Here is a 230686-nt window from a genome sequence, read left to right as displayed (position 1 = left end):
GACATGACAATTAAACCTATTGCGCCAAGGATCCCAATTATGGTTGCTAAATCCACATTTCCTCCAAAGTATTATACTTTGTTATTCAAACTTTTATTATTAACTGCTTATCGGCAAGATACTGAAATACTTAAGCCATTTTTGAAAAAAGTGTAAAACACTGTGTTTGGCCTAATTTTAGATCAAGATACCCTACTCGCCTAGCGGCTGATTAATTTTATTGTACACAGTGAGCACTAATACGCATCTTATACATGGTAAAAATGCGATTTAAACTGATATAACTCAAAAAACAACGATCATCCTTTGACCTAGTTTAGCATTCCCCCTAAAATTGGCTCCTAAATTTATCATGCTGGCTGAAATTAAACATGGCGACTAAAAAACCTGAAAACCTAAGTTTTGAACAAGCACTCGAAGAACTATCAACCATTGTCGGTGAAATGGAACAAGGTGATTTATCGCTTGAGCAGTCGTTAAAGCAATTTGAGCGTGGTATAGCCTTAGCTAACGCCTCAACGGGTAAGTTACAACAAGCAGAACAAAAAGTGTCTATTTTGATGGGTAATGACGAAAAAGCAGCGCTTACTTCATTTAACAACGATATGGAATAACCGTGAGCATACAAGAAAAAATAGAATGTGCTCAACAAGATGTCGTAAAGACCCTGCAACAGTACTTTGATCAACCCCTTGATACCGCACACACAGTAAAAGAAGCTACGCAGTACGGCTTATTTAACGGTGGCAAGCGTTTACGCCCCTTTTTAGTCTACGCAAGTGGTGAAATGCTCGGAGCTAATAAGCAAGATTTAGATATTCTTGCTGCTGCTATTGAGTGTATTCATAGCTACTCGTTGGTGCACGATGATTTACCAGCCATGGATGATGACGACCTTCGCCGTGGACGCCCAACTTGCCATATAGAGTTTGACGATGCGCACGCAATTTTAGCGGGCGATGCACTACAAACATTGGCCTTTGAGCTTATCTCGACTCACAATTTTACCTGCAGCGCGTCAACACAAGTAAAAATGATCAGCGCACTGGCTAAAGCATCGGGGCTTGAAGGCATGGTCGGCGGGCAAGGGCTAGATATTGCAGCCACAGATAAAGTGATTACAGTACAACAGCTTGAACGAATTCATAGATTAAAAACGGGTGCCTTAATCAACTGTGCCATTACATTGGGTGCATTATGTAGCGAAAAAGCAGACAAACAAACCTTAGAAAACTTAAGTGTTTTTGGGTATGCTATAGGGCTGGCATTTCAAGTGCACGACGACATTTTAGATGTTGAAGGTGACACATTTACTTTAGGTAAGCCACAAGGCTCTGATTTAGCTGCTAATAAAGCAACTTATCCGGCCCTATTAGGTATGCAAGGCGCCAAGCAAATGGCGCAAAATTTAATAGAGCAAGCGCATCAAGCATTAAACAAAATAGATGCTGATACCTCTACTCTAGCGGCGCTGGCAAACTACCTGATTAAACGTGACCATTGAGTGTTACATATACGTATTGCCATTTAGCACTGACATTATTACTCAACAGCGGTAACAACTAATAAGTTAGCACCGGTGTTAGCGAAGGATAAAATAAATACCATGACACTTGATAGTAGCAAGTATCCATTACTTAACTTGGTTGACGAACCAGCCCACTTACGCGATATAGCGCAAGATAAACTCCCTGCGTTTAGCAACGAGTTACGAGACTATTTACTCAACTCTGTTTCGCAAAGTAGCGGCCATTTAGCGTCTGGTTTAGGAACTGTTGAGCTTACCGTTGCTCTACATTATGTGTATAACACACCAGAAGATCGCCTTGTATGGGATGTAGGCCATCAAGCGTACCCGCATAAAATTTTAACGGGACGACGCGATTTAATGCATACAATTCGCCAAAAAGACGGATTACATCCATTCCCTTTTCGTGAAGAAAGCCAATACGATACCTTTAGCGTAGGCCATTCAAGTACCTCTATTTCGGCAGCACTTGGTATGTCTATTGCGGCTCAAAAAGAAGGTAAAGGCCGCAAAACTGTTGCTGTTATAGGCGATGGCGCCATTACAGCAGGTATGGCATTTGAAGCAATGAACCACTTAGGCGATGTAAAATCTGACATGTTAATCATTTTAAATGATAACGAAATGTCGATTTCTGAAAACGTCGGTGCGTTAACTAATCACTTTGCGCGTATTTTATCTGGCAGCTTTTACACAAACATTCGCGAAGGCAGTAAAAAGTTACTCTCTGGCGTACCTCCTGTTAAAGAGCTTGCCAGTAAAGTAGAAGAGCACCTAAAAGGAATGGTTATTCCAGGTACCTTTTTTGAAGAACTAGGTCTTAATTACATTGGCCCAATTGATGGCCACGATGTAAATATGCTCGTAGATACACTGCGTAATATGCGTAATTTAAAAGGGCCTCAGCTTTTACATATAAAAACCCAAAAAGGAAAAGGCTATAAACCCGCAGAAGCTGATCCTATTGGCTATCACGGTGTGCCAAAGTTTGACCCTAATACATCAAGCTTACCTAAATCTAAACCTGGTGCCGCCACTTTCTCTAAGGTGTTTGGTGATTGGTTGTGTGATATGGCCGAGCAAGATAAAAAATTAATGGCTATTACCCCGGCAATGCGTGAAGGCTCAGGTATGGTGCGTTTTTCAAAAGAGCACCCAGAGCAGTATTTCGATGTAGCCATAGCAGAGCAGCACGCTGTCACATTGGCCGCCGGTTTTGCCTGTGAAGGGTTAAAACCCGTTGTAGCTATTTACTCGAGCTTTTTACAACGTGCGTATGATCAACTTATCCATGATGTTGCACTGCAAAACTTACCTGTGCTTTTTGCTATAGACCGCGCTGGTATTGTAGGCGCCGACGGCGAAACACACCAAGGTGCATACGACTTAAGCTTTATGCGCTGTATTCCAAACATGGTTATTATGGCCCCAAGTGATACTAACGAGTGCCGCCATATGCTTTATACCGGTTATAAGGCTAATTGCCCTGTAGCAGTTCGCTACCCTCGTGGTAGTGCCGGTACTGCCGATATTCAAAGCGAAATGACGCTACTAGAAATAGGCAAAGCCAATACCATTAAGCAAGGCGCTAAAATTGCTATTTTATCCTTTGGTACTTTGCTTGAAAACGCGCAACTTGCTGCAAATGAGCTAGGTGCAACGCTAGTTAATATGCGCTTTATTAAGCCACTTGATACAAGTTTATTAGGTGAGCTTAGCCAAACTCATGATGTAATAGTAACGCTTGAAGACAACGCTATTTGTGGTGGCGCAGGCTCAGCGGTTAATGAATATTTAGCAGCGCAAAAAGCCAACCTAAAAGTGCTTAACTTAGGTATTCCTGATGAATTTATTAAGCACGGCACACAAGCGCAAATGCAAGATGAAATGGGTTTAGGCGAACAAGGCATTTTAAATTCAATAAAATCGTTTATCGCTTAATTATTTTTGCTAGCTAGTTTTTAAAGGGAGCCTGATGGCTCCTTTTTTGTTTTTTATTTTTAAATATTTGCATCCAATGTGTATTTCTACGCGTTATCTCTATGAGGTTAACACAGTAAATAGTACGTACTGAGGAGTATAAACAGGCACGTTATTTACTTTCATTTGATGGAATATTAAAAGGTAAAAATGATGAAAAAAGCTAATTTAACTCACCTTCATACACAAAACAGTTCACTTAAACGCCCCCTTTGTTTTTCAGCATTAGCGCTTGGGATAGTACTTGGTATTTCAGGGTGTAGCGGTGATGATGGAGAAAACGGTTTAGCCGGTACGCCGGGAGCAGATGGTCAAGATGGAAACGATGGCACAAACGGTAACCCCGGCTTTAGTGCAGCCACGTTTATTTTAGCTAATAACGGCGAACAAAACGCAGGCACTGTTGATTTAATAAACCAGGACGCTGCCAAATTAAAAACCTTTAATACCACTGCAAATGAAGGCGTAGCCTTTGATAGCCTCGGTAATTTAATACAAGCAAGCGACAGCGAAAATGGTAGCGTTAAAACTATATGCCAACTTGCTAATCGCGATGATGGTGCAAGCTTTAGCACTAATCAAGACCGTGAAATTACAGGCCCTGCAACTACCCTGGTTAACCCTAAAGGCATAGCGATTGCAAAAAATAGCGGGCTGATATTTATAGCTGATTTTGGTGCCATGCAAATTACCACATTTGGCAGTGCTGCAGCGGGAGATGCCGCGCCGCTTGCTACCACTGTTACCGAAGCCGCCCCGTGGGATGTTGATTATGACCACGTAAACGACCGACTTTATGTAGCACTTACCAACGGTGATGTCGCGGTTTATGATAATTTTGTAAGCGGTGAATTTACCGCTATGCCAAGTCGTACTATTACACCAAGCGATGCCGATGGTGTGCAAATATCGGTAAATATTCACGGCATTGTTTATGATGAAACCACCAATAAACTTATCTTATCGGATGTTGGTAGCGCATCAGATGCTACCGATGGCGCGCTTTTTGTTATTAATAATGCCTCTACTGCGCAAGGTAATACATCTGTTGCACGCAGTATTTCAGGCCCTGCGACTATGCTAGGCAACCCTGTAGATATTACCCTTGAGGGTAGCGATTTACGTGTGGCCGAAAAATCAAACGATGCAATTTTAGTGTTTAGTAATATATTTGCCGGTGAAAGTGGCGATATAGCGCCCGATTTAAGTACTGCGTCTACTAAGCCAGAGTCAATTACTAACACGCTAACTCAAAGCTCAATGGCTGATATATCAGATAGTACTGAGCCTAATATGGCGCTATTAGGCGTAGCCGTATCCAGTAATCCAAGCACTGCGGGTGATACAACAGGCCAAATTAGCCGTTTAAATACAGCATTAAGTAGCGAACTTGCAAGCTATAATGCAAGCCAAACGATAGAAAGCGTTAGCTTTGATAAAGCAGGTAATAGCTACGCAACATTCGATAATGCCAGTACAGGAATGGGCGGAATCGTCATCTCTACTAAAGTGGCTTATAACCGTGATGGCGAAACATTTAACGCCAGCCAAGATAGACTGATTTCAGGAAGCAATACAGGCCTTATTTCACCTAAAGGATTAGATATTGCCTCCGATAGTGGAATGATTTTTGTGGCTGAAAATAATGAAACCACGCCGAGCATTGCTATATTTTCAAGCTGTGCCACCGGCGATGTATCACCTCTTATGACCTTAACTTTTGCCAATAATGCACGCCCGTGGGATGTTGATTACGACAGTAACACTGACCGCGCTTTTGTTGCGCTAACTAATGGCACTGTAGCGGTATTTGATCAAGTTAAAAATAAGCTACTAAGTGGCGAGACCACAATAAGTACAGAAGATAGATTAATTACACCTGCCAATAATTCACAAGCACTAGCTGGGCCTACCAATATTCATGGAATAGATTACGACTCATTAAGTGGTGCGTTAATACTTTCTGATGTAGGCAGCGCAGCCGTTGCTGACGATGGCAAAATTTATGTATTAAATAATACCGCAAATGCCTCGGGGCTAGTTAATATAAGCGCGACGATTAGCGGGCCCAATACATTATTAGGAAACCCTGTTGATATTATGTATAGCGGAACCGATTTATACGTTGCCGAAAAGTCTAACAACGTAGTTATGCGCTTTAATAATATTTTAAGTACCGCAGGGGGAGATATAAGTGCCGATGCAAGTATGGCATTTAGTGCTCCTGAGTCAGTGGCTATTTTACCAGCGTGGCTAAACCAGTAATTAAATAGCGTTACCCTCACCATGCCTAGTCTACTTTTGTAGGTTGGGCATTATCGCATCCACACTTTAATATCTGCTAAGCCATTACTTTGTAAAATACCCAGCTGCTGATCTACATTCGAATTTTGCTCAAACTCAAACGCATCCAACTGTTTATCAAACGTAATATTTGCCACACCGTCACCACCGCGTTTTTTAACCTGATGAAGCGCTATATCGGCTAAGTTTATCGACGTCTCCCAGCTTATTACTTGCCCACCTAAAAGTGGCAGTGGGTAAAAAGACCACCCCAATGAAGCCGTAATATTAGTTGTTTTACCGTTTGGTAATTGAAACGAATTTAATGCGATTGCTTGGCATAAATCAGAGGCATAGCTGTCAATCATGTTGCACTTAAAATCGCGCAGCAATAATAAAAACTCATCCCCACTCCAGCGTGCTACATAGTCAGAGCCTTGGGTACGCGAATTAAGTAACGCTGCCATTTGTTGTAAGCAGCTATCTCCTGCTATTGGGCCATACGCATCGTTTATACGGCTAAAGTTATCAAAGTTGATAATAAGCAGTACAAGTGACTTACCTTGCGCTTGTAAAGACTGCGCATTACGTTGGAAGTGCTCAATATCTTTAGGGAGCTGATCAAACAAAAAGCGGCGGCTACGTAGCCCTGTAAGCTCATCTGAGTGACTAACTAGTTTAAGCTGTGAGTTTACTTGGCCTAATTTATCGTTAGCTTGGCGCAGCTCTAATGTACGCTCTGTAACCAGGGCTTCGAGTACTTCTTGCTTACGGCGCTCTTGCGCTCTAAATACCCAAAAAATAAAGTAAAACAGTAAAATAAACCCACTAACGATTAGCAGTCTAAAGTAAATAGTTTCGTCAAAGCGCTGCGGTACTACAAATGCATACTCGACAGTTTGCGCTCTGTCCCAATCTTCGCCTTGGCGTTTTGCCTCAAGCTCAAATAAAAATGACCCCGCCGGTAAATTTGTATAAATGGCTTCTCGGCGTGCATTAGCGTAGCGCCAATCACTATCTAACCCACTTAACTTATATCTAAACTCAATACTATTTGGCGCATAATAATCGATGGCGGTGTACTTTAACGTTATGTCGCGCTCATCAGTATCTAGTAAAGGCTTTTCGCCCAATGCTGCGGTAGTTAACGCGCGCAGTGGTGTGGTCAGTGTTTCTACTTTAGGCTTTAATACATTTAGGCCAAATAGCTCGGTATTTTTAGGTATTTCTACAATGCCTTGTAAGCTTGGGTACCAAATTGAATAATCGGTCATGGCAACGGCATCGTGTCCTAAACCGTTACAACACTGGCTTGCTTTACCATCGAGCTGCCTATCAAAAGAAGAAATAACCTCTTCCACTTTTAAGCTCGACACCTCTGATTTAAATTGCGCTACTGGCATACGGTAAACACCTTTCATGGTACTTACCCATACACGCTTATAGGTTTCGTCATACTCTAGGCTAAAAATAGAGCCATAGGGTAAGCCGTTGGCTGCATCTAACTGTCGCCAATGCCCTTGCAAACTTCTGTAAAATAAGCCGTCATTAAGCGAGCCAATTAAAATACCTACACCATCTATGTGTAATACGCTGGTGATGTATGCACTTTCGAGCGAGGTTTGGTCACCTATTTTTTCAATGCCGCGGTCAGTAAAGTAATACGCCCCTTTACTGGTCCCTATTACACCAAAGTTTGCTTTATCGAGCACATACGTTATAAATTTACTGCCTAAAAAGGCATTGTATGCAAAGGGTGTTAACCCGCCATAACTTAGCCTATACAAGCCACGCCCTGTACCTATCCAAAAACCACCTTTGCTTGATGGGCTAATAGCAAATACCGGATTGTCGCGCAGCGCTCTGCCAGGAAAACTGTATAGTTTATCTTGCTCGTAAAAAAACAGCCCTCGTCCGGTCGCTATATATAAACGCGAGCCATCAAACTGTAAGTCATGTACTGTTGCACGGCCAAATTGTGCACTGGGTATTTTATTGACAAAGTTTTTATTTAAATCGAAATACCCAATACCACTTTTATTTGCCACCCATAAATTACCATCGGGCGCTTGGCTGATTGCCATAACGGCCTCAGTCATTTGCGATAAAGCAGAGTGGCGTTCTATACGCCCTTCGTGTGCAAGCCATAAGCCTTCGCTAAAACTTGCAAGCCAAATATTATTTTGGCTATCGCGGTAAATATCGGCAAACCAAATACTTTGATCTAGCTGACTTGGCTCAACCCATTGCCACTCACCCGACTTAGCTCTGAAAAGCAGTCGTCCATACGTAGAAACCCATAAGCCACCATTGGTGTCGCTCATAAATTTATACACAGCTGAGTTATTCGCATTCGGAAGCGGGAAAGGTCTTAGTTCATCGTCTAAATCTAAAAAGTAGGCACCCAGTTCAGAGGCTAAATATAAATTACCATTTAAAAAAGACAGATCATGAACAATGGTTTGTGCTAACCGCTCAGGCAATGACACCTTAGCTGTTAACTCCAACCTGAGTTTTGAAAAATCAGAGGCGCTTTTAGTTAAGCGTAGTAAATGACGGTCGTTGACAAGCCAAATCCCCTCTGGAGAAAGCGCCATTTGACTCACCGACCCCACTATTTGGGTGATCACGGTGGCATTTACAATAGGAACGAGTTCGTTCGCTTTATCACGTAAATCAACTTGGTTGCGGTCTACATAATAAAGCCCATTAGCTGCAATCCAAATGCTGCCCTTGGCATCTTCTAATATGTCTCTAACTGGGCCTTTAATATTAAATTCTTGTGCGGCAAGCGTTTGCGGGTTTATGACCACCAAGCCACTTTTAGTGCCCACCCACAGATAGCCATTACTATCTATGAGCAGTTTATTAATACCATTGCTTGGCAAAAAAGGACTATTTTGTGTGTTGTAATTAGTAAAAGTTGTGCCGTCAAAACGACTAAGACCAAATTGCGTTCCGACCCACATATAGCCTTGCTGATCTTGCACAACACTTTTTAGCGATTGCGAGGGCAAGCCATCTTTGATATTCCATTGCTTAACAACGTAATCAGTAATAGAAGCCCAACTTGGCATGGCACACAACATAAGTACACATACCAGTAAAAATCGCATCATTTCGCTGCCACCTAGTTAAACAAATAAAACACAAAAATTAAAAGGGTAGTAAACCTGCTTTTATTAACGCTTGCAAACAAATAAGCGAAAAAATACCGGCAAGTACATCATCAGCCATTATACCCACGCCGCCGTCCATTCGCTTATCGAGCGTTTTGATCGGGCCAGGTTTGGCAATATCAAAAAATCTAAATAATAAAAAGCCTACAAGTAAGGTTTGCCAACTAAGCGCTGCACCAATCATCGTAATGTAATAACCCGCAACTTCATCCCACACTATGGCTGGGTGGTCGTGCACACCTAAATCATCGGCGGTTTTGCCACACGCCCAAATACCAAAAATACTAATAACCACGGCAAACACGATTTGTAGCCATAGCGGAAAATACATGGTCATAAAAATAAATGGTAAAGCAGCAAATGTACCAAAGGTGCCTGGCGCAACAGGCGCAAGGCCAGTGCCAAACCCTAGGCCAAATAACTGGTGCGGGCGCTTTAAATTAAACTGTTTTTTGCTAGTCAAACCTGCTCCTTGGCAAAGTGCTCAAAGCCCTGTTGCTCAAAATTAAATTTTTCACCGTGGTGTAAAAGCTCAATGTGCCCTTCGCCACTTTTTATTTGCCCTATGCACGTTGCTTCTACGCCGTATTGACGTAATTTAAGCTCCAACATGCTTTTATTATCTTCAGAGACAGTAAAAAGTAATTCGTAGTCATCGCCATAGCCTAAAATATACGGCAATTGCGCCTCAAAGTTCAGGCTTGAACGCATAGCGTCAGAGGTTGGGATGTTTTCAATATTTATACTGGCGCTGACTTGTGACATATCAAGTATGTGGCTTAAATCCGCCATAAGGCCATCAGACACATCAATAGCTGATGAAGCAAGGCCACGTAATACTTGCCCTGCAGCCACCCGTGGAGTGGGGTAATCAAAGCGGCTATTTATGTACTTTAAGTGCTCAGGCTCAATACTTAGGCCACGCTTTCGAGATTCAATAGCCAAGCCTGCATCACCTAGCGTGCCGGTTACACATACCCAGTCGCCCACTTTAGCACCTGCACGGCGTAAAGCTTTGCCCTCTGGCACAGTGCCTTTAGCGCATATAGTAACTGTTAAAGGGCCCTGCGTAGTGTCGCCACCAATTATTTGTACATTAAAGTACTCAGCAATTTCGTGCATTCCCTCAGTAAATTCTTCAATCCACTGCTGGTTAATATTTGGTAGGGTTAATGCCACCGAAACCCAAGTAGGCTCAGCCCCCATGGCTGCTAAATCACTTAGATTTACGGCCAGTGCTCGGTGTCCTAATGCTCGGGGAGAAATGTCATCAAAAAAATGAACACCCGATACAAGCGTATCAGTTGTTACTGCAAGTTGGCAGTTTTGCGGAACGGTAACTAATGCACAGTCGTCCCCTATTCCTAGGCTTACATCACGACGAGTTATACCACGACCTTTAAAGTAGCGGTTTATTAATTCAAATTCCTTCATACACAAAAAAGCCGACCTATGCCGGCTCTCCTTTTTAACGTGTACTAACTGTTAAAGCTAAGCTCTTTAGCAGAGCGCTTTAGCAAGGTTAGTATTACTTGCGTAAATGCTTAACAGCTTTATCAAGTACACCGTTTACAAATTTATGGCTGTCTTCAGCGCCAAATATTTTAGCAAGCTCAATGCCTTCATTGATTGCTACTTTGTATGGCACATCTTCACGGAATTTAAGCTCATACGCGCTTAAACGTAAAATTGCACGCTCTACCATATCTAAATCATCAAATGGACGTGTTAAATGCGGAGATACAGCTTCATCTAGTTGCTTATAATTAACGGCAACGCCACGCGCTAAATCTTTAAAGTATTCAACATCAATTTTAGTCACGTCGTTTTCGATCAACATTTGTTGTTCGATATCGGCAATTAAATTGCCACTTAATTGCCAAGAATAAACGGCTTGAAGTGCTAAGATACGTGCTTTACGTCTTGCTGCTGGTTTCACAAAAATTCCTTAAACTTAAATTTTATCTAACACATTAACCATTTCAAGCGCGCCTAATGCCGCTTCGCCGCCTTTGTTACCCATTTTGGTACCAGCGCGTTCAATTGCTTGTTCAATGCTTTCTGTGGTTAATACGCCAAATGCAACCGGGATATCATACTCAAGCGATACATTTGCAAGGCCTTTGTTAGATTCGCCAGCAACGAGGTCAAAGTGTGGTGTACCACCTCTGATCACTACGCCTAATGCGATGATTGCATCATACTCTTTTTTTGCCGCAATGCGTTTTGCCGCTAAAGGTAACTCTACTGCACCGGGTACATACACAACGGTAATGTCATCATCGGCTACGCCACCAGTACGCTTTAGCTCATCAACAGCACCTTCTAGTAGGCTGCTACCAATAAAATCGTTAAAACGAGAAATAACAATAGCGAATTTTTTGCCTGGAGCGTACTTATTACCTTCAATAATTTTCATTTGATAACCCTAAAAATATGTTCAAGCGGTTGCGATTGCGCAAAAATTGCTGCGCATCATACCATAAAAATAAAAAAATAGACTAGTTAAAAGCTGAGCCCTTATTGTGGCTCAACGTAATCAACCACTTCTAAATGAAAGCCCGAAAGTGCATGGTACTTTTTAGGGCGACTCATTAAGCGCATTTGCTTAATACCTAAATCAGCCAGTATTTGCGAGCCCACACCAACGGTACGCGATGTACCTTTAAATTTACGCGGCGTAACATTTTCGCCAGCATCGGCAGCAGCAAATGCTTTTACTGTGGCCTCTAGCTCTTCGGTGCTTTCTTGTTTACCTAAAATAACCAGTGCACCGTTATTTTCTGCAATGTAAGCCATTGCATCAGAAAGCCCCCAACTACGGTCCGCACTTCTGTCTGAAAGCAAAATATCGTTAAAGGTGCTTTGTAAGTGCACGCGCACAAGCGTTGGTTCTTGCTCTTTAATTTCGCCTTTTAGCAATACGTAGTGCAGTTGGCCGTCAATCGTATCTTTGTAGGTTACTAAATCAAACTCACCGTGCTCAGTGGGTAATTTACACTTAGCCACTTGCTCTATGGTGGTTTCGTTAAGGTTTCGGTATTCAATTAAATCTGCAATTGTGCCAATTTTAATACCATGCTCTTTAGCAAATACTTCTAAATCAGGGCGGCGCGCCATAGTGCCATCGGCATTGAGGATTTCTACAATAACTGATGAGGCTTCAAGGCCGGCTAAACGTGCTAAATCACACCCAGCTTCGGTGTGGCCTGCGCGCGTTAACACGCCACCTGGTTGTGCCATAATAGGAAAAATATGCCCAGGTTGTACGATATCGCTTGGTACAGCACCCTTTGCAATTGCCGCTTGAACTGTACGCGCTCTATCGGCTGCTGATATACCCGTTGTTACACCTTTAGATGCTTCAATCGACATAGTAAAGTTAGTAGAAAACGCTGCGCCATTGTTTTTAACCATTAACGGTAAATCAAGCTGCTCACAACGCTCTTGCGTCATGGTTAAACAAATTAAGCCACGGCCATGAGTGGCCATAAAGTTAATTGCTTCGGCGCTAATGTGCTCTGCTGCAATGATTAAATCACCTTCGTTTTCTCTGTCTTCGTCATCCATTAAAATAACCATTTTACCGGCTTTAATGTCGTCGATGATTTCTTGTGCGCTGTGTAAATTCATAAATTTGCTCGTGTAAGTTATCAGTGTCGTTATTTAACAAAACCAGCTTTAGCTAGTAAGCTCATTGAAATATCTGAGCCAGTCGGCTGCTCAGCCCCTTTAATAAGGCGCTCTAAATAACGTGCAATTTGGTCGACTTCTAAATTAACGCGTGTGCCCACTTTAAAATCAGCAATGGTGGTTTGCTCGCTTGTGTGCGGCACTATGGTTAATTTAAATGTATTACCTTGTACAGCGTTTACTGTCAGGCTTATACCATCTATACATACAGACCCTTTGTAAGGAATGTACTTCATTAAGTTTTCATCGGTGCTTAGCCAATATTCTGTAGCGCGCGCATTACTAGTGATGGCTGTAATGGTTGCAATGCCATCAACATGACCTGACACTAAATGCCCGCCTAAACGTGAAACCGGCTGCATGGCTTTTTCAAGGTTAACTGTTTGGCCAATATTATAATTTGCAAACCCAGTTAAGCTGATAGTTTCGTTTGATAAGTCGGCACTAAAGCCATCAATGTGCTTATCAACTACCGTTAAACATACGCCATTTGTGGCAATGCTATCGCCAAGCTTTACATCGCTCATATCAAGATTAGCGCTTTGAATGCGAATGGCTAAATCGCCTTGTTTTTTTTGTAATAGCGCAATTTTGCCTGTGGCTTCAATTATTCCAGTAAACATAGCCCTACTCTTTTAATTAAGTGATTGGAATGTGTTTTGTAGCGGTTATACGTAAATCATCGCCTATTTTCACACACTCTTTAAACGTCAAATTAACGGTGTTTTGCATATCTGTCAGCGGTGCAAAATTAACTAAGCTTTTTGCATCGCACCCCATTAGTTTAGGCGCTAAATAAAATATATATTCGTCTATTAAATTAAGCTCTGTCATTTTACCGGCAAGTGTAGCACCCGCTTCTAAATAAACATGATTAAATTGCAGCTTAGCAAGGTGCGCTAAAACAGACGTTAAATTAACTTTGTTATTTTGCTGTGGCACTTCTATATGCCTTACAAAATGCGGCCACTGCGTTGATTTATCAACCTTGGTAGTAAAAATTATTATTTCACTTTCAATATTAAATACTGCCAGCTCTGGTGTAAGCCTATTTTGTGAGTCAATTATAACACGCACCGGTTGGCGAAGGGGTAATTCAGTAGGCAAAGCCTGTGGCAACTCGCTTAACCTCACATTGAGCTTAGCATCATCGGTAATAACCGTATCGGCGCCCGTTAAAATAGCGCAGCTTTGTGCTCGGTGTAATTGTACATCTTGTCGCGCAGCGCTGCCGGTGATCCACTTACTTTGGCCATTTTTAAGCGCGGTTTTACCATCAATGCTGGCCGCCATTTTACACGTAACATACGGAAGTCCCTGCTCCATACGCTTAAAAAAACCTAAATTAAGTGCCCGCGCTTGCTGCTCTAAAAGCCCAAATGCAACCTCAATACCGGCATCGCTGAGTATTTTAAGCCCTTTACCTGCGACTTGTGGGTTGGTGTCGACCATAGCTGCAATAACTTTTACTACACCTGCGGCTTTTAAACCCTCTGCACACGGCGGAGTGCGTCCGTAATGGCTACACGGTTCAAGCGTAACATACGCAGTCGCGCCTTTTGCATTTTCTCCTGCTACAGCAAGGGCATTAACCTCAGCATGCCCCTGCCCAGCTAATTGATGAAACCCTTCACCAATTATGTGGTTATCTTTAACTAAAACACACCCTACATTAGGATTGGGGGTGGTTGTAAATCGCCCTTTTTTTGCAAGCTCGATGGCACGTGCCATGTACATTTCATCTTGCGCGGTAAAGGTTGTTTGGTTTTGCATTATTACTCCCCTAAACGGGCAATTTCTTCACCAAATTCGCGTATATCTTCAAACGAGCGATACACAGAGGCAAACCGCACATAGGCTACTTTATCCAGTTTTTTAAGCGCCTCCATTATGCACTCACCCACAAGGTGACTTGATATTTCTCTCTCGCCGGTAGCACGCAACTGCGATTTAATAATATTAACCACTTCATCCACTTGCTCTGTACTAACAGGGCGTTTTTCTAGGGCGCGATTAAGGCCATTGAGTAGTTTATCTTCATTAAAGGGTTCTCGGCTGCCATCTTGTTTAATTACACGTGGCATAACTAACTCGGCGCCTTCAAAGGTAGTAAATCGCTCGTGACACTCGTTACATTCACGACGACGGCGAACTTGGTGGCCTCCGCCGACTAGGCGAGAATCAATAACTTTAGTATCTTTTGCGGTACAAAATGGGCAGTGCATAACTCGGTACTTCCGTTTTAAAACAAAAAAGGCCGCTATTTAGCGGCCTTTTATCTTAGCAAAAAAATAGGGCCTGTTGGCCTTTCAGGATTAAATTTGTTCTATCTAGGGGTGATTTGATCGCGGCGCGAGGTTTGTAACCTAGTGGGCTAAGTAAAAACCGAGCAACAAAGAGTAAATCGCCCCTAGGACGAACCCGAGGGCAGTGCATGTTTGGCATTTATGCTGCGTTATCGCCTATTTGTGTGGAGTAACCACACTACATAGACTCTGCCTTGCCTAAAAACCAAACATACTACTGCAAATTAAACCTCGAAAGGTAAACAGGCCCCTTGTTGTGATCTAAATTACTGCTGCTTATGCAATTAAGCGTATACAGGTAGTTTTGCACAAATTGCTTTAACTTTTTCTTTAACTTGCGCTTGCACTGACTCATCGTTGATGTTGTCTAATACGTCACAAATCCAGCCAGCAAGTTCTTTCGATTCAGCTTCTTTAAAGCCACGACGCGTAATTGCAGGTGAACCAATACGCAAACCAGAAGTAACAAACGGTGAGCGAGGATCGTTTGGTACAGAGTTTTTGTTCACAGTAATATTTGCATTGCCAAGCGCTGCGTCGGCATCTTTACCTGTGATATCTTTATCGATTAAATCAAGTAAGAATAAGTGGTTTTCTGTTTTATCAGATACGATTTTGTAACCGCGCTCTTGCATAACAGCAACCATAGCTTGAGCATTTTTAACTACTTGTGCTTGGTATGTTTTAAATTCTGGTTGTAGAGCTTCTTTAAATGCCACTGCTTTTGCAGCAATAATGTGACATAAAGGACCACCCTGTCCACCTGGGAACACAGCGCTGTTAAGCTTTTTGTAAATTGCTTCGTCGCCACAAGCAGAAATAATTAAACCACCACGAGGGCCTGCTAATGTTTTGTGTGTTGTTGTTGTTACAACATGCGCGTGAGGTACTGGGCTTGGGTAAACACCCGCCGCAATTAAACCAGCAACGTGAGCCATATCAACAAATAAGTAAGCACCTACTTTATCAGCAATCTCACGGAATTTAGCCCAATCAACAATACCTGAGTACGCAGAAAAACCACCGATAATCATTTTTGGTTTGTGCTCAAGTGCTAGCGCTTCTACCTGTGCGTAGTCAATTTCGCCAGTTGCTTCGTCTAGCCCGTATTGGATTGCATTGTATAGCTTACCTGAGAAGCTTACGTGTGAACCGTGCGTTAAGTGACCACCATGAGCTAAGCTCATACCAAGTACAGTGTCGCCCGCTTCTAATAATGCTAAGAAAACAGCTGCATTTGCTTGAGAACCCGCATGTGGCTGAACGTTTGCATAGTCAGAACCAAATAGCTCATTAGCACGATCAATTGCAAGTTGTTCAACAACGTCTACGTGCTCACAACCGCCATAGTAACGTTTGCCCGGGTAACCTTCTGCGTATTTGTTTGTAAGCTGTGAACCCTGTGCTTCTAGTACGCGTGGGCTACAGTAGTTTTCTGATGCGATTAATTCAATGTGCTCTTCTTGGCGAGCAGTTTCTTTGTTTATCGCGTCAAATAACTCTGGATCAAAATCCGAAATATTCATGCTACGTTCTAACATTGGGGTCTCCTAGGGCAACGTGTATGGTGTTTTTTAGAGGCTTTATTGTACGCTTTAAACGACTCTTTGCCTACGCTCTTAAGTTGAGGATATTTAAACAGGGATTGAATCTATTTCACAGCGTTTTTAAGATGATATTTTTTTATAAATGCATTAATAATTTAAATGACTTTTATTTTTTACATTTAATTAGTTAATGATAAATACTTTATTTAGCGCGTTCAAAATACAAAAAAAGCGGCCAAAGCCGCTTTTTTAACGCTAAGTTAGTTAGCCTAACTTAGCGAGTATTTCAGTGCGTAACGCTTCATAATCAGGGTTAATGTCGTTTGCTAAACAAGGTTTAGCAAGTGCGTCGCTAAGTGGTTTTGGCATATCAAGTTCAATATTTAGGATCTCTTCTACGCTATCTTTAAACTTAGCAGGGTGAGCAGTTGCTAAAAAGATACCTGCTGCGCCGGGTGCTTTATTCTCGACAAGACCTTGGTATGCAATGGCGGTATGCGGCTCTGCAACATAACCAGTTTGTTGAATATTTTTCATCACTGCTTGCGTATTTTCTTCGCTCACGCTGGTTGAGTAAAAATTATCGTAGCTAAACCAGTTATTATCTAACATTGTTTGCACACGTGGCCAGTTATTTGGCTTGCTCACATCCATCGCATTTGAAAGCGACTCAAGTGTGGCATTTGGCGCCCAATTTTTATCAAGCATGTAACGTGGCACGGTGTCGTTTTGATTTGTAGTCGCGCTTAGTTTTCCCACCGGCAAACCAATTACAGCACCAATCATGGCGGCACATACATTGCCAAAGTTACCACTAGGGACCGAAATATGCGCTGTAGCACGCTTTTCTTTTGGTAGCTGAGCAATGGCTTCAAAGTAATAACATACTTGTGCCACTAGGCGGCTAATGTTGATTGAGTTAGCTGAATTAAGGCCAAGTGTAGATTTAACTTCGTCATCTAAAAACGACTTTTTAACCAGCTCTTGGCAATCATCAAAACTGCCATCAACCGCGTAACAGTGAATATTGTTCCCAAGCGTAGTAAATAGCTTTTGCTGAGCAAGCGAAATTTTGCCTTTAGGGTATAGAATAACCACATCTATGTTTGGCTTGTTGTAAAATGCATGCGCTACAGCAGCGCCAGTATCGCCAGAGGTTGCAGTTAGAATCGTGACTTTTTCGCCTTGATTAAACTGTGCTAAACACTCAGCCATAAAGCGCCCGCCAAAGTCTTTAAACGCAAGCGTAGGGCCATGAAAAAGCTCTAAACAATAGTTATTGTCTTCAACCTCTACCAATTTTACGGGGAAGTTAAATGCATTTTTAACCATTTGAGCAACGGTATCAGCGGGTAATTCATCACCAATAAGGTGCGATAAAATTTTGCTACTGCGGGTAACAAAGTCCATATCTAATAACGCATCTACATCGGCGAGTGGCGCTAAGCTTTCAGGGAAAAATACCCCCTGATTACGCCCAAGCCCTGTTTTTACCGCTTCAACAAACGACACTTTTTGAGAATTTTCTTTTAAATTATGTAATTGCATAAATGCCTATCCTATAAAACTGTTAATTGACGCGTGCCGTCGTTATCTAATTTACAAATGTGGCAAAAGCCCTGCTCATTTATATAGTTTTGCGCTAACCACTGCGCACATTTTTCAGCAGCTTCTAATGTTTTACACACTGTAAATAACGTAGGGCCCGCACCTGAAATACTGACAATTTCTGCACCAAGCGCTGGCAAATTTGCTTTCGCTTCGCTAAACCCTGTTATTAACGGCGCTCGGTACGGCTCTGCTATATCGTCTTGCATAATACTCAGTGCATCATCAAAACGCTGCGTTAATAACAAGCTGCTAAATGCCGATAAACGCTGTGCAAACTCAACCCCTGCGTGCATACTTAGCTCTTTAGGTAATACCGAGCGTGCCTTTGCGGTATTAAGCGAAAACCCAGGAAACGCCGCTACGTAGTACCAGTTTTCATCAACTGGTAGAGCAATTGACTTATCAGGAATTAAATCGCCTGTAAGCTGTAAGCCCCCTAAATAACACGGGGTGATGTTGTCATAATGACGCCCGCCACTGACTATCGCTTCAAAATCAGCCATTAATTCAATCAGCTCAACTTGGCTTAAATTGGTTTGAGCAAACTTATCAAGCGCAGCAAAGGTTGCTACCACCGAGCACGCACTCGAACCTAGCCCTGAGCCAATTGGTAAATTCTTTTTAAGCTCTAATTTTACACTTGGCATATCTGGCGCAACGTGCGCTCTAAAATGTACTAAACATTGATATGCTAGGTTTTCGCTCGCATCGCTTGGTAACTTATGCGCATATTCGCCAGAGCAAACAAACTCATCACTTGCTGCGGCGCTTACTACGGCTACATCACCTAATAAGCTGCCATCAATAGGCGCAAGCGCTGCGCCAAGTGCATCAAAGCCCACTGCAAAATTACCTATAGACGCCGGAGCATATACTTCTATCATAATGCTCTCCTAGCGCGATAACGTTTTTAATACGTCGGCAAATACGCCTGCAGCTGTTACCGCAGAGCCTGCACCGTAACCACGAATTACAAACGGGCGTGGTTGATAATACTGGCTTAAAATAGCTAATGCGTTTTCACCATCACGAATAACATTTAATGCATGCGATGAATCGACCGCTTCAATACCTACTTTACAGTGGCCTTCTTTAATTGTACCTACATAACGCAGTACCTTGCCCTCTGCTGCCGCACTTTGAATACGGTCGTTAAACTCAGCATCTAAACTTGGCAGTTTAGCCATAAATTCATCTACGCTGTCACCTTGTGCAAAACCTTGAGGCAATACTGACTCTACTTCTATATCGCTAAGCTCTAATTTCATGCCAGCTTCGCGTGCAATGATAAGCAATTTACGTGCTACATCGGTGCCCGATAGATCATCGCGTGGATCTGGCTCTGTAAAACCGCTTTCTTTTGCTTTAATAGTTGCCTCAGAAAGTGATAAACCATCTTCTAGTGCACCAAACATGTACGACAATGAGCCTGATAAAATACCGCTAAACTCAAGTAACTCATCACCTGCACCAAATAACGACTGTAGGTTATCGATTACCGGTAAGCCTGCACCTACGTTTGTTTCGTATAAAAACTTGCGGTTATTTTTTTGTGTTGCTGCAATTAAGTCTTGGTAATAATCGTACGAGCTGGTTGTTGCTTTTTTATTAGCGGCAACCACATGGAAGCCCGCATTTAAAAAATCCACATACTGAGCCGCTAGCGCATCAGAAGACGTACAATCTACAAGCACGGGGTTTACTAAGTGATTTTGTTTTACAAACTGCTCAACTAAATTTAAATCAAACGCTTGCTCTGATACTGCAAGCTTTTGCTGCCAGTCATCAAATGCAATACCTTCGCTGTCTAAATGCAATTGACGAGAATTAGCAACGCCATATAGGTTTAACTTAATATTACGTTTTTCAAGCCACGCTTGCTGGCGCTCTAACTGAGAAATAAGCTCTTGGCCTACTAAGCCACAGCCAAGTAAAAATACGTCAATTGAAGGGACGTGCGTAAAAAAGTTTTCATGGCATATTTTCACTGCATCGTTACACAGCTCGCCATCAATAACCGCCGAAATAGCACTTTCTGTAGAATCCTGCGCAATGGCTACAATGTTTACTTGGGCCTGTGCAAGAGAAGCAAAAAACTGTGCTGCTAAACCTTTGTGTGCGCGCATGTTATCGCCCACTAAAGTGACAATGGCAAGATTACGTTGTACTTGCACCGGCTCAATTAAACCTGCTTGTAATTCAAGTTCAAATGCACTTTGCAAGGCTTCTAGCGCGAGCGCTAAATCACTTTCGTGCACACAAAAGCTAATGCTAAATTCACACGATGATTGAGTAATTAATACTATCGATACGTTATCGTGCGCAAGGGCATTAAATACCTTAGAGGCCATGCCCACTTTACCTTTCATGCCAGGGCCTGACACGGTAAGCATTGCTAAGTCTTGCAAGCTAGAAAGCGCTTTTACTGGCTCATCAGATGAATAGTCGTTACCAATTAATGACCCCTGAGCATCTGGGTTATGGGTATTTTTAATTTCGCACGGTACGCCCGCTTTCGCGCACGGTAAAATGGTTTTAGGATGAAGTACTTTAGCGCCAAAGTAAGAAAGCTCCATCGCTTCTTTATAAGATAAAAAATCAACTTTAGTCGCTTTTTTGATGTAGCGCGGATCAGCACTGTACACACCATCTACGTCAGTCCAAATTTGGCAAATTTCAGCATCTAAACATGCCGCTGCAATAGCTGCTGAGTAATCAGAGCCATTACGGCCAAGTGTAGTAAGTTCGCCTTGCTCGTTGCTTGCTGTAAAGCCTGGCATAATGTAAATGGTGGCTGGGTTTTCTTTAAGTACTGATTGAAAGCGTGCTTTACTCGTTACTAAGTCGGCCTCAGCATCAATGTAGCCACCAGTAGAGGCAACACAACGCGTTGCTTCAAGGTATTGTGCATTGTGCGAGCTTAATAAACTTTGCATTAGCGATACGCTAACACGCTCACCAAAACTAATTACAAAAGCACGAATTTGATCTGGGCAACACTTAATAAGCGCCACACCATCTAGCTTATTTTTAAGCTCATTAAAATCTGGCCAGTTCGTTACTTCGCCACTGCTTTTTTCTACTTCTGCTTTTAATGTCTCGCATCGGCTTAGTAAAGCTTGCCATTGCTGAGAAAAATCTTGACCTTGCTCAGCGGCACTGGCCAGCGCAACTAATGAATCAGTCATACCTCCGGGTGCAGAAAGTACCAGTAACATTTCATCTTTTAACTGTGCTTTTACCAGCAAAGCTACTTGTTGCAAACAGGCAAAGTCGGCAAGCGAAGAGCCTCCAAATTTTAAAACGCGCATTATTTATGTTCCTCATCCCATAAAACGAAAAAAGGCCTGTGTTCTTAGTGAACACAGGCCTTTAAATTTGTTGCACCGACCTATGCCACTATCCAGTAAGAATGGTGGTTGTAATAATAATGGTCAGTGCGCGATTAATTGTTTTCATAGAGCTAAGACTGCCTTAACAAAGGCTATGCTGTCAACCCCAAATTAAAAGATAAAACAGCCTTTTTGAACATGAAAAAACCTAATGAATGCCAAATTTATGCAAAACTTCACTTAAAGCCGATTTATTAATAGGTTTATTTATAAAGTCGATAGCACCAAGCTGCGCGACTTTTTGCTTCATTTGTTGTTGTATATCAGCGGAGATCACCAGTACAAAACACTCAATTTTTTCTGCCTTAATGCGCTCTAGCACTTGTACGCCGTCAACTTCTGGCATGGTTAAGTCTAAACACAAAAGATCAAATTGCTGCAAGCGTAAAAGCGCCAGCGCATCGGCCCCGTTTGCGGCTTGTTGAATGTCGGCACTCACGCACTCATTTAAACAACGCACAACTTGTTTGCGTGCAACAGTGGAGTCATCACACACTAATATAGAAAATTTCATCATGTTAACTACTAAAATAACCTTCTAAAAATTATAAAAACGAGCCGTCCGTTGGTTTTTGCTATTCTAACACGTTCCTAAAACTCTAACACTTTGCTTGTTCGCATAATGTAATACTGTAACCTTACAATAAAACGTCAAACATTATTAATAATTGCCTTAGCTGCCTATTAAAAATCATCGTTTTTGTAATCTCAGTAGGCATTAAAATTAATTTAAATCAGTTTAGTGCACTATTATTAAAACAAAACGACTCAATAGCTGGGCTATCTCTTTAAAATATAAATTTTTTATTTATTTTTAAGGTTTTATTGACTAACTTTTAAGTTAGAAATTGCAACTTAGATATAATTACACCGGATGAGTAAATCCCATATGTTACAAAAAAGCCTTTCTAAGAAATTGTTAACTAATGTTTTATCAGTGTATTTTTTGCTTACCTTTGTGGTGACATGTGGACAGGTGCTTGCAGAATTTGTAAATACTAAAGACTACATTCGTGATGAGCTAAGTACGCTGCAAAAAACCTTTAGCCGAAGCTTAACACGCGCAATTTGGGAACTAAACACAAAGCAAACAATTACAACCGCAGAAGGCTTACTTGCTATACCTATGGTGGAGGGCATTATAGTGCGCGACGACAGCGGTGAAATTATTTCGCAGCTGGGGCGCTCTTTGGATATACACAAACTTTATAACCAACAACTCGTACAAGAGGAAGTCATTATAGAGGACACCAAATCGGGTCTCTTTGGCTATACCTTCCCCCTAATTTTTGAATTTTCGGGGCGCGCTACTCAAGTAGGTGATGTGACCTTGTTCTCTAGCCGCGATGTGGTATTTAGCCGAATAATGGTATCTATTTACTTTTTAATTGGTAACGCCATGATCAAAACCACCTTTTTGATCATTCTGTTTTTAATGGCATTTAGAAAGCTGCTCACCGACCCTTTAAACGAGTTAACCGATCAAATAGAAAACTTAGAGCTTGATGACTTAGAAGGTCAACACATAGACATTGAGACCGAAGAGCATAACGAGCTAAACGTTATGGAACAGTCTTTTAATAACTTAATAGATAAAGTAGTTCAATACAGAAAAGAGCTGGAGCACACCCAGCGTGAGTTGATTGTTAGTAACGAAAAGCTCGACCAGCACAATATACAGCTTGAGCAAGATGTTGCCCGTAAAACGTCAAACTTAAGCCAAGCTATGATGGATTTACAACAGCAAAAGTACGAACTAGAAAAACAAAAGCTGGTACTAACCGAAGAAGTTGATTTACGCAGACACACCGAAGAAGAATTATTAACTAAACAAAAAGAGCTTGAACGCTACCTTGACGAGCTAAGCCTTGCTCAAGAGCGCTTAGTAGGCACCGAAAAAATGGCTGCACTAGGCGGATTAGTCGCGGGTATTACTCACGACATAAACACACCTATTGGGATTGGTGTAACTGCTATATCGTTTTTACAAGAGCGTTTAAACACGTTAGAAAACGCCTACAAAGAAAAAACATTATCGCCCAAAGCATTAGAAGAGTTTATAAACGAAGCCAAGCAAAGCACAAGCTTGCTTACAACCAACCTTGATAGAGCCTCTGAGCTTATTGCCAGCTTTAAACAAATAGCGGTAGACCAAGCCAGTGAAGCTGTAAGAACAATTAACTTTAAAGACTATTTAAACGAAGTAATTTTATCACTCCACCCTAAACTTAAAAAAACCAAGCACACCATAAATTTACAGTGTCCGGATGATTTAGTTCTTAACCTGCCTGCAGGGGCAATTAGCCAAATTTTTACCAACTTAATTATGAACTCAATTATTCATGGTTTTGATAATATTGCACAAGGCAAAATTGATATAAATATTAGCGCCGATGACACACTCCTTATTATTGACTACACCGATAACGGCAATGGCGTTACAAAAGAGCAATTAGCCAAATTGTTTGACCCATTTTTTACTACAAAACGCGACCAAGGCGGCAGTGGGTTAGGCACACACATAACCTTTAACTTAGTTAAGCAAACACTTAGCGGCTCAATAGAGGCAAGCAGTGAGCCTGGCAAAGGGCTTCATTACCATATTGAATTTCCTAAAAACATGCCAAAGCCATTATTTAACCAATAACGGCTTTGCTTAAAATCAGCCATTTCGAGAACCCCATTTTATTGCTATGATTGAGCAAATTTAAAAGATGGAAAAGTTACCTTATGTGGTTTAGTAACCTGATTTGTTATCGCTTTAAGCAAGATGTTTCGTACACTCAAGAAGAGTTTGAAAAAGCGTTAGAACAAGATGTATTTCGCCCTTGTGGCTCTCAAGACCTTTCTACATTTGGTTGGACAAAAGCATTTGGTAAGCATGGTGACTCGCTGGCGCATTTTTCACAAAAAAGCATTTTAGTGTGTGCCAAACGTGAAGAAAAAGTGCTGCCTGCATCTGTTGTTAATGAAATGGTTGCCGAAAAAGTAGATCAAATAGAAGCGGAAGAAAACCGCCCTGTTAAAAAGAAAGAAAAAGACGAGTTAAAAGAAAACATTTTAACTACCTTATTACCTCAAGCGTTTAAAAAATCAAGCCTACAGTTTGCTTTTATTGACCAAGAAAACGGCTGGGTTGTAGTAAACAGCGGCAGTTTTAATAAAGCAGAAGAGCTACTTGCATTGCTGCGTAAGTCTCTGGGCACATTACCGGTAGTACCTGCTTTTGCAAACTACGACCTAGATGTATTTTTAACTGATTGGCTAACTAACTTCAGCACCCCTGAAAACTTTGCTATAGGTTTTGATGCTGAGCTAGAAGAAGCCGATGACAGTGGCGCACAGGTTAAACTAAAAGGTCATGATTTATCGTGTGATGAAGTTAAATCGCACCTAGAAAATGGTAAACGCGTGACCAAACTTGCACTTGATTGGCAAGAACGCCTGAAGTTTATGCTGCAAAACGATGGCTCTATCAAGCGTTTAAGCTACTCAGAAACTTTAAAAGAAGAAAACGCCGATATTCCTAAAGAAGATATGGCAGTTAAATTAGATGCTGACTTTATTTTAGCCTCAGAAGAAATCAAGCTACTGCTTGAAGAGCTGACGGCCGGTTTAGGTGATGCAGAAGATTTATAAGACGCTAAAATTATAAGCGCTATTAAAACCAAAAAAAGCACGACTTAGTCGTGCTTTTTGCTTTTACCTTTATAACTGCTAATTAGCTAAATGTGTCTTTTACATTTTCAAGCATGTCGTTGTATTCGTCACTTGAAAATAGCTGCATAGAAGGAATGACGCCTTTATCTATGTAAGTTTGTAAAGCCGCTGATTTATCAGAAACCTGTAAAGTCCCCTCTAAAATAGCGCCAATACGAATAAAATCAACATAACCAATCTCTTCAGGGCGATACGTAGGGTCGGCCCAATGCCTAGCAACATTTACAAATTCAGGTGGAAACTCCCACGCTCCCATAATTGAGCCACCAATTTTACCACTGAGCTTTTGAATTGCATGTGCTAAAAAGCTTGGGTTAGCAAACACCTCTGGGTGGCGCTCAGCTTCGGTTAAAATAGGCAGTACACCAATGTTATATACCAACGACGCCAACGTAATAGCGTCACTATTTAACGATGTACGTTTATTATTTTGTAAATAAAACGCCATAAGCGTTATTGAATGCCCAGCCACATTTAGCGTTTTTTGCCACGCTTTACTCATGTAGCCTTTTATTAGCTCATTATTAGAAACAAACAGCTGCTCCATTGCCATTGCGGTTGCTATATTTTTAATTTGGCGTAAACCAATGCGCGTAACCGCTTGCTGTAAGTTAGACACTTTAACCGCTCGGCCCATAATTGCACTGTTAGCCACTTTAATCATTCGCGCTGAAAGAGCCGGGTCTTGCCCAATCACGTCTGACATTTGCATTAGGTTTACATCAGGGTTATCGGCCGCTTGGCGCACTTTAATTGCAACTTCAGGTAACGTAGGTAAAACCAAAGTGTCGTTATTGATTCTATCAACCAAAATCGTTAATAGTGCATTCTCTGTAGACATAGAACTGTCATCCTTTTGTTTCTGGGCCGCAATGCAACTGCTAACCTCGGATAAAATGAGTAATACAATGAGTATTATCTAACTTACCGATAAAGTTAAGAAAATTATATAAATTAATTGTTATTATCGCCTGTAGGCGCGGTACACCGCCAAACACTTGCTATTTACCATTTAGTTTTGCTTTAATGCAGTCACTATAAGGAAACGTTTGTACGCGCTAGCAATTAAATTTAAGCGTACAAATAATTAAACTTACTTTTTTAACAGGCAATCAAATGATCTTAAACAAAATTAGCCAAGCAATTTTACTCTCAGGCGTCGTTTTTCTTAGTGCATGCTCAGAGCAAGCCCCCTCTTCGACCGAAGCCACAGGTGTAGAACTTGCTCAAAAAAGTGCCGCGCAAGCTGGCCCAGATTTAATTAACATTGATAAACAACGTTTAGATATTTACACCGACTTTAGCCTAGAAGCCGACCTATCTCATTTAAGTGAGAATCAAAAAGCCATGATTGCTAAGCTTATCGATGCCTCTAAAATTATGGACGAGCTATTTTGGAAGCAGGCTTTTGGCGATAATAAAGACGCTTTTTTAGCAAAACTAAGTGATGAAAAAGTACGTAAATTTGCTGATATTAACTACGGCCCTTGGGATCGTTTAAACGGTGACGAGCCGTTTTTATCAGGTTACAAAGAAAAAGCCCTTGGCGCACAATTCTACCCAGCCGACATAACAAAAGAAGAGCTAAATAACGCCGACGTAGAAGATAAAAAAGGCCTTTATTCATTAATCAAACGTGATGAGCAAGGTAACCTTTACAGCGTGCCTTACTCAAAAGAATACGCTGAGGAGTTAGCTAAAGCAGCAGATTTATTACGTGAAGCCAGTAAGCTTGCCGATGATAAAGAATTTGCCAATTACTTAAACCTACGTGCTGATGCACTACAAAAAGATGATTTTCAGGGTTCTGACTTTGCCTGGATGGACATGAAAAATAACCCCGTTGATGTGGTTATTGGCCCAATTGAAACCTACGAAGATCAACTCTTTGGCTACCGCTCTGCTTATGAGTCGTATGTACTAATTAAAGATTTAAAATGGAGCGAGCGCCTAGCTAAATTTGCGGCCTTTTTACCAGAGCTTCAAAAAGGTTTACCGGTAGATGCTAAATATAAGCAAGAAGTGCCAGGCTCAGACGCCGATTTAAATGCTTACGATGTGGTTTACTATGCAGGTCACTCAAATGCGGGCAGCAAAACGATTGCCATTAACTTACCAAACGATGAGCAAGTACAGCTTGAAAAAGGCACTCGTCGCCTGCAGCTTAAAAACGCAATGCGTGCAAAATTTGATAAAATTTTAGTGCCAATTGCTGAGCAGTTAATTGTACCTGAGCAACGTAAGCATATTACCTTTAACGCCTTTTTTGCCAATACCATGTTTCACGAAGTGGCTCATGGCCTAGGTATTAAAAACACCATTACCAATAAAGGCACTGTGCGCCAATCATTACAAGAGCACGCAAGTGCACTTGAAGAAGGTAAAGCCGATATTTTAGGTTTATACATGGTTGAGCAGTTACTTAAAAAAGGCGAAATTACCGAAGGCACATTAGAAGATTACTACACCACCTTTATGGCGGGTATTTTCCGCTCAGTACGTTTTGGTGCATCAAGCGCACATGGTAAAGCCAACATGATCCGCTTTAACTTTTTTGCACAAGAAGGCGCTTTTTCTAAAAATGAAGAGGGTTTATACCGTGTAAATATGGAAAAAATGGGCGTGGCTATGGCTAAGCTGTCGCGCTTAATTTTAACATTACAAGGTGACGGCGATTACGAAAAAGTAGATCAACTAATTACCACTCATGGCGATATTAAAGAAGAGCTTGCTAAAGACTTAGAAAAACTAAGCCAAGCGAATATTCCGGTTGATGTAACCTTTAAACAAGGTAAAGACGTGTTAGGCCTTAACTAACCCAACACGTAATACTTTGTAATAGTTTAATAAAGCGCTGTAGTTTATAACTGCAGCGCTTTTTTTAGCGCTATTATTTGCTCATCTGTGTATGGTTTTGCAGGAAACTTACCCCACACCGGTGCAGGCCACGCAGCATCAGTTGTAAAACGTGCAATATGATGAATATGTAATTGCGGCACCATATTACCCAAAGCGGCCACGTTTAATTTATCAGGGCTAAACACTTGCATAATAAGCTTGCTGAGTTTGGCCGACTCTTTTAAATATACAATTTGATCGGCATCAGATAAATCGATGATCTCTTTTAAATTAGGTTTTCTGGGCACCAATACAAACCAAGGGTATTGGCTGTCGTTAAGTAATAACACCTTACATAAAGGCCAATCTGCCAGTTCTATACAATCGCGCTTAAGCTCTGGGGCGAGTTCAAAAGTGTGGTTCGTCATCGTCACATCCTAGTTAGTCTTTAATAATGGCCACTTTATAGCATTTATTTGCAGTTGCACACGCTTAGCTTTACCATTTAATACAATATTTATAATAAGCTAAGGCAACCTTGTGCTAAAAAAAATAAAACACTTAACCCTCGCACTACCGCTAGCTGTTGGCGCACTGAGCGTACAAGCAAAACCATTATCGCTAGAGCGTATTTTTGATGATCCGAGCTTGTCGGGTAAAGCTCCCGTACAACTTAAATTTTCACCAGACGGTAGCCGCGTAACTTACCTGCAAGGTAAAACCGATGACTACAACCGTTATGATTTATGGGAATACAACTTAAAAGATAACACCAACAGAATACTGGTTGATTCTGCAAAGCTGTTTTCAGGCCCAGAAAACCTCTCTGATGAGGAAAAAGCACGCCGCGAACGCCAACGTATTTTTGGTAAAGGTATTTTAGAGTACAAATGGTCTAAAGACGGCAAAGCTCTGTTATTCCCACTCAATGGTGACCTGTATTATTACGAGCTTGCATCTGGTAAAAGTAAAAAACTTACCAATACAGAAGCGTTTGAAACCGATGCCCGTTTTTCTCCTAAAGGTAACTATGTATCGTTTATTCGCGAGCAAAACCTTTACGCTTTAGCACTTGATTCAGGTAAAGAAATACAACTGAGCAAAGATGGCGGCGGCGTTATTAAAAACGGCATGGCCGAATTTGTAGCACAAGAAGAAATGAGCCGTATGACTGGCTACTGGTGGGCTGGCGATGAATCTAAAATTGCATTCACTCGCGTAGATGAAACCCCAGTAAAAGAAGCCATCCGTAACGAAATTTATGCTGACGAAGTAAAGCTATTTAATCAACGTTACCCATTTACAGGCACCGACAACGTTGAAATACAACTGGGCGTGGTGTCTTTAAATAATCAAAACGTTGACTGGGTTGATTTAGGCGACGATAAAGACATTTACATTGCACGTGCTAACTGGCTAAAAGACAGCACTACCCTTTCGTATCAATGGCAAAATCGCTCACAACATAAGTTAGAACTACGTTTTTACAATAGCGATACTAAAACGCAAAAAGTAGCGCTAACAGAAAACAGCGATACGTGGATCAATTTAAACTTTGATCTGCATTTCTTAAAAGACAAAAAGCATTTTGTATGGGCTTCTGAGCGCGATGGTTTTAAACACCTTTATTTGTTCCGCACTAATGGCCAGCTAATTCGACAAATCACCTCTGGCGATTGGGTTGTTGATAGCTTAAAAGGCGTGGATGAGAAAAAAGGCATAGTGTACTTTGCAGGACGTAAAGACACCCCGCTTGAAAGCCATTTATACAGCGCACCACTGTTTAAAAAAGGCAATATTAAGCGCATCACCGAACAAGGCCAATACCACAAAGTGGTAATGGCTAAAGACAGCAAAACGTTTATTGATAATAGCTCATCGGTAAACAAGCCTAACTCGGCGGCTCTTCGTAAAGTAAATGGCGAATTTATCACATGGCTTGAACAAAATAAGCTTGATGATAGCCACCCATTAACACCTTATTTAAGTGATTTAGCAACTCCAGAGTACGGCACAATTAAAGCTGAAGATGGCCAAGTAATGCATTACCGCTTGTTTAAACCAAGTAATATTGCAGACGGTAAAAAGCACCCAGTAATTGTTAATGTATATGGCGGCCCGCATGCACAACGCGTTACAAATAGCTGGCGCAGCAAAAACTTGTACTTTCAATACATGGCGCAACAAGGCTATGTTATTTTTCAGCTCGATAACCGAGGCTCTTACAACCGTGGTAAAAAGTTTGAAGACGCTATTTACAAGCACTTAGGTGTTGTAGAAGTAGCAGATCAAATTAAAGGCGTTGAGTTTTTACGCACGCTTGATTACGTAGACCCACAACGCATTGGTATTTATGGCCACAGTTATGGCGGCTACATGGCCCTAATGACCATGTTTAAAGCGGGCGATTACTTTCAAGCCGGTGTATCGGGAGCACCAGTTACTGACTGGGCACTTTACGACACCCATTACACTGAGCGCTACCTTGGTCATCCTAAAACCAATGCCAAAGGCTACGAAGACAGCGCCGTATTCCCATACGCTGATGGCTTAAAAGGCCCATTAATGATTTACCATGGCATGGCAGATGACAACGTGTTATTTACCCACGCCACTAAATTATTTAAACAACTACAAGATAACGAAAAACAGTTTGAAATGATGACCTACCCAGGCTCAAAACACAGCTTACGCGGTAAACAGGTGCAAACACATTTACACCAAACCATCACAAACTTCTTCAATCGACATTTTGATGTTAAATAATCATATGACGACTAAATAGACTAAAGGCTGATTGAAAAATCAGCCTTTTTTTTGTCTTAATAAGTTAGTAAGCCTAGATTAAACGCTTTTTTTAGCTACGCTTATTCTATGCGCTAAGGCGTACACTAATTGAGGACAAATTAATGCTTAACCTACGTAGTTTCAGTATTTTCCAGCGTTTTTTACTGTTAATAGCCATTGTTGTATTTGGCCTAATAGTACTTAGTATATCTAGCCTAACTCATCAATATAGCTCACTCAAAAACGAGCAATATCTAAAAACCCAAAATGTAGTAGAAACAGCATACAGTGTTATTGAGCATTACCACCAGCTTGAACAAAACAATACACTCACACAAGCGCAGGCTCAATCACAAGCACTGGCCGCTATAAAAGCGCTGCGCTATGACAAAACAAATTACTTTTGGGTAAACAACTACCAGCCCAAAATGGTAATGCATCCAATAAAGCCTGCGCTTAACGGTAAAGACTTAAGTAATAATAAAGACCCCGACGGCAAAGCACTTTTTGTAGAAATGGTGAACATTGTAAAACAACAAAAAGAAGGTTTTATACCTTATAAATGGCCAAAACCAGGAAAAGATCAGCCGGTAGATAAAGTCGCATTTGTAAAAGGTTTTAGCCCGTGGCAATGGATTATTGGCTCAGGCGTATACCTAGATTCAATAGATGATGCATTTAGCGAGCAGCGTAATCTCATCATAATTAGCGCCTTAGTTATGATTATTGCTGTCATTTTATTAAGTTACTTTATTGGTAAAAGTATACTCACGCCTACTCGTCTTGCCGCAGACATGATGAAAAACATATCGCAAGGTGAAGGTGACTTAACACGTACGCTAAGCGAATCGGGCAATGATGAAATATCAGAGCTATCACGCTCTTTTAATTTATTTGTTTTAAAAATGCGCGAGTCGTTAGTGCATGTATCGCACAGTGCAGATGATGTAAGCAGACACGCTCACACGGTGGATGAGTCAAGTAGAACAAGCCATTCCTTCATTGAGCTACAAAACGACAGTTCCACACAAGTAGCCGCCGCCATGGAGCAAATGACGCACCAAATTCATGATGTGAGTCGTAATGCCGACGCCGCAGAACAAGCTGCCAATGATGCAGCGCACAATGCCTCAACCGGTAAAAACGTGGTAGCGAATACCATTACCGCCATAGAAACACTCTCAAGTAATATAGAAACAGTGAGCCAAGTAACTGAAGATTTAGCAAACGAAAGTAACAATATAGGCTCTGTGCTTGATGTGATCAGAAGTATATCGGAGCAAACAAACTTACTTGCACTCAACGCTGCTATAGAAGCGGCTCGTGCAGGCGAGCACGGCAGAGGGTTTGCAGTTGTTGCCGATGAAGTGCGCACATTAGCCAGCAGAACTGGGCAAAGCACAGATGAAATTCAAACCATGATCACTAAATTACAAGAAGGCGCTAAAGCGGCTGTAGAGGCGGTAAAATCAAGCCAAGCACTGTCGGTGACGACGGTAGAGCAGGTTTCATCTGCCGATACATCGCTCAATGAAATAGAAAGGCTGGTATCTATAATTACCGACATGAACAGCCAAATAGCCCGTGCCACTGAGCAGCAAACGCAAGCCGCTGACGAGGTTAATTTACGTATTAACGAGCTATCACAATCAACCGAGCAATCACTAAATAATACAAAGCAACTTACCGATGCCAGCGATAACCTTAAACAAAGTAGCCAAGGGCTTTCGAGCGTGGTTAATCGCTTTAAATTAAAATAATTAAAAAACAAAAGCCCTGAATTAACAGGGCTTTTTATTACATAAGCGTTTTTAGCTTATACCATTTCGCATAATTAAGTGATCTATTTTTAGGATGGAAAAACGTGTTGATGGCTAGGCAAAAAATTTGCTATTTAGTTGTTCTAAATGAGAATTTTTTAACACAGATAGCGACACGTTTAGCCCCGAAAAATGATTAAGTATTATTGCGGATTGGTATTACATACAGTAGCGTGCAAATAAGCTCGTTACTGATGCTGCGGTTGGCTTGCCGTGCTGCCAATCACCGCCTTCAACACCACTACCAGCAATGTCCATATGTACATAAGGAAGCGGCTGCTCAGAGTCGTTACCGTGTTTATCAAGCCCACCAACAACGGCTAAAAACGCCATAGGGAATTGATGCCCACGGGCTGTAACAGCAGAGGCCGCATTATTGCTTGATAAAACATCATCAGCGAGGGTACGCGGTTTGATAAAGTCGTAATCTTCACGGCGAGAGCGAGAAACCTCAGCTGCATCTGCCCATAAATCACCACAATCCGCTATTTGACGAGAGGTATTAGCGCTACGTGCAGGTCCGTTTTCAACATATGCTCCGTAAGGGCCCATAGCACGTGCCGCATGGCCTGTAAGGGTTGCCACGGTGAACAGTGTTGGGTTAACTTCACCTTTAGCTACATCTTTCATTTCGCTAAGTAGGTCACCCATAGCTAAACGCCCTTCTGCATCGGTGTTACCAATGCGTACACGTACGCCTTCACGGCTAGTGATAATTTCATCTGGTACAAAACAATCTGAGCCAATTGAATTACGAACCACAGCTAAGTAAGAAATAACTTTAACGCCTTTAGGTTGGTAATCTGCCACGGCTTTCATAAAGCCCGCAACGGATGCAGCCCCGCCTTTATCGCGGCTCATACCCGCCATGTAACCGCCTACTTTTAAATCGGCGCCGCCGGTATCGTAAACTAATCCTTTACCAACAAACATTAGCGTGCGCGTTACTTCACCTTCTGGCACGTATTCTAGCTTAACAACACGTGGGTGGTGGCGCTCAACCGCATAAGATGCGCGCGCAACAGTGCTAAGCATAGGGTAGTTTTTATCTATCGTGTTAATATCGTCAATCACATCAACCGCTACTTTAGAGCCTTTAAAAAGCTCAACACAGTAATCGGCAAAACGTGGTGGCGCCATACGTTCAGGCTCAGTACCGCATAAGTCACGTGCCGCATATTGCCCTGCTGCAATTGCATTTACAGCTTTAACTGTTTGCTCATTTGCATCTATTAAACCTATTTGCGTAATAGGTTCAATGCTTTCGCCGTGGTATTCGCGCGCCTCTAAAGGTTGCCATAATGCTTGGCATGCGCCTAAATACGCCACTTCTAATGCATGCTGGTAACGCGCATCTGTATGTAATTTAGGTAAGTAAATAGCAGGGTTTACACTGCCCGCGGCTTTTGCTTCGTTAATCGCTAGCTTAGCGGCATCAAAGTAGCGTCTTACATCATCGTAATCGCGGTTAAGCGGCCCCGTAGGTGCTAAAACAACACGTACATTATCAACCACTAAAAACGTAACTTGTTTACCAATACGAGAATCTACTTTAGCGTGTGATTCGATAGCATCACTTAATGAGTTATTGGCTAATTGAGAAAAGTCATCACTAATTATAATAAGTGCATCGTGAGAAAATGAGTCAAAGCTTGCACTAAGTGATTGTGCAGCTATCGCTTGAGGATATGCCATAAGTAAAACTCCTGTTAGAAAACATAAGGGGCTATTATCGTTGATATAAAAACACAAAACCAGCCAACTGCGATCAGCTCATGTTAATCTGGCAACTTGGTTTTACAGCTAACTAAAGTGACTCTGTGTTTTGAGAAGAAATTAACAACCACTATATAGTTTTTTGTAAAGGCAGCCCCTGCTTATACCACGTTTAAATTACTTTGCTAAAGCACTCTAAATTGCAAAAAAGCGTGTAGTTAATCAAGAATACTCAGTTGCAAATTTAAATTAGGTTCATTTTTAACTCCTACTCCAATACCTAATAAGCGCACCGGTTGCTGCATCCCGCGTTGATACGCCTTAGAGAGTAATTCAGTAAAAATAGCATTATTTAACTGATGATGAGCTTGATCAGCTGAGGTAACAACAAAGTTTGCAAACTTCACTTTTACACTTAGCTTATTAATACGATTTTGTAGCTGTTGCTTATTAAGGCGCGCTGTTAGCTCTTCCAGTAATTTAGGTAACTGATCTAAACATTCTTGTAGGCTATTTTTATTGTATTCATAGGTGTGTTCAACACTAAGCGATTTACGCACTCGCTCAGTGGTTACTTTACCAATATATTCGCCAGCACATTTTTGATAAAGCGATACACCAAAATTCCCCACATGCTGCTGCATCCAATTAACGCCTTTCTCGCGAACGTCTTTACCTGTGTATAACCCCTTTAAATTAAGCTTTTCGAGGGTTACTTTGCCCACTCCAGGGATTTTACCCAGCGGTAAATTATTTAAAAACGCATCAACTTCATCCGGTAAAACCACAAATTGGCCATTGGGTTTATTTTCGTCACTGGCTATTTTGGCAATAAACTTAATGGGAGCAACTCCGGCAGAGGCAGTAAGGCCGGTATCGTTATAAATATCTGCTCTAATTTGCTGAGCAATAAGCGTTGCGCTGCCTTTGCATGCAGTGCTGTTGGTTACATCTAGGTAAGCTTCATCAAGCGACAACGGCTCTATTTGGTCGGTATAGCGTTTAAATACAGCGCGTATTTGGTTAGAAATTTCTTTATAAACCGCCATGCGCCCAGGCACAATCACTAAATCGGGGCATAATTGCTTAGCGTGGTAGTTAGACATAGCCGAGCGAACACCATATTCGCGCGCTATATAATTTGCTGTAGAGAGCACGCCACGACGGCTATTGCCACCAATCGCTAAAGGCACACTGGCAAGTTTGGGGTTATCGCGCATTTCAACCGCTGCATAAAAGCAGTCCATGTCGATATGAATAAACTTTTTCATTACCACATAACAACTGTTTATTTATACAGCCATTATTAAGGATTCACTTTAATTAAGCAAGTCCATTAAAGCCTGTTTAACTTGCTAAAGTTAAAAGCGCTACTAGGTGTAGCGCGTTAAACCGTGCAAGCTTTAAACAGCTTTTTTAAAACGGCTGCTTAAAGCGCTTTGATTTTTTAAAGCAATGTAGCCAAAAAACAAACTCCAATAAAAACCCCGCAGCTAAAAGCATTATGCCGCCGGAGGCATTACCCATTGCATAGCAAGCAAAAGACGCTATAAAAACTAAACTGGCTAAAGCCCAATTAATTATATTTTGCATGTGTGTTCTCGTGTGTGTGTTGTCTGTGTTATTTAACTGTAGTCCTAAAAATAAATAGGTACAATCATCTTATAAAAAAACATGGCATTTATTGTCTTGAGCTACAAACACCATATTGATAACCTCATTCATTTAAAACTAAGAGTACACATACATGCAAAGGTTCAAAGATCTGCACCCTATTCATACCGATATCACCGTAGCATGGGCCGATATGGACGCCCTACAACATGTTAACAACGTGGTGTACTTGCGTTATTTTGAAATTGCGCGTATCGATTTTCTAAATAAAATAAATCAGTTTGATACAATAAAACCAGGTGGAATAGGCCCGGTGATTAGTGAAAACAATATTCGCTATAAACGTCCAGTGACCTTCCCTGATACCTTAACCGTAGGTATTACTATTTCAGATATAAAAAGCGACCGTTTTATGATGAATTACTCTGTATTTAGCCATGCTCAGCAAGCTATTACTACCACAGGCTATTCTCAAGTTGTTATGTTTGACTTTAAAACAGGACAAAAAGCGGCGATTTCAGAGCCATTACTATCGGCACTACACCAATTCGCTTAAGTAGGTTTATTGCGAATTGGTATTAATTATCCACTCTCAAGATCTTACATAATTTAAGGATTTTAAATGCAATACAGTCCGTTAGGCAGCAGCGGTGTTGATGTTTCTAGAGTATGCTTAGGCAGCATGACTTGGGGTAAACAAAATACCCAACAAGACGCCGATGAGCAAATAGCTTATGCCTTGGCACAAGGCGTTAATTTTATAGATACTGCCGAAATGTATGCCGTTCCTCCTTCACCAGAGACCTACGGTAAAACAGAGCAAATTATAGGTAACTGGCTAAGTCGCAATGCGCAAAAGCGCAGTGATATTGTATTGGCGACCAAAATTGCAGGCAATGGCTTGTCGTGGGTACGAGATGGCGGCGATATAACACGCAGCGCTGTCATTGAGGCCGTAGATAACTCGCTTAAACGCCTACAAACCGACTACATAGATTTATACCAATTGCATTGGCCTAATCGCTCTACCCCACATTTTGGCAGGCAGTGGCCAGGTAAACTCACTTTTAGTGACGTAGATACTGAGCAACAACAGGCGGGTATGCTTGATATTTTAGAGGGCCTTGATGAGTGTGTTAAAGCTGGGAAAATAAAATATTGTGGCCTTTCAGATGACACCCCATGGGGCATTAGCCAATTTTTAAATTTAGCAAAAGCGCATAACTTACCGCGTATGGTGTCTATTCAGAACGAGTTTAGCCTAGCGCACGCTAAAGATTGGCCCTACTTAATTGAGCAGTGTATCCATGAAGACATTGCTTATTTACCTTGGTCGCCGCTTGCTGCTGGCTTGCTAACGGGTAAATACCTAAACGGTGCACGCCCAGCGGGCTCGCGTTGGACATTTATGCAGCGCAATGGCATTTTTAGAGATACCCCTAACGCGCAAAAAGCCACGCAGCGTTATGTAGAGCTTGCACATGCAAGCGGCATAACCCCAGCCCAATTGGCACTTGCTTGGTGTAATCAAGTCGATGGCGTTACCTCGTCAATTATTGGTGCGACCAGCATGGCCCAATTAAAAGAAGACATTGACGCTTTTAGCATAACTTTAAGCGACGACACGCTAACTGAAATTGGCACTATTTTTAAAGATTACCCGCAGCCATATTAAACCCAAATAATAGGCAGTTTTTTTACTGCCTTTTTCTCTCTTACATTTGAACATATACAAAGTAAAACTATACTAAAGTTACCTTAAAATGATTGTTTTTAGTGAGTTATGCTTAGAAATGTAATTTTATTCTTTGGTGTACTAGGTGCTTTAATGCGTTACGGGTACGCTGACAATACTCATCCAATTAAAGAAATTGTATGGTTACAAAGTTACACGCCCCCGTTTCATATGGATAAAGATTCGCATGCGCCGCAAGGTGGTATTTGCGACAACCTCACCGAGCAACTAATTAACAGCATTGATGATGTAAAACATACACGACTAATCGTGCCGCAAGAGCGAATTAATAAGCACTTAAATGAAGGCGATAATGTATGTTTTCCGTGTGTTATTCATAAAAAAACAGCCAATGGGGTGTTACAGTTTTCTACCCCCACCACGGTTTACCCGCCTTTTTCGGTTTTAACCACTCAAAAACTTGCTCCAGAAATACACGCTAAGCATGGCAGCCCTATTAAACTTATACATTTATTGTCAGACGAGCAATATGTATATGGTCAAGCCGCGGCGCGCAAGTTTACTTCAAAAATTAATAAAATAATCGAAAACACCACGGTGTATCATAAAGCATCGCTAAGCTGGAGCAGCGAAAATGAAAGCCAAGCTGTTATTGCTCGCTTAAGTCGCGGCTTTTTAGATTACACAATAGACTACCCGTTTATGGGGGATTATTTTGTCAATCACAGTAAGTTTAAAAATATAGTCAGTTTGCCAATTGAAGAAGACCCCAGAGAGTTTGTTTTAGGGGCTATAGGGTGTGCAGTAAGAGCACCGAATGATTTTGCTACTAAGGCGCTTAATAAAATAAATAAAGCGCTACATAAGCAGGTATTACAATCGCCTGCTTATATAAATAGTCAGCGTTTTTGGTTAGAGCAAAGTTTTCCGCAGTTTACTAAGCATTACCAACAGCAAATACTTAACCCTATTGCGCCTGCCAACTTTGCGATAACAAGCACGTCGAATTAGCATACAAGCTTACTGTAAATACGCTGTTTGCAGGCACTTCCCCTACGCCTGCAGGCGTTCCTGTCATTATTACATCGCCATTTTCTAAGTGCATAAACTCATTAATTTCACTTAAAATATCTTTAGGCTTATGTATCATAAATTGCGTATCGCCTTGTTGAATAACGTTATCGTTAATTTTAAGCTCAAACGTAAACACCTGCTCAGCATCCGCTATAGCTAAAAAGGGCGTTAATAATACCGAGCCGTTAAACGCCTTGGCGCGCTCCCATGGTAGCCCTTTATTTTTAAGCTTACTTTGCACGGTACGTTTAGTTAAATCCAACCCTAAACCTACGCCTGCCAACTCATTATTTTTAATAACAAAACACAGCTCGGCTTCATAGTGCAGTGTGTCGTTATTGTGCGTAGCAAATAAGGTATCCGTTATGGCACTGTTCGGTTTATTAAACAATACCATTTGATCTGGTAGCTCATTATTAAGCTCGGCAATATGCGCGGTGTAATTACGCCCAACGCATACTACTTTAGAGGGCGTTAATATCTCACTTTCTAGTTTTATCGACTGCATAAAATAACTTCTAAATTACGAGCTGATCAAGGTTTCTAATAAGCTCAGGTTAATCGGTTTCAAAAGTACATGATTAATATTTAAATCTTTGATCTGCTTAGGATCGGGCTCTGCACCACTAACAATCACTAAGCTTAAGTCAGGGTAACGTTCGTTAATTTGCTTCCCTAAATCTACACCACGCCCGTCAGGTAAGTGCATATCTAGCAATACCTTATTAAATTGTTGGTCATGATTGAGGGTTTGTAAACACTGTGCACACGTTGAGGTAATAACGGTTTCTACCCCTAAACTTTCTAGCAGCAACTGCGTAATTTGCGCTGCATCTTGGTCGTCCTCAACCAATAAAAAGCGCTGCTTTTTCTCTATTACAGCTTTGTCGCTGTGAATGTTTTTAGCTTGAGGCGCATGCTCTGGCGATACTAAGTAATCTTGTAAGCATTGATACAAAGAAGAGCTATCAACGGGCTTTGGTATTACATCGTTAAAGCCAAGGGCGGCAAGCTCTTCATGTATGCCTTTCATAGTGGCGGCAGTAAGCGCAATAATTGGGCCTGTGTAGCCCATTTTTCTAAGCTCTATTGTGGCTTCTTTACCACCCATTACGGGCATATGTATATCAATAAAAATAATATCATAAGGCGAGCGATACGCCTCGGCAATTCTTACTTTTTCAAGCGCTTGCTGGCCATGCTCGGCGTAGTCTACACGCGCCCCACATGTGCTAATCATATGGCCAACTAACATGCGTAAATCGCGTAAATCATCAACCACTAATACGCGGCCGGTCACTTTGCATGGTGCTGATTTTGTCTGTAATTGCGAGCCACTGCTAAAGTTTAATACTTGGCGTTCTACTTCGCTTATATCACCTGGGTACACCGAAATAGTAAAGGTAGAGCCTTCGCCCATTCTAGAGGTTAAATCTATACTGCCGTGCATACGCGCTAATAGCTCGGCACAAATCGCAAGGCCTAAGCCTGCTCCGCCAACAGAGCGCGATTCTACATCGGCTATTTGCTCAAAGGGTTTAAAAATTAATGCTTGTTTTTCAGGGGCAATCCCCATGCCTGAATCTTTAATACTAAAAAATAGCATTTCTTGGCCTTCAACCCACTCGGTCCAGGCACTAACCACTATTTCGCCCTTTTCGGTAAATTTAACCGCATTATTGATTAAGTTAATGAGAATTTGGCGTACGCGGGTGGCATCTACTCTCACAATAAGAGGTAAAGGCTGTAGAGACTCAAAGCGAAGCTTTAAACCTTTATCAAGCACAGATACACGCATTAAGGTGTAAACATCAGCCAGCATGCTATCTAAGTTTACTTCACTTAATGTGAGCTCTAATTTGTCGGCAGCAATTTTAGATAAATCGAGCACGTCGTTTAACAAGCTCAGCAAGTGCTTACCGTTTCGGTAAATAACCCCTAATTCGTTTTCGGCCTGTTTGCTAAAGTCGCTTTGTAGCAGTAACTCTGTGTAACCTAATATAGATGAAAGCGGGGTACGTAATTCGTGGCTTAAGTGGGCTAAAAATCTGTCTTTTGAGCGGTTCTCTGCTTCGGCTTTTAAACGCTCTACTCGCTCGCCTTCAACATCTTTACGCGCTAAAGCATAACGTATAGCGCGAGCAAACCGGCTCGAACTCATTTCTGTTTTTATAAGGTAATCTACCGCGCCGGCATCAAGTGCTGCAGAGTCTAATTCATCATTAGATTGCCCTGTAAGCATAATAATTGGCCCGCTAAACCCATTAGCAATGGCCTTTTTTAATACACTTAGCCCATTTGAGGCGCCTAATCGATAATCAAGCAAACAAATATCGTGATCGTTTTTACTTAAAATGCTTATTGCTTGCTCAGGAGAGCTTATCCATTCTATGTCAAATGTATGTGAATCTAACTGTTCTAAGTAGTCGCAAGTGAGAATGTAATCATCTTCATCGTCTTCTACTAAAAGTAAGCGAGTCACTTTATCTAACATACTACCTCCTTTTAATTGCATTTAATAAGCCCCTAATTAGGGGCTTAATGTTGCTACTTATTTAGTCGTTAAACGTTGTCGGCAGCTCTACAAATTCTACCCAGTATTTTCCTAGGGTTTTCATTAAATCAACCAAGCCATCAAACGTTACCGGTTTAGTAATATAAGAGGCCGCTCCTAAGTTATAGCCTTTAACCATGTCTTCTTCTTGCTTAGAGGTGGTTAAAATAACAACCGGTATGCCTTTAAGGTTTGGGTTTGCCTTAATGGCCTCAAGTGCTTCACGGCCATCCATACGTGGCATATTTAAATCAAGCAAAATCAACCCTGGGCGTGGCGATGAATTTTTATCTTCAAACTTACCCTTGCGCTCTAAGTACTCTAATAATTCAACCCCATCTTCCACAAAATGCAGCTCGTTTAATACACGGCTTTCGGCTAGCGCATCTTGCGTGAGTAGGCGATCATCCTCGTCATCATCTGCCATTAATATTGTAATAGGTTTCACTTTTGAATACGGCATCTAAGCCTCTCCTTGAAGTGTGAAAAGCGTTGTTTCCACAGGTAATTTTATTATGAAGGTTGCCCCTTCACCGTCTTTACTATGAGCAGTAATTATCCCACCATGCCGCTCAACTATACGCCTACAAACTGAAAGCCCAATCCCTGTGCCTTTATATTCCGAACGCCCATGCAGGCGCTGAAATGGTACAAATATTTTATCAGCATACTCTTGTGAGAAACCAATACCATTATCTTTTATGGTAATAATTTGCCAACCCACTTTTTCGTTATGCTCTTCACTAAACTCGTCTTTGTGCTCGTACATTACGCTTATGTGTGGCTCAACACCTGGCTTTCTAAACTTAACAGCGTTAGACAGTAAGTTTAAAAACAACTGCTGCATTTGGCTTTTATCGGCTTGAATAACCGGTAGTTCGCCCACCTCTACGTGCGCATTGCTTTCTTTAATGGCCACTTCTAAATCACTTAAAATGTCGTTAACAACGCCTTTTAAGTCAGTGTCATCAAAGTCTTTACCTCGCGTTGTTACCCGCGAAAACTCTAGCAAGTCGTTAATAAGGTTAGACATACGTTGCGCTGCATTTTTCATACGGCCTATGTAATCTATGCCTTTTTCGCCCAGCTCATCTTTAAACATGGTTTCTAGGCGGTCACTAAATGCTTGAATCTTTCGTAGTGGTTCTTGTAAGTCATGGCTGGCAACAAACGCAAACTCTTCAAGCTCACGGTTTGAGCGGCTAAGCTCATCTGAATATAAGGTCAGCTCTTGCGTGCGCTCAGACACTTTTGTTGCAAGCGTTTCGTTTTGTCTTTCAAGCTCCTCACGGTATTTAGCCGCGTTTCTTAAATTTAGGCGGGTTAATAAAAACATACCTATTATTAAAAGCGCACTGGTAACCGCTGTAATAGCAAAGGTGATTTTTGCTTCATTTTTTATTTGTGCCAGCTTAGAAAAATGGCTCACCTTAAACAGTAATTCTCGGTCTTGAATATCATTAACTTTAACGCGAATATCTTTGTATAGCTCTCGCCCTCTGTGCGTATTTAATACATATAACGCACGGCGCTCTTTGTCATTAGTAGCCAGCTTAACCGTTTGTTTAAGCTCTTTAATTTTAGCTTCTGTTAACACTAATAGCTCAGCAATTCGCTCAGCTTGGCCATCAATTTCAGAGTGTAAAGACTTTACATGCTCCTTTTGCGATTCTATTTGCCCTATCGCATCGTAATAAGGTATTAAGTAGTCTTCTTCTTCGGTGAGTAAATAGCCGCGTTGGCCAGACTCTGCCTGCACAATTGATAAGTGAAGACGCTCTATGGCATCGGCTAATAAACTGGTGTTATCCAAGCTTTTTTGCGTTTGCGTTAATCCCTGAATAGTACTTAATGCCAAAACTGCATTGCCAACAACAATGCACAGTACTATTGCAATAAAAGCGGCCCACGTTATATTCGTTTTACCCTGCTGCTTTTGCTTACTCATTATGTGTAAATACCTAATTTTAAATGACTACTTGTTATTAAAATCAGTAATGTTTTGCAAGCTTTCGCTACATTGCTGACAGTTTGAAATTATTTTATCGAGTGCTGCTAACGCTTTGTCTTTTGGCATATCGTTTTCTAATACCAGTTTAATGAGCTCTGCATTCATAGAAATTCTATTCAGTGGAGCTCTCGCATCATGTACCAATTTATTTAGCGTATTAACTTCTTTTTCATCACTCATATTACTTCCTATACTTATTTAACCTGAACTCTGATTAAGAGAGCCACTAAAATATTAAATTATAGTGATAATCAAATTCTTTTCTCTAGCCAGAGATTTTCAATGAAAACAAGGCGAATTTACGCGTCAATAGCTGGCCTATTGCAAGCAAGTTAAACGCAGTTAACGTTGAAAATAGCTGCTAGAGATAGGTTTATTATTCAGAGTTCAGGTTATTTATATTCTCCAATTCCGCCGTATGCGTTTAATCGGTTATACAATGTTTTTGTACTGATCCCTAGCATTTGTGCAGCTAGCGTTTTATTACCTTGCACCTTATCTAGCGTGGCGTGGATTAACTCTTTTTCGACTTCTTCAATGGTTTGCCCTGCCGAAACATGGTTGTCGGCCACTTGCGTATTTACACGCGAAAACGGCGACTCTAAGTTATCCGGAAGTGTAATTTCGCTCGATTGTGGGTCGCTCATAATAAAGGCGCGATGGATAGCGTGGCGAAGTTCACGCACATTGCCTGGCCACTCGTATTGCTGTAGTTCTTTTAGCTGCTCGTTGTGCCAATAAAACGAAGTGCCATTTTCATCGTTAAGCTGCTCTAAAAAGGCTTTCGCAAGCAGTGGAATATCTTCTTTTCGCTCTCGCAGCGCAGGTATATCAATGGGGAAAACCGCAAGTCTAAAGTAAATATCTTCACGAATAATATTATTTTGCGCTAAGTCGGTCAGCGAACGGTTAGTCGCAGAAATAACGCGGCAGTTTATAGGCAGTTCACGATTGCCGCCTACACGTGTTACTTTTTTAGTTTCAAGTACACGCAGTAAGTTTGGCTGCATATCTATAGGCATTTCGGTTACTTCATCTAAAAATAACGTACCGCCATCTGCTTGCTCAAACACACCTTCTTTACGGGCAATTGCACCTGTAAAAGCCCCTTTTTCATGGCCAAATAACTCACTACCTATTAATTCTTTAGACAAAGCACCACAGTTGCTCGCCACTAAAGGGCCTTCACATTGGCTTGCGTTATGAATTGCTTGGGCGACCACTTCTTTACCGGCACCGCTTTCACCCATTAGCATCACGTTAGCATTGGTTTTAGCTACGCGCTCTATCATGGTGTAAAGCTTTTGCATTGGCTCTGATTCACCAATTAAACTATTAAAATGGCGAGTAATAGCCGGAACTTTAGCTTTTTTAGCTGTTTTTTTAGGGCCGTTTAATACCAGCTCTAGGTCTTCACGTTGCAGCGGCTTTAATAAATGCCCAACATCTTGCTCACACATGTCTGCCAAAATCCCTTTTACTGAAGGGTGGCCAGAAATAAGCGTCACTTTTGGAGACTGCCCAATCATTTTTAAATGATCGAGTAAATGAAGACCACTGCCATCTGGCAGCATAAAATCGAGTAATACGTGATCAAAGGTATTATTTTCAAACCATTGATGTGCTTCTTTTAAGCTAGTTGCAGTACAAATGTTGTGCCCGAGGAATTCGACAATGTGGCAAACAACGTCACTAAATTCAACGTCATCATCGACTAAAAGTATGTTTAACATGATAAATCCCTATGCTTTTCTTCTTATTCTACGCACCCTATTTTGCAAATAAAAGGGGCTACTAGAATCTCTTAAAAATGATTAAACTATTGAGTCTTTTAACGTTTAATTTTAACAACCGAGTATGTACGTAAACTTAAGCCATACCGATCATAATTTTTAAAAATAATTAGAATTATTTTTACTACTCGCCTAAGTATACCAGCTGATATAATTTTGCTTTTAAAAAGGAGACAAAATGCAATTATTAAAAACAATGGTCCACCCTGGCATAAATTTAAACCAAGGCACTCAATTTACCCGCCGCACAGGCCGCGCCATTGTGATTAAAGATGTAATGTATACCAATCGCTACGAAGACTACAGTTTACCCGGCGGCGGTGTAGATGAAGGTGAAACCCTAGAGCAAGGGTTAATAAGAGAGCTTAGCGAGGAAACTGGCGCGCAAAATATACAGGTTATTAAACCCTTTGGGTTATACGAAGAGTACCGCCCTTGGTATAAAGACGACTTTGATATTATACATATACAGTCGTATTGCTATTTATGCGATACAGACAAAGAGCTTGGCAAAGCTCAGCTTGAACATTACGAGCAACAAAATGGTATGACGCCTAAATGGGTCAATATATACGACGCCATTGCACACAACGAGCGCACAATGAGCCTTAGTGAAAAACAAGGGCTGTCTATCATTCGTGAAACTTACCTACTAAAACAAATAGCACAGCAACTATTTAACTAAGGCTGTAAAATTTGCATAAAGCAGTATTTTTTACTGCTTGCTCATCACTCGCTTTTTATTTACATCCCACAATTAAATTTAAAGCGACTACTATTCAATAACTTAAGCTCTATTTTACTTTATAAAACAAACTGGCTTTGTGTTTGCACCCTTACTGATAACTAATTTGTAAGGAGATAAAAATGAGTAACACAGTTAAAACAATCAACCCCGCAACTGAACAAACCATTGATACCTACACGCTGCTTTCTCAAGAGGAAGCTGAGAAGGTAGTCGAAAAATCTCACGAAACATATTTAAAATGGCGCCAAACCTCATTTACCGAGCGTGCTAAGTATTTAAATAAACTAGCCTCTTTATTTGAAGATCAAAAAGAAGCCATTGCTAAGCTAATGACCGAAGAAATGGGTAAAGTGTACGAGCAAGGTTTTCAAGAAATTGAACTGTGCGCAGGTATTTGTCGTTATACAGCCGAAAACGGCCCACAAGTACTTGGCGATGAAGAGCGCGATATGGATGGCGGCCGCGCTATTGTTAGCTACCAACCTACGGGCGTTTTATTAGGTATTCAGCCTTGGAACTTCCCGCTTTACCAAGTAATTCGTTACAGTGCAGCTAACATTATGGCCGGTAACACCACCGTACTTAAACATGCCGGTAATGTATTTGGTATGGCAGAGAAAATCGATACCCTGTTTAAACAAGCGGGCTTCCCTGAATATTGCTTTAGCAACTTACTTATTGATGGCAAAACTGCCAGCGCGCTTATTTCACACAAAGCAATCAGCGGCGTAACATTTACAGGCAGCGACGCTACCGGTAAAAAAGTAGCTGAGGAAGCAGGTAAATACGTTAAAAAAACAGTACTTGAGCTTGGCAGTAACGATGCCTACTTAGTACTTGATGATGCAGATTTAGACCTTGCTGTTGAAACCTGTGTTACAGGGCGCATGATCAACAACGGCGAAACCTGTGTATCGGCAAAACGCTTTGTGGTTGTAGAGTCATTATATGATGACTTTAAAGAAAAAATTAAAGCGCAATTTGAAGCATTAAAAATGGGCGACCCAATGGCCGAAGATACCGATCTAGGCCCAATGGCTCGTGAAGATTTACGTGATAAAATTCACGACCAAGTAATGCAATCTGTTGAAGCAGGTGCAAATGTAGTCACAGGCGGTGAAGTACCATCGCAAACAGGTTACTACTACCCACCGACTATTCTTGATAATTTATCGCCGGGCATGCCAGCATACGATGACGAGTTATTTGGCCCTGTAGCCTCGCTCATTAAAGCAAAAGACAACGACGATGCAATGCGCATCGCCAACGACTCTCGCTATGGTTTAGGCGGTGGTATTTTCTCTAAAGATGAGAAAAAAGCCATTGAACTGGCTAAAAAGCACTTTGATACCGGTATGATCAACATTAACGGTTACGGCCTTGCTCAACCCAACCTACCGTTTGGTGGTGTTAAAGAAAGTGGTTACGGCCGAGAGCACGGCGGCTTTGGTATGCGCGAATTTGTGAATATCAAATGTATTATGATTAATAGCTAATTTAGCTACACCTGAGATACACGTATTTAAAGAATATTTATACGTGTTTTAAAAAATATTATTAAGCCTAAAGGTGAGCAATCACTTTTAGGCTTTTTTATGGACGAATCTGCATGGTTTTATGCACGAATAGATCTATCCAACAAGTGTATTTAAAACCGTAAACACTGTGAGATAAATTAAAAACAAAGCTGTCAATTGACTAATACTGAGCATAGAATTTAGACAACCTGGCTTAGCTAGGCAGGTAAGAGTGGTGAGCAAACGGTCAGTAAACTCGTTTTTGGACAGTTTCGTTTTAGAACTAGTGCTCCATAGTGTATCTGTTAGATTAGGAAAAGTAGGTTGCTCCCTTGGGCGTTTGTTAAAACTACGCTAGGTTAGGTGTCTAACATATCCCATTCGTCGCCAAGAACCCAACGTAAGGCTGATAATTTGCCATTTATCATACCCCATTCAAAGTCTGACCACGGACCGGTGTCCTCATACTTACTTTCGACTTTTTGTGCAGATTTAATTGCACCCTCTAGGATATGTTCATGTATGACAGCACTTCCGTACCGTTCGGTACCCTCCGGCACAACTTCAATTTCACCATGTTCGATCTGCCACATCCTATTCTGGTGTCTGTTGTACCAAACTTTATCCACCAACTCGTCCATTACATCAAGAATTTCTCGTAAGCCACGAGTTTCTTCAGTGTAATCGTACTCAAACTCGATCTCAGCCAACACATCCTCATCAATGATGTTCAAAGCTGATGCAAGATTATTGAAATAATGAACATTTTCACGATTAAAAATATCGTCGAAGTCTTCATGTGGTTTTCTATGGTCTTTGGCTGAAAAATCATTGTGATTGTGAGTGATAAAGAAGCAGCTATCAGTAGCATCAACATCAAGCGAAAACTCATAAAACTGCTCGATAATAACAGCGTCTGCAACCGAGTTTTTACTGATATGAAATGGGGCTTTTTTATCCAAGCCACGTTGAACCGCTGCAACTTTTGAACGCTCACTAATATTAATTAGCTCCGCAGACTGGATTAGTTTTTCGACTCTGTTGATTGTGCTGTAATTGGCATCTGTTAATAAAGGCAATCGTGCATTTATGTCATTTAGCACTTCGAGCGTTTGCTCTTGGTTTGCACTAGCGAACTCACTTACCACAGCTTTTACTTGTTTAAACTCTTGAGACAATCGTCTTGCAGTCTTGTTTGCAACATCTTCTTTATTTCTCTCGTATTCTTCAGCAACCAAGTCTGTAACAACCAGTTTCACCACATCGGTTTCGACTAGCTCTTCCAAAGCTGAAACCAAAGCAAGATCTTGCTTTTTCGTTGAAATATCAAGAAATACGCAAGTATCAAGACATATATAATTCATATAACCTCAAATGATGAACTTTTTCAGTAGAGTTAACGCCTCAATCAGAGGCAATAAAATAGCTGGCTAAAATTAGCGACGAAGGAGCAAAATCCAGCTACTTTTTTGTCCTTTGAATGACTTGTTAGTTGCCAAATTCTTGCTCAGCCTGATTATAGCTATCATACAATTTTTTAACTCTATCAGTGAGTTGCATTCCTCCCTTGGTGGATCTATCAGTCCAATAATACCCTTCAAGCTCATACACGGGTGAGCCATGAATTTCTAGTGCAAACGACCCATGGTGAATTTCACTTCGTTTCCCTTGTAACTCTATTTTGGGTTCGTTTCGATAAACTCCAACAAGCTTGAATAAATCGTCATCTTCTTGTTGTTCAATACTATGAGCGACTAAAATAGATCGAGACTCTTTAGTCATTAAACGTACGCTTAGAAAAGTCAAAGTTTGTCTAACGACGGCGTAACCGTAAATAGGAGGAGTTTCCTCTCCTGTTTCGGGGTTTATCCAACTGCTTTTCAATTCTACTTTCCACGTGCCCCTAATATCTGGCCGTTTTACATACCAGCCCTTAAAGATTTTCCATGACCACATGTACTTATTAAAAAGGGTAACAAAAATCGCAATTACGCCAACAACCATGCCGAAAGGTTTTAGAAAGTCAGCATTTAGCACAGGCATGCCTTGAAACCAGAGAGCCAATAGCCAGACAATTATGGTGAGACCTACAAATGACGAAATATGAAGTCTAGTTAGCATTATTCATACCCCACATAATCCCATGCATCACTTATAAACTGATGAGCTCCTTGACGAGTCCAAGGCTGCGAAGAGCGGAATAGATATTTTAGTTCACTAACTTCACCCCACTCACTACATTTTTGATCATTCATAGTATTATTGAATAGTTCAGCAAGAACAGCTCTAACCATTGGCTTGAAAGATTGGTAGCCAAAACATTCATTTGATGCGTTAAACACCAAACATTCAACTAAAAAACTTGGCGTATCTTCAGCAGATTTTATTTTTTTACTTGCCATTTCATTGCAAAGGGTTTTGAGTATTCTTACGGCTCGCTTGTATCTTCTAGATGTAGCGTCATTCTTTGCCACTCCATTTTGATAATGCTGTTCAGGCCAATTTCTCACTCTAGGAGGAGTGTAATCATCAGGAATCATTTCAACTCCTGATAAGTAATGAGTTACGGATGTATACCTGCGATGTTCGAAAAATGCAGCTACGTCTGACTCAACTCTATACGTATTCTCTTTGATATCGAATGATTTGCTTCCTCTTGATACAGCTTCTCTACCAAACCTAGAAACAAGAGCTTCTTCAAGCTCATTCTTGAATAATGCATAAGTATAAACGCCGTCACTAAAACTCTTATTTAATTCGGCTTTAACATTATCATCGGGGTATACAGGGAAAAATGTATCAAAACAAACAACACCAATATCAACATCGCTATCTTTTCTAACATTGACACGATTTCGATAAGAGCCTTGTGTAAAAACTTTAATATTTCGATTTCTTAACTTTTCACTATCATGAATTGCTTGTCTAATTTGGCGCTCCGCATTCTCCGCTCGCTCCTGTTCTGTTTTGCTTGGCCCTTGCGACCAAGTTGTAAAAACAGATTCCCAATCCCTGTTCATAAATACTCCATACTACGATGATTTGGCAACTAACAGTGCCTTTTCTGCAGGCGATGTATTTATAAAATTTTCATAAAATACAGACGCCATAGAAGTAACATATTGTTCTATATGTGTATTACATCCTTCCACTCACAAATTGCAGAACATGCCTGTATAATCACAATTGCTCAACTAGGCTCATAATCTGTTATTAGTATATGTAGGTCAAGAGTTGACATGAGAAAGTGGTCAGGAATCCTGAGCTAAACAATTTTGGGGCAGAAATGAGTTAAATCTGGAAGGTAGCTTCACGCCATGAGGCACTCGATAACATAAATATTGATTATAATTGGCAAGGTATTTTACTGTGTCGGATGGCGCTTCGCTTATCCGACCTACACTGGCTGATGAAGTTATCAAGTCTGAAGAAATATCATGGATTAAACCTGAGCGTTCAAGTTAAAACATATTCAACTAACAGCTAATAGCTAAAAACTAATAGCTAGCTATTCTCAAACCTCGGCACCTTTCGTTTATCGGCTTTGCTCATAGCAAGCTCTTGAATTTCTTCTTGCTTTAGCTCTTTTGGTTTATCTTCTAATGAATGCTGCTTGGCGTTTTCATACACCAGCTCGGTAAGTAGTGCAAAATGATCAGAGCCATATTTAGCAAGGCGCTTAATGCGCTTTACTTTAAACCCTTGGCTGTGAAATAAATGATCGAGCGGCCAGCGCATAAAAAAGTAACTTGCGTGAAAGGTGTTATAAAAACCACGGCCTTTACGTGGGTCTAAAAAACCACTTATTTGCATAAATAAACGGGTGCTGCGCGACCATGCCACATCGTTTAAATCACCGGCGACAATGGTCGGGCGTGTTGGCTTTTTAAGTGCTTTAGCGACCATTATTAGCTCTGAGTCGCGTGGGCGCGATGAGTCTTCTTCAGTGGGGCTTGGTGGCGCGGGGTGTATAAAGTGCCCTTGCATTTCAAGGCCTTCATTGTTTTCGAACAGGATATGAATTGAAGGAATATCATCTTCAATGAGCTCACATATTTGCGCATCAAGAATTTTAAATTTACTGTATAAATGCATGCCGTAGCGGTTGTCTTTAGGGCATTCAATATAATAGGGGTAGTTTTTTTTAAGAACAGCTAATTTATTTTCCCACCAGCTATCGCTTTCAAGGGTAATTAATAAATCGGGCTGGTGTTTATCAACCAGTGAGATTAGTTGCTCACTATTGTGGTTTGACATAAGCACATTAGCCGACATGATTCTTACACTGTGATCTTCGCTCACGGAGGCCGTTTTAACTTCTTTTTTAGCAAGCCAAGTGTATGGAAATATCCACTTACCTTGTAATGCCATGGTTAGTAATGCGGTTAAAGCAGTATACAAATACCCGCTATTGCCGCTTTGCCACAGTAAATAAAACGATATAATTGCAACAGCGCTGGCTATATAAAATACCTGTAGTCGAACAAAGTCGCAGCTGCGCACTAAGTAGTGCTGACTGTACGACATAGGTAATAAGGTCACTAATAAAAAAAAGCCAATGATTATAGCCAGTGCAATGAGCATTTAAATATCCTTATAAATTGTACTTAACGAGTTAAAATTGAAAGTATTTCTCGGGTATCGTGCACCATGTGTATAACTGTACTGTCTATTTTTATACTTACTGTACCATTATCTCTAGAACGTTCAATAACGCGGCCTTGTTTATATACATTGCGGTCTAAGTAATCGCCTCTATGGTAACGCTTACTTAACCCTGGTGGCGTCCACCCAGCACGTACTAACTTTTTTTGCTGCTTTTTAGATAGTTTCTTACTGCTTTTATAGTTGTGCTGCTGATGTTTATGGTGACCATTTTTATGGCCGTGATTGTCTTTGTCGGGCTTTGCCTGCGCATTAACGCTAACCAAGGCACCCGCTAAAAAAACCGTATATAAAAACGCTTTCATAAATAATCTCTAATAATGTTAATAGCTAAAGATTATCAAACACGCCTGAACATCATATGAAACTGCAAGCAGCTATTTATCTCGGCTTGTACTGTGTTTTGCAATGGCTGCGCATTATGGCTGGGTCTCGCAGTTTTAAATGCTTGGTTTTACGCCCTGCGTGGCGTTTGCGCCACACTTTAAAACTCCCCTTTGAAATATGCTCTCGCATAAACAATACCAGCTGTGAATAATTAAGCCCGTATAACTGCTCTATAGCCTCAAAGGGGGTTCTGTCTTCCCACGCCATTTCTATAATTCGCGATTGCTGCTCTGCGTTAAACATGGTTATCTCTTAAAATTTAAACTTATACGAGAAGAAAAAATACATAGATCATCCCCTCAAAACCGAATATCACTGTATAATAAACACACTAACATAAGAAAAAATCGGATTTACATTTATGCGCACATTACTGCTGCTTTTAGCTTTTAGTTTTTCTTCGCTTTTATTAGCAGCGCCTAATAAAACATTGCGCTGTGCAACTACCCATTACCCGCCTTTTACAATTTATGACGATGAAACACATACCTTTACGGGCATAGACATAGACTATTTAGCTTTTATAGAGCGTAATTTAAATTTAAACATTGAGGTGGTGCATTTACCGTGGGCACGCATTAAAAAAGAAATGACGTTAGGTTACTACGATTGTTACTTTGCGTTGGCTAATAATACCGAGCGTGCGCAATATTTAGAATTTACCACTGAGCCGCTACACACCACTCAATTTGGTTTATTTAGCACAGAAAAAGCAAACCTTAATAATGACTTATCAAATTCACGCATTGCTATGCTAAGAGGCGTTAAATTACCCAGTGTACTGGCAAAAGAATATAATATTAAACAAAGCAACTTTATGCATTCACTCTCCACTAAAGCCACGTTTGATTTGCTTAATAAACAGCGTGTTGACTACGCAATAACTAATTATCAAGCCGGTTTATGGTACTCAAAAGGCTATAAAAACATTCATGCTAAGCAGCTTGAAGGCTACGCCCTACCTGTTTATATTGCTTTTAAGCACGGCATGGTCGACACCGCACTCGTTGATGAGCAAATAAAGCGCTATAAAGCACAATTCGGTGTGCATTAATAAGGTAGGCAATGTTAACTAAATTACCAAAATGGGTTGAGTACGGCGCGTTTACACTCGCCTTTATTGCTGGCATTGTTAACGCTATTGGGTTATTAGGGTTTGAGCATCAGGCTATTTCGCACCTTTCGGGCAGTGTAACGCTACTTGGCATTACCTTAATGACTAACGCCTCTAGCGCACTATTGCTATTGGCTGTAGTGCTGAGCTTTATGCTTGGCTCTGCCCTTTCTGGTTTTTTACTTACCGGCGGCTCGTTAAAGCTGGGGCGCCATTACGACACCCTATTATTTATTGAAGGCCTATTGCTGCTTTTAAGCGCCTATTTACTCAGCCGCGCCCATGTTTATGGCATTACGCTTGCCTCTGCTGCCTGTGGTTTACAAAACGCCCTTGCCACTAACTACAGCGGCGCAGTAGTGCGCACCACTCATTTAACCGGTATTTTTACCGACCTAGGTTTAATGATAGGCAAGGCGCTAAAAGGTGAACCCTTTGATACCCGCAAAGGCGTAATATTTATACTTATTATTGCCGGCTTTTTATTAGGTGGAGTGTGCGGGTTTATGCTTTATGAGCACTTAGCCCTACTTGCTTTAACCGTGCCCGCTGGGGCTTGCTTTATATTATCGCTAACTTATCGGGTATATAGAATACGCGCACTTTAACGCAACCGGTTTAAAAACTGTTTAAAACACCTTACCATGGCGTTAATAAAGCGTTACTCACCTTAAAGGAATGTATGAAACCTTATATTTTGCCGCTGTTATTGCCTCTCAGCCACGTTGCACTTGCTGATAATAAAAACGATGATGCAATAGAAACCATAACGACCACCGCATCACGTACAGAAGCACTGGCTACCCCCTATCCACTTACTATTAGCACCTTATCTGAAGCGCAGTTAAATAGCATTGCGCCTACTCATGTTGAAGAGTCGTTACAACGTATTGCAGGTGCTAACGTACAGCGCGGAAATGGGCAAGAATACCTACCGGCACTTCGCTCGCCGGTGCTCTCGGGCGCGGCAGCCTGTGGCGGCATACTAACCCTTGAAGATGGCATTCCACTGCGTGCTGCAGGCTTTTGTAATATTAACGAGCTTTTTGAAGCGCATAGCGAAATGGCGCAGCGTATTGAAGTATTAAAAGGGCCGGGCTCTGCACTGTATGGCTCAAACTCCGTACACGGTGTAATTAACGTAATAACCCCTGATACAACCCAAGGCGGTGGATTAGTCGGGCTTGATTATGGCTCATACGGATATGCCCGTTATAAGCTTCGCGCTGGGCAAGACTACGGCAACAGTGGTATTGGCATAAACGCAAGTGTTACCGACGATACTGGTTACCGTGATGATGAAAGCGTTAAACAGCAAAAAATAAATATTCGTCATCGTTTTGAGCGCTCAAACCTATTGCTTACCTCTGGCCTCACATACACAAATTTAGATCAGCACACTGCGGGCTTTATTACGGGTTTTGAAAGCTATAAAAACGAAGACATAGCACAGCAAAACTTTGACCCCGATGCATTTAGAAAAGCCCGCTCATTTAGAGCGTGGAGCAACGCCCAGTGGCAATTAAAAAACGGCAATGTGCTTTCTATTACGCCTTATGTGCGCGACCAAAGCATGGACTTTTTTAAGCACTTTTTACCTGGCACCCCGCTTGAAACTAACAGTCAAACAGGCATAGGTGTGCAATCGCTTTATCAACATAACTTGCAAAGTAATATAAAAGTAAACCTAGGGCTTGATGGCGAATACACCCGCAGCGACTTTACTCAAAGCCAAAACGAGCCAACTCAAGGCTCTGCATTTTTAGTAGCCACAGTACCGCAAGGCAAACACTACGATTACGATGTAAACGCAACCCTGTATGCGCCGTTTGCATCAGTTGAGTGGCAATTAAATAAATGGTTTATTAGCGCCGGCCTCAGGTATGAGCATATGCAGTACGATTACACTAATAATATGCTCACAGGGCGCACAACAGAAGACGGCACAGAATGTGGTTTTGGCGGTTGCCGTTATAGTCGCCCAGCCAGTGGTAAAAATAGCTTTAGCAATACCTCACCTAAATTTGGCGTGAGCTACAAGGTCAACAAAAACAATACGCTATACGCTAACTTTTCGCGTGGCTACCGAGCGCCGCAAGCGGCAGAGCTTTACCAATTACAACGCGAGCAAACCACCGCCGATTTAACCCCCGAAATAGCCAATAATGCCGAGCTTGGCTTAAAAGGATATTACAGCAATGTAAGTTACGCATTGGCTGTGTATGCTATGAGCAAACACAATACTATTTATCGCGATAGCGACTTCTTTAACGTTAATGATGGCAGTTCACGTCACAGAGGTATTGAGCTTGAAGTAGATTATGCATTAAGCAAAACGCTTAACTTACAATTTGCAGGTACGCATGCAAAGCACACGTATACCAATAATCAGTTAATTAATGGGCTAAATATAAACGGTAACAACGTAGACACCGCGCCTCGCAATGTGGCTAACCTTGATTTAACTTGGCAAGCCTTTAATAACCTAGCGCTTGCACTGCAATGGCATAGCGTAAGTAGTTACTATACCGACCCAGAAAACCTACATAGCTACGAGGGGCATGATATTTTAAGCTTGCGTGCAAAGTGGCAAGTTACCAATAATTTAGAAGTGCTTGCACGTATAATTAACCTTACCGACGAAGCTTACGCAGAGCGTGCAGATTACACCAGCTTTACTAGCGATAGGTACTTCCCTGGTAAACCGCGTAACGCCATGCTTTCGGCTACGTACACGTGGTAAAACCATGTATAAAGATTAATTTAAATCGCCCATATATTTAGTGGGCGATTTTCCCATTACCTTTTTAAACATAGTTATAAACGCACTCACCGATTCGTACCCCAATAATGCCGACACTTGCTGTACACTTTGTCCATCTGATAGTGCCTGCAGCGCTGTAATTATATGTAATTGCATTCGCCACTTACCAAAGGTCATACCGGTTTGCTTTTTTATAAGCCGTGCCAACGTACGTTCGGTTAAAGCAAAATCGTGTGCCCATTGCGCAAGGGTTTTACGATTATTTGGCTGTGCGAGTAACTGCTGCCCCATTGCTTGAATAACCGTATGCTTAGATAACACAAAGTCAAGCGGCTGGGCGGGCATTTCAATTAATAAATCAAACAGTACCTGAGCTAAACGTGCTGTTTTAGTGTCTTCATTATAGGCTTGGTGTTCGCTTGCTAGTTTTAGCATTAAACTTTTTACCAGCCCCGTTATTGCTAATGTACAGGTATGCTGTGGCATGCCGTGCTTATTAGCATCAATAAATACAAAACATAATTTGGCGTTATCAGATGCGCGATTGCTGTGTAAGGTGTTTGCAGGTACCCAAATAGCACTGTGCGTTGGCACCATCCACATTTTGTTAGCCGCTTCGCAGGTAACATAACCATCAAGCGCTAAAATTAGCTGCCCCTTAGGGTGAGTGTGTAACGGGTATTCTTTACTGCCTTGCGCGGTATCTACTTTGGCAATTATAGGTTGTACCATGTGCTCGTAGTTTTGTAGGTATCCCCACCCTTTAGGCTCAAACATATTTTGTCAGTTTTTAGTTATTTAATGTCAGTATAGCTAAATTATAATACTGCTGATTTGTTTATACTAGCGCCAATAATTAGCTAACTTATTTTGTAATAATGACTCACACACCTCACAGCAATGCTGGTATGTCGCGCTTTTCAAGCGTATTGCTTGTAATAGGTATTTTACTTATTGCTGCCAATTTACGTGCGCCTTTTACAGGGGTTGCCCCTGTGCTTGAACAAATAATTGCGCATTTTAATTTAACCGCTTCGCAAGCAGGCTTTATTACCACGTTACCGCTAATTGCCTTTGCCGTTATATCGCCTATGGCTGCAAGCCTGGCTAAACGCCAAGGGCTTGAGCGCACATTGTTTTTTGCTGTATTTTTAATATTACTGGGTATTGCCGCACGGGTGGTTAATTCATCCATTATGCTCTTTGTAGGCACAGCCATAATAGGTGCAGGTATTGCCATAGCTAACGTATTGCTACCAAGTATAATAAAACGCGACTTTGCGGCAAAAGTAGCGGTAATGACCTCTGCTTATGTACTCACTATGGGCATTGCCTCGGGTGGCTTTTCAGCATTAGTTTATCCGCTTAGCCAATATGAAGGGTTAGGTTGGCAGTTTGCATTAGGGGCAAGTGCACTCATTACAATTACCACTTTAATTGTGTGGATGGCGCAATTAAATAAACACACAAAACCGGCACAAACAGCACAGGCCTCAACACTTAATAAAAGCGTATGGCGCTACCTACTTGCTTGGCAAATTACCTTGTTACTGGGGCTAAATTCATTTTTAAATTACATCATTATTACTTGGCTGCCTAGCATACTCACCGAAGCGGGCCAAAGCGCAACGCAAGCAGGCGCGTATCATGGTGCTTTTCAAATTGCGACCGCCATACCTGGGCTTGTGCTTATACCTTTGCTAGGAAAATTAAAAGATCAAAGTGCGCTTAGCTTTATACTTGCATCACTGAGTGCGTGCTGTGCGCTAGGGCTACTTTATATGCCAAGCTTTGCATTAGTGTGGACGCTACTACTTGGCTTTAGCTCGGGGGCGTGTTTTATTTTAGGGCTGTCGTTTATTAGCCTACGTACTGATAACTCCACGCAAGCGGCTTCGCTTTCGGGTATGTCACAAAGTATTGGCTATTTGTTGGCGGCTATTGGCCCTATGGTAGCTGGGGCGCTACATACAAGTACCGGCAGCTGGAGTGCGCCGCTTTGGTTATGTGCAGGTGCAGGTGTGTTATGTGCTACATGTGGATGGTTTAGCGGCAAAAACACCACGCTTAATAATAGTTAACTTACTAGCTGCTGTAACCATGAAAACAAGCCCGTTGCTGGCTTTTTTGCGGGGCGATGCTTTTGCTCAAAGCGCTTATTAGCGGCTTGACGTTGCTCGCGGCGCAGCTGTGCTAAATTAGCTTTTGCAGCAAAACGCAAACGCTGCTCTTGGGTTAGTTCGTCATTAAAGTTAATGGCTGACTTTTTAACTGCTCGGCTACTTTTCGGTGAACTACACATAATTTTCTCCAAATGACTGTCTTATAAATAGACAGTCATTTGGTTAAAAAAATTTCACACAAATTTAAAATGCAACGTTATCTTTATAAAATTACGCAACCTAAAATTACTTACACCAATCGTGTTAAGTTATTAGGCATTTATAGCGACAGATAAATAGCGTGATAACAAAGCATGAATATCGACATGCAGTTGTTCTACATAAGAAATTTACAACGCTGTTAGCGCTCTATTTAGCACGTTAGAATGATTAAATATTTAAGTCGATTGGTGTTATACAGCACCAATACACTCTACTTCTACTAACGAATCAAGGGCTAACGCGTTTACTGCAAATGCACTACGTGCAGGATACGGCGCACTAAAGTATTGCGTATAAATAGCGTTAAACGCTTTAAAATCGCTAATATTGGTAAGCATAACAGTGCACTTTACAATATTGCTCATGCTGTAGTTATGCTGCTCTAAAGTGCGCTTAATGTTTTCAAGGGTTTGCTTAGCTTCACCTTCAAAACCACCCGCTGCTAACTTACCGGTTGCAGGGTTAATCCCTATTTGCCCCGACATATAAAGCGTATTACCGGCTTTTACTATTTGCGAAAATGGTAAGTTAGGATTAGCTTTGCCTGTATTTAAAAAGTCGACATTACTGGGTTTTGCCTGCGCAAAACTCGTCAGTAGTACACTTGCTAATAAGGCTGTTTTTGTCAGTGTTTTCATTAATAGCCTACCTGTTTATTTAGGTGTAGTTTCAAAAGCCGGCACTTGGTGTAAATCGTTTAGCCATGTAAGCGTTGACTGCGACCAAATTTGCGCAGCTGGGGTAAATTCATCGCGCTGATCAACGGCCCCTATGCGCAGGCCGTACACTCTATCGGCTTTTGCTTCGTTGGTTGCGTAAAGTGTAGTGCCGCACGTACCACAAAAACCTTGTGCGCGTTTATTACCGCTTTGTGCTGTTTTAACATACTCTTTTGGCTCGCCTTTAGTAAATACCACCGAGTTTGGCTCAGCCATAATTACCGCTCTAAATGGCCCACTCGACATGCGTTGGCAATCGCTACAATGACATACAAGTACGTTATTATTTTGCGACTGAGCTTGGTATTTAATTTCACCACAATAGCAGCTTCCAGTAATTTTCATTTTACTCTCCTTGAGCATGTTTAAAGGTGTTTAACCTAAATAAGCTAAAATAATTTTAGGTAGTTCTTGCGCGTATTGCTGCGCCGATAAATCACAGGCTATCGCAGGGGTTAAATCGTGATACAGCACTTTATCAAGCAATGAGCTGACAATTAAAAATACTGCCGTACCTGCCGCCGCCTCGCTCACTTTGGTATCTGTTTGGCTAATTAATTGCGCTAAACGCTGATAAATTACTCGCCTGTTTATGTGTTTATCACTGCCTAATAACTCGCTGTGCAAACGCGAATTTAAATGTAGCGTTCTAAATACCCCCTGCTGTGATGATAAAAACACATAGGTTTTATGGCATAAAGTGTTAACTACATCGTCTAAGTTTTTATAGTGCTGCGCCTCAAGCTCTGTTACCCAGTTATCTAATGCAATACCAAAGTCTTGATACAACATGGGCAGCAGCGACTCTTTATTTTTAAAGCGACGGTAAAACGTACCTACCGACACCTCGGCGTAATCGGCCAGCTCTTTTATACTTATGTGCTCAAAAAACTTACTTTTTAAACTGTGATGCAGCGCTTTTAATAGTTTTTCTTGGGTTTGTTGACTGCGTTGTTGCTTAGGTGCCAAAAAGGGTTGATCAGACATAAATTTAATCGTGTTAGGTTAAAGTGCACACATAGTGCAGCTTGTTAATATAAACAACAATACCCAGCCAGCAATTACATTACTCGCTGGGTAGTTATGTCGTTATTTTTGGCTATTTAAATAATCTACCGCTAATTGGCTAAGCGCTTTGGTACCCACTTTAAACGATGACTCATCGGCATAAAAATAAGGTGAGTGGTTACTTGCTACCGTTTTCAAGTCTTGTTCTGCAGGCGTTCCACCTAAAAATACAAATACACTGGGTATTTCTAGGGCATAAAACGAAAAGTCTTCTGCGCCGGTTATTTTACCCATTTCTTGCACGTTTTGTTTACCGGCTGCTTTTTCAAGGCTAGGTAACATTTGCGCAGTAAGTTCAGGGTTATTAACCGTTACTGGGTAACCTTCGTGAATATGCACATCGGCCGTTGCCCCCGATGATTTAGCAATATGTGTAGCGGTTGTTTTAATATTTTCAAAGATTTGCGCGCGATTATCCATATCAAAATTACGAATAGTGCCAACCATTTCAACTTCTTCAGGAATAATATTATTACGCACACCACCGGCAATTTTACCAAACGACACAATAGCAGGCTCTTTGGTTATATTTACTTGGCGGCTAACAATATGGTTAACGCCCGTTACAATTTGCGCAGCGGCAGCAATAGGGTCAACGCCTGTCCACGGTGCTGAGCCATGCGCTTGGCGACCATGTACAGTTATTTCAAAGCGATCGGCACTGGCCATAAACGGCCCACTTCGATAGCCAATTTTCCCCGTATGTAGGCTCGATGTAATATGCAGGCCAAATGCTACGTCAGGTTTATATTTTTTAAATATACCTTCTTTAAGCATTAGCTCTGCACCGCCCTCTTCGCCTAAAGGTGCGCCCTCTTCAGCAGGCTGAAACACAAACATGATGTTGCCATGCAATTCATCTTTCATATTTGCTAATACTTCGGCTGCGCCCATTAGCATAGCTACGTGCGTGTCGTGGCCACAAGCGTGCATTATGCCTACATCAACGCCACGGAAATTTGTGGTTTTGGTTGATTTAAATGGCACATCTGTTTTTTCTGTTACCGGTAGCGCATCCATATCGGCGCGTAGCATTACTGTAGGGCCAGGCTTTGCGCCTTTTAAAATACCAACAACACCGGTGTAAGCAATATCGGTTTGTACTTGCATACCTAACGACTTTAAATGTTTAGCCACAATGCCTGCGGTACGCGTTTCGCGATTACCAAGCTCAGGGTTTTGGTGAAAGTCGCGTCGCCATTCAATTACCTGCTGCTCTACATTTTTAACGTGTTGATCAAGGTTTGCCTGCGCGTTAAACGCACCAAGTGCAGCAAAACCTAATGCCACCGAAAGTAGTGATTTTTTCATCCTGATTTCCTTTATTATTTTAATGAAGCCCAACAACCGATTTAGTGTTATCGAAAAGTGCTGTTGAGTTATAGCCTACACCATTTTTAAATACAGTTTCCATATTACGAATCGCCGACGCATCTTTAGCAAAGTCGCCATTAACAATAACCAAGTTGGCATGTTTACCTACTTCAATACTACCTATTGTATTTTGCTTATTTAAATACTGCGCTGCATTTAACGTAGCTATTTTTATTGCTTGTGGCTGCATAAACCCAGCCTCTACGAGTAATTCAATTGCACGCTGGTTGGAAAAGCCAGCAATAACGCCGCCATAACCTGTTGGGTCGGTGCCCACCATTAATTTACCACCAGCGGCTACAAACATTTTTTCTAGCTGCATCATTTTTTTAAATACTAAAGGCCAACTAGATTCGCTCTGCTTTGCTATTTTTTCAAAGCGCGACTCGTACTGATCACGTACTTGCGGTATTAATGCATCAAGTGCTTTTGGGTAGGCTTTAGGGCGACCTTTAGTAAAGGTTTCAAATACAGTAAGTGTAGAGGTAAGTACTACATTTTTAGCCACTAAGTAATTTATTAGACTCGTTACTTCTGGCGAGTTTATATCTAACTCAACAAACGATTGCTGTACCTCTTTATTACTTGGGCATACATCTTTTTGTTTGTTTTTAACAAAGTCGGTGGCGGCAAAAAAGCCATGTTCTAGGTTATCAATACCTAAAGCGGCTGCTTCACGGTATGTAACTGAACATAAATGAGCCGTTACTTTGTTATTTTGCTCGTGCGCTTTTTTAATAACAACATCAAGCTCATTTTGATTAATATGCATATACGCTTTATATGAGGTAACCCCCTCTAAGCCCCAGTAGTCCATCATTTTTTTAGCATCGTCTGCATCGCGTAGCGACTTTATTTTTAAAATAGGTAAACCGGGGCCATTTAAATACGGCGCCGTTACATCTATATCTGGGCCTAAACTTTTACCTGCGTTTATATCATCTCTTAATTTTAAATCAGCATATGGTGCAGTGGTGCCAGCAGTACGAATTGTGGTTGCACCGCCTGCTAAATATAGGCGAGGAAAGCTGTAAAGCATTTCGGTGTAATGAGCCTTGCCAGTTGGATAAAACATGTGCTCATGCATCATCACCAATCCCGGAATTAATGTTTTTCCACTACCGTCAATAATATTCACACCTTTAGCGACGCCTACTTCTGCTGTGGCGCCTATATTCACAATTTTATTTTTATTTATTACAACCGTTTGATTAGTTTGTGCCGGTTTGCCGGTGCCATCGATTAACGTGATATTTTTAATTGCATAACGCCCCGCTTGATAACGTACAAATTGCTCATCAACTGCATAACTTGTAAAGCTAGTTAAAGCGCAAGCAATTAATAATAAAGATTTTTTAATTTTTTTAAATGCGTACATAGATATACTCATAGTGTGTGCTCATCTTGGTAGAAGACATTACTATAAATGCACCACCCAAAAATGTAAATCTGGATTCACATTTTAATTCATCATACTTTAATAAATCTTTTTTACTGTACTCTTTTTAAATTACACGGAATGACTATGAAAAATCGAATCGCTAAAAAGCACGTTTTAAAATCAACATTGGCACTGACTATTGCACTCGCATTGAGTGGCTGCGACATTGATGATGACGATAATAACGACCCTGTCGTTGTGGAAACACCAGAACCTGCACCGGTTACTTTGCGCGTGATGGAAACAACCGACATACACATGTATTTATCTAACTACGATTACTTTGCACAAGCCCCATCAGAAACCTTAGGGTTTGTTAATACCGCTACCCTTATAAAAGAAGCCCGCAATGAAGTGCAAAACAGTGTACTTGTTGATAATGGTGATTTAATTCAAAACAGCCCGCTTGGCGATTACGAAGCGATTGTACGTAAAGACGATATTTTAAATGGCGCAACCCATGTGGCCTTTAAAGCAATGAACTTGCTTGATTACGATGTTGCTAACTTAGGAAACCATGAATTTAATTTTGGCTTAGAGTTTTTAGATGCCACATTAAGTGGTGCCGACTTCCCGTATATTAATGCCAATGTATACGTTGATGATGGTGATGATGACGACAGCAACGATGAAAACCGTTACACACCGTACTACCTTCAAGATAAAACCGTATTTGATATAAACGGCAACGAACAAACAATTAAAATTGGTTACTTAGGCCTTACCCCACCGCAAATTATGCAATGGGATAGCGCTCACTTACAAGGTAAGGTCATTGCAAAAGATATTGTTGCTACTGCTGAAAAGTTCATTCCACAAATGAAAGCACAAGGTGCCGATATTATTATTGCCATTCCGCACTCTGGGTTAACAGCCAGCGCCCAAGAAGACCTCGCTGAAAATACGGCCCTTTACCTGTCTAAAGTAGATGACGTAGACGCCATATTGTTTGGTCATAACCACCGTTTGTTTCCGGGTGATTCGTCGTACGATGGCTATGAATCGGCGGGGATTGATAACGTAAACGGTAAACTTAATGGCGTACCGGCTGTTATGCCTGGCTTTTTTGGCAATAACTTAGGGGTTATTGATTTAATTGTTGAGCCAAACGATGAAGGCGGCTGGGAAGTAACCAGCTCAAAAGTAGAAACCCGCGCCATTAGTGGTACAGATGAAAACGGCGACTTTATTGATTTAGCTGCTGTAGATACCGATGTAGCCGCAGCAATTGAGCTTGAACACCAAGCAACGATTGATTGGGTGAGCGAACCATTTGCTGAAATTTCAAACCCAATTTATAGCTTTTTTGCTTTGGTGCAAGACGACCCGTCAATTCAAATAGTATCAGATGCACAAATAGCGTGGGGTAAAGCGTTTATTCAAGGCACTGAGCTTGATGGCTTACCCGTGCTTTCGGCAGCAGCCCCTTTTAGAGCTGGCCGCAATGGTATTGAAGATTATACCAATGTAAAAGCAGGCGATATTACCTTACTAGATACCGTTAGTTTGTATGTGTTTCCAAACACTATTCGTATGGTAAAAGTAACAGGTAGCGATGTTAAAGAGTGGCTTGAACGCTCTGCAGGTCAGTTTAATCAGATTGATATAAACAGCAGCGCTGAGCAAAACCTACTCGATACCACTTTTCCTACTTTTAACTTTGACATTATTGACGGCGTTACCTTTGAAATTGACGTCACTCAGCCAAAACGATACGACAACGATGGGGTATTAATAAGTGAAAACAATTCGCGCATTACTAACTTGCAATACCAAGGTGAAGCGATAGATTTAGAGGCAGAGTTTTTAATTGTAACTAATAACTATCGTGCATCGGGTGGCGGTAACTTCCCGGCGATTGACGGTACTAGCCGTGAAACATTTGAAGGCCCAGATGAAAACCGCGGTGTGCTGCGTAGTTATATTATTAGCGAAGCCGCTAAAAGTAGCACAGGCAGTATTGACCCTTCGGCCGATAATAACTGGCGCTTTAGCACCGTGACCACCAGCACAGAGCTAAACGTTGTGTTTAGAACATCACCGCTTGATGAGGTAGCTACTATTGCACAAACACTCCCTGCTGTTGCGCCTACCTCACCACTTAAAACAGACGAAAATGGTTTTGCACTATACACCATAGATTTAAAGCAATAACCTTTAAGGCATAAAAAAGCCAGCTTAGCAGCTGGCTTTTACTTAACCTAAACCCTTAATTATTTAGCAATATACACACTATAGCTTAGCCCTTTTAAAGTGACCGTTAACTTGCCATTTTGTTGCTCAAGTTGCTCAGCAGCTACAAGAGGCGAAAAGTGTTTATACGGGCTATTAAACTCTATTGTTTGTGGCGTTTTTTCGCTATTAAACACAATAATATACGCCTGCTCTGCACCTTTTACTGTGCGTGAAAACGCAAACATGCCAGTGTTTTTAGCAAAAAATAAGTCGTTGTATTCACCGCGGCGAAGCCCTTCGTGATTTTTTCGTAACTTACTTAATTGCGCAATAGTTTTAAATAATGGGTGCTGCTGGTTAAAGTTATTATCGGCCGTTGTTTGCGTGGTGCCTATAAGGTTATTGTCGTTATAGCTTGCAACATTTGATGCAAACATATCTTCGCGTGCATCAATATCGTGGCCATCGCCTGTAAAACCTTGTTCATCGCCATAATAAATAACCGGTATACCGCGAGATAAAAACATAAATGCATGCGCTAATTGGCTGCGCTTTAATTTAAGCTCATCACTTTCGTGATCAAATGTTTGGTTTATAAATAAGCCAGGTCTGCCCATGTCGTGGTTCCCTAAAAAGGTCATAAGTAAATCGGCTTGGCTGTCTTCATCTTGGTATAGTGAGTCTTGTGCAAATAGCTCGCTAATGGCGCTTGGGTTCTGTCCTTTAAAAAACACATCGGCCGCTATTTTTTGAAATGCAAAATCAAGCACCGATGGAATTTTACCTTCTGTAGTAAATACACTTAGGTTTTTAGGATTAGGGTCGTACACCTCACCAAACACATGAAAATTTGGAATCCCTTGCGCTTTAGCGTAATCAATAATAGCAGGTGTAAATGTTTGCCAAAACTCGAGATTTACATGGCGTACGGTATCGATTCTGAAGCCGTCGGGCTTAAACTCTTTTATTAAATTTTGATAAATATCGACCATGCCGCTCACCACCTGCGGATGCTCTGTTTTTAAATCGTCTAGGCCGTTAAAATCACCATTAAGTGAGCTTTCACCACTAAAGGTGCTGTCGCCTTGGTTGTGATAATAATCGACATTGTTTAGCCACTGTGGGTACTTAACATTTTTTAAGTGCTCAGGAATAAATGGGCTATACGGCTTAGGGTTATTTAGCGCTTTATACTCACAATGCGTTAAACCTGCTTTAAATTGACCGTTTGGCATGTGGCATTCGTCGTAACGAATAATATCGGCTGTGTGGTTAGTAATAATGTCAAAAAATACTTTAATGCCTTTTTTATGAGCTGCATCAATTAGCTTTTTTAAAGAAGCATTCCCACCAAAGTGCGGGTCTATTTCGCTAAAATCGACAATCCAATAACCATGGTGCGCAACACCGTCTGATTGAATCGCTTGGTTGCGTAATAAAGGCGTCATCCAAATTGCTGTAACCCCTAGCGCTTCTAAGTAGTCGAGCTTTTGTTCAATGCCTGTTATATCTCCACCATGAAAACCACTGGTGGTTGTTAAATTTAACCCACCAGCCGAAATAGCATGCTCATTGCTGCCATTATCATTTTGCGGATCGCCATTATTAAAACGATCAGGTAATACAAAATAAAATATATCGTCGCGTACATCGCGCTGTAAATAATTATCAGTGCTTGCAGTGTTTGCGTTATCGGCCGCTGGTGGCTGATTACTTTTACAGGCCGTTAATGCCACTACAGTGCTTAGTAAAAATGTTGTTAGTGTGTTTTTTATCATTTTAGTGCTCCTTTACTAAACTATGGCAGCTCGCAACCTTTTACACTTTCGTAAAGTGCATACCAATGAGCGGCCGTTAATTGTATTTTGTTTACTTGTGCACACGCTTTAATACGCGCAGTGTTAGTAGTCCCTATAACAGATTGAATGTCTGCAGGGTGCCTGTTTAACCATGCCAGTACAATGGCTTCTGCACTTGTTTCGTACTGCGCAGCTAAGCTTTGTACTAATTGGTACGTGTTTTTAATACGGGTTTCAGCGCCGGTTATATCAGCACCCGAAAACAACCCTTGGCATAAACTTCCCCACGCCTGCAGCTGTATATTCTCGTGCTGGCAAAACTCGATTAAGCCCGGCGTAAAGTTAATATTTGCGCCTTGCGCGTTACCAGCATATATGCCCTCTTCAACCCAGTCATTTTTTAATAAGCTCATTTCTACTTGATTCAAAATAAGTGGCTCTGACAGGGCTTGTTGAATGGCTTTTATTTGATGTTGCTGCATATTAGACACCCCTAAAAAACGTACCTTGCCTTGGCTTTTTAGTTTTTTATAAGTGCTAGCAATTTCCTGAGGGCACATGAGTGGGTCGGGTCTGTGCAGAATAAGTACATCTAAGTAGTCTGTTTTTAGCTGCGCTAAACTTTTATTTACACTTTGCTCTATCCACTGTCCTGAAAGGTCATAACGCTTTGGGCCATGCTCATCTTCAAAGCGAATACCGCATTTAGATTGAATAATTAACTTATCACGGTCGGTGCGCGTTTTTAAAACTTCACCAAATACCTGCTCTGCTTTACCAAAAGTATAAATATCAGCATGGTCAAAGTAATTAATGTTATTTTCAAGCGCTGCCTCTACTACTGTATGTGCTTGGTTTATATCGGCTTTGGTTATTGGGTTGTTATTCCAGCCACCACCCAAGCCCATACAGCCATAAATAAGTTCGCTAGCATTGGGTATAAATTGAGAAATAGTTTTATTGGTCATGAGTTATCGGTATTAAAAAAGAGTGACTTGTAGTTTACCGATTAAATTATTCAACTAAATACTAAAAATAAAACTCATTATTTGCTATAACAAACAATAAAAACACAGTGCTCATTTATATGCTGAGAGAACATAAAAAATTTGAACGGTTATTTTTGTTTAACGAAGTAGCCAAACACTTAAGCTTTTCAAAGGCAGCTTTAGCGCTTGGGATCTCCCGAGGGTATTTGTCTGAGCAAATAAAAGCGCTCGAAAAAGAATACCAAAGAGCCCTACTTATTCGCACAACCCGCAGTGTAAAGCTCACCCCGCAGGGAAAGCATGTGCTTAGTTGTATGGGAAATATTAAAAGCACATTATTAGAGCTTGAACGAACCTTAGCCCATGAACACGAGGCTATTGCCGGCAACATTAGAATTACCGCGCCGAGCCAATTTACCAATAGATACCTGCTAACTATTTGCGAGCAATTTAACCAAGAGTACCCTGATGTTAAATTTAATATAGACTGCAGCTACACCCCTCACAATTTGATTCAAAGCAATTACGATATTGCATTTAGATCAACCCTTAATCCGCCCCAAAACATGATTGCCAAAAAGCTATTTAGTTATAAACAGGTGTGCTGTGCCTCGCCTAGTTATATTGCTAAAAATGGTGAGCCAAGCGACGTTGAAGATTTATTAAAGCATAGCTGTTTAACCAGCACGCAATTTAGCCTGTGGCATTTTTCCGATAGGGCCATTGAGCTTGAAGGAAAACTAAGCATTAACGATAACCACATGCTTAAAAACCTTGCACTGCAAGGTCTAGGAATTATATACACCCCGGAGTATTTAGTAGATTTAGAAATTAACGCGCACACTTTGAAGCCGCTATTAACGCAGTTACAGTATCCGCAATCTGATGTGTATTTAATTCACCCTCAGCTAATTAACGAATCAGCACGTATTAGCCATTTTATTAAATTTACCACCAACTGGTTTAGAAACTAGCTTACCAATTACTTTTATATTGTGATAAGTGGTTTACTAAATAATCTACTAAAGCTTTAACAGTTGGGCTTAACAAACGTTGAGACGGATAAAGTAAATTAATAGGCAGTGGGCTTGGCGCGTATTCACTTAGCACCTCTACCAGCTCACCGCTTTTAAGTGCTTGGTTAACGTAAAAATTAGGTAGTTGCGCTATACCTTGGCTTGCTAAAGCAAACGCTTTTAAACTTTGTGAGTCGTTAACCTCTAAACTACCTGAGACTTTTACAATGGTATTCTTACCATCAAGCCTATAACTCCAACGCTTTGCGTTAGCGACAACCATGTTTATAAGGCAATTAAAATTTTTTAGATCATATTAAAACAATTAAGCCTATTTCAGCACCTGAAAAATAAACATCTTTACCTACCTAACTAATTAAGTGCTAGGATAATGGCTTGAAATACTGATAACTTGCAAACCTAACTATGAATTTAAATCAGCTCGATCTAAACCTTCTTATTATTTTAAAGCAGCTTTTAAACGAAAAACATATTAGCAATACCGCCTTAACTTTAGGCATGAGCCAACCTTCTATAAGCCGCTCGTTAAGTAAATTGCGCTCCTTGTTTGACGATCAATTATTAATAAGAATGGCTGGAGGGTATGAGCTAACACCAAAAGCGCAATCAATTCAGCAAGACCTAAATTCTATTTTAAATATGGTAGAAACACTGGTTAATAAGCAAACCTTCGACCCTAAAACCAGCACAGCCACCATTAAACTGTTTGGCCTACCGCCGCAAATGCATTTATTTATAAAAACAATAATTAAAGATGTTCGCGAGCAAGCGCCTAATATCACCCTTGAAATAGACACCCTGCCTAAGCCGCAGTTTTCTGATTTGCTTAAAGGCGATACGCACTTTGTGATTACTGGCCACAAGCCCGCTAATTCAGAGGGTAAGTTATATCAACAACCGTTGTTTGAGCGCGAGTTTAAATTAGTAATGGCTCGCTCCCACAGGCTGGCTAAACAAGAATTAAGCGTTGATTTATTGCGTGATTGTAATTTTGGGCAAATATCAATTCAGGGTGAAAAAGCATTAACTATTGCACAAAACTTTGCCGCGCTAGGCATTGATAATATAGCGACGCCAATACGCTTAAAAAACTTTTACAGTATTGGCAGCATTGCTGAAAACACTGATTTAATATTTTATGTGCCCAATCATTTTGTTGCAGATGTGTGCCAACAGCATGACGTAGTTGCCAGAACCCCGCCCCAAGAGCTTAGCTCAGAGTATGCACAAGTTGCTTTATACTGGCATCAACGCCACCATAATGACCCTGTATGTCAATGGTTTAGAGAGCTTGTAAAAAATAAAGTATTTGAAGTTTAAATAACTGTTATTCATGTAGGGTATGTATTTTAAATTGCCATTTAAGGCAGTGAACGTTTTAATACGAATCATTCTTAATAATATTAAAATTAGATAAACATACTCACCATGAAAAACACGCTCCCATTTAATAAGCACGCGCTTAACGTTGTTATTGGTACTTTGTGTACTGGTATGTCATTCATAAGCTTAGCAGATCAAGCTCCCGATACCTCAGAAACCATTGAAGTATGGGGCACAACAATTACTAATGACTCGCTATTACAAGACGATATTGAAAGAAAACAAGCCAACCATTTAAGTGATTTACTCCGTGACCAAGCTGGTATTGACGTAGGTGGCTCGCACTCTATTGTACAAGGTATTAATATTCGTGGTGTTGACGATTTAGACCTTAACATTACTGTTGATGGTATTAGCCAAAACAATAATATGTTCCACCACTCAGGAAACTTACTTATTAATGCTGATATTTTAAAAGCAGTAGATATAAAAGTAGGGACTAACTCGGTGCTAACTGGCGGCCTTTCTGGTGGTGTAGCCTTTGAAACCAAAGACGCTAAAGACTTACTAGAGCCAGGTGAAGATTTTGGCGCACGCTTATACACAAACTTAGGTACCAATGATTACGCAGGTGGCTCTGCAGCGGTATATGGTCAGCTAACCGACAACATAGACGCCCTTGCCTACTACACCTACACCGACAGAAATAACTTTGAAAACGGCAATGGTAAAGAAGTTACAGGTAACGAAGGCCGCACGGTAGATGGCATATTCAAGCTCGGCTGGGATGTAAACGAGAGTAACCGTTTAGTGTTCTCATACGACAGATATAACGATGAAGGCGATTACTACGTAAAAACCAACTTTGGTGCAGGCTTTGCTGAAGATTCAGACGCGCAAACAGAAGATATTGACTACACACGTACCAGCACTTCACTTGCCTACGAGCTAGATAAAGGCGATGCCATTACCCTACGCGCTAGCGTTTATCGCAACGAACTAAGCTATATTGCACTAGGAACTGAGGGTAACTCTGAGCATACGGGCTACACTGCCCTTGCAACATCTAAAATTGCACTTGCTGGGTTTAACCATACATTACGCTACGGCGGCGAAGGGTATGAGCAAGTATCAAAACGTATCGAAAACCACGTACAAACCAATAAAGACACTGCCGACTCTCACGCTATTTATATTGAAGACGAAATCGCTGTAACCGATCAGTTATTTGTAACCCCTGGCGTGCGTTACAACTACTTTAAAGTAGACATGTACTCAGCCGGTACTAACGATTCGTTAGATAAATCGTGGAACGAGTTAACGTTTGGTTTAGCGGCTAAATACCTAATTAACGATAACTGGAGTGTTAACGCAAGCTCTACAGAGCTGTTTCAAGGTCCTGGCTTGCGCGAAAGCTATGTTGATTACAGCACTAACTTTGATAAAGACCTAAAAGCAGAAACCGGTGTAAATAACGCCATTGGTTTTGCCTTTAAAGATCAAAACATTATGGGCTTAGACTCATTTGGTTTTTCATTAAACCTGTTTAAAACCCGTATTGAAGATTACATAGACAACTGGGCAATTGGTAAAGGTCGCCCAATTGGTACCTATGAAAACTCGGGTGATTACGATATAGATGGTTTTGAATCAACGCTTTCACTGCGTAAAGCGCTATTTAGTGCGCGTTTAAGTTACTCTAAGTCAGACTCTGAACAACTAGAGACAGGCGAGCAACTGCGTTATGAAGTAGGTGATAGCATTTCACTAAACCTTGGCTACGAAGTACCAAAATACGACTTGAAATTTAACTGGACCAGCCTAGTTAACAGAACTGATGACTCAGTATCAAGCGGTGCTGATATTCATAAAGTGGGTTATCAGGTTCATAACATCAGCATGCAGTGGCTACCAAGCCAGCTTGAAGCACTAAGCATGACCTTAGGTGTTGAGAATATTTTTGATAAAACGTATTACTCTCACGCTTCATACTCAAGCGACACAGTGCAAGATTACGAAGCGGGTCGTAATGTTAAATTAAGCGCGTCTTACGTTTTTTAATTTAATAATTTGCGCATGATTTAAGGCTCAATATTTTATTGAGCCTTTTGCTGTTTAAGGGGGGCGTACCTTAAATAGCGTCAATCATACCAATCCGCAATAATACTTAATCATTTTTAGGGGCTAAACGTGTTGCTATCTGCGTTAAAAAACTCTCATTTACGACTGCATGGATGCAGAAGATAGAGCAATGCAGGAGCAATTGCCGAGAACAACTAAATAGCGAATTTTTTGCCTTGCTTTCAACACGTTTTTCCATCCTCAAAATAGTTCACTTAATTATGCGGATTGGTATTATAAATAAATTATTTCAGGGTCAATAATGTCTGATTGGAAACAAAACTTACAAAAGTTCCGTTATGTAATGGACACCTTACTGCTTATTAGCTTTATGCTAGTAAGTGCACCTCAAGCCACTGGCATCCCTTTACACGAATGGTTTAGCCTATTTTTTATTATCCCTTTTGTTATTCACTTACTACTGCACTGGGATTGGGTAACACGCAGTTTTGGCCGTTTATTTGCGAATATAACAGCACGTGAGCGCTTTAATATAGTGTGGGATTACCTACTTTATTTAATGATGTTATTAGTATTTGTAAGCGGCTTTTTAGTGTCGGTGGCTCTACTACCCGCACTTAATATTAGTTTAAACATTCAAGACTTTTGGTCGAAAATACATCACGATTCAGCCACCTTTATTATGCCCATGCTAGGTGTGCATTTAGCGCTTAATTTTTCTTGGATAGTAAAACTGACTAAACGCATGTTTGCCAAGGAGGCTAAATAATGAAGCACCTAAAACAACAGTGGAAAACCCGCACCAGCATTGTGTTAGTTGTATCTGTTTTAGTGAGCCTTTTACTGGTTAGTTTAGAGCTTACCGATTGGGCCGCACAAATAAATCAGCAGGGATACTCCCACGGTGCAGCTGAGGGTGAAAAGCCGAAATTAGCCCCTATTTTGATGTACATTTTACCCTTTGTAAAAGAGCTTATTTTAATAGGCGTACCTATGTTACTTGCTTTAGGGATTGCTAAACTATTAGGCTTAATAAAAAGGGTGGTTAAAAACTAAGTCTGAATACGAATGCAACACGTATCAAAAACCGGCGTTTATAGATACATTGCTAAGTTAGTATGTCTATAAGCGAAGGTTTTTATGAGTTATAAACCAAGTAATTACACACTCCAACACATCACTTTTCTACTTGGCACATTAATTATAGGTGCTGTATTAATAAGCTTTAAAGCTAATGCCGAAAAGGCAATTCCTTTTCAATCGCAATGGCTAAAAAACCACTATGCTGAGCGTATAGCCCATTTTAAGCTACAACCTTTACGTAAAGGCGATATTGTATTTATTGGCGATAGCATTACAGAGCAAGGGCTAAATTGGAGCATACGGTTTAACGACCTACGCGTAAGAAACCGCGGTATTAGTGGCGATATGACCTACGGTGTTTTAGCGCGTTTAAACGAATTAAAAGCAGCCCCGCCTAAAGCTATATTTTTAAAAATTGGTGTAAACGATATTTTTAATTACCATTATATAAAGCAAGTTAAAGACTTAGCGTCGGTGAGTGAAAATATCGAAAAAATAGTGACTCAGCTCAATAAATCACTCCCAAACACACAAATTTATGTACAAAGTATTTTGCCCGATCATCGCGATTTTATAACGCAAATGGCGCAAACGGTTAACCAACAAATTAAAGCAATTGAGCACGCAAATTTTACCTATATAGACTTGCATCCCGCATTTTTAGGCCCTCAAGGCATGCTTAATGAAACGCTCACTACCGATGGCACCCATTTAAACAAGGCAGGCTATGATCTTTGGGCTAAACAGCTTGCACCAATAATGAAAACCTTAAAATGAAGAGTTTATTAATTGCTATATTAATGGCGGCAAGCTTTACGTGTGAAGCCAGTAAAGCACCTTTAAAAAGCTACCCTACCGGCGCGACTAAAGCTGTTATTTTTAGCTACGACGATGGCGTTATACAAGACAGAAAGCTTGTGGAACTATTTAATAAGTACCAGGTTGTTGGTACGTTTAACTTAAACTCAGGTTTATTTGCTAAAAAGCTACCGTGGATGAAAGCCTTTACCGGTAAAGAAGGCGAATATATAAAGCAAAGTGAAGTAAAAACACTTTATAAAGGCCATGAAATAGCAAGCCACAGTTACTCACATCCGGGCTTTGCGGGCTTAGATACAGCAGAATTAAAATTACAATTAGCCCGCGATAAGCACATTTTATCGCCCTTAAAAGGCAGCTCCTTACACTCTTTTGCATACCCTTTAGGGTCTTACGATAAAACCGCTATGAAATTAGTAAAGCAAGCGGGCTTTACTAATGCCCGAACAGTAAACGACGCCCTTAATTTTGAGCTCCCTACCAACTACATGGCATGGAACCCAACCGTTCACCACTCAAAAGCAATGCCATTAATAGAGCAATATATTGCGCTTAAAAGCAATAAGCTCACTGTAATGATGATTTGGGGTCATTCGTGGGAATATGACAAAAACACTAAAAATAATAACTGGGATTACGCCGAAAAGCTCGTTCAAACAATCTCAAATAAAGATGATATTTAGTATGTATCGGCTGGAGAGTTCATCGCGTTTTTAGAAGCTAAATAAGCGTGCGCAGTGCTAAGTAAAGCTCATATAAGCCCATTTAAATGTAGTAAGCGTAATTAGCTCATCCTTGATGCAGTATCCATCGTTAATCCATTAACTCACTTCGAGTAACTGCGGAACTTCGTTTCGGTTCACTCTTACCTAGCGGGCGGACTATAACTGATATTAGCGCCACTCTGAGTGGCCTCGAGCGCGCCCCGACACAAATTTTAGGCATAAAAAAACCCTAACCAATTTGGTTAGGGTCATAAAAAGTGGTACCAGCGGCCGGGCTCGAACCGGCACGCCTTTCGGCAGGGGATTTTGAATCCCCCATGTATACCAATTTCATCACGCTGGCGTCATTTTTCTTTAACCTTCTAAACACGAGAAGATAAAGAAAAACCACTTTAGAGCTCAGGATTATTTATGTGCCTTCGTCTCTATGCCAAGCATTATACAAACAATAGGGGTGGCAGCAAGCGTTTTATGACATTAGCCTGATCAACCGCTTAACATTTAGACAGCCTGTGCAAAATGTCGTTTACTGGTGAAGTATTAAATACAGCTAATAATAACGCCAAGGTATATCACTGAACTATAGCGCTTAGTATTTGTGAGCTTTTTTGCTAAACTAGCGCGCATATTAACAGTGAGAGTGTATTTATGTCGGGTGAGTTTCCACGAGCTGGTTTTTGGCGTCGTTTTGCGTCGTTAGTTTATGATACGTTAGCTATTATTGCGTTTGCTATGTTAACGGTTGTGCTCTATTTGTTTGCCGTACAAGGGCTTATTTCACTTGATGTTATTAGTTTAAATGGTGCTGAAGATGTATCGGCACTTATTCAAGAGTCACTGCTGCTGTCGAGTATTCGAAGTGCCTTACTTGTTATTGTTACTTTAGTATTTTTTGGCTATTTTTGGACTAAAAGCGGGCAAACTATTGGCATGCGCGCATGGCGTTTAAAAGTACAAACTAATGAAGGAAGCTTAATTAGTTGGCCGCAGTCTATTGTTCGCAGCCTAAGCGCCCTGCTTGGTTTAGGTAACCTTGTGGTATTAATTGATTTTAAAAACAAAAAAGCGCTGCAAGACTATGTCTCAAAAACTGAGGTAATTACTCTTACAAAAGAAGAAAACAAACGTATTTACCGCGAGCTAGATTAATACCCATTTATACCAATGCGCAATAATACTTAATAATTTTGCGGGGCTAACTTGTCGCTACCTGCGTTAAAAATTCTCATTTACGACTGCATGGCTGCAGAAGGTAGAGCAATGCAGGAGCAATTGCCGAGAACAACTAAATAGCGATTTTTTATGCCTAGCTATCAACATGTTTTTCCAGCCTCAAAATTGATCACTTAATTAAGCTGATTGGTATTAGTTTTTGAATAACGCGTTATAAAAACTAAAAAGGTGACCATAGGTCACCTTTTTAGTATTAAATAAGCGCTTATAACGGCTATACCCGCTTATTCATCATGTACGTAGCAAAGCCTATAAATAGTATACTTGGCAGTACCGCGCCTATAATAGCGGGTATTTGATAAACCATTACCACAGGGCCAAATATCTCATTTATTAAGTGAAATACAATTCCCGTTACTACACCCATAATGATACGCGCACCCATGGTAACGGTACGTAACGGGCCAAATATAAACGACAGTGCAACCAGTAGCATTACGGCAACAGACACAGGCTGCATTAGCTTACGCCACAAGGCCAGCTCATAGGTGCTGGTATCTTGCTCATTTTGCTGTAAATACCCTAAGTACGACCAAAGCCCTGTAAAGGAAAGCGACTCAGGCTTTACCGATACAACACCAAGCTTTTCGCCCGTTAATTGCGAAGGGTAAAACTCTTCATCAATGTGTTCACTGCTTATTTGCTCATCACTAATATGAACCTTGTTTACATCGCGTAATAGCCAACCTTCATCACGACCAATGGCCACTTTAGCTTTGGTTATTTGAGTTAAATCGAGTGATTTATCAAATTGATACATGTGCACACCGTTTAAACGGCCGTTTTGATCTACATCTTCAATATTAATAAAGTTGTTGCCATCTTTAGCCCATACGCCTTTTTGTGCATTGAATACATCGCCGCCATAAATTGCCTGATTACGCATTTCTTTGGCGTGTTGTTGCGCCTCTGGTGCGCCCCACTCACCAAGAGCCATCATACACACAGCCATAAACACGGCGGTTTTCATTACCGAGCCTATAATTTGCAAGCGCGACATACCCGCAGCTTGCATTACCACCAGCTCACTGTTTGAAGCCAGTGCACCTAAGCCTGTTAAGCCACCAATAAGCGCCGCCATCGGGAAGAATATAACTAAATCGCCCGGCATACTGTAAAAGGTGTAAAGCGTTGCGGTCATTAAATCGTAACTGCCACGACCAACCGACTTTAGCTGATCAATAAACTTAATTAATGTACTAATCCCTACTAGCACCAACAAAGCAAATCCGGTGGTTTGTAAAATGCTGCGGCCTAAGTACCAATCGAGTGTTTTCATCATGCGCTTAACTCCCGTTTTGTTACAACGGCTTTAAGCCAGGCCCCCAATGGGCGACCTTTTATAATTAATAAACTACCTATAAATAAAGCGCTTAAGTGAATCCACCACAAACCAATTGAAGGCGGTATTTTGCCATCTTCTACGGCAAATTTTGCAGCATTGAGTAAGATAAAATAACCTAAGTACAAGCTAATGGCTGGCACTAATTTAGCAAATTTACCTTGGCGAGGATTAACCACACTTAGCGGTACTGCTATTAACGTTAGTAACGGAATAGAAAGCGGTATTGCAATACGCCACTGCCACTGGGCTATAGATTCAGAGGTATTGAGTGGCAATAGTTGATTAGTAGGTATTGCTTCTAATTTACGGCGCTGATGCTCTATTTCTTGCTCGCGTATTTGTACGCTGTAGCCATCAAACTGCGTTAAATTAAGCGCCGGTGTTTTGCCATCGGTTTCGTAGCGTTTGCCATCAGTTAGCACTAATTGTTGCTCACCGTTTATTGCCTCTACCACCACGCCTTGTTCGGCATACACTAAACGTGCAAGGTCATCTTTTTCGGTATCCGGCAGCTGCGCTACAAATACTTTGTTAAGCTCTTTACCGCCGTTTTCAATGTTATGAATAAACACCACGGCTTTTTCATTACCGGTTTGTTGAAACCGCCCTGCCCTTAACGCAGATAAACCCGCATCGGCTTTGGCTTGCTCTTTTAATTGGTACTCTTGCTCACTCGCCCACGGCGCAAGGTACATGGTGAGAGAGGCTGCTAATATAGCCAAACCCACACTCGAAATTAAAGTAACGCGTACCACATACCACTCACTCACCCCACAGGCTTTAAGAACGGTCATTTCGCTGTCGGCGTAAATGCGGCTGTAGGCTAAAATAATTCCCAAAAATATACTCAATGGCAGGATCAGCGAAGCTAATTGCGGCAATTTAAGCGCAATCATCGATAATACTAACTTGGCAGGAATGCTCCCTTCAGAGGCATCTCCTAAAATAACCACAAACTTTTGTGACACAAAAATGGTCATTAAAGTTAAAAATACGGCGACCTGCGATTTTAAAACCTCTGCGGTCAAATAACGAAAAATAAGCAATGCTCGCCCCTGTTAAACATAGAATTTCACTACAATAGTGATAATTTGATAATAAAGTAGCTATTTTACCCAGTTTTATCTGGTAAATAAGTCGTTATTATAAGCTAACAAAATTAATTATCCTACCTAAGTGCACGATATATTGTTGCATTAGTAGCCCTTAAACATATAAAGTTCAATCAAACAGAAAGAGTCAGAAAAAATCAGCTAAAATTAAGATTATCTCTACATAAGTTACGTAGCGAAGACTAGATTTTATTTTTTTAGCCCCAATTAATAACGTATATGACTCACAACCAGGAGTAACAATGGAATTTAACGTAAAAAGTGGTAGCCCAGAAAAACAACGCAGCGCGTGTATTGTCGTTGGCGTTTACGAACCACGTAGGTTATCCCCCATTGGTGAACAACTCGATAAAATCAGCGATGGTTATATCTCAAATTTACTACGCCGTGGCGACCTAGAAGGTAAGCCGGGGCAAGTGTTATTATTGCATCATGTACCTAACGTTTTAAGCGAGCGCGTATTGCTTGTTGGCTGTGGTAAAGAGCGCGAGCTTGATGATAAGCAATATAAGCAAATAATTTCTAAAACAATTAATACCTTAAACGAAACCGGCTCAATGGAAGCGGTGTGCTTTTTAACAGAGCAACACGTTAAAGGTCGTGATACCTACTGGAAGGTTCGCCAAGCGGTAGAAACAACACAAGATTGCCTATACACATTTAACCAGCTAAAAAGCAAAAAAGTAGACCCTCGTCGTCCACTTCGTAAAATTGTGTTTAACGTACCAACACGTCGCGAGCTGACCATTGGTGAAAGCGCTATTGAGCATGGCTTAGCCATTGCCGCAGGTAGTAAGCTATGTAAAGACGTAGCCAACATGCCACCTAATATTTGTAACCCTGCTTATTTAGGCGAACAAGCGCAAGAGCTGGCTAGCAATTTTGACAACATCACCGTTGATATTATTGGCGAAGAAAAAATGGCCGAACTAGGTATGAACTCGTACTTAGCAGTTGGTCGCGGCAGTGATAACGAATCGGTTATGTCGGTTATTAACTACAAAGGTGCAAGCGATGAGCAAGCGCCTATTGTGCTAGTAGGTAAAGGTTTAACGTTTGACTCAGGCGGTATTTCAATTAAGCCAGGCGAAGCCATGGATGAAATGAAATACGACATGGGCGGCGCAGCCGGTGTAATTGGCGCTATGCGCGCACTGGCACAAATGCAGCTTCCTATTAACGTAATTGGTGTTTTAGCCGGCTGTGAAAACATGCCAAGCTCTAACGCGTATCGCCCTGGTGATATTTTAACAACAATGTCGGGGCAAACCGTTGAAGTACTTAATACTGATGCCGAAGGCCGATTAGTATTATGTGATGCGTTAACTTACGTTGAGCGTTTTGACCCAGATACAGTAATTGACGTAGCAACACTAACAGGCGCATGTATTGTTGCCCTTGGTGCACACGCAACAGGTTTACTGTCAAACCACAACCCACTTGCGCATGATTTATTAAAAGCGTCTGAGCAAAGTGGCGACCGTGCATGGCAGTTACCACTGTGGGATGACTATCAAGATCAACTCGATAGCCCATTTGCTGATTTTACAAACTTAGGTGGGCGCTCTGCTGGTACTATTACCGCAGCGTGTTTCTTATCTAAGTTTACTAAAAAGTATAACTGGGCTCACCTAGACGTAGCCGGTACCGCGTGGCGCAGTGGTGCTAAAAAAGGCGCAACGGGTCGCCCTGTTCCTATGCTTACTCAGTATTTATTAAACCGAGCGGGTGTAAGCGAAGCTACGCACGACTAATAACCTAATTAACCTGAGCCTTATTTAGAAAAGCCACTCAGCAGGTATTTTTAGCGCTAACAACGTTAAATTTATTTGCCATAGGCAAAAATATTTTAACCAGAGCTTAGGTTATTTAGCTTGTATTAAGGCGCCATTTGGCGCCTTTTTTATTGCTGTAATTATCTGTGTATTAATTGAAGCAAACCCCGTTATATGGCAAAATCTGCCTCTTAATTTATGTGTATCAACTATGTGCACATTCAATGTCATGGGAAACCCCGATACAATGAACATGAATGCTCAATTTTTCGTTCTAAAGCAACAAGATGAATCTAAAGCGCAGGCTGATGATCATTTTGCTTTAGCAGCTCAAATTGCCGCAGAGCAGTATCGATTAGGGCATCGTGTATTTATTTTTGTAGATAACGAACACACCGCCTATGCCATTGACGAAACCATTTGGGCATTTGATCCCGACAGTTTTGTGCCGCATAACCTGCAAGGCGAAGGCCCTAAAGCCGGCGCACCAGTAGAAATAGGCACCACGCCTCCTGTTGGCAAACGTAACGTTTTAATTAACCTAGCTAATAACCTGCCTGATTTTATTAGGCGTTTTAGCCAAGTTTTTGATTTTGTACCAGTAGAGTCTGTAGCTAAACAAGCCGCTCGTGAGCGCTTTAAAAAGCTGCGCCAACTTGGTGCCAATATCAGCACGCAAGAGATTAATAGCTAGCCGTTTAGGATAAAGCTAACCAACTAATTTAAGTACTTATTTAAGGTTCTGTGTAATGGATAAAACCTACAATCCGCAAGATATTGAACAGTCGCTATACCAAGACTGGGAACAAAAAGGCTACTTTAAGCCATCTGGCCAAGGCGTACCGTATTCGATCATGATCCCGCCGCCAAATGTCACCGGTAGCTTGCACATGGGCCACGCCTTCCAAGATACAATAATGGATACCCTTACGCGTTTTAAGCGTATGCAAGGTAACAACACATTATGGCAAGTAGGTACTGACCACGCGGGTATTGCAACGCAAATGTTGGTTGAGCGTAAACTACACGCTGAAGAAGGTAAAACACGTCACGATTTAGGCCGCGAAGATTTTATTAATAAAATTTGGGAATGGAAAAACGAATCCGGCGGTACTATCACTAAACAGCTTCGTCGTCTTGGCGCATCGGTTGATTGGGACCGTGAACGCTTTACGATGGACGATGGCTTATCTGAAGCGGTTAAAGAAGTCTTTGTACGTCTTCACAAAGAAAACCTAATTTACCGCGGTAAGCGCCTAGTAAACTGGGATCCAAAATTACACACAGCTATTTCAGACCTTGAAGTTGAAAACAAAGACAAACAAGGCCACATGTGGAATTTGCGCTACCCACTTGCTGATGGCGTTAAAACACAAGACGGCAAAGACTACATTGTCGTAGCAACAACACGTCCAGAAACCATGCTAGGTGACTCAGGTGTGGCGGTTAACCCAGATGACGAGCGCTACACAGATTTAATTGGTAAAGAGATTTTACTGCCAATCGTAAATCGTCGTATCACAATTGTTGCAGATGAACACGCTGATAAAGACAAAGGCACGGGCTGTGTAAAAATCACCCCTGCACACGACTTTAACGATAACGAAGTTGGCAAGCGTCATAAAATGCCAATGATCAATATTTTCGATAAAAACGCTGCCATTCTAAGCCAAGGTGAAACATACACCTTTGACGGTAAAGAGCTTGAGTTTGATGCGCCTATTCCTGAGCGCTTACACGGCCTAGACCGTTTTGTTGCGCGTAAAGCGATTATCGCAGAATTTGAAGAACTTGGTTTACTTGAAAAAATCGAAGACCATGCGTTAACTGTACCTTACGGCGACCGCTCTGGTGTGGTTATTGAGCCACTCCTTACCGACCAATGGTATGTACGTGTTGCACCACTTGCAGAACCTGCAAAAGATGCCGTTAAAAATGGCGACATTCAGTTTGTGCCTAAACAGTACGAGAACATGTACTTCTCGTGGATGAACGACGTACAAGATTGGTGTATTTCACGTCAGCTTTGGTGGGGTCACCGTATTCCAGCTTGGTACGACAGCGAAGGCAATGTTTATGTTGGCCGCGATGAAGCTGAAGTACGCCGCGACAATAACATTGCCGATGATGTTACGCTAAGCCAAGACGAAGACGTACTTGATACCTGGTTCTCATCTGCGCTGTGGACGTTCTCAACGCAAGGTTGGCCAGAGAACACGGATGATTTAAAAACCTTCCACCCGTCTGACGTGTTAGTAACGGGCTTTGATATTATTTTCTTCTGGGTTGCGCGTATGATCATGATGACGCTGCACTTTATAAAAGATGAAAATGGTAAGCCACAAGTGCCGTTTAAAACAGTGTATGTTACTGGCCTAATACGTGATGACAACGGCGATAAAATGTCTAAGTCAAAAGGTAACGTACTTGACCCACTAGATATGATTGACGGCATCGAGCTTGAAGATTTAGTACAAAAGCGTACTGGCAACATGATGCAGCCTAAACTTGCCGCTAAAATTGAAAAAGACACGCGCAAAGTATTTGCAAATGGTATTGAAGCACACGGTACCGATGCGCTTCGCTTTACCCTTGCAGCAATGGCATCAACCGGTCGTGATATCAACTGGGATATGAACCGCCTAGAAGGTTACCGTAACTTCTGTAATAAACTATGGAACGCAAGCCGTTACGTATTAATGAACACAGAAGAGCAAGATTGTGGCTTCAACGATGCACAAAAAGAGTTCTCGTTAGCCGATCGTTGGATATTAGGTCAATTTGAAGCAACGGTTAAAACCTACACTGAGCACCTTGATAACTACCGATTTGATTTAGCGGCTAATACACTTTACGAATTCACTTGGAACCAGTTCTGTGATTGGTACTTAGAGCTGACTAAGCCGGTATTATTTAAAGGTAATGAAGCACAGCAACGCGGTACACGTAATACACTCATTACGGTACTAGAAAGCCTACTGCGCTTAATGCACCCAATGATGCCATACATTACCGAAACTATCTGGCAGCGCGTTGCACCACTGGCAGGGCTTGAAACTAAAGGCACCAGCATCATGGTACAGGGCTTCCCTGTTTATAATGAAGCAAACGTTGATGCCCAAGCTATGGACGACTTAGAGTGGGTTAAACAGTTTATTTTAGCAATTCGTGTTATTCGTGGTGAGATGGACATCAGCCCGAGTAAGCCACTTAACGTGTTGCTAGCTAACGCGTCAAGCGATGATGTGCGCCGTATTAACGAGAACGAGTCATTTATTGCCTCGCTTGCTAAACTTGAATCGTTCACCCTGCTTGAAAACAAAGACGATGCACCAGCGTGTGCAACATCCTATGTTGGCAACCTTGAAATTATGATCCCTATGGCGGGCTTAATTGATGTTGAAGCAGAGCTTGCACGTATAAACAAGCAACTCGAAAAAGCAGAAAAAGGCCTAGCCCAAGTGCAAAACAAGCTGGCTAACGAAAAGTTTGTAAATAACGCACCAGAAGCCGTACTTGCAAAAGAGAACGCGAAGCTTGCTGAATTCACTGATGCTAAAACCAAGCTACTTGAGCAAAAAACTAAAATAGAAAGCTTATAATTTTAGTTGCCTGCTAAAGCAATTTAGCAGGCATTAAAAAAGCCGCTCACTGTTAAAGTGAGCGGCTTTTTTGTGCCCTGCGATTAACCACAAGGCATAGCTACATTAAAACTTGTAGTTGTACTGTGCGCCAACAAGTACAGCGTGGCCTTTAGACTCGAAGCCCCACTCACTGCCTGACTCATCAGCTTCAGTAAATGTTTGTGTTTTACCACGAATAATACTTACACCTAAATCAACATTTGATTGCGTGTCGATAGTGTAGTTACCACCAAACGAGAACCAAAAACGGTCTGTATCAGGGATAGAGATAGAAAGGTGAGTTTGCGATACTGGCGACTCATCAAACGCTACACCTGCACGAAGTAGTAAGTCTTCGTTGTATTGATAATCTGTGCCGATAGAGTAACGAAACGCATCGTCAAACTGCTCTTGCTTTTCAAAAGCAACAAACTTGTCGCCTGTTGGTGCAGTTACTTGCGCTTCTAGTGACTCAAAGCTGCTCCAACCTGTCCATAATACGCTGTAGTGTAAGCCAAGTTTTTCATCTAACTGGTGAGAACCAGAAAACTCAGCAATAGCTGGTAACGTTAGCTCTACAGAACCCGGTAGTTGTGCACCACCAGTGCCGCCTACAGCTACTGGTAAGTCATTTGAGAAATCACCTTCAAATGTGATGTCTGTTTCGCTGCGGTAGTTAAAACCAAAACGGCTATTTTCGTCTAGTTGGTACATTAAACCAACGTTTAAACCTAGGCCTGTGTCGTCACCTTGAAGGTTTACTGCATCAGCACCAAAATCAAAGCCGCTTGTATTAGCGCCTACTTTACGGATTACGGTTGCATCTGCATAAATGTAGTTTAAGCCAATACCAAAGCTAAATTGCTCAGTTACTTTATAAGCGACGCTTGCATTAAGGTTAACGGTGAAAATTTCTGTCTCGCCTGCTATTTGGCCCGCTACGTAGTCATCGTTAAACTCTGTAGATAAACCAAAGTTAGAAAACGCGCCAAAACCTAGCGATACTTTATCGTTATACGGCATAGTAAAGTAAGCGGCAGGTACCACTGCGCTTGGTGCTATGCTGTCATCATCTAGGGCACTTGGATCAATACCGTTATTGGTTTGCGTCCCTTCTAAGCTCACATCTGGAATTACACCAATAGCAGCAACACTAAGTTGCTTATCTTTAAATAAAGTCATTAATGCAGGGTTGCGAGCAACAACAGACGCATCATCTGCGATAGATGCTTCACCTGCGTATGCACGGCCAAGGCCTGACGCGTTTTGCTCTGCTAATTGAAACGCGGCTGCAAAACTATCAGCCGAAACAAATGCAAGCGAAGCTGCAATAAGAGTTTTAGAAAATTTCATTGTTGTGTCCTTAACCAAACAAGCGTTTGGGTATCTATGTGTTGTTATTAGGATTTTAAACTTGGCTACACTACCTTAATTTTTTATAAAAAACTGTAACAAAGCGACAAAAAACACCAAAAAACACGTTTTTTAACTACATTTTAACAACTATTTAAAACTCATCGGAGCAGAAATGTGCTATTAGAGTTTATACTCTAATTGTAATTAATTATCATTTAGATTGACTTGTAATTCCCTGCATTTTAAACTCATTACAAAATCACAAAGGAAGCAAATAGGTGATCATTTTACTTATTATTGCAGGGCTCATTTTTTGTGGCGCCAGTGTGTTTTGTTTTTATAAAGCAAACTATTGTGCCTGCACACAAGCCGGCCAATGCGATAACCCCGTAAACCATTACTGGTTAGGGGCCATGCTAAATGCATTAGTGTCGTTAGCTTTTTGCTGTATTGCACTGCATGTACAGCAAGGAACATTATTATGGCTAACGTTAATGGCGAGTTGTTTTTTAGGCGCTTATATTTCTGCTAAACGCGAAAAACTTAAGCGCTGTAAAAAAGCTAATTCAACAAGTGCTCTTTTAACAAACGAGCCAAATTAATTTGATAGTCGAGTGGCTTGATACTCGACACTATTTTAATACTTTGATCAGGCTCATTTAAGTCTAAGTCTTTAGGGGTGACGTGGTGCCCGTGTTTAGCATTATAAAATAGCTTAACTTTAGGCTTGATGGGATTTGATTTATTGCCCTCGAGCACGAGAGCTAATCGCTCATTAGTTAATTTAACAATAGTGCCTACTGGGTGCACACCTAAACATTTAATAAAGTGCTGTACTAGCTCTGCATCAAATAGCTCTTTGTTAGCCAACAAATAACGCAGCGCATTAATCGGTTCATCCCCTTCTTGATGGGGCCTATCGGCTGTTAGCGCATCGTACACATCAACAATTGCCATGATGCGCGCTGGGCGGCTAAGTTTTTCAGCTGTAATACCACGCGGATAGCCTGAGCCATCTAATCGCTCATGGTGGTTAACTATCATGTCGAGTATAAGGGGGGTAATGCCTTTTTCACCTTTAACCAAGCCTAAACCTTGAGCCACATGGCGTTTAATAATATCCATTTCGCTGCTAGTGAGTTTACTTGGCCTAGAAATAATCCCCTGCGGGAGTTTAGCTTGCCCTAAGTCGTGAAGTAACGCGCCCATAGCAAGCTGCTGCACGGCTTCTTCTTTGTATCCTAAATATTTAGCAAATACGGCGGTGAAAATAGCGCAGTTAATCATGTGGCGCCAATTGTAGCTATGTTTGTCTTTTATGCGGGTTAAAATGGTCATTGCGCTGGTATTTCTAAATACCGAGCTGACTATATCGTTAGCCATTTCATCAATCACCTTTAAATTAACCGATAGCCCTGTGGTTACATCGCCATACAAAGCTTGCAGCTTGCGATTATGCTGCTCAAAGTTAATGCTGGCTTTGGCAAATTCTTGCTCAAGGGTAATCGCAGGTTTTACAGCGGGTGGTTTTGTTTTACTGCTTGAAGTCGTGCTCTTTTGTGGCGGCGCACTCTTAGGTTTGTACTTATCGGGTATGGCGGCATCGCCTTTGGTAAAGTCGATAAGCAGCTCTAAAACGCCTTCGGTTACTAAGCGTTTTATAATTGCCTGGTTTCGCACTAAGCCACTGGTTTTTATTTTTATACTGTTGAGCCCTTCATGCTGTTTGGTAACACTGTCAACAAACATACCTGGAGTGAGCTCTGAAATGGGTAACGCGATGAGCATGGCAGAAGCGTTTTCTACAATTAAATATGCCTACTAAATAGCATTATTTAACCCTAAAAGTCTACTTTTTGAGTTGAGGGCAATACCATATAACTATAAAGGACTACTAAAATGAAGGTAGACGTAAACAAGGAAAACAATAAAAAGCAAATGGCGCTCTTGCTAGGAATCGAACCTAGAACTTAGCCTCCGGAGGGCCACGTGATATCCATTTCACCACAAGAGCACATTTGTTGCCAAAACACTAACTCGCGATATCAATGCTTTAGCACTGGCAATAATAAAGAGATCTTTAAATAAATACCAGCATCATTGAGCTATATGCCTATAAATCAAACTGTTTTTGATAAAACACTTCACAACTTGCCAAAAACAAGCTATTTATTGGTATTCGATAAAAAAATAGTAACCGTTTGGCAACATGTTCTGAATGCTTACGGATTATATAGAGGATGTAATTATGAGTTTAATGTCGACTGAGCAAGTGGCTGAGTTTTTAGGTGTAAAAGCCGAGCGGGTAAAACGCCTTGCTCGTGAGAGCTTGCTTATTGCCAAGTCTGAAGATGAAAACGGTGAACCCCAATTTGATGCTGACGAAGTAGCAAAGTACAAAGAGCTTGCCGCGCGTTTTGGCGGGCTTTAACCTTTTATTTCGCTTGATAACTTATTTAGCTGCGCGCGTAATGTGCTTGCCTTATTATTTATGTCGCGCTGCTCATACCACCCTATACACAACACCAAAAACACCACTTTAAAGTAACGTAGCTTGTCATAAGCGCAATAAAACTCACTGGGCATTGCTTGCTGGGCGCTATATTGCTCAAGCAAAGTGTGCTCTGCGTGCGCATTTAACTCTAAGCTAACCGCAAGTGCCGCTAAATCAAAATACACGTCGTTTGTTTGCGCATATTCAAAGTCAATTAAATACATGCCTCTTGAATTTACTATTAGGTTATCTTTAACTAAATCGTTATGACAAAAGCCACTGTTGTAGGGCATGTCATTAATGGCGCTTAGCGTATCTTCAATTAAGCGGCTTTGCTGTTGATATATGTTGCTATTAGCGTAATACGCAAGCTCTTTTGCAATATCCATTGGCTGTGTAGCTAGAGGGTAACTATGAACGCGTGCCAACTTCTCAACTAGGTCAATACTGTAATTATTAGTAGCAATATCGCCACAAATATAGCGAAATGCAGCTCGCCTGTTAGCCTTATCAAGCCAAATGGGTTTAGGGCAAACGTTATGCTGGCTAAGTGCAGTTTGGGCTTGTAGCCCTATTTTAGGCCAATGCGATTTGTAGCATTTTAATAAGTAGTTTTGCTGTGCAGTTTTTATTAGGTAATTGTCGTTACTTAAACCATTCACTAATTTAGTGGTTTGTAGCACGTGCTCAGGTGCCACAAACTCACTACATAGCGCGGCAATATTTGGATTACGGTGCATGCGTTATAATTGCGCTAATGGCTTAGCTTGGCTTTGCTCGTACTCTTCGTACCAGGTTTTAAATCCCCACGCGGCCATAATAGTGTAAAAAATAAATAGCGCGAGCGTTGGGTAATAGCCTTTTTCGTAATACAAATACATAGAGGCCGCATCAATAACAATCCAATACAGCCAGTTTTCGAGTACTTTTTTAGCAACCAAATACGTGGTTACCACCGCAAAACAGGTTGTAAAGCTATCTAGGTAGGCAAAATCGGCGTGGGTGTAGTTTTGCATTACATAGCCAATAATAATGGCCGCTAAGCTCGTAGCGCCTATAAGAATGGCGTGGCGTTGTGTAGACCATGAGGTAATACTAATATTATCTGCTTTGCCTTTGCGCCATACCATCCAGCCAAATACAGCCATGTACATGTAATAAAAATTGAGTAGCGACTCCATAAGCAGCGCGCCATTCCAGTACATTATGGTATAAATAAGCGTGCTAAAAAAAGCGGCAGGCCAACACCATAGGCTTTCTTTTATTGCCAGTAATAAATAAGCAATAGACAACCCTACCGCAATATATTCCCAATGCGACATTGCTGTAAAACCACTTAAGGTTTGTGTTAAAAAATCCATGTGTGCGGTTACCGTTTTTAATACACGTTAAATAAAGGCGATTACTCTGGAGATAAATCGCCAGATAAAAACTTACAAACAAAAATAGCCTTACCAAACTCTTCGTACGAGCGTTTAATTTCGGTGTTTAGCACTTGCATTACTAAATCGTAATCGCCAAAAATTTGTGTAGAAAGCGTATTGGTGATCACTTTTAAGTTGTCGTATTCGTTCAAACGGTCAATAAAGCCCTTAATAAACGGGATGTAATCTTGATGAAGTGGGTATTTACTGATCTCTACTGATAATTTCATTTTAAACTCTACTTTTAATTATTTGATTTCAACAAATCGTTCAATGCCAGTTCAATACAGTGTAAAATTACACTCACACTCAATTAGCTGAGCTTATTATGGCACGCAGAATAACCTATACATTTAAAAACCAACCGCGCGAAATTAACTTCGCAAAAGACAAATACCACGACATGTATCAAGCTATTGCCGCTGCCGAAGGTATTGATTTAACCAACTACTTAAACATGGTACGCCAAATAGAAATGACCTCAAAAGGCTCTTCGGCTGTACGTAACTTTCGTGACCAAGAATTTGCCCGTATGGGCTTTAGTGATATTTACTTTATTAAAGAATAAATATCACTTATTAACTATCGCTGGTACTCGTAACTTACGCGCGGTGTAATATTACACAGTAATTCGTAAGGGATAGTATCGGCGCAGTGGGCTATTTCTTCAACCGGAAGCTCCGGCCCCCACATTGTAACGCTGTCGCCTACTTTAACATTGTGCTCGTTTTCGCCTATATCAATGCTTATCATATCCATAGACACACTGCCTACAATACCGTAACGCTGCCCTGCAATCATAACCGGTGTGCCTTCTTTGGCATGACGCGGATAGCCATCGCCATAACCCATAGCCACTACGGCTAATTGGGTTGGTTTATCACTTTGCCAACGGCCTCCGTACCCTACTCGCTCATGGGCGGCAACATCACGCACTGCAATCACCTTTGTGGTTAAACGCATGACCGGCTTTAAATTGTGTTCTTGCCCTGTGCAGTTTGCCATTGGCGACACCCCATAAAGCATAAGTCCTGGGCGTATCCAATCACCGTGTCCTGCTGGCCAAGCTATAATACCGGCCGAGTTTGATAAACAATGTGCTTGATCTATGCCCTTTACAAGCGTATCAAATAAGCTAATTTGCTGCGCCGTTTTAGTATTGTGCGTATCATCGGCACACGAAAAATGGGTCATCAAATTAATGGTGCTTTTAGCATTGGGTGTGCGCTGCAAGCGACTATAAAACGCGTCAAACTGCTCCGGCGCTATGCCTAATCGGTGCATGCCGGTGTTTATTTTTAGCCAGCAAGTAATTGGCGCATCTAAGGTGGCATTTTCTATTGCTGCAAGCTGGTTTTCGTCGTGCACAATAGTTTGAAAATTATTAGCCAATAAAATAGGTAAGTCGGCTTTATTAAAAAAACCTTCAAGCAGCACTATTGGCTTTGTTAAACCGCCGGCGCGCAGTGCGAGGGCTTCATCAATTCGGGCAACAGCAAAAGCATCAGCACTATTTAAGTGCTGGGCAATTTTTACTAAACCATGCCCATACGCATTGGCTTTTAATACCGCCATTATTTTGCTATTTGGCGCAAAACGTTTTACCTGCGATAAGTTATGCGCAAGGGCGGTTAGGTTAATTTCGGCTGTGGCTAGGCGCATTAGTATTCATCATCAACTGCTGGCCCCGCGTAATTATCAAAGCGAGAAAATTGCCCTTGGAAGGTTAAGCGCACTTTACCAATTGGGCCGTTACGTTGTTTACCTATGATAATTTCGGCGATGCCTTTTTCTGTACTGTCTTCGTTGTATACCTCATCACGGTATATAAACATGATTAAATCGGCATCTTGCTCTATCGAACCCGACTCACGTAAATCTGAGTTAATTGGGCGTTTATCGGCACGTTGCTCTAGCGTACGGTTTAGCTGCGAAAGCGCAATAACCGGGCACTGTAACTCTTTAGCGAGCGCTTTTAATGAACGCGATATTTCGGCAATCTCTAAAGTACGATTATCTGATAAACTAGGTACGCGCATTAACTGAAGGTAATCGACCATGATCATACTAATACCACCGTGGTCGCGCGCTATACGTCTTGCACGTGAGCGTACATCGGTAGGTGTAAGCCCCGATGCATCATCAACATACATTTTGCCTTTTTCCATCAACAAACCCATGGTTGATGAAAGGCGTGCCCAATCGTCATCATCTAGCTGGCCAGTACGTACCTTAGTTTGGTTAATACGACCAAGTGATGCCAACATCCTCATCATAATTTGTTCAGAGGGCATCTCTAATGAGTAAATAAGCACAGGCTTGTCTTGCGTCATTGCGGCGTGCTCAGCAAGGTTCATCGCAAAGGTGGTTTTACCCATTGAAGGACGTGCTGCAACAATAATTAAATCAGAAGGCTGCATACCTGCTGTCATTTTATCTAAATCAGCATACCCAGTGCTTACACCGGTAACACCATCTTGTGGTGATTGATAAAGCTCTTCTATTTTATCGACGGTTTTTTCAAGAATGTTATGAATGCTTTGCGGGCCTTCGGTACTTTTTGTACGTTGCTCAGCAATTTTAAATACTTTACTCTCGGCAAAGTCTAATAAGTCGTGGCTGGTGCGCCCTTCTGGGTTAAAACCAGCTTCGGCTATTTCATTAGCTACGCCAATCATTTCGCGTACTACCGCGCGCTCACGCACAATATTGGCGTATGCATCGATATTCGCAGCACTTGGGGTGTTTTTAGCTATTTCGGCCAAATACGCAAAACCACCAATGCCTGCTAGTTGGTTATTTTTTTCAAGACTTTCTGAAATTGTGATTAAATCTATCGGATCGCCCACTTCAGCAAGCGCGGTCATGGCTTCAAAAATAAGCTTATGGGTGCGGGTATAAAAGTCCTGCGCAACAACCAGCTCTGCTACGCGGTCAAAAGCTTGGTTATCAAGCATTAAGCCACCTAAAACAGATTGTTCAGCTTCTATTGAATGGGGAGGAACTTTAAGGGTATCGACTTGCTTATCTGGTTTGGCCATAACTTCACAGTACTAAAATTGAATGGCTCTATTCTATCGACTTGGCGGGGCTGTGCAAATAGCAAAGCAGGAAATCTTTTCCTGCTTTTTGTAATCATTAACGCTAATTAGCGTTATTTAGTTCGCAGCTCAATTCGCCCGCTTATAGTATCCATTTCAACACTTGCGCTGCCACCATTGACACTAAACTCTAAATCACTAGAAGGGCCATATTTAGCTTTAGTCACTTTATCGCGGGTTACTTTATTAATAATTTTACCGTTGGCGTGCGCTTTAATCTCAAACTGAGCCGACACGCTTTGCGGGAAGTAAAAATCAGCATCACCACTTACCGACTCATAGCGAACATCAGCCCCTTTTAGCAACTCACTGATGTGTATTTCAGCTTCGCCGTTTACAGTATTAATACGTAAGCTTTTTATGCTCGATAATGTAAAATCGATATCGCCATTTACGTTTTCTAATCGTACGTCGTTTGCGGTTGTGCTTGATTTAATATCGCCATTTACAGCACTAAAACGCAGCTCGCCACTTGATTGCCTATCGTTAATTTCACCGTTTACGGTTTCAAATTGAATATTGCCGCTTAAGTTCTGTGCGTTTACATCGCCATTTACGGTGCTTAATTTAACAGTGCCGCTAATGTCATTTACCGTAATTTCACCATTAACAACATCAACCTCAGCGCCTTTTTTAAGTGTTTTTGCAGTCACTGACACATTTACGCCAGCAAATTCTAAGCGACTGCTTTTTGGCATAAATACTGTTAAGTTAGAGCCATCTCCATTGTTACCCCATCCCAAATTGCGTGGCATTTTTACTATAAATTCGGTTTTATCGCCTGTCGTTTTAAGATCAAACCCTTGTGCTTTATCATCAAGCTCGCCTGAGACTTTAAATTCGTTTTTATCCCAGCCAGTTATGTTTACATCGCCACGTTGGTTTTCAATAAAAATAGTGCCGCCGCTTGGCACCTCTATTTGCTTATCTATTTTTTCGCCCGCTAAAACGCTCAGTGGTAATAGGCTTAGCCCAAGTAAAATTGCTTTCATGTTATTCCCCTATATTTGCTGCCAACGCGGTGCATGCACCTTGTTAATTAAGTCGAGTTGTTGCTGGTAAACTTGCGCCAACATGGTCAGTAATGCCTGATTTTGCGGCTCGTTTTCAAGTGCCTGTTTAATTGCTTGCTCTGCTTCTTCAAGCTCTTGTAACTGTGCTTGCCAGTTATTGGTAAGTGCATCCTGGTTTTTGTACTGCACTAATAAACTTTGCTTTTGCGCTTTAAAATAATCGCTCATAGCAACCACTTGGCTTGGCTCGTTATTGCTCATAAATATATTTATTGCTAATAACGCCGCTGCACTGCACGCAGCAATAGCGCTTAATTTAGGCCATAGTGGCGCTTTAACAGCAGGTGGCTTAGCTGTCACTATGGCGTGTTCAATGCCCTGCCAAAGTGCTTTATTGGGCGCTATGTCTTTATTTAAATTGTTTAAAGACTCGTTTAAGTAGTCATCAAAATTTTGTTTACTCATACTCGTACCACTCTTGTAATAACTGCCTTGCACGATGATATTGCGACTTACTCGACCCCACTGCCATTCCCAATTGCTGGGCTATTTCTTCGTGGCGGTAGCCTTCAATGGCATATAAAACAAACACCATGCGGGCGCGCTCTGGTAGGCGAACAATTAATTTATCTAACCCGTTTAATCCCTTACAACTTTGCGCGCTTTGCTCATCCATACCGCTTTGTTCTATGCTCACAACTTTGTTTAACCAGCTTTTATGCTTGCGTACATAACTAATCGCAATGTTGCTTGCTACGCTATATAGCCAAGTAGAAAATTGTGAGCGCCCGTCAAACTGCGCTATTTTATGCCACACCTGCACAAACACTTCTTGAGCGGCATCTTCAGCGTGCGCTTCATCGGCCAATAAGCGCAAACATAAACCGTAAACACGCTTTATATGCAGCTCATATAATGCCTTATAAGCATTTTGATCCCCCGCTTTAACACGCTCAATGAGAGCAAGGTCGCATAGGGGCGTGTGCTCGGGTTTTGTGTGTAACATCCGTGATGTCGCCTTTTAATTATTTTTATTTAAAAACGTGTATTAATGAGTGTATTGATTACTAAGACGCAAAGACAGACAAGAAAGGTTTAAACTAATAATAAAAATAGTTAAATAATTTTATAAAGAGATATTAGATGGGTATTAAAGAGGAATTTTAGATACAAAAAAGCCGCGCTAAAAGCACGGCTTTTTGGGCTTAATTAAAAATTAAGCTTCAGCAATAACGATTACTTTAATAGTAGCTGTTACGTCTGAGTGTACTGCGATTGCAACGTCGAATTCGCCAGTTTCACGGATAGTACCGTGAGGTAAACGAACTTCTGATTTAGCAACTTCAACACCAACAGCTGAGATAGCGTCAGCAATGTCACGAGTACCGATTGAACCGAATAGCTTACCTTCGTCACCAGCTTTAGATACTAAAGTAACTTCTGCTAATGCTTCTAGTTTGTCAGCGCGTGCTTGTGCTGCAGTTAACTGTTCAGCGATTTTCGCTTCTAAGTCTGCGCGACGAGCATCAAACGTTTCAATGTTTGCTTTAGTTGCAGGAACTGCCTTACCTTGCGGGAAAAGGAAGTTACGTGCGAAGCCAGATTTAACAACAACCTGGTCACCTAGGCCACCTAGGTTAGCGATCTTATCTAGTAGAATAACTTGCATGTTTCTACACCTTTTAAAAACTGTTAATCCGCTGCTTACTTATGTAAGTCAGTGTATGGAAGAAGGGCTAAGTAGCGAGCACGCTTAATAGCAGTTGCTAGCTGGCGCTGGTATTTAGCGCTAGTACCTGTAATACGGCTAGGTACGATTTTGCCACTTTCTGTAACATAGTTTCTAAGAGTAGCTAGATCTTTGTAATCGATTTGTTGTACGCCTTCCGCTTTAAAGCGGCAGAACTTACGACGTCTGAAATAACGTGCCATGAGATTAATTCCTCAAATAATTCTTTCTATATGCTGAGCATGCAAAACCAATTGGCTAAGGCCGTTACGACCTTCGTGGCGATTTAAAAAACCACTCACTTGCAATGCCTGCCCAACGTGCAAATGTTGAGTCTGTTGTTGCATTTGCTTACCACTGGCAACAACCTGAAGCCTAACGTAACTATTACGGTTAAGATCTGCTTCGGTTTGCATCGATTTATGTTCTACAACAAAAATACAATGCGGTATGCCTGCAGGGCTTTGGCTAAACTTGGGTGTTTTACAAACAACCCCCGATATAACCAGCTGATTCATATATGGGCTAACCATTACACTAACTGCTGACTACGTGCCATGCTAGGACTCAAAACAATTAAGCAGCTGGTGCTTCTTTCTTCTCTTCTCTTGCAAGAGGAGACGCTTCAGTTACTGCATTTTTAGTACGCATAACTAAGTTACGAAGCACTGCATCGTTGTAGCGGAAAGTAGTTTCTAGCTCGCTGATTACTTCAGTAGGTGCTTCAACGTTCATAAGAACATAATGAGCTTTGTGAAGCTTGTTGATTGGGTAAGCCAGTTGACGACGGCCCCAGTCTTCAAGACGGTGGATAGTACCACCAGCTTCAGTGATAGAACCAGTATAACGTTCGATCATACCAGATACTTGCTCACTCTGATCAGGGTGAACCATGAATACGATTTCGTAATGACGCATGGATATTCCTTACGGTTAATAGAGCCTTCTACCGTTTCGGCCGGTCGGTTTAAGGCAAGGAATTAATAGTGTAAAAGCCGAAATGAGCGCGCATTTTACGCTTAGATGGATAATTAAGCAAGCAGGTTTTTTAAGCTTTGATAGATAAGTGTTAAAGCTATTGGGTGATGGTACTCGATACCCCTTTATCAATAAGTAAATTGAAAGTAAGTGCCTTCATTTTTTTGGAAGTCACTTAGCTTGCTCGCACAAAAAATCAAAGCTTTTAATTAATAAAGCCCTGTATGTACTCCTAAAATATAAACGTTTACTCAAGCCTAAAGCCGTGCAATTATTAAACAACACATTATTAAATAAGGATATTTATGAAGCTCTTATTATCGCTTGCCTTGATACTTACTTTTAGCACCTCTTTTTTTAGCTATTCAAACACCGCTACAACCGACATAACCGTTGGTAAAAAAGTTATTCTACAATCAAAAATACTTAACGAAGATAGGCCAATCAGCATCTTCATACCTGACACTGTAAAAGACGACCAGCCGCTTTATGTTATTTATTTACTTGATGGTGTTGAGCACTTTCATACGGCCTCTGGCGTTATAAAATCCCTTGTTGATTACGAGCAAATACCTAATGCCATGCTTGTTGCTATTGATACAACTAACCGTGTTCGTGATTACTTACCCAAAGTAGTAGGTGAGCCTAAAACGGAGTTTCAAACCTTTGTTAAAAATAAATGGCCTGACGCTGGGCAAACCGACAACTTTTTAAAGTTTGTGTCTGACGAACTCATGCCATACATAAACAATAATTACTCAACTAACGGCTACAACACTTTAATTGGTCACTCTAACGCTGGTACATTAGCGCTTTACACTTTAGTTAATCAGCCGGAATTATTTAACAACTACATAGCTATTAGCCCAAATAGTTGGTGGAGTGACGAAGAGTTAAAAAATAATATTATTAAATACACTAAAAACCCTAAAGGTACTCAAGAGTTATTTATTAGTGTAGCGAGTGAAGGCGCACGTTTTTATACAGGCGCATTAAATACGTTAGTAAATTTAGAACAACAAATGCCCACACAGCTAAAATGGGAATATAAGCATTACCCTACTTTTACTCATATGGGCACTATACTGCCAGCCCTTAGCGATAGCCTAATTCACTTATTTAGTGACCTAATTTTTAACGTGACTGACGAGCACGGAAAGTTTGCCGATGTATCACTTATTTCAGGTTACTACCAAGCACTGAGTGATAAGTACGGATTTGAGCTTAAAATTCCACAAGATGTGTACGTAGAGTTTGCCCACAGCCAGCAAAAGTTTGATAACACTAAAAAAGCGATAACTACACTTAAACACTTTACTCGTGATTACCCTAATGCAGCCTACTCCCATATGCGATTGTCGCAAGGCTACACGGCTGACAAACAATTTAAGGAGGCTGTTACTAGCATGAAACACGCACTAAAACTTGCTAAACAAAACTCACGCGACCCACTGTTAATTGATGCACTACAAGATATGGTGAATGAAGCCCAAGCCAATTTGTAACTGATTTAACGCAAAGCGCTTTTTAACTAACGATAGTAATTACGCGCTACGCTCGTCGCGTCAGCAAGCTAAACGCCTACAGGTAAAATTAAGCTCAGTGTTAAACTTTGCATGTAGACGCTGAGCTTGCTCGCGTGAAAAGCGCAGCTTTTAATCTGTTTAAAGCCACTTAAAAATAAAAAACCGATGTTTAAATTAAACATCGGTTTTTCTTTTCTGGAAGTTAACAGCTGAAAGCTAAAAACTAACTACTTTACTTTATCTGTTGGGTTTCGCTTCGCTCAACCCAACCTACTTATTTACCAATCGCTTCTTTGGCGAATAGGTGTTTTATTGGACCTAGGTTATCAACGAGTGACAGCCCGACTCCACGTATCAGCTTTTTAACCGGGTTGGCACCTTCAAATAACTCTTTAAGCCCTTGCATCATGGCTATGTGCTTTTGCGCGTCGAGCTTGCGGGTGCGCTCGTAATCGCGAAGTGTGCGGGTACTCGCAAACTCTTTACTATTACTTGTCAGTAGCTCAATTAAATACGCGGCGTCTTTTAGGCCTAGATTCATACCAAGCCCTGCAAGTGGGTGAATGGTGTGTGCTGCATCGCCCATTAATACCACTTTGCCGCTTACCCATTGCTGGGCGTAGCGCATTTTAAGTGGAAATGCTGCGCGTTTACTTTGCACTTCACACAGCCCGCATTGGCCATCTATGGCTGCCATTACAGCTTTATTAAAAGTAGTGTCGTCCATTGCTAGCAATTCATCGCAATGATTAGGGCTGGTAGACCACACAATAGAATGGGTGTTGTCATCGCTAAGGGGTAAAAAAGCCAGTGGCCCAGTTGGTAAAAACACTTGGCGTGCGGTGTTTGCGTGTGGCTCTTTGGTTTTAACCGTAGCAACCAATGCATGATGGTCGTAATCTTTAAAGCTTAGCGCCATATTAAATTGTTTACGAATAGCCGAATTTGCGCCATCGGCCGCCACCAGCAGCTTAGCAATAATAGGCTCACCGCTTTTAAGGGTTATAAATACATCGGACTCACTTTGGTGTATTTGTTGATACTCAGTATCAAACATCAACGTGGCAGAAGGGTGTTGCTCTAGCTCTTTTATAAGTGCAAAACGAATAATATCGTTTTCAACTATATGTCCTAAGTGTTCAAGCTCAAGTTGCTCGTTATTAAAGGCTATTTTACCAAAGCTGTCGGCATCGCGTACGTCCATATGCGTATATGCACACGCTCGTTCTGCCATTATGTGTGGCCATACGTTTAATTGCTCAAACAGGTTTTGGCTTGCAATACTCAGCGCACTTACGCGCAAGGCATATTCATCACTTGGCGGTAATTGCTTTGGCGCGGCGTCTAGCACCACAACACTTACATTGGCTTTAGCGAGTCCTAACGCGAGGGTTAAGCCTACGCAGCCACCACCCACTATACAAATCTGTGCTTGCTTCATAAACGTGTACCTTGTTTAACTTGCCCCATTAGCTGCTTGGCCAACGGTGCTTTTAATGCGGGAAATAAATCCATTGAGAAAAGCCCAATGCTGCGCCCAAGCGCTAATACCCGTGACGAGTTTGAAAAAAGCCTAACCAATGCATCGGTTAAACTCATTACGGTATTTATATCGCTGCTACGCTTTAGTGAATACTCACGGGTAAACGCATAACTGCCTAACTCGTTTTTACTTGTTGCAATTAAATTACTAAGTACTTGTACATCACGCAGGCCTAAATTAAAGCCCTGCCCTGCAATGGGGTGAATAGCATGAGCAGCGTTACCAATGACTACCGTACGATGCGCCGTTAATGATTCAGCTTGGCCATATACTAGCGGGTAGCTTGCGCGTGCGCCCACTTTTGTAAATTGCCCTGCCCGGTAACCAAATGCACTTTGCAGTGCGTTTAAAAAATCATTTTCGTTTAAGGCTGTATGCTGCTCAACGTGCTGTTGCTTCATGCACCACACTAACGAATAACGGCTATTGCTCATTGGTAAAAGTGCCATCGGGCCGTGCTCGGTAAAGCGCTCATACGCATGGTTGTTATGCCCGCCTGCTACTTCAACATTGGCTATAATAGCGCCTTGCTCATAGGGCTGAGTATTAAAGCCTAAACCAAGTAAGTTACGGGTTGGAGATTGCGCACCATCGGCAATAACCAGTAGCTTAGTATTAAGTTGCTCGCCGCTTTGTAAAGTAACCTCATTACTGTTTAGGCTTTGCTTAATAGCGCTTACGCTATCGGGGCAATAAAGTGCAATACTCGCTTGCGTTAAACGCTGATACAGTGCGCGTCCAAACGGGTTTACCTCAACCACGTAACCTAATGACGGTTTAGCAAACTCGTCGCAACTAATATGTGCTTTACCAAAGTGACCACGATCCGACACGCTTACTTTTTTTATTGCTGCTGTGTATGGCGCACTTGGCTCAAATAAATTTAACTGCTGTAAATACTCAACCGATTGCTGTGCAAGGGCAATACTTCTGTCGTCAAAACTTGGGTGGTAATCGCCCGTTACTTGGTTTGCTTCTACTACCGCAATAGTGAGTGAAGGGTTTGTTTTAGCAATGCTTAGCGCACAACTTGCCCCTGCAAGCCCGCCCCCAATAACAACGACATCAAACTGCTTAGCCACTTTATTTCTCCAAGCTTATGCGCTTTTTGCACTTTGCATAAGTGCTTCTATATCGTTTATGGTTTTAGGCACACTCAGGGTGAGGTTTTCATGCCCTGACTCAGTAATAAGTAAATTATCTTCGATACGAATACCAATGCCTTTATATTGCTGCGGTGCGTTTGAATCTTCACTAATATAAAGCCCAGGCTCTATGGTTAAAACCATGCCTGGCTCAAATGCGCGCTCAACGTTGTTTTGTTTGTAATCGCCTACATCGTGAACATCAAGGCCTAACCAGTGGCCAAGACCGTGCATGTAATATTCTTTACAGGCACCTTTTGCCATTAGCTCATCAAAGTCGCCGGTTAAAATACCTAAATCAAGTAATCCTTGAGTCATTACTTCCATTGCACGTTTATTGGCATGCGACATAAACCCGCCGGGTTTAACTTCTTCAAAAGCCACTTCTTGGGCTTTAAGTACAATGTTATAAAGCGCGGCTTGAGGTTCGCTAAACTTACCATTTACAGGAAAGGTACGCGTAATATCGGCAGCGTAACCTTGTAACTCACACCCTGAGTCAATTAATACTAGGTCGCCACCTTTTAGCACATCGCTATTTTGCGTGTAGTGCAAAATATTAGCGTTATCGCCACTACCAACAATGGTGCCGTACGCTGGGTGCGGGGCTCCGTTCATTGCATAATGATGATGCAGCTCTGCCTCTAGCTGAAACTCAGTAGCACCAGGGTGCGAATAACGCATTGCGCGCATATGCCCACGGGCACTTATTTCGCAGCCTTCACGCATAATGTTTACTTCGCTTGGCGATTTAAACAAACGCATTTCGTGAATAAGGCCACGCACATCTTTTATCGTACTCGGTGCCTGATAGCCTTTTTTAGGCGCGCTGCGAAGTGTGTTTAACAAGGTAAATACTTTGGTATCAAAACTTGGGTAAGCGCCTTGTGCATAAAATAAAATCTGCTGACCGTTAACCAAATCTAATAATTGTTCAGTTAGCTCACTTAATGCGTAAGTTTCGTCGAATAAGTACTCATTTTTAGCTTTTTCGAAGCCAATTCTGCGGCCGTGCCAAATTTCGGCCAGTTTATCTTTATCAAGACAAAATAACGTACTTGGCGTATCACTGTTATTACACAGCACTAAAACGGCATCGGGTTCGTTAAAGCCGGTTAAGTAAAAAAAGTCGCTGTCTTGTCTAAATGCATATTCAGTATCGCGACTACGCGTTACTTCACTGGCCGCAGGAATAATGGCCACACTGTTTGCATCCATTTTCGCAAGTAAACGCTCACGGCGTGCTTTAAATTCTGACTTTTGTATTTCAACCATGCTTTAACAACCCGTTTTATTTAGATTAATGTAGTGTTTTTTTAGGTGCTTTTTCTTTGCCAAGCTCGGCAAAACAAAGCAATGCCGATACACGTACATATTCAATCACTTCATGCAGGGCTTGGCTGTCTTCTTCGGTTTCGTCAAACATGGTATCTAGGCGTGTAATTTCGCTAAAATCGCTAATAACTTCTTTTACATCTGCCGATAACTTACCGTAATCTTTTTGCTTTAAACCAAATCCAAGCATAAACCCTGCAACCCATGATACGAGACCATTGGCTTGATCGATGAGTGTTTCATCATCGCTTGGTAAAAATAAATCAAACGCAAAAGCTTCATCGTTAAAACTTGCTACCACTTGCTTATAAATGGTGCCAAAAAACTGCTTTAGGTCGTTGCTAAACGCTTGGCCATCATTAAATACATCACTTAATAGGCCTAAGTATTCTTTGTCATCAATACTTAAACCACAGGCTAGTAATCCACTAATTACGCCGTGCGCTTCTGCCGGTGAGACAAAAATTTCGTTTTTTTCTAAAAGCAGCTGGGCTTTTTGGTAATCTGGTAAGTCGCTCATGTTTATATCTTCGCTTTGCTAGTTAAGGCAATGCTACCACTCGATAAAAAGCAACTCCAATTAATTGTATGATCCTGCTCAAAAAGTAGCATGATAAGTAAATAGCGAGTTACCAGCGGGCAAAAACTGCTCGAACGGTTCAATTTTTTACGTTTGGGGTTTAAGGAATGGATTATGTCTTATATACTGAACTTGTTCCCTGGGGTGCCGGAGTTTGGTTAAGTCCCTGAGCCGATAAATTTTATACCAGGATTTCTGTTCGTCTACTATTGTGCAAGCTCGGCATGTACCGAGAAGCCTACGGTAGACCGCAGCTTTCCGCCCTGAAACCTTCTGGTTTCAGGACTGACGCCGGATACCGCACGCTTGGGGAACACTTTTCTTACCTATCTTTTTGCTACTTTCCTGTTTTTAATACCCATTATTACCTTTATAAATTTTTAGCAAAAAAAAGCTGCAATTGATATTAATCAACCACAGCTTAGTCCTAGAACACATTTCGTTATTTATCTAAACCAGCTTTGAAAACGCTCCATCAGCATATAGTTTACTGGCACTAATATAAGCGTAATAAACGTAGCAAACACAATACCAAAGCCAAGGCTTACTGCCATTGGAATTAAAAACTGTGCTTGTGTCGCCTTTTCAAATAGTAGCGGCATTAAACCAATAAAGGTGGTTAAACTTGTGAGCATTACTGGGCGAAAACGTGCAGCCCCTGCAAGTTTAACCGCATCAATAATTTTGCCGCCTTCACTGCGTTTTTTATTAATAAAGTCGACCAACACAAGTGAGTCGTTAACCACCACACCAATAAGTGCCAACATACCAAGTAAGCTCATAATGGTTAACTCCATCCCCATAACCCAGTGCCCTATTACAGCGCCTATCATGCCAAACGGTATTACGCTCATTACAATAATTGGCTGCATGTACGATTTAAGCGGTATCGCTAATAGTGAGTAAATAATAAAAAATACAAATAACAATGCCCAAGCAAGCGAGCCAAACGACTCTCTTTGCTCTTTAGCTTCACCTTCTAGCTTGTAATCAACACCTGGGTATTGCTGCATTAATTCATCTAAATACTCAGTTAGGTCGGCTTGCAGCGCGGTCATGTTGGTATTGCTTTTTTCTATGTCGGCAGTCACGTTAAGTGTGCGGTAGCGGTCTATTCGGTTAATCGTAGATGGGCTTTGCCCTGCAATTAATGTAGCTACATGCGAAAGTGGCACCGAGCCGCCCGTAGGCGTAGTAATAAGTATATTTTGTAAGTCGGCTACAGAGCGGCGCTCTTCAATAGGTAGGCGTACCATAACGCGCACGTCGTCACGCCCGCGTTGAATACGCTGCACCTGCGAGCCAAAAAACGAGTTACGTACTTGGTTTGCTACATCAACTCGGTTTAAGCCTAAAGCAAAACCTTGCTCGGTAAGCTCTATTTGCAACTCTTCTTTACCATCAGACATGCTATCGGCAATATCAAATACGGTTGGGTAAGTACTTAAGCGCGCTTTAACGCTTTCGGCAATTTTTTGTAACGTATCGAGCGATGTACCACTTAGCTGCACATCTATAGGGTCTGAGCTGCGTCCTATTTCAGCCCTAAAGGTTAAACTTTCGGCGCCAGGAATAATCCCTATTAAATCGCGCCACTCACTTACCAGCTCGCGTGAGCCAATGTCTGAGTCGCGGCTCTCTGCAGGGGTTATTTCAAAGCGCACACTGCCTGAGTTAGACACGCCACCACGCCCACCGGTTGAGGCTAAAATATTTAATATAACGCTTTCACCGGTATCTTCATCGCGGTATTTGTCTTGCAATAACTGCGCTTTTTGCGACATATCCATTACATACTTATTGGTAACTTCAAACGGCGTGCCTGTTGGCAAGGTTAATGTTACTCGTACGGTTTCGCTTGGGATACGCGGAAAAAATACAAACTTAGTCCAACCACTGGTTATTAAAGTTAAAATTATAAAAAACACACCAACAAACAAACTCACCGTCGCTAATTTATAGCGCAATGCTTTAGCTAAAATAGGCTGATAGTATTTTAAAATAGCGCTTTCAAATCCGTCTGCAAAACGCTGCTGAAGTACTTCAAGCTTTGATGATTTTGTTTTTTGATTACGTAGTTTTATGTACTTTAAATGAGCTGGCAGCACAAACTTAGACTCAATTAACGAGAACAGTAATACCGGAATAACCACCACCGGAATTTGTGCAAACAAGGCACCCCGCGCGCCTTCAATAAACGCTAAAGGTAAAAAGGCCGCTACGGTTGTTAGTACCCCAAAGGTAACTGGTGTTGCAACTTCTTGCGTGCCTAAAATGGCAGCTTGTTCGCCCGACTCTGCGGTTTTTAAATGAGTATAAACGTTCTCCCCCGTTACTATGGCGTCATCCACCACAATACCCAGTACTAAAATAAAGCCAAATAAGCTCATAATATTAAGGGTTACACCAAAAATAGGCATCGCAATAAATGCGCCCATAAACGAAACAGGAATACCAATAAACACCCAAAATGCAATGGCTGGGCGTAAAAATAGGGTTAGCAAAGCCAGTACTAAAATGCCCCCTTGTAGGGCGCTGCTGGTTAGCGTAGCAATACGGCTTTTTACAACTTGAGAGTCGTCATCCCAGTAACTTAATTCAAAACCTTGTGGTAAGGAGCTTTGCTTAGACTCTATGTAGTTTTTTACATCATCTGCGACATCTATCGCACTTTGCGGCCCTATGCGGTATACATCTATAAAGGCGGCCTGTTTACCGTTAAAACGTGTACGTACAGGGGTCTCTTCAAAGTCATCATTAATGTTTGCTATATCACCTAAGCGTATTACTGTACCGTCGCTTTGATTTTTAACTACAATGTTTGCAAATTCATCTTTTCGGTAAGCTTGCCCTTTTGAGCTTATAAGTACATCGCCCCCTTCTGTTTTTAAATTACCAGCCGAAATATCAGAGCTCGACTTAGCCACAGCGGTAGATATTTGCGCAAGGGTTAAGTTGTATTGGCGAAGTGTATCTTGACTTACTTCTATGGCGAGCTCGTAATCGCGTACACCACTTAGCTCAACCTGCGTTACATTCGGAAGGCGTAAAATATCGTCGCGTACTTGCTCGGCGTATTCTAAGGTTTCTTTTTCACCGTAATCGCTCGCTACGGTAACAGCTATTACTTCGCGTTTTCGCTCGGCAAGCGCCACAATGGGCTTTTCAGCATCGGCCGGAAAAGTGTTTATAGCATCTACACGGCTTTTTATATCGGCTAATAACTCGCGCGGGTCGTAGCCACTTTCTACTTCTATGGTTACCGACGCAGAGCCCTCAGATGAGCGGCTAGATATTTGCTCTATACCTTCTAAATCTTGAACGGCTTCTTCTATTCGAATGGTAACCCCTTGCTCTACATCCTCAGGGGTTGAGCCGCGCAAAGTAACGCTTACACTTATGCGATCTGTTTCAAACGATGGAAACACCTCAAGCGGTATTTGACTCGATAAACTAAATAAACCCGATAGCAGTAACGTAATAAGCAATAAATTGGCTGCTACATGGTTTTTTGTAAACCAAGCAATCATGGCTTATCTCCTTGTGCAGCGCGGCGTTTTTGTATTAGCTCTTCAACACTAATTCCCATTTCTTGCGCTTTTTTTTCTAGCTGCTCACGCGATGGACGCTTACCTTTACCTGCGCCATCTGGGCCTTTTGCTCGCATATTTTGCGTATCGGTTTCGCCTAAAATGCTTACTGCTGTGCCTGAACTTACTTGCCCAAGCGGTGTAATTACTAACTTATCGCCTGCATTAAGGCCTGTTTTTACCATAGCTTGTGTAGCATTTTGCCATGCAAGCGTAATGTTTTTACGCTTTAACAGCCCCTTTTCAACCACATACACGTAGCTGCCTTGGTAAATAGTACTATTAGGGATTATTAACGCATCAGGCACTGTTTTACCGCTAATTTGCGCAGTAATGTATTGCCCAATTTTAATTGGGTATTGGTTATTAGCCGTGGCTTTGTAAGGGTCATTTATCTGCGCAACAATATACAATTGCTGTGCGCCTTCATCGATAGCGCCTTCAGTGCGTATTATTTGCCCTTGCCATGTTTGCTCGCCCACTAAGTCAGATTTAAACTTAACGAGTGAGCCGGCTTGGTTTTTACTGCCATCTCTGTATTGCTCTGGCAAACTAATATACGAAAGGTCTTTATTTTTAATTGGTAAGCGCACTTCAACGCTGTCTATGGCATAAATAGTTGCAAGTTCTGTGTTTTCACTTACCACTTGGCCAAGGTCTACATTACGACTAAGCACACGCCCAGCGTAAGGCGCTGTAATTTGGGTACGCTCTAAATCAAGCTGTGCTTTTTCAAGTGCGGCTTGTGCTGAAAGTACTTGTGCTTGTGCAGCCGCTAGTTGGGGCTCGCGAAGTACTAAGCTGCTCGCTTGCGATGAGCCGCCTAAACGCTTCCAATCAGTAATTGCTTGTTGGCCGCGGGCTTTTTCTTCTAACAAACTTTGCTCTGCAGTAAGTAATGCTGCCTGCGCCGATTTGACCTCAGCTTGATGATCTCTATCGTCTAGCTGTAGCAGTACATCGCCTTTTTCAAAAAAACCACCCTCTCTAAAATCATCACTTACTTTATTAATTTGCCCAGATGCTTGAGCAACTAACAAACTTTGTGTACGCGGCTTTACCGTGCCATAGCTATCAATAAAAATTAAGTAATCTTGTGGCTCAATCTTTTTTACCGATACGCTCACCGTGGCTTTAGGAGGTGAGCCAAAACGTTTTGCTTCAGGTGGATTACCCTTAATAAACATAACAATTAAAATGGTGGCCACCACCACTACGGCTGGGATTAAAAGTTTTGCTGATTTAGTTTTCATCGTTATTGCTCTTAGGTTCGCTTGTTGGGGCGTTAAAATCGCCGCCAAGGGCAACGTATAGGTTTATTCGGTTAGCAATTAGCTGGTTTTTTGTTTCAATGAGTGAGCTTTGCGCATCAAAAGAGCGGGACTGGGCATCAAGCACAGTAGTGTAAGTTACTAAGCCGCTTTGGTACTGCTCAAACGACAGTTGCTCTGCTGCAAGGGCGTTTTCTTGCGCCTCTAGCGTGCTTTTATAACTGGCTTGCAAGGATTGCTGCTGAGTAATTGCGTTTTCAACATCGCTGAATGCATCGTACAAGGTATCTAAATACGCTTGTTCTTGTTTTTGTGCATTTAAGCGTGCTATTTCTTCATTTGCTTTTAGCTGGCCACCATTGAATATTGGCGCAGAAATACTGCCTAATAAAGACCACGCTAAGCTTGATGGCGAGAATAAATCGCTCACTCTATCGGTGCTATCACTCACGCTTGCTGATAAGTTTAAACTAGGGAAACGCTGTTTATGTGCATAGGCTAGGCCTGCATCGCTTGCTAATAACTGGTACCAGCTTGCGCGCAATTGAGGCTTGCGTGTAATTAGCTCAGAGGGAATACCGGTATTAATTGGCGAAAGAAAAACAGGCAGCTCAACCTCTGCTGATATATCGCCTTTGGGGTAGTCGCCTAATAAGCGCTCTAAAGAACGCGACGCGCTTACAAGCGTGGCTTGTTGATTAGCAATACGCGTACGCTCGTTATTAAGCTCATTACGGGCTAAATATACATCGAGTGCTTCATTAATACCTTGGCGGTAGCCTGATTCAATAATATCTAAGTTTTGCTGTGCGTTTTCTTCTCGGCGTTTATATAAATCGAGTAACTGCTGGGCGGTTACTAAATCAAACCAGCCGGTGACAACATCGGCCACCACTTGCTGCTTAGCTTGCTCAAAACTAGCTTGTTGCGCTAAGTAGTTTAGGTTGGCTTGGCGTTTAGCATCAGATAACTTACCCCACACATCTACTTCATAGCTTAGCTCTAGCGTGACAGAGCTGGCATTATCATAACTTACAGGTCTATTGTCTTTACTGCGCCTAGTTTGCGCAGATAAATCAAGATCGGGCCAAAGCGCAGAGCCTGAAATTATTAATTGCTGCTTTTGTATTTGTACATCGTAGGCACTTTGCAACAAGGCCTGATTATTATTAAGTGCCTTATTAACAAGATTTTCAATGTAAGGGTTTTCTAAGGTTTGCAGCCATTGCTCATCTACTGCAAGTGCATTTTGTGCTAAACCATGTTGCCATGTCGCTGCAATGTCGCGGGGTGCTTGCTCGCGCTGCTGAGGGTTTAGCGTACCCGCACAGCCGCTCAACAATACCAAGCTAAGAGCCAATAAAGTTGGCTTAGTTTGCCAAATCATAGTTAACCTAAATTACTGCCATTTATGAATGTAATTCAAGCACTTTGGCAAATTTTGCTCAACTTACTTTACATAACATTACATACGTTGCGATGAATTAACATAATAGTCAGTTATTATAAAAACCGGCAGGGAATTTGGAGGGTATTTATACAAAAAAGCAAATAGCGTGTAATACGCTATTTGCTAAATGGGATAAGTAATGCTGTTAAACACAAGCCTTTAAATTTCTTTAACGAAGCTCATATATTGCTGCATATCGCCAACAACTGCTTGCGCTAATAATTCGCTTGTTTTTACTGCGTACGGCTGTTTAAAGTGAATATCCCACAACGCAGATTCACTGCGCCAATGTTCATAAACCACTAATGTATCGTCGTTATTTTCAATACTATATAAATCAAACACTAAGTTACCAGGCTCCTGGCTGCGCGTTTGCGTTACATGAGTTGCGAAACGCTCAATGACTTTATTTTTAAAACTTGGCTTAATCTTAAAAATAAAAAACACAATACATATATCATCTTCAGGGTTAACAACTTTTGTATTACGCTCATGCAGCGGAGCTGGCACTGTATCTTCTAATAACATGACCTGTGGCGCCGATTGGCTGATTTCAGGCAACGCACTTAATAACGTTTGTGTGTAATCTTGTGCGCCATGGTAATCAACTGCATTTTGATCTTCAAAACGCTCATAAGCAAAAAAGACGCCTGGCTCGTTTTTATCCTGATATAAACGCATCTCTATAAGACCTGTTTCGGCTTTAGCGCCTTGCTTGTCTTCTTCTAGTAGCGCTTTAAATTGTGCGATGTGCTCGTCTTTAATTTCAAACTTAACAACTTGCGTGATCATAATTAGCTCCAGCTTTAAATTACTTATACCAATACGCTTAATTAAGTGATCTATTTTGAGGCTTGAAAAACATGTTGATAGCTAGGCAAAAAAGCCGTTATTTAGTTGTTCTAAATAAGAATTTTTAACGCCGGTAGCGACACGTTTAGCCCCGCAAAATGATTAAGTATTACTGCGGATTGGCATTATTAAGGCTAAAGGTACCCTGCACTTTATTACTTTAAATCAATCATATTGAGTGAGTAAATGGAGTGAGTAATAACAGCACCTAACCTTTTGATGAGGTAATTATGCGCATGCAAACAAGGGAGAAAAAGAGAGGATATACCCAATTAATATGGACTGTTTTGTCCATAATAAATTTTAAGCAAAAAAAAGCCCTGCATGTGTATGCAGGGCTTTAATATAAATGGTGCCTCGACCCGGAATCGAACCAGGGACACGAGGATTTTCAATCCTCTGCTCTACCAACTGAGCTATCGAGGCACTTAAGTAGTGCCAGCTAAAGGCTATATATTCAAACCTTTAACTAAAATAAATGGTGCCGACTAACCGAGTCGAACGGTTGACCTACTGATTACAAGTCAGTTGCTCTACCAGCTGAGCTAAGTCGGCACACTAAACTGTGTGCTAAGGCACGTTCAATTTTAAAGATTGAGAACTTAAAGTAAATGGTGCCTCGACCCGGAATCGAACCAGGGACACGAGGATTTTCAATCCTCTGCTCTACCAACTGAGCTATCGAGGCACAAAAACTGTGCAATTAAATATTTAAAACATTTAATTTGAATAAATGGTGCCGACTAACCGAGTCGAACGGTTGACCTACTGATTACAAGTCAGTTGCTCTACCAGCTGAGCTAAGTCGGCACACTAAACTGTGTGCTAAGGCACGCGTAATAACGTTTAAACTATTGATTAAACACCACTACTTTAATAAATGGTGCCTCGACCCGGAATCGAACCAGGGACACGAGGATTTTCAATCCTCTGCTCTACCAACTGAGCTATCGAGGCACTTTAACAGTGCTAATTAAAAATCATAAATGATTTTTAATGCAATTCCCACTCAGCGCTATCGACTGAGCCATCTGGGCGTGCGGCGTATTAAACGAGTTTTGCCCTTACAAGTCAACTTTTTTTTTACTCTTTATAACTGTTTGAACGGTTTTCACACAACAAAGCGTGTTTTTATATACTAATGTTTATTTATCCAACAAAAACTCACAAAAAACCTTAATTTAATCAATTAAACCAGACTAAAAACGTAGTGAATTATTTTACGTAAATGATACGATTACTGTGAAAATACGATAAGGGCTTATCGTACAAACAAATACCAATGGGAACAATCAATGCAGAGTAAATTCTCTTCGCCGGTGAAAGGCTTACTGCCGCTTTTTTTAATAATTAATATTGCAGTAACAGCGCTTGCTATTGTTGCCTTTGCGTTTTACTCGCAAAACACACAACCTGCACCAGCAGCCAAACAAAAAGTAAGTATTACGCAGCTAGCACAGCAACTTGATTTACCAATGGTAGATGCACTTACTATGTATGGGCAAGGCAAGGTTCGCCAGCTACTTGAGCTTACTTCAGTATTAGATGATGAGTTTGAATATACGCTCTATCGCTTTAATGCCACATCAGAAACCCAACTTGTATATAGCAGCACTAAACCCGCTATCGAGTCTAAAAAAGTAAATGAGCATTTAACTGAGCAAGGTGTATTGCACCATATATTGCTTTTGAACGACCAGCCTATTGGTGAACTAATAATAAAACAACAGTTACCAGCACCGCCTTTAACGCAGCAAGACTCGCAAGTAATAGCCTATATTATTGCAATTGTAAGCGTGTTTGCCTTATTTGCATTAGCCCTACTATTTAATACCTATATAAATACTCGCTTACGTAAAAGTAGTCATTTATTAAATGAAGAACTTCAAGCGATTACCGAAAATGGCAATTACGACAGTAAAGTAAGTGAAAAACTAGACTTAGGCTTATCTGGCGTAGCTAAAAACATTAACTTGCTGCTAGATAAAGTTAACTCAGTAATGTCTGAAAAAGAGGCTGCGCAAAAAGAGCTTCAAAAATTACAAACTGGCCTTGAGAGCGAAGTACAACAAAGAACAATTGCATTAGAGCAAGCGACATTAAAAGCACAACGCGCTAGCGAAACTAAAACGACCTTTTTAGCCACTATGAGCCATGAAATTCGCACCCCTATGAACGGCGTTATTGGCACTATAGATTTATTAAGACAAACAGAGCTTGATGGCGCGCAGCATCGTTTAAGTACTATTATCCGTGAGTCAGCGTTTTCACTATTAAGTATTTTGGATGATATTTTAGACTTCTCTAAAATTGAAGCGGGTAAGCTAAATATTGACCCTACGCCTTTTTCAGTTACTGATACGATTGAAGAAGTGGCTCGCGTGCTTTCATCTGTTGCTAAAAAGCGCAAATTAGATTTAGAGCTTTCTATTGCGCCAGATATTCCAACTAATTTAACTGGCGATACAATACGAGTTCGCCAAGTACTGTATAACCTTTGTAGTAATGCAATTAAGTTCACCAGTACTGATGACAAACGCCAAGGGCACGTAAAAATATCGGTAGAAGTGGCCCATAATACGGCGGATCATTTTACGCTGCGTTTTTGCGTAACCGATAACGGCAAGGGCATGACCCAAGCGCAACTGCGAGAAATATTTAACCCGTTTGTGCAAGCCGAAAACTCAATTACCCGTGAATACGGCGGCACTGGTTTAGGGCTTTCTATTTGTAAAAGTTTAACCGAGCTTATGCTCGGTACTATTAATGTAACTAGCCATGCAGGCATTGGTAGCGAATTTACCGTTGAGCTTCCATTTGGTACCTCAGGAAAAATTAAGTACGCACATAAAAATGCGCTCAATGGCAAACATGTAGTGGTAGTGAGCAATCATTTAGAGCGCGAAAAAGCAATGTACCGCTATTTATCGTTTATGGGCGCTAAAATTACCTACGTGCACAACCAGCAAGAAATAGAAGCTCAACAAGAGCAGCACGACATTATCTGGGTTGTCGATGGCATAGATGATATGGAAAAAGTGAACTCTTTACTGCGTCGTCTTATTTACTCACTTGAAGATAATAATCAACAAGTAGTGGTATTAAGTAAGCTTGATGAAGCCGCTATAAACCATAAAAATGTATTTTATATTAATGCCTCACCGCTTTGTAAATCTAACTTTATGATGTCGATATTGGTAGCTGCAGGCTTGCATCAACCTAAACAAATTAAAAAAACAAAAACTCTCAACAATTATTTAAATGTTGAACAAGCACGCGATGCAAATAAACTCATTTTATTAGTAGAAGATAACCTACTAAACCAGCAAGTTTTAACCGACCAACTGCATATACTTGGCTATGGCGTTGAAGTGGCAAATAACGGTGAAGAAGGTTTAGATATGTGGCGTCAAAACAATTACTCGCTCATATTAACCGACTTACATATGCCAAAAATGTCAGGTTACGATATGGTTGAAAAAATTCGTGATGAAGCCGAGTTGTTAGACTCTATAGACGCTCAGCCTTATATTATTGCGGTTACTGCCAATGCGCTCAAAGGTGAAAAAGAGCGTTGCCTGGCGGTAGGTATTAATGACTTTATTACTAAGCCTATAGAGCTTAATGCCTTAGAAGATACCTTAAAGCGTTGGTATGATAAGCATAATAAAGACCAAACTGTTGTCATTCATCAAAAGCCTGCCATGCCTATTAATATGGACGCAGTATCTACTTATGTAAACGGCGACGAAGCCAAACAATTACGCTTTTTCAAAATGTTTTTAGAGCAAAGCCAAAGCCTAATTAAAAGCATTAATTCCGGCGTTATGGTTAATGACAGAGACGAGATAAGCAGTGCTTGTCATCAGCTAAAGGCTATCTCTAAAACTATTGGTGCTGAGGCCGTTGCGCAATGTGCAGAAGAGTTTGAAGAGAAGTGTCGAAATGCAGAGCTTGATACTGATGAGCTAATAGCGCAAAGAGATACCCTTGAAATTGAATATTCTAAAGCTGCGCAGTTTTTAAAAGAGCAAGTGCGCTCAGCGAATACTGATGAAGAAACGCTATAAAATATAGCTATAAAAAAAGGGCTATATAGCCCTTTTTTTTATGCCTAAAAATTACTTTTCAGGAGGTCGATAACCTTCAATTTCTACGTCTTTGTCTTCAAACAAAAAGCCAACCATTTGCTCTTCTAAAAACGTACGGTGCTCTGGGTCCATCATATTTAAATGCTTTTCGTTAATTAGCATAGTTTGCTTATGCTGCCACTGGCCCCATGCTTCTTTAGAAATATTATTAAAAATTTTCTCGCCTAGTTCACCAGGGTATAACTGAAATCCAAGCCCTTCGGCTTCTTTTTGTAACTTTTGACAAAATACTGTACGTGCCATAATTGACTCTCTTAAGCGCTAAATGCTAATAGTTTAACCTATTGGGCTCATTTGTTTAACCAACTTTTTAGTCGGTGCGGCTAAACCCACCTCTATAGATTGATCGAGTGGGTACCACACAAGTTGTTTATCGTTTACTACATCCGGTACGTTATTAATATTAAGCACATGTGGATTTATTGTCAGCTCAAAATGCGAAAACACATGAGTAAAAGGCGTTAGCTCTTCCAGCTCAGTTTTTAAGCCTTGCTGATTTAAAAATAACACCATTTCGCTGTATTCGTTGAACTCAAAAAAGCCAAACAGACCGCCCCAAATACCGCTGCTTGGGCGCTTTTCCATTAAAACTTTCTCGTTATGTTGAATTATTAACTGATGACAACTCTTTTTAGGAACCGCTTTTTTAGGTTTAGGATGAGGAAACTCTTTAACCTTACCGGCATTAAACGCACCGCAATCGCTATTAAGTGGGCACGCTTGGCAGTCAAAGCGACTGCGAGAGCAAAGGCTGGCGCCCAAGTCCATCATGGCTTGGTTAAACTCAGTCACATTGTTTTTAGGGGTTAACTGGGTAGACAAATGCCAAAGTTGGTTTTCTACTTTTTTTACCCCATACCATCCTTCAACCATAAAATAACGGGCAAGCACTCGCTTAACATTACCATCTAAAATAGGGTGGTGCTGGCCAAGCGACAGCGATAATACCGCACCTGCGGTAGAGCGCCCTATTCCGGGTAAATCCATGACTTCTTCAAGTGTAGTTGGAAATTTACCTTGGTATTTATCTCGCACTATTTTGGCCGTTTTATGTAAGTTACGTGCCCGTGCGTAGTAACCTAAGCCAGTCCAATGATGCAGCACTAAATCTTCATCTGCATTTGCTAAAGCTATGATATCAGGGAAGCTTGCCATAAACTTTTCAAAGTACGGAATAACCGTAACAACTTGCGTTTGCTGTAACATTACTTCTGACACCCACACTTTATAAGGTGTTTTACCTAGTTGCCAAGGCAATGTTTTACGCCCATGAAGGTGATACCACTGAACCACTTGGTTAGCAAATTTGTCTGACTGCTGTTTATTTAAATCCAACATATACTACTTTTACTCATGCTCAATAGCGGCTCAGTCTATTGCAGTTAATAAAAAGATCAAGCTATGAAGGCGCTATAACACGCTAATACTTGTGATTAGCTGCGTGGTCAGGGATAATACGCAACCATTTTTAAACACATTGTTTTTGTCAGGCCAATAATATGAGTGAATCAAGTAACAACAACCTTGAGCAAGCTAAGCAAGAAGGTAAGTATATCCGCACAATTCGCAGTTTTGTAAAACGCGAAGGCCGCTTAACTAAAGGCCAAGCTGCCGCAATTGAAAAATGCTGGCCAACTATGGGGCTTGAGCACAAAAACGGCCTACTCGACTTAGCCCAAGTATTTGGCAATAACAATGATGTAGTATTAGAAATTGGTTTTGGTATGGGCAAGTCATTAGTTGAAATGGCAAAAAATGCACCGCACCTAAACTTTATTGGTATTGAAGTACATCGCCCAGGCGTTGGTGCATGTTTAATGGATGCAGATGAAGCCGGTGTTACTAATTTACGTGTATTTGAACACGATGCGGTAGAAGTACTCGCTGACTGCCTTGCTGATGAAAGCTTAACAACGCTGCAGTTATTCTTCCCTGATCCATGGCATAAAAAGCGTCATCATAAACGCCGTATAGTGCAAACAGAATTTGCTGAAAAACTGCGTAGCAAATTAAAAATTGGCGGTGTTTTTCATATGGCTACTGACTGGGAAAACTACGCCGAGCACATGCTAGAAGTTATGCAAGCAGCGCCTGGCTATAAAAATCAGTCATCTACCAACGACTACGTGCCTCGTCCTGATTCGCGCCCGCTAACTAAGTTTGAACAGCGCGGCCACCGTTTAGGTCACGGCGTATGGGACTTAATGTTTGAGCGCACAAAATAATTACACTAATTTACTAATCAATAATTTGTAAGGCAAAGCCATTTATGAGCGTATTAACCAACCCAAGTTTACTGTTACTTCGTAATAGCGAAGAACTAGTGGGAAAATCTATCTTGGTGGTCAACTTTGTTCAAGATGGCTTTTTAGCAGAGCTAAAGCAGCTAAATCCTCAAAGTGCCATCACCGCATTTAGTTATAACCATGCTAATGGTGAATTTGCTAAAAAAATAAATGGCATAAACGTGTGTGTTAACCATGAAATGGCCGCCAACGATTACGATTTAGTCATTCTTTACTACCCAAAATCAAAGCCTGAAGTATTAATGGCACTTGATAATATTCGCGCCGTTATTAACGAAAAAGCACAGCTACTTGTGGTAGGCGAAAATAAAAGTGGCGTTAAATCGATAGAAAAACAGCTCGCGGGCAAAGCGCAGTACAGTAATAAAATTGACTCTGCTAAGCATTGTATTTTGTTCTCATTTGAGCAACTAGAGAACAACCCAACCTTTGAGATTAGCCGCTACCATAAAACGTTTAGAGTAAATGTAGCAGGAGTAGAGTTTGATGCTATCAGTGTTCCAGGTGTATTTAACCACGGCGCTTTAGACGCTGGCACAAAAATGTTGCTAGAAAATGCCCCTACCACTAAACAAGGTAATGTACTGGATTTTGGCTGTGGCGCAGGCTTAATAGCCACTTTTTTAGGTATTAAAAACCCAGCACTGACTTTTACTTGCAGCGATGTGAGCGCACTTGCAACTTATGCTACTGAGCAAACATTAAAGCTTAATAATATTAAAGGCGGCACAATTTTAAGTGATGGCTTAAAAAGTATTAGCGGCAAGTTTGATTTAATAGTTAGTAACCCGCCTTTTCATACTGGCATAGCGACCGACTACACAATTGCTGAAGCATTTTTATCAAATGCTAAGCAGCACTTAACCAAGGTAGGAAAGCTAAGCATAGTGGCTAATAGCTTTTTAAAATACCCGCCAATTTTAGAGGCGCAGTTTGGTAGCTTCCACACTGTGTACAAAAATAACAAATTTGCCGTTTACAGTAGCTAACTAATTATACTTAGTTAGGCTAAGTGTAATTAATACTTAGCCTAACTTTCGAATAAATATCAGAATTAATTTCACTATTTCCCTTCACTTTCTATGGTTTTTGCTAAACTAAAGTTCTAAATATAAATATTCATGCTTAGGCGATGCAGCAATAATGCCAAAAAAAGTACATCAAAAAAGTATTCGAAAAGCGCTGATCAACACCATCATGCTTATCACTGCTATTTGTTTAACTTTATCGGTTTCAATTTCCACTTATATGAGTGTAAAAGAACAAAAGGAACTGATCATAAACAAGCTCGTGATCCTTTCCGATATTGTTGCTTTTGATGCCGCAGGTTCATTGGTAAAAGACGACAGAAAAACAGAAGAAAAACGCCTAAAGTCGTTTGATAAAATCCCCCTTGTTAAAAACATTCATATTTACGCAATAGAAAAAACATCGAGTAAACCTGTATTTTTTATTAGCTTTAATGCTAAAAAAACCCCACCTGTTCCGCTGCGCGTAGACAGTATTAAAGAGCTTAATGAGCCAAGAGTGACCAACAACTACATTGAGCTAATAACACCTGTGCTTAATAACGAGCAGGTGGTGGGTTACGTTTACATGCGTGGTAGTTTAGAAAGCCTAGATGAATTTATAAAACAAAAAATTATTATAGATATTTTCCTTACCCTGTTTATTTTGTTTTTTGTGTACTTTATAGCGATAAAAACACAAAAAAGTATCGCTAACCCTATTGAACACTTAAGTGTATTGCTACAAGACGTATCAAAAAATCATAACTATGACGTACGCGCACCCAGCACCAGCGTAAAAGAGGTTACAGCCTTATCAAACAGCTTAAATATTATGCTTACTCGCACCCGTAAGCAAATAGAACGTCATGAAAAAGACAAACTAGAGATAAAACAACTCAACCAAAGCTTAGAAGAAAAGGTAAGCCAAAGAACAATAGCCCTGCGCGAAGCAAACCAAGAACTGCTTTCTACCCTTGAGCGAATGCACCAATACCAAGAACAAATAGTAGAAAACGAAAAAATGGCCTCTTTAGGGCAAATGGTAGCCGGCGTAGCCCATGAGGTTAACACCCCAATTGGCCTAGGTATTACTGGCTCAACCTTGCTGCGCGATAAACTTGCCGATATTCAGCTTAGTTTTGATAATAAGTCTCTTACTTCTAACCAATTAAAACGCTTTATTGACGAAGGTATCGAAAACCTTGATTTAATTTATAGAAACCTAAATCGTGCGGCCGACCTTATCTCTAACTTTAAAAAGGTAGCTGTAATTCAAGATGATGGGATTAAAACCCATGTAAACATCCATAGGTTAATATCTGATGTGTTAATGTCGATTCAATCAGAGTTAATAAAGTCAAAGCCTAACGTCGTGATCAATTGTCCGAGTGATTTAACCATTGAAAGTAAATCTGAGCCACTACAACAAATATTCCAACAGCTTATTTTAAACTCTGCCATTCATGGTTTTAGCAATAGCGAAAATAACGAAATTAAGTTTGATATAGAAATAACAGGCCCACAAATAAAAATAATCTACACAGATAACGGCCAAGGCGTTGATAAAAATGTCAAAAATAGGATATTTGACCCATTTGTAACCTCTAAGCGGGGCCAAGGGGCAAGTGGTTTAGGCATGCACTTAGTGTACAACTTAGTTACCCAAGCGCTAGGCGGGCATATACTGTATGACCTAGATGCAAAACCCGGCGTACGCTTTGTTATTACAATTCCATAAAAAGTGTTTAAAAAAAGAGTATTTATTTACGCTTTTTACTTGAATTACCATTTAATGACCTTATAGAGAGAGCATGTGATATTTCATGTTTAATTATTTAACTTGATCTAATAATTAAGCGATACAATTTCTGAACTTTATTGCTTTTGCAGTATCACATACATTGATGAAAGGTTATAAAATGATATAATTCCGTTTTGAATTTGCGCGATTATTTTTAGTACCTTTAAGCGATTGGTGGATGTATCAATTATTAAAGGAAATGGCTTCGTTTTCATAATTCAAAAAGCTGCATCCGTTATATATCATTAAACAGTAGTTTTTGCACAATGCCTTTTGGTTAGTTTGGAACACCCCTACTGTTTTATTTTTATCCAACTTGTTTTTTCTTGTTAACATTTGGGTATAATCCTATAATCTCTAGTAATCGAATTATTTAGTTAAGATTCGATTTTTTGTAAATAAAATATTCCAAAAAGGTTAATTAATAATGCAAACGCCAGTCATTCTAATCGTAGAGGATGAAGACGTAACTCGACTAAACCTCGTGAGTTTATTTGAAGCTGAAGGTTACAAAGTTATTGAAGCCATTGATGGCGATGATATGCATGACAAGCTTACAAATAATGATGACGTCAATCTTGTAGTTATGGACATCAACCTACCGGGTAAAAACGGGCTAATTTTAGCACGTGAATTACGCCAAAAACGTAAAGTCGGTTTAATCTTTTTAACCGGCCGTGATAACGATGTAGACCGTATTTTAGGTTTAGAAATTGGTGCTGATGATTACATCACTAAACCTTTTAACCCTCGTGAATTGACTATACGCGCTCGCAACTTAATTACCCGTACAGCGCTAGGCGGCGAAGAGTCAGTGCTAGAAACCAACGGTGTAATTACATTTAACGGTTGGGAACTTGACGAAAACAGCCGTTGTTTAACGTCACCAAATGGTGATGCTAAGCGTTTACCTAAAGGTGAATACAGAGCGCTGCGTTTAATGCTTGATTCTCCAGGGCGTATTTTTAGCCGTGAACAACTTATTAAGCATATGACTGGCCGTGAGCTTCGCGCTAATGACCGTACTGTAGATGTAACGATTCGTCGTATTCGTAAGCACTTCGAAAGTGATAATTCTACTTCTGAGCTAATCAGCACCATCCATGGTGAAGGTTACCGCTTTATTGGTAAAATCGACGCTTAATTAGAGTAAACCGCTTACTCTAATAATTGTAAAAACGAATGAAGGGCAATTTGTCCTTCATTTATTTTATCTGCCAATGTATCTAACCATTCTCTTAGTACTTCATCTGATTCGTCAAGCGCACCGTGTTCCATCTTTTTAGCATGTAACTGTACGTCGTTTAATCCTACAGAGCCCGCAGCACCTTTAAGCTTATGCGCCACCGATTTGTACTCTTCCCTGTCGTTTTCATTTAACGCGCTTTGCAGCTCTTGCTGATATTGCGGGTTTAGTTTTTCAAACAAACCACTGCTGCGCTTAAATACTTCAAGCCCCATAGAGTTTACAAAGTCTTCAATGGTTTCAACATCAAGCACACCTGCATTAATGCCCTCAAGCGCTTCTTTACTTACCGTTAGCAGCGGTTTGTCTGATTCACTTTGTTGAATATCAAACAAATCAGCCAGCATTTTATCAAGCTTTATTGTATTAATGGGTTTAGCAAGCGCCCCTTGCACCGAAATACCTTCTAAGTCTTCTTCGGCGCTACGTACATTCGCTGTAAGCGCAACGATAGGTAATTTATCAAAATGGCTATCGGCACGTATTTGTCTTGCCACCTCATCACCATTTATATCGGGCAGTTGCATATCTAGTAGTACTAAATCTAGCTCGTCTTCGGTTTCTACAAACGAGAGTGCATCTTCACCTGTTTCGGCCCAAATCACTTCATGGCCGCGCTGCTCTAACAGGTTAGTCGCAATTTCAGCATTTAATGGCACATCCTCTACAAGTAAAATATATAAACCTCTACCTGCATAGCTTTGTTCGGTAGGCGCTACACATAAGCTAAGCGGTATGTGTACTGTAAAGCAGCTGCCTTCACCTTCTGCACTGGTTACCGAAATAGTGCCTTTCATTGCACTGACCAACGCTTTGGTTACGGCTAAACCAATGCCTGAGCCAATCGCGTTTTTACCGCTTAAATCTGGGGCTTTGTAGTACATATCAAATATGCGCGAGAGTTGTTCCTCTGGGATCCCCTGCCCTGTGTCTGATATTTTAAGTTCAAGCCACGGTCCATCGTTACGCTCTTCTCGGCTACATGTGAGTTTTACCTCGCCATGCTGGGTAAACTTAACGGCATTATTAATTAAGTTCCATACCACTTGGCGTAAACGCGTTGGGTCTAGGAGTGCATAAACATCTAATGTGCCATTTCGCTCAATTGAAAATTCAAGCTCTTTTTGTTCAGCAATTAAGCCGGCAAAGTTCACTACATCGTTAATAAAGTCTGAAACGTTAATAGAGTCGGTTGCTATATCTAACTGCTCTCGGTCTATTTTATCTAAATCTATAATATCGTTAAAAATATTACCTAAGGTTTCAGCGCTCGAAAACACCGTATTACACCAACTGCGTTGCTGTTTATTAAGCTCTGTATCAAGCAGCATGCGGGTTAAGCCTACAATGCCATTTAATGGCGTGCGCAGCTCATGGCTAAGCGTTGCTATAAACTTACCTTTATCCTTATAGGCTGTTTCAAGCGCTTGTGCTGCTTCTTTACGGCTGGTTATATCACGCCCAAATGCAAGCAAACCTATGTAATCACCTTGATCGTTTATAAACGGTAATTTACGCAGCTCAAACCAACGGTTTTCACCATTAACCATATATTCAACATCAATTGTCAGCGCTTGATGCGTTTGCTCGACTTGTTTATCGGTTCTGAGTACTTCTGCTAAAAAGTAGCTTGGGAAAATCTGCTCCACTGTTTTACCAATTAGTTCAGCGCTGGTTTTGCCCATAACCTCTTCAAACATTTTATTACAGCCGGCAAACACGCCGTTGTTATCTCGGTAATAAAATAAATCGGGAGAAGAGTCGACAATAGAGCGAAGGAGCATGCCTTGCTGAGCTAGTTCTTGTTGTGTTTTTTTACGCTCTGCTATTTCGCGGCGAAGCTCTTCAATGGCGCGATGCTTGGCATGAAAAGCCATTTTTCGCTCATCTATTTCAATGTTGAGGCGGTTGATATTATCTTTTAATGTTTGGTTTAACAGCTTTTCTTGTTTTGTGGCGCTGTCTAAATAAGCGTATGAGGCATCTAATTGTCTAATCGAGTTGAGTAAAATACTGATCATAAAGGGAGATACAACCGCAGTAAAAAATACCACAGCTAAAATATCAACTAAATTAACCTCACCCAGTGCCACATAATAAAACATACTCGACAATATAAGCGACACGCCTAATAAAAGCGCGTAGCACATTGCCGCGGTTTTTAACTCGCCAAAGCGAGTTATTAAACTAGAAAGTACTCGAGCCCAAGGGCTCAAAGAAGAATCGGTCATAGGTCAGTGTATCTCGTTACTAGGCATAAATAAAAAGTGCCTATTAATAGTCAAACGCATTTTGCAGCAGATTTTAGCATTTTTCTATTAGCTATATTCATGTTGTGCGACAAAAACAGAAAATTTTCATGTTTACTTTTGCCTACTTGTTAAACTCATCATTTCAGCAATAAATTATTTAGTGTAAAATGCTGCGCTTTATTATGACCAATAACGAGTAGCGCACATGCAAACCAACATGCCCGATATAGCTGATACGGCTCCCGCCTTACAAACAGGTAAGTTAGACTGGGTTGGTATGGGCGAAATAGAACTGCCATTTATTTTTGAATCGAAAGATTTAGCACCCGTTACCGTTAACGCAAAAGCGCGTGCCTTTGTTAATTTGCATAAAGAAGACGCTAAAGGCATTCATATGTCGCGTTTATTTTTAGCGCTTGATTTACTCTCAACAGAGCAACAAGTTAACCCACAAACTTTAGCTCAAGCACTCGATACCTTTATCACCAGCCACGAAGGATTAAGTGACAAAGCCCAAATAGAGTTTAAATTTGAGTTACCGCTGCGTCGTAAATCGTTATTAAGCGGTAAAGCAGGTTGGAAAAGCTACCCAATTACCCTAACCAGCACTATTGAAAATAGCGTAATTAGCTACGAGCTAAGCGTTGATGTTACTTATTCATCAACCTGTCCATGCTCTGCAGCACTTGCTCGCCAACTTATTCAAAATGCTTTTAGCGAAAAGTTTAATCAAGAAACACTTAATCAAAAAGATGTTTTAGCATGGCTAGGTACAACGCAGGGTATTGTGGCAACGCCTCACTCACAGCGCTCAATTGCAAACGTTAAAGTAAAGCTAGACAACACAATTAGTGAATTTGACGTTGTAAATTTAATTGATACATTAGAAGCTGAACTAAAAACCCCCGTACAAGCGGCAGTAAAACGTGAAGATGAGCAAGAATTTGCCCGTCTTAACGGTCAAAATTTAATGTTTTGTGAAGATGCTGCACGTAAAATTAAAGCGGTTCTTGAAAACGATAACTTTAGTGATTACTGGCTGCAAATTAATCATTACGAATCACTCCATGCGCATGATGCAGTCGCGATTGCCGTTAAAGGAATTGAGGGCGGTTACAAAGCCTAACAGCCCTGCTGCATTAATAATAAATACATACGGTAATTAGCTATAACAACCAATTTTTAGGCACGTAAATTGCTTTACTTGAGCAGTGTCAATTTGTTGTTATGGAGTTACCGTATGGAATTCGCTTTATTATCAATTTTAGTATTAGTGGTTGGGGCCTCTGTGGTTGCGTCAAAATTTAGTGATGATGGCGGCAATCCCTATCCTTTTACCCGCAAACAAACTGTGTTTACACAGGTTGAGGGTGCATTTTTAAATCTTTTAGAGCGTGCGGTAGGCGATCAATACAAAATTGTGAGCCGCGTCAAACTCATCGATGTAATCGACTGCAAGCAAGGCCTCTCTGCTAAATCAAAACGTGCAGCTTTAGCTAAAGCTAAAAATAAGCAACTCGATTTTGTGCTGGTAGATAAAGAGAAAATGACGATAGTGGCTGCGGTCGATTTAGTTAACAACGCCAATAAAGATGGCCACAAAGCGCAGCGCGACTGGTTTGTAAACGGCGCTTTAGAATCTGCTGGCATTCCACATATTCGTATGAAAGTAAAATCAGGCTACCGCCCTTCTGAGGTGCGCGATGCAATTATGTTTAAATTAGGCAAACCTGCAGCGGTGCAATCGGCTCGTCCAACACGTAATCGTGTAAGTAAACCTGCGGTATTGTCACCTTCTCAGGCTAAAGCCCAAACCACTGCGTTAGCCGAAATTTAAAATAGAATTAAATACTCTCCTAAAAGTATTTAAAGCGAGCCGTAAAACAGCTCGCTTTTTTGTTTTTTATTGCTAACTTCACGTATAATCTACGTATTCAAACTCAGGAATCAAACACTATGAATGTTGGTATTATTGGCGCAATGGAGCCAGAAGTTAAAATTTTACGTGAAGCAATGCAAAACCCACAAGTGCTAACAAAAGCAGGGTTTACCTTTTACACAGGCGAATTAGCAGGTAATACAGTAACGCTTGTGCAATCGGGTATTGGTAAAGTGGCATCAACGATTGCAACCACGTTATTAATTGATAACTTTAATCCTGACTGTGTTATCAACACAGGTTCTGCCGGTGGCTTTGATCCCTCTTTAAGTGTTGGCGATGTTGTTATCTCTTCTGAAGTACGCCATCACGATGTAGATGTAACCGCTTTTGGCTACGAAATTGGCCAAGTTCCACAAATGCCAGCAGGCTTTGCCGCACACCCAAAACTAGTTGAAGCTGCCGAGCAAACCATTGCGCAAATTAGCGAAGTAAAAACCTTAGTAGGCTTAATTTGTACGGGTGATTCATTTATGTGTGACCCAGTGCGAATTGATAAAGCACGCAGCGACTTTCCTACAATGCTTGCAGTAGAAATGGAAGGCGCGTCTATTGCGCAAACATGTTTTGCGCTTAATACGCCATTTGTGGTTATTCGCTCTATGTCTGACATTGCCGGTAAAGAGTCGCCGCAATCGTTTGAAGAATACTTAGAGACTGCATCAATCAACTCATCAAAAATGGTTGTTGCACTATTGGAAAAGCTAACAAAAGTTACGCTGTAAATGCTAAGCAATATTGTTCAAAACCATTTGGACTTTATTGCCTTTTTTGTGGCGCTCATTGCTGAGCGCTTTTTCCCGTTAAGAAGCTGGTATCACCCTAATACAGTATTAACCGCTGTATTTAGTGCTATAGGTAAACGGGTTTATAAACCAAGTGAGCCTAAAAGTTACCTTTATTTAGCCTCCACTCTTGCCTGTGCGCTAGTTTTAAGCGTTATTCTTATTATTATTGTGTTACTGCTTGAATTTGCCTTTTATCCTGAGCTCCTCGCGGGCCTCATTTTATATTTGTGCCTAGAAAGCAAAGCGATTGAAAAAAAAGCCCTGCGTGTTGCAAAGTTAGTAAAACAAAACCAAAAATCTACCGCGCGTGAACTCGTAAAGCCACTGCTTGCCCGAGAGGTCAATAAGCTCTCAGCGCCAGGTATTATCAAAGCCTTAATTGAAAGCTTAATTTTACGAACTGCCCGTAATTACTTTACCGTTATATTTATATTTTTATTACTTGGGCCTATTGCCGCTTTAGCGTATCGGCTACTGACTTTAATGCAGCATGCTTGGCGCGCCGATATACCACCTAATAGTCACTTTTTAAAACCGCTTAAAATACTTTTGTTTATAATCGAATTTATTCCCGTACGCTTACTTGCATTAACCATTGCCGCAAGCAAAGCCAGTAAACAAAGTATGCATTACATAAAGCACTATGGCAGACACTTTTATCAAACAAATACAGGATGGATTTTAAGTGTGTGCTCCGCCTCTATTGGCGTACAGCTAGGCGGCCCTGCGGTTTATTTTGGTAAGCGTTTTAATAAAATGCGTATTGGAACCGAGCGACTCCCAAAAGCCGAAGACGTCCCTGTGATCATAAATAGATTAAATCAAGCGCGTGCATTTTGGCTGTTAGTCATTATCAGTATTGAGATATTAAAGCTGATTTAATGGTTTTTTAGCAGCCAAAATTCGCGCACAAAAAAACCAGCCTAAGCTGGTTTTTTAGTTTTAACTGCGCTTACGCTACAGTAATGTTGGCAAACTTACGCTTACCTACTTGGTAAATAGCGGTCGTGCCTTTTACTACTTCAAGTTTTGTATCAGTGATTTTATCTTCACCGTTAAGTTTTACTGCACCTTGCTTAATCATGCGCATTGCTTCAGAAGTACTGGCTACTAAATTAGCTTCTTTAAGTAAGTTAGCAATTAAAATACCTTCTTCTGCAATCGTAATTGTCAGCTCAGGGATTTCATCAGGTAGCGCTTTTTTCTGAAAACGTTTGATAAAGTCATCGTGTGCGGCTTGCGCAGCTTCTTCACTGTGAAAACGTGCAATTAACTCTTTCGCCAGCTCAATCTTAATATCACGCGGGTTAGTGCCCTGCTCTACGCGTTGTTTTTGCGCTGCAATTTCTTCGATTGATAAGCTACTTAGTAAGTCGTAGTAGCGCCACATAAGTACGTCGCTAATCGACATTACTTTACCAAACATATCGTTTGGCGCATCAGTAATACCAATGTAATTACCAAGCGACTTAGACATTTTTTGAACGCCGTCAGTGCCTTCAAGCAATGGCATCATTAATACTGTTTGAGGCTTTTGGCCTTCTACTTTTTGAAGCTCGCGGCCCATTAAAAGGTTAAAGCGCTGATCAGTACCACCAAGCTCTACGTCTGACTCAAGTGCAACCGAATCCCAACCTTGTACGAGTGGGTATAAAAATTCGTGAATTGCAATAGGTTGGCCGCTACCGTAACGCTTTTTAAAGTCGTCACGCTCTAGCATACGCGCTACAGTTTGATTAGCTGCAAGTTTGATCATACCTGCGGCACCCAGATTTTCCATCCACGAAGAGTTAAACGCAACGGTGGTTTTAGCTGGGTCTAAAATCTTAAAAACTTGCTCTTTATAAGTCTCAGCATTGGCAAGTACATCTTCACGGGTCAGTGGTTTACGTGTTACATTTTTGCCTGTTGGATCGCCAATCATGCCGGTAAAGTCACCAATTAAGAAAATAACCTCATGACCTAAATCTTGAAAGGTTTTCATTTTATTAATTAGTACAGTGTGACCTAAATGTAAGTCTGGCGCGGTAGGATCGAAACCGGCTTTAATTTTTAACTTTTTGCCCGACTTTAGTTTTTCAACTAATTCGTCTTCAATTAATATCTCTTCTGCACCGCGTTTTATCTCTGCTAGAGCGGTTTGTAAATCCACTGTGTATTACTCCAAAATTCTGCCAACGAAGGGGCAACTAGATGACTTGCTACATAAGGGTTTAAAACAGATTTAAACCAAAAGCACTTATGTTGCTAACATAACAAATTTCTACCTAATTAAAACAATTTTTTATGCGAATAATGCAACTAAACTCAATAAGCTTAGTCTCACTGTGTTAGGCAATTAGAAATGGTGTTTAAACGCCGATTTTAGCGCACTTTAGAATCAGTTTAAATCGATAAACTTAAACAACTATAAATTGTCATTTTACTAACATTTGCGGGGCTTTTAGCTTTATTTACTAGTATTCGTACCTTATTACGTATATCCTGCATTAATATATATTTTATTTTCACGACAGCAGAAAAGGCACGTTATGGTTCACGTGGTTAACACGCTTCCCAAAAAACACAAATTGCTTATTCTAGGTTTGGTTTCTGCTATTGTTGGCTTAGCCTTTCTTCCTTCAGAAAAAGCGACTGCATCCAAAGACAATAGTGCAAATGCACTAGAAATTGGTAAGCGTTACGAGTTACAAGTTAAAGTTGAAGACAACGAAAAATTAACTGAATTAAATTCGCCAGAAGCAGCAGAAAAGCTGCCAGAATACGACTTAGTCGATCATCAAGTTAAAAACGGCGATAATTTAGCAATTATCTTCAAGCGTGCTGGCTTTTCAGCGCAAACGCTTCACAAGCTAATTAACACCAATGCTGAAACACGCAAACTAACTAAAATTCACCCAGGTGAAATACTTAGTTTTGCAACAGCAGAAAACGGTGATTTAGCTCAGCTTCGTTATGTTATTTCAAAAACAGATACTTTGTTTGTTACCTTAAATGACGAAGGTAATTACGACACATCAATAGATAGCAAAGAAATAGAAACACTGAGCAAAACAGCCGGTGGCGAAATTTCTAGCAGCTTTTGGACCTCAGCAATTGCTGCAGGCTTAAGCGAGCGCCAAATAATGAACTTTGCTGATATATTTGGTTGGGATGTGGATTTTGCCAACGATATTCGTAAGGGCGATCAGTTTGGGCTAATTTACGAATCACATTATGTTGATGGCGAGTTTATTGGCACTGGTAAAATTATTGCGGCAGAATTTATAAACCAAGGCCAGCGTTATGCGGCTATTCGCCATACCGACGGCAGCTTTTATACGCCTGAAGGGCGCAGCATGAAAAAAGCATTTTTACGTGCGCCGGTAAACTTTAAATATATTAGCTCGAGCTTTAACCCACGTCGCTTACATCCGGTAACAGGGCAAGTAAGAGCGCACCGTGGTATTGATTACGCAGCACGTACAGGCACTCCGGTTGTAGCCTCGGGTAACGGTAAAGTAATTAAAGCAGGTTACAGTAAGTACAATGGTAACTACGTATTTATAAGCCATGGGACACAGTACGTAACTAAGTACTTACACCTTAACAAAAAGCTTGTTAAAACAGGCCAAAAGGTTAAACAAGGTGACAAAATTGGTACCGTGGGTTCTACCGGCCGTGTAACAGGCGCGCACCTACACTACGAATTTTTAGTAAATGGTGTACACCGTAATCCTAAAACCGTTAAGTTACCTAAGTCTGAGCCATTACCACGCTCTGAACTTGCTAAGTTTAAACCTATTGCCGAAAACTTTATTGCACAGCTTGAACGCAATCGCGAACTACAGCTAGCACTTAAGTAACGTATAAGTTATAGATACTAAAAAAGCCTTTGCAGGGTTAACCTGCAAAGGCTTTTTTGTGTTTTTTATTAATTAGTTCATTAATACATAAATTAGCTGTACGACTAAAGAAACCATAACCAGCGGCCAAATATATTTGCTGTATTTGGTTGCGCCATCCAACCCCATTTTACCTTGGTACTTTTCAAGCAAAGGTATCAGCACTGCAAGAGCGACAAACAAGCAAATTAAAATAACAAATATATTCATTCCTAAACCTTAATTATGGTAATTCATGGCCTTTGGCACTTACATATAATGCATACCAATGTTCGCGACTTAACGTAACATTTAGCGCACCGCATGACGCTGCAATACGCTCAACGTTCGTTGTGCCAATAATTGGCTGTATTAATGCAGGGTGGCGTAATAACCAAGCTAAAACAATTGCCTCAGGTGTTGTATCGTAAAGTGCAGCAAGCTTATTTACGAGTATGCTGGTATTTATGTCGGCTTGCGATGCATTTGTTAAATCGCCCCCTGTGTATAGCCCTTGGCATAAACTTCCCCAGCTTTGTATTTGAATATCAAAGTGGCGGCAATACTCTACACTGCCCGGTGTAAAGTTAAGATCTTTTCCATCTGCATTACCTGCATAAACGCCTTCATCAACAAATTGGTGTTTTTGTAAACTTGCTTCAATTTGGTTAGCAACAATTGGCATATCTAGGGCGTGTTGTAAAAAGTTCATTTGGTGCTGCTGCATGTTCGATACGGCAAAATTACGTACTTTGCCGCTTTCTTGAAGACAGCTAAATACTTGTGCAATTTCTTCTACTTCCATTAGCGGATCAGGGCGATGAAGCATAAGCACATCAAGATAATCGGTGTTTAAACGTTTAAGTGAACCTTCAACTGACTCTTCAATCCACTTGGCCGAAAAATCGTAACGCTTAGGGCCTTTATCATCTTCAAAACGTATACCGCATTTAGATTGAATATACATGTGCTCGCGCAGCTCTGGTCGCTCAGCTAGTGCTTGGCCAAATACCTGCTCGGCTTTGCCAAAGGTATAAATATCGGCGTGATCAAAAAAGTTAATGCCGCCAGCTATGGCTGCATCAATACACTCGTGAGTTTGCTTTAAGTGAGCCTTAGTAATGGCGTCTTTATTCCAACCGCCGCCTAGGCCCATACAGCCAAAAACGAGTCTACTAACATGAGGTAAATATTTTGCCAAAGGGGTGTGAAGCATGATGACTATCCTTATTAGTGTGCATAGCCCTCACTGTAAACAAAAACACGTCTGCAAACAAACTTTAATACGTGCAGTTTTATAGGCATAAAAAAAGCGCAGTAAACTGCGCTAATCGGTTGGATTAAATCCTAAATACTAGCCAACAAGCGCCAGTAATATACCTGCGGCTACGGCACTTCCTAGCACCCCAGCTACGTTTGGCCCCATAGCATGCATAAGTAAAAAGTTATGTGGGTTATTCTCAAGCCCAACTTTATTAACTACACGCGCCGCCATCGGTACTGCCGATACACCCGCAGCACCAATTAAAGGGTTAATAGGTGTTTTAGAAAGCTTGTTAAGGCCTTTTGCCATAAACACACCCGACGCTGTACCAATAGCAAATGCCAACGCACCGAGCACCAAAATACCAATAGTTTCTACAGTTAAAAACTGATCGGCCGCTAGTTTAGAGCCCACTGCCAAACCTAAAAATATCGTGGTTATATTAATAATTTCGTTTTGGGCACTGTTACTAAGCCTATCCACAACACCAGACTCACGCATTAAATTACCTAAACAGAACATACCTACTAAGGGAATAGCCGCTGGTAAAAACATAGCGGTTAAGCTCAGTACCATTAAAGGAAATACTATTTTCTCTTTTTTAGATACTTTGCGCAGCTCTGGCATTTTAATAGCACGCTCATCAGGTGTAGTTAATGCGCGCATAATTGGCGGCTGAATAATTGGCACTAACGCCATGTAAGAATAAGCAGCCACCGCAATGGCACCTAGTAAATCAGGGGCAAGCTTAGATGCTAAGAATATGGCTGTAGGGCCATCGGCACCGCCAATAATGGCAATGGCTGAGGCATCTTGTAAGCTAAATTCAAAGCCAGGTACATAGTTTAATAAAATTGCCCCAAACAAGGTGGCAAAAATACCAAACTGCGCGGCTGCACCCAGTAACAACATACGCGGGTTGGCAATAAGCGCACTAAAATCAGTCAGCGCCCCTACTCCCATAAAAATTAATAAAGGGAAGATCCCCGTATCAATACCTACGTAATACACGTAATAAAGCAAACCACCTGGGTCAGAAAGCCCAGCAACCGGAATATTAGTCAGTATTGCGCCAAAGCCAATCGGCAGCAGTAATAGGGGTTCAAAGTTTTTAGCAATGGCTAAAAACAACAACAAACACCCTACCGCAATCATTATTAAGCCAGGAAACGTAAAGTTAGCAATGCCGGTAGCATGCCAAAGGTTTAAAAGACCTTCCATTAAAGCTACTCCTACGCCATCGCTATAATTGCATCGCCCGTTGTCACAGCATCACCTTCAGACACTAAGACCTCAGCCACAGTACCTGAGTGCATTGCACGAACCTCGGTTTCCATTTTCATCGCTTCCATAATAACAACCACATCGCCTTCGTTTACGGCTTGGCCTGCTTTTACTTTTACTTTAAAAATATTACCCGCCAGTGGCGCATTCAGTGTTTCACCTGATGCAACCGATGCTGATTGTGGTAAGTGCTCTGAATCTTTTAGCGTTACCTCTTTAAGCTCGCCACCTTGCGCAACCACTACATCGTAAACTTTACCGTCAACTTTAACGCTGTATTGCTCAGCGCTAACACCTTTGTTATTTGCAGGTTTTGCTGCTGGCTTAGCGTTTGCATCATCAGCACTTGGCACTGCTTCAAAGGCATCTGGGTTGTTACGGTTTTTAATAAATTTAAGGCCAACTTGTGGGAATAATGCATAGGTAAGCACATCATCTATTTGCTCATCAGCAAGTGTTAAACCTTGTTCTTGCGCTTCTTTTTGCAGCTCTGCTTCAAGCGTTGCAAGCTCTGGGGCTATATTATCTGCAGGGCGACACGTAATAACCTCGCTGCCATCAAGCACTCGCTCTTGCAGCTCTTTGTTCATAGGTGCAGGTGTTAAACCATACTCACCTTTTAAAACACCGGCGGTTTCTTTGGTAATTGTTTTATAACGCTCACCCGTAAGCACATTTAGTACTGCTTGTGTGCCTACAATTTGCGATGTTGGAGTAACTAGCGGAATAAAACCTAAATCTTCACGCACGCGTGGGATCTCAAGTAATACTTCATTTAGCTTATCTGCTGCGCCTTGCTCTTTCAGTTGGTTTTCCATGTTGGTTAACATGCCACCAGGTACTTGCGCGAGTAAAATACGGCCATCAACACCTTTAAGGCTCCCCTCAAAGGCAGCGTACTTTTTACGTACATCTCTAAAGTAAGCCGCTATTTCTTCTAGCTGGTTTAAATCTAATTCGGTATCGCGGGGCGTTCCTTCAACAATCGCCACAATGGTTTCTGTAGCTGAATGACCGTAAGTCATACTCATTGAAGAAATAGCGGTATCAAGCATATCAATGCCTGCATCAATGGCTTTTTGATATGTAGCAGTACTTAAACCTGTGGTTGCATGGCACTGCATAGCAATAGGGATAGAAACGGTTTCTTTTAGCCCTTTAATAAGTTGCTCTGCATCGTATGGTTTTAATAAGCCTGCCATATCTTTAATACAAATAGAGTGACAACCTAAATCCTCTAGCTGTTTTGCAAGGGTTAACCACATATCAAGGGTATGCACTGGGCTTACAGTATAAGAAATAGTACCTTGCGCGTGGGCACCTACTTTTACAGCCGCTTTAATTGCCGTTTCTAAGTTACGCACATCATTCATGGCGTCAAAAATACGAAATACATCTACACCATTTTTGTGGGCACGCTCTACAAACTTTTCTACCACGTCATCGGCATAGTGGCGGTAACCCAATAAATTTTGCCCGCGCAATAGCATTTGCTGTTTAGTATTAGGCATTGCTTTTTTAAGGGCACGAATACGCTCCCACGGGTCTTCACCTAAATAACGAATACACGAGTCAAACGTAGCGCCGCCCCACGACTCAATAGACCAATAACCGGCATCATCAAGTTTGTTAGCAATAGGGAGCATGTCATCTAAGCGCATACGGGTTGCAAGTAAAGACTGATGAGCATCGCGTAAAACAAGTTCTGTTAATTTTAATTTAGCCATGTGTGCCTCTTATTTATTATTTGATTTGTACTGAGCAATGGCAGCACTAATAGCAGCGATGTGCTCGTTTGGCACACCTTGAGATTTTAAAGATGGTGATTTAACCGGTATTGCAACTTCAGCCTCGTCAAAACGAGCAACCAAGTTAGACATGAGTGACACAGCACCAATCAATATTGAAAGAAATACAAACACGCCCACCATGCCCGTAAGCATCAAGCTACCTGCGGTTGTGAGTACAGCTCCTATATCCATTTTTCTCCCCCTGCACTATATAGCGATATAAAAAACCGCTTTATTTAAATAATTATTCACCGAATGATAACAAAACTTTTAACTTTGTCCACCACCTGTCAATTGGTAAAACCAATTAAAATTAAACTAACATACAGCCACAATAGTTAACATAGCTAATACAGGGTTAAATTAGCTCAGATATAGATGATAAAAATAACCGTTATAGGCAAAGGTTATATGGTTAAACCCAAAAAAACTTAAAAACTATAAAAAATAGTAAGTTAAACGGCAGGTAAAAAATCAGTTTGGGCTAAAATGTAAATTGGTCTTACCAAGACTGGTAAAGCAGCGCGAAAAAAATATTTATTTTTTTACTCTCTTTACAATAGTGTGAATAAGTTACATCGTTAAACGTAAAACTTACCAATCCTAAATTTACAATCTTCGCTCAAAAAACCATAACACACTGAAAAATAATAAAATTAAACTCTGGCACGCAACTGGCATTATTACTTTCGAACGAATTTGATAACCAAGGAGAAAACAATGTTACGCTGGACAATTACATTTTTAGTTATTGCTTTAATCGCTGCAGTGTTAGGTTTTGGTGGTATCGCAGGTGCCGCAGCTGGTATAGCAAAAATTATATTCTTTATCTTTTTAGTACTTTTAGTGATTTCTTTAGTTTCAGGTGCGCTGCGCGGTAAATCGCCCAGGTAGCTACTAACATACTTAAAACACTAAACAATCAACATATACAAGGAATTACATTATGAACTCAACAACTTTAAAAGCAGCACTAATCGCCGTATTTGCAGGTTTCTTTATGATGGGCTGTGAAGACAACCACGCAGAAGAAGCAGGTGAGCGTATTGATGAAGCAGTAACTGACGTGCAAAACTCTGTAGAAGATGCATGTGAAAATGTAAAAGAAGGCGTTAACGCAGAAGAAACTAACTGTTAATCTGTTTGGTAACGTAAAAAACGGCTTTCAATAAGCCGTTTTTTTGTGCGCTAATAAAAAGGGGCTTCTAACTCTTATAATGCATAGCCTACATTAACGGGTGTGATTTTTACGCTAGCTTGTTAAAATAGCGAAAACTATTACTTATTAGCAATTATGGCACTGACCACCACTTACACACTCGATAAACCCTACTACTACGAATGCTTTGACGAGTCCCACTCTTATAGTAAAGCAGCTAAGCCAAAGTATTTTTTGCTGGCATTACTGGTGTGCTTAGGTTTAATTAGTATTTACGCTATGGACGATCATTACCTAGGTACATTTTTAATAATGTTGGGTGTATTAGAATGCGTTGCCTTTTATTACCGTAGGCCTTGGTGGGTTACGCGCCAAATGTTTAGTCGTGCTTCGGGCTCAACGGTTACTCTTTCATTTACCGATGACGCTATTAGCACCGAGAACCACTATAAAAGCCATACATTTAAGTGGGCAGAAATGACCCATATTATTAAAACTAACCACGGCTACTTAGTACACCATAATAAAGGTATGCAATATATTTCTAGCAGTGTATTAACCGATGAAATGCGCGATTTTATAAACAAAAAAGCCACTCAGTGAGTGGCTTTTGGTATAGCTAAGTGCATTACTCAGCTAAGTATACGAGTTGATTAAGCATTGCCCGGATTAGGGTTAGACTTTTCAGCTTGTATACGCATGTAAATCTCTTCACGATGCACTGAAACGTCTTTAGGTGCGTTAACACCAATTCGAACTTGATTTCCTTTAACACCTAATACAGTAACAGTTACTTCGTCACCAATCATTAGGGTTTCACCTACTCTACGAGTTAGTATTAGCATTCTCTTGCTCCCATGTTCCAATAAATTATAAGATTCCGCTTGACCATTTTAATGAAAAATTGATTGAAAAGTAAGTAAAAACTCCCAAACTATCCATTTTCTGTTAAAAATTCTGAGTGTAACGCTCTTACTGCTAGTTCTAAATACTTCTCGTCAATTAAAACCGATACCTTGATTTCAGACGTCGATACTAAAACTATGTGTATGCCTTCTTGCGCCAATGCATCAAAAAATTGATGCGCTACACCACTGTGAGACTTCATTCCTATGCCAACAGCCGACACTTTTGCAACTGTTGTATCACTAGAAATGCTATCAGCCTGCAGATTTACCTGTTGTTGAGTTAGTAAATCGTGTGCTTGCAAATAGTCATTTGAATGCACAGTAAAAGCATAGTCTATTTTTTCAAAGTTATGATTAACTTGACTAATCATATCTATTTCGATGCCATTTTCTGCAAAAAGTTTCAAAATTTTTGTAAGAGAATGAACACAGTATGGTACGCCATGTACCTTTATCAAGCATTCGTCACGATTAAACGCAATCCCCGACACAACCTTAGTTGGCATATCGCTCTCCTCAAAACTTATTAGCGTTCCTTCATCGGGCTCAAAACTCGAAAGCACCCTTAGCGGCATTTTATGATTACCAGCCGACTCAACAGCACGAATATGCAATACTTTTGCGCCTAAGCTTGCCAGCTCTAGCATTTCGGCAAACGTTACATGGCGCATTCGCTGTGCGTTTGGTTCTACACGAGGATCAGTAGTGTATACGCCATCAACGTCGGTATAAATCTGACATTCATCGGCTTTTATTGCCGCGGCTATTTCTACCGCAGAGGTATCGGTGCCGCCGCGTCCAAGGGTTGTAATATTGCCCTCTACATCGCGCCCCTGAAAACCGGCAATAATCGCAACCCGATTATGCTCAAGCTCATGCTTTAAACGCGTCGCAGCAACCTCTTCAATACGGGCTTTACCAAACATGTTATCGGTTTGAATATTAACCTGATCGGCTAGTAGGCTTACAGCCGAATGGCCACGTTTTATAATAGCCATAGCAAGGAGCGAAACAGAAACCTGTTCTCCAGTGCTAATAAGTACGTCTAATTCTCGGCTACTCGGGCGAGTATCTATTTGCTTGGCGAGGTTAATTAAGCGGTTGGTTTCTCCCGACATGGCCGAAAGAACCACAACCACTTGATGACCTTGCTGCTTAGTTTTAACAACAAGGTCGGCGACCGCTTCTATTCGCTCAATAGAGCCAACCGAAGTGCCGCCAAACTTTTGGACAATAAGTGCCACGTAAGCTTAAACTTTCCCGCTTACCCAGGCTGTCACGCTTTCAAGCGCGGCATTTAGGTTTTCAGGCTGTGAACCACCAGCTTGTGCCATATCAGGACGACCGCCCCCTTTACCGCCTACTTGGCCTGCCATGTGGTTTACAAGCTCACCGGCTTTAACTTTACCGGTTAAATCTTTCGTTACACCGGCAATTAGGCTTACTTTTTCGCCGCTGGCAACACCCAGTGCAATAACACCTGAGCCAATCTTGTTTTTAAGGTCGTCAACCATACCTCGAAGCGCTTTAGATTCAGTTCCTTCAACGTTTGCCACTAGTAGCTTAACGCCATTAATTTCAACAATCGAATCAAGTAAAGACGCACCCGCTGCACTGGCTAGCTTATCGTTAAGCTGTGCAATTTGCTTTTCAAGGCCTTTAGACTTTTCAAGAAGCGCAGTTACTTTTTCAAGTACCGATGCGCTATCACCTTTTACCAGCGCCGCTACATCGTTTAGCTGTTTTTCTTGCTCGCTTACATACGCCACTGCATCTGCGCCTGTTACTGCTTCAATACGGCGTACGCCTGCAGCAATACCGCTTTCAGATACAATTTTAAATAAGCCAATATCACCCGCGCGCTCTACGTGCGTACCGCCACACAGTTCAATTGAGTAATCGCCAATGGTTACTACGCGCACTTCATCGTCGTACTTTTCGCCAAACAGCGCCATTGCCCCTTTTGCTTTAGCGTCATCAATCGCCATAAGCTCAGTGTTAAGGGCAAAGTTACGACGAATTTCATCGTTAACTACACGCTCAATTTCACGTAGCTCGTCTTTAGTAACCGCTTCAAAGTGCGAGAAGTCAAAACGTAAACGCTCAGGCTCAACCAGCGAGCCTTTTTGGCTTACGTGTTCACCTAATAGTTGGCGCAGTGCTTCGTGTAAAATATGCGTAGCTGTGTGATTTTTCTTAATACGTTCACGACGGGCATCATCAATAGTTGCATCTACTTTATCGTTAACCGCAATGCGCCCTTGTACGCTACCGTGGTGCGCAAACGCATTACCCAGCTTAGTAGTGTTAGTCACAGTAAACTCGCCACCTGCAACAGTAATGGTACCGGTATCACCTGTTTGGCCACCAGATTCAGCATAAAATGGCGTATGGTTAAGTACAACAATGCCTTGTTGGCCGTCTTCTAAAATAGAAACCGACTCACCATTTGCAAACACTTCTACTACTGTAGCGCTATGATGTGTGCTGTCGTAGCCTTTAAACTCAGTGTGTTTTTCTGACTTTAATTGCTCGTTGTAATCGGCACCAAATTTACCAGCTTGCTGCGCTGTTTTACGCTGTACAGCCATGCACTCTTCAAAGCCTGCATGGTCTATTGTCATTTGGCGCTCACGGGCTACATCGGCCGTTAAATCAGCGGGGAAACCATAGGTGTCGTATAATTTAAATACTAAATCACCAGGAATAACATCGCCTTGAAGCTCGCTTAGGCTTTCTTCTAAAATAGCTAAGCCACGCTCAAGGGTTTTACCAAATTGTTCTTCTTCAATGCGCAGTACTTTTTCGATAATTTCTTGCTGCTTTGCAAGCTCTGGGTAGGCTTGGCCCATTTGTTCAATAAGCGCTGCAACCAGTTTATAGAAAAACGCACCTTGTGCACCAAGCTTGTTACCATGGCGTACTGCACGACGAATAATACGACGCAATACATAACCACGGCCTTCGTTCGATGGCATAACACCATCAGAAATTAAAAACGCACACGAACGAATATGATCCGCCACAACGCGTAGCGACTTATCGTTTAAATCTTGTGCGTTAGTTACACTTGCCGCAGCTGCAATTAAGCCTTGGAACAAGTCGATTTCGTAGTTTGAATGCACGCCTTGTAAAATAGCAGCAATACGCTCAAGGCCCATACCTGTATCAACAGATTGTTTAGGCAGCGGCTCCATAGTACCGTCGCTTTGACGGTTGTACTGCATAAATACAAGGTTCCAAATTTCGATAAAGCGGTCGCCATCTTCTTCAGGCGAGCCCGGAGGACCACCCCAAATGTGCTCACCGTGATCGTAAAATATTTCAGAACACGGACCACACGGGCCAGTATCGCCCATTGACCAAAAGTTATCTGAGGTAGCAATACGAATAATACGATCTTCGCTTAGGCCAATATCATTGTGCCAAAAGCCAAATGCATCTTCATCGTCGTGGTAAATAGTAACAAGTAGTTTTTCTTGTGGTAATTTAACAACCTCAGTTAAAAACTCCCACGCAAACTTAATAGCGTCTTGTTTAAAGTAATCACCAAAGCTAAAGTTACCTAGCATTTCAAAAAATGTATGGTGACGCGCTGTGTAACCTACGTTTTCTAAATCGTTATGTTTACCACCAGCACGCACACAACGCTGTGCACTTGTAGCACGCGTGTAAGGGCGAGTTTCGGCGCCTAAAAACACATCCTTAAAAGGAACCATGCCGGCATTGTTAAATAACAACGTGGCATCGTTACCCGGAATAAGTGAAGCCGATTGGACAATTTGGTGCTGTTTGCTGGCAAAAAAGTCTAAAAACTGTTGCCTAAGTTGTGCCGTAGTCATGTGCTGCATGTGAAAATCTCACCTGTATTTACTGTGCTTGCATTGCAAAATCAATTTGTTCGTAGCTAAATCCTCGGTACATTAAGTAGCGCACGCGCTTAGCTTTATCTTTGTACTCGAGGTTGGCCGGTGTAGTTGAATACTTTTTGTTGTACGCTTCCTGCGCAAGCTCAAACCAGTCTATTTCAAGCTCTTCAACCACTCTTTCAAGTAGTGAACGGTCAATCCCTTTGCCTATGGCTTCGCTTTGAATGCGCTTTAAACCATGGCCTTTAAAAATGTGTTTTCTGACAAACCCTTCGCAATAGCGTTGCTCGTTAATAAAATTGTGCTCTTCGCACCAATTAAGCAGGGTTTCTATAAACTCGTCGCTGGCTTCTTTTTGCTGAAGCTTAAAGGTTAACTCACGGCGCGAATACTCTTGGCGCCCAAGTAACCACAGTACATAGTTTTTAAGCTTTTGTTTTAACTTATCATCCATTAAGCGTCAAAGCGCCCGCTTTGTTCACTGCTAAGTGGTTTAACATTGCTATCGTCACTTGGCGGTACAACTGGCATAAAAATAGCCTGATAAGATACAAAGAAACTAATGTAGCAAATTGGCATTAAAATCAACAGCGGTAAGAACGATAAGAACATAGAAAGCGCCATAAATAACACACAAATAATGCCAAAAACACTCAATGCGAACAGGTTATGATAAAAAACCAATAGCGAATTTTTAAGCGCCGTTAAAATGCGTTTTTCTTTACTAAAATAAATAAGCGGTACCGCGTAAGCAAACGCCATTAAATACACCGCCATTGCCACTAAAAATAGCACCACACTGGCGCCCGAAATACTATTTAAGGTTTGCTCAAGCGCAATGTTAGGATCAAGCCCCTCTTGGCTCATAATAGCTACTGCATCAGCAAATAGGCCATTAGCTAATAAGGCCATTAAAATACCCGCCCCCATTTGGTAAAGCGCTAAACGTAGTAGTCCTAAACGGTTACCTTTTGCGCTAAAGGGTTTGAGTATGTCGGCGAGCATAATTTTACCGCCCTGCTGCTTGCTAAGCACCGCCTGATAAAAGCCGGCGGTTAAAAAAGGCGTAGCAAGTGCCGCAACAACTTGCAGCAAAGGTAAAAATAACGACAGTATGCCCACTACGCCTATTAATAAGTGCATAACTACAAAGGTAAATGGCTGGGTTTTAAAAATATGCCAACCGGCTTTAAACCACTTTAGCCCGGCATCGGCTTTAAAAATTCGTAATTCGTTAGACATACTGGCTCTTAAATTAAACAAAACACGCCAAGTATAACTTGGCGTGAGGGGGGATTAACAGACACTACATGATTAAATAGTTAAGGTTTTTTAATTTTTTTAATATCTAACATATGTGCGCCGTGTTTTATTTTGGTTTCTAGGTAAGCTTTGTTACCTGTAAGGCCTGCTTTAATATGCGCGTGGGTACCAATAACGGTGTCTACTTCAATGCCGGCATCTTTTAATGCATTAAGCTTTTTAGGGTTATTGGTCATTAATTTAACGTGGCTTAAATTAAGTGCGTTGAGCATTAATACCGCGTCCGAAAAATCACGCAAGTCGTCAGCAAAGCCTAAGTGGTTATTAGCCTCGTAAGTGTTCATCCCTTGAGATTGCAGCACGTAAGCATCAATTTTATTATATAAACCAATACCTCGGCCCTCTTGGCGTAAATACAATAACACCCCGCCTTGCTCGTGCATCATTTCAATACACTCATTTAACTGCTCGCCACAATCGCAGCGCGATGAATGAAACACATCACCGGTTAAACACTCAGAGTGCATGCGAATAAGCGGCACATTTTGATTTACATCAGCATTGTTAAATACAAACGCAACGTGTTCTTGGCCGTCTTTTAAGCCACTAAAAGACACTATTTCTGCGGGAATATCACTATTTTTGCCAACATTAAGCTGGGCTCTTGCTCTTACTTGCGCCACGACAAATCCAAATAATTAAATAACTACGACACCATAAGGTGATAATATCACAAATGTTTAAAGTTAGATCGTAGTACACTAGGTTTATGGCAAATATATGGCGATTACACAGGCTATTTTCAATCTTAATATGCAATAAACTCCCACTACCTAGGGCTATTTCCCCAAAACAATGACAAACTTGTACGCATTTGCTATTTTAATTTTATTACTTTTACCACGCTGCTTATACATTAAGTTAATACACCGCACCTATAAAAAGCTAAAACGGTGTTACCTAGTTATCTCAGCAGGCACTATTAGTACAGTTTAATGACGAAAGTTAGTTACAGCTTAGTGCGCATGAGTATTAGGTAATTAGTTAGTTTTATAAGCAAACGCCCACACAAAGAGTAATGAAAACCATTATCACTTGTGGTATTTTGTTTCTAGATTGAACACTAATAGGGATTATTATGAAAGCACAACACCTCGCCTTAGTTATCGGATTAACCTTTACGGCTTTTGCAAGCCAGACAAATGCAAGCCAAGTAAGCGATGATAAAGCCGCCTTTTCTGATGCATACCAAAGTTATTTAACGGCTGTTAAAAAAGACGAAAACATAGAGCAAGCAGCTAAACATGCTTATATTACAGGCCTTGCGCTTTATGGTGATAAAAGTGATAACACCGCAAGCCTTGCTATTAATTACGCCAAAGCAATTACAGCGCCGCGCTCTATCAACGACAAAAAAAATGTATCTGAGCAACGCTTCGAACTTTACTCGCAAGCCTATACAATACTGGCAAATAACCACGGTAAAAATGCAATAGAAACAATCGATGCCCTAATAGGCAAGGCTGAAAACACCAGCTCGGCCTATCAAGCCGATAACGATTACGACCGTATAATTGAAATAGCTAATACACAAAACAACCCTAAATTTGTTGCCGACATGCAGTTTGAAGCAGCCTCGCTGCTTGCCAAAAAATTTGCTCATAAAAAATACCATAAAGCTAAAACGCTGCTTAACCAAGCCGATGACTACTACCGTAATAACCTAGACGACAATACCGTAGAGCGCATTAAAGCCGACTTTTTAATGGCGTCGTTTGCTCAAGGTAAGAAAAAATACAATGAAGCCATTGAACGACTAAACCATATTGTATCGGTATTTGATAACAACTTAAGCTTTGATCACAGCGCTGAGCTTACTGCGCACTCAAAGCTTGTTAACCTTTACGAAAAAATAGGCCAAAGCGAACAAGCCACTAAGCATTGTTTAGCAATTGCTAAAATGGTGCCGTGGAAAAAAACACAAGAGCAAACACCTATATACCGCAAAAACCCTGAGTACCCACAAAACAAAGCGCGCCAAATGCGAGACGGTATTGTCGTTGTTGAATTTGACGTAGATACCGCAGGGTTTGTTAAAAACCCAGAGGTAGTTAGCTCACAAGGGGGGAAAGAGTTTGAAAGGTCGGCACTTACAGCACTTAAAAAGTGGCGTTATGCACCAAAATTTGAAAACGGCCAACCCGTTGTTGCAAGTACGCAAGTACAGCTCGACTTTAAAATAGCCAGATAACACGCAAGGTATTATAGCGTCTTTTTTGTTCAGGTAGTTTTATTCAAAGCTTTGCGAGTATTTTATCGCTTGCGGCTTCAATTAAATCGAGCACATTTTCAAAGCCATCATCGCCGCCGTAGTATGGGTCGGGTATGGCGCTTTGGCTTTGCTCGCCGTATTCTAAAAACAATGCCAGCTTGTAATGTAAATGGGTGGGGCATTGCGCTTTTAAGTCAGCTAAGTTTTGTGTGTCGGCCGCTAAAATTAAATCAAACTCAGTAAAATCGCTGCTGCGCACTGGGCGCGAAAATATACCTTTAAAGCTATAACCGCGTTTTTCGCCTGCAGCCATTGAGCGGCTATCTGGCGTTTTACCTTCGTGGTAGCCAATAGTCCCTGCCGAGTCTACCTTAACCTCAACACCTAATTTTTTAGCACGCGCTTTTAACACTGCCTCTGCTGTGGGCGAGCGGCAAATATTACCTAAACATACTATCAGTACTTTTTTCATTAAGGCTCCTTTAGCTAATTTAACCACCTAGGCTTTAAAACTGTTTTAATATAGCCTCGTTATAGTCATCGGCATTTAAAGTCAGGTTATACTTGGCCGCCACACTATCAAGCTCCGCTTGTTTTATAGCTAACTCGTCCATAGTAATGGTGTTATCGTCAAGCTGCCATAAAAGCCGTGAGCCCGCATAACTATAATGAATCGCTAACAGTGCATCGGCATTACCCTCGCGCCCTGCCGCTTTTAGCTTTGGCATTTTGCGGGTTATTTTATTAAGCGCTTGTTTAAGCTCCCACACATATACCACTTCGGTCATAAAACTATGGGTACGGTATTTATTTAACAGCCAGCCAATGGCCAAACTTGTTATAACAACACCGGTTAAATTCCAATGAAAGTGACTCCCGCTTTCATCAGGAAACAACGCAATTAACGTTTGCGATATAGCCAAGCTGCCAACAGCTAAACCCGCCGCACACCCTACAATTACCCTATTTAAATGTTTGCGGTAACGTGCTTTATCTATTTGTATGAGTTGCATAACAGCCTAAAAAATTAATAAGTAAAAATATAGCGAACGCTATTGTAACTAAACCCCGCAATTTTTATAAAATTATTTAACCCCTTTTTGATTTGCCCCCCGTTATAGCTTTTAAACAACCCAACTAAGTTTACTCGGAGCGGCTTATGCACACACTTGAAGTACCTAATAATTCAGCATTTATTAAAACATCAACCGCCGTTATTGGCGGCGCAGTAATGACCTTTGCCGCCTTTGCATTTATGCAATACTTAATTAGTGGCGAGCAGCGCGCACCTATAAAACTCGGCGAGGATATTATTGTAGAGATTTTTCAGGCACCAGAGGATTCACAAGTAAGGCATATACAAAAAATACAGCCACCACCGCCTGTGCCAAAAACACCGCCTAAAGCGCCACCAATCGATACCTCAAACGACCCTGTAATAGCGATTAACGAATTAACACCAATCACTATTGATGATTTTGGAGATGATATAAATAGCACGATTAACCGCCCAACAGGCGATGCAACCCCCATAGTGCGCATAAATCCAAAATACCCAACATCTGCTGCGCGCAATGGCATAGAAGGCTGGGTACAACTGAGCTTTAGCATTTCGCCCACCGGCGAAGTAATAAACCCAGTGGTAATAAACGCCGAGCCCAAACGTACCTTTGACCGCGAAGCAATAAGAGCCATAAAACGCTGGAAATATCGCCCCAAAGTAATAGAAGGTGTGGCACAATTACAAACAGATCAAACCGTACAGCTCGATTTTAAATTAGATAACTCTATTTAACGGACTAAACGCCTATGCTACTCAGTATTAAGTCATGGTTATTTGAAACGCCAAGTAAGGATTGCATGGCAAGTTACGCAAAAAGTGGCGACAACCGCTACTTAGAGCAGCTTATTGCCTTATACAGTAACGATTTATATCACTACCTAGTGACGCAATCTAATACGCATTTAGCATACGACGTAAGCCAACAAACCTGGCTAAAAGTAATCGAAAAACGCCACCTTTACCAAGCGCAAACCACGCCAAAAGCGTGGTTATTTAAACTCGCGCGCAACACATTAGTAGACGAATACCGCAAACAGCAGCGCTTTGTAGAGCTTGACGAAAACACCCACCTACCCGCGCAGCAAAATGAGCAAGGTAATAACAATAGTATTAGCAATATAAATTACCAAGCGTTCGATAGCGCACTCAAGCAACTGAGCTTTGTACAGCGCGAAGCCATTACCTTACAACAAGAAGGCTTTAGCCTTGCCGACATAGAGCTTATAACGCAAAGCAACCATGAGAGCGTAAAAACAAGGCTGCGCTATGCCAAGCAAAACCTTAAACGTTTATTAGGAGCAAACAATGAACAAGCCTGATGAGCAGTTTGACCAACAGCTTACTCAACATTACAAAGAGCGAAAAGCACGCACTACACTCAGCGCTTCCCAACAAAAAGCGTTACTTAATAATGCCAGCCATAAAAAGCCCTCAAGGCTTAGTTTTACGCTACAGTTAACCAGCCTTGCCTGCGCACTGGGCGTATTCGCATTTATTGTATTTGATAACAGCAGTGGCATTAACTACGCACCTAAAACGGTGCTTAACACTATCGATATTCACGACTACTCAATTATTAAAACCCACGAAATAACCCCATCGGGCAGTTACACAAGCGCCATTACCGAGCAAAAACACGCACTCGATACTCAGCACGCTAATAGCTTGCGCTTACACCAACAACGCCACATAGAATACGGCACGCTCGTAAAGGTTGATAACGACTGGTACATAGCCAGCTGTAATGACGAGGTACTAGTGCAAATTAAGCAGTCACTGCTCAGTGATTTAAAGGGTAAACATGCGGTAGAAAGTGATCTTAATACGGGCGATATGCTCGCTATGGCGCATAACGGTAAAGGGCAGATTGTAGCGCTTAAACATGCGGGAGTTGGGGTTAGGCAGTGTGGGGCTTAGGTGGTTTAGCTCAGTTAATGTTGGTGGTAATTTAGATATTTATTACCACCGAGAACACAGAGGCGCTTCGCGCTGCACAGAGGTAGTTAACTATCGCCCATATAATCTAATGGTGAGGAAAGCTCTATAAAATCACGATATTGCTCTTTAGTAATTTTGTTATATGCATCTTTTACATAAATATATCTAATCAAAGACTTAGCCACTTCATATTGAGTAGAATCATTGCATTCCCGTAATTCTTTTTCAGCTTGCTCTAATTCAGTTAACTTCCTCCCCTGTGTGTTTCCAAATCCTGCAAAAACAAGTGATGTTTCAACTACAAAAATTTGGCAGAAAAAATACTCTATGTAATGCTTTAATTTAATTACTTTCTTCGTATCTTTGTAGCGGTTAATTATACAGTTCGGCTCCTTACTATATAATTTTGAATCAATAAAAAATATAACATCCCTTTCTAAATCTACGGGTAGTATTTCTTCTGATAAATAATCAGATAACTTTATATTTTGTGTATCGCTTTTCTGAGTTAGTTTTGTTCTCTTAAACCTTCCACTTATTATTTCTTCATATAAAGAATAATCTTTTTCATAGATACAAAACAAAACCGTGAGCACAAGTACATCAATTTTTTTACCACTTGGTAAATTCACAATAATAGCTGTAATACGCTCAGTAATTTGAATAGCTGTTCTTGCTGATACCTCAAAGGCATCTAATACAACTGAAATATTAGCTAAAGCAGTTTCGGGGTTTTCTGTGCGGGGGAGTAGCTCGATACTTTTGCTTTTTAAGTACGTAGTTTCAAATTTAGTTGTATCGCTGTGTACTAATAAAAAGTCTTTTAAAACAGGACGCTTTAAACTGTAACGACTATTAAAAAAACGGCCTAAATAAACCTTTGCATCAAACCCTTCACCATAAATTGATTTAATTGTATGTTGAAGCTGATCGGTATCCGTAGCCACGACAAATACGATACCTTTTACATCAAAAATATGTTTAATCGTCTCTAGCATTTCTACTGCATAACTTGGGCGACAACGGTCTAATTCATCAATAAAAATAAATATAGGTAACGACTTATCTTTTTGCTTTTCAAACTTACAGACCCAATCATCTAACTTAGATTTTATTACTTCAATACTTTTGTTTTTAGCTTCATGATCTTTAATTAAGTTTTGCGCAAGCGCCTTTACAGCAGGCGAAAAGTCGCTGCCAGTTAACTTGTTAGAATTTTGCTTTTGATCATCTTCAATTTCTTCATCAGAGAATAGTAATGTGTGTAACTCATCTAAATCTATGCCTGATATTTTTTTAGTTAGGCCTTGTGCAATAGCAGGTGCAACGGCCTTAAACATAGAAACTGCACTCTTAGGAATAGTTATATTAAACTTAGCCTGACGTTGAAGCTGCTTGATGATACCTGCAATTACAGTTAAAAATGGGTCGTCTGAATAGTCTTGCTGCCATGCATCAATATATACAACAGGAAAATCTACTATTAATTCTCGTGACCAACGCTTAAGAAAATAGGTTTTACCTGCCCCCCATTCAGCATTGAGATTTAATACATAGTTTTTCTTTTGCTCATCATCAGGCCTACTTTCGTCATAACCTTCTTGAGCCAATAGCCTTGATAAGAAAGTGGCGTAGCGAGCTCTATCTAATTTATCTGCAGGAAAATATTCCTCTAATGGTGGCTTAGTTGCTTCACTCCAATTAAATTCTTTCATTTAATTCCCTTTAAATAGTCTTTTTTACATAGTGCAATATAAAACGCTCTATCGCTGAGTTCTCCGAGCTAACGCCCGACGCGCCAGCGCTGTACGCCTACAACAAACACTACATATAATTAGCTTTGGGTTTGCTCATTGCATCGGTGATACGTTGGGTTTCGTGTCACTCAACCCAACCTACTTCGCTAATATCTTATAAATCAGCGTTAATGACTACTGCTTTAAAAGTCGTTGTTCTGGATTGTGTAAGTATTTTAAGCCGATGGTCACTATACGTGTATGTACCATTGTTATAACGCGTAGTTGAACATTACCAATAACCACAATTGAGCCTTTACTGATTTCTCCTGAGAGCTTTTGGTTGATCACTTCTTCCAAGCTTATACCCTCTGGCGCGTCTATTTTCATGTGATATGAGTAAAATATATCGCCTACTAGCGTAACCCCTTTCACTTTAAGTTCGTTGCGCGCTAAGTGACTGTCTTGGTGGTTTGTTTTATCGGTTGCTGTAAAAACTAAATCAACAAAAGGTCTGTTAGCGGGTTTTAAAACAACAAATAAATGATCGTTTGGTTTTAGTTTAGTTGAGCCGCGTGGCGGTATGATTGAAGGCCCTCGTGTGATCATGGCTACAACTACACTTTCTGGTAGTGCAGCATGTGACAAACTGCGCCCAGAAACGCGAGAAACCTCACTTAACGTATACTCTACAATTTCTATATCAATATCGTTTAGGGCGGTAATTTCGAGCGTTGCAGCTGCTAAATCGGGTGGCGGCTCTATTAAACTTAACTTTTTAGCCATCCAAGGCATAGTTGAGCCTTGCAACGTGGCCGAGATTAACACCACGAAAAAAACCACATTAAAAATAAGCTCGGCCCCTGAAAGGCCAAACAACAGTGGGAATATAGCTAAAATAATCGGCACTGAGCCTCTTAGCCCCACCCAAGATACAAATAATGTTTCACGATTATTAAAGCCAAATAATTTTAAAATTGGCGCTACCGCTAGTGGGCGAGCAACAAAAATAAGTGCCAGTGCAATTAACAACCCTTCTAGCCATACATCAACCAACGACGAGGGATTAATTAAAAGCCCTAACACAACAAACATGGTTATTTGCCCAAGCCACGCTAAACCATCGTGAAAAAGAAAAATGCCGCGTTTATATACAAATTTACTGTTACCTAAAATAACGCCGGTTATAAATACAGCTAAAAAGCCACTGCCGCCAAGCGTTGCAGAAAGGCCAAAAGAAAGCAGCCCAAATGCGGTTACCATTACTAAATACAAACCTGATGCATTTAATTTTATTCGATTAATAAACCACACCGACACCTTACCAATTAAAAACCCACAAACGGCGCCTACACCCATTTGCTGGGCAAATAACTGCAGTAAACCCAGCCCTATTGGCATATTGTTCACTAGCATTTCGAGCAAACCAACCGTTAAAAAAATAGCCATTGGGTCGTTCGAGGCACTTTCTATTTCAAGGGTTGATTTAAGCTTTTTATTTAAGTGAATACCGGCGCTACGTAAAAGTGCAAATACGGCAGCGGCATCTGTAGAGCCCACAATAGCGCCCAGCAAAACGCCTTGTAATACGGGTAAGTCTAAAATATAAGTGGCGACAAGGCCGGTAATTACAGCCGTTAAAAGCACCCCGACCGTTGCTAAAGCCGAAGCAGGTTTCCACACTTGTTTAATTGAACTGGTTGGCGTTTGTAGCCCACCATCAAATAGAATAATAGCCAGTGCTAACGTGCCCAGAGCATGCGCAGCCTCTGCGTTATCGAATGATATACCGGCAATACCGTCTTCACCTGCAAGCATGCCCACCAGTAAAAATAGCACCAGCACGGGTAAGCCAACGCGCGCAGATAGCTTGCTCGAGATAACCCCTAGTAAAATTAAAATGGCACTAACAAGAATGATATTATCTATTACAAACATAGTGTGGGTTTACAGCCTTGTATAAGTTAAAAAGTAAGAATTTATAGCTATTAAAAAGCTTAAAGCTCATGCCATACAATAACCTAAAAAATATAAATACGGGTACTTAACTGCATATTTAAAACAAAAAAACCTGCGATTAAGCAGGCTTTCGTATATTTAGTAGAGTCCTCTCATAAAATATTTAAAACTGTCTTTTCAGCCTTAACTCTATGAGAATCCGTTTTCAATATCCCTAAAAGTCCATTGTCCATTTGGATCAGCTATATCGATTAACTCACACGCTTTTTTATTCCAAGCCGCTAAACACGTAATGTAGTTAGTTAATTGATGATAGGCTCTATCCGGCGCATCAGGACGTATTCTTGACATAGTGAAACCTGAATAAGTAGCGCCACTACCTACCCAACTAACAATAGAGGATACGGCTCCACCTCCAGGAACAACAAAACCAACTGTAGTTGTGACCAGTCCTAATATAGTAGCTGTTCTTTCTACTGCGTTACCTGTTTTCATAATATCACTGCTTATTACAGGGTGTAATAAAGCTAACAAATTAACTGCTTGTGGTTGATTAGAAGCAACGGCAACATCATTGGATGTTTTGGAAGTATTAGTTGGTGCGGCTCTCCCACCACGCATTGCAGGTAGTAGGCTATTAAAAGATTTTTGGCTATTATTACTTGTGGAAAAAGTTACTGACTGTGTACTCAAGCCTCCGGCTTTAACTCTTTTTTCATCTCGTGGCGTTACAGTTGATTTATAAGTGCGCTGTAACCTCCTATAAACAGCTGCACTGCATTGAGTCATTTGTATAGCTAATGCTGCTTGCTCTTTGAAGTCTCGACCGATTGCTCGCTCTGATAACTGAGTTAGCTGATTTTTCTTTTTAAGAGCTTGCTGACCAATCATAATATCCATAAAAATGTCCTTATTTATTATTTAATTGGTGAAATCATATCATTTAAAGTTACGTAGAGAAATCCTGACTAGTTACTATTACAATGATTTAAGGTACATAAAAAGCTGCTTCAGAGTATTCGATTTATGCTTCTTTAACAGAGGAATATCTTAAGTATGAACCATGACTATATGTAAAACATAAGCCCTTTACTAAATTTACTTAGTGAATTATTTGAGGCTTAATATTACTAAAATCACTGTGGATTGTAATCTCTACATTATCAGGTTTTATAGCAACATCGCTTAAACCCGTATTAGTGAAATACTCTTCGAAGCCCTGCTGATATTCAGGAAGAACCTGCTTATATGCAGTAATAAATAAACTCAGCTTTTTAGCTATAGTTGGATACTTAGCTGCAAGGTCTCGTAGTTTTTCAGGTTCAGAAAAAGCAAATTCGGCGAAAATATTAAAGTCGTTCTCAATATTAGTTTTACCGTAGGTAGATAAAAATCCATTTTCATAATCAGGCCCTATACTTCTATCTTGCGTTAAAGCCTCATAATTCGAGGAAGCAGGACTCCAACTTTCAGGCAACAGACCTTGCCATGCAAGATTAACAAAAGGGGAGCGTAAATAAATTAAAGAACTAAGCTCGTGATGAACTCCCCGTAACGAATTTTCATAATTGAAGTTAGTACCGTTCTTATCTGAGATATTTGATAATATTATAGAGTTTCTTGAATATGTTCCCCCCGCTTCAGCCCCCTCCATGAGCATAGGTCCTGAAATATAAATAGCATTAATAAATTTGGAAACAAAGCCTTCAGGGTAAACCTCCAGCGCGGTTTCAATGCCATCAAGTGACTCTGAAGAATCCTCCAAAGAAGTGCTTTGCATTTCAAGTGTAGGCGGCTTGCCTTCAATTCCTAAAAATTGTTCAGGGAAAAATAAACGAGTATCGCCAGCTCGGATATCTAATTGGTATGTTTTACCTAAGCGCTTAGCTTGTTCTGATGCACTTTCTAAGTAAGTACATCCACTGAGAAAAAATAAAAAAACAATTGAAAATATTCTCACTAAATAAACCTCTTTTAATGGGCGTGTCTAAGTGTTGCGACTGGGACTATAGAAGTGCTAAACCTAACAACTGCGGGTAATACAGCGGGAATAACTACTGCTCTAGCAGAACCCCATAATACAACTCCCCTCGCTGTCATCCCTGCAGCTGCAGCAAAACTAGCGGGATCATCAGCGACTCCTGCACCTAATGTGACGTAATCTTCTACTAAAGTACCAATAACAATTAATGTAGCTCCAGCAAATAGTCCTATAGCTAAGGGCTTATCCCATACACTACTGTCAGGGTTATGTTCTCTAGCACTTTTACCATCTGAGCCCGTAAATGTTACTTCTAAAACAAACGACACTTTTTCAGCTATATAGTTAAATTGATTAATTTTTCCTTTTAATTGAGGGAGCTGCACTTCATATTTTAATTTTGGTATTGGTGAATTTGATGTGACTTCAATTCCCAGTGATGTAGTTGGGCTGTTTGGAGTAGTACTCTTAGAGACAATATTAGTTCCAAGCGTTAACTTTTTAGTTTTTTCGTCGAAAGCTAATTTTGTTTCACTAATTAATGCTCCAAAAGCTTTATTAGCTTGAGATGTTACCGTCGCCTCTAATTTTTTATCGTTAACTACGTAATTAACAGGATATTTATCTACACTAGATAAAACAATATTACCTGTCATTTTAATTTCCACTATAGCATTAGGGAGTACAATTGGAGGTTGTCTTATATCATCTAACTTATAGCTTAATGAAATTGGCGAAGTGATTTTAGGGAGTTGTTTTTGTGAAGACTCATTAACTGTATTAAATGCTCTGGCATTTTGCTTAATTTTAATTTGAGAAATATCTAAAGAAGGTATGAGTATTTTTTGCCCTGGATAAATTAGGTCGGGATTAGTTATAGGCTTATTAGTAATAGCCACAACTTCTTTTCGGTTATTAAACTTCCATAACCTAGGCCATTCCATTGGAGACCCTAAGTGTTTAGAAGATATATCCCATAATGTATCACCTTTTTTTACAATGTATTCCTTTACCATTTTTATTCCTAATATATTTAAATTCCATTATGGGCATAAATATACGAGGACAAACCCACCATGTCAATTTAGCTTAACTCTATTGGATGATATTCATCTATAATATTAATAAACTGATATTCATCTATAATTTCAGTTTAATTAAGCATTGTATAATATTAAAAAGCCTGCAATTAAGCAGGCTTTTGAGTGTTTGGAATTGTCGTATTCTAAAATGCGTTTATAACACAATTATGCTTGTTACTAAGTACGCTATAAACGTCAGTGCGCCGCCAAATAACGCATACGGTAGCTGCGTTTTAACGTGGGTGAGTAAGTCACACCCCGAGGCGAGTGCCGATACGGCGCTGGTGTCGGATATAGGCGAGCAGTGATCGCCAAATATACCGCCGCCTAAAATAGCGCCTACCACCAGTGAAGGTGGCAAACCGAGTGCTTGAATAAGCGGTACACCAATAGGAATAAGTATGGCAAATGTGCCCCACGATGTACCTGTAGTAAACGACATAACCGCCCCGGTTAAAAACAGCACTGGTACAATTAAGTAAATAGGTAGGTAATCGCCCACTAGCGATGCAACAAATACGCCCGTGCCTAGCTCTTTTAAGCTTGCGCCCAGTGTAAGTGAAAGCAATACAATGCTCACCAGCGGTAATAACTCGCCCATGCCTTTAAAGCCGGTGTCGACTAATTGATGGTGAGTAAATTGGCGCGAGCTAATCATTAAAACATATGCAACCACAATGGCTAATACCGTTGCGTATAAAACCGATTTAGAGCCGCTGCCTTCTGCAAGTACGCCGTTGCCGGTGTAAAACATAAAGCCTACCATGCTCACAATTAGGGTAAGTAATGGCACGAGCATGTAACGCGCTTTGGAGCCTTTTACCTCTTCTTTTAGATCGGTTTTTTGCAGCTCTAGCTTTTGCTCGGCTTCTTTCATTGGGCCGTGTACTTTATCAAACGCGATAGTGTAAAACACAATGACTAGCGTGATAATGGCGTAAAAGTTGTACCCTACGCTGCCCCATAAAATAGAAACCGCCGATTCGCTTAGTTCGTAATTGCCAAGTAAACCCAGTACAAATGCGCCCCAACCGTTAAGTAATATTAAAATACACACCGGTGCACTGGTACTATCAATAATATAAGCAAGGCGGGCTCGGCTCATTTTAAACTTGTCGAACAAGCCGCGCGATACAATACCTGAGGTTAATACGCTGAGGTTTGACTCTATAAATACCGCGATGCCGGTAAACATGGTTAAAAAGCCAACTTGGCGCTTACTTTTTGCAATGCCTTTATTCATAAGCATATTAACGGTGGCTGCTACGCCGCCAGATTCGCGTATGTAGGCAAGCAAGGCACCAATCATAATACTAAATATTAAAATGCGAGTGTTACCCGGCGAGCTGGCTACCGATATTATGCGCTCAATGGTATTTAAAAATGTAGCAAATAAGGTATTACCCTCGCCTTGTATAGCGAGTAAAAATTCTGACGAAGCAACGGCCACCAAAAGTGCCATTATTACTTCTTTTCGCCAAAATACGATAGCGATAGCAATGAGCGGCGGTAATATAGAATACCAAGACATAAATTAACCTTTATTTATAGCGAAGTGCGTTCGCTTTATTCACGTTGAAACGCTTATTTTACAGGCCGTTTTAAAAATGTGGCCTGAATTTGTAAACCGCTTAGCTTAATGGATTGGCTTAGTTAAGTCACCTGCAAATAAATCACTTAAGGCACTGCACTTAGGCCATTTTAGCCTAAACGATAATTTATTGATTTAGTAGTGCTTCGTAAATAAGCGATACCACCGAGCCATATTGCGCGGTCTCGTATTGTTTGCCCAAAAACTGGTAATGTTTTTGCCCGCCTTTTATTTTTGTGTGCCGCGCATTGGTTAATAAAATAATGGCTAAATCGTAGGTTGGATCAATAACCGTCACTGTGCCCGTCCAGCCAGTGTGCCCATACGCTTGTGCACTTGCATAAGGGCCAAAATGCCAACGCCTGGCTTGGTTGTTACCTGCAAGCCTAAAGCCTAGGCCATAGGTTTCGTTGTTTAATTGTGGCGTTACAAACTGCGCTAAGGTTGATGCGCTAAATAACTGGGTATTGCCAAAACCACCTTGGTTTAATAGTACTTGGCAAAGCACAGCTAAATCGGGTGCGTTACTAAATAAGCCGGCATGCCCTGCTACGCCATCAAACGAATAAAATGCTCGCTCGTCGTGCACTTCGCCTTGCAAAACATTAGTACGAATATTATCAAAGGTAATACGGCCATCACGGGTATTGCCGCTAAGCTCGGTTGCTGCAAATTCAGCGCGTTTAAAGCCCTTTTTAAGTGGGTTAAATACCGTATTGGTCAGTTTAAGTGGGGCGTAAATGTGTTGCTCTAAGTAGTCATCAAGTGGTTGCCCGGTTATACGCTCAACTAGTACGCCTAAAATCATGTAATCAATATCGGAGTAAACGGCTTGTGCGGGGTATTTATTGCTCAGCGGTACTTGCGTAAGTAACAACTGCTTTGTGGTTTGGCTATTTTGCGAAAAATACGCATCGCCAGTTTTAGCACCTTTACGATGAAAATCAAACACAGGTGGGTAACCCGCTGTATGCGTGAGTAAATCTTTAACTGTGCGCAGCTCGCGGCCATCACCTTTGTATTCGGGTAAGTAACTTTGTACGGGCTTGTTTATATTTAAAAGCCCTTCACTTACAAGTTTCATAAGGGCAAAATTAGTGGCAAATATTTTGGTGTTAGAGGCTAAATCAAACAGAGTGTGTGTTTGCATTGGCTCTGGGCGTAGTAGCATTAAATCACTTTGCTGGTACTGTTTGGCATCGCCATAGGCACTAAGCTTTATGAGTTCGCCACTTTTAATAACGGCTAATACCGCCCCAGGAAAACCAGCTTGTATGTCTTTTTCAATAAGGGCATCGACCTGGCTAAAGTCTATATTACTTTGCGCAGCGGTATTTAAAGTCGGAAACTCAAAGCGCAAGGTAAGGCTTGCGCCTTTAGGTTTAATATTTTCAACCTTAAACGTATTTACCCCGTTGTGGGTGCGCCTTGCTAGCGAATACTCATATAAAGTATTGGCGGCTAATTGGTTGGTAATATTAAGCTTTTGGTTATTTATAAAAATATCGGCACTAATAGCGTTATTATTTTGAATTAATAACTGCCCTCGCCCTTTATACGCTTTAAAAGTGCCACGGTTATTTACGTACTCACGGCTACTTGGGTTAGCCTCAGGAAAAGTGACAATAACTTGGGCTTTTGGAAGCGTTACTAATTTGCTTTGCTTAAGCTCACTTGCTGTAAACTCATTTGGCTTATTTGCCGAACTGCACGCTACAAGAGTAACACTAACAAGCGCCAGTAAAGCCTTTTTAAAACAGATGCTTAATTTTTTGTTTATTACTAAAGCCATTTGCACCCCTTACTTGTACAGCAAATACGGCGCTCGTTGCTTTTTAAATGCTGCAAGCCCTTGCTGCCAACTTTGTTTTATTTGCCGCTCTGATTGCCCTGCTTCAATAGCTAACCGTAGTTTGTTGGTACCAGCCAATTTATCCATAAAATCAGCGCGTTCAAAAAAGGTAATATTGTTTTTAGATAATTTATTATAAGCCGTAATTAAATAACTTAAATCAAGCCCGCGCGTGTTTGCTGTGCTTAGATCGAGCCCTTTTACAGGGGTATTTTTAAATTTAGGGTTTGCTGCCGCCCCTTTTATCGAGCGCGGTGTAAAACTAAAACCCCCAAGCGCAACGGGCGAGTAGCCAATTACTTGAAACGCAAAGTCGGTGCCTCTGCCAATACTTACAGGGGTTGCTTCAAAAAAGCACAGCGACGGATACAGCGCAATTGATTGATCGTTAGGTAAATTAGGGCTGGGTTTTACAGGTAAATTGTAGGATGTTAAGCGCGTGTAATGATCAACTTGGATCACAGTAAGCTTTAAATCAGCCGCTTTATTGATCCAGCTTTCGCCTTTGATCATTTTTGCAAGCTCGCCTACCGTCATGCCGTGCAGCACGGGTATTGGGTGCATGCCTACAAACGATTTAAATTGGCGCTCAAGTATTGGCCCATCAACGTAGGTAATATTGGGGTTTGGCCTATCAAGCACAATAAATTCTATGCCCTGCTCGGCTGCGGCCTCCATCATGTAATGCATAGAGCTTATGTAGGTATAAAAGCGCACGCCTACATCTTGAATATCAAAAATAATAACATCTACTTCGCTCAGAGCCTCAGCGCTTGGCTTTTTGTTTTTGCCATAAATAGAAATAAGCGGGATACCGGTTTTACTATCAACCGCATTTTCAACATGGGCTCCAGCGTCGTGATCGCCTCTAAAACCATGCTCAGGTGCAAAAATTTTGGTTATGGTTATATTTTTAGTGAGTAAAGCATCAACCAAATGAGTATTTTCAACAAGCGATGTTTGATTTACCACAAGGCCAACACGTTTATTTTGTAGCTGTGGCAAATAATGTTTGTATTGAGCAGCGCCAACAATTGGCGTTGTTTGAGCTGTGTGAGCGTGCGCGCCCACATTAAAAATAGTGATAAATAGTAAAACAAAGGTGATGAATACAGCTTTAAACATACAGCAAGTTCCTTTTAAGCAAGGTGTTTAAAATACCACAGCTTAAGTTAAAGAGCAGTGAATGGTTTTGAGCTGTACATAAGTAACTAGAAGCTGCGCTTCTAACGTGAGCAAGCTCTACGTCTACGCTGAAATTTTTAGCTGGGGTGTTTGTTTGACTTAACTGATAGCTGATAGCTGAAAGCTTTCTCAAATTTCAGACACAAAAAAACCGACTTTTGTCGGCTTCTTTTCTATTAACTTAAGTAGTAATAGAAAGTGGTGGGCGCAGGAGGATTCGAACCTCCGACCGCCTGGTTCGTAGCCAGGTACTCTATCCAGCTGAGCTATGCGCCCACTTTCATTTTTTCTTATTTATACTCTAAGTGGAGTTTCTGAAACAATAAATATAAGTACACACCGTAAAATATGCGCTTAACTTATATGCTATTTCAGACACAAAAAAACCGACTTTTGTCGGCTTATTTATGAAAGTGGTGGGCGCAGGAGGATTCGAACCTCCGACCGCCTGGTTCGTAGCCAGGTACTCTATCCAGCTGAGCTATGCGCCCACTTTCATTAGTTACTTGTTTATACTCTAAGGAGAGTGTGTAAAAGTGATGAGCGTAGGACGTAACTTCTAAGAGTGAACCTCCGACCGCTTGGCTTTAGCCAACACTTTCTACTTTTTTATACTCTAAGCAGAGTGTTGTAAAAGTGGTGGGCGCAGGAGGATTCGAACCTCCGACCGCCTGGTTCGTAGCCAGGTACTCTATCCAGCTGAGCTATGCGCCCACTTTTACTGTTTGCTTATTTATACTCTAAGCAGAGTGTGTAAAAAGTGCTGGAAGCAGGACGTATCTTGTAAGAATGAACCTCCGACCGATTTGGTTTTAAACCAAACACTTTAACTTATTTATACTCTAAGCAGAGTGTGTAAAGAGTGGTGGGCGCAGGAGGATTCGAACCTCCGACCGCCTGGTTCGTAGCCAGGTACTCTATCCAGCTGAGCTATGCGCCCAATCTTTACTTTACAAGACTGCCATTAAAAGAAATGGTGGAGAAGGAGGGATTCGAACCCTCGATAGAGCTACAAACTCTATACTCCCTTAGCAGGGGAGCTCCTTCGGCCACTCGGACACCTCTCCGTCTTGTGGGGCGTATAATAAAGATTTCAGAAAATATGTCAAACACTTTTATGCCAAAAATGACTATCTGGTTACAGAACGCACATAAGTCAGCTTTAATTGTATAATTGGTTTGAAAAGTAAACGATTTAAATGTTTTTGTCTTGTGGGTTAACGCCCATTAAAGGCACTAAATCATCTTTGAGCTGCGCTAAATATTGCTCTTGGTAACCTAATTGCTGAAACTCAGCAATACAGGCTCGGTAATAAGCTTGTCGCTTTTGCTCTGTGGTGTCAGTTTCTGGCGATTCTTCAACTCGGTTGTCTTTCATATTATATTCTAAGTCCATTTGAGAATTCATATTTAGAGTGCTATTTTAACCCAGCTCAAAATTTTGGCGTATTTTAGCTAAGTTTTTTACATAAATACAACATAATGTTTAAAAAACAGTCATAAAATTACGTTATAGCACTGTTATTAAGGTTATTTAAAACAAGGCTACATTAAATAACCCAATCTGAATTAACTATTAATAAGCACTAATAACTAGCTTTAAAATTTAGCTTAGTACTAATTAATTAAAAAGCGAACAATCTTATCCTCTCTTTCGTCTGTTTTTATAAAGCAATTTACTCTCCAACTTTTTCTGCATTGGCGCTTATTTTTGTACTCACACAAAAACGCCGCTAAAATTTAGCGGCGTTTATCACATTTATTTTGTTTAAGCTTAGTCAGCTTGTGGGCGCATATGCGGGAACAAAATAACATCTTTAATGGTTGGTGAATCAGTAAATAACATTACTAAGCGGTCAATACCAATACCTTCACCGGCAGTAGGCGGTAAGCCGTACTCTAGTGCGCGTATGTAGTCTTCATCGTAATGCATTGCTTCATCATCGCCGGCGTCTTTTTCTTCAACTTGGCGAGTAAAGCGCTCTGCTTGATCTTGTGCATCGTTAAGCTCCGAGAAGCCATTTGCAAGCTCACGTCCGCCAACAAAAAACTCAAAGCGGTCGGTAACAAATGGGTTTTCGTCGTTACGGCGCGCAAGTGGCGATACTTCCCACGGGTAGCCTGTAATAAATGTAGGTTGGATAAGCATGTGCTCAGCCGTCTCTTCAAATATTTCACATAAAAACTTACCTGGGCCCCATACACAATTTTCAGGAATTTTAACGTGCACTTGTTTAGCGTAAGCTTTTAATTCTTCAAAGTGGTTTTCTGGGTCATTAAATACCGCAGCATCAAACTCAGGGTTATATTTTAAGATAGCATCAGCCATGCTTAGGCGCTCAAACGGTTTGCCAAAGTCGTACTCTACTGAGTCGATAACTTCGCCGTTTTCATCTTTAGTGGTATTAACTACAATTGGGCTACCTAAAACGTTTGTTGCAACTGTACGTAGCATGTCTTCGGTAATGTTCATCAGGTCGATGTAATCAGCGTATGCTTGGTAAAATTCAATCATAGTGAATTCTGGGTTGTGACGCGTTGATAACCCTTCGTTACGGAAGTTACGGTTAATTTCAAATACGCGGTCAAAACCACCTACTACTAAACGCTTAAGGTAAAGCTCAGGCGCTATACGTAAGTACATGTCTATATCAAGTGCGTTATGGTGAGTCACAAATGGACGCGCAGACGCACCGCCAGGAATAACCTGTAGCATTGGCGTTTCTACTTCCATAAAGTCGCGCTCTGCTAAAAAGCGACGAATACCTTCAACTACTTGTGAGCGAATGCGGAATGTTTCGCGCGTCGCTTCGTTAGTAATTAAATCAACATAACGTTGACGGTACTTGGTTTCTTGATCTGATAAACCATGAAACTTCTCTGGTAATGGGCGTAGTGACTTAGTAAGTAGTTCGTACTCGGTCATTTCTACGTATAAATCGCCTTTACCTGATTTATTAAGCGCACCTTTAACACCAATAATATCGCCAATATCTAGTTGGCCATATTTTGCTTTTAAGTCTTTTTGCACATCTTTAGATGCGTAAGCTTGTACACGGCCTTTCATGTCTTGAATGGCCATAAAAGGACCACGCTTAGCTAAAATACGGCCAGCAATTGATACAACGTGCTTAAGCTCTACTAATTCTTCTTTACTCTTATCACCAAACTCAGCCTGTAAATCAGCCGTATAATGTTCACGACGGAACTGATTAGGATGACCGTTGGCTGGGCAATTTTCGCGAATAGCGTCTAATTTGCCGCGACGCTCAGCGATTAACTTATTTTCGTCTTGGATTTGATCAGTCATTTTTTAGCTCTTTTTTAGCTTGGTGGTTATAGGCCAGATTTTAGGCTGGCTTCAATAAATTTGTCTAGGTTGCCGTCAAGTACCGATTGCGTATTACGGTTTTCAACGCCAGTTCGTAAATCTTTAATACGTGCATCATCAAGTACGTAAGAACGAATTTGGCTTCCCCAGCCAATATCCGACTTTGCGTCTTCTTGCGATTGCTTTTCAGCATTTTGCTGCTGAAGTTCAAGCTCAAATAATTTTGCTTTTAACTGCTTCATTGCTTGGGCTTTATTTTTGTGTTGTGAACGCTCGTTTTGACACTGAACAACCGTGTTGGTAGGTACGTGAGTAATACGTACTGCCGATTCGGTGGTATTAACGTGCTGACCACCCGCGCCCGATGCACGGTAAACGTCTATACGTAAGTCAGCCGGATTAATATCAATTTCAATATTGTCATCTACTTCTGGGTAAACAAAGGCAGAGGCAAACGAGGTATGACGACGACCACTTGAATCAAATGGGCTTTTACGGACTAAACGGTGTACACCTGTTTCTGTGCGCAGCCAACCATATGCGTATTCGCCTACAAAGCGCACTGTTGCACCTTTAATACCGGCTACATCGCCATCGGTTGCTTCTACTAGCTCAACTTTAAAGCCTTTAGCTTCGCCCCAGCGTAAATACATGCGTAATAACATGTTACACCAGTCTTGTGCTTCAGTACCGCCAGACCCAGACTGTAAATCAAGGTAAGCATCGTTTGCATCGTGAGAGCCCGAAAACATACGGCGAAACTCTAAACCCTCAAGCTGTTTATTTAAGCCTTCAAGTTCAGTTTGCGCTTCAACAAACGTGTCTTCGTCTTCTGCTTCTACTGCAAGCTCTAATAAACCTTCTACGTCGTCAGCACCCGCTACCAAGTTGTCGATTGTTTCAACAACGGCTTCTAAGGCTGATTTTTCACGACCAAGTGCTTGTGCGCGCTCAGGTTCATTCCATACGGCTGAATCTTCAAGTTCGGCGTTTACTTCTTCTAGGCGCTCTTGTTTGTGAGCGTAGTCAAAGGTACCCCCGAAGCAGTTCAGTACGTTCGCGAATTTCCTTGATTTGATTAATCACAGGATTCACTTCAAACATGTACATTACTCCAAAATGGCTAGATTATTGCGCGCTAAAATTAGCACTAAACGCAATAAATTATCGTCAAATGATAAAAACGCCCGATTTTAACAAAAAACCGCGCGCTTTATTAGCCTTTTATGCATGCATTGTGCATATTTTTTAATGCACTTTTTCAAGCTCGCGAACAATTAATTGCAGGCTAAACTTGCCTCTAAATTCGTTTATGTCGAGCTGATAAGCCACTTTGACATAACGGGCCTCGGTGTCGGGCCATGCTTTTACATCTATTCCAAATGCAATAGCGTCAACTAAGCGTCCAGATTGATGTTTAAGCACCAGCTTTAAGTGCTTTTCGCCTACTATACGCTGCTGAATAACTTCAAAGGTGTGCTCAAATACCGGCTCAGGAAATTGCTGCCCCCATGGGCCTGATTGCTTTAATAGCTGAGCAAAGTCCATTGTAAAGCACTCGTTTGGCAGCTCGCCATCGGTAAACACAATGCAGCGTTTACTTTCTTCGCTTAACTGTGCGCTTACAGCTGCATCAAACGCGTTTTTAAAGTCATTAAAATTTTGCTCATCAATACTTAGCCCTGCCGCCATGGCGTGGCCGCCAAATTTATTAATTAAGTGCGGGTCGGCGGTATTTAGCCCTTCGAGTAAATCGCGCATGTGCAGCCCTTCAATAGAGCGGCACGAGCCTTTTATTTCACCGTTTTCGCCACCGGCAAAAATAACGGTTGGGCGGTGGTATTTTTCTTTTAAGCGACCCGCCAAAATACCAATAACACCTTGGTGCCAATCTTCTTGGTATAAACAAATGGCATCGGGAATGGTGTCATCACTAAACGCAAGCCTATCAAGCACAGCTTGCGCCTCGGCTTGCATGCCCTGCTCTATTTCGCGCCGTGCATGGTTTAAGCTATCTAACTCGCTGGCAATACGCCTTGCTTGGTTTATATCGGTACTTAATAAGCACGCTATGCCCAAACTCATGTCATCTAGTCGCCCTGCTGCGTTTAAACGCGGGGCCAACGAAAAACCAAAGTCACTGGCGCTTAAACGCGCTGCATTACGATTAGCCACTTCAATAAGCGCAGTAATACCTGGGCGTGTTTTACCGCTGCGAATACGCGCCAACCCTTGGTGTACTAAAGTGCGGTTATTTGCATCAAGCGCAACTACATCGGCCACGGTGCCAAGGGCAACTATATCAAGCAAGTCGGCTAAATTTGGCATAGCATGGCGTTCAAAATAACCTTGCTCTCGTAACGTGCTTCTAAGGGCTATAAGCAAGTAAAAGGCAACGCCGACACCCGCAATTGATTTTGAAGGAAAACGGCAATCATGGCGATTTGGGTTAACAATTGCATCGGCATTAGGGAGCTGCTCCCCTTGCAAGTGGTGATCAGTAACCAGTACTTTAATGCCCACTTTTTTTAGTATGTCTATGCCTGCAATACATGAAATACCGTTATCTACCGTAATGACCAGCTCTGGTTTTATATCAACAATTTGCTCAGCAAGCGCTGGGCTTAAACCATAGCCTAAGCTAAATCTATCCGGTACAAGGTAGTCTAAGTTATTAAAGCCAAACATTGCCAAGCCTTGCATTAAGGTGGCTGTACTGGTTGCGCCATCGGCATCGAAGTCGCCAACAATTAAAATGCGGCTTTGCGCATTCAGCGCATCAATTAATAGCTCGGTGGCTTTGTCGATGTCTTTAAACAGTTTAAAGTCGATTAGCGTGGCTGCACTATTATTTAGCTCGTGGGCATTTTGCACGTTACGCGTGGCATAAATTTGCTTAATAACAGGGTGCAGATCGCTTGGCAGGTAAGAATCGTCTACATTTTCGCGCGCAATGATCAGTTTTTTCATGCTGGTTTTTAACTTATGGTGTTCATAATAAAAAGACAAAAAAAGGCCATAAAGGCCTTTTTAAACCAATTCGCTTAATTAAGTGATCTATTTTGAGGCTGGAAAAACGTGTTGATAGCTAGGCAATAAATTCGCTATTTAGTTGTTCTCGGCAATTGCTCCTGCATTGCTCTATCTTCTGCATCCATGCAGTCGTAAATAAGCATTTTTTAACGCCTGAAGCAGCATGTTTAGCCCCGCAAAATGATTAAATATTATCGCGGATTGGTATTAAACAGTTACTCAGATTTTTAATTAACCTGCTTTGTTCGCCTCAAGCGCTGCACTTAATGCCGCGGCTGGCTGGTAGCCTGGGATCATTGTACCGTCTTCTAAAATAATGGCTGGCGTGCCGCTAATACCAAAGCTTTGGCCTAGCTGGTAATGCTCAGCTACTGGTGCGCTACAACCGGCAACTACTTTAGTGTCTTCGCCTGATTTAGCTTCTGTTAGTGCTTCTTGCTGGTCGCGTGCACACCATACATTCATTAAATCGGCGTAGCCCGAACCTTGCAGTCCACCACGCGGAAACGCTAAATAACGAACAGTAATGCCTGCATCAAGCAAGTCGTCTAGTTCGCGGTGTAATTTACGACAATAGCCACAGCTAATATCGGTAAATACCGTAATTTGGTGTTTTTCGTTAGGCGCTTTATAAACAATCATTGAATCTTGGTATTCTTTAATACCTTCAACACGGACACCATTTAACGCTTGCTCGGTTAAGTTACTGCGGTTGTTTAAATCAATTAGCGTGCCTTGCATTAAAAACTGGCCGTCTGGGCTGGCGTAAAGTACACCTTTATTTGTAATAAGCTCTTTTAAACCGGCAACGGGGCTTGGGTTTATTTGCTTAACTGTTACACCTAACGTGGCAAATTTAGTAACAATAGGATCATTAGCATCTGGCGTTGTGGCTACGCCATTTGCAAATGCACTAATACTTGTGCACAACATTGCACCTGCTAACATTAATTTTTTCATAATTTTCTCTATCTAATAATACGTACTAAATTGACCGCTAAGCTGATATTAAATTTCATATTACGCGCGCGGATGATGCTCTGAGTGTACCGATTTTAATCGCTCATTGGCAACATGGGTATAAATTTGTGTAGTCGATAAGTCGCTGTGCCCTAACATCATCTGCACCACTCTTAAGTCGGCACCATGATTAAGTAAATGTGTTGCAAAGGCATGACGCAATGTATGCGGCGATAAATCTGACTCAATAGACGCCAAAATAGCATAGTGTTTAATACGATGCCAAAAGGTTTGTCGGGTCATACCTACACCGCGTTTTGAAGGAAACACAAAATCGGTGGCGTGTTTTATCATTTGTGCACGCCCCCCTTTTAAAAACTGCTCAAGCCAGTACATGGCTTCTTCGCCTAAAGGTACTAAGCGCTCTTTGTTGCCCTTACCTTTTACAAACACAACCGACTGGCGCAAGTTAATTTGCTCCATACGCAGCCCTACAAGCTCGGTTACACGTAAGCCCGTAGCATAAAGTAGCTCTAGCATGGCTTTATCGCGCAGCCCCATTGGTTCTTCAATATTGGGCGCACTTAATAATGCCTCTACTTCGGCTTCTGAGAGTGTTTTAGGTAACGATTGACCCGCTTTTGGTTGCGCAATGTTTTCAAGCGGTGAGCTTGCGATATGTTTTTCACGTACAAAATACTGATAAAACCGCTTTAAAGCACTTATGCTGCGTGCCGTGCTACGTGGTTTTAACCCTAAATCTACGCGATACGCTAGGTAGCTTTCTATATCTAAGCTGGTTACCGTCATTAAGCTTTCGCCTTTTAAAAACTGACAAAACTTATCTAGGTCACTGCGATACGCGCTAAGGGTGTTTTCGCTTACACCTTGCTCTAAGTACAAGCTATCTAAAAAGGTTTCTAAAAAGTCGCTGTTGCTGTTTAGCTCGGTATTTGGTTCAGGTAAATCGTCAGGTAGCGTTGTCACGTTGTGATCTCATGTTGGTAATACCCACGGTAGAAGGTATCAATTAAAAATACCTTACGGTAAACTGCGCCCTATCATAACAGGCAATTACACAGTGATAAATACGATGCAGATTGGTTTATTTTTTGGCTCTACTACATGCTACACAGAGATGGCAGCAGAAAAAATTCGCGACCTTATTGGCGCCGATGTAGTGACCTTACACAATATTAAAGACGAACCACTTAAAAATGCAGAGCAGTACGACTTTATCATCTTTGGTATTTCAACATGGGATTTTGGAGAAATACAAGAAGACTGGGAGTCTAAGTGGGACGACATTAAAGATGTAAACCTAAATGGTAAAACCATTGCTTTATTTGGCATGGGCGACCAACAAGGTTACGGACAATGGTTTCAAGACGCCCTTGGTATGCTTCACGATGAAATAAATACCCAGTCGTTTACGCAACTTGGTTTTTGGCCAAACGATGAAAACTACGAGTTTGAAGCGTCAAAAGCACTTACCCCCGATGGCAAACACTTTGTTGGCCTAGCGCTTGATGAAGACAGCCAATACGAGCTAAGCGATGAGCGCATAGCCAGCTGGGTTGAACAAATAATGACAGAGTATAGCGAAACGCTATAACGAGTTTGGCCTAAACCATGTTTAGGCCAATACATTACAAATAACTAAGTTTTTTAGCGCACTTTTTTTCACGTATTTTTGCTTGCCTTTGCAATAGCCAATTAGGCGCAAAGGTATTAATAATACATGCCAGTACAATAAGCACTGAGCCTATTACTTGCGATAAACTTAATGTTGTATCGTAAAAAATTAGCTGAAATAACAACGCAAATAATAAGTTAGAATAAATAAGTGGTGCTAACTGCGAGTTAGAACTGGCTAATCGGTACGCCTTTCCTCTAAAAAACTGCGTTGCAGCAGTCGAAAACCCAATTAATGCCACCATCAGTAATAAACTATAATTGCTTATATCGATTGCAAAACCTTGGTAAAAGCGCTCACCTTCGCTGGTAAACATTAATACTGGCACCATAAAAATGGCAGCCAGCGTAAAACTCCAACCGTTAATAACCATCATCGGAAGCTTAATTTTACTGGCTCTAAACAAGGTGATTTGCGAGCAGGCATTAAAAATACCAGCCCCTAAACCAATTAATAAGCTCCAGCGCCATTGTATGCCATCGCTATGAATATTTTGAATAATCACACCCGCAAACATCAGCGCCATTGTAGGTAACAATAACCAATTTAATTTAGTTTTAAAAAGCACCCGTTCTATTAGCGGTATAAATAACGGCCCAGTGCTAAATAAAATAACCGCCTCCACCAGCGTTAAAGTATTTAGCGCCACTAAAAAGCAATTTTGGCACAGCACTATAAAAATTGCGCGAATAGCAAAGGTTCGCCATGCTGATTTATTAGGTAGCTGCCATTTAATACCTGCCGCCAATGCCAGCATAATAATCGCGGGTAAAAACACCCGTAAAAAAACCACTTCGCTGGTGCTAAAGTAATCGGTAAGAAACTTGGCTGTAAAGCTATTTAACGCCAAGGTAAATGTAGAGAGCAGCATAAACACACTAGCACGAGAATTTAACGTCACCGCAGTTATCCTTTGAATAAAAAATGAATGTAAAAAGCAAAATTAAAGGCTTAATTTTTTTAATCTATTTATTATTTTTCAAAAAATTGGCATTGGCTTTTATGGCGCTAATTTTACGTGTACTTTATAAATTTAAAAGCGAATAATATTAAACTAACCTGTAAGTAAAACTTAACTGTTAATAAATAACCTATGATCAAATCAGCGCCGTTAAAATCTCTCTATACGTTTATAGCTGTTGCCGAAACTGGCAGCATGGTGCTCGCAGCTGAGCAGCTAAATATTAGTCACTCGGCGGTAAGTCAGTCTATTAAAGCGTTAGAGTTACAACTTAATACACCGCTTTTTAATCGCATTGGTCGCCGCGTTGAGCTCAACCCTGTGGGTGAGCGCTATTACAAACGCATAGCCCCGGCCATGGCTGAAATTTTAGCAGCCAGCCAAGAGGCTAGTAACACAGCGAATGAGCCAACTTATTTAACACTCAATATGGTTAACTCGCTAGCTCTGCACTGGTGGATCCCAAGGGTGGCTGATTTTCAGCGAATTTCGCCAAACAGTGACATTCGTATTTCTAACTTGGTGGGAGAATTTGATTTAGAGCGTGAAGGGATTGATGCAGCGATTATTCATGGCCAGCCCGATAAGTGGCAAAAATATCACTGTGAAAAACTAGCCGACGATCAGTTAATTTTAGTCTGTAACCCACAGCTTTTAGTTGGCTTAAATAAAGATGAGTTAACCGCGCAAAATTTGCTGCAGCGTTTTAAAGCAATCTACGTTACCAACCCACGTAGGCAAAACGATTGGCAAACGTGGTGCGAGGCTAATAATTTAGCGCAGCCTAAGCAGCATAATAACTTAACCTTTAATATTTCAGTGCAAGCAACGCAAGCCGCGATGCGCCAGCTTGGCGTTTTGGTCACCCACAAACAGTTTGTACGCGACGATATAAAGCACGGCATGCTCACGCAAATTGGCCAAAGCATTGTAAATCCGCATCAGCAGTTTTATTTTGCAACGAGCCACGCCATGCTTAATCACCCACAGGTAAGCGCATTACGAGCGTGGCTAAAACGCGAATTTTTAAAAACAGCAAACGAGTAGTGCTACTCCACACGTTGCCAATATTGGTTACGGTAAAAAAAGCCTATATAGCCACGTACTTCTAATGTTTTACCGTCGTTTTGTGGCGTTAGTTGCACGGTATAAGTTTTACCATTTGTAGGGTCAAGTATTTCACCATCGCCCCACACGCCATCATCTTCTGGTTTTACATCAGTGATTATGGTCATTCCTAAAATAGGCTGATTTTTTAATGCCCCATCACACTCTTTACAAATACCGGTTTGTTTAGCTGGGTCTAAAATAGTCTCAACTTTACCACTGAGCACCTTATCGTTTTGAGTAATACGTACGTACGATTTAGCCTCGTTGGTGTCTTCATCTATGGTTTTCCAAAGCCCAACAGGAGTCATGTTTGCAAGCGCACCTTGGCTTATAAATAAAGCCGCAGCGAGTGTAGTTAGTAACGGAAGTTTGTTTAACTTTTTCATTGTGTTGCCTAAATTAAAAATGGCGAATAAAACGATAATACCAGCTGATTTATAAACGCACTATTAAATTAAACTGCTATTTAGGTACATATAAAAGTAAAAAACCAAGTGCGCGTTAACCCACTTGGTTTTTAAATTGGCTGATAGTTTTTTAACGTACGCGTTTTAAAGTACGTATTTAAAAGTCACGTACCTCTACACTTGAGCGGTTAAATTCAAACATATTAATTTTGCCACACTGTGCCATATGGTTAGTACTTGTATAGGGGGTATTTGCTTGGCTTATATCGCCTTCCCACTCTTGGCCATTTTTTATAAATGCTTTTAATTCAAACCATCCGTTAACAGCTTTACTGCAATCCATATCAACATCCAGCATCCAATAGTGTTCGCCCCATATATTAAGGGGTGTAACACCAAAGCCATCTACTGTTACCGATTTTTGGGCGCCATATTCACTTGGCCAAACATTTGTAGTCCAATCCATTGCAGTGCCTTGCGCTTCACTGCTTTGGCCTTGTTCAATTCCATACCAATCTAGGTAGTTATCGTTTGCTTTCCAAGGCGTTGTGGTGTTGTTTTTTAGATTGTTATGGCGAATTGGCATAGCACATTCAACATTTGTTGTTTGGCAGTTTCTAGCAAGGTTTGTATTTGCATAGTTGTGGTCTATACCACCGCGTACAAACATGTCTTGTCCGCTTTGTGTTTGAGCATTAATAAAAACAACGGTTCTTTGCCAGTCGCTATTATTAGGCGCTGTCCCTTGGGTTAATTTAGCATTTTTATGAATTGCTATTGCATCCCATGGCGCTACATTTAAATTGATGGTGCCGTTGCTATTAACTGTTATTACTTCACCGCTACAGCTAGTAGCATTACCCAAAAGCTCGCCTTTTAACACATTGCAGTACTGTCCAGGCGCCATATCTGTTTGAATTGTTGCATTAAGCGTTGAGTCTTCTTTATTAATTGCCATATGACCAGAGCTACCACGTCCAAATGCAATCTGGTTATGGGTGTTATCCCACCAATTTGTTACTACCCAGTTGTCGGCTGTGTTATTTCTAAAATCGACACCACCCGCAATATAAGACCAACGATGCTCACACTTCCAGTTACTTGCAAAACATTCTAAATTACCATTATTGTGCACCGGTACACTTGGCCCACCCGCATCTGTATCGCCGTGAAAATCATAACTCGACATTACTTTTGGATACCCATACGGGTATGCCAACATAAATACGTTGGCTAGGTCGTATAAACGGCCATCTTCAAAGGTAATTACATTACCCGCACCACCATGGCCGCGCTGATTGTCGTGGTTATCTACAAATACTACAGCTGATGAACTTGGCATAAAGCCCCAGCCTTCACCAAAATTACTTAACCATGCAAGCGAGCCATTTCTAAAGGTATTACCAAGCTGCGTACTGTATTTAAACTCGGTAACTAGCCCTGTACTTAAATACTCTGAGGCTGCAACCGCTTCAGTACCTTGATCTATCACCTCATGAAACACCACTGGCGAGCCATTTATTTTTGCCATTAAACTTTGAATATCACTTGCAGCAACATGCTTAGCAGCATCAAACCTAAAACCTTTAATACCCATAGCTTGAAGGTCGTTAATATATGCCGCTAATGTATTTTGCACATAATTTGAAGAAGTGTTTAAATCGGCCAACCCTACTAGCTCACAGTTTTGCACGCGATAACGGTTATTACCGTAATCTTCTGGGTTAATAGAGCAACTTTCGTGAAAATCTTGTGGACTATAAATAGGGTATTGTTTATTACCAAAAGTGTTACCAGCAGTGCCCGTACCACTGCCGGCTGCCATATGGTTTATTAATGTATCAACATATATATCGACGCCTGCGGCGTTACAGCGATTAACCATATCTATAAATTGCGAACGGTTACCGCCGCGGCTTTGTAGTTGGTAGCTCACAGGTTGATAGCGAGTCCACCATTGGCTACCTGTAATATGCTCGTTAGGCGGAGACACCTGTACCGCAGCGTACCCTTTTGGTCCTAAAAACTGCTCACATTCTTGGGCTACATCTTGCCAATTCCATTCAAATAAATGCACAAATGTTGTAGGTGCAGCCGATACTAAACTTGGTAAGGTTAAACCTAAGCTAAAACCTGCAGTGGTGATCATTTTATTCAGTTTCATAGTGTGTGTTTCCAGTGTTGGGCGAGTTAAACAACATACTCGACGTTATTTACAAGTGGTTAACACTAGTTTGAGAGTTGCTCAAATAAAAACTGAATACGTATGCATAATGGGTAAACTATCCTTTATTACTAGATAATTACCTTCCTTAAAACTTACATCTTCAAGTAAAACGCTTTACATAACGCAATATAATCATCGCTGTAGCGGTTGTTGTCATCTTTTATGCATAGGGAGGTAAGCTCTGGCAAAGTGTTTACTAAGCTAAAACGCATCAAACTGCGGCTAAATGCTTTACTTGGTGTGGTTTTTACTTGGCAATGCGCGTTTAAATAAAGCCCGCTTTGTTTTGCCAAGTCAATGAATAAGCCCGCCTCTGTGGTGGGTAAAATTACGTTAAAGCACGAATGCTCATGACTTAAACGCATATAGGCATGTATTAGTTCGTCAAAACTTAAACCATCGGTATGGCGTGCGGTGTTACGGGCATCGCTTAGCCCTTTTAAACTGCGGTTAAAATAAGGGGGGTTAGAAATCACAACATCAAATGGCGCCGCCTGTTTAAACGCTTGTATAGTGGTGTGCTTTACTGTGATATTTGGCCACGGGCTAGAGGCTATATTTTGCTGCGCTTGCTTGTAAGCAGCTTCATCAATTTCAACAGCGGTTATGCTAAGTGCTGGTTGGCGCTGTTTACACATAAGCGCAAGTAAACCGGTGCCTGTGCCTATATCGAGTAATGTATTGGCACCTTTTAAATACGCCCATGCGCCAAGTAAAATGCCATCGGTTGAGACCTTCATAGCACAGCTATCGTGCTCAACCTTAAATTGTTTAAACGTAAACCCTGACATTTTTTCACCTTTTCATTCACCAACTGGCGTATAGCGCGTATAATTGCAGGTAATTGTCCCTTATTTTAGACACTCTATGCAATTTTCTGAATTTGATCTTGATACTAAACTACTCAACGCCATTGATAAAATGGGCTACGAGACACCAACCAGCATTCAACAACAAGCTATTCCTGAAGCGCTGCAAGGTCGCGATATTTTAGCATCAGCACCTACTGGCACAGGTAAAACGGCGGCATTTTTAATTCCGGCTATTCAATACTTAATGGATTTTCCGCGTCGCGACCCAGGTTTTGCACGTGTGTTAATAATGACCCCAACCCGTGAACTGGCTTATCAAATTCATGAGCAATGTGAACTGCTTGCTAAAGGCACTCACCTTAAAATTGGTGTAGTAACAGGTGGTATAAACTACGGCACCCATAAAGAAATTTTTGAAAACAATAATGATATTTTAATCGCCACACCCGGGCGTTTAATGGAATATCTTGAAACCGAAAATTTCCATGCTGAAAACGTAGAAATGCTTATTCTTGATGAAGCCGACCGCATGCTAGACATGGGCTTTAGAAAAGAAATGCTGCGCATATGTGACGAAGCTAAAAACCGTCGTCAGTGCTTTTTATTCTCTGCGACTCTAGAAGGCGATAGCGTTGAGTTATTTGCTGAGCGTATTTTAAACGACCCAGCTTTACTTGAAGCTGAATCGTCACGCAAAGAAAAAGCAAAAATTCATCAATGGGTTCACCTTGCTGATGATTACCACCACAAGCTTGAGCTGTTGGTTAATACCTTAAACGGCCCAGATGTAAGTAAAGCCATTGTGTTTGTAAAAACCCGTGAGCGCCTAGAAACGCTAATTGGTGAGCTAACTAACAATGGCGTAAAAGCCGCGTGGCTGCGTGGCGAAATGCCGCAAGATAAGCGCATGAAAGCGATGGAAAATTTCCACAGTGGCAAAACGCGCATATTAATAGCAACCGATGTTGCGGCCCGCGGTATTGATGTTTCTGACATTAGCCACGTAATTAACTTTGATATGCCGCGCACTGCCGATGTCTATGTACACCGTATAGGCCGTACTGGCCGTGCGGGTAAAAAAGGGATCGCTATATCATTAGTTGAAGCGCACGACATTGGCATTTTATACAAGGTTGAGCGATACACGGAGCAAAAACTTAAGCGCCGTATAATTAAAGGGCTTGAGCCACAGCATAAAGAAGCTAAGCCACCCGCTAAAAAGCGTAAAGATCCTGTAAAAATGAAAGCTAAGAAAAAAGCCAAAGCTAAAATTAAAAAGAAATAGCACACCATAAATAAACAAGCCGGCAGTTGCCGGCTTTTTTGTACCCGTTACAAATGTAACCCAAGCATGTAACTCATTCCCATTAAAATGTAATTATTGCCCACCTGAATTCTCACTTAATAAAATAACCTTATATTTCAACAAATTAAAACTGGCATCGAAATTGTAACTGAGAAAGTAACTCAGCTAAGAATAGCTGCACGATTAACCGTAATGTAAGGATGAAGTTATGAACCGCTTTAAGTTAACTATCGCTTTAGTATCATTTTGTTGTTTATTTTTATTAGCTTGCGCTACAAAAGTAAGTGCAGCAACTAACTTAGCCGTAGTAAGCAGTGTGGCTACTCAACCTAACTTACAACAAACAATCACCAATACGTTACGCACTAACCCAAACTTAGCATTAAGCGATATTCGCGTGCAGGTTGAAGACGGTGAAGTTGACCTATACGGTGAAGCGCAAACAGGTTTTCAGCGTGCACTTGCACAAAAGTTTTTAGAAAATATGGATGGCGTTAAAATTATCCGTAATAAAATTAGTGTTATCTGATACAGCATTACAATATTTGTTTATATAACTTATTCCTCTGCGTGGCTTGTTTCTCCAACACAAGCCGCGCTTTTTTATGCTTAACAGCACACTTTAGTATCTAAACTTCTAGCTTTAGCTCCCCTATGGAAAGCAGAGCAAACACTTAGCCGTCCTTTCCCACTCTTTTAAATTAGTGACTTACTACAGCTTTGATAAAAGAATGCTATAACAAGGCTGTAAAGTTCATCTAATCAGCGCATTTTTAATACCGTTGGCAATCTACAAGTGTTTGCTAATCAACCTCACCATAAATAACAGATAATATATGACTTAATGCATGCAAATGCCCCATCACTTAAACAAGGAAGCTAATACATGAAACGATTTATTCACTACTGCTAATCCCTCTTATTGGCCATGCAGAGGAAGCTATATTTGGCTTTGCTGCAGATGTGTCTGTATCCGGCTTTTTAGCCCAGAAATTAGTGAAATAGATATTATAAAAGTCTTTGCTGATTTGGCAGGATTAAAAGTAGGCGACAAGGTAATAGAGTTAGATAGCTGCGCTATTTCAGATTGCCCTGCTGAGGTTACAAAAAATGATGACAAAAAACAGTGGTGAAACGCTTTTACTACTAATCAAAAAAACTCGATGGCAGCGAAAAGCAAATAAGTATTAACTTAAAATAAATTTATTAAAAGTATAGTTAAATTTAACCCGACTTAGCGCTTTGAAATTACTAGCAGCGCACTTTTTATGTAAAAATGCGCTGCTAGTGGGTAACTATTACTGGGCTAGTTTAAACCAGTATTAGTCGCTCATTCGCTTTGGTTTGAACCCGTATTACTGCCGCCTTGTTGTTTGGGTGACTGTTGGTTTATTTTATCGCTTATCATGGCATCGAGCTTTTCACCGCCTTTAATGCCAAAATCTAACGTACGTATTGGGAATGGGATACTTATATCTGCAGCATCAAGCGCTTGTTTAACAGCGACTACGCCTTTATGGCGTACTGTCATAAAGTCTGGCTCGCCTGGGTATTTTATCCAAAACCACACCAGTAAATTAATACTACTGTCGCCAAAACCTTCTGCGTACACAGCGGTTTCATCTTTGCGTATTACAAAGTCAAACTCGTTAATTTTATCTACTATCACTTCTTTGGCTTTTTCAATGTCGTCGCCGTATGAAATACCCACCGGTACCTCTATGCGCCTAACGCCTAACGTGGTGTAGTTTTTTAACACATTTCTAAATAATACCTTGTTAGGTACCAGTATTAACTGCCCGTAAAAGCTCTCTATTAGCGTGTTACGCAGGTTTATAGAATGTACCGAGCCAAATACGTCGTCGGTTTCAATTACATCACCCGCTTTAAATGGCTTGCGTATTCCCATAGCAATACCGGCAATTAAGTTCTCGGTCATGTCTTGAAAAGCAAAGCCAATGGCTAAACCCACAATACCCGCACCCGCTAGTAACGATGTGACTGTGCCTTTTAACCCCATAAAATCTAAAGCGATAAATAGGCCCACACATAACACAATAACCTTAAAAATAGACGCCATTAAATCAGCAATTTGCTTAGAGTCGAGTGAGCGCCTTAATAGGTTTTTCATTAGCTGGCCGGCAAAGCGCGCTATTATTGAAAATACAATGGCTATCACCACTGCCACAATAAAGTTTGGGATGTGGCTTATTACTACATCAAACCACCCTCCGAGTTTTTCTTCGATGAGTTTTTCGGCTTCGGCTACTGAAGGTATGCTGATCATATTTTTACACCTATCTATTTTTTATCTCATTAATAGTAGGTGAAGTTAGCAAGTTTAGCGCCAGCATAAAAAAAGCCATGCAATGCATGGCTTTTTAACTCATTGTTTGCTGAGTACAAACGCTTAGTTTTGCTCGTCGCGCATAAATACAGGCTCAAGATCTTTAGTGGTTGCTTCAGGGCTAAAGTAATAACCCGCCACAGTAAACTCTTTTAATTGGCTAAGCTGTGTTACCTGGTTTTCTATAATGTAACGGGCCATCATGCCGCGCGCTTTTTTAGCGTAAAAGCTAATTACCTTATATTGACCATTTTTGCAGTCTTTAAAATGCGGGGTAATAATTTGCGCATTGAGTGCTTTTTTATCTACTGCTTTAAAGTACTCGTTTGAAGCAAGATTAACCAGGTATTGTGCGTCTTGCGCTTTTAATTCCTCATTTAATTTATTAGCAATAATGCTGCCCCAAAATTCATACAAATTTTTCCCACGAGGGTTATCAAGCTTAGTGCCCATTTCTAGGCGGTAAGCTTGCATTAAATCAAGCGGCTTTAATAAGCCGTATAAACCCGAAAGTATTCGTAAATGGCTTTGCGCATAATCGAGGTTAGCGGCAGTGAGTGTTGCAGCATCCAAACCACCGTACACATCGCCGTTAAAGGCTAGTACCGCTTGTTTAGCATTACTTTGCGTAAATGGTTGCGACCATTCGCTAAAGCGCGCAGCGTTAAGCCCTGCAAGCTTATCGCTAATTTTCATTAGGCTGCCAATTTGCGCTGGAGTTAGTTCACGGCATACTTTCATGAGCTCTTCGCTGTGCTCTAGTAATTCAGGTTGAGTGAACTTATCTGTTGCGGGTGGCGTTTCGTAATCAAGATTTTTTGCTGGTGAAATAACAGTGATCATAGTTAGCTATTGACTTGTAATTTATTTAATGTCAATTTCAACATTAAATGAGACGAAAAGCACGTTTTGTTTATAAAATACCATTGAAAATTAATCGCAATGGCCTAAATCCTACCTTAATAAATCATGCATCGTCGTTTTTCTATTGATAAGGACATAAGACCTATCAAGCATTGTCACACTGTTGCAGTATTGAATACTTATATTAAGGTAGTTTAGATTTTCTTTTAACTTGCTTGGAATGAGGAAGGCAAATGACTAGCGCTCTACAAAGGCTAAAACAACATTCATCTATCGTAGCCGACACTGGCGATATTGAAGCGATCAAAAAGCATCAACCAGAAGATGCAACCACAAACCCGTCGCTTTTATTAAAAGCGAGCGAGATTGAAGCTTACAAGCCTTATTTAGATAAAGCTTGGAGCTATGCAAAAGAAACAGAGCAAGATGCAGCTAAACAGCTTGAACTTGCATGTGACTACTTTGCCGTATTACTTGGTAAAGAAATTAGCGAAATTGTACCTGGTTATATTTCTACTGAAGTAGATGCTCGTTTATCATTCGACACCCAAGCAACTATTGATAAAGCACATACCCTGCTTAGCCTTTATGAAAAAGAAGGTGTAAGCAAAGACAAAATTTTAATTAAAGTTGCGTCTACATGGGAAGGCATTAAAGCGGCCGAACAGCTAGAAAAAGAAGGGACTAAATGTAACCTAACTTTATTATTTAGCGATGCTCAAGCGCGTGCGTGTGCTGATGCAAATGTATTTTTAATCTCGCCATTTGTTGGCCGTATTTTAGATTGGCACGTAGCAAATGGTATGGAAAAACCAACCGATCCGCTACAAGATCCAGGTGTTCAATCTGTACGTAGCATTTTTGAGTTTTATAAACGCCATGATTACAAAACCGTTGTTATGGGCGCAAGCTTCCGTAACACTGGTGAAATTATTGCGCTTACAGGTTGTGACAAGCTAACGATTAGCCCTAACCTACTAGAAGACTTAGGCAATTTAGAAGGCGCAGAAGAATACTTACTACAAAGTGATATTCCTAAAGAGCCAAAGCCTGCCCCTCTTACTGAGTCACAGTTCCGTTGGTTACATAACCAAGATGCAATGGCCACTGAAAAACTAGCTGAAGGTATCCGCTCATTCGCAGATGCACAAGAGCAGCTAGAAGCACGTTTTAAAGCAATGTAATACGTGCTAATTATGTATTAAACGCCGCACCTGCGGCGTTTTTTTATGCCCTTAATATAATCCGCACTGCTTTATACTAACCTGCCACAGCATGTACCATTGCTTACACAGCTAAATAGCTCACTTTTAATATTTTTTTCTTTATTTTTTCTATCTAAAAATAGCGCGCTCAATAAAGCTAGTTAGTATTAAACTTCATCAACGCATCACATACCTGTAACAAATTCGTCACTTTTTTATTCTATTTTAGCTAGGCCTGTGGTATAGGTATTCTCGAGGTTCACTAAAATCAATAGGAGATAGTCATGGATAGCCTAAACGATATATTAGAGATATTAGAAGGTCCTGATACAACAAGAAAAACCTCTCAAAAGAATAAAAAAAGAAAGTGGCGCGAGATTGAGGCCATAAAAGACAAACAACGGTTACGTAAAGAACTACAGGAGTTAGACTTTTTTACAGACAGCATTGAAATTGATGAGCTAGATTTTTAATTTCAAACTCATTGCGCTCAATTAGGCAATTTATTTTGCGGCAGGAAAACCGTATCGATAGTAAAGCTAACGCTAGGTTTTACCCCTTCAAAATAATTGATAATTATTGCGCATGGGCATTAATACTCAATAACTAAGCAAAAGGCTTTCATGATACGAAAGCCTTTTTTAATATATCAATTAAACCTGCCAGTTAATGGGCGTATCGCCTTGGGCTTGTAACAATTCATTTGTTTGTGAAAAGTGCTTACAGCCAAAAAAACCACGATGCGCAGAAAGCGGCGATGGGTGCGGCCCTTTTAAAATATGATGGCGAGCGCTATTAATATTTTTACCTTTTTTTTGCGCATGAGCGCCCCATAAAATAAACACCACTCCTTTGCAGTGTGCATTTATATGGGCTATCACGTTATCGGTAAATTGCTCCCACCCTAAATGCTTATGCGAGTGCGCTTGGCCTTGCTCAACCGTGAGTACTGTATTGAGTAAAAACACGCCCTGCTCTGCCCAGCTTTGTAAGTAGCCATGGTCTGGTATTTCAAAACCGGGAATATCCGTTGCCAATTCTTTGTACATATTTTTTAGCGACGGCGGTAACTTTTTAACCTCTGGCAACACAGAAAAACATAAGCCATGGGCTTGGCCTTCTCCGTGGTATGGGTCTTGGCCTAAAATAACCACGCGAATATTGTTAAGGGCTGTCGCTTCAAAGGCGCTAAATACTTGCTCTTTGGGTGGGTACACAGCAACACCCTCGACACGGCGCTTTGCTACATAATCTAATGTTTGCTGCATATAAGGTTGCTGTAATTCATATTCTAAAAAGGCTGGCCAATCGCTCATTGTATACTCTTAATTTGTTTGCGTGATGCGTCTATTTTATCACACATATTTGCCAGTCCATCTAGCATGCGCGGCGTAAAACGATGTAATAAATCGGCATTTACACGTATAAATTGGTTATGTTTTACAGCGGGGACTTCTGGCCATTTTTGCCAATTAATTTTAGGTTGTGACTTATCGGCTTGTTCATCAGGAATAATAATAACCTGTGGTTTTTTAATCACCACGTTTTCAATACTTATTTGCGGGTAGTCGGTTGGGCTGTGTGCAAATACATTGCTTACATGACATGTTTCAATAAGCTGGTTTATCCATGTGTTTTCACTTACCGTCATCATTGGCTCTGGCCATAATTGATAAAAACCAGTTAATATTTTTTTGCTTTGCTGCTGCTTTTTAATTTTTTTTAGCTTAGTAATAAATGCGTTTGCTACTTGCTTGCTTTGCTCAATACGCCCTGTAAATTTTCCAAAAGCAATCAGCTCGTTTGCAACTTCTTCTATTTTTTTGGGATCACTTAAATGTACTTCTATACCAAGGCGTTTAATTTTTTCTAAATCTTCACTTTGATTACCGCTTTTCCAACCAATCACTAAATCGGGTTTTAGCGCTAATAATTTTTCAAGGGAAATACCATAGTAACCACCAATGCGCTCAATACTTTTAGCTTTATTTGGGTAATCAGCGTAATCAACAGTGCCAACAATATTGCTCCCTGCACCTATAGCAAATAGGTTTTCTACTATATGCGGTGCAAGTGCTACAACGCGCAGTTTATCTGGCGTAGCTGTATCACGGGCCACGGCACTGCCTCCAGAACACAATAACAGCAGTGCAGTAAAAAACGCTTTATACATTAGTAATCAAACCCTTCTAGTGCTTTTATACCCGAGTCGAAGGCGTGTTTAACATTGCGCACTTCGCTTACTGTATCGGCAAGGTCTGTTAATGTGCGGTGCGCTGCGCGACCTGTAATAATAACCGATTGCATGGGAGGGCGATTATTTAGCGCGTTTACTACCTCATCTAAATCAATATAACCGTAAGTCACCATGTAGGTAAGCTCATCTAGTAATACTAAATCAATACTGCTATCTGCAAGCATACGCTTTGACTCTTGCCACGTTGCTTGCGCGGCTGAGGTGTCGGCTTCTTTGTTTTGCGTATCCCATGTAAAACCGGTATTCATAACGGCAAATTCAACCCCTGCGCCTTGTAATAAGTTACGCTCTCCACACTCCCATGTGCCTTTAATAAACTGACAAACAGCGGCTTTTTTACCATGCCCTACGCAGCGAGCAACCACACCAAAGCCTGAGGTGGATTTACCTTTACCATTCCCCGTAATTACCTGAAATATCCCTTTAACATCTTGCGCAGCAGCCACGCGTGCATCTACCTGCTCTTTTACTTTTTGTTGGCGCTGCTGGTGCTTATCGTTATTTGTATCCGTCATTATTATCTCCTTCATAAATCGATATAATGTGTTGTATGTTCAAATGCGCCTCGCACATAGTGGCCAAGCGCTCTAGTTGTTGCTCGCGGTGCGCTACAATACTCACAGGTTGTATAGTTGCATCGCTTTTTACCCACTTTAAAATTTGCAGTGTGGCAGCGGGTTCATCAAACAAGCCATGTAAATAAGTACCAGCAATGGCATTGTCGTCACTAATAAAGCCATCGTTTTCAAATCCATGAGGGTGCGCATTAAAGGTTAAAAATGGCTTATTAAGTGCTGCGCCTTCACTAATGCCGGCATGAATTTCGTAGCCGCTACACGGTGTTTGCAAATCATTTAACTGCATAGCCGCCGTTACTTTAGTGAGTACTTTTTGCGTGCTAAGTGTGGTTTCAAAATCGCATAGGGCAAGCCCCGTTACTTGCTTTAATGACGACTCGACTCCGTTGGGATCATTTATGGTATACCCCAACATTTGCATACCGCCACACACCCCCAATACTTTGCCACCATAGCGTAAGTGCCGCTTTATTTGTGTATCCCAGCCTTCATTTTTTACAAAACTTAAATCACCCAGCACGTTTTTACTGCCAGGAATAATAATCAGATCAACCGGTGGGATCGCGTGTGTGTGGCGTACATAATTTATATTAATATTTGGGTGCAGCCGCAATGCATCAAAATCGGTATGGTTACTAATATGCGGCAATAAAAGCACGGCTATATTAATGGTGGCAGTCGTCACCGTGTTATCTATTGCTACAGCATCTTCGGCATCAAGTGCTAAATCATGCAAATAAGGCAGCACTCCAAGCACTGGTTTTTTTGTGTAGCGCTCAAGCCAATCTAGCCCACTTTGTAGCAAGCTTATATCGCCTCTAAAGCGGTTTATAACAAAGCCTTTTACGCGCGCTTGCTCGGATTCGCTTAATAGCGCAAGTGTGCCCACTAAATGCGCAAACACACCGCCTTTGTCTATATCGGCAATAATAATGACAGGGCAATCTACCGCTTCTGCGTAACCCATATTGGCAATGTCGTTCTCGCGTAGGTTTATTTCTGCGGGGCTGCCTGCGCCCTCAACCAATAATAAATCAAACTGCTTTGCTAGGCGTTTATGCGAGGCAAGCACTGCATCCATCGCAACCTGTTTATAGTTATGATAAGCCCCTGCCTCCATATTACTAATGGCTTTTCCATGTATAATGACTTGTGCCCCCGTATCACTATTTGGTTTGAGCAATATGGGGTTAAAGTCGTTTTGAGGCTCTACTTTAGCGGCTATAGCTTGCAAAGCTTGCGCACGGCCTATTTCGCCCCCCTCTTTTGTAACCGCGCTATTAAGCGCCATATTTTGCGGTTTAAAAGGCGCGACCTTTATACCTCGCTTTGCAAACACTCTACAAAGCGCAGCGACTAAGGTGCTTTTTCCGGCATCTGACGTAGTGCCTTGAATCATTAAGGTTTTCATCAGCACTATGCCTTTGTTTTTCTAAAAAAGAGTAAGCTTAAAAAAAATACGCTACCCATGGCTGCTGTAATTACCCCTACAGGGAGCTCTTGGTTTTTAAGTAATGAGCGCGAAAGCACGTCAACCCACACCATAAACGTGCCGCCCACTAAACTGGTAATTAGTAAGCCAGCAGTACTGCCCTGAGATATAAAAAAGCGCACTATGTGCGGCACCATTAAACCTACAAAACCAATACCGCCACATAGGGCCACCAGCACGGCCGTTATTAACGAGCTCAATACCAACATTAAAATTCTAAAACGGTGCACACGGACCCCAAGCGTTATCGCGCTTTCATCGCCAAGAAGCAGCGCATTTAACTGCCTTTTAAAGCTCAGCATAAAGCTAATACACACCACTATAACCACGCATGGCAACCATAACGTGGCCCATTGTGCGCGGGCAAAGCTACCTAACGTCCAAAACAAAATACCAGCCACTGCTTGCGGGTCACTCCAATACAGCAATAAACTTGTAAATGCGCTAAATAAAAATGACAGCGCCACCCCCGCTAGCAACATAGACTCTACTTGCGACCTTTTTTGCCGCCCAGCAATAAGTATCAATAAGCCCATTGCTAAAAAGCTCCCTAATAAGGCAGCAGCCGATAACATAAACCCTGTACTAATACCCGCAACGGCCATAAGCAGTACTACCCCAAACGACGCGCCTGAAGATATGCCAAATAAATACGGATCAGCGAGCGGGTTACGAGTAACCGTTTGTAAAATAAGTCCTGCAATAGCCAAACCTGCACCCGCCATAAATGCAAGTAAGGTACGAGGTAACCTAAGCTCATAAATAATACGCGCGTTAAACGAGCCCTCCCCTGCTGATAAAACCCCTGTGAGCACATCACTTAACGGCGTATCTGCGGCGCCAAAACTCAGTGCGCTAAAAAGGCTGCCCAGTGCAATTAATACGGCTGCTATAAATATTGTCCACTGGTTTATTTTTGTTATATCCATTTAATTAATAGCCATAAAAGTAAGTAATATGAGGAATAGTTTGGCCATTTTCTGTGCGCTGAGGGTGGCTAGTTACGCGCGCACAGACCCCAAAAACATCCGCTAGCATGTCCTCACTAAGTACCTGCGCAGGCGAACCTGTATGTGTTATTTTACCTTTATTAATAACCACCAGCTCATCGCACATAGCGGCTGCTAAATTTAAATCATGAAATGAGGCAAACACAGTAACCCCTAGCGATTTTGCCAGTTCCATCACTTGTATTTGGTATTTAACATCTAAATGGCTGGTTGGCTCATCCATGATGAGTAATTGCGGTTGCTGCACTATAGCGCGGGCAATCAATGCACGTTGCTTTTCGCCCCCCGAAAGCGATTCAAAATTTTGCTTACACTGTTGCTCAAGCCCTACGGTTTTTATTGCCTGTGTAATTTTTTGTTTGTCGCTGTGGGTGGTGGTGCTAAATAATGATTTATGAGGTGTAAGCCCAAGGGCAACCACATCAAATAATGTTAGGTTAAATTGCGCAGGCGTTTCTTGTAGAACTACAGCAACATATTTTGCGTAGTCTTCACTTTTAAGCTGCCAAATATCCTGCTGATTAAAGGTAACGTTACCAGCGGTGGGTTTATTAAAGCGATACAAACAGCGCAATAAGCTCGACTTACCCGCCCCATTTGGGCCAATTAACCCAATAAACTTACCCTTAGCTATGTGTAAATTAATATTGTTTAAAATGGCGTGTTCATCGACTTCCCACGACACATTTTGAACGTTTAATAAGGGTGTATTTGGCGCTAATGTAGTTTGCAAAAGTGAGTCCTTGGAAAGCGTGCACTCACTAACACACAGCTAAAAGACTAGTGCATCAATAAAAATGAGTTTACCCGCTCGTTAAAAAAGTATACCAATCTAGAACTTCTCATGCTGATTGATATGTCTCATTTGTATCTGACTTAAAGCGTGATGCTAATTACAGTTACGGGAATAGTTGAGGAATTTCACCCCATTCCAAATGAGGGTCTATTATGGGCGGGTAAGTAAATAATTTAAAGCAAAAAAAACCGCGCTCATTAGAGCGCGGTTAATAAAGGGAGTGTTTAAGCAACGCTTAAAACTTGTATTCCATACCTAGGCCAACGTAGTCTTGGTCAACATTGTTGTCCATATCAAAGCTTGAGTAAAAACCAAATACTTTAATGTTTTTATTAAACTTATGATCAACACCTACAGAAACTGCCGTTTTGTCGTCGCTGTCATCAAAGTCCATTGCTTGGTATTGCACTTTAAACGTGTTTTTACCCATGCTGTAGGCTGCGTTTAATAAATAGCCGTCAGCTTCTGCGCTACCGTCTACTTTTTCTTGAGTTTGGTACATAGCGCCTAATTTAAAGCTCTCTACTTTACCTTGAATTGACGCACGCACTACATCGTAGCCATTTACTTCGCTATCGGCTGCAACCGAGGCGTATACCGCACTCTTTTTAAGTGCAGAGTCACCGTAAGTAACCGCCATTGAATAACCGTTATCTGCATCTACGTCATCTTCGGCAATAAATGTAGCAAGTACTTTAAAGCCTTCGTAGCTTTTAGATGTATAAGTGATTGAATCACCTAAGCGGTTTTCACCTTTAAAGACATTTTTAATATCGCCTTCAAGGTCATTAAATAAATCTAACTTACCTTGCGATTGTTTAAGCGCTGTATCGTTACGACCCACAACAACTTGACCATATGCACCTTTTAAACCTACATACTGGTTACGTGCAGAAATATTGTCGTCGTTATCACCTTTAGAGTCAGCATCAGATACATCAACTTGAAACTCAAACTTATAAACCGCTTCTAATCCATCAGTAATCTTTTCAGACCCTTTTAGGCCAAAGCGAGATGCATTACTTTTAATTTCAGTGAAAGACCCTTCGCCATCATCAGACGATTGCACAGTAACATTCGCTTTACCGTATACATCAACGTCTGCAAACGCGCTAAAAGATAAACCACTTACTAGTGCAACACATAAGCTCGATTTTACAAAATTCATGTTATTTCCTCGATAATCACAAGATTAATTTTTAAAACAGCTGCAGTTTGTCACCGTTAAATGACAGATATATTACAAAGGAAACATTTTTGTCTTTTTATTTTAATAAAAGTGTCTAAATTCTGAAAACAAAACGACATGAATATTTAATAAACAAAATTGTACCTATTCAACCTCATTAAAAATCATAGTCGGTATTTAGTGTTCATCAACAGGCTGATAAGCATTTATTTTAGGTAATAAGTTAATCAGGGTTTCTATTAGCTCTTTTTGTTCGTTGTCTCTGTGGTAGGCCACAAAAATATCACGCGAAGTATGTTCTACGTCTTTTACATGAAACAGCTCACCCTTTTCTAGGTGAGATTCAACAAGTACCCCGGGGATAAACGCACTGCCGCCACACTGAAGAATTAAATCAAGGGCAATACGCCCCGTACTGGTTCTAAAATAAGGCGGCGTTTTACCGGTAAATTGGCGCGCATGCCATAGTGAAAACGTAGTACCCCAATCAACATATACATATTGGTTATCAAAAAAGTTCTCGTTAGTGGCCGTGTCATAGCCACTAACCGGAATAATTGGCAGCTCGCAAATTCGCTCAACCACAAGCTCGTCTACTTTAGGGGGGTCAAATAAAATGGCTAAATCAAGCGTACGCTCTAATAATAACCGCGTGCTTTCTTGTTGGGCTTTAACCTCTGCGACCAACGAGACCCCAGGCATAGCCGACACAATATTAGTAATGCCAAATTGTAAAAACGCATCCCATATATTAGGTGTACCCGCTAAACTTATTTGCTTGTGCATGTTATCGGCAAGTGCTACATCGACTTTGGCACGCTGCATGCCGGTGATGATCATTTTAGCGTGCGGAAGCAATCGCTCTCCTGGCGCCGTTAATTGAATATTGTTACGCTGGCGAATAAACAAGTTTACACCCAACCCCTGCTCTAATTGGCGAATTCGAAAGCTTACTGCCGATTGAGTGATATACAGGTTTTCAGCTGCTTTACCAAAGTGACGCGTGCGCACAACCTCTACAAATGTTTTTAATAAATCTATATCCATTTTTGATTCTCACGATAAAAATAACTTGTTTAATAAATTGTCAAACTTGCATCATACTCCAGCAATAAACAGGGTATGAGGATACAGTTATGAGCAACGATATTTCACTACTTCGCCAAGCGTTTGTTAGCCAACGTCAATTTTATGATGATCAAAACTTTCCTCGCGGGTTTAGCCGCAGCGGAAACTTCACCTTATTAGAAGCCAGCATATTAGAGCAACACGGCGTTGTACTAAAAGGCCTTTATAATAAAACTTTAGCACCCCAAAATACGCTACAAGAGCAATTTGTTGACGTAGTTTGTGGCAGTAAAGAACCTACAAACCCAATCGAAAAAGCCTGGGTTAAATATTTAAAACTAACAACCTGTAAAACCAAGTTTCATACACTTTTTGGCCGTTCAAAAATGTCAGGGCCGGTACCAATAAGCCAAGACGATTATAGCGAATCAGATAGCGTATAAGCCTCTAAGATATTTGCTTTTTTGCGTTTTAACAGTTACAACTTGTATAAGCAAATACTTTTGCAAAATATCAAACAAGGTTGTTACGTGACGCGAAAAATACTCATAGTTGAAGATACGCCTACTATAGCGCGTGTGCAAAAGCATATCGCGCTTAAAGCAGGTTACGAAGTAGATATAGCCGAATCTTTAGCGGCAACAAAAGAGCTAATAAAACACAATAGCTACTTTTGCGCTGTTGTTGATTTTATCCTTCCCGATGCTCCTGCGGGTGAGGCGGTTCCGTATACTATTAATGCCGACATTCCCACCATCGTAATGACAGGCAATATAGATAAACAAACTCGCGACACGGTAGAAAAATACCCAATAATTGATTACATAATCAAAGAAAACAAACAAGCTTACCAATACCTAGAAAAACAACTAAGCCGTTTACCACGTAACGAGAACGTAAAAGTGTTGGTCGTCGACGACTCAACCTCTACCCGTAGATACATTTTTAGTTTACTAAAGCGCCATAAGTATCAAATACTCGAAGCTAAGGACGGCAAAGACGCGCTAGAGGTACTTGAAAGCCAAAAAGATGTGTCTGTTATTATTACCGATAACGAAATGCCAAACATGAATGGTGATGAGCTATGCGCCGAAATTCGCCGGCTTTACAGTAATGATGAAAAAGCCATTATCGGTATTTCAGGTGCTGACTCGTCAGCATTATCGAGCCTATTTTTAAAAAATGGTGCCAACGACTACCTTCATAAACCCTTTAACAGCGAAGAGTTTTACTGCCGACTAAGTCAAAACGTCGACATGCTTGAGCAAATAGCAACAATTAAACGCCAAGCAAATACCGACTACTTAACAAACCTGCCTAATCGACGCTACTTTTTTGAAGAGTCGAGCAAATCACTCAAGTATTTAAAAAAATCAAATCAAGATGGTGCACTCGCCATGCTTGATATAGACCATTTTAAATCGATTAACGATACATACGGTCACGATTCAGGCGATGAGGTTCTTAAAGGGTTGGCAGTGTGTTTTAAAAAGTACTTTGAAAAGCAGCTAGTCGCTCGCTTAGGCGGTGAAGAATTTGCCGTTTACTTTACTGATGCAACCACAGCGCAAGCGCTAAAACGCCTTGAAGGATTTAGGCAATTTATAGAGCTTAATAGCCAAGAGTTTAGCCAAGAAAAAATTAAATTTACAATTTCTATTGGTTTTGCAAGCGGCCCTATTTACCAAATAGATGAGTTACTTAAACAGGCCGATTTAAAGCTGTATGATGCAAAAGAAACCGGCCGTAATAAAGTAATAAGCTAAACCTTAACGCTGCTTTATAGCAACTTACTTAAACTATTATTGCGCATAGGTATTAAACTTCGGCGGCGGTAACAGCCGCTTTTTTACGCTTACGCGATTGATGATAAGAGTCCCAAGTAAATATAGCCAGTGCACTCCAAATACAGGCAAACGTAATCACCCGCTCTGCATCAAATACTTCATCGTAAAACACCACAGCAAGCATAAACATTAAACTTGGTCCTATGTACTGAAAAAAGCCCAATGTTGTGTACTGCAAACGTTTGGCCGCTCCGGTAAAGCAAAGCAGCGGCAACGTAGTAATAATACCGGCACTAATTAACAGCGCATTGGTATGCCAATCGTTTAGGGCTAAGTCGGAAGTAGGCGTTGGTGCCATTACCCACCAGTAAATTAATGCAACAGGCAGTAAAATTAGGGCTTCGAGTAAAATGCCTGGCAGCGCTTCAACAGGTAACTTTTTACGCAGTAAGCCATAAATAGCAAAAGACGTGGCAAGCGAAAACGCCACCACCGGAAACGAGCCAAAACTGACCAATTGCAATACTACGCCCGCAAAGGCTAAAAACACTGCAAATCCTTGTAACTTTCGCAGCCGCTCGCCTAAAAATAGCATGCCCAACAGCACATTAAGTAATGGGTTTATGTAATACCCTAAACTGGCATCGAGCATATGGTTATTATTAACCGCCCAAATAAACAGCCCCCAATTAAAGCCCAATATAGAAGAGGTAAGTACTAACATTAAAATAATTTTTGGCTGGGCAACTATGCGCTTAACCTTATCCCAGTATTTAAGCACACTGACCACAAGCACTAAAAAAACCACAGACCAGACAACACGGTGAGTTAAAATTTCAAAAGCAGAAACATGCTGTATTTGTTTGAAATAAATAGGCGCTAAGCCCCACATTAAAAAAGCTAAACAGGCAAAAATACCGCCTTTACGCTGCTCGTTTGCAATCGACATACATACTACTTATTCATACTAAAAGGCCGACAGTTTATACCAATTCGCGCTATTAAGTGATTTATTTTGCGGTAACTAAAGCTCAGCGCAAGGCAAAGCTTTTTATTTTAGCCGTACGTAATTAGCAGCTTTAACCTACTAAATACGTACCTGTACCAAAGGCGATTTGGATTGCCTTTTCATTGTGTAGCTCCATTCTACATACACACACTTTATTACCAGAGCGGATCAAAGTAGCACTGGCTGTAAATGTCTCCCCTTTGCCAGGGCGCAAATAATCTGTGCGCAAATCAATAGTGCCTAAGGTAGCCAGCTTTTGCTGAACGCTAGGGATATCGAGCTCGGTTAATTTATCAATAACACTGGCTGCTGCCAGCATGCCGCCCACATTATCGAGCACCGCCGATATAATACCGCCGTGAAGAATTTTTTGCGCAGGATTGCCTATAAATACATCCTGCCAGGGAAAGGTAATTTTAGCTTGCTCAGGACTGAGCGACTCTACCGAGATATTTAAAAACTGATTAAATGGCATGCCATTTACAAACAGTGCGCCAACTTGTTCAATTAACATTTCTTTATTCATTATTATTCTCTATGTTTAAATTAACACTGGTACGATGAGTTAAGCATACCTGAAGCAAAACCACGAGGCACTAATTAAATCATTTACCTCTAAGCTAAAGACATCCTATAAAAAAACCACTAAAATAGCCGCCGATGAATACTCTAACCCCTACACCTAGCACATTGGTCCGCAAGCCCGACACGGTTCTTAAACAAGTGTTTGGCTACAGCGAGTTTCGTGATGGCCAAAAAGCGGTGATCGACGCGGCCATTAATGGCCAAGACTCTTTGGTACTACTGCCTACAGGCGGCGGTAAATCAGTGTGTTACCAAGTACCAGCGTTAGTGCTCGAAGGGGTTACTGTGGTAATTTCACCGCTTATCTCGCTCATGCAAGACCAAGTAACGCAACTGCAAGCATTAGGTGTTAAAGCCGCTTACATTAATAATAGCCTGGCTCGCGAAGAGCAACAATTAGTGTACCAACAATTGCACCAAGGGCTAATAAAATTACTGTATGTTGCCCCTGAAAAAGTGCTTCAGCATGAATTTACCGAGCGACTCAGCCATTTAAATATCAGCTTATTTGCAATTGACGAAGCTCATTGTGTATCGCATTGGGGGCATGACTTTAGACCTCATTACTTTAGATTAAATGAGCTTAAGCAGCGCTTTTCCCATGTACCTATGATGGCACTGACCGCCACGGCCGATAAAGCGACCCGCTTTGATATAGTTGAGCAATTAAAATTACAACAGCCCTATATACATACCGGCAGCTTCGACAGACCGAATATTCGTTACACCATCGAAGAAAAGTTCAAGCCCATGGCGCAACTACTGCGCTATTTAAAAGAGCAAAAAAATCAAAGTGGCATTATTTACTGCACTAGCCGTAAGCGCGTTGATGACATTGCCGAAAAACTTGCTGATGCAGGTTTAAATGCCGCCGCGTACCATGCTGGCATGAGCAACGAGCAACGCCAATTTGTGCAAACCGGATTTGCCCGCGATGATATTCAAATAGTCGTTGCGACCGTTGCCTTTGGTATGGGCATAAATAAACCAAATGTGCGTTTTGTTCTGCATTACGATATTCCAAAAAGTATTGAAGCCTACTATCAAGAAACTGGCCGCGCTGGGCGTGATGGCTTAGCCGCAGAAGCCATTATGTATTTTGATCCCGCCGATATAGGCCGCGTTAGGCGCTTTTTTGAAGACATAGACGATGAACAACGCCGCCGCGTAGAAGAACAACGCTTTAATGCCATGGCCAGTTTTGCCGAGGCGCAAACATGTCGTCGTCAAATACTATTAAACTACTTTAGCGAGTATAAACGCGAGCAATGTGGCAACTGCGATATTTGCATTAACCCGCCAAAAAGCTTTGATGGCACATTAGTAGCGCAACAAGCGCTTTCGTGTGTGTACCGAGCTGGGCAGCGTTTTGGCTTAGGCTATATTGTAGAATTATTACGCGGGGCTAATACCAGCCGCATACGCGACAACAACCACCACGAACTCAGCACCTATGGCATAGGCAAAGACAAAAGCAGTGAATTTTGGCTCAGTATATTACGCCAACTTATACACCAAGGCTTGTTAAGCCAAGATATTACCCAAGGTGCCTCGCTGCGCTTAACCGAAGCAGCACGCGCTGTACTTAAAAGTGAATACGCCCTACAGCTTGCCGAGCCGCGCTTACAAGCTAAACACGTATACCAAGATAAACTGGCGCAGTTTAACTACGACAAAAAACTATTTGCCCGGTTACGGGCTCTGCGTAAAGAACTCGCTGATGCCGACGATGTACCGCCGTACGTTGTATTTAACGATAAAACCTTAGCCGAAATGGCGCAATTAATGCCCACCAACGACAGCGAATTTTTAAAGGTGTCGGGCGTTGGCTTTACCAAACTCAATAAATATGGCGGCGAATTTTTAACGGCCATTCGTAATTACCTTGCTAGCAATTAAGTAAACTATGACCCAAATTGAATACAATCACGCCCATAAATGCATTGTTATAAGCCCGGTAGAAGCCCCACACGATGAAGACTTTGAGCTGTGGAGCACGCTGTTTTTACACGCCGATGAAATAACAATTATTGACTACGCAGGGGGTGCTGACCGTCATCAATTGCGCTTTAGCTATCAACAGCAAACCTTTAATTTAAATTTTGAACACTACAGCGAAAGTATTTGGATTAATGGCGAAGGCCAAGAAGCCGAGCATTTATTAGCAGCCCTTGCTTTTTACTTAAGCTAAAACACTTCGCATATGCACTAATTAACAAAGGTGCGTAACGGTAACAATTAATTAGTTTCAAAATCCATACCTTTTACTTACATTGTAATAACAATGATGTAAGCTGATATTACGACTCATATTTGCAGTAGTATTGAAGAGGTTGAATGGTGGATAGAAAATGGATTGCACACTGTTGTATAAGCTTAGCCCTTGTAAGCTTTAGTGCGCCTAAGGCCTTTGCACAACAACCACCCAAAACTAACACCTGCTCCGCTGTGCAAACTCACTCAGACAAAAGCAATAATTTACGCCGTGAGGTTGAAGATAAAACCACACTGATTAATAGTCGCAGCGACGCCCAAATAACCTCAATTACCCTTAAACAACTTAACGTTTTTAATACCGAGTTGGAGGAGGAAAATAACGCGCTTTTTCGTTTTGCCAACCGCGCGCATATTCAAACCGAGCCAGACGTTATTAGTAATATTCTGTTATTTAAACAAGGCGATAATTACAATGCCAGAAAGCTCGCTGAGTCAGAGCGTTTATTACGCCAACAAAACTATTTATATGATGCGCAAATAAGCGCGGTTGAAAACTGCGACGGCAACGTAGATGTAACGGTGGTAACTCGCGATTTATGGACCTTACTACCCGAAATAAGCTTTAGTCGCAGCGGTGGCGAAAATAAATCGAGTATTGGCTTTCGCGAATCAAATTTACTGGGTTGGGGCAAGCGTTTATCGTTTTCACGCACTACCGACAGCGATCGTAATGGTTATTTATTTGTTTATGACGATCCTAATATATTATCTAGCCGGTATCGCGGGCGCTTAGAGTATGCCGACAACAGTGACGGAAAACGCCACTTATTAGAGCTAACCTATCCGTTTTACGCCATAGATACACCTTATAGCTATGGTATTAAAAGCTTTTCTGAACAGCGAGAAGAGTCGTTGTATCGCCGTGGTGATGAATACAGTGAGTTTGATCAAACAACCGATTTTTTTAGCGCTTTTTTAGGCCACTCTAAAGCATTATCTGATAGCTGGACACAGCGCTTAACGCTTGGCTATGTAAACCAAAAAGACAGCTTTGCAGAAATAGAAACAACCTTTGCTCCCTTGGCCAAAAACAGACAACTGAGTTACCCCTATGTGAGTGGTCATTGGTTTGAAGACAGTTATATAAAAGTGCGTAATTTTGACAGTATTTCGCGCACCGAAGATTTAAATTTAGGGTGGAATATTAAAGCCCTATTAGGCTACTCAGATGAATCTCTAGGTAATGATGACAGCAGAGCCGTATATTCGTTAAAAGCTAAAAAAGCACACTTTACTACCGACAGAACGCTGTGGCGTTTTAGTGCTCAAGTGGATGGTTATTGGAATAAAGAGCAAAAACAACTAGAAAACTTTTTAGCCACCAGCGAAGTGCAGTACTACTTAAATACCAGCGAAAACCAATCTTGGTTTGTTAAAGCCCGTGCCCAGTATGCTAAAAACCTAACCGCCGATAAGCAGCTAACACTTGGCGGCGAAACGGGCCTTCGTGGCTATCCTATGGATTACCAGCATGGCGACCGAAGCTTTTTAGTCAGCTTAGAAAAACGCTATTACTGGGAATACGATTTACTGCAGCTATTTAAAGTCGGTGCAGCGGGCTTTGTTGATGTTGGCCGCGCTTGGTTTAACGATGAAGACAACGGCGAGAACGATCATGTTTTAAAAAATGTTGGTGTGGGTTTGCGTTTAGCACCTAGCAGAGCAAACTCTGGCACCATGATCCACCTTGATATTGCCGCCCCGCTTGATAGCTACGACGATGTTGATTCGGTGCAGTGGCTCGTGAGTGTTAAAAACACCTTTTAAATAGCGAGCAATAAACGAAAGCGTTACACTAGCGCTTTAAATTTTCCTAAAAACAGTACGGGATCACACTTTGGAATTGTTTGCGCTTTTAGAGCTAATGGGTACGCAATATAAATTGATTGTTACCCTTATGGCCATTTTACTTTTTCCTCTTTTATTAAAAGTCACTAAAAAGTTGCTCGAAAAAGCCATAAAAGGAAAAGTAGATGTTCATCGTAAATTTAGAGCTGAGCTGTTATTAAAAATAATACTCGCGTTTGTAGTGCTGTGCTTAGTGCTTATATTTTGGGGTATAGAGCTGCGCGGGCTATTAGTTTTGGGCTCATCATTATTTGCTATGCTCGGGGTCGCTTTATTTGCCGCTTGGTCGCTGCTTAGTAACCTTACCGCTTTTTTACTCATGTTTATTCAAAATGGTTTTCATGTGGGAAATTGGGTGCGTATTGTTGATGGCGCAAACCATATAGAAGGGCGCATTGTCGAATTAGGTTTAATGAACGTGCTACTTGAGCATGTGGATGGGCACCGAGTTGTTTACCCAAATAACCTGTTTGTGACACGCCCAGTTATAGTATTAAATAAAGAACCTAAGCCTACAAAGGCACCGGTAATAAAACGGATTATTGGCCCTAAAAAGACATAGTTTTAAAAGTCATATCCGTAAAAAAGCCGCAGTAAGGCAAACCTCACTGCGGCTTTTTACTAGCTAACATAGTGCTAATTATTTAGCTCAGCTGTTTTAAGCTCTTCATCTAAATCATTTATTTCGTCAATAAAATGCTCTAATTGCTGCTCTACTAAGCTGTTATCATTTGCAAAGTAAGCAAGGTGGAATACCGCATCCCCTTCGTTTACTAGTGGCATAGTTTGCTGGCCTATCACAATACCGCCCTTAGGCGCTAAAAGCTCAAGCTCGGCATCACCTAATGGGCTACTTATGTACGCCAGCACTTGGCCTTTTTCTACGTGTTCACCTAGCGATACTTGCGCACGTACAATGCCATCTACCTCAGCGCGTATCCAACTTGTTGACCCTGCAATAATAGGATCGGGCAGTTTTTTAGGACGCTTGCCGCGGATCATTTTTAAATGCCGCATCACATAATCCACACCCTGCACACCTGCTGCAATGGCAATAGGGTCAAAGCGTAAGGCTTCACCGGCTTCGTAAGTAATAACCGGTATACCTAAATTAGCGGCTTCACTACGTAATGAGCCATTACGAAGGGATGCATTTATAACCGCTGGCGTACCGAATGCTTTGGCCATATCAGCGGTTGCTTCATCATCTAAGTTAGCGCGTATTTGCGGTAAGTTAGTTCGGTGAATAGCCCCCGTATGTAAATCAATAATGTGGGTACAATGTACCGCCACCTGATTAAAAAACATATGTGCCATACGCCCCGCTAGCGATCCACGCTCAGAGCCCGGAAAGCTGCGGTTCATATCACGTCTATCGGGTAAATAACGTGATTTATGAATAAAGCCAAACACATTAACAATCGGCACAGCAATTATGGTTCCGCGCAGTTGGCTTGCATCTATTTTAGAGAGCAGCTGGCGTACAACTTCTACACCATTTAGCTCATCCCCATGAATAGCGGCACACACCATCAGCACTGGGCCTTCCATTACACCATTAACCACTTCAATAGGAATATTGAGCGGTGAATGGGTGTAAAGTTTAGCAGCCTCTAAGGCAAGGGTTTTACGCTCGCCCACGCCAACACTTTCACCTAATAAGGTAAAAGGACGATTAATTTTAACCTTTGCCACGGGTTGCGGTTCCTTTAATAGCAGCATTTTTTTCGATGAAATCAATCACCATACCGGCAATATCTTTACCTGTTGCCACTTCAATCCCTTCAAGGCCTGGAGAAGAGTTTACTTCCATTACCAAAGGCCCACGAGATGAGCGAAGTAAATCAACGCCCGCTACATTTAAGCCCATTGCTTTTGCTGCAGCAACGGCGGTTTTACGCTCTTCTGGGGTAATGCGTACTAATGTAGCGCTACCACCACGGTGAAGGTTTGAGCGGAACTCGCCTTCTTGCGCTTGGCGCTTCATGGCCGCTATTACTTTATCACCAAGTACAAAACAACGAATATCGGCTCCGCCGGCTTCTTTAATGTATTCTTGAACCATAATATTGGCTTTTAAACCCATAAACGCTTCAATAACACTTTCAGCCGCTTTACGTGTTTCAGCAAGTACAACACCAATGCCTTGTGTGCCTTCAAGTAATTTAATAACCACCGGAGCACCGCCTACCATTTCTAGTAAGTCTTTAACGTCATCTGGTTTGCTGGCAAAACCGGTTACCGGCATGCCTACGCCTTTACGTGATAACAGCTGAAGTGAGCGTAATTTATCGCGCGAACGAGAAATAGCTACCGATTCGTTAACAGGATAAACCCCCATCATTTCGAACTGACGTAAAACAGAGCAACCATAAAATGTCACCGATGCACCAATGCGTGGAACAATGGCGTCAAAATCTTTTAAATTTTCACCACGGTAGTGAATTTCTGGCTGTTCTGAGTTTATATTCATATAGCAACGAAGCGCATCAATCACCTTTACCTCGTGACCGCGTGCCTCTGCCGCTTCAATTAAGCGACGCGTTGAATACAAATTTCTGTTGCGAGATAAAATACCAATTTTCATAGTTAAAACCTTAACTATCTAATAAATGAGATAAAGCCGGATCAACGACTATACGATTTTCCATGGCTGTACGCCCTAATAACATTCTAAACTTCATGGTTGCCCGACTCGTTAAAGTAACTTCTATAGGCCAACTATGGGGCCCTGCATGCAATGTTGTTTCTATAAAGTACCGTAACTCTTTTTGCCCACTTGAGCTGGTTACCGCCTTAATTTTTTTAACCTTTGCAGTGCAAGCAACCTGAGTGTGTTCGTCATCTTGCAATGGTTGGACTATAAATTTTACCCACTTTTCTTCGCCTTCTTCGTACTCTTCAATGTTAATTGCATGAATACATGAAGTGCGGGCGCCAGTATCAACTTTTGCTTTTATCTTTTCGATGCCAAGCTCGGGTAAACTTAACCACTCACGCCAACCAACAGTTAACTTTGCTGTCATAAATGTGCCCTTAATAAAAAAGTGACTTATACGCTACGGCGCAAAAAACACCAGCGAAATAAATTTATCTAGTCGATGAGTAAATTAAATTGATCTTTTATAGGAACTAATCACACAATGCGCGCCTTGCTGTTTAGTGCCTTATTTAGCAATTAAAGCCTGCATATAGGTTTTACCTTAACGCTAACTAATTAAAAGTTAAGGTAAGTTTGTAAAGCACTATGCAGATACACTATAGTTAACTGTATTAAAAATACACTATTATATGAGTTTAAAATATGATTAATGGTTTACTGCATGCACTGGTGCTTGATGAAAAAGGCGGCGCGCACGCCATAGAAAACACCCGCGATTTAAATAACTGGCACCCTAGCCAAGGTAAACTGTGGATACATATGGACTACAGCCAAAGCGAGGCAGTAACGTGGCTTAAAAGCCAGGCTCACCTTACCGACTTTGAGCTTGATTCGCTTATTGCTGATGAAACTCGCCCTCGCTTAACACCTAGCACCAATGGCCATATGCTGTTTTTGCGTGGTGTAAATTTAAACCCAGCGCAAAGCCCTGAGGACATGGTGTCAATTCGTTTATTTATTAGCGAATCTGTGGTTATCACAACGCGCAAACGTCGCTTACTTTCGATTCAAGATATATTAGCAGAGCTTAATGCTGGCCACGGCCCATGCTCAATATCAGAGTTGGTCGGCTCTATTACGCAAAAACTGACATCACGCATGCAAAGTGTCATTGATACGCTTGATGAAACCCTTGATGAATTTGAAGAAGAAATAGACGAGCCAAGTAAAAAGTTTGATAACCAAGGTTTATCTCAACTGCGCCGTCAAACTATTGCCTTAAAGCGTTACTTAAAACCGCAAAAGGAAGCGTTAAGTTTAATGGTAAATAACCATTACCCCTGGCTTTTAGATGAAGATAAAGCAAAGCTAAACGAAACCACTAACTTACTTATTCGTTATTTAGAAGAGCTAGATAGCGCCATAGAGCGTGCGCAAATTATTCAGCAAACCATTACTAACCAGGTGTCTGAGCAATTAAATCAACGCATGTATGTAATGTCGGTTGTGGCTGCGCTTTTTTTACCACTGGGCTTTTTAACGGGCCTTTTAGGGGTAAATGTAGGTGGCATACCTGGTACCGAAAACCCTTATGCATTTAGTGCATTTGTGATTTTTTTAATTGTGCTTACTGGCGGTATTGGCGTGTACTTTAAAAATAAAAAATGGTTATAAAATAAAGTTTTTTTATTATGGCCACTCAATTGAGTGGCCATAATAAGTCACTAATTAATTAGTTTCGCGCGTATAACTCACATTGGTCATCGTCACTTTTGACTCTGTAATGCCTAAATCCTCAAAACAGTTTTTAAACGAGTTAGAGTTTCCGGCCTCACCACATTTATCTAATGTGTATGGGTCTTGCGATTGCAGGTAGTTACCAAACTTAAAGTATGACTGCGAATCATCCTCTACTGGTATACCGAACGAGTTACCGAATGCCGTAACCTCTACATCGCCGTAGTTATTAACTACCCGCAAGTTAAATGTCTCACCGCTGGTCATTGTACCCAAAGCAAATTTTTCTTCATTACCGCTGGTATTACGTAAACGTACGTACACATCAAAAATTCCGTTGTTCGCTACGCTATCATTAAAGCCCGATTCATCAGTATCCGACACATACACTTTAGATATAGTCCCGGTATCGCTAGCATGGTGCTGCGATATAATTGTTTTTCCGCCATCAGACATCTCAACTTTTACCGTAGCTTCGAACACTTCATAGGTTTGAGTCATAGCAACGCGTAAACTTTCTTTAACCTTATACTCATGACGCCAGCCATTACCATTAGGCGTAATATGTTGTGCCTCTAACGGCACAAACACTAAGGTGCTATCGTCAACGAGAGGATTTGGGTTATCACCTTCTAAATCAAAAATGCTACCACTGGTTATGCTGCTAGGAATTGTTGAACCATTTGAGTTATCGCTGCCGCCATCTGAGCCACCATCATTACTGCCGCTGCCCTCAACCAAGGCAAAATTATCAAACCTTACATCGCTGGTGTTGTTGTAATGTTTAGCAAAAACCTGAAGTGAATTGGTGTTTGCTGAGGTAAATGTTTTTGTTACTTTAGTCCACGAAGAAACATTAAAGGTTTGGTTTTTAAATAAACCATTTAAATCGTTTACACCAATTTGCCCTTTACCCAGCACATAAGCACTTAGGGTGTATTCAGTGTTAGGCTGTATATCTACCACTTGATAAACCCGTGCTGGACTGCCCTGAATCTTTAACGATTTTGAGCCACTGTAAGCATCTGAAGAAATAGCGGCTGGGTCGGTTTCGTTCCAGTTACTAAAGCCACTTTCAAAGCCTGCATTATTAATTGTTGCAGCATGAGATAGCGCTGAACTTGTCGCAATTGCGCTGTAAAAAAACAGTTTTTTATGGTTAATCATTATCTTTATTCCTTTAAACCTGAATATAAAAATAACCTAACTACCTAGTTTTGTGTCAGTCACTAAAACTTAGATCACCCTGTGTAAACAGGTTTCTATTTTTGTGTATGAATAGATTTGGCAAGAACACCCGGGTTACAAAAATCAATCTAAAACCTTTAAATTGGCCTTACCAATATTAATGCCATATGGCGAGCTAAAGGCTATATTTTTTGTTACCAATATGTCAACAGAGAATGTAATAGCAAATAAGTATTAGTTTTATTAAATATTGTATTTACAACTTGTAAATAGTTATAACTATTCAACAAGTTATATATTAGGGACAGATTGGCAATAAATAAAAATATTTTTTCAATTTAATGAATAAGTAGTACGTCGAAATAAGCCCTATTACCAATAGGAATATGAACAAGCTTAACTTTTAATGAATATATTAAGGAGAATTAAGTTTTTTATATGAAAGATAATAATTGGTTATAACAAAAATAAAATTGGTAACACGAAAAGTATTAAATTTTTGCCGTTAAATAAGGCAAAATAAAGGGGGTATTAATGCGCCACTACACTGAAAATGAATTAATATCTGAAAATAGGCTGCGGTTTAAAGAGTCATATTTACTCTGTGCACAAAAAAAGCGAGCATATATAAATGCTCGCCTTTATCAACTAGCTAACGCCTTACTCTTGAAAGTAAGTGCCCCAACCGTCGTATTCAACGTCACACTCAACAGCTAGCGCTGCAAGTTTATCAACGTCTTCCATTATAACTTCAACGTCTAGCTCAGCTTCGACTACAATATCAAAGCTCCAAATTTTGCTGCCATCTTCTAGCTCAAGCTCTGCCGGTTCTTCAACATCGTAGCCTAATTTAAAGGCAGCCAGTGCCGCTTGCTCTAATTTGCTAAAATCTTCGCATACAAAATGATGCTCAACTTCATAAAGTATTTCAGGATCAGAGCCATCTTCAAGTAGTGAACTTACGATGTCTTCACTTATTTCACGCCAGTTTTCCATTATTTATCTCTCGCTTGAGCATCTAATTCAGTTATTTTAGCAGCCATAATACTATGCACTTGGGTGGCCTGTTCACGGGCACTCACTTTTTTATCAAGTGATATAGGCGCTAACATTTCAATGTAAATTGTACCATTATCCCAGCGGTTTAGCTTAATAGTTTTATCAGTTGTGCTCATACATACCGGCACTATGGGTACATCTGCGCTTAAAGCGGTGTGAAATGCGCCGGTTTTAAATGGCAGTAAACCGCGGCCATAGCTTCTTGTACCTTCGGGAAATACCCAAATAGATAGGCCTTTTTGTTTAATTTTTTCAGCGGCTTTTGAAATTGTACCTGCCGCTTTTGAGCGATTAGCTCTATCAATCAATATGTTGCCCGACAACCAGTAAAGTTGTCCAAAAAATGGGATCCACTTTAAGCTTTTTTTGCCTAAGCTAACGCAGTTTTCAGGCACCATAGCCGATACAGTAAATAAATCGTAATTGTTTTGATGGTTTGATAGGTAAACCGCAGGGCCAATATTGAGCGCATCAGGGTGGCGTTTAAGGACAAGTTTAACCCCTAACATTTTAGCCATTGAGCCAAACCAGCCAGCTATCACATGCACATTATTAGGGTGAAACGGTCTCACAATCGACAGTAACAACCCAAACACGCAGCTGAAAAATATAAACAGCACCATAATTAAAATACGTATAACAGCTAACAAACTTCTCTCCAAAATGTGTGTGCAATGCGCTATAAGCCGCGCATATTTCACTATTATAACGTGATTTTATGACGATCACGAGACAATAGCGAACAGCTGTAAGCTGAAAAATACAGCATAAACAAAAACGGCCTGCAAAAGCAGGCCGTTAGAGGTGTATATTTCGGGTTTATTCTTCGACTAATGTGTCATCACTTTGCTCATCTGCCGGCGTAAATTCCACCACAGCTTCATCAACACGCTGTAAGCCTCGCGGTAACTTATTACCTCTACGCCCGCGCTCACCATGATAATGCTCCAAGTCGCTCGGTTTAAGCGTTAGCTTTCGTTTACCAGCATGAAGGGTAACGCTACTGCCTTGTGGTACCACCGCCAGCACTTTGACAAACTCTTCACGTGCTTGCACTTTAGCCCCTGGAATAGAGATAATTTTATTACCTTTACCTTTACCCAGTTTTGGTAAGTCGCGCAGTGGGAATAACAGCATGCGCCCTTCGTTCGAAATGGCCATGCAGTAATCGGTTGCTACATCGTTTACTCTGATTGGTGAGAGTAAAATTCCGCCCTTAGGCACGCTCACCAAGGCTTTACCGTTTTTATTTTTACTTACTAAATCTTTAAAGTCAGTAATAAAGCCATAACCCGCGTCAGAGGCCATAAGTAGCACTTGATTGTCTTCACCCATTACCACGTGCTCAAAATTAGCTCCAGTGGTGAGGTTAAAGCGCCCTGTCATCGGCTCGCCTTGGCTACGTGCCGATGGCAAGCTGTGTGCATCGGTTGCAAATGCACGCCCTGCTGAGTCTAAAAATACCGCAGGCTGATTACTCTTACCCTTAGCGGAGGCTTTGTATTCATCGCCAGCACGGTAATTAAGCCCTTCTACATCAATGTCATGGCCTTTACCAACACGTGCCCAGCCTTTATCAGAAAGCACGACTGTTACCGACTCTGAAGGAATTAAATCTTTTTCACTCAGTGCTTTAGCTTCTACGCGCTCAATAACAGGTGAGCGGCGATCGTCGCCATACATGTCGGCCGCTTCTTGAATTTCTTTTTTAAGAAGCGTTGACATACGACGGTCTGAGCCAAGCGTTAGCTCTAACTTGTCACGTTCTTTGGCCAGTTCATCTTGCTCGCCACGTATTTTAAATTCTTCTAGTTTTGCTAAATGACGAAGTTTTAATTCTAAAATGGCTTCGGCTTGAGTATCGGTTAAATCAAAGCGCTCCATCAATACAGGTTTTGGTTTATCTTCTGTGCGAATAATTTCAATTACTTCATCAATATTTAAAAAGGCAGCAAGTAAACCTTCTAAAATATGTAATCGTGCCAGTACTTTATCTAAACGGTGCTGTAAGCGCCTACGTACTGTTTCGCGTCTAAACGTTAGCCACTCAGATAAAATACTGCGTAGGTCTTTTACTTGTGGGCGGCCATCAAGGCCTAACATGTTTAAGTTTACACGGTAGTTTTTTTCAAGGTCGGTGGTGGCAAATAAGTGCGCCATTAACGGCTCAGCTTTAATGCGGTTTGAACGCGGTACAATCACAATACGGGTTGGATTTTCGTGATCAGACTCATCTCGTAAATCAGCGACCATTGGCAGCTTTTTAGCATTCATTTGCGCTGCGATTTGCTCAAGCACCTTAGCCCCTGAACACTGATGCGGTAGCGCAGTAATAACAATATCGCCATGCTCTTCAGTATACACCGCACGCATTTTAATTGAGCCTCGGCCGGTTTTGTATATTTTATGAATATCGGCTTTTGGGGTAATTATTTCAGCGTCGGTTGGATAATCAGGTGCGTGTACAAGCTCAAGTAACTCATCAAGCTCGGTTTTAGGCTTATCAAGTAATAAACAACAGGCACTGGCTACTTCACGCACATTATGTGGTGGAATATCGGTTGCCATACCTACTGCAATACCCGTTACGCCATTTAACAAAATATGCGGTAAGCGCGCCGGTAACACTAATGGCTCGTCCATAGTGCCGTCAAAGTTTGGCGTCCAATCAACGGTGCCTTGCCCTAGCTCTTTAAGTAATACCTCAGAGAACTTTGATAAGCGTGCTTCGGTATAACGCATTGCCGCAAACGATTTAGGGTCATCTGCTGCCCCCCAGTTACCTTGCCCATCGACTAATGGGTAACGGTAAGAAAACGGCTGTGCCATTAATACCATAGCCTCGTAACAGGCACTGTCGCCATGCGGGTGGTATTTACCTAATACATCACCTACCGTACGAGCCGATTTTTTATATTTAGCAGCGGCCGATAAACCCAGCTCACTCATAGCATAAATAATACGACGTTGAACCGGTTTTAAACCATCACCAACATGCGGTAATGCACGGTCCATAATTACGTACATAGAGTAATTTAAGTAGGCGTCTTCAGTAAAACGCCCCATTGTTTGTTGTTCAATTCCTTGCATTAGCAAGGTATCTGTATCACTCATTAAAGCTTACCTAGTTTTTCTTATAGCTTACGCGGTAGATCACGTTTGCGTAATCGTCGCTTATTAGCAGACTGCCGTCATTTAATTGTGCAAATGCAACTGGGCGTCCAAAGGTTGTTTCGTTATGCATAAAGCCGGTAATAAATGGCGTGTATTTAGTAATACGCCCTTGCTCTACATTGGCTACAGCCACTTTATAACCTGATTTTTTAGTACGATTCCACGAGCCATGTTCAGCAACAAATAGCTGCTCTTTGTAAGAGCCCGGGAACTGTTTACCGGTATAAAAATGAATACCAAGGGGCGCAACGTGAGCACCTAGCGCAAGCGCTGGCGGGCTGTAGTCACTAATGTTTTTACCTTTACCAAACTCAGGATCTGCAATGGCACCGGCGTGAACGTAAGGAAAACCAAAGTGCTCGTTTTCTTTACTTACGCGGTTAATTTCATCAGGTGGAATATCATCACCCATCATGTCGCGGCCATTATCACTAAACCATAATGCTTGCGTGCTTGGATGAAAGTCAAACCCCACTGAGTTGCGTACCCCTTGGGCTATTGTTTTAATTTGTTTGGTTTCTACATCAAGTGCAAAAATACGCCCGTAACGCTCATCTTCGGCGCATATATTACACGGAACACCAACCGGAATAATAAGCTCTCCGGTGGGTGCAAAGCGTAAAAACTTCCACCCGTGGTGACGATCCGATGGCAACGCGTTGTAAACCACGTCAAATTTAGGGTCTTTTAACTGCGTGTCTACGTTTTTAAAGCGAATAATACGGTGTACTTCACCTACGTATAAATCGCCATCTTTAATTGCTAATCCCGAGGGCATATTTAACCCCTCAGCAATCACCATTTTTTTATCTGCTACGCCATCACTGTTATGATCGATTAACGCATACACATTTCCTGCTTTGCGAGAACCTGCGTAAACAATGCCTTTTTTTGATACTGCTATTTGGCGTGCATTTTCAACATCATCAGCAAATAAGCTTACCTCAAACCCAGGTGCTACGGTGAGTTTATCTAGTATGTCTTTTGCCATTGCTGGTGCTGTTGTTAAGCCAAGCAATAATAAACTTCCTAGTATTTTATTCATTTGCCTCTCCAAGTGTTAAACACAAGCTTATTATACCTGTGCTTTATTACCGTGATCTTCTAGCCACTGGCGTCTGTCTGACGAGCGTTTTTTAGCAAGTAGCATATCCATCATTTCTAATGTTTGCTCTTCTTCATCTAGCGTAAGTTGCACTAAGCGGCGAGTATTTGGGTCCATTGTCGTTTCGCGCAGCTGCAGCGGGTTCATTTCGCCCAGCCCTTTAAATCGTTGCACGTTTACTTTACCGCGTTTTTTCTCTGCTTCTATGCGGGCCAAAATACCTGTTTTTTCATCTTCATCGAGGGCGTAATACACCTCTTTACCAATGTCGATTCTAAACAGTGGTGGCATAGCCACGTATACATGCCCTGTTTTAACCAGTTGCGGAAAATGACGCACAAACAAAGCACACAATAAGGTGGCAATGTGTAGTCCATCCGAGTCAGCATCGGCCAATATACAAATTTTATTATAACGCAGGCCGGTTAAATCAGTTGAGTCTGGGTCAATACCCAGCGCCACCGAAATATCATGCACCTCTTGCGAGGCTAATATTTGCCCTGATTCAACTTCCCACGTATTCAAAATTTTACCGCGCAGTGGCATTATTGCCTGAAACTCACGATCGCGTGCCTGCTTAGCCGAGCCACCTGCTGAGTCACCCTCTACCAAAAATAGTTCTGTACGGTCGTTATCGGCTGCGCTACAGTCGGTTAGTTTACCGGGTAACGCAGGGCCTGAGGTAACGCGTTTACGCACTACTTTTTTCGCCGCTCGCAATCGGCGCTGTGCATTTGAAATACACAGTTCTGCAAGCAATTCTGCAGTGTCTGTGTGCTCGTTTAACCATAAGCTAAATGAGTCTTTAACCACACCCGATACAAACGCTGCACATGAGCGAGAAGAAAGCTTTTCTTTGGTTTGGCCGGCAAATTGTGGGTCTTGCATTTTTACCGATAACACATAGCTACAGCGCTCCCAAATATCATCTGGGGTAAGCTTTACGCCACGCGGTAATAAGTTTCTAAATTCACAAAATTCGCGCATTGCTTCAAGTAAGCCTTGGCGCAAACCATTTACGTGTGTACCACCTTGTGCGGTAGGAATAAGGTTTACATAGCTCTCAGCAATCGACTCACCGCCCTCAGGTTGCCATACAACAGCCCAATCAGCCCCTTCAATCGAGCTTGAAAACTCGCCTACAAATGGGTCTTTTGGCAGTACTTCAAAGCCTTTAACAGCTTCAATTAAGTAGTCCTTTAAACCTGTTTCGTAAAACCATTCTTGAGTTTCTTTAGTTTGCTTATTAACAAACTTAATGCGCAAGCCTGGGCATAAAACCGCTTTAGCTTTTAATAGGTGGTTTAATTTAGTAATTGAAAAGTTAGCTGAGTCAAAGTAACTCGCATCGGGCCAAAATCGAACGGTAGTACCGGTGTTGCGCTTACCAACAGTGCCAATGACATCTAAGTCTTCAACTTTATCGCCGTTTTCAAAGGCCATTCTAAATTGTTGAGCGTCGCGCCTTACCGTTACTTCAACACGGTGCGATAACGCATTTACAACCGAAATACCTACCCCGTGTAAACCGCCCGAAAACTGATAGTTTTTGTTAGAGAATTTACCACCTGCATGCAGCTTGGTAAAAATCAGCTCCACCCCAGGAATACCTTCCTCAGGGTGAATATCTATAGGCATACCACGGCCATCGTCTATAACTTCAAGAGAGTTATCTTCGTGTAAGATCACATCAATTTTAGTGGCATGGCCCGCCATGGCTTCATCGACACTGTTATCGATAACCTCTTGGCCTAAATGGTTTGGACGTACCGTGTCGGTATACATACCAGGGCGGCGTTTTACCGGCTCTAATCCATTGAGAACCTCAATGGCTTCGGCGTTATAATTTTGCTGACTCATAATTTTTATCTTTATATGCGCTTAGGCTAATTTGTTTTAGGTAATTTAAGAAACTCTACAATACTATCTAAGGTGCGTTCAAAACCAACAAAGCTGTGATCGCCACCAAACTCAACTAACTGTTTGCATTGTGAAAAATAATTTACTGCGTGTTGATAATTTAACACTTCATCTCCCGTTTGCTGCAACAAATAGAGCAGTTCGGGAGATGTTAATTTAGGCACATACAATGCTTTTAAAGCATCCATGTGGCTGGTATTTAACTCATAATGATAATCTTGATAAGGATTATAATTGTGGCCAATAAGCGGCGCTAATAAGTTAAACGGTGCTACTGCTGGGTTTATTAAAGCTGCTCGCAGGTTATAACGCTGCGACAAGTAGGTGGCATAAAACCCACCTAGTGAGCTCCCAAGTAACGCGGTATCTGGCGTTAATAAATGCTCAAGCTGTAAAATAGCTTGTAAGGGCTCGTGATTTAAACGCGGTACGCAATAGTCAACGTCATAGTTTGCCATAAGCTCGCCAAAGCGCACAGCTTTATATGATTTTTCAGAACTATTAAAGCCATGAATATAAATTACGCGTTTAACCATACAACATCCGTTTTAACTGTTAAAGCATTGTCCTGTGTAGTTAAATGCAACATTCGATAAGCGGGGCCGTGGTTTTCTTGCTGCCATTGCGGGCAATTTTTTGTAAATTGCACCGAACTGGCGGGCGTTGCATAAATACTCAGCTCTCTAAAAGTTTGCGTATAGTGATTATGCACATGACCGTGCAGCAACGCCGCTACATTAGCACTATTAACTAACACGTTTAATAATTGCGGGCCGTTTTCAAGCATGTGTTTATCAAGATAGCCATTAATAGCAAGCGGGTTGTGATGACAAAACACCACATGCTGTGATTGCGAACTTGCTAAACAATCCGCGATTTCATTTAAGTGCTCACTAGACACCCACCCTGCAGGTGTAGGGCCTTTTGAGTTTATAAGTAGCAGCTCAAATCCTTGTGCGATAATGCGTTTAGCCGACACTATTTGCCCACCACTGATGCGATTAAGCATGGTAATCTCATCATGATTGCCTGGTACCCAAAATACTGGGCAGGTCAAATCAGCGTTATTAATAAGCTCAGCAAATAATAAATAAGATTCAAAACTATGATCTTGTGTTAAATCACCACCAAATATAACCGCATCTAATGACTGCGTGGCCATGTGCGCTAATGCGTGTGCAAAATGCGCGGCGGTGTTTACGTTAAAGTACTCAGCGTTAGGGTCGGCAAATAAATGGCTATCGGTTATATGCGCAACACGCAGCGATGAGCGGTTAAAGTGATAATGCTCATCAAACCAAGCCATTGTTTATATCCCAGTTTAGTACTGCTCGGCCATGCTCTACACAGGCTACTAACCAGTCATATAAAAATGCATTAAGTTGATACTTTTCATCTTTTTGGTGCATTTTAGGATTTGGATAACCATAAGATGGCTTTATCCGTTGATGATAATCGTGGTGAATAATTTCAGCCACTTTTGCATCTTGATAAAGCCTGACTGTTAAATACAAAGGAGAAACGCCTTTAACCATCCCTGTTAGCTGTTTGATAGAAATATCCAGTGTGTACTTAGCACTATCGTCAATGATAATGGCAAATTCACTATGACCTAATTTAACTTTACGCACACTATTAGCGCTGCGCTCTTTAGGTAATAGTTTTGAAAGACGTACGTAATTATGCTCGCAAAGCGTCATGTACTTTGGGAGGCTCTGAATATATCGTTGGGTTGCTAAAAGTGCTGTCAAAGTACCGCCGTATTAAAAAGTTAAAATTATGTCCACTTACTGCTTATTTTTTCACGATTTAACGCCAACCACTGTAAACAGATTACCGTTGCCGCGTTATCTATTTCACCGTTATTGAGGCGCGAAAGCGCATCATCAAGGCTTAATATATGGGTTTTAATGTCTTCACCTTCGCTTTCAAGGCCATATACACCACTTTGTACTTGGCTTAAATCTGCCCGCGCTAGGTATAAATGTAAGCGCTCAGTGGTACCGCCCGGACTTGAAAGGTAAGAGAGCATAAATTCAAGATCAGTAAGCTCAAGCCCAGCCTCTTCATAGGCTTCTTTTTTTACCACCCCTTCGTAATCGGTACTGCCATCGGTCATACCGGCAATACATTCTAGCAGCCAGGGCGAGTGTTTGCTGTTAATAGCGCCAATACGTATTTGCTCTATTAAAAGTACACTTTGCGTAGTTACATCATAAGGTAGAACAGCGATTGCATCGCCCCGCTCTAGTATTTCGCGCTTTATAAGTTGCGATGTACCACCATTAAACAGGCTATGCTCAAACTCATACATATCCACCTTAAAAAAGCCATTATACAGACTTTTAACTGCTTTTAAGCTCACATCTTTATGTGTAAATTGAACCAAGCTTTTATCTGCCATATTATACATCCCGCTTATTTAAACGATTAAAGTTTGTTAATATATTCTGTTACATTTGAACATACAGTTTTACTAATTTCTTTTTTAGTTATTTAGCAAAACACGTTACCATGCTTTTAGTACAAAATTTGTCTAAGGACTGAACCTAACATGAAAAAGAACATCCTTGCAGCGCTCGTTAGTTTGTCGTGCGCATTAGGCACAACCACAGCAAGTGCTGAAGATTTAATGCAAGTTTTTGAAATTGCTACTGCTAACGATCCCACTGTTTTAAAAGCAAAAGCCCAAGCAGATGCGCAATCTTACGAAAGCGATTTAGCAATGAGTGCATTACTGCCGCAAATTGGCGTAAGCATGGGCTATGAAAAAAGCGATTCTACCTCTTTTCAAAGCGTCGGTGATTTAGCTGACCAAGTTAAAATAAACAGCGATACCGACCAATTCACGCGTGGTGTTAGTTTAAGCCAAACCTTATTCGACTTAGGCGCATGGAATACACTCGATATTGCCGAAAAACAAGCGCTGCAAGCCAATGCGCAATACGATAACGCAAAACAAAACTTAATTGTGCGCGTTGCTGAAGGCTATTTTAACGTATTAAGCGCCATTGATAACCTTGAATTTGTGCAAGCCGAAAAGCGTGCCATTGAACGCCAGTTAGAGCAAACCAAACAGCGCTACGCAGTTGGCCTTACAGCAATTACAGATGTTCACGAAGCGCAAGCACAATACGATAACTCAGTAGCACAAGAAATTATTGCCAGTAATGCCGTTGAAACCGCACGCGAGCAACTGCGTGAAATAACCGGTAAGTACCACGCAAAACTTGATTTTTTAAACACCGAAACATTTTCAACAGTAAAACCGGTTAAAAAATCGACTGACTTTGTAAAAGTAGCTGAGAACAATAATATCAGCTTACAAGTGGCTAAAGTCACGGTTGATATTGCTAAAGATCAGATCACGCTTGCTAAAGCTGGCCACTACCCAAAGCTAACACTTGATGCCAGCTACGGTGATTCTTTAACTGACCAAAATATAAATGGTTTAAGCTTTAACGACCAACCACGTGCCGACTCAACATCGGTTGCCGTTAATTTAAGTGTTCCTCTGTACACAGGCGGCGCAACCGTAGCTGCAACTAAACAAGCCCGTGCGTTTTATGTTTCAGCCAGCCAAGATTACGAAACAAATTACCGCGCCGTAACGCGTACCGTTATTACCTCATACAACCAGGTTGTATCAGACATCGCGACTTACAAAGCCCTAGAGCAAGCCGTGGTATCAGCGCAAAGTGCGCTTAAAGCAACAGAAGCTGGCTTTGAAGTAGGCACGCGTACTATTGTTGATGTGCTTGTAAGCACGCAAAACCTGTACGATGCAAAACGTAACCTAGCTGATGTACGCTATCGTTACGTGTTATCTACGCTTCGCTTAAAGCAAGCTGCAGGTACACTAACAAGTGCCGATTTACTGGGTATTAACCAAGGCTTAAAAAAAGCCTAATAAGTTAAAAAGTAGCGTTTAAAGCCAGCCATTGCTGGCTTTTTGTATTTTATAACACTAAGCGTTAAACTAGCGTTTTTATTTTAGAGAGTATTTTGTGGTCACCTCATCTCCTTTTAAAGCCTCGTTTTTAGGCCCTCGTTATTGGCTAACGTGGATTGGCGTTTTCTTTTTGTATTTGATTTCGTGGTTGCCACAAAAAATTCAGCTTAGCTTAGGTAAGTTATTGGGGCGCTTAGTACATAAATTTATGAAACGTCGTCGCCATATTGCCGAGGTTAATATAAAGCTGTGTTTTCCTGATATGAGCGAAGCCGAGCAACAACAGCTTGTGCTAAAAAACATGGAAAACACCGGAATTGCCATGGTGGAAACTGGCATGGCCTGGTGGTGGCCGCAGTGGCGCGTTAAAAAAGCGTATGGCTCTATTAAAGGATTAGAGCACTTTGAGCGCGTGCAGGCTCAAGGTAAAGGCGTATTGCTATTGGTGCCGCATATTTTACATTTAGAAATGGCGAGTCGTGTTATGGGCACTAAATGCCAAGGGCTGGGGTTTTACCGCCCACACAACAATGCACTCATGGAATACTTTACAACCAATGGCCGTCTTCGTTCTAACGAGTATTTAATTGGACGAAAAGACGTAAAAGGCTTGTTAAAGTCACTAAAAAATAAAAAGGTGTGTTATTACCTACCCGACCAAGACTACGGCCGTAACCGCTGTGAATTTGTGCCTTTTTACGCAGTACCAGATACAGCCACAACTACAGGCACATTACTTTTTGCAGCAAGTAAACACTGCGAAACCATGAGCCTAATTAGTCGTCGTGATGAGCACGGTAAATACCATTTAGAAATAGTACCTGAGCTTGAAAATTTCCCAAGCGGCGATGATAAAGCAGATGTAACACGTGTAAATCAGCGCGTTGAGCAATCAATTAACGCTGCGCCTGAGCAATACATGTGGCTGCACCGCCGTTTTAAAACACGCCCTGACAAAAATACCCCTTCTTTTTATAAAAAGTAGTGGTATAAATAAATAATGATAATAAATGAGCATGAGTTATGTGGTTTTGGGTTAAGCATTTAATACTAGCAGTTGCATTAATCTTACTAGCTACCTATGTGTTAGTTGGTACGGGTCCATTGTTTGACATAAAAGAGAGTAAAAACGCAGCTGCCGAGGGGCTTTCTCGCTTTTATTCGTCTATCCGTAACCAAGTTAAATCCGATAGGGAGCGCGATAAGTTTGTACTACAACTTAAAAAGCCCGAGCAAACACTTGATCGTGTTTTAGCAGAGCGCGGCAGAGCCGTTGACCCGATGCCTGCTAGCTGGACAGGAACAAGTGCACCAAGACGCTTTGAAAACGGCTCAACGTTAAAAGACGTACTTAACCAATACGCTAAAAGCGAAGGTATTCAATTATATTGGTATTTGAGTAAAGACTACGTTGTAAAAGATCATTTTAGGGTTGATAGCAGTTTTACCTCAGCGCTTTATCAAGTTGGCCGCGCAATTAATGATGACTTTGAATACGAAGTGTATACCTACCTTTGCCACAAACAGCGCGCAGCGGTGATCACTGAATTACCTTCTGAATTTGTGCGCAGCAATTGTTTAAAGCTTAATACTTAGCAGCGTAAATAAACCAACCCCATACATAATAAAAACCCAAGCCTGTGCTTGGGTTTTTAGTGTTTATGTTTCGAGGGCGTGTTGAACTTTGATGGTTGAATTTGCAGCAGCATGTTTGGTTTTTAGGCAAGACAGAGCCTATGAAGTGTGGTTATTCCACATAAATAGGCGATAACGCAGCATAAATGCCAAACATGCGCTGCCCTTCGGGTTCTGCCTAGGGGCGATAAACTCTTTGTTGCCTACATGGATGTAGGTAAGGGGCGTGAGCAGGACGCGGAAGCCTTGATCGGTTTTTACTTATTCTTACAGGGATGTAAGTCATTAGAATAACGCAGGAGCAGTTATCGAGCCCACTAGGTTACAAACCTCGCGCCGCGATTTAATCGTCCCTAGATTGAACAAATTTCAATCCGCAAAGATCAACACGCCCTAGTTCAAATATTGTATTCCAGCATGCCGTTACACTTTCTATATCGGTTTGATACTCCTTACGCGACACCAAGCGACCTTGCTGATTTAGGCTTAAAACGTGGTAACGTGAGCGATAATCAATATACGCCTGGATTAACTGCTGCTTTTGGGTTTTAGTGATACAACCAATCGCGGCAGCGTCTGTGAGTATTCTTACATTATCGGAAAACACCGTTAGCTGGCTAAACTGATTTGCGTTTTTGAGCACTAGGTATTGAGTTATAAATTCAATGTCGGTCATGGCGCCTACATCTTGTTTTAAATCAAATTGCTCAGAGTTTCCCTTAGCTAAGTGCGTGCGCATTTTTTCGCGCATTTTAAGCACATCCTGTTTGAGTGTATCTACATCCCGTGGGGCACATAATATCTCTTTACGAATTTGTGCAAAGCGCGCTCTTAGCTCATCTTGGCCTAATATAACGCGGGCGCGCACAAGCGCTTGGTGCTCCCAAGTCCATGCTTGGGTTTGCTGATAATGATTAAAGCTCTCTAAGTTAATAGCCAATAAACCAGAGGCGCCTTCAGGGCGCAGGCGTGTATCAAGCTCATACAATATGCCCGAGGCAGTACGGGTATTAAATAAATGCATTAAGCGCTGTGCAAGTTTTAAATAAAACTGTCGTGAGGTAATCGATTTATCGCCATTGGTACTGCTATTACCGTCGTGATTATGCACAAACACAAGGTCTAAGTCGGAGTCGTAGCCTACTTCAAAGCCGCCCGTTTTACCGTAGGCAATAACGGCAAAGCCTTTGTGTTCATCATCTGTGTTTGGTGGCATGCCAAAGCGCTTAACCGTGTTATACCACGCTATATTAACGGCTTGGTCTACCACAGCCTCGGCAAGAGCCGTTAAGTGATCGCTTACTTTCATAACATCAATCACACCAGTTGCATCGGCAGCCGCAATACGTAATTGATGTGTTTGCTTAAACTGCCTAAGCGCTTCCATTTGTAGCTCTAGGTCGTCGTGTTCTATACGCAAAAAATATTGTCGTATTTCATCTTTATAGGCGCTCAACGGCGTAGGTTTGTAAAGCGCAGCAGGGTCTATTAGCTCATCAAGCAAAATAGGATAACGGGAAATATGCTCCCCTATCCATTTACTATGGCAACATAATAAAACAAGCTGCTTTAGCGCACCTTGGTTTTCGTAAAGCAATTCAAGGTAAGCAGTACGCGATACAATTTTATTTAAAATTTGGCATACCAAGGTAAATGTTTCACCGCTGGCATTAAAGTCACTGAGCTGTTTGAGCAATAAAGGCATTAGTTTGTCGAGAATATCTCGCCCACGATTACCTATATTTACCTTACTCAAACGTTTTTTAAAATCATGAAGTGGCACTTGCCATTGCTCTTTTATATCGTTTAAAAAGCTAACATCACCATGATCCCAAGCACTTATAAACGCACCTTCGCAGGTATCAAGGGGAACGGTTTCCTCCCCTATCACCAATAAAAATTCATCGTGAATTTTGGCCATGACCTGCTCAATATCGCTCATGGTATGGTTAAAACTTTCAGACTCGAGTAAGTAATTTAAGCGCTCTTGATTGAGCTCATCATCGGGCAGGGTTTGTGTTTGTTGATCGTCAAACATTTGCAAGTATTGCTCTACTTTACGTAAGTGTAAGTAGTTGCGCTTTAGCTCATTCGCTTCTTGCTCATCCATCGCTTGGTTTAACGTTAACTGCTCTAAGGCGTACAGTAACGATTGGGTTTGTAAGTTAGCTTCTCGCCCACCACGGACCATTTGCAAAGCTTGTACAATAAATTCAACCTCGCGAATGCCACCAGCACCTAGTTTTATATTGTTGGTCAGGCGTTTTCGGCGAACCTCTTGGGCTATCATAAGCTTCATTTTCCTCAGTGATTCAATCACAGAAAAATCAATATATCGACGATAAACAAAGGGCTTTAAAAGCTGTATAAATTCATCCCAATATTGATTGGGTGTGCCAATTAGCCGCCCTTTTAACATGGCGTAACGTTCCCAATCGCGCCCTTGCTCTTGGTAGTAATCTTCTATGGCGTGAAAGCTCATCACTAAAGGCCCACTTTCACCAAATGGACGCAAGCGCATATCAACCCTAAATACTTGGCCATCACCGGTTACTTGATTAAGTGCATTAATCAGTTTTTGCGCAACTTTGGTGTAAAACACTTGGGCTTCAATACGTTTACGCCCACCTTGGGTCGGTACATTGCGCGGGTAGGCAAAAATTAAATCTATATCTGATGAATAATTAAGCTCGTGGCCGCCCAATTTACCCATGCCTAAAACCATTAAAGGCAAAGAGTTACCTTGCTCATCTAAAGGTTCCCCTGCTGTTTTTGCCGTTTGCGCATGTGCCCATCTATTTGCGCTATTAATTAGCATATCAGCTAATAGGCTTATGTATTTTATGCTGTCACTGATTGGGTTATCGCAACACAAATCGAGGTACGCTACTTTTAACCAGTATTTTTCTCGGTACTGTCTTAAAATCTTATTGCACTGGTTTTCATCTACTTGCTGCAAGTCAAGACCGTCGAATGGCGCGGGCACGTCTCGGCTAAATTGCTCATCTGGGTTTATTAACCAGTCTTTTAATTGAGGTTGCGACTCTAAACTACGAAAAGCAAAGTCGCTCAAAGCACATAATTTTACAACTTCTTCTTGTATAGGTTGCTGCGGATACAGCTGTGCAAAGCGTGTTGAGCCAAGTTTTTGTAATTGAATAGGAAGTTGCATTTTGTTACTCATCAATCCTCTCTTTTATATATGCGCTAACCATACTAGAATAACTAAAACCAAGAAAGGTTATCTCTACTTAGGATCAGCATGTCATATTTATCATTATCTAACACTAGTTTAGTTGCGATTGCCATTAGTTTTGCGGTTATATGCATTACTATTTTTAGTCTTAGAATTGTTGCTCAAATAAAAGCAAAACAGGCACTTAAAGACGAACTAGCGCAGCATGATAATTTTGCAATGGGGATTAGTTTCGCCTCAGAAATTACCGTGGTTATTGCCACTATGGCGTTTTTATTTGATGAAATAAGTATGAGTACGGCACAACATAATCCATTAAAAGTGGTTATTTTAATTGTTCTATTATTTACATTTATAAAAGTCGGACATTTAATTCATAGAAAATGGATATTACACAGATTTAATGAAGAAGCTGCTATATTAAAGCAAAATGTATGCGCTGCATTGGTTGATTCTGGTATGTTATTAGCCAACTGTATTATTGCACTTGGCTTGTATACCTGGACTCATGCACAAGGGTTTAGTAACTTACTTATTGCTTTTGTTAGCTTTTTTACGCTACAAGGGATGTTTGCGCTAGATAGCAAAATCCGTGAATACCGCTTCGCTAAAGCAAACCAAGGTGCGTCACTGCAAAGTAACTTTAACCTTGAAAACACCTCTATTGGCATTAGATACGCAGGAAAATCAATAGGTTTAGCCCTAGCCGTGTATGCAGGATTATCTAGTGCGGCCTTTCAAAATGGAAAAATGGTCGAAAATATATTTACACTGGTAATGCATTGCGGTGTAATGTGGGTGTTATTATATTGTTTAAGTTTTGTAATAAAAGCAATTTCATTACCCAATATTGATGCCGCTTTAGAGGTCGACCATCAGGACAATATAGGCATAGCATGCATTGAGTTTGCTGTTTTTTGTGCTATAGGCTATTTACTTATTAGCATGTTTTCACTTTAACGCCACGCTATTAAATAAGTCGCCAAGCGCCCCGTATTTAGTTAACTGGCATAACACATTTGCATAAAGCAACGGGGCCCTATGTCATTTGAAGTAACTAACTATTTGTTAATTGATATAGATAACGAATTTAGTCGTACATTTGCCGAGTATTATTTTAAGCACGCGGCACCCAATACACCCAGCACCTTAATAGTTGCAGGCAGTAACACCCGTAAGCTGGTAAAAATGATGTTTGACGAACTCATTAAAGACTATTGCTATTGCGACCTAGAAAACGAAATTAGCGTATCTGAACTGGCCACTTACCTGCACGAGCACCACGATATTCAGGGCGTGCTATTTAATAATACCGACTATCTACTTGCCGACGACAAACAACGCTTTATATATAACTCCCTGCATGAAAAACGCTACGTAGTTAGCTTTGACGACAACGGCTATACATTTAATCGTATTACTGACGAAGGCTTTAAAAATCACTTATCGTGCGATACCGATATTGCCGAAACACCTAAAGATTTAATCGCACTTGCCAAGTCACTTAAACAAAAATAAATAATTGCGTACAACGCCCTGCTTACTTACCATAGCGCTATACACCTTTACGCTATAAAATAAGTGACCCCCATGCGAGTACCTCATATTTATCAGGCATCGAGTATTGCCTTAAACACCCCGGTTTCTTTAAACGACGATGCAGCGGGCCATATTGGCCGCGTATTACGCATGAAAGTAGGCGAACATGTGTCTATTTTTAATGGCGAAGGCGGTGAATACTTCAGTGAAATTATTGAGGTAACTAAAAAATCAGTTGTTGTTATGCCACAACGTTTTGATGAGCATGATGTCGAATCGCCGCTTAAAATTCATTTAGGGCAATGCGTATCGCGTGGCGACAAAATGGACTTTACCATCCAAAAATCTGTTGAGCTTGGCATTAGCGAAATCACCCCTATTTTTAGTCAGCGCTGTGGCGTTAAACTCAGTGGCGACAGGTTAGAAAAAAAACACCAACAATGGCAAAAAATTGCAATTTCAGCCGCCGAACAATCGGGGCGTAACTTTGTGCCAGTTGTTCACACACCGGTTGATTTAAAGCAATGGCTTGAACAACAAACAGACGCCATTAAGCTCACTTTGCACCCTCGTGCCGAGCACAGCATTAAAACAATAACCGTTCCAAGCGCCGGTGTACGCTTTTTAGTAGGCCCTGAAGGCGGCTTTACCGATGAAGAAATGCTGCAAACTAAAGATCAGCACTTTGTTGATATTCGCTTAGGGCCGCGCGTTTTACGAACAGAAACGGCCGCTTTAACGGTCTTAAGTGCATTACAATTACAATTTGGCGATTTAGCTAATTGAAATAGCTCAATGGCACCCTCATATTAAAACTATTAGCACTCTAGTAGTCATTATAATTAGATTAAGGCACAGCGCATGGCGATAAAGTTAGGTATTATTTCTGATCCTATTAGTGGATTTAACATCAAAAAAGACACCGGTTTTGCAATGATGATGCAAGCGCAAAAACGTGGCTACGAAATTTACTACATGGAGATGGATGACTTATCGCTTCGCCAAGGTAAATCGTATGCAACCGCAGCAAAAGCGCAGGTATTTAACAACACCGAAAAGTGGTACGAACTTGAAGAAAAAGCCACAATCGCGCTTGCCGACCTAGACGTTATTTTAATGCGAAAAGATCCACCGTTCGATACGGAGTACATCTACGCAACTTATATCTTAGAGCGTGCAGAGCAAGAAGGTACGTTAATTATTAATAAACCACAAAGCCTGCGCGATGCTAACGAAAAGCTATTTACAGCGTGGTTTAGCGAGCATACGCCAGATACGCTAGTAACGCGCAGCCAAGCTCAAATACGCGCGTTTTTAGCTGAGCATAAAGACATTATTTTAAAACCACTCGATGGCATGGGCGGCGCATCTATTTTTCGTATTAAAGAAGATGATGCAAACATTGGCGTTATTTGCGAAACCTTAACTGAGCATGGTAGTCGCTTTGCCATGGTGCAAAATTACATTCCAGAGATCAAACAAGGTGATAAACGCGTATTGGTTGTTGATGGTGAAGTTATTCCGTATTGTTTAGCGCGTATTCCACAAAATGGTGAAACCCGCGGTAACTTAGCTGCAGGTGGCCGTGGTGAAGCCCGCCCCCTTAGCGAGTCAGACCTTAAAATAGCTCAAGCAGTTGCCCCTACGCTTAAAGAAAAAGGGTTAGTGTTTGTAGGGTTAGATATTATTGGCGACAAGCTCACCGAAATTAACGTAACAGCACCAACCTGCGTACGTGAAATTGAAGCCGCTTACGATATATCTATTACCGGTATTTTGTTTGACGCAATTGAGCGTAAGCTCGCTAAATAAACACCATTTAAAAGTCCATTAATTTAAGTATTTCATACAATTAATGGACTTTTTATACGCTACGTATATATCTATGCCATACTCAAAGTTCAATAAGTATTCATAAACTAAAAGGGTGAAATCTATGCAATCATTAGAAAATCATTTTTTAATCGCTATGCCGTCGATGCAAGACCCTTTTTTTAAACGTGCCGTTACCTATATTTGTGAGCACAATGAAGATGGGGCTATGGGATTGGTGATCAACCAGCCTATTGATGTGACCGTTGGTGAGCTTTTAGATAAAATAGAAATAGACAACGACAAAACCCAACAAGCCGCGCAAGTCTCTGTGTTTGCAGGTGGTCCGGTTAAAACCGACCGAGGTTTTGTACTTCATTCACCTCAGCCAGGCTACTCTGCAAGCCAAAAGCTTAGCAGTGATATAATGATCACCACATCAAAAGACGTACTTGCCAACCTGACCACCGCCCACGCACCTGAGCAATTTATTATTACGCTTGGTTATTCGGGCTGGGAGCAAGGACAACTTGAGAAAGAGCTTTTAGATAACAGTTGGTTGATCATTAAAGCCGATCCGAAGATCATTTTTGATACGCCGGTAGAAAAACGCTGGGAAAAAGCAGTTTCAATGCTAGGCTTTGATGTTAGCCAACTTTGCAGCGAAGCTGGACACGCTTAAAGAACGATAATGACGAAAAAAAACCTTAAGCCGCAAGGCCAGCGCACCGTAATGGGCTTTGACTTTGGCACCAAAAGCATTGGTATTGCCATAGGACAAGAGCTCACAGGCAGTGCGTCTAGCTTAAAAGCGGTAAAAGCCCAAGATGGTATTCCTAATTGGGATCATATTGCGGTTCAAGTTAAAGAGTGGCAACCCGACTTAATGGTCGTCGGGTTACCCCTTAATATGGATGGTACTTCGCAAGAGGTAACCTTTAAGGCTAAAAAGTTTGCTAACCGCTTGCACAATCATTACGGCATACCGGTGCAAACACAAGATGAGCGACTCACAACCGCCGATGCAAAAGCGCGTTTATTTGAGCACGGTGGCTATAAAAATTTAGGGAAAGGAAATGTCGATAATATGTCGGCAGTGATTATTTTAGAGAGTTTTTTTGAAGCCAGTTATGGTGAATAAATAATGCCGACTCCTTTAATTACGTAATTTATTTTAAAGGTCGAAAAACACCGCAGTGGTATAAAACGTTATAAGTAATTTTACCCATAAAAAAAGCGCCCTGCGGCGCTTTTTTCATGGATAAAATGCAGTGTTAATTGCTGTTTTTATCATCTAGTCCATCAATGGTTACACCTTGTAAAAATCCTGCACCTTGTTGCTCGTTATTGCGCAGCTTAATCATTAAGCGTAAATCGTTTGGCGAATCAGCATGATGCAGTGCATCGGCGTAATTAATACGTTGCTGTTTGTATAGCTCAAATAAGGCTTGGTCAAAGGTTTGCATACCCATTTCTTTAGACTTAGACATGGCCTCTTTTATGCCACCAATATCCCCATTTTTAATTAGCTCTGCCACCATGGGTGAGTTTAATAATATTTCGATCGCGGCTACACGCCCTTCCCCATCAGAAGTGGGAATAAGTTGCTGGGCAACAATGGCGCGTAAATTTAGCGCTAAGTCGTACTTAAGCTTGTCGTGTTTTTCTTTAGGCACTAAGTGCATAATACGGTCAATGGCTTGGTTGGCATTATTAGCATGCAATGTAGCCACACATAAGTGACCCGTTTCGGCAAAGCTCAGTGCGTATTCCATGGTTTCTTGCGAGCGTATTTCACCAATTAAAATAACATCGGGTGCTTGGCGTAAAGAGCTTTTAAGTGCCGACTCAAAGCTGTCGGTATCAAGCCCTACTTCGCGCTGAGTAATAATACTTTTACGGTGCTCGTGCACAAACTCAATCGGATCTTCAATGGTGAGTATATGGCCGCGCTGGTTGCGATTTCTGTAGCCAATTAAGGCAGCCAGTGAAGTTGATTTACCCGTGCCAGTACCACCAACAAACAGCACTAACCCGCGCTTTGACATAATTACATCGGTAAGTGTAGAGGGCAGCCCTAAATCACTTATATCTGGTATTTGCGTTACAATGCGGCGAATAACCATACCCGCTCTATCGCGCTGCCAAAAAGCCGATATACGAAAACGCCCTTCGTCTGTGGCTATCGCAAAGTTACACTCTTTAGTGGTATGAAACTCGTTTTTTTGTTTATCGCTCATCGCTGATTCTACAAGCGCAAGCGATTGCTCATCACTTAACTTATCGTCGCTCAGAGCGATAAGCTCACCATTAATTTTTGCACTGACTGGTAATTGGCTAGAGACAAATAAATCCGAGCCTTTTTTATCAATCATTATGTGTAAAAAGTGATTTAAAGATAAATTCATAATATGTCCTTAGCCACCAAACTGGGTTTTATCTTGGGCTTTTTCTTTTGCGGCTGCGGTTGTCACAATGCCGTGATTAACTAAATTATTTAAACATTGATCCATGGTTTGCATACCGTGTGATGCACCCGTTTGAATAGACGAATACATTTGTGCAATTTTATCTTCACGAATTAAGTTACGAATCGCCGGTACACCAATCATAATTTCGTGCGCGGCCACGCGTCCACCGCCAATTTTTTTAAGCAGTGTTTGCGAAATAACGGCACGCAGTGACTCAGAAAGCATTGAGCGCACCATATCTTTTTCTTCACCTGGGAATACATCAATAATACGGTCAATCGTTTTTGGTGCCGAGGTGGTATGTAGCGTACCAAACACTAAGTGGCCGGTTTCAGCGGCGGTCATCGCAAGGCGAATAGTTTCTAAGTCACGTAGCTCACCAACAAGTATTACATCCGGGTCTTCACGCAGCGCGCTGCGCAGTGCATTAGAGAAGCTGTGCGTATCTCGGTGCACTTCACGTTGGTTAATAAGACTGAGTTTATTATCGTGTACAAATTCGATAGGATCTTCAATGGTGAGGATATGGTGATGTTTTGTTTGATTTATATAATCGACCATAGCCGCAAGCGTTGTTGATTTACCCGAACCAGTCGGGCCGGTAACCAATACTAAACCACGCGGGTTATCTGATATTGTTTTAAAAATATCTGGCGCACCTAAATCCTCAAGCGTCAGTACATCGCTAGGGATGGTACGAAACACCGCTGCAGGGCCGCGGTTTGAGTTAAATGCGTTAACACGAAACCGAGCAAGGTTAGGCACTTCAAACGAAAAATCCACTTCTAGATTTTGTTCGTAGTCCTTGCGTTGATTATCGTTCATAATGTCGTAAACAAGGCTGTTTACATCTTTGTCTGCAAGTGCAGGTATATTAATGCGGCGAACATCACCATCTACGCGTATCATAGGTGAAACACCTGACGATAAGTGTAAATCAGATGCTTTGTGTTGCACACTAAACGCTAATAATTCGGTAATATCCATTTATGACTCCACAACTAACTGATAAATATATGGTTACAATAGCAGAACGACTCACATCCGCCTACGCTAGAATTGCCAGCGCGGCTATAAATGCTAAACGTAGTAGCGATGCTATTACGCTGCTAGCAGTATCAAAAACAAAACCAAGCGACGATATTATTGCTGCCTACGAGCATGGCCAGCGCCAATTTGGTGAGTCTTATGTTCAAGAGGCTGTAGATAAAATAGCTCAACTACACGCATTTAGCGACATCATTTGGCATTTCATTGGCCCTATTCAATCAAATAAAAGCGCCCTTGTTGCTGCACATTTTAATTGGGTACAAAGCGTAGATAGAATAAAAATAGCTAAGCGTTTAAACAGTCAACGTCCAGAAAGCCTAGCCCCTTTAAATGTGCTTATTCAAGTAAATATAAGCGCCGAGGAGGCAAAGTCAGGCTGCAGCGTAGAGCAAATACCCGAACTAGCTGAGTTTATTGACCAATGTGAGCAACTCACTTTGCGTGGTTTAATGGCTATTCCGGCTAAAAGCGACGATCCGAGTGAGCAAAGTCAATCTTTTGAGCAATTACAAACTTGCTTTGATAAACTAAAGGCCCAATATCCTCATATAGATACGTTGTCGATGGGGATGAGCAATGATGTTGAAGCCGCCATTAGCGCAGGTTCAACCATGGTGAGGATCGGCACAGATATTTTTGGAACTCGAACTTAAAAGGTGATAACAGACATATGTCAGATAAAACAATCGCATTTATAGGCACAGGTAACATGAGCTACGCCATTATTGGTGGCATGGTAAAAAACGGTTTTAATGCAAACAACATCATTGCTACAAACCGCAACCAAGAAAAGCTTGCCAAGGTAGCAGACGATTTCAAGGTGAAAACCACCAGCGACAATAACGAAGCCTTACGTGATGCTGATGTCATTGTATTGTCTGTTAAACCACAAATGATGGGCGATTTATGTAAATCGTTTCAAGAATCGGGTATCGACTTTAGTGATAAACTGTTTATTTCGGTAGCGGCTGGCTTAACCGTTAAGCGTTTACGCGAAATGCTTGGTCAAAACGTTAAAATGGTACGTTGTATGCCAAACACGCCATCGCTACTAGGGCGTGGTGTATCGGGTTTATTTGGCGCAGATGAAACAGCCGAAGAGCACGATTTTGTACAACAAGTGTTTGAGTGCACAGGTATTGTTGTGTGGGTAGAGCAAGAGTCGCAAATTAACGATGTCATTGCTGTGACAGGTTCATCGCCCGCTTACTTTTTCTTATTTATGGAAGCCATTGAAGAAAAAGCGAAAGCACTTGGCTTTAACGATGAAGATGCGCGCCGCTTAGTGCAGCAAACTGCGCTAGGTGCAGCCGAAATGGCATTGAGCCAACCAGAGATAAGCATTTCGCAATTACGCGCTAATGTAACTTCTAAAGGCGGCACCACCCATGCTGCGGTTGAGCATTTAAAAGGCGAAGGCCTAGTGCAAACAGTTAGCGATGCAATGGATGCGTGTATTGCGCGTGCAATGCAAATGGAAAAAGAACTTTAAAATTACTTTTTATTGAAGGTTACACTATGAATGCCATGCAATTTTTGATCAGTACCCTGTTTGATTTGTTTTTAATGGTGGTACTACTGCGTTTTTGGCTACAGTGGGCAAAAGCCGACTTTTACAACCCAATGAGCCAATTTGTGGTTAAAGCAACCTCGTTTGCAGTTAACCCGTTACGTAAAATTATACCTGGACTAGGTGGGCTGGATTTAGCCTCTCTATTGCTGGCATTTATTGTAGCCGTTGCCAAAATTAGTACTTTAATGTTGGTGATATACGGCGCATGGGCTGCGCAACCTGTGTTTATACAAGCACTTATTACCGTACTTAAAGAAGGCTTAAACCTTGTATTTTGGGTATTGATTATTCGCGCTATTTTAAGCTGGGTAAGTCAAGGTTATAACCCAATAGAAGCGGTTTTCCATCAGCTTACTGAGCCAATGCTCAAGCCACTTCGTAAAATTATTCCACCAATGGGTGGCTTAGATTTATCGGTGCTTGTACTAATTATTGGTATTCAGTTTTTACAAATGCTGCTAATGGACTTTTTAGCCTAAATTTTTTGTTATAAGCAAAAGAGGCCCTTTGGCCTCTTTTTTATATAGGACATCATAATGAACCGTTTAATTAAGTTTTGCTTTATTAGTTTTTTAGCCTTTGCTTTTAATGCCCACAGTGAAGACATGCAAGGCGCACAGTACAAAGAGCTGGGCCCTTGGCAAGTGCATTACATTGCTTTTCCATCTACCTTTATTCAGCCGCAAATAGCTAAAACATATGGCCTTGAGCGTAGTGGTTATAAAGGCATTGTTAATATTTCAGTACTGAAAAACAATAGCGATAAAACCGCGCAAACCGCTCAGCTCAGCGGCACCGCAAAAAACCTACTCGGCAATAAGCAAGCCCTTACTTTTAAAGAAGTAAAAGAAGGTGAATCAATTTATTACCTTGCGCAAGTAGACTACACCAACGAAGAGATTTTACGTTTTGAGATAAACATCCAGCAAGGTAGTCAGTCTCAAAAACTCACGTTTCAGCAAAAATTTTACGTAGATTAAAAACATGACCAAAACATTAGTGCTTGCCACAGGCAACCCTGGCAAAGTTAACGAGCTGGCCAATATGCTTAGCCCGCTTAATATAAATGTGCTTCCGCAAAGCGATTTTAACGTAGGCGAAGTGGCCGAAACCGGCACCACCTTTGTAGAGAACGCGATAATTAAAGCCCGCCATGCTGCTAAAATTACCGGTATGCCAGCCATTGCAGATGACTCAGGCTTAGAGGTAGATGGCTTAAATGGAGCACCGGGCGTGTACTCAGCTCGTTTTGCCGGTGAAAGCGCCAGCGATCAAGACAACATAGATAAACTACTTAACGAATTAGCCGATAACCCAAATCGTAAAGCCCGCTTTTGGTGTGTGCTGGTATTAATGCGCCACGCCGATGACCCTACCCCGCTAATTTGTAGCGCAAGTTGGGAGGGCGAAATTACACAAACCCAAAATGGCGAAGGCGGCTTTGGTTACGATCCGGTATTTTTTGTAGCAGAGCAAAACTGTACCAGCGCCGAGCTCACCAAAGAGCAAAAAAATGCGGTGAGCCATCGCGGCCAAGCACTTAAAAAGTTATTACTAGAGCTACAAAGCAAAGGCGGCCTGTGAACCTTCCACCACTGAGCTTATATGTGCACGTACCTTGGTGCGTGCAAAAATGCCCCTATTGCGATTTTAATAGCCATGGGCAAAAAGGCGATATTCCTGAAGCTGAATATGTTCAGCATTTAATTGACGACTTAAAAGCCGATTTGCACTTGGTGCAAGGGCGTAAAATTCACAGTATTTTTATTGGCGGCGGTACACCAAGCTTATTAACTGGCGATGCATATACCCGCTTATTAAGCGAAGTCGATAACCTAATTGGCCTAAGCGACAACTGCGAAATAACCCTTGAGGCAAATCCTGGTACCGTAGAAACCGGGCGCTTTAAAGAGTACGTTAAAGCGGGTATTAACCGTATTTCTATTGGCGTGCAAAGCATGCAAAACGACAAGTTAAAAGCACTTGGCCGTATTCATGGCGCCGATGAAGCGCACTACGCTGCAGAGCAAGCTAAGCAAGCCGGGTTAAATAGCTTTAACCTTGATTTAATGCATGGCTTACCGGGGCAAAGCCTTGACGATGCGCTGAGCGATTTAAAAAAAATAATTGCTTTAAACCCGCCACATATTTCCTGGTATCAGCTCACTATTGAGCCTAATACACAATTTGCATCCAAGCCGCCAACTTTGCCACAAGATGAAACCCTATGGGATATTCAAGAGCAAGGCCAAGCACTACTAGCTCAAGCCGGTTACATACAATACGAAATATCGGGCTATGCAAAGCCAGGCTTTCAATGCCAACATAACTTGAATTATTGGCGTTTTGGCGATTATCTCGGTATTGGCTGTGGCGCTCATGGTAAGGTGACTGATGCAAAAACCGGCATTATTACCCGTACTGAAAAAATTAAGCATCCGCGCGGTTACATGGATATGCTTAAGCCGTACTTGTATAAAAGCTGGCAAGTAGAGCAAGACGATTTAGCCTTTGAATTTTTTATGAATCGCTTTCGCTTAGTCGAGCCTTGCCCTATTGATGATTACAGTGCGCTGACTAATCAGCCATTGCAAAGCCAACAAGCGGCGTTAACTAAAGCAATAAATGCAGGTTTGTTAATACAAGAAAGCGGCCATTGGCAAGTTAGCCTTAAAGGGCATCGTTTTTTAAATGACCTGCTAGAATTGTTCGTGTAGTGGTTTTAACCACGCGCGATAAACATAAAATACAAGCAAATAAATATAATACACCCTAATGGGTTTCTAACAACAAAGGGAAAACAATGCGTAAACTTACCTTTATTGCAGCAGCCGTGAGCGTTGCTATTTTAGCCGGCTGCCAGCAGGCACCACAACAAACAACCCCGGCGCCTGCAGTGCAAGCGCAACCTGTGCAAAGCGAAATCGACAAAGCGAATGCGTTTTTTGAAGATACCTTTAACCGCGATGTAATGAGCAGCCCGGTTTATCAAACTTACATGGGTATTAAAAAAGATTACGATAAATGGGATGACGGCAGCGAAGAGCAAAAACTAAAAGACCTTGCGCAAGCAAAAGAAGACTTAGTTACTTTAAATGCTATCAACCGCGACCTGCTTGATGATGCCACTAAAGTAAGTTATGACTTAAAAAAACAAGACCTAGAAAGCTCGATTGCTGATTTTAAATGGCGTTACCATAACTACCCAGTTAACCAAATGTTTGGTACTCACTCTATGGTGCCTGCGTTTTTAATTAACCAACATTCAATTAGTAATGTTAAAGAAGCTAAAGATTATATTGCGCGTTTAAACGGTGTACCTACTGTATTTGATCAGCTAATTACTGATTTAGAAACCCGTGCTGATAAAGGCATTATTGCGCCTAAATTTGTGTTCCCACATGTTATAGATTCGAGCAAAAACATCATTCATGGTGCGCCATTTGAAAAAGGTGAAGACTCAACACTATTAGCCGACTTTAAACGTAAAGTAAGCGCTCTTGAAATTAGCCAGAATGAAAAAGATGCCTTAATTAGCGATGCAACTGATGCATTAAAATCAGCAGTTAAGCCTTCTTACTCTAAGTTAATTAATTACTTAGCACAGTTAGAAAAACGTGCAGATAACCGCGATGGCGCATGGAAACTGCCTGACGGCGAAGCGTTTTACAATAACGCACTTAAGCGCACCACAACAACTGACTTAACCGCTAAAGAAATTCATGCCATTGGCCTTGCTGAAGTAAAACGTATTCATGATGAAATGCGTGAAATTAAAGACAAAGTAGGCTTTAAAGGTGATTTAAAAGCGTTTATGCAGTTTATGAAAACAGATAAACAATTTTATTATGCCAATGACGAGCAAGGTAAACAGCGTTATTTAGATGAAGCCACTGGCCTAATCAACACCATGAAAACTCGCCTAGATGAGTTATTTATTGTTAAGCCAAAGGCTGATCTTAAAGTTAAAGCCGTAGAAGCATTCCGCGAAAAAGCAGCAGGTAAAGCATTTTACCAACAACCTGCACCAGATGGCTCACGCCCTGGTATTTACTACGCAAACCTTTACGACATGGAAGCAATGCCAACGTACCAAATGGAAGCATTAGCGTACCATGAGGGTATTCCGGGTCACCACATGCAAATTGCTATTTCACAAGAGCTTGAAGGTGTGCCTAAGTTTCGTAAGTTTGGTGGCTACACCGCTTACATTGAAGGCTGGGGCTTATACTCAGAGTACATTCCTAAAGAAATGGGCCTTTACTCAGACCCATACTCAGACTTTGGTCGCCTTTCTATGGAATTATGGCGCGCATGTCGCCTAGTGGTTGATACCGGTATTCACGCAATGAAGTGGACTCGCCAAGAGGGTATTGATTACTACGTAAATAACACGCCTAATGCCACATCTGACGGTGTTAAAATGGTTGAGCGTCACATTGTAATGCCATCGCAAGCGACAGCTTATAAAGTGGGTATGCTTAAAATTTTAGAGCTGCGTGAAGATGCTAAAAAGCAACTAGGCGATAAGTTTGATATTCGTCAGTTCCACGACGTTATACTTAAAAATGGCCCTGTACCACTTAACGTATTAGAGAACTTTGTAAACGAGTGGGTAGCAAGTAAAAAAGCTTAATACTTGGTTATAAATAGAAAAAGGTCGCTGATGCGGCCTTTTTTGTTTTATAGTAATAAAAACGCTCAGAGGTAGAGTTAAGAATGGATTTAAGCATACAATTACTTAATGCGCGCATTGCTAAGCATCAGCTAGACGAGCTCGATAACGACTTTAAACAGTTAAGCCCTGCTCAGCAAACATTACAGCTAAACCACCTTTACGAAAGTGCTTTGCGGATGAGTATTAAATACGACTTTATGCAAAATGTGGCAACACGTATTTTAACAACCAACACCCCACCAGCACCTTTTATAAACCAATTAACAACGACTGATGCATTAACGTTTTTTACACCTGCATTAAAAGAAAATAACGGCTTTTTAGCACAAGACAGCCAAGGAAATAATGTGCTGCACAATGTATTTAAACACGCCAATGCTCAAAAGCTGGCGTTTAACTATGTGCGCTCATTAATGCTATTTGAATCTAACGATAATTTAGTAAAAGCCCTTGCACAAACAAATGCTCGCGGCCTTACCCCTGTTGCCTGTTATATCGCCTATGCTGATAAACCTAGCACACCAATAAAGCATGAATTTTCAGCATTATTAGCGCTTATGGAAATAGAGCAAAAACAAAATCCAACCGCTAAACAGCAACTGGCAAATATATTAAAAGGCGCTGATATAAACGAAACTAGCATTTTACTTAGCGCTGCTTACCTACAGCGCTCAACCGCGCAAATTGCCCACTTAGTTAGAGCAATTTAGTCACTTAAGTAATATTCAACACTGGTGACCACCCTCACCTTTTTGATATGTGGCGTGTTTGAATCGCGATTGCTAATGCTAAATTGCCCTTGGCGAGCGGATTTTATTTTACCCAGCGTTGAGTTCGAATCTTTAGCAAATTTGTTGGCAACTTCACGGGCTTTTTCTGTAGCCTCTTGCACCATGGCTGGTTTTATATCGTTAAGGCCGGTAAATAAATACTCAACTTTGGTTTCGTAACTATTTTGCACAATGGCAATGCCCTGTTTAGCTAATTGACTCACTTTACTCAGCGCATTTTGTACTTTGTCGGGCGCGTTCGAATACACAATAATATTAGCGCGTACCAAGTAACGAAACTTTTGGTTATCGTTAGCGTATTCACGGGCTTGCTTATCAATTATCGACTGGCTACCCGTGCTTATTTCGTCATCATCAAAGCCATGTAGCTTTAAAAATGCAATAACAGCATCGTTTTTTTGCTCAACTCGACTAACCAGTTTTTCTAAGTCGTTGTCTGCATCACTGTATTGCAGCGGCCAAATTACCGTATCGGCGCTAACTTCACGCTCTGCTAACCCTTTAACCTGCACACTACGTTCCATGCTTTTTACATCTACTGCGGCACTTTTAATAATAAAGCCTAATAAAATTAAGCCTATACTTAGGCAAATTGCGGCTATAACGGTGTAAAAACCGGGTGTTTTATTCATAAAAAACTCCTTGATTGATATCAATAATAAGTATCTATGCGCTCGAAATAACACAGCAAACAGGGTACATTGAGACTATAAATAACGCAAAATATAATCAGCCAAGGATATGCCATGAGCTTAAAGCGCATCAGCCAGTTTTTTAATCCGGCCTCGGTAGCCGTTATTGGCGCCTCGAATACCCCCACACGCGCGGGGTTTGTGGTTATGCGCAATTTATTGCAAGGTGGGTTTAAAGGGCCAATTATGCCCGTAACCCCTACCCATAGTGCGGTACACGGTGTGCTTGCCTACCCTGATATTGCCGCGCTGCCCAAAGTGCCCGACTTAGCCGTTATTTGTACAAATAAAAATACCTTACTGAGCATTATCGAGCAGCTAGGTGAGCTTGGCTGTAAAAGTGCAATTGTGATTGCTGATGGGCTCTCATTGAGCCAAAAAACAGCCTTAAAGCACGCTGCAAATGCCCATCACGTTACTTTGCTTGGGCCTAATTGTTTAGGGCTGCTTATTCCGCATATTGGCCTTAATGCCAGCTTTTCTCACACAGTTGCAGCACCAGGGAAACTGGCATTTATATCGCAATCCGCAGCGGTGTGTTCCACTATTTTAGATTGGGCTAAAAATAAAGAAATTGGCTTTTCATATTTTGTTTCGGTCGGTGATTGCCTAGATATCGATTTTGACGAGCTGCTCGATTTTTTAGGCCGCGATGCAAAAACCAAAGCGATTTTGCTCTACATAGATAATATTGAGGATATTCGCGGGTTTATATCGGCAGCACGGGCAGCGGCCTTTAGTAAGCCGGTTATTGCCATTAAAACGGGCAAAACCGGAGCAGGCGCACTGGCTGCTGAAATTCATACCGGTGGCAAGCAAAGTTCAGATGCAGTGTACGATGCGCTTTTTCAACGCGCCGGTATGCTGCGTGTTAGTGATTTGCGCGAACTTTTTGCAGCCACGCAAACACTTGCCATCCACCCTAAATTACTAAAAGTCGAGCAATTAACCATTTTAACCAACGGCGGCGGCCCG

211 protein-coding genes, 12 tRNA genes, 1 other RNA gene and 1 riboswitch (2 of these 225 running past the window's edge) are annotated in these 230686 nt (G+C 41.3%); of the genes, 83 read left to right on the top strand and 141 right to left on the bottom strand.

Annotated elements, in window-relative coordinates; genetic code table 11:
- A protein-coding gene (gene pomA, locus PSH54_RS05310; protein WP_004586874.1) for a flagellar motor protein PomA crosses the window boundary here: on the bottom strand, positions 1–56 show its start. 712 nt of this gene lie to the left of the window's left edge; 56 of the gene's 768 nt are visible here — the first part of the coding sequence; its start codon is at positions 54–56; the stop codon falls past the left edge of the window.
- Positions 57–371: 315 nt separating this feature from the next.
- Between pomA and PSH54_RS05305 the strand changes: the two genes are divergently transcribed.
- The 4 genes from PSH54_RS05305 to PSH54_RS05290 all read left to right on the top strand — a co-directional run bounded on the left by PSH54_RS05305 (position 372) and on the right by PSH54_RS05290 (position 5773).
- A complete protein-coding gene (locus tag PSH54_RS05305) occupies positions 372–614 on the top strand; it encodes an exodeoxyribonuclease VII small subunit (RefSeq protein WP_004586873.1) in 243 nt (80 codons plus the stop codon).
- Between the two features lie 2 nt (positions 615–616).
- Complete coding sequence (ispA, locus tag PSH54_RS05300; RefSeq protein WP_273605638.1) at positions 617–1504, top strand: (2E,6E)-farnesyl diphosphate synthase; 888 nt, start codon at positions 617–619, stop codon at positions 1502–1504.
- Between the two features lie 102 nt (positions 1505–1606).
- Positions 1607–3469, top strand: a complete 1863-nt coding sequence (dxs, locus tag PSH54_RS05295; RefSeq protein WP_273605637.1) for a 1-deoxy-D-xylulose-5-phosphate synthase — start codon at positions 1607–1609, stop codon at positions 3467–3469.
- A 192-nt stretch (positions 3470–3661) separates the two neighbouring features.
- On the top strand, positions 3662–5773 hold the full coding sequence (locus PSH54_RS05290) for a hypothetical protein (RefSeq protein WP_273605648.1): 2112 nt from the start codon (positions 3662–3664) through the stop codon (positions 5771–5773).
- A 50-nt stretch (positions 5774–5823) separates the two neighbouring features.
- Here the strand turns inward: PSH54_RS05290 and PSH54_RS05285 are convergent, their stop codons facing one another.
- From PSH54_RS05285 to PSH54_RS05220, 14 genes are all read right to left on the bottom strand, one after another.
- Positions 5824–8910, bottom strand: a complete 3087-nt coding sequence (locus PSH54_RS05285) for a ligand-binding sensor domain-containing diguanylate cyclase (protein ID WP_029773767.1) — start codon at positions 8908–8910, stop codon at positions 5824–5826.
- A gap of 37 nt (positions 8911–8947) precedes the next feature.
- Positions 8948–9433, bottom strand: a complete 486-nt coding sequence (locus tag PSH54_RS05280) for a phosphatidylglycerophosphatase A family protein (RefSeq protein WP_024031690.1) — start codon at positions 9431–9433, stop codon at positions 8948–8950.
- Positions 9430–10404, bottom strand: a complete 975-nt coding sequence (thiL, locus tag PSH54_RS05275) for a thiamine-phosphate kinase (RefSeq protein ID WP_024031689.1) — start codon at positions 10402–10404, stop codon at positions 9430–9432. Before thiL ends, PSH54_RS05280 begins: the two co-directional genes overlap by 4 nt.
- Positions 10405–10498: 94 nt before the next feature.
- Positions 10499–10909, bottom strand: coding sequence for a transcription antitermination factor NusB (gene nusB / locus PSH54_RS05270; protein WP_004586866.1), 411 nt, complete (start codon positions 10907–10909; stop codon positions 10499–10501).
- A 15-nt stretch (positions 10910–10924) separates the two neighbouring features.
- Positions 10925–11389: a 6,7-dimethyl-8-ribityllumazine synthase gene (gene ribH, locus PSH54_RS05265; protein ID WP_004586865.1), complete on the bottom strand. Its 465-nt coding sequence runs from the start codon at positions 11387–11389 to the stop codon at positions 10925–10927.
- Between the two features lie 101 nt (positions 11390–11490).
- Positions 11491–12603: a bifunctional 3,4-dihydroxy-2-butanone-4-phosphate synthase/GTP cyclohydrolase II gene (gene ribBA / locus PSH54_RS05260; RefSeq protein ID WP_273605636.1), complete on the bottom strand. Its 1113-nt coding sequence runs from the start codon at positions 12601–12603 to the stop codon at positions 11491–11493.
- Positions 12604–12632: 29 nt separating this feature from the next.
- Positions 12633–13286, bottom strand: a complete 654-nt coding sequence (locus PSH54_RS05255) for a riboflavin synthase (RefSeq protein WP_054983490.1) — start codon at positions 13284–13286, stop codon at positions 12633–12635.
- 16 nt (positions 13287–13302) lie between these two features.
- Entirely contained in the window at positions 13303–14436 is a 1134-nt protein-coding gene (gene ribD, locus PSH54_RS05250; RefSeq protein ID WP_055254706.1) for a bifunctional diaminohydroxyphosphoribosylaminopyrimidine deaminase/5-amino-6-(5-phosphoribosylamino)uracil reductase RibD, read from the bottom strand.
- A gap of 2 nt (positions 14437–14438) precedes the next feature.
- The gene (gene nrdR, locus PSH54_RS05245; RefSeq protein WP_004586861.1) at positions 14439–14888 is read right to left on the bottom strand and encodes a transcriptional regulator NrdR; all 450 of its coding nucleotides are present in this window, start codon (positions 14886–14888) and stop codon (positions 14439–14441) included.
- Positions 14889–15253: 365 nt separating this feature from the next.
- Positions 15254–16510, bottom strand: a complete 1257-nt coding sequence (gene glyA / locus PSH54_RS05240) for a serine hydroxymethyltransferase (RefSeq protein WP_024031685.1) — start codon at positions 16508–16510, stop codon at positions 15254–15256.
- A 270-nt stretch (positions 16511–16780) separates the two neighbouring features.
- The gene (gene thrC, locus PSH54_RS05235) at positions 16781–18064 is read right to left on the bottom strand and encodes a threonine synthase (protein ID WP_273605635.1); all 1284 of its coding nucleotides are present in this window, start codon (positions 18062–18064) and stop codon (positions 16781–16783) included.
- Positions 18065–18075: 11 nt separating this feature from the next.
- Complete coding sequence (gene thrB / locus PSH54_RS05230) at positions 18076–19011, bottom strand: homoserine kinase (RefSeq protein ID WP_029773773.1); 936 nt, start codon at positions 19009–19011, stop codon at positions 18076–18078.
- Positions 19012–19020: 9 nt separating this feature from the next.
- Positions 19021–21438, bottom strand: coding sequence for a bifunctional aspartate kinase/homoserine dehydrogenase I (thrA, locus tag PSH54_RS05225; RefSeq protein WP_273605634.1), 2418 nt, complete (start codon positions 21436–21438; stop codon positions 19021–19023).
- Between the two features lie 229 nt (positions 21439–21667).
- On the bottom strand, positions 21668–22036 hold the full coding sequence (locus PSH54_RS05220; protein ID WP_024031682.1) for a response regulator: 369 nt from the start codon (positions 22034–22036) through the stop codon (positions 21668–21670).
- A 372-nt stretch (positions 22037–22408) separates the two neighbouring features.
- Between PSH54_RS05220 and PSH54_RS05215 the strand changes: the two genes are divergently transcribed.
- Positions 22409–24166: an ATP-binding protein gene (locus tag PSH54_RS05215; protein ID WP_273605633.1), complete on the top strand. Its 1758-nt coding sequence runs from the start codon at positions 22409–22411 to the stop codon at positions 24164–24166.
- 83 nt (positions 24167–24249) lie between these two features.
- Positions 24250–25158, top strand: coding sequence for a recombination-associated protein RdgC (gene rdgC / locus PSH54_RS05210; RefSeq protein WP_004586854.1), 909 nt, complete (start codon positions 24250–24252; stop codon positions 25156–25158).
- 82 nt (positions 25159–25240) lie between these two features.
- Here rdgC and PSH54_RS05205 read toward each other — a convergent pair whose 3' ends face one another.
- A complete protein-coding gene (locus PSH54_RS05205) occupies positions 25241–26080 on the bottom strand; it encodes an HDOD domain-containing protein (protein WP_004586853.1) in 840 nt (279 codons plus the stop codon).
- 275 nt (positions 26081–26355) lie between these two features.
- Here PSH54_RS05205 and PSH54_RS05200 point away from each other — a divergent pair, with 275 nt between their 5' ends.
- Positions 26356–28056, top strand: a complete 1701-nt coding sequence (locus PSH54_RS05200) for a dipeptidyl-peptidase 3 family protein (RefSeq protein ID WP_273605632.1) — start codon at positions 26356–26358, stop codon at positions 28054–28056.
- 44 nt (positions 28057–28100) lie between these two features.
- Here the strand turns inward: PSH54_RS05200 and PSH54_RS05195 are convergent, their stop codons facing one another.
- On the bottom strand, positions 28101–28505 hold the full coding sequence (locus tag PSH54_RS05195) for an HIT domain-containing protein (RefSeq protein ID WP_004586851.1): 405 nt from the start codon (positions 28503–28505) through the stop codon (positions 28101–28103).
- Between the two features lie 112 nt (positions 28506–28617).
- On the opposite strand from PSH54_RS05195, the gene PSH54_RS05190 reads away from it, so the two are divergent.
- Both PSH54_RS05190 and PSH54_RS05185 read left to right on the top strand, forming a co-directional pair.
- The gene (locus tag PSH54_RS05190) at positions 28618–30843 is read left to right on the top strand and encodes a S9 family peptidase (protein WP_273605631.1); all 2226 of its coding nucleotides are present in this window, start codon (positions 28618–28620) and stop codon (positions 30841–30843) included.
- A 143-nt stretch (positions 30844–30986) separates the two neighbouring features.
- On the top strand, positions 30987–32624 hold the full coding sequence (locus tag PSH54_RS05185; RefSeq protein ID WP_138611389.1) for a methyl-accepting chemotaxis protein: 1638 nt from the start codon (positions 30987–30989) through the stop codon (positions 32622–32624).
- A 219-nt stretch (positions 32625–32843) separates the two neighbouring features.
- Here the strand turns inward: PSH54_RS05185 and PSH54_RS05180 are convergent, their stop codons facing one another.
- Positions 32844–34379 (bottom strand): M17 family metallopeptidase, encoded by a 1536-nt coding sequence (locus PSH54_RS05180; RefSeq protein ID WP_004588515.1) that lies wholly within the window; start codon positions 34377–34379, stop codon positions 32844–32846.
- 239 nt (positions 34380–34618) lie between these two features.
- Entirely contained in the window at positions 34619–35671 is a 1053-nt protein-coding gene (gene dinB / locus PSH54_RS05175; RefSeq protein ID WP_273605630.1) for a DNA polymerase IV, read from the bottom strand.
- Positions 35672–36147: 476 nt separating this feature from the next.
- Between dinB and PSH54_RS05170 the strand changes: the two genes are divergently transcribed.
- From PSH54_RS05170 to PSH54_RS05160, 3 genes are all read left to right on the top strand, one after another.
- Positions 36148–36570 carry an acyl-CoA thioesterase gene (locus PSH54_RS05170; RefSeq protein ID WP_054983500.1) on the top strand — a complete coding sequence of 141 codons (423 nt, stop codon included), beginning with the start codon at positions 36148–36150 and terminating at the stop codon, positions 36568–36570.
- A 66-nt stretch (positions 36571–36636) separates the two neighbouring features.
- On the top strand, positions 36637–37689 hold the full coding sequence (locus tag PSH54_RS05165; protein ID WP_121637059.1) for an aldo/keto reductase: 1053 nt from the start codon (positions 36637–36639) through the stop codon (positions 37687–37689).
- A 153-nt stretch (positions 37690–37842) separates the two neighbouring features.
- Positions 37843–38721 carry an ABC transporter substrate-binding protein gene (locus PSH54_RS05160; RefSeq protein ID WP_273605629.1) on the top strand — a complete coding sequence of 293 codons (879 nt, stop codon included), beginning with the start codon at positions 37843–37845 and terminating at the stop codon, positions 38719–38721.
- Here PSH54_RS05160 and PSH54_RS05155 read toward each other — a convergent pair.
- From PSH54_RS05155 to PSH54_RS05130, 6 genes are all read right to left on the bottom strand, one after another.
- Positions 38678–39292: a fumarylacetoacetate hydrolase family protein gene (locus tag PSH54_RS05155; protein ID WP_273605628.1), complete on the bottom strand. Its 615-nt coding sequence runs from the start codon at positions 39290–39292 to the stop codon at positions 38678–38680. The two genes, PSH54_RS05160 and PSH54_RS05155, sit on opposite strands and share 44 nt — an antisense overlap.
- Positions 39293–39307: 15 nt before the next feature.
- The gene (locus PSH54_RS05150; RefSeq protein ID WP_273605647.1) at positions 39308–41278 is read right to left on the bottom strand and encodes an ATP-binding response regulator; all 1971 of its coding nucleotides are present in this window, start codon (positions 41276–41278) and stop codon (positions 39308–39310) included.
- Between the two features lie 61 nt (positions 41279–41339).
- Complete coding sequence (locus tag PSH54_RS05145; protein WP_024031669.1) at positions 41340–41801, bottom strand: response regulator; 462 nt, start codon at positions 41799–41801, stop codon at positions 41340–41342.
- Positions 41802–43286 carry a sensor histidine kinase gene (locus PSH54_RS05140; RefSeq protein ID WP_273587922.1) on the bottom strand — a complete coding sequence of 495 codons (1485 nt, stop codon included), beginning with the start codon at positions 43284–43286 and terminating at the stop codon, positions 41802–41804.
- A 27-nt stretch (positions 43287–43313) separates the two neighbouring features.
- The gene (locus PSH54_RS05135; protein ID WP_004588505.1) at positions 43314–43529 is read right to left on the bottom strand and encodes a hypothetical protein; all 216 of its coding nucleotides are present in this window, start codon (positions 43527–43529) and stop codon (positions 43314–43316) included.
- Positions 43530–43741: 212 nt separating this feature from the next.
- Positions 43742–45082 (bottom strand): sigma-54-dependent transcriptional regulator, encoded by a 1341-nt coding sequence (locus tag PSH54_RS05130; protein WP_024031667.1) that lies wholly within the window; start codon positions 45080–45082, stop codon positions 43742–43744.
- A gap of 238 nt (positions 45083–45320) precedes the next feature.
- Here PSH54_RS05130 and PSH54_RS05125 point away from each other — a divergent pair, with 238 nt between their 5' ends.
- Positions 45321–45827: an NUDIX hydrolase gene (locus PSH54_RS05125; RefSeq protein WP_273605627.1), complete on the top strand. Its 507-nt coding sequence runs from the start codon at positions 45321–45323 to the stop codon at positions 45825–45827.
- A 182-nt stretch (positions 45828–46009) separates the two neighbouring features.
- A complete protein-coding gene (locus PSH54_RS05120; RefSeq protein ID WP_273605626.1) occupies positions 46010–47386 on the top strand; it encodes an NAD-dependent succinate-semialdehyde dehydrogenase in 1377 nt (458 codons plus the stop codon).
- A gap of 380 nt (positions 47387–47766) precedes the next feature.
- On the opposite strand, the gene PSH54_RS05115 is transcribed toward PSH54_RS05120, so the two are convergent.
- From PSH54_RS05115 to PSH54_RS05090, 6 genes are all read right to left on the bottom strand, one after another.
- Positions 47767–48771: a PIN domain-containing protein gene (locus PSH54_RS05115; RefSeq protein ID WP_036972188.1), complete on the bottom strand. Its 1005-nt coding sequence runs from the start codon at positions 48769–48771 to the stop codon at positions 47767–47769.
- A gap of 124 nt (positions 48772–48895) precedes the next feature.
- Positions 48896–49363 carry a hypothetical protein gene (locus tag PSH54_RS05110; RefSeq protein ID WP_443197764.1) on the bottom strand — a complete coding sequence of 156 codons (468 nt, stop codon included), beginning with the start codon at positions 49361–49363 and terminating at the stop codon, positions 48896–48898.
- Positions 49364–49527: 164 nt separating this feature from the next.
- Entirely contained in the window at positions 49528–50427 is a 900-nt protein-coding gene (locus tag PSH54_RS05105; protein WP_273605624.1) for a nucleotidyltransferase domain-containing protein, read from the bottom strand.
- A 484-nt stretch (positions 50428–50911) separates the two neighbouring features.
- Positions 50912–51991, bottom strand: a complete 1080-nt coding sequence (locus PSH54_RS05100) for an endonuclease/exonuclease/phosphatase family protein (protein WP_273605623.1) — start codon at positions 51989–51991, stop codon at positions 50912–50914.
- Between the two features lie 23 nt (positions 51992–52014).
- Entirely contained in the window at positions 52015–52377 is a 363-nt protein-coding gene (locus PSH54_RS05095; RefSeq protein WP_024031662.1) for a hypothetical protein, read from the bottom strand.
- Between the two features lie 76 nt (positions 52378–52453).
- Complete coding sequence (locus tag PSH54_RS05090) at positions 52454–52702, bottom strand: TIGR03643 family protein (RefSeq protein ID WP_004588496.1); 249 nt, start codon at positions 52700–52702, stop codon at positions 52454–52456.
- 118 nt (positions 52703–52820) lie between these two features.
- Between PSH54_RS05090 and PSH54_RS05085 the strand changes: the two genes are divergently transcribed.
- From PSH54_RS05085 to PSH54_RS05075, 3 genes are all read left to right on the top strand, one after another.
- Positions 52821–53513, top strand: a complete 693-nt coding sequence (locus PSH54_RS05085) for a substrate-binding periplasmic protein (RefSeq protein ID WP_273605622.1) — start codon at positions 52821–52823, stop codon at positions 53511–53513.
- Between the two features lie 11 nt (positions 53514–53524).
- Positions 53525–54181, top strand: a complete 657-nt coding sequence (locus PSH54_RS05080) for a YoaK family protein (protein WP_064386357.1) — start codon at positions 53525–53527, stop codon at positions 54179–54181.
- A 74-nt stretch (positions 54182–54255) separates the two neighbouring features.
- Positions 54256–56316 (top strand): TonB-dependent receptor, encoded by a 2061-nt coding sequence (locus PSH54_RS05075; protein ID WP_273605621.1) that lies wholly within the window; start codon positions 54256–54258, stop codon positions 56314–56316.
- A 15-nt stretch (positions 56317–56331) separates the two neighbouring features.
- On the opposite strand, the gene PSH54_RS05070 is transcribed toward PSH54_RS05075, so the two are convergent.
- Entirely contained in the window at positions 56332–57114 is a 783-nt protein-coding gene (locus PSH54_RS05070; RefSeq protein WP_273605620.1) for an AraC family transcriptional regulator, read from the bottom strand.
- A 101-nt stretch (positions 57115–57215) separates the two neighbouring features.
- Here PSH54_RS05070 and PSH54_RS05065 point away from each other — a divergent pair, with 101 nt between their 5' ends.
- Entirely contained in the window at positions 57216–58418 is a 1203-nt protein-coding gene (locus tag PSH54_RS05065; protein WP_273605619.1) for an MFS transporter, read from the top strand.
- On the opposite strand, the gene PSH54_RS05060 is transcribed toward PSH54_RS05065, so the two are convergent.
- The 6 genes from PSH54_RS05060 to PSH54_RS05035 all read right to left on the bottom strand — a co-directional run bounded on the left by PSH54_RS05060 (position 58415) and on the right by PSH54_RS05035 (position 63272).
- The gene (locus PSH54_RS05060) at positions 58415–58639 is read right to left on the bottom strand and encodes a hypothetical protein (RefSeq protein WP_004588490.1); all 225 of its coding nucleotides are present in this window, start codon (positions 58637–58639) and stop codon (positions 58415–58417) included. The two genes, PSH54_RS05065 and PSH54_RS05060, sit on opposite strands and share 4 nt — an antisense overlap.
- 273 nt (positions 58640–58912) lie before the next feature.
- The gene (locus tag PSH54_RS05055; RefSeq protein WP_029771736.1) at positions 58913–59359 is read right to left on the bottom strand and encodes a RidA family protein; all 447 of its coding nucleotides are present in this window, start codon (positions 59357–59359) and stop codon (positions 58913–58915) included.
- 15 nt (positions 59360–59374) lie between these two features.
- A complete protein-coding gene (locus PSH54_RS05050; RefSeq protein ID WP_029771733.1) occupies positions 59375–59785 on the bottom strand; it encodes a GFA family protein in 411 nt (136 codons plus the stop codon).
- A gap of 30 nt (positions 59786–59815) precedes the next feature.
- Positions 59816–60427, bottom strand: coding sequence for a TetR/AcrR family transcriptional regulator (locus PSH54_RS05045; RefSeq protein WP_029771731.1), 612 nt, complete (start codon positions 60425–60427; stop codon positions 59816–59818).
- A 102-nt stretch (positions 60428–60529) separates the two neighbouring features.
- Positions 60530–61819, bottom strand: coding sequence for a M20 family metallopeptidase (locus PSH54_RS05040; protein ID WP_273605618.1), 1290 nt, complete (start codon positions 61817–61819; stop codon positions 60530–60532).
- Positions 61820–61838: 19 nt separating this feature from the next.
- The gene (locus PSH54_RS05035) at positions 61839–63272 is read right to left on the bottom strand and encodes an amidohydrolase family protein (protein ID WP_273605617.1); all 1434 of its coding nucleotides are present in this window, start codon (positions 63270–63272) and stop codon (positions 61839–61841) included.
- A 135-nt stretch (positions 63273–63407) separates the two neighbouring features.
- On the opposite strand from PSH54_RS05035, the gene PSH54_RS05030 reads away from it, so the two are divergent.
- Positions 63408–65477 carry a bifunctional 2',3'-cyclic-nucleotide 2'-phosphodiesterase/3'-nucleotidase gene (locus PSH54_RS05030; RefSeq protein WP_273605616.1) on the top strand — a complete coding sequence of 690 codons (2070 nt, stop codon included), beginning with the start codon at positions 63408–63410 and terminating at the stop codon, positions 65475–65477.
- A gap of 59 nt (positions 65478–65536) precedes the next feature.
- On the opposite strand, the gene PSH54_RS05025 is transcribed toward PSH54_RS05030, so the two are convergent.
- On the bottom strand, positions 65537–67276 hold the full coding sequence (locus PSH54_RS05025) for an alpha-amylase family glycosyl hydrolase (RefSeq protein WP_096740078.1): 1740 nt from the start codon (positions 67274–67276) through the stop codon (positions 65537–65539).
- Between the two features lie 20 nt (positions 67277–67296).
- Positions 67297–68265, bottom strand: a complete 969-nt coding sequence (locus PSH54_RS05020; protein WP_248533094.1) for an aldo/keto reductase — start codon at positions 68263–68265, stop codon at positions 67297–67299.
- 155 nt (positions 68266–68420) lie between these two features.
- Here PSH54_RS05020 and PSH54_RS05015 point away from each other — a divergent pair, with 155 nt between their 5' ends.
- Positions 68421–69260: a LysR family transcriptional regulator gene (locus tag PSH54_RS05015; RefSeq protein WP_308200735.1), complete on the top strand. Its 840-nt coding sequence runs from the start codon at positions 68421–68423 to the stop codon at positions 69258–69260.
- A 1-nt stretch (position 69261) separates the two neighbouring features.
- Here the strand turns inward: PSH54_RS05015 and PSH54_RS05010 are convergent, their stop codons facing one another.
- The gene (locus tag PSH54_RS05010; protein ID WP_273605615.1) at positions 69262–69585 is read right to left on the bottom strand and encodes a LysR substrate-binding domain-containing protein; all 324 of its coding nucleotides are present in this window, start codon (positions 69583–69585) and stop codon (positions 69262–69264) included.
- Between the two features lie 143 nt (positions 69586–69728).
- Here PSH54_RS05010 and PSH54_RS05005 point away from each other — a divergent pair, with 143 nt between their 5' ends.
- The 6 genes from PSH54_RS05005 to PSH54_RS04980 all read left to right on the top strand — a co-directional run bounded on the left by PSH54_RS05005 (position 69729) and on the right by PSH54_RS04980 (position 75313).
- Complete coding sequence (locus PSH54_RS05005; protein ID WP_273605614.1) at positions 69729–70643, top strand: LysR family transcriptional regulator; 915 nt, start codon at positions 69729–69731, stop codon at positions 70641–70643.
- Between the two features lie 108 nt (positions 70644–70751).
- Entirely contained in the window at positions 70752–72707 is a 1956-nt protein-coding gene (locus PSH54_RS05000; RefSeq protein WP_273605613.1) for a TonB-dependent receptor domain-containing protein, read from the top strand.
- Between the two features lie 322 nt (positions 72708–73029).
- Positions 73030–73497 (top strand): DUF4405 domain-containing protein, encoded by a 468-nt coding sequence (locus PSH54_RS04995; RefSeq protein ID WP_126006063.1) that lies wholly within the window; start codon positions 73030–73032, stop codon positions 73495–73497.
- Positions 73497–73784 carry a hypothetical protein gene (locus PSH54_RS04990; RefSeq protein WP_273605612.1) on the top strand — a complete coding sequence of 96 codons (288 nt, stop codon included), beginning with the start codon at positions 73497–73499 and terminating at the stop codon, positions 73782–73784. Before PSH54_RS04995 ends, PSH54_RS04990 begins: the two co-directional genes overlap by 1 nt.
- An 84-nt stretch (positions 73785–73868) precedes the next feature.
- Positions 73869–74588 carry a GDSL-type esterase/lipase family protein gene (locus PSH54_RS04985; protein WP_273605611.1) on the top strand — a complete coding sequence of 240 codons (720 nt, stop codon included), beginning with the start codon at positions 73869–73871 and terminating at the stop codon, positions 74586–74588.
- On the top strand, positions 74585–75313 hold the full coding sequence (locus tag PSH54_RS04980) for a polysaccharide deacetylase family protein (RefSeq protein WP_273605610.1): 729 nt from the start codon (positions 74585–74587) through the stop codon (positions 75311–75313). The genes PSH54_RS04985 and PSH54_RS04980 overlap by 4 nt, the downstream gene beginning before the upstream one ends.
- Positions 75314–75613: 300 nt before the next feature.
- Here the strand turns inward: PSH54_RS04980 and PSH54_RS04975 are convergent.
- Positions 75614–75698: transfer RNA gene (locus tag PSH54_RS04975), tRNA-Leu, on the bottom strand.
- 305 nt (positions 75699–76003) lie between these two features.
- Between PSH54_RS04975 and PSH54_RS04970 the strand changes: the two genes are divergently transcribed.
- Positions 76004–76504, top strand: coding sequence for an RDD family protein (locus tag PSH54_RS04970; protein WP_121637038.1), 501 nt, complete (start codon positions 76004–76006; stop codon positions 76502–76504).
- Positions 76505–76802: 298 nt separating this feature from the next.
- Here the strand turns inward: PSH54_RS04970 and lptG are convergent, their stop codons facing one another.
- Positions 76803–77870 carry an LPS export ABC transporter permease LptG gene (gene lptG / locus PSH54_RS04965; protein ID WP_031289389.1) on the bottom strand — a complete coding sequence of 356 codons (1068 nt, stop codon included), beginning with the start codon at positions 77868–77870 and terminating at the stop codon, positions 76803–76805.
- Entirely contained in the window at positions 77867–78979 is a 1113-nt protein-coding gene (lptF, locus tag PSH54_RS04960; protein ID WP_024031637.1) for an LPS export ABC transporter permease LptF, read from the bottom strand. Before lptF ends, lptG begins: the two co-directional genes overlap by 4 nt.
- A gap of 308 nt (positions 78980–79287) precedes the next feature.
- Here lptF and pepA point away from each other — a divergent pair, with 308 nt between their 5' ends.
- The 3 genes from pepA to PSH54_RS04945 all read left to right on the top strand — a co-directional run bounded on the left by pepA (position 79288) and on the right by PSH54_RS04945 (position 84422).
- A complete protein-coding gene (pepA, locus tag PSH54_RS04955; protein WP_029772475.1) occupies positions 79288–80799 on the top strand; it encodes a leucyl aminopeptidase in 1512 nt (503 codons plus the stop codon).
- A 268-nt stretch (positions 80800–81067) separates the two neighbouring features.
- Positions 81068–81514 carry a DNA polymerase III subunit chi gene (locus PSH54_RS04950; RefSeq protein ID WP_024031635.1) on the top strand — a complete coding sequence of 149 codons (447 nt, stop codon included), beginning with the start codon at positions 81068–81070 and terminating at the stop codon, positions 81512–81514.
- A 55-nt stretch (positions 81515–81569) separates the two neighbouring features.
- Positions 81570–84422 (top strand): valine--tRNA ligase, encoded by a 2853-nt coding sequence (locus PSH54_RS04945; RefSeq protein WP_273605609.1) that lies wholly within the window; start codon positions 81570–81572, stop codon positions 84420–84422.
- A gap of 105 nt (positions 84423–84527) precedes the next feature.
- Here the strand turns inward: PSH54_RS04945 and PSH54_RS04940 are convergent, their stop codons facing one another.
- The gene (locus PSH54_RS04940) at positions 84528–85796 is read right to left on the bottom strand and encodes an outer membrane protein transport protein (protein ID WP_029772473.1); all 1269 of its coding nucleotides are present in this window, start codon (positions 85794–85796) and stop codon (positions 84528–84530) included.
- A gap of 281 nt (positions 85797–86077) precedes the next feature.
- Between PSH54_RS04940 and PSH54_RS04935 the strand changes: the two genes are divergently transcribed.
- Positions 86078–86401 (top strand): hypothetical protein, encoded by a 324-nt coding sequence (locus PSH54_RS04935; protein ID WP_029772472.1) that lies wholly within the window; start codon positions 86078–86080, stop codon positions 86399–86401.
- Here the strand turns inward: PSH54_RS04935 and PSH54_RS04930 are convergent.
- Both PSH54_RS04930 and PSH54_RS04925 read right to left on the bottom strand, forming a co-directional pair.
- Complete coding sequence (locus PSH54_RS04930) at positions 86361–87587, bottom strand: HD-GYP domain-containing protein (protein WP_029772471.1); 1227 nt, start codon at positions 87585–87587, stop codon at positions 86361–86363. The genes PSH54_RS04935 and PSH54_RS04930 overlap by 41 nt on opposite strands.
- 151 nt (positions 87588–87738) lie before the next feature.
- Positions 87739–87813, bottom strand: a tRNA-Arg gene (locus PSH54_RS04925).
- Between the two features lie 234 nt (positions 87814–88047).
- Between PSH54_RS04925 and PSH54_RS04920 the strand changes: the two genes are divergently transcribed.
- Positions 88048–88230 carry a hypothetical protein gene (locus PSH54_RS04920; protein WP_024031630.1) on the top strand — a complete coding sequence of 61 codons (183 nt, stop codon included), beginning with the start codon at positions 88048–88050 and terminating at the stop codon, positions 88228–88230.
- Here PSH54_RS04920 and PSH54_RS04915 read toward each other — a convergent pair.
- The 3 genes from PSH54_RS04915 to PSH54_RS04905 are packed head-to-tail and all read right to left on the bottom strand — an operon-like array spanning position 88227 to position 89947.
- A complete protein-coding gene (locus PSH54_RS04915) occupies positions 88227–89033 on the bottom strand; it encodes a phosphotransferase (protein WP_273605608.1) in 807 nt (268 codons plus the stop codon). The genes PSH54_RS04920 and PSH54_RS04915 overlap by 4 nt on opposite strands.
- A gap of 3 nt (positions 89034–89036) precedes the next feature.
- On the bottom strand, positions 89037–89654 hold the full coding sequence (gene pnuC, locus PSH54_RS04910) for a nicotinamide riboside transporter PnuC (protein WP_004588465.1): 618 nt from the start codon (positions 89652–89654) through the stop codon (positions 89037–89039).
- Positions 89655–89695: 41 nt separating this feature from the next.
- Positions 89696–89947, bottom strand: coding sequence for a hypothetical protein (locus PSH54_RS04905; RefSeq protein ID WP_004588464.1), 252 nt, complete (start codon positions 89945–89947; stop codon positions 89696–89698).
- Positions 89948–90045: 98 nt separating this feature from the next.
- Between PSH54_RS04905 and PSH54_RS04900 the strand changes: the two genes are divergently transcribed.
- Complete coding sequence (locus PSH54_RS04900; protein WP_004588463.1) at positions 90046–90285, top strand: DUF2960 domain-containing protein; 240 nt, start codon at positions 90046–90048, stop codon at positions 90283–90285.
- Positions 90286–90299: 14 nt separating this feature from the next.
- On the opposite strand, the gene alr is transcribed toward PSH54_RS04900, so the two are convergent.
- The 9 genes from alr to rpsF all read right to left on the bottom strand — a co-directional run bounded on the left by alr (position 90300) and on the right by rpsF (position 96478).
- Positions 90300–91379 (bottom strand): alanine racemase, encoded by a 1080-nt coding sequence (gene alr / locus PSH54_RS04895; protein ID WP_024031627.1) that lies wholly within the window; start codon positions 91377–91379, stop codon positions 90300–90302.
- Positions 91379–92758 (bottom strand): replicative DNA helicase, encoded by a 1380-nt coding sequence (gene dnaB, locus PSH54_RS04890; RefSeq protein ID WP_004588461.1) that lies wholly within the window; start codon positions 92756–92758, stop codon positions 91379–91381. Before dnaB ends, alr begins: the two co-directional genes overlap by 1 nt.
- A gap of 113 nt (positions 92759–92871) precedes the next feature.
- Positions 92872–93810, bottom strand: coding sequence for a DUF4097 family beta strand repeat-containing protein (locus tag PSH54_RS04885; protein ID WP_273605607.1), 939 nt, complete (start codon positions 93808–93810; stop codon positions 92872–92874).
- A gap of 9 nt (positions 93811–93819) precedes the next feature.
- Entirely contained in the window at positions 93820–94296 is a 477-nt protein-coding gene (locus tag PSH54_RS04880; RefSeq protein WP_004588459.1) for a hypothetical protein, read from the bottom strand.
- Positions 94289–94837: an RNA polymerase sigma factor gene (locus tag PSH54_RS04875; RefSeq protein ID WP_004588458.1), complete on the bottom strand. Its 549-nt coding sequence runs from the start codon at positions 94835–94837 to the stop codon at positions 94289–94291. The genes PSH54_RS04880 and PSH54_RS04875 overlap by 8 nt, the downstream gene beginning before the upstream one ends.
- Positions 94838–95047: 210 nt before the next feature.
- Complete coding sequence (rplI, locus tag PSH54_RS04870) at positions 95048–95500, bottom strand: 50S ribosomal protein L9 (RefSeq protein WP_004588457.1); 453 nt, start codon at positions 95498–95500, stop codon at positions 95048–95050.
- A 35-nt stretch (positions 95501–95535) separates the two neighbouring features.
- Positions 95536–95763, bottom strand: coding sequence for a 30S ribosomal protein S18 (gene rpsR, locus PSH54_RS04865; protein WP_002962753.1), 228 nt, complete (start codon positions 95761–95763; stop codon positions 95536–95538).
- 12 nt (positions 95764–95775) lie between these two features.
- Positions 95776–96093: a primosomal replication protein N gene (gene priB, locus PSH54_RS04860; protein WP_004588456.1), complete on the bottom strand. Its 318-nt coding sequence runs from the start codon at positions 96091–96093 to the stop codon at positions 95776–95778.
- 43 nt (positions 96094–96136) lie between these two features.
- Positions 96137–96478 carry a 30S ribosomal protein S6 gene (gene rpsF / locus PSH54_RS04855; RefSeq protein ID WP_004588455.1) on the bottom strand — a complete coding sequence of 114 codons (342 nt, stop codon included), beginning with the start codon at positions 96476–96478 and terminating at the stop codon, positions 96137–96139.
- Between the two features lie 365 nt (positions 96479–96843).
- On the opposite strand from rpsF, the gene PSH54_RS04850 reads away from it, so the two are divergent.
- A complete protein-coding gene (locus PSH54_RS04850) occupies positions 96844–98043 on the top strand; it encodes an alpha/beta hydrolase-fold protein (protein ID WP_273605606.1) in 1200 nt (399 codons plus the stop codon).
- Between the two features lie 295 nt (positions 98044–98338).
- On the opposite strand, the gene PSH54_RS04845 is transcribed toward PSH54_RS04850, so the two are convergent.
- From PSH54_RS04845 to PSH54_RS04830, 4 genes are read right to left on the bottom strand one after another with little or no spacing between them, the layout of a single operon-like run.
- Positions 98339–99505 (bottom strand): FAD-dependent monooxygenase, encoded by a 1167-nt coding sequence (locus tag PSH54_RS04845; RefSeq protein WP_273605605.1) that lies wholly within the window; start codon positions 99503–99505, stop codon positions 98339–98341.
- The gene (gene ubiH, locus PSH54_RS04840; RefSeq protein ID WP_273605604.1) at positions 99502–100689 is read right to left on the bottom strand and encodes a 2-octaprenyl-6-methoxyphenyl hydroxylase; all 1188 of its coding nucleotides are present in this window, start codon (positions 100687–100689) and stop codon (positions 99502–99504) included. The genes PSH54_RS04845 and ubiH overlap by 4 nt, the downstream gene beginning before the upstream one ends.
- Positions 100690–100704: 15 nt before the next feature.
- The gene (gene pepP / locus PSH54_RS04835; protein WP_273605603.1) at positions 100705–102027 is read right to left on the bottom strand and encodes a Xaa-Pro aminopeptidase; all 1323 of its coding nucleotides are present in this window, start codon (positions 102025–102027) and stop codon (positions 100705–100707) included.
- A 25-nt stretch (positions 102028–102052) separates the two neighbouring features.
- Positions 102053–102607 (bottom strand): UPF0149 family protein, encoded by a 555-nt coding sequence (locus PSH54_RS04830; protein WP_004589599.1) that lies wholly within the window; start codon positions 102605–102607, stop codon positions 102053–102055.
- Between the two features lie 193 nt (positions 102608–102800).
- On the opposite strand from PSH54_RS04830, the gene ssrS reads away from it, so the two are divergent.
- Positions 102801–102984, top strand: a non-coding RNA gene (gene ssrS / locus PSH54_RS04825) — 6S RNA.
- Positions 102985–103113: 129 nt separating this feature from the next.
- Here the strand turns inward: ssrS and PSH54_RS04820 are convergent.
- The 9 genes from PSH54_RS04820 to PSH54_RS04780 form a co-directional block, all read right to left on the bottom strand.
- On the bottom strand, positions 103114–106197 hold the full coding sequence (locus PSH54_RS04820) for an efflux RND transporter permease subunit (RefSeq protein ID WP_273605602.1): 3084 nt from the start codon (positions 106195–106197) through the stop codon (positions 103114–103116).
- Complete coding sequence (locus PSH54_RS04815; protein WP_273605601.1) at positions 106194–107510, bottom strand: efflux RND transporter periplasmic adaptor subunit; 1317 nt, start codon at positions 107508–107510, stop codon at positions 106194–106196. The genes PSH54_RS04820 and PSH54_RS04815 overlap by 4 nt, the downstream gene beginning before the upstream one ends.
- Entirely contained in the window at positions 107500–108915 is a 1416-nt protein-coding gene (locus tag PSH54_RS04810) for a TolC family protein (protein ID WP_273605600.1), read from the bottom strand. Before PSH54_RS04810 ends, PSH54_RS04815 begins: the two co-directional genes overlap by 11 nt.
- Before the next feature lie 222 nt (positions 108916–109137).
- The gene (locus PSH54_RS04805; protein ID WP_273605599.1) at positions 109138–109770 is read right to left on the bottom strand and encodes a putative quinol monooxygenase; all 633 of its coding nucleotides are present in this window, start codon (positions 109768–109770) and stop codon (positions 109138–109140) included.
- 410 nt (positions 109771–110180) lie between these two features.
- Positions 110181–110256 (bottom strand) — tRNA-Phe (locus PSH54_RS04800).
- A 53-nt stretch (positions 110257–110309) separates the two neighbouring features.
- Positions 110310–110385: transfer RNA gene (locus PSH54_RS04795), tRNA-Thr, on the bottom strand.
- A 57-nt stretch (positions 110386–110442) separates the two neighbouring features.
- A tRNA-Phe gene (locus tag PSH54_RS04790) sits at positions 110443–110518 on the bottom strand.
- Positions 110519–110564: 46 nt separating this feature from the next.
- Positions 110565–110640 (bottom strand) — tRNA-Thr (locus PSH54_RS04785).
- 71 nt (positions 110641–110711) lie between these two features.
- Positions 110712–110787: transfer RNA gene (locus tag PSH54_RS04780), tRNA-Phe, on the bottom strand.
- Positions 110788–111125: 338 nt separating this feature from the next.
- Here PSH54_RS04780 and PSH54_RS04775 point away from each other — a divergent pair.
- Positions 111126–113900, top strand: a complete 2775-nt coding sequence (locus PSH54_RS04775) for a hybrid sensor histidine kinase/response regulator (protein ID WP_064385646.1) — start codon at positions 111126–111128, stop codon at positions 113898–113900.
- A 51-nt stretch (positions 113901–113951) separates the two neighbouring features.
- On the opposite strand, the gene PSH54_RS04770 is transcribed toward PSH54_RS04775, so the two are convergent.
- Positions 113952–114224 carry an oxidative damage protection protein gene (locus PSH54_RS04770; RefSeq protein ID WP_004587535.1) on the bottom strand — a complete coding sequence of 91 codons (273 nt, stop codon included), beginning with the start codon at positions 114222–114224 and terminating at the stop codon, positions 113952–113954.
- A 33-nt stretch (positions 114225–114257) separates the two neighbouring features.
- Positions 114258–115319, bottom strand: coding sequence for an A/G-specific adenine glycosylase (gene mutY, locus PSH54_RS04765; protein ID WP_273605598.1), 1062 nt, complete (start codon positions 115317–115319; stop codon positions 114258–114260).
- A gap of 161 nt (positions 115320–115480) precedes the next feature.
- Between mutY and trmB the strand changes: the two genes are divergently transcribed.
- From trmB to arcA, 4 genes are all read left to right on the top strand, one after another.
- A complete protein-coding gene (trmB, locus tag PSH54_RS04760) occupies positions 115481–116206 on the top strand; it encodes a tRNA (guanosine(46)-N7)-methyltransferase TrmB (RefSeq protein ID WP_096042234.1) in 726 nt (241 codons plus the stop codon).
- Between the two features lie 44 nt (positions 116207–116250).
- Positions 116251–117276 carry a methyltransferase gene (locus PSH54_RS04755; protein ID WP_054983843.1) on the top strand — a complete coding sequence of 342 codons (1026 nt, stop codon included), beginning with the start codon at positions 116251–116253 and terminating at the stop codon, positions 117274–117276.
- A gap of 154 nt (positions 117277–117430) precedes the next feature.
- Complete coding sequence (locus PSH54_RS04750) at positions 117431–119035, top strand: HAMP domain-containing sensor histidine kinase (RefSeq protein WP_138578541.1); 1605 nt, start codon at positions 117431–117433, stop codon at positions 119033–119035.
- Positions 119036–119525: 490 nt separating this feature from the next.
- Positions 119526–120242: a two-component system response regulator ArcA gene (gene arcA, locus PSH54_RS04745; protein ID WP_004587530.1), complete on the top strand. Its 717-nt coding sequence runs from the start codon at positions 119526–119528 to the stop codon at positions 120240–120242.
- Positions 120243–120256: 14 nt separating this feature from the next.
- On the opposite strand, the gene arcB is transcribed toward arcA, so the two are convergent.
- Positions 120257–122575, bottom strand: coding sequence for an aerobic respiration two-component sensor histidine kinase ArcB (gene arcB, locus PSH54_RS04740; protein WP_273605597.1), 2319 nt, complete (start codon positions 122573–122575; stop codon positions 120257–120259).
- Positions 122576–122801: 226 nt separating this feature from the next.
- Here arcB and folE2 point away from each other — a divergent pair, with 226 nt between their 5' ends.
- From folE2 to PSH54_RS04720, 4 genes are all read left to right on the top strand, one after another.
- A complete protein-coding gene (folE2, locus tag PSH54_RS04735) occupies positions 122802–123722 on the top strand; it encodes a GTP cyclohydrolase FolE2 (RefSeq protein WP_055254809.1) in 921 nt (306 codons plus the stop codon).
- A 114-nt stretch (positions 123723–123836) separates the two neighbouring features.
- Positions 123837–124433, top strand: a complete 597-nt coding sequence (locus PSH54_RS04730; protein ID WP_024031608.1) for a DUF2726 domain-containing protein — start codon at positions 123837–123839, stop codon at positions 124431–124433.
- 119 nt (positions 124434–124552) lie between these two features.
- Entirely contained in the window at positions 124553–125260 is a 708-nt protein-coding gene (gene mtnN, locus PSH54_RS04725) for a 5'-methylthioadenosine/S-adenosylhomocysteine nucleosidase (RefSeq protein ID WP_004587526.1), read from the top strand.
- Complete coding sequence (locus tag PSH54_RS04720) at positions 125261–126205, top strand: cobalamin biosynthesis protein CobD/CbiB (RefSeq protein ID WP_273605596.1); 945 nt, start codon at positions 125261–125263, stop codon at positions 126203–126205.
- Positions 126206–126275: 70 nt separating this feature from the next.
- Here PSH54_RS04720 and tyrS read toward each other — a convergent pair whose 3' ends face one another.
- Positions 126276–127475: a tyrosine--tRNA ligase gene (tyrS, locus tag PSH54_RS04715; protein WP_273605595.1), complete on the bottom strand. Its 1200-nt coding sequence runs from the start codon at positions 127473–127475 to the stop codon at positions 126276–126278.
- Positions 127476–127854: 379 nt separating this feature from the next.
- On the opposite strand from tyrS, the gene PSH54_RS04710 reads away from it, so the two are divergent.
- Positions 127855–129168 (top strand): peptidoglycan DD-metalloendopeptidase family protein, encoded by a 1314-nt coding sequence (locus PSH54_RS04710; protein ID WP_004587523.1) that lies wholly within the window; start codon positions 127855–127857, stop codon positions 129166–129168.
- A 72-nt stretch (positions 129169–129240) separates the two neighbouring features.
- Here PSH54_RS04710 and PSH54_RS04705 read toward each other — a convergent pair whose 3' ends face one another.
- The 5 genes from PSH54_RS04705 to PSH54_RS04685 all read right to left on the bottom strand — a co-directional run bounded on the left by PSH54_RS04705 (position 129241) and on the right by PSH54_RS04685 (position 133716).
- Positions 129241–129417, bottom strand: a complete 177-nt coding sequence (locus PSH54_RS04705) for a hypothetical protein (protein WP_004587522.1) — start codon at positions 129415–129417, stop codon at positions 129241–129243.
- Between the two features lie 13 nt (positions 129418–129430).
- Entirely contained in the window at positions 129431–130402 is a 972-nt protein-coding gene (locus tag PSH54_RS04700) for an aldo/keto reductase (protein WP_004587521.1), read from the bottom strand.
- A 138-nt stretch (positions 130403–130540) separates the two neighbouring features.
- Positions 130541–131671, bottom strand: coding sequence for a sodium ion-translocating decarboxylase subunit beta (locus PSH54_RS04695; protein WP_004587520.1), 1131 nt, complete (start codon positions 131669–131671; stop codon positions 130541–130543).
- Between the two features lie 11 nt (positions 131672–131682).
- Positions 131683–133461 (bottom strand): sodium-extruding oxaloacetate decarboxylase subunit alpha, encoded by a 1779-nt coding sequence (gene oadA, locus PSH54_RS04690; protein WP_273605594.1) that lies wholly within the window; start codon positions 133459–133461, stop codon positions 131683–131685.
- 9 nt (positions 133462–133470) lie between these two features.
- A complete protein-coding gene (locus PSH54_RS04685; protein ID WP_024031602.1) occupies positions 133471–133716 on the bottom strand; it encodes an OadG family protein in 246 nt (81 codons plus the stop codon).
- Positions 133717–134244: 528 nt separating this feature from the next.
- Between PSH54_RS04685 and PSH54_RS04680 the strand changes: the two genes are divergently transcribed.
- From PSH54_RS04680 to PSH54_RS04670, 3 genes are all read left to right on the top strand, one after another.
- Positions 134245–134418 (top strand): DUF1328 domain-containing protein, encoded by a 174-nt coding sequence (locus PSH54_RS04680; RefSeq protein WP_002961939.1) that lies wholly within the window; start codon positions 134245–134247, stop codon positions 134416–134418.
- A 52-nt stretch (positions 134419–134470) separates the two neighbouring features.
- Positions 134471–134662, top strand: coding sequence for a hypothetical protein (locus PSH54_RS04675; RefSeq protein WP_004587517.1), 192 nt, complete (start codon positions 134471–134473; stop codon positions 134660–134662).
- Between the two features lie 156 nt (positions 134663–134818).
- Complete coding sequence (locus PSH54_RS04670) at positions 134819–135286, top strand: YcxB family protein (RefSeq protein WP_273605593.1); 468 nt, start codon at positions 134819–134821, stop codon at positions 135284–135286.
- 50 nt (positions 135287–135336) lie between these two features.
- Here the strand turns inward: PSH54_RS04670 and csrA are convergent, their stop codons facing one another.
- From csrA to PSH54_RS04640, 6 genes are all read right to left on the bottom strand, one after another.
- Positions 135337–135528 carry a carbon storage regulator CsrA gene (gene csrA, locus PSH54_RS04665; RefSeq protein WP_004587515.1) on the bottom strand — a complete coding sequence of 64 codons (192 nt, stop codon included), beginning with the start codon at positions 135526–135528 and terminating at the stop codon, positions 135337–135339.
- A gap of 89 nt (positions 135529–135617) precedes the next feature.
- Positions 135618–136835, bottom strand: coding sequence for an aspartate kinase (locus PSH54_RS04660; RefSeq protein ID WP_024031600.1), 1218 nt, complete (start codon positions 136833–136835; stop codon positions 135618–135620).
- Positions 136836–136841: 6 nt separating this feature from the next.
- Complete coding sequence (alaS, locus tag PSH54_RS04655; protein ID WP_273605592.1) at positions 136842–139442, bottom strand: alanine--tRNA ligase; 2601 nt, start codon at positions 139440–139442, stop codon at positions 136842–136844.
- A gap of 19 nt (positions 139443–139461) precedes the next feature.
- Positions 139462–139914 (bottom strand): regulatory protein RecX, encoded by a 453-nt coding sequence (locus tag PSH54_RS04650; RefSeq protein ID WP_004587512.1) that lies wholly within the window; start codon positions 139912–139914, stop codon positions 139462–139464.
- Positions 139914–140702 (bottom strand): BPSS1780 family membrane protein, encoded by a 789-nt coding sequence (locus PSH54_RS04645; protein ID WP_273605591.1) that lies wholly within the window; start codon positions 140700–140702, stop codon positions 139914–139916. The genes PSH54_RS04650 and PSH54_RS04645 overlap by 1 nt, the downstream gene beginning before the upstream one ends.
- 80 nt (positions 140703–140782) lie before the next feature.
- Positions 140783–141406 (bottom strand): GTP cyclohydrolase II, encoded by a 624-nt coding sequence (locus PSH54_RS04640; protein WP_024031598.1) that lies wholly within the window; start codon positions 141404–141406, stop codon positions 140783–140785.
- 455 nt (positions 141407–141861) lie between these two features.
- Here PSH54_RS04640 and PSH54_RS04635 point away from each other — a divergent pair, with 455 nt between their 5' ends.
- Positions 141862–142974: an energy transducer TonB gene (locus tag PSH54_RS04635; RefSeq protein ID WP_273605590.1), complete on the top strand. Its 1113-nt coding sequence runs from the start codon at positions 141862–141864 to the stop codon at positions 142972–142974.
- A gap of 43 nt (positions 142975–143017) precedes the next feature.
- On the opposite strand, the gene PSH54_RS04630 is transcribed toward PSH54_RS04635, so the two are convergent.
- Together PSH54_RS04630 and PSH54_RS04625 are read right to left on the bottom strand one after the other, a co-directional pair.
- Positions 143018–143467, bottom strand: a complete 450-nt coding sequence (locus PSH54_RS04630) for a low molecular weight protein-tyrosine-phosphatase (RefSeq protein ID WP_024031596.1) — start codon at positions 143465–143467, stop codon at positions 143018–143020.
- 34 nt (positions 143468–143501) lie between these two features.
- Entirely contained in the window at positions 143502–144008 is a 507-nt protein-coding gene (locus PSH54_RS04625) for a DUF3087 domain-containing protein (protein ID WP_054983855.1), read from the bottom strand.
- A gap of 146 nt (positions 144009–144154) precedes the next feature.
- Between PSH54_RS04625 and PSH54_RS04620 the strand changes: the two genes are divergently transcribed.
- From PSH54_RS04620 to PSH54_RS04610, 3 genes are read left to right on the top strand one after another with little or no spacing between them, the layout of a single operon-like run.
- The gene (locus PSH54_RS04620) at positions 144155–144790 is read left to right on the top strand and encodes an energy transducer TonB (protein WP_004587506.1); all 636 of its coding nucleotides are present in this window, start codon (positions 144155–144157) and stop codon (positions 144788–144790) included.
- Between the two features lie 14 nt (positions 144791–144804).
- Positions 144805–145377 carry a sigma-70 family RNA polymerase sigma factor gene (locus PSH54_RS04615; protein ID WP_024031593.1) on the top strand — a complete coding sequence of 191 codons (573 nt, stop codon included), beginning with the start codon at positions 144805–144807 and terminating at the stop codon, positions 145375–145377.
- Entirely contained in the window at positions 145364–145975 is a 612-nt protein-coding gene (locus tag PSH54_RS04610) for a hypothetical protein (RefSeq protein ID WP_273605589.1), read from the top strand. The genes PSH54_RS04615 and PSH54_RS04610 overlap by 14 nt, the downstream gene beginning before the upstream one ends.
- A gap of 86 nt (positions 145976–146061) precedes the next feature.
- Here the strand turns inward: PSH54_RS04610 and PSH54_RS04605 are convergent, their stop codons facing one another.
- The 19 genes from PSH54_RS04605 to xerD all read right to left on the bottom strand — a co-directional run bounded on the left by PSH54_RS04605 (position 146062) and on the right by xerD (position 165693).
- The gene (locus PSH54_RS04605) at positions 146062–147711 is read right to left on the bottom strand and encodes a KAP family P-loop NTPase fold protein (protein ID WP_273605588.1); all 1650 of its coding nucleotides are present in this window, start codon (positions 147709–147711) and stop codon (positions 146062–146064) included.
- A gap of 216 nt (positions 147712–147927) precedes the next feature.
- Positions 147928–149670 carry a potassium/proton antiporter gene (locus PSH54_RS04600; RefSeq protein ID WP_024031590.1) on the bottom strand — a complete coding sequence of 581 codons (1743 nt, stop codon included), beginning with the start codon at positions 149668–149670 and terminating at the stop codon, positions 147928–147930.
- A 210-nt stretch (positions 149671–149880) separates the two neighbouring features.
- The gene (locus PSH54_RS04595; protein ID WP_138576921.1) at positions 149881–150591 is read right to left on the bottom strand and encodes a hypothetical protein; all 711 of its coding nucleotides are present in this window, start codon (positions 150589–150591) and stop codon (positions 149881–149883) included.
- A gap of 202 nt (positions 150592–150793) precedes the next feature.
- Positions 150794–151651 carry a hypothetical protein gene (locus PSH54_RS04590; protein ID WP_138576923.1) on the bottom strand — a complete coding sequence of 286 codons (858 nt, stop codon included), beginning with the start codon at positions 151649–151651 and terminating at the stop codon, positions 150794–150796.
- A 14-nt stretch (positions 151652–151665) separates the two neighbouring features.
- Positions 151666–152688, bottom strand: coding sequence for a LysM peptidoglycan-binding domain-containing protein (locus PSH54_RS04585; RefSeq protein WP_138576925.1), 1023 nt, complete (start codon positions 152686–152688; stop codon positions 151666–151668).
- 220 nt (positions 152689–152908) lie between these two features.
- Positions 152909–154285 carry a Na+/H+ antiporter NhaC family protein gene (locus tag PSH54_RS04580; RefSeq protein ID WP_029773935.1) on the bottom strand — a complete coding sequence of 459 codons (1377 nt, stop codon included), beginning with the start codon at positions 154283–154285 and terminating at the stop codon, positions 152909–152911.
- 187 nt (positions 154286–154472) lie between these two features.
- Positions 154473–156137, bottom strand: a complete 1665-nt coding sequence (gene pbp4b, locus PSH54_RS04575) for a penicillin binding protein PBP4B (protein ID WP_273605587.1) — start codon at positions 156135–156137, stop codon at positions 154473–154475.
- A 9-nt stretch (positions 156138–156146) separates the two neighbouring features.
- The gene (locus tag PSH54_RS04570) at positions 156147–157322 is read right to left on the bottom strand and encodes an exo-beta-N-acetylmuramidase NamZ family protein (protein WP_273605586.1); all 1176 of its coding nucleotides are present in this window, start codon (positions 157320–157322) and stop codon (positions 156147–156149) included.
- Between the two features lie 259 nt (positions 157323–157581).
- Positions 157582–157658 (bottom strand) — tRNA-Arg (locus PSH54_RS04565).
- A gap of 138 nt (positions 157659–157796) precedes the next feature.
- Positions 157797–157873, bottom strand: a tRNA-Arg gene (locus tag PSH54_RS04560).
- 146 nt (positions 157874–158019) lie between these two features.
- A tRNA-Arg gene (locus PSH54_RS04555) sits at positions 158020–158096 on the bottom strand.
- Between the two features lie 149 nt (positions 158097–158245).
- Positions 158246–158322, bottom strand: a tRNA-Arg gene (locus tag PSH54_RS04550).
- Positions 158323–158356: 34 nt separating this feature from the next.
- Positions 158357–158449 (bottom strand) — tRNA-Ser (locus tag PSH54_RS04545).
- 128 nt (positions 158450–158577) lie between these two features.
- The gene (locus tag PSH54_RS04540) at positions 158578–158760 is read right to left on the bottom strand and encodes a hypothetical protein (RefSeq protein WP_024031585.1); all 183 of its coding nucleotides are present in this window, start codon (positions 158758–158760) and stop codon (positions 158578–158580) included.
- Between the two features lie 396 nt (positions 158761–159156).
- Positions 159157–160692: a lysine--tRNA ligase gene (gene lysS, locus PSH54_RS04535; protein ID WP_096739134.1), complete on the bottom strand. Its 1536-nt coding sequence runs from the start codon at positions 160690–160692 to the stop codon at positions 159157–159159.
- Positions 160693–160718: 26 nt separating this feature from the next.
- Positions 160719–161817, bottom strand: a protein-coding gene (gene prfB / locus PSH54_RS04530) for a peptide chain release factor 2 (RefSeq protein ID WP_096041210.1) whose coding sequence is annotated in 2 segments (ribosomal slippage) — positions 160719–161741 and positions 161743–161817 — 1098 coding nt in all. Because the reading frame shifts where the segments join, the coding sequence is not laid out codon by codon here.
- 144 nt (positions 161818–161961) lie between these two features.
- A complete protein-coding gene (gene recJ, locus PSH54_RS04525) occupies positions 161962–163683 on the bottom strand; it encodes a single-stranded-DNA-specific exonuclease RecJ (protein WP_064385747.1) in 1722 nt (573 codons plus the stop codon).
- Between the two features lie 294 nt (positions 163684–163977).
- Positions 163978–164706 carry a bifunctional protein-disulfide isomerase/oxidoreductase DsbC gene (gene dsbC / locus PSH54_RS04520; RefSeq protein WP_004588004.1) on the bottom strand — a complete coding sequence of 243 codons (729 nt, stop codon included), beginning with the start codon at positions 164704–164706 and terminating at the stop codon, positions 163978–163980.
- A gap of 60 nt (positions 164707–164766) precedes the next feature.
- Positions 164767–165693: a site-specific tyrosine recombinase XerD gene (gene xerD / locus PSH54_RS04515; protein ID WP_054983744.1), complete on the bottom strand. Its 927-nt coding sequence runs from the start codon at positions 165691–165693 to the stop codon at positions 164767–164769.
- A gap of 106 nt (positions 165694–165799) precedes the next feature.
- Here xerD and fldB point away from each other — a divergent pair, with 106 nt between their 5' ends.
- Positions 165800–166321 carry a flavodoxin FldB gene (gene fldB / locus PSH54_RS04510; RefSeq protein WP_004588002.1) on the top strand — a complete coding sequence of 174 codons (522 nt, stop codon included), beginning with the start codon at positions 165800–165802 and terminating at the stop codon, positions 166319–166321.
- Between the two features lie 34 nt (positions 166322–166355).
- Here fldB and PSH54_RS04505 read toward each other — a convergent pair whose 3' ends face one another.
- Entirely contained in the window at positions 166356–167303 is a 948-nt protein-coding gene (locus PSH54_RS04505; RefSeq protein ID WP_273605585.1) for a DMT family transporter, read from the bottom strand.
- A 192-nt stretch (positions 167304–167495) separates the two neighbouring features.
- Between PSH54_RS04505 and PSH54_RS04500 the strand changes: the two genes are divergently transcribed.
- Positions 167496–168410 carry a LysR substrate-binding domain-containing protein gene (locus tag PSH54_RS04500; protein WP_055254839.1) on the top strand — a complete coding sequence of 305 codons (915 nt, stop codon included), beginning with the start codon at positions 167496–167498 and terminating at the stop codon, positions 168408–168410.
- Positions 168411–168412: 2 nt separating this feature from the next.
- Here PSH54_RS04500 and PSH54_RS04495 read toward each other — a convergent pair whose 3' ends face one another.
- From PSH54_RS04495 to PSH54_RS04485, 3 genes are all read right to left on the bottom strand, one after another.
- Positions 168413–168859, bottom strand: coding sequence for a DUF2147 domain-containing protein (locus PSH54_RS04495; RefSeq protein WP_055254841.1), 447 nt, complete (start codon positions 168857–168859; stop codon positions 168413–168415).
- 178 nt (positions 168860–169037) lie between these two features.
- Positions 169038–171044, bottom strand: coding sequence for an alpha-amylase (locus tag PSH54_RS04490; protein ID WP_273605584.1), 2007 nt, complete (start codon positions 171042–171044; stop codon positions 169038–169040).
- Between the two features lie 155 nt (positions 171045–171199).
- Positions 171200–171898, bottom strand: coding sequence for a tRNA1(Val) (adenine(37)-N6)-methyltransferase (locus PSH54_RS04485; protein ID WP_273605583.1), 699 nt, complete (start codon positions 171896–171898; stop codon positions 171200–171202).
- A gap of 76 nt (positions 171899–171974) precedes the next feature.
- Here PSH54_RS04485 and srmB point away from each other — a divergent pair, with 76 nt between their 5' ends.
- Together srmB and PSH54_RS04475 are read left to right on the top strand one after the other, a co-directional pair.
- Entirely contained in the window at positions 171975–173204 is a 1230-nt protein-coding gene (gene srmB, locus PSH54_RS04480) for an ATP-dependent RNA helicase SrmB (RefSeq protein ID WP_004587997.1), read from the top strand.
- Between the two features lie 229 nt (positions 173205–173433).
- Positions 173434–173754 (top strand): BON domain-containing protein, encoded by a 321-nt coding sequence (locus tag PSH54_RS04475; RefSeq protein WP_004587996.1) that lies wholly within the window; start codon positions 173434–173436, stop codon positions 173752–173754.
- A gap of 801 nt (positions 173755–174555) precedes the next feature.
- Here PSH54_RS04475 and PSH54_RS04470 read toward each other — a convergent pair.
- Positions 174556–175512: a mechanosensitive ion channel family protein gene (locus PSH54_RS04470; RefSeq protein WP_029774207.1), complete on the bottom strand. Its 957-nt coding sequence runs from the start codon at positions 175510–175512 to the stop codon at positions 174556–174558.
- 123 nt (positions 175513–175635) lie between these two features.
- Positions 175636–176415 carry a peroxide stress protein YaaA gene (gene yaaA, locus PSH54_RS04465; RefSeq protein ID WP_004587994.1) on the bottom strand — a complete coding sequence of 260 codons (780 nt, stop codon included), beginning with the start codon at positions 176413–176415 and terminating at the stop codon, positions 175636–175638.
- A gap of 254 nt (positions 176416–176669) precedes the next feature.
- On the opposite strand from yaaA, the gene tal reads away from it, so the two are divergent.
- Together tal and PSH54_RS04455 are read left to right on the top strand one after the other, a co-directional pair.
- Entirely contained in the window at positions 176670–177620 is a 951-nt protein-coding gene (gene tal / locus PSH54_RS04460) for a transaldolase (RefSeq protein ID WP_004587993.1), read from the top strand.
- A 305-nt stretch (positions 177621–177925) separates the two neighbouring features.
- Complete coding sequence (locus PSH54_RS04455; RefSeq protein ID WP_004587992.1) at positions 177926–178114, top strand: DUF3545 family protein; 189 nt, start codon at positions 177926–177928, stop codon at positions 178112–178114.
- A 180-nt stretch (positions 178115–178294) separates the two neighbouring features.
- On the opposite strand, the gene ung is transcribed toward PSH54_RS04455, so the two are convergent.
- The 8 genes from ung to PSH54_RS04415 all read right to left on the bottom strand — a co-directional run bounded on the left by ung (position 178295) and on the right by PSH54_RS04415 (position 186010).
- Positions 178295–178957 carry a uracil-DNA glycosylase gene (ung, locus tag PSH54_RS04450; protein WP_055254846.1) on the bottom strand — a complete coding sequence of 221 codons (663 nt, stop codon included), beginning with the start codon at positions 178955–178957 and terminating at the stop codon, positions 178295–178297.
- Positions 178954–179814, bottom strand: a complete 861-nt coding sequence (locus PSH54_RS04445) for a cobalamin-binding protein (RefSeq protein ID WP_273605582.1) — start codon at positions 179812–179814, stop codon at positions 178954–178956. The genes ung and PSH54_RS04445 overlap by 4 nt, the downstream gene beginning before the upstream one ends.
- On the bottom strand, positions 179814–180413 hold the full coding sequence (gene cobO, locus PSH54_RS04440; RefSeq protein ID WP_273605581.1) for a cob(I)yrinic acid a,c-diamide adenosyltransferase: 600 nt from the start codon (positions 180411–180413) through the stop codon (positions 179814–179816). Before cobO ends, PSH54_RS04445 begins: the two co-directional genes overlap by 1 nt.
- Positions 180397–181887: a cobyric acid synthase gene (locus PSH54_RS04435; RefSeq protein ID WP_121637005.1), complete on the bottom strand. Its 1491-nt coding sequence runs from the start codon at positions 181885–181887 to the stop codon at positions 180397–180399. The genes cobO and PSH54_RS04435 overlap by 17 nt, the downstream gene beginning before the upstream one ends.
- A gap of 5 nt (positions 181888–181892) precedes the next feature.
- Positions 181893–182897 carry a FecCD family ABC transporter permease gene (locus PSH54_RS04430; RefSeq protein WP_273605580.1) on the bottom strand — a complete coding sequence of 335 codons (1005 nt, stop codon included), beginning with the start codon at positions 182895–182897 and terminating at the stop codon, positions 181893–181895.
- Between the two features lie 4 nt (positions 182898–182901).
- Positions 182902–183711 (bottom strand): ABC transporter ATP-binding protein, encoded by an 810-nt coding sequence (locus PSH54_RS04425; protein ID WP_273605579.1) that lies wholly within the window; start codon positions 183709–183711, stop codon positions 182902–182904.
- A 68-nt stretch (positions 183712–183779) separates the two neighbouring features.
- A riboswitch (cobalamin riboswitch) is annotated at positions 183780–183911 on the bottom strand.
- Positions 183912–184009: 98 nt separating this feature from the next.
- Positions 184010–184942 (bottom strand): porin, encoded by a 933-nt coding sequence (locus tag PSH54_RS04420; protein ID WP_054983757.1) that lies wholly within the window; start codon positions 184940–184942, stop codon positions 184010–184012.
- A gap of 198 nt (positions 184943–185140) precedes the next feature.
- The gene (locus PSH54_RS04415; RefSeq protein WP_273605578.1) at positions 185141–186010 is read right to left on the bottom strand and encodes a LysR family transcriptional regulator; all 870 of its coding nucleotides are present in this window, start codon (positions 186008–186010) and stop codon (positions 185141–185143) included.
- Positions 186011–186099: 89 nt separating this feature from the next.
- On the opposite strand from PSH54_RS04415, the gene PSH54_RS04410 reads away from it, so the two are divergent.
- Together PSH54_RS04410 and PSH54_RS04405 are read left to right on the top strand one after the other, a co-directional pair.
- Entirely contained in the window at positions 186100–186474 is a 375-nt protein-coding gene (locus tag PSH54_RS04410; protein ID WP_004587983.1) for a DUF413 domain-containing protein, read from the top strand.
- A gap of 87 nt (positions 186475–186561) precedes the next feature.
- Positions 186562–187797, top strand: coding sequence for a response regulator (locus tag PSH54_RS04405; RefSeq protein WP_273605577.1), 1236 nt, complete (start codon positions 186562–186564; stop codon positions 187795–187797).
- 52 nt (positions 187798–187849) lie between these two features.
- Here PSH54_RS04405 and rarD read toward each other — a convergent pair whose 3' ends face one another.
- A complete protein-coding gene (rarD, locus tag PSH54_RS04400; protein WP_004587981.1) occupies positions 187850–188767 on the bottom strand; it encodes an EamA family transporter RarD in 918 nt (305 codons plus the stop codon).
- A 130-nt stretch (positions 188768–188897) separates the two neighbouring features.
- A complete protein-coding gene (locus PSH54_RS04395; RefSeq protein WP_004587980.1) occupies positions 188898–189353 on the bottom strand; it encodes a thioesterase family protein in 456 nt (151 codons plus the stop codon).
- Positions 189354–189487: 134 nt separating this feature from the next.
- On the opposite strand from PSH54_RS04395, the gene recQ reads away from it, so the two are divergent.
- The 4 genes from recQ to PSH54_RS04375 all read left to right on the top strand — a co-directional run bounded on the left by recQ (position 189488) and on the right by PSH54_RS04375 (position 194099).
- A complete protein-coding gene (gene recQ / locus PSH54_RS04390) occupies positions 189488–191311 on the top strand; it encodes a DNA helicase RecQ (RefSeq protein ID WP_054983758.1) in 1824 nt (607 codons plus the stop codon).
- A 7-nt stretch (positions 191312–191318) separates the two neighbouring features.
- On the top strand, positions 191319–191603 hold the full coding sequence (locus PSH54_RS04385) for a DUF3630 family protein (protein WP_029772370.1): 285 nt from the start codon (positions 191319–191321) through the stop codon (positions 191601–191603).
- Between the two features lie 146 nt (positions 191604–191749).
- Positions 191750–193456, top strand: coding sequence for a POTRA domain-containing protein (locus tag PSH54_RS04380; RefSeq protein ID WP_273605576.1), 1707 nt, complete (start codon positions 191750–191752; stop codon positions 193454–193456).
- A 70-nt stretch (positions 193457–193526) separates the two neighbouring features.
- Positions 193527–194099, top strand: a complete 573-nt coding sequence (locus PSH54_RS04375; protein WP_273605575.1) for a mechanosensitive ion channel domain-containing protein — start codon at positions 193527–193529, stop codon at positions 194097–194099.
- Between the two features lie 74 nt (positions 194100–194173).
- Here the strand turns inward: PSH54_RS04375 and PSH54_RS04370 are convergent, their stop codons facing one another.
- The 3 genes from PSH54_RS04370 to PSH54_RS04360 are packed head-to-tail and all read right to left on the bottom strand — an operon-like array spanning position 194174 to position 196563.
- Entirely contained in the window at positions 194174–195232 is a 1059-nt protein-coding gene (locus PSH54_RS04370) for a succinylglutamate desuccinylase/aspartoacylase family protein (RefSeq protein WP_024031557.1), read from the bottom strand.
- Complete coding sequence (gene rimK, locus PSH54_RS04365) at positions 195219–196124, bottom strand: 30S ribosomal protein S6--L-glutamate ligase (RefSeq protein ID WP_004587974.1); 906 nt, start codon at positions 196122–196124, stop codon at positions 195219–195221. The genes PSH54_RS04370 and rimK overlap by 14 nt, the downstream gene beginning before the upstream one ends.
- Positions 196125–196134: 10 nt before the next feature.
- On the bottom strand, positions 196135–196563 hold the full coding sequence (locus PSH54_RS04360; RefSeq protein WP_273605574.1) for an ATP-dependent zinc protease family protein: 429 nt from the start codon (positions 196561–196563) through the stop codon (positions 196135–196137).
- 278 nt (positions 196564–196841) lie between these two features.
- On the opposite strand from PSH54_RS04360, the gene PSH54_RS04355 reads away from it, so the two are divergent.
- A complete protein-coding gene (locus PSH54_RS04355) occupies positions 196842–197813 on the top strand; it encodes a zinc transporter ZntB (RefSeq protein ID WP_029772374.1) in 972 nt (323 codons plus the stop codon).
- A 54-nt stretch (positions 197814–197867) separates the two neighbouring features.
- On the opposite strand, the gene PSH54_RS04350 is transcribed toward PSH54_RS04355, so the two are convergent.
- The 10 genes from PSH54_RS04350 to PSH54_RS04305 form a co-directional block, all read right to left on the bottom strand.
- Positions 197868–199043: a polysaccharide lyase family 7 protein gene (locus tag PSH54_RS04350; protein ID WP_004587971.1), complete on the bottom strand. Its 1176-nt coding sequence runs from the start codon at positions 199041–199043 to the stop codon at positions 197868–197870.
- A gap of 681 nt (positions 199044–199724) precedes the next feature.
- Complete coding sequence (gene rraB / locus PSH54_RS04345) at positions 199725–200060, bottom strand: ribonuclease E inhibitor RraB (RefSeq protein ID WP_004587970.1); 336 nt, start codon at positions 200058–200060, stop codon at positions 199725–199727.
- A complete protein-coding gene (locus PSH54_RS04340) occupies positions 200060–200773 on the bottom strand; it encodes a 1-acylglycerol-3-phosphate O-acyltransferase (protein ID WP_024031555.1) in 714 nt (237 codons plus the stop codon). The genes rraB and PSH54_RS04340 overlap by 1 nt, the downstream gene beginning before the upstream one ends.
- Positions 200774–200942: 169 nt before the next feature.
- Entirely contained in the window at positions 200943–203237 is a 2295-nt protein-coding gene (gene parC, locus PSH54_RS04335) for a DNA topoisomerase IV subunit A (protein WP_024031554.1), read from the bottom strand.
- 10 nt (positions 203238–203247) lie between these two features.
- Positions 203248–204342: a PQQ-dependent sugar dehydrogenase gene (locus PSH54_RS04330; RefSeq protein WP_024031553.1), complete on the bottom strand. Its 1095-nt coding sequence runs from the start codon at positions 204340–204342 to the stop codon at positions 203248–203250.
- Positions 204343–204372: 30 nt separating this feature from the next.
- A complete protein-coding gene (gene parE, locus PSH54_RS04325; protein ID WP_273605573.1) occupies positions 204373–206262 on the bottom strand; it encodes a DNA topoisomerase IV subunit B in 1890 nt (629 codons plus the stop codon).
- Positions 206263–206288: 26 nt separating this feature from the next.
- Positions 206289–206858 (bottom strand): YqiA/YcfP family alpha/beta fold hydrolase, encoded by a 570-nt coding sequence (locus PSH54_RS04320; protein ID WP_004587965.1) that lies wholly within the window; start codon positions 206856–206858, stop codon positions 206289–206291.
- The gene (locus PSH54_RS04315; RefSeq protein WP_273605572.1) at positions 206843–207628 is read right to left on the bottom strand and encodes a metallophosphoesterase; all 786 of its coding nucleotides are present in this window, start codon (positions 207626–207628) and stop codon (positions 206843–206845) included. The genes PSH54_RS04320 and PSH54_RS04315 overlap by 16 nt, the downstream gene beginning before the upstream one ends.
- Positions 207615–208073: a DUF1249 domain-containing protein gene (locus tag PSH54_RS04310; RefSeq protein WP_024031550.1), complete on the bottom strand. Its 459-nt coding sequence runs from the start codon at positions 208071–208073 to the stop codon at positions 207615–207617. The genes PSH54_RS04315 and PSH54_RS04310 overlap by 14 nt, the downstream gene beginning before the upstream one ends.
- Before the next feature lie 26 nt (positions 208074–208099).
- Entirely contained in the window at positions 208100–208726 is a 627-nt protein-coding gene (locus PSH54_RS04305; protein ID WP_004587962.1) for an NUDIX domain-containing protein, read from the bottom strand.
- Positions 208727–208876: 150 nt separating this feature from the next.
- Between PSH54_RS04305 and tolC the strand changes: the two genes are divergently transcribed.
- The 3 genes from tolC (at position 208877) to PSH54_RS04290 (ending at position 211870) form a co-directional block, all read left to right on the top strand.
- Positions 208877–210232, top strand: coding sequence for an outer membrane channel protein TolC (gene tolC, locus PSH54_RS04300; protein ID WP_029772380.1), 1356 nt, complete (start codon positions 208877–208879; stop codon positions 210230–210232).
- 97 nt (positions 210233–210329) lie between these two features.
- Positions 210330–211259, top strand: coding sequence for an LpxL/LpxP family Kdo(2)-lipid IV(A) lauroyl/palmitoleoyl acyltransferase (gene lpxL / locus PSH54_RS04295; RefSeq protein ID WP_054983765.1), 930 nt, complete (start codon positions 210330–210332; stop codon positions 211257–211259).
- Between the two features lie 38 nt (positions 211260–211297).
- Positions 211298–211870 (top strand): toxin co-regulated pilus biosynthesis Q family protein, encoded by a 573-nt coding sequence (locus PSH54_RS04290; RefSeq protein ID WP_024031547.1) that lies wholly within the window; start codon positions 211298–211300, stop codon positions 211868–211870.
- A 382-nt stretch (positions 211871–212252) separates the two neighbouring features.
- Here PSH54_RS04290 and glnE read toward each other — a convergent pair whose 3' ends face one another.
- Positions 212253–215093 carry a bifunctional [glutamate--ammonia ligase]-adenylyl-L-tyrosine phosphorylase/[glutamate--ammonia-ligase] adenylyltransferase gene (gene glnE / locus PSH54_RS04285; protein ID WP_273605571.1) on the bottom strand — a complete coding sequence of 947 codons (2841 nt, stop codon included), beginning with the start codon at positions 215091–215093 and terminating at the stop codon, positions 212253–212255.
- A 78-nt stretch (positions 215094–215171) separates the two neighbouring features.
- On the opposite strand from glnE, the gene PSH54_RS04280 reads away from it, so the two are divergent.
- From PSH54_RS04280 to ruvX, 6 genes are all read left to right on the top strand, one after another.
- Positions 215172–216065, top strand: coding sequence for a DUF350 domain-containing protein (locus PSH54_RS04280; protein ID WP_004586847.1), 894 nt, complete (start codon positions 215172–215174; stop codon positions 216063–216065).
- Positions 216066–216146: 81 nt separating this feature from the next.
- Complete coding sequence (locus PSH54_RS04275; protein WP_004586846.1) at positions 216147–216623, top strand: hypothetical protein; 477 nt, start codon at positions 216147–216149, stop codon at positions 216621–216623.
- A 72-nt stretch (positions 216624–216695) separates the two neighbouring features.
- Positions 216696–217430: a 16S rRNA (uracil(1498)-N(3))-methyltransferase gene (gene rsmE / locus PSH54_RS04270; RefSeq protein WP_024031543.1), complete on the top strand. Its 735-nt coding sequence runs from the start codon at positions 216696–216698 to the stop codon at positions 217428–217430.
- Positions 217431–217505: 75 nt separating this feature from the next.
- Positions 217506–218456, top strand: a complete 951-nt coding sequence (gene gshB / locus PSH54_RS04265; RefSeq protein WP_126005926.1) for a glutathione synthase — start codon at positions 217506–217508, stop codon at positions 218454–218456.
- A 124-nt stretch (positions 218457–218580) separates the two neighbouring features.
- Positions 218581–219138: a YqgE/AlgH family protein gene (locus PSH54_RS04260; RefSeq protein WP_004586843.1), complete on the top strand. Its 558-nt coding sequence runs from the start codon at positions 218581–218583 to the stop codon at positions 219136–219138.
- 9 nt (positions 219139–219147) lie between these two features.
- A complete protein-coding gene (gene ruvX / locus PSH54_RS04255; RefSeq protein WP_004586842.1) occupies positions 219148–219597 on the top strand; it encodes a Holliday junction resolvase RuvX in 450 nt (149 codons plus the stop codon).
- A 133-nt stretch (positions 219598–219730) separates the two neighbouring features.
- Here ruvX and PSH54_RS04250 read toward each other — a convergent pair whose 3' ends face one another.
- Together PSH54_RS04250 and PSH54_RS04245 are read right to left on the bottom strand one after the other, a co-directional pair.
- Positions 219731–220864: a PilT/PilU family type 4a pilus ATPase gene (locus tag PSH54_RS04250; RefSeq protein ID WP_054983574.1), complete on the bottom strand. Its 1134-nt coding sequence runs from the start codon at positions 220862–220864 to the stop codon at positions 219731–219733.
- Positions 220865–220873: 9 nt separating this feature from the next.
- On the bottom strand, positions 220874–221914 hold the full coding sequence (locus tag PSH54_RS04245) for a type IV pilus twitching motility protein PilT (RefSeq protein WP_004586840.1): 1041 nt from the start codon (positions 221912–221914) through the stop codon (positions 220874–220876).
- Between the two features lie 2 nt (positions 221915–221916).
- Between PSH54_RS04245 and PSH54_RS04240 the strand changes: the two genes are divergently transcribed.
- From PSH54_RS04240 to PSH54_RS04205, 8 genes are all read left to right on the top strand, one after another.
- On the top strand, positions 221917–222630 hold the full coding sequence (locus PSH54_RS04240; protein WP_273605570.1) for a YggS family pyridoxal phosphate-dependent enzyme: 714 nt from the start codon (positions 221917–221919) through the stop codon (positions 222628–222630).
- Between the two features lie 17 nt (positions 222631–222647).
- The gene (gene proC, locus PSH54_RS04235; RefSeq protein ID WP_004586838.1) at positions 222648–223469 is read left to right on the top strand and encodes a pyrroline-5-carboxylate reductase; all 822 of its coding nucleotides are present in this window, start codon (positions 222648–222650) and stop codon (positions 223467–223469) included.
- Positions 223470–223495: 26 nt separating this feature from the next.
- Positions 223496–224029, top strand: coding sequence for a YggT family protein (locus tag PSH54_RS04230; RefSeq protein ID WP_004586837.1), 534 nt, complete (start codon positions 223496–223498; stop codon positions 224027–224029).
- Positions 224030–224086: 57 nt separating this feature from the next.
- Positions 224087–224530 carry a DUF4426 domain-containing protein gene (locus tag PSH54_RS04225; RefSeq protein ID WP_004586836.1) on the top strand — a complete coding sequence of 148 codons (444 nt, stop codon included), beginning with the start codon at positions 224087–224089 and terminating at the stop codon, positions 224528–224530.
- Between the two features lie 4 nt (positions 224531–224534).
- Complete coding sequence (locus tag PSH54_RS04220) at positions 224535–225134, top strand: XTP/dITP diphosphatase (protein WP_055254892.1); 600 nt, start codon at positions 224535–224537, stop codon at positions 225132–225134.
- Positions 225131–226267 (top strand): radical SAM family heme chaperone HemW, encoded by a 1137-nt coding sequence (hemW, locus tag PSH54_RS04215; protein WP_273587766.1) that lies wholly within the window; start codon positions 225131–225133, stop codon positions 226265–226267. The genes PSH54_RS04220 and hemW overlap by 4 nt, the downstream gene beginning before the upstream one ends.
- An 86-nt stretch (positions 226268–226353) precedes the next feature.
- Positions 226354–228186: a DUF885 domain-containing protein gene (locus PSH54_RS04210; protein WP_096739115.1), complete on the top strand. Its 1833-nt coding sequence runs from the start codon at positions 226354–226356 to the stop codon at positions 228184–228186.
- A gap of 83 nt (positions 228187–228269) precedes the next feature.
- Positions 228270–228938, top strand: a complete 669-nt coding sequence (locus PSH54_RS04205) for a hypothetical protein (RefSeq protein WP_004586832.1) — start codon at positions 228270–228272, stop codon at positions 228936–228938.
- Here the strand turns inward: PSH54_RS04205 and PSH54_RS04200 are convergent.
- Positions 228935–229651 carry an SIMPL domain-containing protein gene (locus PSH54_RS04200; protein WP_004586831.1) on the bottom strand — a complete coding sequence of 239 codons (717 nt, stop codon included), beginning with the start codon at positions 229649–229651 and terminating at the stop codon, positions 228935–228937. The two genes, PSH54_RS04205 and PSH54_RS04200, sit on opposite strands and share 4 nt — an antisense overlap.
- Before the next feature lie 114 nt (positions 229652–229765).
- Between PSH54_RS04200 and PSH54_RS04195 the strand changes: the two genes are divergently transcribed.
- Positions 229766–230686, top strand: partial view of a bifunctional acetate--CoA ligase family protein/GNAT family N-acetyltransferase gene (locus tag PSH54_RS04195; RefSeq protein ID WP_273605569.1) — the 5' portion only. Its footprint extends 1752 nt past the window's final position; only the first 921 of its 2673 coding nucleotides appear in the window; it begins with the start codon at positions 229766–229768; the stop codon falls past the right edge of the window.

The organism is Pseudoalteromonas sp. Angola-30 (genome assembly GCF_028599215.1).
Taxonomy (GTDB): Bacteria; Pseudomonadota; Gammaproteobacteria; order Enterobacterales; family Alteromonadaceae; genus Pseudoalteromonas; species Pseudoalteromonas atlantica.
This window is presented reverse-complemented; position numbering and strand designations above follow the sequence as displayed.

Coding starts and splice junctions, on each gene's coding strand:
- PSH54_RS05305 (WP_004586873.1), top strand. CDS start 372: ATGGCGACTAAAAAACCTGAAAACCTAAGTTTTGAACAAGCACTCGAA.
- dxs (WP_273605637.1), top strand. CDS start 1,607: ATGACACTTGATAGTAGCAAGTATCCATTACTTAACTTGGTTGACGAA.
- PSH54_RS05290 (WP_273605648.1), top strand. CDS start 3,662: ATGAAAAAAGCTAATTTAACTCACCTTCATACACAAAACAGTTCACTT.
- PSH54_RS05285 (WP_029773767.1), bottom strand. CDS start 8,910: ATGATGCGATTTTTACTGGTATGTGTACTTATGTTGTGTGCCATGCCA.
- thiL (WP_024031689.1), bottom strand. CDS start 10,404: ATGAAGGAATTTGAATTAATAAACCGCTACTTTAAAGGTCGTGGTATA.
- ribH (WP_004586865.1), bottom strand. CDS start 11,389: ATGAAAATTATTGAAGGTAATAAGTACGCTCCAGGCAAAAAATTCGCT.
- ribBA (WP_273605636.1), bottom strand. CDS start 12,603: ATGAATTTACACAGCGCACAAGAAATCATCGACGACATTAAAGCCGGT.
- PSH54_RS05255 (WP_054983490.1), bottom strand. CDS start 13,286: ATGTTTACTGGAATAATTGAAGCCACAGGCAAAATTGCGCTATTACAA.
- ribD (WP_055254706.1), bottom strand. CDS start 14,436: ATGCAAAACCAAACAACCTTTACCGCGCAAGATGAAATGTACATGGCA.
- nrdR (WP_004586861.1), bottom strand. CDS start 14,888: ATGCACTGCCCATTTTGTACCGCAAAAGATACTAAAGTTATTGATTCT.
- glyA (WP_024031685.1), bottom strand. CDS start 16,510: ATGTTAGAACGTAGCATGAATATTTCGGATTTTGATCCAGAGTTATTT.
- thrC (WP_273605635.1), bottom strand. CDS start 18,064: ATGCAATTACATAATTTAAAAGAAAATTCTCAAAAAGTGTCGTTTGTT.
- thrB (WP_029773773.1), bottom strand. CDS start 19,011: ATGATAGAAGTATATGCTCCGGCGTCTATAGGTAATTTTGCAGTGGGC.
- thrA (WP_273605634.1), bottom strand. CDS start 21,438: ATGCGCGTTTTAAAATTTGGAGGCTCTTCGCTTGCCGACTTTGCCTGT.
- PSH54_RS05220 (WP_024031682.1), bottom strand. CDS start 22,036: ATGATGAAATTTTCTATATTAGTGTGTGATGACTCCACTGTTGCACGC.
- PSH54_RS05215 (WP_273605633.1), top strand. CDS start 22,409: ATGTTACAAAAAAGCCTTTCTAAGAAATTGTTAACTAATGTTTTATCA.
- rdgC (WP_004586854.1), top strand. CDS start 24,250: ATGTGGTTTAGTAACCTGATTTGTTATCGCTTTAAGCAAGATGTTTCG.
- PSH54_RS05205 (WP_004586853.1), bottom strand. CDS start 26,080: ATGTCTACAGAGAATGCACTATTAACGATTTTGGTTGATAGAATCAAT.
- PSH54_RS05200 (WP_273605632.1), top strand. CDS start 26,356: ATGATCTTAAACAAAATTAGCCAAGCAATTTTACTCTCAGGCGTCGTT.
- PSH54_RS05195 (WP_004586851.1), bottom strand. CDS start 28,505: ATGACGAACCACACTTTTGAACTCGCCCCAGAGCTTAAGCGCGATTGT.
- PSH54_RS05185 (WP_138611389.1), top strand. CDS start 30,987: ATGCTTAACCTACGTAGTTTCAGTATTTTCCAGCGTTTTTTACTGTTA.
- PSH54_RS05180 (WP_004588515.1), bottom strand. CDS start 34,379: ATGGCATATCCTCAAGCGATAGCTGCACAATCACTTAGTGCAAGCTTT.
- dinB (WP_273605630.1), bottom strand. CDS start 35,671: ATGAAAAAGTTTATTCATATCGACATGGACTGCTTTTATGCAGCGGTT.
- PSH54_RS05170 (WP_054983500.1), top strand. CDS start 36,148: ATGCAAAGGTTCAAAGATCTGCACCCTATTCATACCGATATCACCGTA.
- PSH54_RS05165 (WP_121637059.1), top strand. CDS start 36,637: ATGCAATACAGTCCGTTAGGCAGCAGCGGTGTTGATGTTTCTAGAGTA.
- PSH54_RS05160 (WP_273605629.1), top strand. CDS start 37,843: ATGCGTTACGGGTACGCTGACAATACTCATCCAATTAAAGAAATTGTA.
- PSH54_RS05155 (WP_273605628.1), bottom strand. CDS start 39,292: ATGCAGTCGATAAAACTAGAAAGTGAGATATTAACGCCCTCTAAAGTA.
- PSH54_RS05150 (WP_273605647.1), bottom strand. CDS start 41,278: ATGTTAGATAAAGTGACTCGCTTACTTTTAGTAGAAGACGATGAAGAT.
- PSH54_RS05145 (WP_024031669.1), bottom strand. CDS start 41,801: ATGCCGTATTCAAAAGTGAAACCTATTACAATATTAATGGCAGATGAT.
- PSH54_RS05140 (WP_273587922.1), bottom strand. CDS start 43,286: ATGAGTAAGCAAAAGCAGCAGGGTAAAACGAATATAACGTGGGCCGCT.
- PSH54_RS05135 (WP_004588505.1), bottom strand. CDS start 43,529: ATGAGTGATGAAAAAGAAGTTAATACGCTAAATAAATTGGTACATGAT.
- PSH54_RS05130 (WP_024031667.1), bottom strand. CDS start 45,082: ATGTTAAACATACTTTTAGTCGATGATGACGTTGAATTTAGTGACGTT.
- PSH54_RS05125 (WP_273605627.1), top strand. CDS start 45,321: ATGCAATTATTAAAAACAATGGTCCACCCTGGCATAAATTTAAACCAA.
- PSH54_RS05120 (WP_273605626.1), top strand. CDS start 46,010: ATGAGTAACACAGTTAAAACAATCAACCCCGCAACTGAACAAACCATT.
- PSH54_RS05115 (WP_036972188.1), bottom strand. CDS start 48,771: ATGAATTATATATGTCTTGATACTTGCGTATTTCTTGATATTTCAACG.
- PSH54_RS05110 (WP_443197764.1), bottom strand. CDS start 49,363: ATGTGGTCATGGAAAATCTTTAAGGGCTGGTATGTAAAACGGCCAGAT.
- PSH54_RS05105 (WP_273605624.1), bottom strand. CDS start 50,427: ATGAACAGGGATTGGGAATCTGTTTTTACAACTTGGTCGCAAGGGCCA.
- PSH54_RS05100 (WP_273605623.1), bottom strand. CDS start 51,991: ATGCTCATTGCACTGGCTATAATCATTGGCTTTTTTTTATTAGTGACC.
- PSH54_RS05095 (WP_024031662.1), bottom strand. CDS start 52,377: ATGAAAGCGTTTTTATATACGGTTTTTTTAGCGGGTGCCTTGGTTAGC.
- PSH54_RS05090 (WP_004588496.1), bottom strand. CDS start 52,702: ATGTTTAACGCAGAGCAGCAATCGCGAATTATAGAAATGGCGTGGGAA.
- PSH54_RS05085 (WP_273605622.1), top strand. CDS start 52,821: ATGCGCACATTACTGCTGCTTTTAGCTTTTAGTTTTTCTTCGCTTTTA.
- PSH54_RS05080 (WP_064386357.1), top strand. CDS start 53,525: ATGTTAACTAAATTACCAAAATGGGTTGAGTACGGCGCGTTTACACTC.
- PSH54_RS05075 (WP_273605621.1), top strand. CDS start 54,256: ATGAAACCTTATATTTTGCCGCTGTTATTGCCTCTCAGCCACGTTGCA.
- PSH54_RS05070 (WP_273605620.1), bottom strand. CDS start 57,114: ATGTTTGAGCCTAAAGGGTGGGGATACCTACAAAACTACGAGCACATG.
- PSH54_RS05065 (WP_273605619.1), top strand. CDS start 57,216: ATGACTCACACACCTCACAGCAATGCTGGTATGTCGCGCTTTTCAAGC.
- PSH54_RS05060 (WP_004588490.1), bottom strand. CDS start 58,639: ATGTGTAGTTCACCGAAAAGTAGCCGAGCAGTTAAAAAGTCAGCCATT.
- PSH54_RS05055 (WP_029771736.1), bottom strand. CDS start 59,359: ATGAAAACACTGACAAAAACAGCCTTATTAGCAAGTGTACTACTGACG.
- PSH54_RS05050 (WP_029771733.1), bottom strand. CDS start 59,785: ATGAAAATTACTGGAAGCTGCTATTGTGGTGAAATTAAATACCAAGCT.
- PSH54_RS05045 (WP_029771731.1), bottom strand. CDS start 60,427: ATGTCTGATCAACCCTTTTTGGCACCTAAGCAACAACGCAGTCAACAA.
- PSH54_RS05040 (WP_273605618.1), bottom strand. CDS start 61,819: ATGAAAAAATCACTACTTTCGGTGGCATTAGGTTTTGCTGCACTTGGT.
- PSH54_RS05035 (WP_273605617.1), bottom strand. CDS start 63,272: ATGAGTATATCTATGTACGCATTTAAAAAAATTAAAAAATCTTTATTA.
- PSH54_RS05030 (WP_273605616.1), top strand. CDS start 63,408: ATGAAAAATCGAATCGCTAAAAAGCACGTTTTAAAATCAACATTGGCA.
- PSH54_RS05025 (WP_096740078.1), bottom strand. CDS start 67,276: ATGATAAAAAACACACTAACAACATTTTTACTAAGCACTGTAGTGGCA.
- PSH54_RS05020 (WP_248533094.1), bottom strand. CDS start 68,265: ATGACCAATAAAACTATTTCTCAATTTATACCCAATGCTAGCGAACTT.
- PSH54_RS05010 (WP_273605615.1), bottom strand. CDS start 69,585: ATGGTTGTCGCTAACGCAAAGCGTTGGAGTTATAGGCTTGATGGTAAG.
- PSH54_RS05005 (WP_273605614.1), top strand. CDS start 69,729: ATGAATTTAAATCAGCTCGATCTAAACCTTCTTATTATTTTAAAGCAG.
- PSH54_RS05000 (WP_273605613.1), top strand. CDS start 70,752: ATGAAAAACACGCTCCCATTTAATAAGCACGCGCTTAACGTTGTTATT.
- PSH54_RS04995 (WP_126006063.1), top strand. CDS start 73,030: ATGTCTGATTGGAAACAAAACTTACAAAAGTTCCGTTATGTAATGGAC.
- PSH54_RS04990 (WP_273605612.1), top strand. CDS start 73,497: ATGAAGCACCTAAAACAACAGTGGAAAACCCGCACCAGCATTGTGTTA.
- PSH54_RS04985 (WP_273605611.1), top strand. CDS start 73,869: ATGAGTTATAAACCAAGTAATTACACACTCCAACACATCACTTTTCTA.
- PSH54_RS04980 (WP_273605610.1), top strand. CDS start 74,585: ATGAAGAGTTTATTAATTGCTATATTAATGGCGGCAAGCTTTACGTGT.
- PSH54_RS04970 (WP_121637038.1), top strand. CDS start 76,004: ATGTCGGGTGAGTTTCCACGAGCTGGTTTTTGGCGTCGTTTTGCGTCG.
- lptG (WP_031289389.1), bottom strand. CDS start 77,870: ATGATGAAAACACTCGATTGGTACTTAGGCCGCAGCATTTTACAAACC.
- pepA (WP_029772475.1), top strand. CDS start 79,288: ATGGAATTTAACGTAAAAAGTGGTAGCCCAGAAAAACAACGCAGCGCG.
- PSH54_RS04950 (WP_024031635.1), top strand. CDS start 81,068: ATGAACATGAATGCTCAATTTTTCGTTCTAAAGCAACAAGATGAATCT.
- PSH54_RS04945 (WP_273605609.1), top strand. CDS start 81,570: ATGGATAAAACCTACAATCCGCAAGATATTGAACAGTCGCTATACCAA.
- PSH54_RS04940 (WP_029772473.1), bottom strand. CDS start 85,796: ATGAAATTTTCTAAAACTCTTATTGCAGCTTCGCTTGCATTTGTTTCG.
- PSH54_RS04930 (WP_029772471.1), bottom strand. CDS start 87,587: ATGCTCATCGCGTTACCCATTTCAGAGCTCACTCCAGGTATGTTTGTT.
- PSH54_RS04920 (WP_024031630.1), top strand. CDS start 88,048: ATGAGTTTAATGTCGACTGAGCAAGTGGCTGAGTTTTTAGGTGTAAAA.
- PSH54_RS04915 (WP_273605608.1), bottom strand. CDS start 89,033: ATGCACCGTAATCCAAATATTGCCGCGCTATGTAGTGAGTTTGTGGCA.
- pnuC (WP_004588465.1), bottom strand. CDS start 89,654: ATGGATTTTTTAACACAAACCTTAAGTGGTTTTACAGCAATGTCGCAT.
- PSH54_RS04905 (WP_004588464.1), bottom strand. CDS start 89,947: ATGAAATTATCAGTAGAGATCAGTAAATACCCACTTCATCAAGATTAC.
- PSH54_RS04900 (WP_004588463.1), top strand. CDS start 90,046: ATGGCACGCAGAATAACCTATACATTTAAAAACCAACCGCGCGAAATT.
- alr (WP_024031627.1), bottom strand. CDS start 91,379: ATGCGCCTAGCCACAGCCGAAATTAACCTAACCGCCCTTGCGCATAAC.
- dnaB (WP_004588461.1), bottom strand. CDS start 92,758: ATGGCCAAACCAGATAAGCAAGTCGATACCCTTAAAGTTCCTCCCCAT.
- PSH54_RS04885 (WP_273605607.1), bottom strand. CDS start 93,810: ATGAAAGCAATTTTACTTGGGCTAAGCCTATTACCACTGAGCGTTTTA.
- PSH54_RS04880 (WP_004588459.1), bottom strand. CDS start 94,296: ATGAGTAAACAAAATTTTGATGACTACTTAAACGAGTCTTTAAACAAT.
- PSH54_RS04875 (WP_004588458.1), bottom strand. CDS start 94,837: ATGTTACACACAAAACCCGAGCACACGCCCCTATGCGACCTTGCTCTC.
- rplI (WP_004588457.1), bottom strand. CDS start 95,500: ATGCAAGTTATTCTACTAGATAAGATCGCTAACCTAGGTGGCCTAGGT.
- rpsR (WP_002962753.1), bottom strand. CDS start 95,763: ATGGCACGTTATTTCAGACGTCGTAAGTTCTGCCGCTTTAAAGCGGAA.
- priB (WP_004588456.1), bottom strand. CDS start 96,093: ATGGTTAGCCCATATATGAATCAGCTGGTTATATCGGGGGTTGTTTGT.
- rpsF (WP_004588455.1), bottom strand. CDS start 96,478: ATGCGTCATTACGAAATCGTATTCATGGTTCACCCTGATCAGAGTGAG.
- PSH54_RS04850 (WP_273605606.1), top strand. CDS start 96,844: ATGAAGCTCTTATTATCGCTTGCCTTGATACTTACTTTTAGCACCTCT.
- PSH54_RS04845 (WP_273605605.1), bottom strand. CDS start 99,505: ATGAAGCAAGCACAGATTTGTATAGTGGGTGGTGGCTGCGTAGGCTTA.
- pepP (WP_273605603.1), bottom strand. CDS start 102,027: ATGGTTGAAATACAAAAGTCAGAATTTAAAGCACGCCGTGAGCGTTTA.
- PSH54_RS04830 (WP_004589599.1), bottom strand. CDS start 102,607: ATGAGCGACTTACCAGATTACCAAAAAGCCCAGCTGCTTTTAGAAAAA.
- PSH54_RS04820 (WP_273605602.1), bottom strand. CDS start 106,197: ATGATTGCTTGGTTTACAAAAAACCATGTAGCAGCCAATTTATTGCTT.
- PSH54_RS04815 (WP_273605601.1), bottom strand. CDS start 107,510: ATGAAAACTAAATCAGCAAAACTTTTAATCCCAGCCGTAGTGGTGGTG.
- PSH54_RS04810 (WP_273605600.1), bottom strand. CDS start 108,915: ATGATTTGGCAAACTAAGCCAACTTTATTGGCTCTTAGCTTGGTATTG.
- PSH54_RS04805 (WP_273605599.1), bottom strand. CDS start 109,770: ATGATCACGCAAGTTGTTAAGTTTGAAATTAAAGACGAGCACATCGCA.
- PSH54_RS04775 (WP_064385646.1), top strand. CDS start 111,126: ATGCAGAGTAAATTCTCTTCGCCGGTGAAAGGCTTACTGCCGCTTTTT.
- PSH54_RS04770 (WP_004587535.1), bottom strand. CDS start 114,224: ATGGCACGTACAGTATTTTGTCAAAAGTTACAAAAAGAAGCCGAAGGG.
- mutY (WP_273605598.1), bottom strand. CDS start 115,319: ATGTTGGATTTAAATAAACAGCAGTCAGACAAATTTGCTAACCAAGTG.
- trmB (WP_096042234.1), top strand. CDS start 115,481: ATGAGTGAATCAAGTAACAACAACCTTGAGCAAGCTAAGCAAGAAGGT.
- PSH54_RS04755 (WP_054983843.1), top strand. CDS start 116,251: ATGAGCGTATTAACCAACCCAAGTTTACTGTTACTTCGTAATAGCGAA.
- PSH54_RS04750 (WP_138578541.1), top strand. CDS start 117,431: ATGCCAAAAAAAGTACATCAAAAAAGTATTCGAAAAGCGCTGATCAAC.
- arcA (WP_004587530.1), top strand. CDS start 119,526: ATGCAAACGCCAGTCATTCTAATCGTAGAGGATGAAGACGTAACTCGA.
- arcB (WP_273605597.1), bottom strand. CDS start 122,575: ATGACCGATTCTTCTTTGAGCCCTTGGGCTCGAGTACTTTCTAGTTTA.
- folE2 (WP_055254809.1), top strand. CDS start 122,802: ATGCAAACCAACATGCCCGATATAGCTGATACGGCTCCCGCCTTACAA.
- PSH54_RS04730 (WP_024031608.1), top strand. CDS start 123,837: ATGGAATTCGCTTTATTATCAATTTTAGTATTAGTGGTTGGGGCCTCT.
- mtnN (WP_004587526.1), top strand. CDS start 124,553: ATGAATGTTGGTATTATTGGCGCAATGGAGCCAGAAGTTAAAATTTTA.
- PSH54_RS04720 (WP_273605596.1), top strand. CDS start 125,261: ATGCTAAGCAATATTGTTCAAAACCATTTGGACTTTATTGCCTTTTTT.
- PSH54_RS04710 (WP_004587523.1), top strand. CDS start 127,855: ATGGTTCACGTGGTTAACACGCTTCCCAAAAAACACAAATTGCTTATT.
- PSH54_RS04705 (WP_004587522.1), bottom strand. CDS start 129,417: ATGAATATATTTGTTATTTTAATTTGCTTGTTTGTCGCTCTTGCAGTG.
- PSH54_RS04700 (WP_004587521.1), bottom strand. CDS start 130,402: ATGCTTCACACCCCTTTGGCAAAATATTTACCTCATGTTAGTAGACTC.
- PSH54_RS04695 (WP_004587520.1), bottom strand. CDS start 131,671: ATGGAAGGTCTTTTAAACCTTTGGCATGCTACCGGCATTGCTAACTTT.
- oadA (WP_273605594.1), bottom strand. CDS start 133,461: ATGGCTAAATTAAAATTAACAGAACTTGTTTTACGCGATGCTCATCAG.
- PSH54_RS04685 (WP_024031602.1), bottom strand. CDS start 133,716: ATGGATATAGGAGCTGTACTCACAACCGCAGGTAGCTTGATGCTTACG.
- PSH54_RS04680 (WP_002961939.1), top strand. CDS start 134,245: ATGTTACGCTGGACAATTACATTTTTAGTTATTGCTTTAATCGCTGCA.
- PSH54_RS04675 (WP_004587517.1), top strand. CDS start 134,471: ATGAACTCAACAACTTTAAAAGCAGCACTAATCGCCGTATTTGCAGGT.
- PSH54_RS04670 (WP_273605593.1), top strand. CDS start 134,819: ATGGCACTGACCACCACTTACACACTCGATAAACCCTACTACTACGAA.
- csrA (WP_004587515.1), bottom strand. CDS start 135,528: ATGCTAATACTAACTCGTAGAGTAGGTGAAACCCTAATGATTGGTGAC.
- alaS (WP_273605592.1), bottom strand. CDS start 139,442: ATGCAGCACATGACTACGGCACAACTTAGGCAACAGTTTTTAGACTTT.
- PSH54_RS04650 (WP_004587512.1), bottom strand. CDS start 139,914: ATGGATGATAAGTTAAAACAAAAGCTTAAAAACTATGTACTGTGGTTA.
- PSH54_RS04645 (WP_273605591.1), bottom strand. CDS start 140,702: ATGTCTAACGAATTACGAATTTTTAAAGCCGATGCCGGGCTAAAGTGG.
- PSH54_RS04635 (WP_273605590.1), top strand. CDS start 141,862: ATGAAAGCACAACACCTCGCCTTAGTTATCGGATTAACCTTTACGGCT.
- PSH54_RS04630 (WP_024031596.1), bottom strand. CDS start 143,467: ATGAAAAAAGTACTGATAGTATGTTTAGGTAATATTTGCCGCTCGCCC.
- PSH54_RS04625 (WP_054983855.1), bottom strand. CDS start 144,008: ATGCAACTCATACAAATAGATAAAGCACGTTACCGCAAACATTTAAAT.
- PSH54_RS04620 (WP_004587506.1), top strand. CDS start 144,155: ATGCACACACTTGAAGTACCTAATAATTCAGCATTTATTAAAACATCA.
- PSH54_RS04615 (WP_024031593.1), top strand. CDS start 144,805: ATGCTACTCAGTATTAAGTCATGGTTATTTGAAACGCCAAGTAAGGAT.
- PSH54_RS04610 (WP_273605589.1), top strand. CDS start 145,364: ATGAACAAGCCTGATGAGCAGTTTGACCAACAGCTTACTCAACATTAC.
- PSH54_RS04605 (WP_273605588.1), bottom strand. CDS start 147,711: ATGAAAGAATTTAATTGGAGTGAAGCAACTAAGCCACCATTAGAGGAA.
- PSH54_RS04600 (WP_024031590.1), bottom strand. CDS start 149,670: ATGTTTGTAATAGATAATATCATTCTTGTTAGTGCCATTTTAATTTTA.
- PSH54_RS04595 (WP_138576921.1), bottom strand. CDS start 150,591: ATGGATATTATGATTGGTCAGCAAGCTCTTAAAAAGAAAAATCAGCTA.
- PSH54_RS04585 (WP_138576925.1), bottom strand. CDS start 152,688: ATGGTAAAGGAATACATTGTAAAAAAAGGTGATACATTATGGGATATA.
- PSH54_RS04580 (WP_029773935.1), bottom strand. CDS start 154,285: ATGTCTTGGTATTCTATATTACCGCCGCTCATTGCTATCGCTATCGTA.
- pbp4b (WP_273605587.1), bottom strand. CDS start 156,137: ATGGCTTTAGTAATAAACAAAAAATTAAGCATCTGTTTTAAAAAGGCT.
- PSH54_RS04570 (WP_273605586.1), bottom strand. CDS start 157,322: ATGTTTAAAGCTGTATTCATCACCTTTGTTTTACTATTTATCACTATT.
- PSH54_RS04540 (WP_024031585.1), bottom strand. CDS start 158,760: ATGAAAGACAACCGAGTTGAAGAATCGCCAGAAACTGACACCACAGAG.
- lysS (WP_096739134.1), bottom strand. CDS start 160,692: ATGACTGATCAAATCCAAGACGAAAATAAGTTAATCGCTGAGCGTCGC.
- recJ (WP_064385747.1), bottom strand. CDS start 163,683: ATGAAAAAACTGATCATTGCGCGCGAAAATGTAGACGATTCTTACCTG.
- dsbC (WP_004588004.1), bottom strand. CDS start 164,706: ATGAAAAAATTAATGTTAGCAGGTGCAATGTTGTGCACAAGTATTAGT.
- fldB (WP_004588002.1), top strand. CDS start 165,800: ATGCAGATTGGTTTATTTTTTGGCTCTACTACATGCTACACAGAGATG.
- PSH54_RS04500 (WP_055254839.1), top strand. CDS start 167,496: ATGATCAAATCAGCGCCGTTAAAATCTCTCTATACGTTTATAGCTGTT.
- PSH54_RS04495 (WP_055254841.1), bottom strand. CDS start 168,859: ATGAAAAAGTTAAACAAACTTCCGTTACTAACTACACTCGCTGCGGCT.
- PSH54_RS04490 (WP_273605584.1), bottom strand. CDS start 171,044: ATGAAACTGAATAAAATGATCACCACTGCAGGTTTTAGCTTAGGTTTA.
- PSH54_RS04485 (WP_273605583.1), bottom strand. CDS start 171,898: ATGTCAGGGTTTACGTTTAAACAATTTAAGGTTGAGCACGATAGCTGT.
- srmB (WP_004587997.1), top strand. CDS start 171,975: ATGCAATTTTCTGAATTTGATCTTGATACTAAACTACTCAACGCCATT.
- PSH54_RS04475 (WP_004587996.1), top strand. CDS start 173,434: ATGAACCGCTTTAAGTTAACTATCGCTTTAGTATCATTTTGTTGTTTA.
- PSH54_RS04470 (WP_029774207.1), bottom strand. CDS start 175,512: ATGATCAGCATACCTTCAGTAGCCGAAGCCGAAAAACTCATCGAAGAA.
- yaaA (WP_004587994.1), bottom strand. CDS start 176,415: ATGATCACTGTTATTTCACCAGCAAAAAATCTTGATTACGAAACGCCA.
- tal (WP_004587993.1), top strand. CDS start 176,670: ATGACTAGCGCTCTACAAAGGCTAAAACAACATTCATCTATCGTAGCC.
- PSH54_RS04455 (WP_004587992.1), top strand. CDS start 177,926: ATGGATAGCCTAAACGATATATTAGAGATATTAGAAGGTCCTGATACA.
- ung (WP_055254846.1), bottom strand. CDS start 178,957: ATGAGCGATTGGCCAGCCTTTTTAGAATATGAATTACAGCAACCTTAT.
- PSH54_RS04445 (WP_273605582.1), bottom strand. CDS start 179,814: ATGTATAAAGCGTTTTTTACTGCACTGCTGTTATTGTGTTCTGGAGGC.
- cobO (WP_273605581.1), bottom strand. CDS start 180,413: ATGACGGATACAAATAACGATAAGCACCAGCAGCGCCAACAAAAAGTA.
- PSH54_RS04435 (WP_121637005.1), bottom strand. CDS start 181,887: ATGAAAACCTTAATGATTCAAGGCACTACGTCAGATGCCGGAAAAAGC.
- PSH54_RS04430 (WP_273605580.1), bottom strand. CDS start 182,897: ATGGATATAACAAAAATAAACCAGTGGACAATATTTATAGCAGCCGTA.
- PSH54_RS04420 (WP_054983757.1), bottom strand. CDS start 184,942: ATGAATTTTGTAAAATCGAGCTTATGTGTTGCACTAGTAAGTGGTTTA.
- PSH54_RS04415 (WP_273605578.1), bottom strand. CDS start 186,010: ATGGATATAGATTTATTAAAAACATTTGTAGAGGTTGTGCGCACGCGT.
- PSH54_RS04410 (WP_004587983.1), top strand. CDS start 186,100: ATGAGCAACGATATTTCACTACTTCGCCAAGCGTTTGTTAGCCAACGT.
- rarD (WP_004587981.1), bottom strand. CDS start 188,767: ATGTCGATTGCAAACGAGCAGCGTAAAGGCGGTATTTTTGCCTGTTTA.
- PSH54_RS04395 (WP_004587980.1), bottom strand. CDS start 189,353: ATGAATAAAGAAATGTTAATTGAACAAGTTGGCGCACTGTTTGTAAAT.
- recQ (WP_054983758.1), top strand. CDS start 189,488: ATGAATACTCTAACCCCTACACCTAGCACATTGGTCCGCAAGCCCGAC.
- PSH54_RS04385 (WP_029772370.1), top strand. CDS start 191,319: ATGACCCAAATTGAATACAATCACGCCCATAAATGCATTGTTATAAGC.
- PSH54_RS04380 (WP_273605576.1), top strand. CDS start 191,750: ATGGTGGATAGAAAATGGATTGCACACTGTTGTATAAGCTTAGCCCTT.
- rimK (WP_004587974.1), bottom strand. CDS start 196,124: ATGAAAATTGGTATTTTATCTCGCAACAGAAATTTGTATTCAACGCGT.
- PSH54_RS04360 (WP_273605574.1), bottom strand. CDS start 196,563: ATGACAGCAAAGTTAACTGTTGGTTGGCGTGAGTGGTTAAGTTTACCC.
- PSH54_RS04355 (WP_029772374.1), top strand. CDS start 196,842: ATGATTAATGGTTTACTGCATGCACTGGTGCTTGATGAAAAAGGCGGC.
- PSH54_RS04350 (WP_004587971.1), bottom strand. CDS start 199,043: ATGATTAACCATAAAAAACTGTTTTTTTACAGCGCAATTGCGACAAGT.
- rraB (WP_004587970.1), bottom strand. CDS start 200,060: ATGGAAAACTGGCGTGAAATAAGTGAAGACATCGTAAGTTCACTACTT.
- parC (WP_024031554.1), bottom strand. CDS start 203,237: ATGAGTGATACAGATACCTTGCTAATGCAAGGAATTGAACAACAAACA.
- PSH54_RS04330 (WP_024031553.1), bottom strand. CDS start 204,342: ATGAATAAAATACTAGGAAGTTTATTATTGCTTGGCTTAACAACAGCA.
- parE (WP_273605573.1), bottom strand. CDS start 206,262: ATGAGTCAGCAAAATTATAACGCCGAAGCCATTGAGGTTCTCAATGGA.
- PSH54_RS04320 (WP_004587965.1), bottom strand. CDS start 206,858: ATGGTTAAACGCGTAATTTATATTCATGGCTTTAATAGTTCTGAAAAA.
- PSH54_RS04315 (WP_273605572.1), bottom strand. CDS start 207,628: ATGGCTTGGTTTGATGAGCATTATCACTTTAACCGCTCATCGCTGCGT.
- PSH54_RS04305 (WP_004587962.1), bottom strand. CDS start 208,726: ATGGCAGATAAAAGCTTGGTTCAATTTACACATAAAGATGTGAGCTTA.
- tolC (WP_029772380.1), top strand. CDS start 208,877: ATGAAAAAGAACATCCTTGCAGCGCTCGTTAGTTTGTCGTGCGCATTA.
- PSH54_RS04290 (WP_024031547.1), top strand. CDS start 211,298: ATGTGGTTTTGGGTTAAGCATTTAATACTAGCAGTTGCATTAATCTTA.
- glnE (WP_273605571.1), bottom strand. CDS start 215,093: ATGAGTAACAAAATGCAACTTCCTATTCAATTACAAAAACTTGGCTCA.
- PSH54_RS04280 (WP_004586847.1), top strand. CDS start 215,172: ATGTCATATTTATCATTATCTAACACTAGTTTAGTTGCGATTGCCATT.
- PSH54_RS04275 (WP_004586846.1), top strand. CDS start 216,147: ATGTCATTTGAAGTAACTAACTATTTGTTAATTGATATAGATAACGAA.
- rsmE (WP_024031543.1), top strand. CDS start 216,696: ATGCGAGTACCTCATATTTATCAGGCATCGAGTATTGCCTTAAACACC.
- gshB (WP_126005926.1), top strand. CDS start 217,506: ATGGCGATAAAGTTAGGTATTATTTCTGATCCTATTAGTGGATTTAAC.
- PSH54_RS04260 (WP_004586843.1), top strand. CDS start 218,581: ATGCAATCATTAGAAAATCATTTTTTAATCGCTATGCCGTCGATGCAA.
- ruvX (WP_004586842.1), top strand. CDS start 219,148: ATGACGAAAAAAAACCTTAAGCCGCAAGGCCAGCGCACCGTAATGGGC.
- PSH54_RS04250 (WP_054983574.1), bottom strand. CDS start 220,864: ATGAATTTATCTTTAAATCACTTTTTACACATAATGATTGATAAAAAA.
- PSH54_RS04245 (WP_004586840.1), bottom strand. CDS start 221,914: ATGGATATTACCGAATTATTAGCGTTTAGTGTGCAACACAAAGCATCT.
- PSH54_RS04240 (WP_273605570.1), top strand. CDS start 221,917: ATGACTCCACAACTAACTGATAAATATATGGTTACAATAGCAGAACGA.
- proC (WP_004586838.1), top strand. CDS start 222,648: ATGTCAGATAAAACAATCGCATTTATAGGCACAGGTAACATGAGCTAC.
- PSH54_RS04230 (WP_004586837.1), top strand. CDS start 223,496: ATGAATGCCATGCAATTTTTGATCAGTACCCTGTTTGATTTGTTTTTA.
- PSH54_RS04225 (WP_004586836.1), top strand. CDS start 224,087: ATGAACCGTTTAATTAAGTTTTGCTTTATTAGTTTTTTAGCCTTTGCT.
- PSH54_RS04220 (WP_055254892.1), top strand. CDS start 224,535: ATGACCAAAACATTAGTGCTTGCCACAGGCAACCCTGGCAAAGTTAAC.
- PSH54_RS04210 (WP_096739115.1), top strand. CDS start 226,354: ATGCGTAAACTTACCTTTATTGCAGCAGCCGTGAGCGTTGCTATTTTA.
- PSH54_RS04205 (WP_004586832.1), top strand. CDS start 228,270: ATGGATTTAAGCATACAATTACTTAATGCGCGCATTGCTAAGCATCAG.
- PSH54_RS04200 (WP_004586831.1), bottom strand. CDS start 229,651: ATGAATAAAACACCCGGTTTTTACACCGTTATAGCCGCAATTTGCCTA.